Annotated in this window: 164 protein-coding genes, 1 tRNA gene, 2 pseudogenes and 2 riboswitches; of the genes and pseudogenes, 64 read left to right on the top strand and 103 right to left on the bottom strand. The window is 71.9% G+C overall.

Annotated elements, in window-relative coordinates:
• Positions 1–91: 91 nt before the first annotated feature.
• Positions 92–2818, bottom strand: coding sequence for a DNA polymerase I (gene polA, locus ACFW48_RS28775; RefSeq protein ID WP_386319399.1), 2727 nt, complete (start codon positions 2816–2818; stop codon positions 92–94).
• 232 nt (positions 2819–3050) lie between these two features.
• On the opposite strand from polA, the gene ACFW48_RS28770 reads away from it, so the two are divergent.
• From ACFW48_RS28770 to ACFW48_RS28730, 9 genes are all read left to right on the top strand, one after another.
• The gene (locus ACFW48_RS28770) at positions 3051–5330 is read left to right on the top strand and encodes an FdhF/YdeP family oxidoreductase (RefSeq protein WP_386319396.1); all 2280 of its coding nucleotides are present in this window, start codon (positions 3051–3053) and stop codon (positions 5328–5330) included.
• A gap of 79 nt (positions 5331–5409) precedes the next feature.
• Complete coding sequence (locus tag ACFW48_RS28765; protein WP_386319393.1) at positions 5410–5898, top strand: PaaI family thioesterase; 489 nt, start codon at positions 5410–5412, stop codon at positions 5896–5898.
• A 313-nt stretch (positions 5899–6211) separates the two neighbouring features.
• On the top strand, positions 6212–6682 hold the full coding sequence (locus tag ACFW48_RS28760) for a hypothetical protein (RefSeq protein WP_386319392.1): 471 nt from the start codon (positions 6212–6214) through the stop codon (positions 6680–6682).
• Positions 6679–7278 carry a Tat pathway signal sequence domain protein gene (locus ACFW48_RS28755; RefSeq protein ID WP_386319437.1) on the top strand — a complete coding sequence of 200 codons (600 nt, stop codon included), beginning with the start codon at positions 6679–6681 and terminating at the stop codon, positions 7276–7278. Before ACFW48_RS28760 ends, ACFW48_RS28755 begins: the two co-directional genes overlap by 4 nt.
• A 287-nt stretch (positions 7279–7565) precedes the next feature.
• The gene (locus ACFW48_RS28750; protein ID WP_386319390.1) at positions 7566–8804 is read left to right on the top strand and encodes a branched-chain amino acid ABC transporter substrate-binding protein; all 1239 of its coding nucleotides are present in this window, start codon (positions 7566–7568) and stop codon (positions 8802–8804) included.
• A gap of 121 nt (positions 8805–8925) precedes the next feature.
• Positions 8926–9858 carry a branched-chain amino acid ABC transporter permease gene (locus tag ACFW48_RS28745; RefSeq protein ID WP_386319387.1) on the top strand — a complete coding sequence of 311 codons (933 nt, stop codon included), beginning with the start codon at positions 8926–8928 and terminating at the stop codon, positions 9856–9858.
• A gap of 5 nt (positions 9859–9863) precedes the next feature.
• Complete coding sequence (locus ACFW48_RS28740; RefSeq protein ID WP_386319384.1) at positions 9864–11687, top strand: branched-chain amino acid ABC transporter permease; 1824 nt, start codon at positions 9864–9866, stop codon at positions 11685–11687.
• A 5-nt stretch (positions 11688–11692) separates the two neighbouring features.
• Positions 11693–12610 carry an ABC transporter ATP-binding protein gene (locus tag ACFW48_RS28735; protein WP_386319382.1) on the top strand — a complete coding sequence of 306 codons (918 nt, stop codon included), beginning with the start codon at positions 11693–11695 and terminating at the stop codon, positions 12608–12610.
• Positions 12607–13323 (top strand): ABC transporter ATP-binding protein, encoded by a 717-nt coding sequence (locus tag ACFW48_RS28730; protein WP_121746487.1) that lies wholly within the window; start codon positions 12607–12609, stop codon positions 13321–13323. The genes ACFW48_RS28735 and ACFW48_RS28730 overlap by 4 nt, the downstream gene beginning before the upstream one ends.
• Positions 13324–13396: 73 nt before the next feature.
• On the opposite strand, the gene ACFW48_RS28725 is transcribed toward ACFW48_RS28730, so the two are convergent.
• Positions 13397–14053: an ANTAR domain-containing response regulator gene (locus tag ACFW48_RS28725; protein ID WP_386319379.1), complete on the bottom strand. Its 657-nt coding sequence runs from the start codon at positions 14051–14053 to the stop codon at positions 13397–13399.
• Between the two features lie 101 nt (positions 14054–14154).
• On the opposite strand from ACFW48_RS28725, the gene ACFW48_RS28720 reads away from it, so the two are divergent.
• Both ACFW48_RS28720 and ACFW48_RS28715 read left to right on the top strand, forming a co-directional pair.
• A tRNA-Leu gene (locus ACFW48_RS28720) sits at positions 14155–14229 on the top strand.
• 106 nt (positions 14230–14335) lie between these two features.
• The gene (locus ACFW48_RS28715; protein WP_386319376.1) at positions 14336–15112 is read left to right on the top strand and encodes a transcriptional regulator; all 777 of its coding nucleotides are present in this window, start codon (positions 14336–14338) and stop codon (positions 15110–15112) included.
• A gap of 11 nt (positions 15113–15123) precedes the next feature.
• Here ACFW48_RS28715 and pyk read toward each other — a convergent pair whose 3' ends face one another.
• Positions 15124–16560: a pyruvate kinase gene (gene pyk / locus ACFW48_RS28710; RefSeq protein WP_386319374.1), complete on the bottom strand. Its 1437-nt coding sequence runs from the start codon at positions 16558–16560 to the stop codon at positions 15124–15126.
• Between the two features lie 214 nt (positions 16561–16774).
• Between pyk and ACFW48_RS28705 the strand changes: the two genes are divergently transcribed.
• The gene (locus tag ACFW48_RS28705) at positions 16775–18580 is read left to right on the top strand and encodes a bifunctional metallophosphatase/5'-nucleotidase (protein ID WP_386319371.1); all 1806 of its coding nucleotides are present in this window, start codon (positions 16775–16777) and stop codon (positions 18578–18580) included.
• Between the two features lie 22 nt (positions 18581–18602).
• Here ACFW48_RS28705 and ACFW48_RS28700 read toward each other — a convergent pair whose 3' ends face one another.
• From ACFW48_RS28700 to ACFW48_RS28680, 5 genes are all read right to left on the bottom strand, one after another.
• Positions 18603–20015 carry a lysine N(6)-hydroxylase/L-ornithine N(5)-oxygenase family protein gene (locus ACFW48_RS28700; RefSeq protein ID WP_386319368.1) on the bottom strand — a complete coding sequence of 471 codons (1413 nt, stop codon included), beginning with the start codon at positions 20013–20015 and terminating at the stop codon, positions 18603–18605.
• On the bottom strand, positions 20012–21391 hold the full coding sequence (locus ACFW48_RS28695; protein WP_386319367.1) for a pyridoxal phosphate-dependent decarboxylase family protein: 1380 nt from the start codon (positions 21389–21391) through the stop codon (positions 20012–20014). The genes ACFW48_RS28700 and ACFW48_RS28695 overlap by 4 nt, the downstream gene beginning before the upstream one ends.
• A gap of 140 nt (positions 21392–21531) precedes the next feature.
• A complete protein-coding gene (pepN, locus tag ACFW48_RS28690; RefSeq protein ID WP_386319364.1) occupies positions 21532–24030 on the bottom strand; it encodes an aminopeptidase N in 2499 nt (832 codons plus the stop codon).
• A 134-nt stretch (positions 24031–24164) separates the two neighbouring features.
• A complete protein-coding gene (locus ACFW48_RS28685) occupies positions 24165–24533 on the bottom strand; it encodes a chorismate mutase (protein ID WP_386319361.1) in 369 nt (122 codons plus the stop codon).
• A gap of 44 nt (positions 24534–24577) precedes the next feature.
• Complete coding sequence (locus tag ACFW48_RS28680; RefSeq protein ID WP_386319358.1) at positions 24578–25051, bottom strand: GNAT family N-acetyltransferase; 474 nt, start codon at positions 25049–25051, stop codon at positions 24578–24580.
• Positions 25052–25224: 173 nt separating this feature from the next.
• On the opposite strand from ACFW48_RS28680, the gene ACFW48_RS28675 reads away from it, so the two are divergent.
• Both ACFW48_RS28675 and ACFW48_RS28670 read left to right on the top strand, forming a co-directional pair.
• Positions 25225–26124 (top strand): hypothetical protein, encoded by a 900-nt coding sequence (locus ACFW48_RS28675; protein WP_386319357.1) that lies wholly within the window; start codon positions 25225–25227, stop codon positions 26122–26124.
• A 95-nt stretch (positions 26125–26219) separates the two neighbouring features.
• Positions 26220–26855 (top strand): SIMPL domain-containing protein, encoded by a 636-nt coding sequence (locus tag ACFW48_RS28670; protein ID WP_386319355.1) that lies wholly within the window; start codon positions 26220–26222, stop codon positions 26853–26855.
• A 32-nt stretch (positions 26856–26887) separates the two neighbouring features.
• Here ACFW48_RS28670 and ACFW48_RS28665 read toward each other — a convergent pair whose 3' ends face one another.
• Positions 26888–27610 carry a vWA domain-containing protein gene (locus ACFW48_RS28665; protein ID WP_386319353.1) on the bottom strand — a complete coding sequence of 241 codons (723 nt, stop codon included), beginning with the start codon at positions 27608–27610 and terminating at the stop codon, positions 26888–26890.
• A 152-nt stretch (positions 27611–27762) separates the two neighbouring features.
• On the opposite strand from ACFW48_RS28665, the gene ACFW48_RS28660 reads away from it, so the two are divergent.
• Positions 27763–28692, top strand: a complete 930-nt coding sequence (locus tag ACFW48_RS28660) for a rhomboid family intramembrane serine protease (protein ID WP_386319350.1) — start codon at positions 27763–27765, stop codon at positions 28690–28692.
• Between the two features lie 13 nt (positions 28693–28705).
• Positions 28706–29608, top strand: coding sequence for a chitosanase (locus tag ACFW48_RS28655; protein ID WP_386319348.1), 903 nt, complete (start codon positions 28706–28708; stop codon positions 29606–29608).
• Between the two features lie 124 nt (positions 29609–29732).
• On the opposite strand, the gene ACFW48_RS28650 is transcribed toward ACFW48_RS28655, so the two are convergent.
• The 3 genes from ACFW48_RS28650 to ACFW48_RS28640 form a co-directional block, all read right to left on the bottom strand.
• Positions 29733–31196, bottom strand: coding sequence for a glutamate synthase subunit beta (locus ACFW48_RS28650; RefSeq protein WP_386319345.1), 1464 nt, complete (start codon positions 31194–31196; stop codon positions 29733–29735).
• Positions 31189–35733, bottom strand: coding sequence for a glutamate synthase large subunit (gene gltB, locus ACFW48_RS28645; protein ID WP_386319436.1), 4545 nt, complete (start codon positions 35731–35733; stop codon positions 31189–31191). The genes ACFW48_RS28650 and gltB overlap by 8 nt, the downstream gene beginning before the upstream one ends.
• Before the next feature lie 426 nt (positions 35734–36159).
• Complete coding sequence (locus tag ACFW48_RS28640) at positions 36160–36891, bottom strand: VIT1/CCC1 transporter family protein (RefSeq protein WP_386319343.1); 732 nt, start codon at positions 36889–36891, stop codon at positions 36160–36162.
• 235 nt (positions 36892–37126) lie between these two features.
• Here ACFW48_RS28640 and ACFW48_RS28635 point away from each other — a divergent pair, with 235 nt between their 5' ends.
• The 6 genes from ACFW48_RS28635 (at position 37127) to ACFW48_RS28610 (ending at position 44645) form a co-directional block, all read left to right on the top strand.
• Positions 37127–38704: an ADP-ribosylglycohydrolase family protein gene (locus tag ACFW48_RS28635; protein ID WP_386319340.1), complete on the top strand. Its 1578-nt coding sequence runs from the start codon at positions 37127–37129 to the stop codon at positions 38702–38704.
• A 221-nt stretch (positions 38705–38925) separates the two neighbouring features.
• On the top strand, positions 38926–40068 hold the full coding sequence (locus ACFW48_RS28630; RefSeq protein WP_386319433.1) for an ADP-ribosylglycohydrolase family protein: 1143 nt from the start codon (positions 38926–38928) through the stop codon (positions 40066–40068).
• A complete protein-coding gene (locus ACFW48_RS28625; RefSeq protein ID WP_386319337.1) occupies positions 40065–41258 on the top strand; it encodes an ADP-ribosylglycohydrolase family protein in 1194 nt (397 codons plus the stop codon). Before ACFW48_RS28630 ends, ACFW48_RS28625 begins: the two co-directional genes overlap by 4 nt.
• Positions 41246–42604, top strand: coding sequence for an ADP-ribosylglycohydrolase family protein (locus ACFW48_RS28620; RefSeq protein WP_386319335.1), 1359 nt, complete (start codon positions 41246–41248; stop codon positions 42602–42604). The genes ACFW48_RS28625 and ACFW48_RS28620 overlap by 13 nt, the downstream gene beginning before the upstream one ends.
• Complete coding sequence (locus tag ACFW48_RS28615) at positions 42601–43824, top strand: CaiB/BaiF CoA transferase family protein (RefSeq protein ID WP_386319332.1); 1224 nt, start codon at positions 42601–42603, stop codon at positions 43822–43824. The genes ACFW48_RS28620 and ACFW48_RS28615 overlap by 4 nt, the downstream gene beginning before the upstream one ends.
• Positions 43821–44645 (top strand): HpcH/HpaI aldolase/citrate lyase family protein, encoded by an 825-nt coding sequence (locus ACFW48_RS28610; RefSeq protein WP_386319329.1) that lies wholly within the window; start codon positions 43821–43823, stop codon positions 44643–44645. The genes ACFW48_RS28615 and ACFW48_RS28610 overlap by 4 nt, the downstream gene beginning before the upstream one ends.
• Before the next feature lie 74 nt (positions 44646–44719).
• On the opposite strand, the gene lgt is transcribed toward ACFW48_RS28610, so the two are convergent.
• The 11 genes from lgt to hisI form a co-directional block, all read right to left on the bottom strand.
• Positions 44720–45706 carry a prolipoprotein diacylglyceryl transferase gene (lgt, locus tag ACFW48_RS28605; RefSeq protein ID WP_386319326.1) on the bottom strand — a complete coding sequence of 329 codons (987 nt, stop codon included), beginning with the start codon at positions 45704–45706 and terminating at the stop codon, positions 44720–44722.
• 142 nt (positions 45707–45848) lie between these two features.
• Entirely contained in the window at positions 45849–46622 is a 774-nt protein-coding gene (locus ACFW48_RS28600) for a DsbA family protein (RefSeq protein WP_386319324.1), read from the bottom strand.
• 86 nt (positions 46623–46708) lie between these two features.
• Complete coding sequence (gene trpA / locus ACFW48_RS28595; protein ID WP_210959061.1) at positions 46709–47524, bottom strand: tryptophan synthase subunit alpha; 816 nt, start codon at positions 47522–47524, stop codon at positions 46709–46711.
• Complete coding sequence (gene trpB / locus ACFW48_RS28590) at positions 47521–48804, bottom strand: tryptophan synthase subunit beta (RefSeq protein WP_386319321.1); 1284 nt, start codon at positions 48802–48804, stop codon at positions 47521–47523. The genes trpA and trpB overlap by 4 nt, the downstream gene beginning before the upstream one ends.
• 57 nt (positions 48805–48861) lie before the next feature.
• A complete protein-coding gene (gene trpM / locus ACFW48_RS28585; RefSeq protein ID WP_386319318.1) occupies positions 48862–49086 on the bottom strand; it encodes a tryptophan biosynthesis modulator TrpM in 225 nt (74 codons plus the stop codon).
• Between the two features lie 21 nt (positions 49087–49107).
• The gene (gene trpC, locus ACFW48_RS28580; RefSeq protein ID WP_121746507.1) at positions 49108–49917 is read right to left on the bottom strand and encodes an indole-3-glycerol phosphate synthase TrpC; all 810 of its coding nucleotides are present in this window, start codon (positions 49915–49917) and stop codon (positions 49108–49110) included.
• Positions 49918–50034: 117 nt separating this feature from the next.
• Complete coding sequence (locus ACFW48_RS28575; protein WP_386319431.1) at positions 50035–50493, bottom strand: DUF2752 domain-containing protein; 459 nt, start codon at positions 50491–50493, stop codon at positions 50035–50037.
• 95 nt (positions 50494–50588) lie between these two features.
• Positions 50589–50840, bottom strand: coding sequence for an HGxxPAAW family protein (locus ACFW48_RS28570; RefSeq protein ID WP_386319315.1), 252 nt, complete (start codon positions 50838–50840; stop codon positions 50589–50591).
• Between the two features lie 174 nt (positions 50841–51014).
• Positions 51015–51656, bottom strand: coding sequence for a TIGR02234 family membrane protein (locus tag ACFW48_RS28565; RefSeq protein WP_386319312.1), 642 nt, complete (start codon positions 51654–51656; stop codon positions 51015–51017).
• 85 nt (positions 51657–51741) lie between these two features.
• Positions 51742–53241, bottom strand: a complete 1500-nt coding sequence (locus tag ACFW48_RS28560; RefSeq protein ID WP_386319428.1) for an anthranilate synthase component I — start codon at positions 53239–53241, stop codon at positions 51742–51744.
• Between the two features lie 29 nt (positions 53242–53270).
• Positions 53271–53717, bottom strand: a complete 447-nt coding sequence (hisI, locus tag ACFW48_RS28555) for a phosphoribosyl-AMP cyclohydrolase (protein ID WP_386319309.1) — start codon at positions 53715–53717, stop codon at positions 53271–53273.
• 81 nt (positions 53718–53798) lie between these two features.
• On the opposite strand from hisI, the gene ACFW48_RS28550 reads away from it, so the two are divergent.
• Positions 53799–54434: a TIGR03085 family metal-binding protein gene (locus ACFW48_RS28550; RefSeq protein WP_386319307.1), complete on the top strand. Its 636-nt coding sequence runs from the start codon at positions 53799–53801 to the stop codon at positions 54432–54434.
• Between the two features lie 11 nt (positions 54435–54445).
• On the opposite strand, the gene ACFW48_RS28545 is transcribed toward ACFW48_RS28550, so the two are convergent.
• From ACFW48_RS28545 to hisD, 11 genes are all read right to left on the bottom strand, one after another.
• Positions 54446–55726, bottom strand: coding sequence for an MFS transporter (locus tag ACFW48_RS28545; protein ID WP_386319304.1), 1281 nt, complete (start codon positions 55724–55726; stop codon positions 54446–54448).
• Positions 55719–56306 (bottom strand): ArsR/SmtB family transcription factor, encoded by a 588-nt coding sequence (locus ACFW48_RS28540; protein ID WP_386319302.1) that lies wholly within the window; start codon positions 56304–56306, stop codon positions 55719–55721. Before ACFW48_RS28540 ends, ACFW48_RS28545 begins: the two co-directional genes overlap by 8 nt.
• Before the next feature lie 59 nt (positions 56307–56365).
• Positions 56366–56518, bottom strand: coding sequence for a hypothetical protein (locus ACFW48_RS28535; RefSeq protein ID WP_386319300.1), 153 nt, complete (start codon positions 56516–56518; stop codon positions 56366–56368).
• A 66-nt stretch (positions 56519–56584) separates the two neighbouring features.
• Positions 56585–57340 carry an imidazole glycerol phosphate synthase subunit HisF gene (gene hisF, locus ACFW48_RS28530; RefSeq protein WP_386319297.1) on the bottom strand — a complete coding sequence of 252 codons (756 nt, stop codon included), beginning with the start codon at positions 57338–57340 and terminating at the stop codon, positions 56585–56587.
• Positions 57337–57741 carry a RidA family protein gene (locus ACFW48_RS28525; RefSeq protein ID WP_003976767.1) on the bottom strand — a complete coding sequence of 135 codons (405 nt, stop codon included), beginning with the start codon at positions 57739–57741 and terminating at the stop codon, positions 57337–57339. Before ACFW48_RS28525 ends, hisF begins: the two co-directional genes overlap by 4 nt.
• Positions 57738–58463, bottom strand: a complete 726-nt coding sequence (gene priA / locus ACFW48_RS28520; protein ID WP_386319295.1) for a bifunctional 1-(5-phosphoribosyl)-5-((5-phosphoribosylamino)methylideneamino)imidazole-4-carboxamide isomerase/phosphoribosylanthranilate isomerase PriA — start codon at positions 58461–58463, stop codon at positions 57738–57740. Before priA ends, ACFW48_RS28525 begins: the two co-directional genes overlap by 4 nt.
• A gap of 2 nt (positions 58464–58465) precedes the next feature.
• A complete protein-coding gene (hisH, locus tag ACFW48_RS28515; RefSeq protein ID WP_386319292.1) occupies positions 58466–59104 on the bottom strand; it encodes an imidazole glycerol phosphate synthase subunit HisH in 639 nt (212 codons plus the stop codon).
• Positions 59101–59265 (bottom strand): hypothetical protein, encoded by a 165-nt coding sequence (locus ACFW48_RS28510; protein WP_031031034.1) that lies wholly within the window; start codon positions 59263–59265, stop codon positions 59101–59103. Before ACFW48_RS28510 ends, hisH begins: the two co-directional genes overlap by 4 nt.
• Before the next feature lie 3 nt (positions 59266–59268).
• On the bottom strand, positions 59269–59862 hold the full coding sequence (gene hisB / locus ACFW48_RS28505; protein ID WP_210959041.1) for an imidazoleglycerol-phosphate dehydratase HisB: 594 nt from the start codon (positions 59860–59862) through the stop codon (positions 59269–59271).
• Positions 59859–60974 (bottom strand): histidinol-phosphate transaminase, encoded by a 1116-nt coding sequence (locus ACFW48_RS28500; protein WP_386319290.1) that lies wholly within the window; start codon positions 60972–60974, stop codon positions 59859–59861. Before ACFW48_RS28500 ends, hisB begins: the two co-directional genes overlap by 4 nt.
• The gene (hisD, locus tag ACFW48_RS28495; protein WP_386319287.1) at positions 60971–62323 is read right to left on the bottom strand and encodes a histidinol dehydrogenase; all 1353 of its coding nucleotides are present in this window, start codon (positions 62321–62323) and stop codon (positions 60971–60973) included. The genes ACFW48_RS28500 and hisD overlap by 4 nt, the downstream gene beginning before the upstream one ends.
• A gap of 211 nt (positions 62324–62534) precedes the next feature.
• On the opposite strand from hisD, the gene ACFW48_RS28490 reads away from it, so the two are divergent.
• From ACFW48_RS28490 to ybaK, 4 genes are all read left to right on the top strand, one after another.
• Positions 62535–64112: an oxidoreductase gene (locus ACFW48_RS28490; RefSeq protein ID WP_386319284.1), complete on the top strand. Its 1578-nt coding sequence runs from the start codon at positions 62535–62537 to the stop codon at positions 64110–64112.
• A 219-nt stretch (positions 64113–64331) separates the two neighbouring features.
• On the top strand, positions 64332–65360 hold the full coding sequence (locus ACFW48_RS28485; protein WP_386319426.1) for a hypothetical protein: 1029 nt from the start codon (positions 64332–64334) through the stop codon (positions 65358–65360).
• A gap of 11 nt (positions 65361–65371) precedes the next feature.
• Positions 65372–66112, top strand: coding sequence for an LON peptidase substrate-binding domain-containing protein (locus tag ACFW48_RS28480; RefSeq protein ID WP_386319281.1), 741 nt, complete (start codon positions 65372–65374; stop codon positions 66110–66112).
• 13 nt (positions 66113–66125) lie between these two features.
• Positions 66126–66629: a Cys-tRNA(Pro) deacylase gene (gene ybaK / locus ACFW48_RS28475; RefSeq protein WP_386319278.1), complete on the top strand. Its 504-nt coding sequence runs from the start codon at positions 66126–66128 to the stop codon at positions 66627–66629.
• Positions 66630–66790: 161 nt separating this feature from the next.
• On the opposite strand, the gene ACFW48_RS28470 is transcribed toward ybaK, so the two are convergent.
• The 4 genes from ACFW48_RS28470 to ACFW48_RS28455 all read right to left on the bottom strand — a co-directional run bounded on the left by ACFW48_RS28470 (position 66791) and on the right by ACFW48_RS28455 (position 70782).
• Positions 66791–67498 (bottom strand): AAA family ATPase, encoded by a 708-nt coding sequence (locus tag ACFW48_RS28470; RefSeq protein ID WP_386319276.1) that lies wholly within the window; start codon positions 67496–67498, stop codon positions 66791–66793.
• 34 nt (positions 67499–67532) lie between these two features.
• Positions 67533–68357: an ABC transporter permease gene (locus ACFW48_RS28465; protein WP_386319273.1), complete on the bottom strand. Its 825-nt coding sequence runs from the start codon at positions 68355–68357 to the stop codon at positions 67533–67535.
• Positions 68358–68446: 89 nt separating this feature from the next.
• The gene (locus tag ACFW48_RS28460) at positions 68447–69421 is read right to left on the bottom strand and encodes an ABC transporter ATP-binding protein (protein WP_386319423.1); all 975 of its coding nucleotides are present in this window, start codon (positions 69419–69421) and stop codon (positions 68447–68449) included.
• A gap of 143 nt (positions 69422–69564) precedes the next feature.
• Positions 69565–70782, bottom strand: coding sequence for an NYN domain-containing protein (locus tag ACFW48_RS28455; RefSeq protein WP_386319271.1), 1218 nt, complete (start codon positions 70780–70782; stop codon positions 69565–69567).
• A 236-nt stretch (positions 70783–71018) separates the two neighbouring features.
• On the opposite strand from ACFW48_RS28455, the gene ACFW48_RS28450 reads away from it, so the two are divergent.
• Complete coding sequence (locus ACFW48_RS28450) at positions 71019–71183, top strand: hypothetical protein (protein ID WP_386319269.1); 165 nt, start codon at positions 71019–71021, stop codon at positions 71181–71183.
• 83 nt (positions 71184–71266) lie between these two features.
• On the opposite strand, the gene dnaE is transcribed toward ACFW48_RS28450, so the two are convergent.
• Complete coding sequence (dnaE, locus tag ACFW48_RS28445; RefSeq protein ID WP_386319267.1) at positions 71267–74806, bottom strand: DNA polymerase III subunit alpha; 3540 nt, start codon at positions 74804–74806, stop codon at positions 71267–71269.
• A gap of 291 nt (positions 74807–75097) precedes the next feature.
• Between dnaE and ACFW48_RS28440 the strand changes: the two genes are divergently transcribed.
• The 4 genes from ACFW48_RS28440 (at position 75098) to ACFW48_RS28425 (ending at position 79871) form a co-directional block, all read left to right on the top strand.
• Positions 75098–76435, top strand: coding sequence for a DUF2252 domain-containing protein (locus ACFW48_RS28440; protein ID WP_386319264.1), 1338 nt, complete (start codon positions 75098–75100; stop codon positions 76433–76435).
• A 69-nt stretch (positions 76436–76504) separates the two neighbouring features.
• Positions 76505–77212 carry a hypothetical protein gene (locus tag ACFW48_RS28435; protein WP_386319262.1) on the top strand — a complete coding sequence of 236 codons (708 nt, stop codon included), beginning with the start codon at positions 76505–76507 and terminating at the stop codon, positions 77210–77212.
• Between the two features lie 94 nt (positions 77213–77306).
• Positions 77307–78107, top strand: a complete 801-nt coding sequence (locus tag ACFW48_RS28430; RefSeq protein ID WP_386319259.1) for a DsbA family protein — start codon at positions 77307–77309, stop codon at positions 78105–78107.
• Between the two features lie 78 nt (positions 78108–78185).
• Positions 78186–79871 (top strand): alkaline phosphatase D family protein, encoded by a 1686-nt coding sequence (locus ACFW48_RS28425; protein ID WP_386319257.1) that lies wholly within the window; start codon positions 78186–78188, stop codon positions 79869–79871.
• On the opposite strand, the gene ACFW48_RS28420 is transcribed toward ACFW48_RS28425, so the two are convergent.
• Positions 79856–80455 carry a dienelactone hydrolase family protein gene (locus tag ACFW48_RS28420; RefSeq protein ID WP_386319255.1) on the bottom strand — a complete coding sequence of 200 codons (600 nt, stop codon included), beginning with the start codon at positions 80453–80455 and terminating at the stop codon, positions 79856–79858. The two genes, ACFW48_RS28425 and ACFW48_RS28420, sit on opposite strands and share 16 nt — an antisense overlap.
• 105 nt (positions 80456–80560) lie before the next feature.
• Between ACFW48_RS28420 and ACFW48_RS28415 the strand changes: the two genes are divergently transcribed.
• Positions 80561–81685 carry a mechanosensitive ion channel family protein gene (locus ACFW48_RS28415; RefSeq protein WP_386319252.1) on the top strand — a complete coding sequence of 375 codons (1125 nt, stop codon included), beginning with the start codon at positions 80561–80563 and terminating at the stop codon, positions 81683–81685.
• Positions 81686–81709: 24 nt separating this feature from the next.
• On the opposite strand, the gene ACFW48_RS28410 is transcribed toward ACFW48_RS28415, so the two are convergent.
• The 5 genes and pseudogenes from ACFW48_RS28410 to ACFW48_RS28390 all read right to left on the bottom strand — a co-directional run bounded on the left by ACFW48_RS28410 (position 81710) and on the right by ACFW48_RS28390 (position 86315).
• Positions 81710–83296: a Na+/H+ antiporter gene (locus ACFW48_RS28410; protein ID WP_386319250.1), complete on the bottom strand. Its 1587-nt coding sequence runs from the start codon at positions 83294–83296 to the stop codon at positions 81710–81712.
• Between the two features lie 84 nt (positions 83297–83380).
• A pseudogene (locus tag ACFW48_RS28405) lies at positions 83381–83867 on the bottom strand (GNAT family N-acetyltransferase).
• The gene (locus ACFW48_RS28400; protein WP_386319247.1) at positions 83864–84808 is read right to left on the bottom strand and encodes an RluA family pseudouridine synthase; all 945 of its coding nucleotides are present in this window, start codon (positions 84806–84808) and stop codon (positions 83864–83866) included. The pseudogene ACFW48_RS28405 and the gene ACFW48_RS28400 overlap by 4 nt, the downstream one beginning before the upstream one ends.
• Positions 84809–84903: 95 nt before the next feature.
• On the bottom strand, positions 84904–85497 hold the full coding sequence (gene lspA, locus ACFW48_RS28395) for a signal peptidase II (RefSeq protein ID WP_386319244.1): 594 nt from the start codon (positions 85495–85497) through the stop codon (positions 84904–84906).
• 68 nt (positions 85498–85565) lie between these two features.
• Positions 85566–86315, bottom strand: a complete 750-nt coding sequence (locus ACFW48_RS28390; protein WP_386319242.1) for a TraR/DksA C4-type zinc finger protein — start codon at positions 86313–86315, stop codon at positions 85566–85568.
• Positions 86316–86910: 595 nt separating this feature from the next.
• Between ACFW48_RS28390 and ileS the strand changes: the two genes are divergently transcribed.
• A complete protein-coding gene (ileS, locus tag ACFW48_RS28385) occupies positions 86911–90090 on the top strand; it encodes an isoleucine--tRNA ligase (protein ID WP_386319239.1) in 3180 nt (1059 codons plus the stop codon).
• Positions 90091–90368: 278 nt separating this feature from the next.
• Here ileS and divIVA read toward each other — a convergent pair whose 3' ends face one another.
• From divIVA to rsmH, 16 genes are all read right to left on the bottom strand, one after another.
• Positions 90369–91550, bottom strand: coding sequence for an apical growth/hyphal branching protein DivIVA (divIVA, locus tag ACFW48_RS28380; RefSeq protein WP_386319236.1), 1182 nt, complete (start codon positions 91548–91550; stop codon positions 90369–90371).
• Between the two features lie 55 nt (positions 91551–91605).
• Positions 91606–91890 carry a YggT family protein gene (locus ACFW48_RS28375; RefSeq protein WP_007448661.1) on the bottom strand — a complete coding sequence of 95 codons (285 nt, stop codon included), beginning with the start codon at positions 91888–91890 and terminating at the stop codon, positions 91606–91608.
• Between the two features lie 80 nt (positions 91891–91970).
• Complete coding sequence (locus tag ACFW48_RS28370; RefSeq protein ID WP_310873812.1) at positions 91971–92612, bottom strand: cell division protein SepF; 642 nt, start codon at positions 92610–92612, stop codon at positions 91971–91973.
• Between the two features lie 129 nt (positions 92613–92741).
• Positions 92742–93461 (bottom strand): YggS family pyridoxal phosphate-dependent enzyme, encoded by a 720-nt coding sequence (locus tag ACFW48_RS28365; RefSeq protein ID WP_386319231.1) that lies wholly within the window; start codon positions 93459–93461, stop codon positions 92742–92744.
• Positions 93462–93467: 6 nt separating this feature from the next.
• Positions 93468–94196 (bottom strand): peptidoglycan editing factor PgeF, encoded by a 729-nt coding sequence (pgeF, locus tag ACFW48_RS28360; RefSeq protein ID WP_386319229.1) that lies wholly within the window; start codon positions 94194–94196, stop codon positions 93468–93470.
• A complete protein-coding gene (gene ftsZ / locus ACFW48_RS28355) occupies positions 94193–95401 on the bottom strand; it encodes a cell division protein FtsZ (RefSeq protein WP_386319226.1) in 1209 nt (402 codons plus the stop codon). The genes pgeF and ftsZ overlap by 4 nt, the downstream gene beginning before the upstream one ends.
• Before the next feature lie 286 nt (positions 95402–95687).
• The gene (gene ftsQ, locus ACFW48_RS28350; RefSeq protein ID WP_386319223.1) at positions 95688–96482 is read right to left on the bottom strand and encodes a cell division protein FtsQ; all 795 of its coding nucleotides are present in this window, start codon (positions 96480–96482) and stop codon (positions 95688–95690) included.
• 25 nt (positions 96483–96507) lie between these two features.
• Positions 96508–97602, bottom strand: a complete 1095-nt coding sequence (gene murG, locus ACFW48_RS28345) for an undecaprenyldiphospho-muramoylpentapeptide beta-N-acetylglucosaminyltransferase (RefSeq protein ID WP_386319220.1) — start codon at positions 97600–97602, stop codon at positions 96508–96510.
• A 6-nt stretch (positions 97603–97608) separates the two neighbouring features.
• Positions 97609–98979 carry a putative lipid II flippase FtsW gene (gene ftsW / locus ACFW48_RS28340; RefSeq protein WP_386319217.1) on the bottom strand — a complete coding sequence of 457 codons (1371 nt, stop codon included), beginning with the start codon at positions 98977–98979 and terminating at the stop codon, positions 97609–97611.
• A gap of 76 nt (positions 98980–99055) precedes the next feature.
• Positions 99056–100495: a UDP-N-acetylmuramoyl-L-alanine--D-glutamate ligase gene (gene murD / locus ACFW48_RS28335; RefSeq protein WP_386319214.1), complete on the bottom strand. Its 1440-nt coding sequence runs from the start codon at positions 100493–100495 to the stop codon at positions 99056–99058.
• An 11-nt stretch (positions 100496–100506) separates the two neighbouring features.
• Positions 100507–101598: a phospho-N-acetylmuramoyl-pentapeptide-transferase gene (gene mraY / locus ACFW48_RS28330; protein ID WP_386319421.1), complete on the bottom strand. Its 1092-nt coding sequence runs from the start codon at positions 101596–101598 to the stop codon at positions 100507–100509.
• The gene (gene murF, locus ACFW48_RS28325; protein WP_386319211.1) at positions 101598–103013 is read right to left on the bottom strand and encodes a UDP-N-acetylmuramoyl-tripeptide--D-alanyl-D-alanine ligase; all 1416 of its coding nucleotides are present in this window, start codon (positions 103011–103013) and stop codon (positions 101598–101600) included. Before murF ends, mraY begins: the two co-directional genes overlap by 1 nt.
• Positions 103014–103049: 36 nt before the next feature.
• The gene (locus ACFW48_RS28320; RefSeq protein WP_386319418.1) at positions 103050–104570 is read right to left on the bottom strand and encodes a UDP-N-acetylmuramoyl-L-alanyl-D-glutamate--2,6-diaminopimelate ligase; all 1521 of its coding nucleotides are present in this window, start codon (positions 104568–104570) and stop codon (positions 103050–103052) included.
• A 215-nt stretch (positions 104571–104785) separates the two neighbouring features.
• On the bottom strand, positions 104786–106753 hold the full coding sequence (locus ACFW48_RS28315) for a peptidoglycan D,D-transpeptidase FtsI family protein (protein WP_386319209.1): 1968 nt from the start codon (positions 106751–106753) through the stop codon (positions 104786–104788).
• Positions 106750–107304: a septum formation initiator family protein gene (locus tag ACFW48_RS28310; RefSeq protein WP_386319207.1), complete on the bottom strand. Its 555-nt coding sequence runs from the start codon at positions 107302–107304 to the stop codon at positions 106750–106752. The genes ACFW48_RS28315 and ACFW48_RS28310 overlap by 4 nt, the downstream gene beginning before the upstream one ends.
• Before the next feature lie 60 nt (positions 107305–107364).
• Positions 107365–108321: a 16S rRNA (cytosine(1402)-N(4))-methyltransferase RsmH gene (gene rsmH, locus ACFW48_RS28305; protein WP_386319204.1), complete on the bottom strand. Its 957-nt coding sequence runs from the start codon at positions 108319–108321 to the stop codon at positions 107365–107367.
• A 430-nt stretch (positions 108322–108751) separates the two neighbouring features.
• On the opposite strand from rsmH, the gene ACFW48_RS28300 reads away from it, so the two are divergent.
• From ACFW48_RS28300 to ACFW48_RS28285, 4 genes are all read left to right on the top strand, one after another.
• Positions 108752–109300: a beta-class carbonic anhydrase gene (locus ACFW48_RS28300; RefSeq protein WP_386319201.1), complete on the top strand. Its 549-nt coding sequence runs from the start codon at positions 108752–108754 to the stop codon at positions 109298–109300.
• 270 nt (positions 109301–109570) lie between these two features.
• The gene (locus ACFW48_RS28295) at positions 109571–110644 is read left to right on the top strand and encodes an AAA family ATPase (protein WP_386319198.1); all 1074 of its coding nucleotides are present in this window, start codon (positions 109571–109573) and stop codon (positions 110642–110644) included.
• Positions 110644–112008 (top strand): DUF58 domain-containing protein, encoded by a 1365-nt coding sequence (locus ACFW48_RS28290; protein WP_386319195.1) that lies wholly within the window; start codon positions 110644–110646, stop codon positions 112006–112008. The genes ACFW48_RS28295 and ACFW48_RS28290 overlap by 1 nt, the downstream gene beginning before the upstream one ends.
• A 142-nt stretch (positions 112009–112150) precedes the next feature.
• Positions 112151–114541: a DUF3488 and DUF4129 domain-containing transglutaminase family protein gene (locus tag ACFW48_RS28285; RefSeq protein WP_386319193.1), complete on the top strand. Its 2391-nt coding sequence runs from the start codon at positions 112151–112153 to the stop codon at positions 114539–114541.
• Between the two features lie 245 nt (positions 114542–114786).
• On the opposite strand, the gene ACFW48_RS28280 is transcribed toward ACFW48_RS28285, so the two are convergent.
• From ACFW48_RS28280 to ACFW48_RS28270, 3 genes and pseudogenes are all read right to left on the bottom strand, one after another.
• Positions 114787–115188, bottom strand: coding sequence for a spore wall synthesis complex protein (locus tag ACFW48_RS28280; RefSeq protein ID WP_375916531.1), 402 nt, complete (start codon positions 115186–115188; stop codon positions 114787–114789).
• Positions 115189–115467: 279 nt separating this feature from the next.
• On the bottom strand, positions 115468–116295 hold the full coding sequence (locus ACFW48_RS28275; protein ID WP_386319190.1) for a methyltransferase: 828 nt from the start codon (positions 116293–116295) through the stop codon (positions 115468–115470).
• Positions 116296–116868: 573 nt separating this feature from the next.
• Positions 116869–117426, bottom strand: a pseudogene (locus tag ACFW48_RS28270) (SAV_6107 family HEPN domain-containing protein); the annotation flags it as partial.
• A 233-nt stretch (positions 117427–117659) separates the two neighbouring features.
• On the opposite strand from ACFW48_RS28270, the gene ACFW48_RS28265 reads away from it, so the two are divergent.
• Entirely contained in the window at positions 117660–118292 is a 633-nt protein-coding gene (locus tag ACFW48_RS28265; RefSeq protein ID WP_386319188.1) for a TetR/AcrR family transcriptional regulator, read from the top strand.
• A gap of 490 nt (positions 118293–118782) precedes the next feature.
• Positions 118783–120282: a phytoene desaturase family protein gene (locus tag ACFW48_RS28260; RefSeq protein WP_386319186.1), complete on the top strand. Its 1500-nt coding sequence runs from the start codon at positions 118783–118785 to the stop codon at positions 120280–120282.
• A gap of 36 nt (positions 120283–120318) precedes the next feature.
• Here ACFW48_RS28260 and ACFW48_RS28255 read toward each other — a convergent pair whose 3' ends face one another.
• From ACFW48_RS28255 to ACFW48_RS28230, 6 genes are all read right to left on the bottom strand, one after another.
• Positions 120319–121347: a hypothetical protein gene (locus ACFW48_RS28255; RefSeq protein WP_386319184.1), complete on the bottom strand. Its 1029-nt coding sequence runs from the start codon at positions 121345–121347 to the stop codon at positions 120319–120321.
• Between the two features lie 56 nt (positions 121348–121403).
• Positions 121404–122327, bottom strand: a complete 924-nt coding sequence (gene metF / locus ACFW48_RS28250) for a methylenetetrahydrofolate reductase [NAD(P)H] (protein ID WP_386319181.1) — start codon at positions 122325–122327, stop codon at positions 121404–121406.
• 119 nt (positions 122328–122446) lie between these two features.
• A complete protein-coding gene (gene thiE / locus ACFW48_RS28245; protein WP_386319416.1) occupies positions 122447–123103 on the bottom strand; it encodes a thiamine phosphate synthase in 657 nt (218 codons plus the stop codon).
• Between the two features lie 497 nt (positions 123104–123600).
• Entirely contained in the window at positions 123601–123966 is a 366-nt protein-coding gene (locus ACFW48_RS28240; protein WP_219177836.1) for an Rv2175c family DNA-binding protein, read from the bottom strand.
• Between the two features lie 77 nt (positions 123967–124043).
• Positions 124044–125258: an NAD(P)/FAD-dependent oxidoreductase gene (locus ACFW48_RS28235; RefSeq protein WP_386319413.1), complete on the bottom strand. Its 1215-nt coding sequence runs from the start codon at positions 125256–125258 to the stop codon at positions 124044–124046.
• 109 nt (positions 125259–125367) lie between these two features.
• Positions 125368–125718 (bottom strand): hypothetical protein, encoded by a 351-nt coding sequence (locus ACFW48_RS28230; RefSeq protein WP_310873791.1) that lies wholly within the window; start codon positions 125716–125718, stop codon positions 125368–125370.
• Between the two features lie 52 nt (positions 125719–125770).
• A riboswitch (TPP riboswitch) is annotated at positions 125771–125882 on the top strand.
• On the opposite strand from ACFW48_RS28230, the gene thiO reads away from it, so the two are divergent.
• The 7 genes from thiO to fxsT all read left to right on the top strand — a co-directional run bounded on the left by thiO (position 125880) and on the right by fxsT (position 137858).
• Positions 125880–127112, top strand: coding sequence for a glycine oxidase ThiO (gene thiO, locus ACFW48_RS28225; RefSeq protein ID WP_386319178.1), 1233 nt, complete (start codon positions 125880–125882; stop codon positions 127110–127112). It overlaps the preceding riboswitch by 3 nt.
• The gene (gene thiS, locus ACFW48_RS28220) at positions 127109–127309 is read left to right on the top strand and encodes a sulfur carrier protein ThiS (RefSeq protein ID WP_386319176.1); all 201 of its coding nucleotides are present in this window, start codon (positions 127109–127111) and stop codon (positions 127307–127309) included. The genes thiO and thiS overlap by 4 nt, the downstream gene beginning before the upstream one ends.
• A gap of 2 nt (positions 127310–127311) precedes the next feature.
• Positions 127312–128109, top strand: a complete 798-nt coding sequence (locus ACFW48_RS28215; protein ID WP_386319173.1) for a thiazole synthase — start codon at positions 127312–127314, stop codon at positions 128107–128109.
• Positions 128110–128309: 200 nt separating this feature from the next.
• Complete coding sequence (gene pknB / locus ACFW48_RS28210) at positions 128310–130277, top strand: Stk1 family PASTA domain-containing Ser/Thr kinase (protein WP_386319171.1); 1968 nt, start codon at positions 128310–128312, stop codon at positions 130275–130277.
• A 215-nt stretch (positions 130278–130492) separates the two neighbouring features.
• Entirely contained in the window at positions 130493–132421 is a 1929-nt protein-coding gene (locus ACFW48_RS28205) for a hypothetical protein (protein ID WP_386319169.1), read from the top strand.
• Positions 132418–133434 (top strand): AAA family ATPase, encoded by a 1017-nt coding sequence (locus tag ACFW48_RS28200; RefSeq protein WP_386319167.1) that lies wholly within the window; start codon positions 132418–132420, stop codon positions 133432–133434. Before ACFW48_RS28205 ends, ACFW48_RS28200 begins: the two co-directional genes overlap by 4 nt.
• Positions 133434–137858, top strand: a complete 4425-nt coding sequence (gene fxsT / locus ACFW48_RS28195) for an FxSxx-COOH system tetratricopeptide repeat protein (RefSeq protein WP_386319165.1) — start codon at positions 133434–133436, stop codon at positions 137856–137858. Before ACFW48_RS28200 ends, fxsT begins: the two co-directional genes overlap by 1 nt.
• Here the strand turns inward: fxsT and ACFW48_RS28190 are convergent.
• The 4 genes from ACFW48_RS28190 to ACFW48_RS28175 form a co-directional block, all read right to left on the bottom strand.
• Entirely contained in the window at positions 137789–140272 is a 2484-nt protein-coding gene (locus ACFW48_RS28190; protein ID WP_386319163.1) for an aKG-HExxH-type peptide beta-hydroxylase, read from the bottom strand. The two genes, fxsT and ACFW48_RS28190, sit on opposite strands and share 70 nt — an antisense overlap.
• Entirely contained in the window at positions 140269–141468 is a 1200-nt protein-coding gene (locus tag ACFW48_RS28185) for an FxsB family cyclophane-forming radical SAM/SPASM peptide maturase (RefSeq protein WP_386319160.1), read from the bottom strand. Before ACFW48_RS28185 ends, ACFW48_RS28190 begins: the two co-directional genes overlap by 4 nt.
• The gene (locus tag ACFW48_RS28180; RefSeq protein WP_193776210.1) at positions 141431–141601 is read right to left on the bottom strand and encodes a hypothetical protein; all 171 of its coding nucleotides are present in this window, start codon (positions 141599–141601) and stop codon (positions 141431–141433) included. Before ACFW48_RS28180 ends, ACFW48_RS28185 begins: the two co-directional genes overlap by 38 nt.
• A 159-nt stretch (positions 141602–141760) precedes the next feature.
• Positions 141761–142081 (bottom strand): CU044_2847 family protein, encoded by a 321-nt coding sequence (locus tag ACFW48_RS28175; RefSeq protein WP_121746571.1) that lies wholly within the window; start codon positions 142079–142081, stop codon positions 141761–141763.
• Positions 142082–142176: 95 nt separating this feature from the next.
• On the opposite strand from ACFW48_RS28175, the gene ACFW48_RS28170 reads away from it, so the two are divergent.
• Complete coding sequence (locus ACFW48_RS28170) at positions 142177–143061, top strand: deoxyribonuclease IV (RefSeq protein WP_386319156.1); 885 nt, start codon at positions 142177–142179, stop codon at positions 143059–143061.
• 25 nt (positions 143062–143086) lie between these two features.
• Here ACFW48_RS28170 and ACFW48_RS28165 read toward each other — a convergent pair whose 3' ends face one another.
• Positions 143087–143734, bottom strand: a complete 648-nt coding sequence (locus ACFW48_RS28165) for a sulfite oxidase-like oxidoreductase (RefSeq protein WP_386319153.1) — start codon at positions 143732–143734, stop codon at positions 143087–143089.
• 192 nt (positions 143735–143926) lie between these two features.
• Between ACFW48_RS28165 and bfr the strand changes: the two genes are divergently transcribed.
• The gene (bfr, locus tag ACFW48_RS28160; protein WP_386319150.1) at positions 143927–144430 is read left to right on the top strand and encodes a bacterioferritin; all 504 of its coding nucleotides are present in this window, start codon (positions 143927–143929) and stop codon (positions 144428–144430) included.
• Here the strand turns inward: bfr and ACFW48_RS28155 are convergent, their stop codons facing one another.
• Together ACFW48_RS28155 and ACFW48_RS28150 are read right to left on the bottom strand one after the other, a co-directional pair.
• A complete protein-coding gene (locus ACFW48_RS28155; protein ID WP_386319148.1) occupies positions 144431–144664 on the bottom strand; it encodes a bacterioferritin-associated ferredoxin in 234 nt (77 codons plus the stop codon).
• Between the two features lie 163 nt (positions 144665–144827).
• Entirely contained in the window at positions 144828–146180 is a 1353-nt protein-coding gene (locus ACFW48_RS28150; protein ID WP_386319145.1) for a class II 3-deoxy-7-phosphoheptulonate synthase, read from the bottom strand.
• Positions 146181–146343: 163 nt separating this feature from the next.
• Here ACFW48_RS28150 and ACFW48_RS28145 point away from each other — a divergent pair, with 163 nt between their 5' ends.
• From ACFW48_RS28145 to ACFW48_RS28135, 3 genes are all read left to right on the top strand, one after another.
• A complete protein-coding gene (locus tag ACFW48_RS28145; RefSeq protein WP_386319143.1) occupies positions 146344–149181 on the top strand; it encodes an N-acetylmuramoyl-L-alanine amidase in 2838 nt (945 codons plus the stop codon).
• A 78-nt stretch (positions 149182–149259) separates the two neighbouring features.
• The gene (locus ACFW48_RS28140; protein WP_071528813.1) at positions 149260–149316 is read left to right on the top strand and encodes a trp operon leader peptide; all 57 of its coding nucleotides are present in this window, start codon (positions 149260–149262) and stop codon (positions 149314–149316) included.
• Between the two features lie 117 nt (positions 149317–149433).
• Positions 149434–151308, top strand: a complete 1875-nt coding sequence (locus tag ACFW48_RS28135; RefSeq protein WP_386319140.1) for an anthranilate synthase family protein — start codon at positions 149434–149436, stop codon at positions 151306–151308.
• Positions 151309–151370: 62 nt separating this feature from the next.
• Here the strand turns inward: ACFW48_RS28135 and ACFW48_RS28130 are convergent, their stop codons facing one another.
• The 5 genes from ACFW48_RS28130 to ACFW48_RS28110 all read right to left on the bottom strand — a co-directional run bounded on the left by ACFW48_RS28130 (position 151371) and on the right by ACFW48_RS28110 (position 156283).
• The gene (locus tag ACFW48_RS28130) at positions 151371–152366 is read right to left on the bottom strand and encodes a 2-hydroxyacid dehydrogenase (RefSeq protein WP_386319138.1); all 996 of its coding nucleotides are present in this window, start codon (positions 152364–152366) and stop codon (positions 151371–151373) included.
• Positions 152367–152448: 82 nt separating this feature from the next.
• Positions 152449–153477, bottom strand: a complete 1029-nt coding sequence (locus ACFW48_RS28125; protein WP_386319135.1) for a 6-phosphofructokinase — start codon at positions 153475–153477, stop codon at positions 152449–152451.
• Positions 153478–153529: 52 nt separating this feature from the next.
• Positions 153530–154207, bottom strand: coding sequence for a response regulator transcription factor (locus ACFW48_RS28120; protein WP_210958937.1), 678 nt, complete (start codon positions 154205–154207; stop codon positions 153530–153532).
• The gene (gene macS / locus ACFW48_RS28115; RefSeq protein WP_386319132.1) at positions 154204–155448 is read right to left on the bottom strand and encodes a MacS family sensor histidine kinase; all 1245 of its coding nucleotides are present in this window, start codon (positions 155446–155448) and stop codon (positions 154204–154206) included. The genes ACFW48_RS28120 and macS overlap by 4 nt, the downstream gene beginning before the upstream one ends.
• Positions 155449–155494: 46 nt before the next feature.
• Positions 155495–156283 carry a lysophospholipid acyltransferase family protein gene (locus ACFW48_RS28110; protein ID WP_386319410.1) on the bottom strand — a complete coding sequence of 263 codons (789 nt, stop codon included), beginning with the start codon at positions 156281–156283 and terminating at the stop codon, positions 155495–155497.
• A 193-nt stretch (positions 156284–156476) separates the two neighbouring features.
• Here ACFW48_RS28110 and ACFW48_RS28105 point away from each other — a divergent pair, with 193 nt between their 5' ends.
• Together ACFW48_RS28105 and ACFW48_RS28100 are read left to right on the top strand one after the other, a co-directional pair.
• On the top strand, positions 156477–157280 hold the full coding sequence (locus tag ACFW48_RS28105; RefSeq protein ID WP_386319129.1) for an alpha/beta hydrolase: 804 nt from the start codon (positions 156477–156479) through the stop codon (positions 157278–157280).
• Positions 157273–157941, top strand: a complete 669-nt coding sequence (locus tag ACFW48_RS28100) for a hypothetical protein (RefSeq protein ID WP_386319127.1) — start codon at positions 157273–157275, stop codon at positions 157939–157941. Before ACFW48_RS28105 ends, ACFW48_RS28100 begins: the two co-directional genes overlap by 8 nt.
• Before the next feature lie 251 nt (positions 157942–158192).
• On the opposite strand, the gene ACFW48_RS28095 is transcribed toward ACFW48_RS28100, so the two are convergent.
• The 6 genes from ACFW48_RS28095 to ACFW48_RS28070 all read right to left on the bottom strand — a co-directional run bounded on the left by ACFW48_RS28095 (position 158193) and on the right by ACFW48_RS28070 (position 163533).
• Positions 158193–158960 (bottom strand): endonuclease/exonuclease/phosphatase family protein, encoded by a 768-nt coding sequence (locus ACFW48_RS28095; RefSeq protein WP_386319126.1) that lies wholly within the window; start codon positions 158958–158960, stop codon positions 158193–158195.
• 156 nt (positions 158961–159116) lie between these two features.
• Complete coding sequence (locus ACFW48_RS28090; RefSeq protein ID WP_386319124.1) at positions 159117–160070, bottom strand: ROK family glucokinase; 954 nt, start codon at positions 160068–160070, stop codon at positions 159117–159119.
• A 55-nt stretch (positions 160071–160125) separates the two neighbouring features.
• Positions 160126–160680 carry a DUF5304 domain-containing protein gene (locus ACFW48_RS28085; protein ID WP_386319122.1) on the bottom strand — a complete coding sequence of 185 codons (555 nt, stop codon included), beginning with the start codon at positions 160678–160680 and terminating at the stop codon, positions 160126–160128.
• Between the two features lie 57 nt (positions 160681–160737).
• The gene (locus ACFW48_RS28080) at positions 160738–161922 is read right to left on the bottom strand and encodes an ArsA family ATPase (RefSeq protein ID WP_386319120.1); all 1185 of its coding nucleotides are present in this window, start codon (positions 161920–161922) and stop codon (positions 160738–160740) included.
• 207 nt (positions 161923–162129) lie between these two features.
• A complete protein-coding gene (locus ACFW48_RS28075; RefSeq protein WP_386319117.1) occupies positions 162130–162570 on the bottom strand; it encodes an SRPBCC family protein in 441 nt (146 codons plus the stop codon).
• A gap of 165 nt (positions 162571–162735) precedes the next feature.
• Positions 162736–163533: a metallophosphoesterase gene (locus ACFW48_RS28070; RefSeq protein ID WP_386319114.1), complete on the bottom strand. Its 798-nt coding sequence runs from the start codon at positions 163531–163533 to the stop codon at positions 162736–162738.
• Between the two features lie 331 nt (positions 163534–163864).
• Here ACFW48_RS28070 and ACFW48_RS28065 point away from each other — a divergent pair, with 331 nt between their 5' ends.
• A complete protein-coding gene (locus ACFW48_RS28065; RefSeq protein WP_386319111.1) occupies positions 163865–165661 on the top strand; it encodes an AMP-dependent synthetase/ligase in 1797 nt (598 codons plus the stop codon).
• Between the two features lie 94 nt (positions 165662–165755).
• Here ACFW48_RS28065 and ACFW48_RS28060 read toward each other — a convergent pair whose 3' ends face one another.
• Entirely contained in the window at positions 165756–166898 is a 1143-nt protein-coding gene (locus ACFW48_RS28060; protein WP_386319109.1) for a glycosyltransferase family 4 protein, read from the bottom strand.
• A 124-nt stretch (positions 166899–167022) separates the two neighbouring features.
• Between ACFW48_RS28060 and ACFW48_RS28055 the strand changes: the two genes are divergently transcribed.
• Entirely contained in the window at positions 167023–168288 is a 1266-nt protein-coding gene (locus ACFW48_RS28055) for a glycosyltransferase 87 family protein (protein ID WP_386319408.1), read from the top strand.
• Between the two features lie 21 nt (positions 168289–168309).
• Here ACFW48_RS28055 and ACFW48_RS28050 read toward each other — a convergent pair whose 3' ends face one another.
• The 5 genes from ACFW48_RS28050 to ACFW48_RS28030 all read right to left on the bottom strand — a co-directional run bounded on the left by ACFW48_RS28050 (position 168310) and on the right by ACFW48_RS28030 (position 173728).
• Complete coding sequence (locus tag ACFW48_RS28050) at positions 168310–169503, bottom strand: hypothetical protein (protein WP_386319106.1); 1194 nt, start codon at positions 169501–169503, stop codon at positions 168310–168312.
• 66 nt (positions 169504–169569) lie between these two features.
• Positions 169570–170583: an NlpC/P60 family protein gene (locus tag ACFW48_RS28045; RefSeq protein WP_386319103.1), complete on the bottom strand. Its 1014-nt coding sequence runs from the start codon at positions 170581–170583 to the stop codon at positions 169570–169572.
• A gap of 213 nt (positions 170584–170796) precedes the next feature.
• On the bottom strand, positions 170797–171840 hold the full coding sequence (locus ACFW48_RS28040) for an NlpC/P60 family protein (protein WP_386319405.1): 1044 nt from the start codon (positions 171838–171840) through the stop codon (positions 170797–170799).
• 243 nt (positions 171841–172083) lie between these two features.
• Positions 172084–173427, bottom strand: coding sequence for an NYN domain-containing protein (locus ACFW48_RS28035; RefSeq protein ID WP_386319100.1), 1344 nt, complete (start codon positions 173425–173427; stop codon positions 172084–172086).
• Positions 173428–173488: 61 nt separating this feature from the next.
• Complete coding sequence (locus tag ACFW48_RS28030; RefSeq protein WP_031030820.1) at positions 173489–173728, bottom strand: hypothetical protein; 240 nt, start codon at positions 173726–173728, stop codon at positions 173489–173491.
• Positions 173729–173885: 157 nt separating this feature from the next.
• On the opposite strand from ACFW48_RS28030, the gene ACFW48_RS28025 reads away from it, so the two are divergent.
• From ACFW48_RS28025 to ACFW48_RS27995, 7 genes are all read left to right on the top strand, one after another.
• On the top strand, positions 173886–174659 hold the full coding sequence (locus tag ACFW48_RS28025) for a rhomboid family intramembrane serine protease (RefSeq protein ID WP_386319096.1): 774 nt from the start codon (positions 173886–173888) through the stop codon (positions 174657–174659).
• Positions 174656–174937: an Lrp/AsnC family transcriptional regulator gene (locus ACFW48_RS28020; RefSeq protein WP_055416531.1), complete on the top strand. Its 282-nt coding sequence runs from the start codon at positions 174656–174658 to the stop codon at positions 174935–174937. Before ACFW48_RS28025 ends, ACFW48_RS28020 begins: the two co-directional genes overlap by 4 nt.
• Before the next feature lie 80 nt (positions 174938–175017).
• A complete protein-coding gene (locus ACFW48_RS28015) occupies positions 175018–175338 on the top strand; it encodes a small secreted hydrophilic protein (RefSeq protein WP_386319093.1) in 321 nt (106 codons plus the stop codon).
• Entirely contained in the window at positions 175268–176749 is a 1482-nt protein-coding gene (locus tag ACFW48_RS28010) for an ATP-binding protein (protein ID WP_386319403.1), read from the top strand. Before ACFW48_RS28015 ends, ACFW48_RS28010 begins: the two co-directional genes overlap by 71 nt.
• Positions 176750–176768: 19 nt before the next feature.
• Positions 176769–177431 (top strand): response regulator transcription factor, encoded by a 663-nt coding sequence (locus ACFW48_RS28005; RefSeq protein ID WP_121746593.1) that lies wholly within the window; start codon positions 176769–176771, stop codon positions 177429–177431.
• A gap of 96 nt (positions 177432–177527) precedes the next feature.
• Positions 177528–178943: an SLC13 family permease gene (locus ACFW48_RS28000; protein WP_386319090.1), complete on the top strand. Its 1416-nt coding sequence runs from the start codon at positions 177528–177530 to the stop codon at positions 178941–178943.
• 20 nt (positions 178944–178963) lie between these two features.
• Positions 178964–180211 carry a glycerate kinase gene (locus ACFW48_RS27995; protein WP_386319401.1) on the top strand — a complete coding sequence of 416 codons (1248 nt, stop codon included), beginning with the start codon at positions 178964–178966 and terminating at the stop codon, positions 180209–180211.
• On the opposite strand, the gene ACFW48_RS27990 is transcribed toward ACFW48_RS27995, so the two are convergent.
• From ACFW48_RS27990 to ACFW48_RS27965, 6 genes are all read right to left on the bottom strand, one after another.
• Entirely contained in the window at positions 180121–181518 is a 1398-nt protein-coding gene (locus tag ACFW48_RS27990) for an aminotransferase class V-fold PLP-dependent enzyme (protein ID WP_386319087.1), read from the bottom strand. The two genes, ACFW48_RS27995 and ACFW48_RS27990, sit on opposite strands and share 91 nt — an antisense overlap.
• A gap of 168 nt (positions 181519–181686) precedes the next feature.
• Positions 181687–181803, bottom strand: a riboswitch (SAM riboswitch).
• A gap of 80 nt (positions 181804–181883) precedes the next feature.
• Positions 181884–182948 (bottom strand): anthranilate phosphoribosyltransferase, encoded by a 1065-nt coding sequence (gene trpD, locus ACFW48_RS27985; RefSeq protein WP_386319085.1) that lies wholly within the window; start codon positions 182946–182948, stop codon positions 181884–181886.
• 143 nt (positions 182949–183091) lie between these two features.
• Positions 183092–184729: a cytochrome bc complex cytochrome b subunit gene (locus ACFW48_RS27980; RefSeq protein WP_386319082.1), complete on the bottom strand. Its 1638-nt coding sequence runs from the start codon at positions 184727–184729 to the stop codon at positions 183092–183094.
• Entirely contained in the window at positions 184726–185790 is a 1065-nt protein-coding gene (locus ACFW48_RS27975; protein WP_386319080.1) for a Rieske 2Fe-2S domain-containing protein, read from the bottom strand. The genes ACFW48_RS27980 and ACFW48_RS27975 overlap by 4 nt, the downstream gene beginning before the upstream one ends.
• Positions 185787–186596: a c-type cytochrome gene (locus ACFW48_RS27970; protein ID WP_386319078.1), complete on the bottom strand. Its 810-nt coding sequence runs from the start codon at positions 186594–186596 to the stop codon at positions 185787–185789. Before ACFW48_RS27970 ends, ACFW48_RS27975 begins: the two co-directional genes overlap by 4 nt.
• Positions 186597–186661: 65 nt before the next feature.
• A complete protein-coding gene (locus ACFW48_RS27965; protein WP_029393865.1) occupies positions 186662–187282 on the bottom strand; it encodes a heme-copper oxidase subunit III in 621 nt (206 codons plus the stop codon).
• A gap of 188 nt (positions 187283–187470) precedes the next feature.
• Here ACFW48_RS27965 and ACFW48_RS27960 point away from each other — a divergent pair, with 188 nt between their 5' ends.
• Positions 187471–187872: a hypothetical protein gene (locus ACFW48_RS27960; RefSeq protein WP_386319075.1), complete on the top strand. Its 402-nt coding sequence runs from the start codon at positions 187471–187473 to the stop codon at positions 187870–187872.
• A 17-nt stretch (positions 187873–187889) separates the two neighbouring features.
• Here ACFW48_RS27960 and ACFW48_RS27955 read toward each other — a convergent pair whose 3' ends face one another.
• The 3 genes from ACFW48_RS27955 to ACFW48_RS27945 all read right to left on the bottom strand — a co-directional run.
• Positions 187890–189167: an Ig-like domain-containing protein gene (locus ACFW48_RS27955; protein WP_386319073.1), complete on the bottom strand. Its 1278-nt coding sequence runs from the start codon at positions 189165–189167 to the stop codon at positions 187890–187892.
• A 128-nt stretch (positions 189168–189295) separates the two neighbouring features.
• A complete protein-coding gene (locus ACFW48_RS27950) occupies positions 189296–189694 on the bottom strand; it encodes a cytochrome c oxidase subunit 4 (protein WP_386319070.1) in 399 nt (132 codons plus the stop codon).
• Positions 189691–190431 (bottom strand): cbb3-type cytochrome c oxidase subunit I (locus tag ACFW48_RS27945; RefSeq protein ID WP_386319067.1); only part of this gene is annotated, 741 nt, incomplete at its 5' end. The genes ACFW48_RS27945 and ACFW48_RS27950, both read right to left, overlap by 4 nt.

Below are 190431 nucleotides of genomic sequence, written 5' to 3'. Positions count from 1 at the left end.
ATCGGAGCAGTCGATCGTCAGCTGCACTGTCATTTCCATGCTCGGAGCATCCCAGGCAGGTCTGACAGGCGATCCGCTTTCACAACAGGCCCTAGTGCGCCGCCGACTCCCAGTCCCGGCCCGCGCCCACCGAGACGCCCAGCGGGACCCTGAGCTGGACGGCGTTGGCCATTTCGCGACGGACGAGTTCCTCCGCCGCCGCGCGCTCGCCGGGGGCGATCTCCAGGACGATTTCGTCGTGGACCTGGAGCAGCATGCGGGACGTGAGGCCGGCCTCGCGCAGCGCCTTGTCGACGTTGAGCATGGCGATCTTGACGATGTCGGCCGCCGTGCCCTGGATCGGCGCGTTCAGGGCCATGCGCTCGGCCGCCTCGCGGCGCTGGCGGTTGTCGCTGTTGAGGTCGGGCAGATAGCGGCGGCGGCCGAAGAGCGTCGCCGTGTAACCAGTCGCCCGTGCCTCGTCGACGACCCGGCGCAGATAGTCGCGTACGCCACCGAACCGCTCGAAGTAGGCGTCCATCAGGCCCCGGGCCTCGGCCGCCTCGATGTTCAGCTGCTGGGAGAGGCCGAAGGCCGACAGGCCGTACGCCAGGCCGTAGGACATCGCCTTGATCTTGCGGCGCATCTCCGCGTCGACCGCGGACTGCTCGACCGAGAAGACCTGCGCGGCGGCGGTGGTGTGCAGGTCCTCGCCCGAGGTGAAGGCCTCGGTCAGGCCCTCGTCCTCGGACAGGTGGGCCATCACCCGCAGCTCGATCTGGCTGTAGTCGGCCGTCATCAGGGACTCGAAGCCCTCGCCGACGACGAAGCCGCGGCGGATGGCTCGGCCCTCGTCGGTGCGGACCGGGATGTTCTGCAGATTCGGGTCCGTGGAGGAGAGGCGGCCGGTCGCGGCGACCGTCTGGTTGAACGTGGTGTGGATGCGGCCGTCCGCGGCGATCGTCTTGATCAGACCCTCCACCGTGACGCGCAGCTTGGCCTGCTCACGGTGACGGAGCATGATCACCGGCAGTTCGTTGTCGGTCTGGGCAGCCAGCCAGGCCAGGGCGTCGGCGTCGGTGGTGTAGCCGGTCTTGGTCTTCTTGGTCTTGGGGAGGTTCAGCTCGCCGAAGAGGACTTCCTGGAGCTGCTTGGGCGAGCCCAGGTTGAACTCCCGTCCGGCCGCCGCGTGCGCCTCCTTCACCGCCTGCTGCACGGCGCCCGCGAACATCTGCTCCATGGCCTGCAGGTGCTCCCGGTCGGCCGCGATGCCGTGCCGCTCCATGCGGGCCAGCAGCGCGGACGTGGGCAACTCCATGTCGCGCAGCAGGTCAGCGGCGCCGACGTCCGCCAGGCGGCCCTCGAAGGCCTCGCCCAGGTCGAGGATGGCGCGGGCCTGCACCATCAGCGCCTCGGCCTCGGCGCCCTCGTCCGCCCCGAAGGCCAGCTGGCCGTCGGCCGCGGCGGCGGGAGCCAGCTCGCGGTGCAGGTACTCCAGGGACAGCGCGTCCAGGTCGAAGGAGCGGCGGCCCGGTTTGACCAGGTAGGCGGCGAGCGCGGTGTCCATGCCGACGCCGGCGACGCTCCAGCCGTGCTCGGCGAAGACGCGCATCGCGCCCTTGGCGTTGTGGAGGACCTTCGGCCGGTCCGCGTCGGACAGCCAGGCCGTGAACGCCGCCTCGTCGGCCTCGTCCACCTCCGTCGGGTCGAACCAGGCGGCCTTGCCGTCGGGCGCGGCGAGCGCGACCTCGGTGACCGAGCCGGTGCCCAGCGCCCAGGTGTCGACCGTGGCGACGCCGAGGGTCTGCGTGCCGTGCTCGGCGAGCCAGCCGGCCAGCTCGCCGGTGCCCAGCACCGTGCCGTCCAGCTCGACGCCGTCCGCCACCACCGGGGCGGCCTCGGCCTCCTCGGCCCCCGGGTCGACGGCGTAGAGCCGCTCGCGCAGCGACGGGTTGCGGATCTCCAGGGTGTCCAGGATCACCGCGACGCCCTTGCGGTCGTACGCGGTCCGCTCCAGGTCGTTGACGGCCTTCGGCAGCTCGACCCGACGCTCCAGCTCGGTGAGCCGGCGGTTGAGCTTGACGGACTCCAGGTGGTCGCGGAGGTTCTGCCCCGCCTTGCCCTTGACCTCGTCGACGCGCTCGACCAGATCGGCGAAGGACCCGAACTGGTTGATCCACTTCGCGGCGGTCTTCTCGCCGACGCCCGGGATGCCCGGGAGGTTGTCGGACGGGTCGCCGCGCAGGGCCGCGAAGTCGGGGTACTGGGCGGGGGTCAGCCCGTACTTCTCGAAGACCTTCTCCGGCGTGAAGCGGGTCAGCTCGGAGACACCCTTGGTCGGATACAGGACCGTGGTGTGCTCACTGACCAGCTGGAAGGAGTCCCGGTCACCGGTGACGATCAGCACGTCGAAGCCCTCGGCCTCGGCCTGTGTGGCGAGCGTGGCGATGACGTCGTCGGCCTCGAAGCCCTCGACGGCGAAGCGCTGCACGTGCATGGCGTCGAGCAGCTCGCCGATCAGCTCGACCTGGCCCTTGAACTCGTCCGGGGTCTTGGATCGGTTCGCCTTGTACTCGGTGAACTCCTCCGAGCGCCAGGTCTTGCGGGAGACGTCGAACGCCACCGCGAAGTGCGTGGGCGCCTCGTCACGCAGCGTGTTGGCCAGCATCGACGCGAAGCCGTAGATCGCGTTGGTCGGCTGGCCCGTCGCGGTCGTGAAATTCTCCGCGGGCAGCGCGAAGAACGCGCGGTACGCCAGGGAGTGCCCGTCCATGAGCATCAGGCGCGGGCGGGCGCCGCCGGAGGTGCTGTCGGTCTTCTTCGCTGCTGTCTCTGCCACGCTCCCGATCCTGCCACGGACCACTGACACTCGGCCCCGCCCTCACCCTGCCGCGCCGGACCGGCCCGGTCGCCCCACCGGTGCGCGCCCGGTCACCCTGCGTCGCGGCCACCCGAGTTGCCGGACGCAAGCATCGCCCGCGGCCTCCGGCCCCCGCCCGGCCACCGTCGATGTCTGTCGGGCGTGCGAGGATCGGAGACGTACCTCACACGTGTACGCGAAGGAGCGCGCGATGGCCACCAAGCCGCCCAAGGGTGATCCGGTTCAGGACGCGCCCCAGGTCACGGAGCCCCAGCACGCGGCGGCGGGCATCCCGGCGATCGGCCACACCCTGCGCATGGCACAGCGGCAGATGGGCGTGAAGCGGACCGCGCTGACCCTGCTGAGTGTCAACCAGAAGGACGGCTTCGACTGCCCGGGCTGCGCCTGGCCGGAGCCGGACCACCGGCACAAGGCGGAGTTCTGTGAGAACGGCGCGAAGGCCGTGGCCGAGGAAGCCACCCTGCGCCGGGTCACCCCGGAGTTCTTCGCCGCGCACTCCGTCGCCGACCTCGCGACCCGCAGCGGCTACTGGCTGGGCCAGCAGGGCCGGCTCACACACCCGGTGTACCTCCCGGAGGGCGGCGAGCACTACGAACCGGTCACCTGGGAGCGCGCCTTCGACATCGTGGCGGAGGAGATCGCGGCCCTGGACTCGCCCGACGAGTCCGTCTTCTACACCTCCGGGCGCACCAGCAACGAGGCGGCCTTCCTCTACCAGCTCTTCGCGCGCGAGCTCGGCACGAACAACCTGCCGGACTGCTCCAACATGTGCCACGAGTCGTCCGGCTCGGCCCTGTCCGAGACCATCGGCATCGGCAAGGGCAGCGTCCTGCTGGAGGACCTCTACAAGTCCGATCTGATCATCGTGGCCGGCCAGAACCCGGGCACCAACCACCCGCGCATGCTCTCCGCCCTGGAGCGGGCCAAGGCGAACGGTGCGAAGATCATCAGCGTCAATCCGCTGCCCGAGGCCGGCCTGGAGCGCTTCAAGAACCCGCAGACCCCCAAGGGGCTCACCGCGGGCGCCGCGCTCACCGACCTGTTCCTGCAGATCCGCCTCGGCGGCGACCAGGCCCTGTTCCGGCTCCTGAACAAGCTGATCCTGGAGACGGAGGGCGCGGTCGACGAAGCCTTCGTCGAGGAACACACGCACGGGTACGAGGAGTTCGCCGAGGCCGCCCGCGCCGCCGACTGGGACGAGACGCTCACGGCGACCGGCCTCACGCGCGCGGAGATCGGGGAAGCGCTGCGCATGGTGCTCGCCTCGAAGCGCACCATCGTGTGCTGGGCGATGGGCCTGACCCAGCACAAGCACTCCGTGCCCACCATCCGCGAGGTCGTGAACTTCCTCCTCCTGCGCGGCAACATCGGCCGTCCGGGCGCGGGCGTCTGCCCGGTGCGCGGCCACTCCAACGTGCAGGGCGACCGCACGATGGGCATCTTCGAGCGCCCCGCGCCCGCCTTCCTGGACGCGCTGGAGAAGGAGTTCGGCTTCGCCCCGCCGCGCGAGCACGGCTACGACGTCGTACGGGCCATCCGCGCGCTGCGCGACGGCGAGGCGAAGGTCTTCTTCGCCATGGGCGGCAACTTCGTCTCCGCCTCCCCCGACACGGAGGTCACCGAGGCGGCCATGCGCCGCGCCCGCCTCACCGTGCACGTCTCGACGAAGCTGAACCGCTCACACGCGGTCACGGGCGCGCGGGCGCTCATCCTGCCGACGCTGGGCCGCACCGAGCGCGACCTCCAGGGCGGCGGCGAACAGTTCGTCACCGTCGAGGACTCCATGGGCATGGTGCACGCGTCCCGGGGCCGGCTGGAGCCCGCGAGCGGGCAGCTGCTGTCCGAGCCGGCGATCGTGTGCCGGCTGGCGCGCCGGGTGCTGGGCGATGACAGCCGCACGCCGTGGGAGGAGTTCGAGAAGGACTACGCGACCATCCGCGACCGCATCGGGCGCGTGATCCCGGGCTTCGAGGACTTCAACGCGCGCGTGGCGCACCCCGGGGGCTTCGCCCTCCCCCACGCCCCGCGCGACGAGCGCCGCTTCCCGACGGCCACCGGAAAGGCCAACTTCACCGCCGCGCCGATCGAGTACCCCGAGCTGCCCGAGGGGCGGCTGCTGCTCCAGACGCTGCGCTCGCACGACCAGTACAACACCACGATCTACGGTCTGGACGACCGTTACCGGGGCATCAGGAACGGCCGCCGGGTCATCCTGGTCAATCCGGAGGACGCCCGGAAGCTGAACGCCCCGGACGGTTCGTACGTCGACCTGGTCAGCGAGTGGAAGGACGGGGTGGAGCGGCGGGCGCCCGGCTTCCGTGTCGTGCATTATCCGACGGCCCGGGGCTGCGCGGCCGCGTACTACCCGGAGACCAACGTCCTGGTGCCGCTGGACGCCACCGCGGACACCAGTAACACCCCGGCCAGCAAGTCCGTCGTCGTCCGTCTGGAACAATCGGCGACCGACTGAGCGTTTGCTCAGTCGAGCCGCCGGCCGCACCGGGCCGGCCGGCGACTCAGGCAGACGGAGCAACGAACGGAGCCGGCCCATGGGCGAGCAGCAGCAGGTGCAGTTCCCGCAGGAGGTCATCGACGAGTACGCCGCGCTCGGCGTCGACCTGCCCGCGCTCTTCTCCGCCGGGCACCTCGGGACGCGCATGGGCGTCCAGATCCTCGAAGCGTCGGCCGACCGCGTCGTCGGCACCATGCCGGTGGAGGGCAACACCCAGCCGTACGGGCTGCTGCACGGTGGGGCCTCGGCCGTGCTGGCCGAGACGCTCGGTTCGGTCGGCTCGATGCTGCACGGCGGCAGCACCAAGATCGCCGTCGGCGTCGACCTGAACTGCACCCACCACCGCGGGGCCCGCTCCGGTCTCGTCACCGGCGTGGCCACGCCGGTGCACCGGGGCCGGTCGACGGCGACGTACGAGATCGTGATCAGCGACGAGCAGGACCGCCGCGTGTGCACCGCCCGGCTGACCTGCCTGCTGCGGGACGTGAACCCGGGCGACGGCGAGCAGGCCGGCGCGACAGGCTGAGCGGCGCGCGGGCGGCCGGGCCCACACCCGGCCGCACATCGCTGACGGTGACCACGTGTCAGGCCACGTATCACTCCCGGCCACGGGGCTGCCGCTGCCCACGGCGTCACTACCGGCCACAGATCGGTGGGCCGCCACCACCGCCCACAGCGTCACACCCGGCCACAGGTTGCCAGCACCGCGCACGACGCCACCCCCGGCCACAGGGCAACCACCGCACACGGCGTCACACCCGGCCACAGGGCCACCGCCGCACACCGTCACACCCGGCCACAGCATTGCTCCCGGCCGCCCGGCGCTCTAGCTTCAGGGCATGGGACGGGGAGAGGCCCCCTGGCCGGGGGCGGCGGCTCGGCGGTTCCGGTTCGCGCCCGGACTGCTCGCTCTCGCGCTGACACTGCCGTCCGTCGCTCTGGCGGTCGGCTGCGGCAACTCCGGCGCCGAAAGGCCCGGTTCCGGCGACACCGCCCGAGCGACCGCGTCGGCATCGGCATCGGCATCGGCATCGGCACAAGGAAGCCTGTCCGGCGAGGAGTTGTGCGCGAGCGCCGTCGGCTACTGGGCACACGAGATACTGGCCGGCAGCACCCCCTACGGCGACTACCAGTCGATGGGACTGTCCAACCCGCAGTACGACATCCTGCGGGAGGTCGTGGACGCCGCACAGGCCACGAAGCGCGACCAAGGACCCCGAGCGGCCGGAGAGCTGATCGACCGCCAGGTACGCGACGCCTGCGCCGATCACTACCGCGACGGCGCCCCGAGCGACGGCCCGTGGCAGTGAGCGGCACCGGTCCCGTCGAGCCGGGCGAGGGCACCCACGTCTGGAGCGGCCCGGACGCTCCCCGGCCGTCCGCCCGGCGCCGTGGACGGCCCGCTCGGTACTACGACCGCCACCGCCGGGCGGTCCTCACGACCGCCGCGGCCGTCGTGGTCCTGGCGGGCGGCGGCTACCTGTACGCCAGCCGACCGCAACCCCCTTCCCCTCCCCCGCCGCCGCACCCTGCCCAGGCGGTCGACCTCGACTACCTGGACGCGGTGCCCGCCCCCGGTGACGACTTCAGCTTCGCAGTGCGACTGAGCGTGCGGTCCGGCCCGCCCGTCACCGTGACACGGCTCGACCAGCCCTACGCCGGCATCTCGATGACTTCGTCCCCCACCGCGCCTTTCCAGACAAAGGCGCATTCCGCCCGCAAGATCATCGTCACTCTTCGGGTGACGGAATGCGCAAAAGCGCCGCGGAACCTCGCGCTCCCTTTCCTGCAAGTAACGCTGCGTAATACGCGCGCAATACAAGCCCACAGTTTCATCCTGGGGACGCACTATGCACGGGACCTCTCCCAGGCCCTTGAGGTCGCCTGCCGCAACGAATCCAGGTAATCACCAAAACGCCCCAGACGCCTGAACGCGGGCCGTCGGTCCTGCGAGTTCTCACCATGCGGACAGGGCGAATCGGACGGAATTCCGCACTTCTTCCCAGCCAGTACCGCTCTGCATTACCCCGTGTCATAACAAGAGCGTCACAGCCTGAGTCAGACCCTCCTCCACGTTCCCCACACACGCTTAGAGTCACGGCCAGTCACCGCGCCGTCCGATTGTCACTTCGGCCCAGCGCTCGACTCGGCCGCCTCCACGGGGAAGTGGCTGTGCCAGGGAAAGGACTGATCGTGCGTCAACGTTCGCTCATCGCCATCACCGCCGCTCTGGCGGCGGGAGCACTCACCCTCACCGCCTGCGGCTCGCGCGACGACGACGGCGGCTCGGACTCCGGCAACGGCGGCGGCGGTGGCACCACCGTCGTCATCGGCGTCGACGCCCCGCTGACCGGCGACCTGTCCGCGCTGGGCCTCGGCATCAAGAACTCGGCGGACCTCGCGGCCAAGACCGCCAACAAGGACAAGCACGTCGAGGGCATAACCTTCAAGGTCCAAGCCCTCGACGACCAGGGCCAGCCCTCCGTGGGCCAGCAGAACGCCAGCCAGTTCGTCGCCGACGACAAGGTCCTCGGCGTGGTCGGCCCGCTGAACTCCTCGGTCGGCGAGTCCATGCAGCAGGTCTTCGAGTCCGGCAACATGGCCCTGGTCTCCCCGGCCAACACCGGCCCCTCGCTGACCCAGGGCCCCGACTGGCGCACGGAGAAGAAGCGCCCGTTCAAGACCTACTTCCGCACCGCGACCACCGACGCCATCCAGGGCCCGTTCGCCGCGCAGTACGTCTTCAACGACTTCAAGAAGAAGAAAGCCTTCGTCATCGACGACAAGAAGACCTACGGCGCCGGTCTCGCCGGCACCTTCACCGACGAGTTCAAGAAGCTCGGCGGCCAGGTCGTCGGTACCGAGCACATCAACCCGGACACCAAGGACTTCTCCGCGGTCGCCACCAAGGTCAAGAACTCGGGCGCCGACGTCGTCTACTACGGCGGCGAATACCCGCAGGCCGGCCCGCTCAGCAAGCAGATCAAGGGCACCGGCGCCAAGATTCCGCTGGTCGGCGGTGACGGCATCTACAGCGCCGACTTCATCAAGCTCGCCGGCGCCAGCGGTACCGGTGACCTGGCCACCTCCGTCGGCGCGCCCGTCGAGGAGCTGCCCTCGGCCAAGGAGTTCGTCGCCAACTACAAGTCCGCGGGCTACAAGGAGCCCTTCGAGGCCTACGGCGGCTACTCCTACGACTCCGCCTGGGCCATCATCGAGGCCGTCAAGACGGTCGTCGAGAAGAACGACGGCAAGCTCCCCGACGACGCCCGTGCCCAGGTCGTCGAGGCCATGCAGAACGTCTCCTTCGACGGAGTGACCGGCAAGGTCTCCTTCGACGAGTTCGGTGACGCCACCAACAAGCAGCTGACCGTCTACGCCGTCGAGAACGGCGACTGGAAGGCCGTGAAGTCCGGCACCTACACCGGCTGAGTCGTCCGACGAGACACCCGCACCACTCAAGAGCCGCGCGGGGCGCTGTTCCACAGGCGCCCCGCGCGGACTCACACCCGGCCACATCCGTCGAACATCCGAACCTCTCGGAGGACATGCGGTGAACGAACTGCCGCAGCAGCTGGTCAACGGCCTGCTACTGGGATCCATGTACGGGCTGATCGCCATTGGCTACACGATGGTCTACGGCATCGTCCAGCTCATCAACTTCGCCCACGGCGAGATCTTCATGACCGGTGCCTTCGGCGCGCTCACGGTCTACATCTACATCCTGCCCGACGGCACCTCCATGCTGATCGCCCTGCCCCTGATGATCCTCGGCGCCGTGATCGTCTCGGTGACCGTCGCCATCGGGGCTGAACGTTTCGCCTATCGCCCCCTGCGCGGTGGCCCCCGCCTCGCCCCGCTCATCACCGCCATCGGCCTCTCGCTCGCCCTCCAGCAGGCGATCTGGGCCTGGTACCCCGACGCGAAGTCCGCCCGCACCTTCCCGCAGATCGAGGGCGGCCCCTTCCACATCGGCAGCATCACCCTGCAGACCGGCAGCATCTTCCTGCTCATCGCCGCCCCCGTCAGCATGGCCTTCCTCGGCTACTTCGTCATGAAGACCCGCACCGGACGCGGCATGCAGGCCACCGCCCAGGACCCCGACACCGCCAAGCTGATGGGCGTCAACACCGACCGCATCATCGTGATCGCGTTCGCCCTCGGCGCCGTGTTCGCCGCCATCGGCGGAGTCGCGTACGGCCTGGAATACGGCCACGTCGACTTCAAAATGGGCTTCATCCTCGGACTGAAGGCCTTCACCGCGGCCGTCCTCGGCGGCATCGGCAACATCTACGGCGCCATGATCGGCGGTGTCGTCCTCGGCGTCGCCGAAACCCTGGCCACCGCCTACATCGGCGACATCCCCGGCCTGGGCCAGTTCGGCAGCCAGTCCTGGGCGGACGTCTGGGCCTTCATCCTCCTCATCCTTGTGCTGTTGTTCAGGCCACAGGGCCTGCTCGGCGAGCGCGTCGCGGACAGGGCGTGACACCGATGACCACACAAACCACCGAGAAGACCACGAACACCCCCGTCACCGGCGCGGCGACCGGCCTCATCGGCATCCCACCGCACCTCGGACGCGCCCTCGCCACCGGCGGCGGCCTCCTCACCATCGTCTCCACCTTCCTCGCCTGGACCTGGACCGCCGCGTTCCCCGGCGACCTCACGGTCTACGGCTACCCGGGCGGCCTCCAGGTCCTCGTCCTCATCGGCGGCGCCCTGACCACCCTCTTCGGCCTCTCCTCATACGGCGTCAAAGGCCTCCGCTGGCTCACCCCCGCCGGCGCCGACGCCGCACTGAGGTTCGCCGCGCTCGCCACCTTCGCGACCACCTGGTACACCGTCCTCGCCATCAGCCTCCAGCTCGGCGGCCTCGTCAACCTCGAACCCGGCGCCTACATCGCGGCGATCGTCACCCTCGTAGCCCTCCTCGGCGCCCTCGCACTCCCCTTCGAACGCCCCGCGCCCGACCCCATCGACCCCGACGAGACCGGCTGGGACCTCGCCAAGCACCGCGCGGGCCACGGCTGGCAGACCATCAAGGCCGCCTTCGCCGCCGGCGAGCCCGGCCCCGTACGCGCCCTGCCCTCCTACGCCGAGATCCTCATCATCGTCGCGGTCCTCACCGTCTGCCTCACCGTCTTCACCTACGGCATCGGCACCGAGTACGACGAACTCTTCGTCGGCTTCCTGATCACCGCCGGGTTCGGCTTCGCAGCCGCCCACAAGGCGGGCCTCATCCGCCAGGCCACCCAGATCACCGCACGGCACCAGACCATCACCATCTGGGGCGCCTTCGTCGCCGCGGCACTGTTCCCCTTCACCCAGACCGACGACCAGTACGCCACCATCGGCGTCTACATCCTCATCTTCGCCACCGTCGCCCTGGGCCTCAACATCGTCGTCGGCCTCGCCGGCCTCCTCGACCTCGGCTACGTCGCCTTCCTCGGCGTCGGCGCCTACGCCGCCGCCCTGGTCTCCGGCTCGCCCAGCTCGCCCTTCGGCGTCCACTTCCCCTTCTGGGCCGCCGTCCTCGTCGGCGCCGCCGCCTCACTGATCTTCGGCGTACTGATCGGCGCCCCGACCCTGCGGCTGCGCGGCGACTACCTCGCCATCGTGACCCTCGGCTTCGGAGAGATCTTCCGCATCGCCGTCCTCAACATGGACGGCACCTCCGGGCCCGACATCACCAACGGCTCCAACGGCATCTCGGCCGTGCCGGACCTGAAGATCCTCGGATTCGACCTCGGCGCCCGGCACGACATCCTCGGCGTCACCATCGGCCGATTCGCCAACTACTTCTTCCTGATGCTGATCATCACCGCCGTCGTCGTCCTCGTCTTCCGACGCAGCAGCGACTCCCGCATCGGCCGGGCCTGGGTCGCCATCCGCGAGGACGAGACCGCCGCCCTCGCCATGGGCATCAACGGCTTCCGCGTCAAGCTCATCGCGTTCGCCGTGGGCGCCGCCCTCGCCGGCCTCGCCGGCACCGTCCAGGCACACGTCACCTACACCGTCACTCCCGAGCAGTACCTCTTCGCCGGTACAACACCGCCCAACTCCGCGTTCCTGCTCGCCGCGGTCGTCCTCGGCGGCATGGGCACCATCGGCGGACCCCTCCTCGGCGCCGCACTGCTCTTCCTCATCCCCAACAAGCTCCAGTTCCTCGGCGACTACCAGCTCCTCGCCTTCGGACTCGCGCTCGTCCTGCTCATGCGGTTCCGCCCCGAAGGCCTCATCCCCAACCGGCGCCGCCAACTGGAATTCCACGACAAGGCCGAAGCGCCCGCAGTCCTCGGCAAGACAGGGGCCTGACCACCATGACCACCGACACCACCACCAAGGACACCACCCCGGGCGCCCCTGCCCCCGGCACCACCGTCCTCGACGCACGCGGCGTCACCATGCGCTTCGGCGGCCTCACCGCCGTCAACGGCGTGGACCTCACCGTCAACAGCGGCGAGATCGTCGGCCTCATCGGCCCCAACGGCGCCGGCAAGACCACCTTCTTCAACTGCCTGACCGGCCTCTACACACCCACCGAGGGCGAAGTCCGCTACAAGGGCCAGGTGCTGCCCGCCAAGTCCTTCAAGGTGACGGCCGCCGGCATCGCCCGAACCTTCCAGAACATCCGCCTGTTCGCCAACATGACAGTCCTGGAGAACGTCCTCGTCGGCCGCCACACCCGCACCAAGGAAGGCTTCTGGTCAGCCGTCCTGCGCGGCCCCGGCTTCCACAAGGCCGAGGCCACCTCCCGCGAACGCGCCATGGAACTCCTGGAGTTCGTCGGCCTCGCCCCCAAGGCCGACCACCTCGCCCGGAACCTGCCCTACGGCGAGCAGCGCAAGCTGGAAATCGCCCGCGCCCTCGCCAGCGAACCGGGCCTGCTCCTCCTGGACGAGCCGACGGCCGGCATGAATCCCCAGGAGACACGAGCCACCGAGGAACTCGTCTTCGCCATCCGCGACCAGGGCATCGCCGTCCTCGTCATCGAGCACGACATGCGCTTCATCTTCAACCTCTGCGACCGCGTCGCCGTCCTCGTACAAGGCGAGAAGCTCATCGAGGGCGACAGCGCGACCGTCCAGGGCGACGAGCGGGTCATCGCCGCCTACCTCGGCGAACCCCTCGCGAACGACCCCGGCGCCGCCGAAGCAGCCGAAGTGGAAGCCGCCGAGGCCCACGCCCAGGCCGACACCACCACGGACACCGCGGCCGGCAAGGAGAACGACCGATGACCGCACTCCTCGAGGTCGAGGACCTCCGCGTCGCCTACGGCAAGATCGAAGCCGTCAAAGGCATCTCGTTCAAAGTCGACGCCGGCGAAGTCGTCACCCTCATCGGCACCAACGGCGCCGGCAAAACCACCACCCTGCGCACCCTCTCCGGCCTCCTCAAGCCGGTCGGCGGACAGATCAAGTTCGGCGGCAAGTCACTCAAGAAGGTCCCCGCACACCAGGTCGTCTCCCTGGGGCTCGCCCACTCCCCCGAGGGCCGCCACATCTTCCCCCGCATGACCATCGAGGACAACCTCCGCCTCGGCGCCTTCCTGCGCAACGACAAACCAGGCATCGAGAAAGACATCCAGCGCGCCTACGACCTCTTCCCCATCCTCGGCGAACGCCGGAAGCAGGCCGCGGGCACCCTCTCCGGCGGCGAACAGCAGATGCTCGCCATGGGCCGCGCCCTGATGTCCCAGCCCAAACTCCTCATGCTCGACGAACCCTCCATGGGCCTCTCACCGATCATGATGCAGAAGATCATGACGACGGTCGCCGAGCTGAAGTCCCAGGGCACCACCATCCTGCTCGTCGAGCAGAACGCCCAGGCCGCCCTCTCCCTCGCCGACCACGGCCACGTCATGGAAGTCGGCAACATCGTCCTGTCCGGCAGCGGCCAGGACCTCCTCCACGACGAATCGGTCCGCAAGGCCTACCTCGGCGAGGACTGAGCCGACAGCCGTACGACGAGGCCCGCGCCCCCAGTGGGGACGCGGGCCTCGTTCATGGTCCGGGCGCGGGTGCTCAGCCCTTGGACGCCTTCTTCTCCTCGGCGTCCTGGATGACCGCCTCGGCCACCTGCTGCATCGACATCCGCCGGTCCATCGACGTCTTCTGAATCCACCGGAACGCCGCCGGCTCCGTCAGGCCGTACTCCGTCTGCAACACCGACTTCGCGCGGTCCACCAGCTTCCGCGTCTCCAGCCGCAGACTGAGGTCCGCGACCTCCTTCTCCAGCGCCTTCAACTCCGTGAACCGCGAGACGGCCATCTCGATCGCCGGAACGACGTCACTCTTGCTGAACGGCTTCACCAGGTACGCCATCGCCCCGGCGTCCCGGGCCCGCTCCACCAGGTCGCGCTGCGAGAACGCGGTCAGCATCAACACCGGCGCGATGCTCTCCTCGGCGATCTTCTCGGCCGCCGAGATGCCGTCCAGCTTGGGCATCTTCACATCGAGGATCACCAGGTCCGGCTTGTGCTCCCGGGCCAGCTCCACGGCCTCCTCACCGTCACCGGCCTCACCGACGACGGAGTACCCCTCCTCCTCCAGCATCTCTTTGAGATCCAGCCGGATCAGGGCCTCGTCCTCGGCGATGACAACACGGGTCGTCAGCGGGGGCACGTGCGACTTGTCGTCTTCGGGCACGTCAGCGGGCTGGGGCGACTCGGGGGCGGTCACGTGGGGCTCCTCGTTCGGGGCAGGGGTACTGCTGACAAGAGACTACCTAGCTGCGGTAAGGTGGACGCGCGGAGGGTCAGGGGAAACCTTTGATTCTGCGGGCCCCGGTAGCCCAATTGGCAGCAGGCAATGGATTCAAAACCCATACAGTGTCGGTTCGAGTCCGACCCGGGGCACTTTTCCTTGTTTTCCAAGGTTACCGTCAGCAAGTGGACGTCCACGTTCTCGTGAACATCCACTTTTTGCTGTGCGCCTCTGCGGCCATCGCCACAGGATGGCCGCATGTACGACACCAGCACACGCAAGCGCGCACTGGCACTGGTGGCACAAGGACGGAGTCTGAACTCCGTCAGCAAAGAGATCGGCATATCTCGCTCCGCCATCCGCTCGTGGCAGACGCGCATCGAGCCTCTGCCGCGCATGCGGCAGACCTCCTGCTCGCGGTGCGGTCCGACGGCCGATCCGCCTGAAGACGAATCGGCATACGCCTACCTACTCGGCCTCTATCTCGGCGATGGCTGCATCAGTCCCGGCATGAGGTCCGGCTACTTCCTCCGCATCGCGTGCGCCGACGCATGGCCCGGCCTCATCGAGGCTTGCACTGCCGCCATCACAGCCGTCAACCCCAGCGGAAAGGCCTCCCAAGTCCAAGCAGTCGGATACACCTCTGTGGTCGGCTACAGCGGGCACTGGCCCTGCTTCTTTCCCCAACACGGACCCGGTAAGAAGCACGATCGCCGAATCACGCTCGAAGCCTGGCAGCAGGGGATCGTCGACGCTCACCCCTGGGACTTCATTCGCGGCCTGATCCACTCCGACGGCTGCCGTATCACCAACTGGACCACGAAGACCGTCGGCGGCGTGCGCAAGCGCTACGAGTATCCGCGCTACTTCTTCTCCAACAAGTCGGACGACATCCGCAACCTCTTCGCGGGAACCCTCGACAAGGTCGGCGTCGAGTGGACGACCCTCGCCCGAGGCAGCGACCCCTTCAACATCTCCGTCGCCCGCAAAGCCTCCGTAGCTCTCATGGACGCTCACGTCGGACCCAAGTACTGACGACCGACCGGCTACCGGGGACTGTCGTCCTCCCCGATGTGGTGCACTCGGACCAGATTGGTCGTGCCCGACACCCCGGGCGGCGAGCCGGCCGTGATGACCACGACGTCGCCCTTCTCGCAGCGCCCGTAGCGGGTGAGCAGTTCGTCCACCTGGTCGACCATCGCGTCCGTGGAGTCCACGTGGGGGCCGAGGAAGGTCTCCACGCCCCAGGTCAGGCTCAGCTGTGAGCGCGTCGCCGGCTCGGGGGTGAAGGCGAGCAGCGGGATGGGTGAGCGGTAGCGGGAGAGGCGGCGGACGGTGTCGCCGGACTGGGTGAAGGCGACCAGGTACTTCGCGCCGAGGAAGTCGCCGATCTCCGCTGCCGCGCGGGCGACGGCACCGCCCTGGGTGCGGGGTTTGTTGCGCTCGGTCAGCGGGGGGAGGCCCTTGGCGAGGATGTCCTCCTCGGCCGCCTCGACGATCTTGGCCATCGTCCGCACCGTGTCGGTCGCGTGTTTGCCGACGCTCGTCTCGCCGGACAGCATGACGGCGTCCGTGCCGTCGATGACGGCGTTGGCGACGTCGGAGGCCTCGGCGCGGGTGGGGCGGGCGTTGTCGATCATCGAGTCGAGCATCTGGGTGGCGACGATGACGGGCTTGGCGTTGCGCTTGGCGAGTTTGATGGCGCGCTTTTGGACGATGGGGACCTGTTCGAGGGGCATTTCGACGCCGAGGTCGCCGCGGGCGACCATGATGCCGTCGAAGGCGGCGACGATGTCCTCGATGTTCTCCACGGCCTGGGGTTTCTCGACCTTGGCGATGACGGGGAGGCGGCGGCCCTCGTCGTCCATGATGCGGTGGACGTCGAGGACGTCTCGTCCGCTGCGGACGAAGGAGAGGGCGATGGCGTCGAAGCCGTTCCTGAGCGCCCAGCGCAGGTCGTCCTCGTCCTTTTTGGAGAGGGCGGGGACGGAGACGGCGACGCCGGGGAGGTTGAGGCCCTTGTGGTCGGAGACCATGCCGCCCTCGATCACCGTCGTACGCACCCTGGGGCCGTCGACGTCGGTGACCTCCAGGCAGACCTTGCCGTCGTCGACGAGGACGCGTTCGCCGGGGGTGACGTCGGTGGCGAGGCCCGCGTAGGTGGTGCCGCAGGTGTGGCGGTCGCCGTGGACGCCTTCTTCGACGGTGATGGTGAAGGTGTCGCCGCGTTCAAGGAGTACGGGCCCTTCGGCGAAGTGGCCGAGCCGGATCTTCGGGCCCTGAAGGTCGGCGAGGGCGCCGACGCTGCGGCCGGTTTCGTCGGACGCTTTTCGGACTCGGTGGTAGCGCTCTTCGTGTTCGGCGTGGGTGCCGTGGCTGAAGTTGAAGCGGGCGATGTCCATTCCGGCGTCGACCAGGTCCTTGATCTGGTCGTACGTGTCGGTGGCGGGCCCAAGAGTGCAGACGATTTTTGCTCGGCGCATGAGTCGAGCCTATGACTTACCGACCGGTAGCGAATTGGCCACGCATGACCACTCAACAACCTTTGAGTAAAGGGCTATTGACAAGTGTTGAATTGTGCACCGGACCGCTCCGATGAGCATTCGAGTCGGCTCTCACCCTTGACAGGCGCCATGTTCAGGACAGAATCTACGCGCGTCGCCAATGTTGTTCACGGGTCACCGAGGAGAGTCAGCCATGCCGTTGAACCGCCGGAAGTTCCTGAGCAGGTCCGCCGTGACGGGGGCGGGTGTCGCGCTGGCCGGCACGGCGGCGGTTCCGGCGGCCGAGGCGGCCTCCGCGCACCGGGGCCGCGGGAAGCCGAAGCGGTACGCGCTGACGGTGCTGGGCACCACCGACCTGCACGGGCACGTCTTCAACTGGGACTACTTCAAGGACGCCGAGTACACGGACGCGGCGGGCAACGCCCAGGGCCTGGCCCGTGTGTCCACGCTGGTGGACCAGGTCCGTGAGGAGAAGGGCCGCCGCAACACGCTGCTGCTGGACGCGGGCGACACCATCCAGGGCACCCCGCTGACGTACTACTACGCGAAGGTCGACCCGATCACCGCCGAGGGCGGCCCGGTGCACCCGATGGCGCAGGCGATGAACGCGATCGGGTACGACGCGGTGGCGCTCGGCAACCACGAGTTCAACTACGGCATCGAGACGCTGCGCAAGTTCGAGGAGCAGTGCGACTTCCCGCTGCTCGGCGCGAACGCGGTGGACGCGAAGACGCTGAAGCCCGCGTTCCCGCCGTACTTCATGAAGACGTTCCGGGTGAAGGGCGCGCCGCCGGTGAAGGTGGCGGTGCTGGGGCTGACCAATCCGGGCATCGCGATCTGGGACAAGGCGTACGTGCAGGGGAAGCTGGCGTTCCCCGGTCTTGAGGAGCAGGCGGCGAAGTGGGTGCCGAAGCTGCGCTCGATGGGCGCGGACGTGGTGGTCGTGTCGGCGCACTCCGGGTCGTCGGGGACGTCCTCCTACGGTGACCAGATTCCGTACGTCGAGAACGCGGCGGCCAACGTGGCCAGGCAGGTGCCGGGCATCGACGCGATCCTCGTGGGTCACGCGCACACGGAGATCGCGGAGCTGAAGGTGGTCAACGAGGGGACCGGGAAGACGGTCGTGCTGTCGGAGCCGCTGTGCTACGCGGAGCGGCTCACCCTCTTCGACTTCGAGCTGGTCTTCGAGCGGGGCCGCTGGCACGTGGAGTCGGTCAAGGCGTCGCTGCGGGACTCCAGCACGGTCGCCGACGACCCGATGATCACGAAGCTGCTGGCGGACGAGCACGCGAAGGTGGTGGCGTACGTCAACCAGGTGGTCGGCACCGCCACCGAGACGCTGACGACGGTGGAGGCGCGCTACAAGGACGCCCCGATCATCGACCTGATCAGCAAGGTTCAGGAGGATGTGGTCAGGGAGGCGCTGGCGGGCACGGAGTACGCGTCGCTGCCGGTGCTGGCGCAGGCCTCGCCCTTCTCCCGGACGTCCGAGATCCCGGCCGGGGACGTGACGATCCGGGACCTGTCGAGCCTGTACGTGTACGACAACACCCTGGTGGCCAAGTTGATGACGGGTGCCCAGCTGCGGGCGTACCTGGAGTACTCGGCGGAGTACTACGTCCGGACGGCGGCGGGTGCGCCGGTGGACGTGGACGAGCTGACCAATGCGGGCGGCCGCCCGGACTACAACTACGACTACGTGTCGGGGCTGACGTACGAGATCGACATCGCGCAGGCGGCCGGGTCGCGTATCAAGAACCTGGCCCACGCCGGGGCTCCGCTGGACGACGCGCAGCAGTTCGTGCTGGCGGTGAACAACTACCGGGCCAATGGCGGCGGCGCCTTCCCGCACGTGGCGTCGGCCAAGGAGCTGTGGGCGGAGTCGACGGAGATCCGCACGCGGATCGCCGAGTGGGCGACGGCGAGGGGCGTGCTGGACCCGAAGGACTTCGCGTCCGTCGACTGGTCGTTGACGCGGGACGGTGTGCCGGTGTTCTGAGTCCGGCTCGGCCGGGGCAGCCTCAGATTCCGTCCGCCAGGGGGGTGAGCGCCCGGTGTCGGCGCGCGGACGGGATCCGGGGCTGTCCGTGTTCGAGGCCGAAGGTGGTGAAGGCGGTGCGGCCGGGCAGCGGGTAGGGCTCCTGTCCTGTCAGGTCGTTGAGGATGGTCGCTCCGCGCCAGGCGGCGAGGCCGAGGTCGGGTGCGCCGACTCCGTGGGTGTGCGTTTCGGCGTTCTGGACGTAGACCCGGCCGGTGACGGAGGGGTCGAGGACGAGGCGGAAGCGTTCGTCGACGCGGGGGCGTTCGTGGCTGTCGCGCCGCATGTAGGGGTCGAGTCCGGCGAGGACGCGGCCGAGGGGGCGTTCGCGGTAGCCGGTGGCGAGGACGACGGCGCCGGTGGTGAGGCGGGTGCGGGTCTGCTGCTGGGCGTGTTCCAGGTGTAGTTCGACCTTGGTGGTGGCGATGCGGCCGGCGGTGCGGACGTGGACGCCGGGGGTGAGGACGGTGTCGGGCCAGCCGCCGTCGAGGGTGCGGCGGTAGAGCTCGTCGTGGATGGCGGCGGTGGTGTCGGCGTCGATGCCCTTGTGGAGTTGCCACTGGGAGGCGACGAGCCGGTCGCGGACGGGTTCGGCCAGGCCGTGGAAGTAGCGGGTGTAGTCGGGGGTGAAGTGCTCCAGGCCGAGTTTGGAGTACTCCATGGGCGCGAAGGCCTCGGTGCGGCCGAGCCAGTGCAGTTTCTCGCGGCCGGGGGGCCGGTGGCGGAGCAGGTCGAGGAAGATCTCCGCGCCGGACTGGCCGGTGCCGATGACGGTGATGTGTTCGGCGGCGAGGAGTGTCTCGCGGTGGTCGAGGTAGTCGGCGGCGTGGACGACGGGGACGCCGGGGGCGTCGACGAGGGGTTTGAGCGGGTCGGGGACGTGGGGCTCGGTGCCGACGCCGAGGACGACGTTGCGGGTGTGGGTGCGGCCGAGGGCCTCGGCTTCTCCGTCGGCGTCGAGCTGGGTGTAGTCGACTTCGAAGAGGTCGCGTTCGGGGTTCCAGCGGATGGCGTCGACCTGGTGGTGGAAGCGGAGGGAGGGGAGGTTCTCGGCGACCCAGCGGCAGTAGGCGTCGTATTCGGCGCGCTGGATGTGGAAGCGTTCGGCGAAGTAGAAGGGGAAGAGGCGTTCGCGGGCCCTGAGATGGTTGAGGAAGGTCCAGGGGCTGGCCGGGTCGGCGAGGGTGACCAGGTCGGCGAGGAAGGGCACTTGGACGCGTGCGCCGTCGATGAGCAGGCCGGGGTGCCAGTGGAAGGCGGCTCGCTGGTCGTAGAAGACGGCGTCGAGGCCGGTGAGGGGGTCGGCGAGCGCGGCGAGGGAGAGGTTGAAGGGGCCGATACCGATGCCGACGAGGTCGCGGGGAGCGTCGGGGGTGGGGTGCGGGGTGGGGTTCATCGCGGGGCGGGTCCTTCCGGGGGGTTTTCCACGAGGGTCACGAGGGTCAGGAGGGCGGCCAGGTCGTCGGGCCGGGTGTGGGGGTTGAGCAGGGTCGCCTTGAGCCAGAGCCGGCCGTCGGCGCGGGCGCGGCCGAGGACGGCGCCGCCGGTGGCGAGCAGGGCGCGGCGTACGGCGGCGACGGCTTCGTCGGTGGCGTGGGCGGGCCGGAACAGCACGGTGCTGATGGTGGGTGGGGCGTGCAGTTCGAAGCCGGGGTGGTCGTGGACGAGGGCGGCGAACCGTTCGGCGAGGAGGCAGACTCCGTCGACGAGCGCGCCGAGGCCGCTGCGTCCCAGGGTTTTGAGGGTGACGGCGGTCTTGAGGATGTCGGGGCGGCGGCTGGTGCGCGGGGAGCGGCCGAGGAGGTCGGGGAGTCCGGCGTCGGTGTCGTCGTCGGCGTTGAGGTAGTCGGCGCGGTGGTGGAGCGCGGCGAGGTCGGCGGTGTGCGCGACGGTGAGGAGGCCGGCGGCGATCGGCTGCCAGCCGAGTTTGTGCAGGTCGAGGGCGACGGTGTGGGCGGCGTCCAGCCCCGCCAGTTTGGGGCGGTGGCGGTCGCTGAAGAGGAGGCCTCCGCCGTAGGCGGCGTCCACGTGCAGGCGGGCGCCGTGGGCGGCGCAGCGGTCGGCGATTTCGGGCAGGGGGTCGATGAGTCCGGCGTCGGTGGTGCCGGCGGTGGCGACGACGAGGTGCGGTCCGGGGACCTGGGTGAGGGCCTCGTCGAGGGCGGCGGGGTCGAGGGCGCCGGCGGGGGCGGGGACGGCGACGGGTTCGGGCAGTCCGAGCAGCCAGGCGGCGCGGGGCACGGAGTGGTGGGCGTTGGCTCCGTGGATCAGCCGCACGCCCGCGCCGTGCGCTTCGCGGGCGAGGAGGACGGCGAGTTGGTTGGACTCGGTGCCGCCGGTGGTGACGAGGGCGTCGGCGGCGCCGGTCTCCTGGGCCAGGGCGCGGGTGACGAGGGCTTCCAGCGCGGAGGCGGCGGGTGCCTGGTCCCAGGAGTCGAGGGACGGGTTGAGGATGCTCGCGGCGAGGTCGGCGGCGGTGGCGACGGCGAGGGGCGGGCCGTGCAGATGGGCGGCGCACAGCGGGTGGGCGGGGTCGGCGGCGCCCTCGGCGAGCGCGGTGACCAGGACGCGGAGTGCCTCGGGCTCGCCCTGGTCGGGCAGGATCTCGCCGACCGCGTCCGCCACGCGGGCGGCGACGGTGTCCGGGCCGCCCGCGGGCAGCGGGCCTCCGCGTGCCGCCGCGCCGGTGCGCAGCGCGTCGAGGACGGTGTCGAGCAGGGGCCGCAGGGCGTCGGGGCCGTGCGGGCCCGAGGCGAGGGGCGGCAGACCCATGGCTGTCCTCCGGGCGCGGGGGGCGAAGGAGTTCCAGCTTGTACGCGGATGCGCGCGTACGCCCGGACAGCCCAAGATCACAACCCGAAAGGGGTATCCCGTGGCCGGTCCCCCGGGTCGGGGACCGGCCGGGTCCGGGGTCAGTGCGTGTCCGCCTCCCGTACCCGCAGGGCGCGGGCAAGGTCGTCGAGTTGGTCGGCGAGCTTGCGGCGCAGGGCGGGGATCGGGTCGGCGTCGTTCAGGCACTCCTGGCCGAGGCGCAGGTTGTCGGCGTCGACGGTGTGGGCGGGGAAGGCCCAGCGGCCGGCGGCGTCGGCGATGGCGGGGCCGCGGCGGGCGGCGACGGCGACCGCCTCGGCGTAGTAGCGCGGTACGTAGTCGCGTACGAGGTCGGCCTGTTCGGGCTGCCAGAAGCCCTGGGCGGTGGCGGTGAAGAGGTAGTTGGAGAGGTCGTCGGTGGTGAACATGGCCTCCCAGGCGCGGCTTTTGGCCTCGGGGTCGGGCAGCGCGGCGCGGCAGCGGGCGGCGCCTTCCTGGCCGGTGGCGCTCGGGTCGCGTTCGAGCTCGGCGGCGATGGCGGCTTCGTCGGTGGCGCCGAGGACGGAGAGGCGGGTGAGGATGCGCCAGCGCAGTTCGGGGTCGAGTTCGGGGCCGCCGGGGACGGTGCCGTCGGCGAGCCAGGCGGCGATGGTGTCGGGGTGGGCGGCGGTGGCGATGCGGTGGCGTACGGCGATGAGGCGCAGCCCGGGGTGGTCGCCGTCCTCGGTGCGGCGGATGAGGTCGCGGCACAGGTCGGTGAGGGTGGCCAGGGCGGCGGGCCGCTGCTCGGGGGTGACGTAGCGGTCGGCGGCCTGGACGGAGGCGAAGGCGAGGACGCCGTCGACGAGGGCGAGGTCGGTCTCGTACGGGAGGTGGGTGCGGGCGATGTCCAGGTAGGCGCCGGCGGGGAGTTCGCCGTCGCGGACGGCGTCGCGCAGGGCGTTCCAGACGACGGCGCGGGTGAGCGGGTCGGGCAGGCCGGACAGGCCGGTGCGCAGGGCCTCGAAGGATTCGGTGTCGAAGCGGATCTTGGCGTAGCTCAGGTCGCCGTCGTTGAGGACGACCAGGGCGGGGCGCTTGCCGATGGGCCGGGGTTCGGCCCGGGGCACGTCGAGGTCGAGGCGTTCGCGCAGGGTGAGCCGGCCCTCGTCGGTGAGGTCCTGGTCGTAGAGGCCGACGGCGATGCGGTGGGGCCGGGTGCCGGTGCGGTCGACCGTGAGTGCGCGGCTGCCGTTGTCGCCGGTGACGCGCGGGGCGAGGGTGTCGACGCCGGTGGTGCGCAGCCAGGCGTCGGCCCAGGCGTGGACGTCGCGGTCGGTGGCGGCGGCGAGGGAGTCGATGAGGTCGGCGAGGGTGGCGTTGGCGAACTTGTGCCGCTCGAAGTGGGTGTTGATGCCGGCGAGGAAGTCCTTCTCGCCGAGCCAGGTGACGAGCTGGCGCAGGGCGGAGGCGCCCTTGGCGTAGGAGATGCCGTCGAAGTTGAGGAGGGCGGAGGCGGTGTCCTCGACCTTCTCGGGGGCGACGGGGTGGGTGGAGGGGCGCTGGTCGGCGTCGTAGCCCCAGGGCTTGCGGGTGACGCCGAAGTCGGTCCAGGTGCCGGTGAAGCGGGTGGCCTCGGCGGTGGTCTGGTAGCCCATGTACTCGGCGAAGGACTCGTTCAGCCAGATGTCGTCCCACCACCTGAGGGTGACGAGGTCGCCGAACCACATGTGGGCCATCTCGTGGGCGATGACCATGGCGCGGGTCTGCCGCTGGGTGTCGGTGACGGCGGACCGGAAGACGAACTCGTCGCGGAAGGTGACCAGGCCCGGGTTCTCCATGGCGCCGGCGTTGAACTCGGGGACGAACGCCTGGTCGTAGGAGTCGAAGGGGTAGGGCTCGGTGAACTTCTCGTGGTAGCGGTCGAAGCAGCCGCGGGTGACCTCGAGCAGTTCGTCGGCGTCGGCGTCCAGGTGGGGGGCGAGCGAGCGGCGGCAGTGGATGCCGAAGGGCAGGCCGCGGTGCTCGGTGCGTACGGAGTGCCAGGGGCCGGCGGCGACGGCGACGAGGTAGGTGGCGATCGGCGGTGTGGTGGCGGCCTTCCAGTGGCCGTCGCCGGCGTGTTCGGTGACGCCGTTGGAGAGGACGGTCCAGCCCTGGGGCGCCGTGACGGTCAGGTCGAAGACGGCCTTGAGGTCGGGCTGGTCGAAGGCGGCGAAGACGCGCTGGACGTCGTCCAGGAACAGCTGGGTGTAGACGTAGGTCTCGCCGTCGGCGGGGTCGGTGAAGCGGTGCATGCCCTCGCCGGTGCTGGAGTAGCGCATGGCCGCCTCGACGCGCAGCTCGTGCTCACCGGGGGTGAGGTTCTTCAGCGTCAGCCGGTTCTCGTCGAGGGTGTCCGGGTCGAGGGGGTGTCCGTCCAGGGTGGCGGTGCGCAGCTCGGCGGGCTTGACCTCGACGAAGGTGTCCGTGGTGTCCGTGTCGCCGCGGACGGTGAACCGGATGACGGTGCGGGAGTCGAAGGTCTCGTCCCCACGGGTCAGATCGAGGTCGATCGCGTAGTGGTGGACGTCGAGGAGCCGGGCACGGGTCTGCGCTTCGTCGCGCGTCAGTACGGACATGCACGACATGCTGCCTGATGCCGTCGGCAGGGCACAGAGGCGGATCGGTACGCGGATTATGTCCGGTCCGTACGAGGCCGCCGCGCCCCCGGCGTGCGCCCCCCGTGGGCGAGGGGCGCGGGGCTCGCGGGGACTCAGCCGGAGGCCGGGGCCGTGCCGTTGCCGTTTTCGTTGCCGTTGCCGTTGCTCTCCGCGATGCGTTCGTGGTGGTGGATCACCTCGGCGATGATGAAGTTCAGGAACTTCTCGGCGAACGCCGGGTCCAGCTTGGCGCTCTCGGCGAGGGCCCGCAGCCGGGCGATCTGCTCCGCCTCACGCGCCGGATCGGCGGGCGGCAGCTGGTGTCCGGCTTTGAGGTGGCCGACCTGCTGGGTGCACTTGAAGCGCTCGGCGAGCATGTGGACGACGGCCGCGTCGATGTTGTCGATGCTGTCCCGCAGCCGGGCCAGTTCCTCGCGGACGGCGGGGTCGACGGCACCGGTACCGGTGTGGCTGGTGGTCATGGGCGCCAACCCTACGGGCGGACCCCGGGCCGTCGCAGTCCGTCTCAGGCCCCGAGAATCCCGCCGGTGCCACCCACCCCGATGCGCTTGTGGAAGTACACGTCCTCGTGTCCGCCGGGCACGCCCTCGATGCGGCCCCGCTCCCGGAAGCCGAGCCTCGGGTAGAAGCCGGGCGCCTGGAAGGTGTAGGTGGACACGATCATGTCGGTGCAGCCGCGCCGGACCGCCTCCTCCTCCGCCGCCCGCATCAGCCGGCTCCCCCAGCCGGCCCGCCGCTGCTCCTCGCACACCCACAGCATGTCCACGGAGGCGAGGGTGGACCAGGTCCAGGCGGTGAGCCCGCCGACCAGGGCGCCCGACTCGTCGGTGACGCGCACGGTGAGGGGTTCGGTCCGCGCGCCGCCGGCGGCCGCGGTGTTGAAGGCGGTCAGCTCGTCGTCGAGCCGCTGTTCCAGGTCGTCGTCCGCGCCGCCCACGCGCAGGGAGGCGGCGGCGACGGAGTGCTGTTCGCTGGTCACGGTTCCGGATTGTGCCGTGGGCCGGGGCGCGGGGCGAACGGTTTGTGCCGGGCGTGCGGGTGGCGGTGCGGCACTGCTCGTACAGCGGTCCTGCTCGTACCGCGCCGTCCTCCTCGTACAGCGGTCCGCCTCTTACAGTAGGAGAAGGGTTCAGACGTCTTGGGGGTTCAGGCGTGGCGAACGGCGGACCGGTCGAGCACGGTTACCCGCACCTGGAGACGGTGCGGGCCGCCGTCACCGCGCTCTACAAGCGGCTGTCCTACGACACCGTGCGGACGTTCTCGGCCAGCGTGGCCCCGGCCGACGTGGCGTTCTGCGACACCGACGACCTGTACCTGGGCACCCAGCGGGTGGCCCACGAACTGGTGCGTCACTACCGTCTCCCCGACGCCCGGATGATCGTCTCCTTCCGGGAGATGACGCACGCGGCGAGTGTCGAGCTGGCGGCCGGTCCCGAGTACTTCATCGAGTTGAACGACCGCTTCCGCACCCATCGCCGGGACATCGGCGCGGCCCTCGCGCACGAGGTGATGCACGTGTATCTGCACCGCCTCGACCTGTCCTTCCCCGGCACCCGGGACAACGAGATCCTCACCGACACCGCGACGGCGTACCTGGGCGCCGGCTGGCTGCTGCTGGACGCCTACCGGGAGGACTCGGCGTCGTCGCAGAAGCTCGGGTATCTGACTCCGGAGGAGTTCGGCTACGTCCTGGCCAAGCGGGCGCTGGTCTTCGGTGAGGACCCGTCGGTGTGGTTCACCAGTCCGCAGGCCTACACGGCGTACGTCAAGGGCATGGCCAGGGCCCGCCGGGACGAGCAGCAGCCGCCGCTCACCGCGGCCGGCTGGGCGGGCCGCCGCCGCTACGCCCGGGACCGCCGCCACGCGCGGGACCCGCGTGCCGCCCCCGTCCTTCCGGCGGAGGGCCCGTACTCCTTCACGCCGGGCGGGCGCGAGCCTCTGCGGGTGTCGTTCCCCTGTCCGACCTGTCACCAGCGGATCAGGGTGCCGGTGCGGGGGCGGGTACGGGCGCGGTGCGGGCTGTGCCGGACGGTGCTGGAGTGCGACACGTAGACCGGCACATTGACCGGCACATTGACCGGCACATGGACGGGCATGGACGGGCATGGACCGGCACATGTACCGGCGAACGGTGCTTCAATGCGCGCATGACGGAGACGATCAGGGAGCCCTGGGGGCTCAGTGTGTTCGGTGCGGGCAGTGTGCGGGTCGAACCGCAGCTGGTGCGGGTGAAGCTGGCGGTGGACGTGCTGGAGCCCTCGCCGGACCGGGCCTTCCAGGAGGCGGGGACGGCCGTGTCACGGCTGCGCGGGGTGCTGCGCGGGCATGGGATACCGGACACCTCGGTCTCGGGTTCCCGGCTCACGCTCAGTTCGGAGTACAACGGCTACGGCGGTGAGCGGACGTTCGCCGGCTACCGCTGCCAGGCGTCGTACTCCGTGGAGACCGGGGCGCTGGACGACCTCCAGCGGCTGATCGTGGACGCGGTCGAGGCGGGCGCGCACCGCATCGACAGCGTCGAGTTCGACGTGCACGACAAGCCGGCGATGCGCGACGAGGCCCGCCGCAGGGCCGTGGCCGCCGCGCGGCGCAAGGCCGAGGTGTACACGGAGGCGGCGGGCGTGCGGCTGGGCCCGGTGGTGCACATCCAGGACGTGGACGCCGAGTCCTTCGTCCAGTACCGCGGCCACGGCGGCGGGGGCGGCAGCTCGGCCGGGGACCTGGCACCGGGGATGGTGGAGGTGTCGGCGGGCGTGGTGCTGGGCTACGCGCTGACCCGCTGACCCGGCACCGGCCGCCCGCCCCTGTGGCGTCCCTAGGGCCGCACGATGCCCTGCGCGCGTGCGGCCACCAGCCACTTGGGGAACTCGCCCACCAGACGGTCGTACAGCTCGGCGTCGGACACCTTCCGCGGGTCGCGGCCCGCGTGGAAGAACCCGGCGTTGTCGACGACCCGTTTGTCCGGCACCGCCAACTCGTCGAGCCCCCGCAGGTACTCGAACTGGCGGCTGCCCGGGTCACCGAAGCCGACGAACTGCCAGAACAGCGGGAGCGGCGCCGCCTTGCACAGGTACCGCTCCGCGGCGAGCCGGTTGATCGGGCCGCCGTCGGTCTGGAAGACGACCAGGGCGGGGTGGCGGGCGCCGCTGTCGAGGTAGTGGTCGATGACGGCGTCCATGGCCAGGTGGTAGCTGGTCCTGCCCATGTGCCCGAGGTCGGCCACGATCCGCTCGATCCGGCCTTGGTGGTCGGCGAGCGCGATCTCGGTGACGGCGTCGACGTCCGTGGAGAAGAACACCACCGGCACGGTGCCGTCGTCGTCGAGGTGCGCGGACAGCCCGAGCACCCGGTCGGCGAGCGCCTGCACGCTGCCGTCCTTGTAGTACGGCTTCATGGAGCCGGAGTAGTCGACGACGAGGTAGACCGCCGCCCGCGTCCCCTCCAGCCCGTGCTTCGTCAGCGACACCCCGGCGCTCTTGTATAGGTCGACGAGCGCCGGAGCGGTCTCCCGCACCTTGGTGAGACTGATCGCGGCCATGCGGACTCCCCCGTCACCCCGTGCGTACGGCATCTGGCTGCCGAGGTTACGGCACGGCGCACCCCGCCTCTCAGCTCATCCACAGGCATTCGCTATTTTGTTCGCCGCCGTCCCCACCGGCTCACCGTCCGTCCCGTCCCGAGGAGCCGGCCGTGGATTCCGAGTCCACCGTCACCACCTGCTATCGCCATCCGGCGGTGGAGTGCCACGTCCGCTGCACCCGCTGCGAGCGCTTCATCTGCCCGGACTGCATGCGCGAGGCGTCCGTCGGCCACCACTGCCCCGAGTGCGTGAAGCAGGGGGCGCGGTCGGTCCGGCAGGCCCGGACGATCGTCGGCGGCCGGGTCTCGACGACGCCCGTGGTGACGTACGCGCTCATCGCGCTCAACGTCCTGGCCTACCTGGCCGAGTTGGCGCGCCCGCAGATCGTGGACCGGTTCGCGATGGTCGGCGCACGGCTGGTCGGTCCGGACGGCGGCCACTACGTCTACCAGGGCGCGTATCCGGGCGACTTCCACGCCGAGGGGATCGTCGCCGGCGAGTGGGAGCGGATGCTCACCAGCGCCTTCCTCCACCTGGAGCCCACCGGGGGCACGTTCGGGATTCTTCACATCGTGATGAACATGGTCGCGCTGTGGCAGCTGGGGCGCGTGGTGGAGCCGATGCTCGGCCGTGTCCGCCATGCCGTGCTCTACTTGCTGTCGGCGCTCGGCGGTTCCGTCCTCGAATTGCTGTTCGCCGACCCCGGTCAGCCCTCGGTCGGCGCGTCCGGCGCGGTCTTCGGCCTGGGGGCCGCGTACTACGTCCTGGCCCGCCGCGTCGGCGCGGACATGGCCTCCGTCAACCGTTTCATGGCGTTCCTTCTGCTGTGGCTGCTGCTCTCCGCCGGGCTCACCTCCTGGCAGGGCCACCTCGGCGGCCTGCTGGTGGGCGGCGCGCTGGCCCTGGCGTACGCGTACGCGCCCCGGGACGGGCGCCGGGTGGCGGTGCAGGTGGGCGCGTGCGTGGGGCTGGTGGTGCTGCTGGCGGTGACGGCGGCGGTCAAGGTGTCGGAACTGACAGGCGGAGGTCTTCCCCGATGAGAGGTATTCCCCGATGAAACGTGCCGGTGTGCTGCTCCTCGCGGCCGTTCCCGTGATCGCCACGGGGGTGTACTTCGTCATGCCGACGGACTCGGCCGACGCCCCGGTGTCGCCGCCCGTGGCCTCCGCACAGTCCTCCCGCGAGGACGCCAAGAGCCGGGCGGAGGAGGAGCGGGAGGCGGACGACGCGCTGATCGCCGACCTGCCGCCGGGGCTCGCCGCCCCCGCGAAGAAGGAGCTGGCCCAGCAGCTGGTGTCCAGCGCCGAGAACTCGACCACCAAGTGGCGCACCTCCTACGGCACGATCGACGACCTCGGCGACGGATGCGGCTACACGGCGGGCATCATCGGCTTCTGCACGGGCACGCACGACCTGCTCACGCTGGTCGAGCGCTACACGAAGGCCCACCCGGGCAACGGCCTGGCGGAGTACCTGCCCGCTCTGCGCGAGGTCGACGGCAGCGACTCCCACGAGGGCCTGGACCCCGGCTTCACGGCCGCCTGGCAGGCGGAGGCGGAGCTGCCGGCGTTCCGTGCGGCCCAGGAGGAGGAGCGCGACCGCGTCTACTTCGAACCGGCGGTCCGCCTGGCCAAGCTGGACGGCCTCGGCACGCTGGGCCAGTTCGTCTACTTCGACGCGATGGTCTTCCACGGCCCCGACACGGACGCCGAGGGCTTCTACGGTCTGCGCGAGCAGGCCATGCGCAAGGCGAAGACGCCGGGGCAGGGCGGCTCCGAGAAGGCCTACCTGAAGACCTTCCTGGATGTCCGTCGGGACGCCATGCGGGCGAAGCGTCCGGGTATCGACACCTCCCGCGTGGACACGGCGCAGCGGCGGTTCCTGGAGGCCGGGAACATGAGGCTCGACACGCCGCTGGTGTGGGAGATGTACGGGGACACCTACCGGCTGCCGTAGGCGCGCATGCGACGGCGCCTGCCCTTTGTCCGGTCGGGGACGGGGCAGGCGCCATCAGTGTTCCGCACGCCTTTGTGCGGGACGTTCTTCGGTTGTTCCGTCCGTCGGACGGTTCTTCCGTCCGTCAGACCGCGAGGGCGCGGTCCGTCGGACGGATCGGGGCCGGCAGTTCGCTGGCTCCGGTCAGGAAGCTGTCGGCGCCGCGGGCGGCCGAGCGGCCCTCCGCGATCGCCCAGACGATGAGCGACTGGCCGCGGCCGGCGTCACCGGCGACGAACACACCCGGCACGTTGGTCTGGAAGTCGGCGTCCCGGGCGATGTTACCGCGTTCGTCGAGCTCCAGGCCGAACTGGTCGACCAGGCCGTTCTCCCGGTCGGTGCCGGTGAAGCCCATGGCGAGGGTGACCAGCTGGGCCGGGATCTTGCGCTCGGTGCCCGGCTTCGGGGTGAGCTTGCCGTCGATGAACTCAACCTCGCTCATGTGCAGCCACTGGACGTTGCCGTCCTCGTCGCCCTCGAAGTGGGTGGTGGAGACGGCGTACACCCGCTCGCCGCCCTCCTCGTGGGCCGAGGTGACCTTGTAGAGCATCGGGAAGGTCGGCCACGGCTGGCGCACCGCGTCCCGCTCCTCGCCCGGCCGGGGCATGATCTCCAGCTGGGTGACGGAGGCCGCGCCCTGGCGGTGGGCGGTGCCCACGCAGTCGGCGCCGGTGTCGCCGCCGCCGATGACGACGACGTGCTTGCCCTCGGCCGAGATCGGCGGGGCGACGTAGTCACCCTCCTGGACCTTGTTGGCCAGGGGCAGGTACTCCATGGCCTGGTGGATGCCCTTCAGCTCGCGGCCGGGGACCGGCAGGTCGCGGGCGGTGGTGGCACCGGCGGCGATGACCACGGCGTCGTAGCGCTTCTTCAGGTCGGTGGCCTTGAGGTCGCGGCCGATCTCGACGCCGGTGCGGAAGCGGGTGCCTTCCGCGCGCATCTGCTCGATACGGCGGTTGATGTGCCGCTTCTCCATCTTGAACTCGGGGATGCCGTAGCGGAGGAGGCCTCCGATGCGGTCCGCGCGCTCGTAGACGGCGACGGTGTGGCCGGCCCGGGTCAGCTGCTGGGCGGCGGCGAGACCCGCCGGGCCCGAGCCGATGACGGCGACGGTCTTGCCCGACAGGCGCTCGGGGATCTGCGGGGCGACGTCCCCGGTCTCCCACGCCTTGTCGATGATCGAGACCTCGACGTTCTTGATGGTGACCGGCGGCTGGTTGATGCCGAGCACGCACGCCGACTCGCACGGAGCCGGGCACAGGCGGCCGGTGAACTCCGGGAAGTTGTTGGTGGCGTGCAGGCGCTCCTGCGCGGCCTGCCAGTCCTCGCGGTAGGCGTAGTCGTTCCACTCGGGGATCAGGTTCCCGAGCGGGCAGCCGTTGTGGCAGAACGGGATGCCGCAGTCCATGCACCGGCTGGCCTGCTTGCTGATGATCGGCAGCAGGGAGCCGGGGACGTAGACCTCGTTCCAGTCCTTGACGCGCTCCTCGACGGGGCGGGTCTTGGCGACCTCGCGTCCGTGGTTCAGGAAGCCCTTGGGATCAGCCATTGGTCGCCGCCTCCATCATCTTCTCGGTGGTCTCGGTCTCGGAGAGACCGGCTCGCTCGGCGGCGTCCTTGGCGGCGAGCACTGCCTTGTACGTGCTGGGGATGATCTTGCTGAAGCGCTCCACGGCGGCGGGCCACTCGGCGAGCAGCTTCTCGGCGACGGTCGAGCCCGTCTCCTCCTGGTGCCGGCGCACGACGTCGTGCAGCCACTGCTTGTCGGCGTCGTCGAGGGCCTCGACCGCGCCGGAGTTGCCGGCGTTGACGTTGTCCGCGTCCAGGTCGATGACGTAGGCGATGCCGCCGGACATGCCGGCCGCGAAGTTGCGCCCGGTCTCGCCGAGGACGACCGCGTGGCCGCCGGTCATGTACTCGCAGCCGTGGTCGCCGACGCCCTCGGAGACGACCAGCGCGCCGGAGTTGCGGACGCAGAAGCGCTCGCCGACCTTGCCGCGCAGGAACATCTCGCCGCCGGTGGCGCCGTAGCCGATGGTGTTGCCGGCGATCGTGGAGTACTCGGCGAGGTGGTCGGCGCCCCGGTCGGGGCGGACGATCACGCGGCCGCCGGAGAGGCCCTTGCCGACGTAGTCGTTGGCGTCGCCCTCCAGGCGCAGCGTGATGCCGCGCGGGACGAAGGCGCCGAAGGACTGACCGGCGGAGCCGGTGAAGGTGATGTCGACGGTGTCGTCGGGCAGGCCCGCGCCGCCGAACTTCTTCGTCACCTCGTGGCCGAGCATGGTACCGACCGTGCGGTTGATGTTGCGGATCGCGACCTGGGCGCGCACCGGCGCGGCGCCGGTGGCGTCGGAGGCGGCCAGCGCGTCCGCCGCGAGCTTGATCAGCTGGTTGTCGAGCGCCTTCTCCAGGCCGTGGTCCTGCTCGACGGCCTGGTGGCGCACCGCGCCCTCGGGCAGCGCGGGCACGTGGAACAGCGGCTCCAGGTCGAGGCCCTGCGCCTTCCAGTGGTTCACGGCGCGGGTGACGTCGAGGGTCTCGGCGTGGCCGACGGCCTCCTCGATGGAGCGGAAGCCCAGCTCGGCGAGGATCTCGCGCACCTCCTCGGCGATGAACCGGAAGAAGTTCACGATGTACTCGGCCTTGCCGGAGAACCGGTCGCGCAGCGTCGGGTTCTGGGTGGCGATGCCGACCGGGCAGGTGTCCAGGTGGCAGACGCGCATCATGACGCAGCCGGAGACGACGAGCGGCGCGGTCGCGAAACCGAACTCCTCGGCGCCGAGCAGCGCGGCGATGACGACGTCCCGGCCGGTCTTGAGCTGGCCGTCGGTCTGGACGACGATCCGGTCGCGCAGGCCGTTGAGCAGCAGGGTCTGCTGAGTCTCGGCGAGACCCAGCTCCCAGGGGCCGCCGGCGTGCTTGAGCGAGGTGAGCGGGGAGGCGCCGGTGCCGCCGTCGTGGCCGGAGATGAGGACGACGTCCGCGTGCGCCTTCGACACACCCGCCGCGACCGTGCCGACGCCGACCTCGGAGACCAGCTTGACGTGAATCCGCGCCTGCGGGTTCGCGTTCTTCAGGTCGTGGATCAGCTGGGCCAGGTCCTCGATGGAGTAGATGTCGTGGTGCGGCGGCGGGGAGATCAGGCCGACGCCCGGGGTGCTGTGCCGGGTCTTGGCGACCCAGGGGTACACCTTGTGGCCGGGCAGCTGGCCGCCCTCGCCGGGCTTGGCGCCCTGGGCCATCTTGATCTGGATGTCGTCCGCGTTGACCAGGTACTCGGACGTGACGCCGAAGCGGCCGGAGGCGACCTGCTTGATCGAGGAGCGGCGCGCCGGGTCGTACAGGCGCTCCGGGTCCTCGCCGCCCTCACCGGTGTTGGACTTGCCGCCCAGCTGGTTCATGGCGATGGCGAGGGTCTCGTGCGCCTCCTGGGAGATGGAGCCGTACGACATGGCGCCGGTGGAGAAGCGCTTGACGATCTCGGAGGCGGGCTCGACCTCGTCGATGGAGATGGGCTGGCGGTCGCTCTTGAAGCCGAAGAGCCCGCGGAGCGTCATGAGCCGCTCGGACTGCTCGTTCACACGCTCGGTGTACTTCTTGAAGGTGTCGTACTTGCCGGAGCGCGTGGAGTGCTGGAGGCGGAAGACCGTCTCCGGGTCGAACAGGTGCGGCTCGCCCTCGCGACGCCACTGGTACTCGCCGCCGATGTCCAGGGCGCGGTGGGCGGGCGCGATGCCGCTGGCCGGGTACGCCTTGGCGTGGCGGGCGGCGACCTCCTCGGCGATGACGTCGATGCCGACGCCGCCGATCTTGGTGGCCGTGCCGTTGAAGTACTTGGCGACGAAGGCCTCGTCGAGGCCGACGGCCTCGAAGACCTGGGCGCCGCGGTAGGAGGCGACGGTGGAGATGCCCATCTTGGACATGACCTTGAGGACGCCCTTGCCGAGGGCGTAGATCAGGTTGCGGATGGCCTGCTCGGGCTCGCCGTCGACGGCCTGGAGGAAGGTGCCCGCGCGGACCAGGTCCTCGACGGACTCCATGGCCAGGTACGGGTTGACCGCGGCGGCGCCGTAGCCGATGAGCAGGGCGACGTGGTGGACTTCGCGGACGTCTCCGGCCTCGACCAGCAGGCCCACCTCGGTGCGCTGCTTGGTGCGGATGAGGTGGTGGTGCACGGCCGCGGTGAGCAGCAGCGACGGGATCGGGGCGTGCTCGGCGTCCGAGTGGCGGTCGGACAGGACGATCAGCCGGGCGCCGTTCTCGATGGCGGCGTCGGCCTCGGCGCACATCTCCTCTATGCGCGCGGCCAGCGCGTCGCCGCCGCCGTGCACGCGGTAGAGACCGGAGAGGGTCGCGGCCTTGAAGCCGGGCATGTCGCCGTCGGCGTTGATGTGGATGAGCTTGGCCAGCTCGTCGTTGTCGATGACCGGGAAGGGCAGCAGGACGCTGCGGCAGGAGGCGGCCGTCGGGTCCAGCAGGTTGCCCTGGGGGCCGAGCGAGGAGCGCAGGGAGGTGACCAGTTCCTCGCGGATCGCGTCCAGCGGCGGGTTGGTGACCTGTGCGAAGAGCTGGGTGAAGTAGTCGAAGAGCAGCCGGGGGCGCTCGGACAGCGCGGCGATCGGCGAGTCGGTGCCCATGGAGCCGATCGGCTCGGCGCCGGCCTTGGCCATCGGCGCGAGGATGACGCGCAGCTCCTCCTCGGTGTAACCGAAGGTCTGCTGGCGGCGGGTGACCGAGGCGTGGGTGTGCACGATGTGCTCGCGCTCGGGCAGGTCGGACAGCTCGATCTCGCCGGCCTCGATCCACTCGGCGTACGGCTTCTCCGCCGCGAGCTGGGCCTTGATCTCGTCGTCCTCGATGATGCGGTGCTCGGCGGTGTCCACGAGGAACATGCGGCCGGGCTGCAGGCGGCCCTTGCGGACGACCTTGGCCGGGTCGATGTCCAGGACGCCGACCTCGGAGCCGAGGACGACGAGGCCGTCGTCGGTGACCCAGTAGCGGCCGGGGCGCAGGCCGTTGCGGTCGAGCACGGCGCCGACCTGGGTGCCGTCGGTGAAGGTGACGCAGGCGGGGCCGTCCCAGGGCTCCATCATCGTGGAGTGGAACTGGTAGAAGGCGCGCCGGGCGGGGTCCATGGAGTCGTGGTTCTCCCACGCCTCCGGGATCATCATCAGCACGGAGTGCGGCAGCGAGCGCCCGCCGAGGTGGAGCAGTTCCAGGACCTCGTCGAAGGAGGCGGAGTCGGAGGCGTCCGGCGTGCAGATCGGGAAGATCCGGTCCAGGTCGGAGGACGATCCGAAGACGTCGGAGACGAGCTGGGACTCGCGGGCGACCATCCAGTTGCGGTTGCCCTTGACCGTGTTGATCTCGCCGTTGTGCGCGACGAAGCGGTACGGGTGGGCGAGCGGCCAGGCCGGGAAGGTGTTCGTCGAGAACCGGGAGTGCACGAGCGCGATCGCGGAGGCGAAGCGGCGGTCGGACAGGTCCGGGAAGAAGGGCTCCAGCTGGCCGGTGGTCAGCATGCCCTTGTAGACGATGGTCCGCGCGGACAGCGACGGGAAGTAGACGGCGGCCTCGCGCTCGGCGCGCTTGCGCAGCGCGAAGGCGCGGCGGTCGAGGGCGATGCCCTGCGACTCACCGTCGGCCACGAAGATCTGGCGGAAGACCGGCATGGTCGAACGGGCGGTGGCGCCCAGCATCTGCGGGGCGACCGGGACCTCGCGCCAGCCGAGGACGGTGAGGCCCTCCTCGGTCGCGATCGTCTCGATCCGCGAGACGGCGTCCTCGGTGCCGTCCACCGGCAGGAAGGCGATACCCACGGCGTACGCCCCGGCCTCGGGCAGTTCGAATCCGGCCACCTCGCGGAGGAAGGCGTCCGGCACCTGGGAGAGGATGCCCGCGCCGTCGCCCGAGTCGGGCTCGGAGCCGGTGGCACCGCGGTGCTCGAGGTTGCGCAGCACGGTGAGTGCCTGGTCGACCAGGGTGTGGGACGCCTCGCCGGTCAGAGTGGCGACGAAACCGACGCCGCAGGCGTCGTGCTCGTTGCGGGGGTCGTACATACCCTGCGCAGCAGGGCGAGCATCCATGAAGGACCGGTTCTGGCCATTCGCGGAGTGCTGGGACGGCTGGCGCGGCGTACGCATCGGCTCTCCCGTCGTCGTCATCTGGCATGTGCAAGTGCCGAGGGACGACGTTGGCCCTCTGCTGAGTGCAAAATTTCGTGCAGGTTACATGATGGAGCGGTTCTCGGGAACCGGGATAATCCGTTCCAACATGCGGACACCGAGGGATTCGCGGCGGGGTGCCGCACCCAGCGGTGGAAGCTATGGAGACCGCAGCGGACAGATCGATGTCCGTCGGCCCGAGGCACGGAGGGAGCTTCGTCGCTCACTCCGCCGACGCGCGGCGGGCCTCATTGCCCACAGCGCTTACGGCTCATGCCCGGGGATCACACACTCGAAACCAGCGAGTAACGGCTACTTATGCGGTCCGACGCATAAGTTCGAGCCGGGCTATCCTACGGCCGTTCCGAACAGGCTGCCCAGGAGGTACGTCACACCGGCCGCCGCACCACCGAGGGCGAGCTGCCGCAGTCCGCTGTACCACCAGCTGCGCGCAGTCACCTTGGCCACCACCGCGCCGCACAGGAACAGCCCGGCCAGCGCGAGCACCACCGCGGGCCACAGCGCACCGGCGCCGAGCAGGAACGGCAGGACGGGGAGCAGGGCGCCCAGCGCGAACGAGCCGAACGACGACACGGCCGCGACCGACGGCGAGGGCAGGTCGCCGGGGTCGATGCCCAGCTCCTCACGGGCGTGTATCTCCAGGGCCTGCTCGGGGTCACGGGACAGTTGCCGGGCCACCTCGCGCGCGAGGTCCGGCTCCACACCCCGCGCCTCGTAGAGCGCGGCCAGCTCGGCCTCCTCGTCCGCCGGGTGCTTCTTCAGCTCCCGGCGCTCCACGTCCAGCTCGGCCTCGACCAGCTCGCGCTGCGAGGCGACGGAGGTGTACTCGCCGGCGGCCATGGAGAAGGCGCCGGCGGCCAGCCCGGCCAGCCCGCTCAGCACGACGGTCTGCTGACCGGCCGCGCCGCCCGCGACACCGGTCATCAGGGCGAGGTTGGAGACCAGGCCGTCCATCGCGCCGAAGACGGCGGGGCGCAGCCAGCCGCCGTTCACGTCGCGGTGGGTGTGGTTGTCGCGGTGCGCCTCGTGCAGTGGCGCCTCGGTCTCGATGATGGCCATGAGAGTTCCCCCGGGGAAGCTAGTTTGGACCTGGTCTACTTCTCGACAACAAACAATCTACGCTGGTCATTTCCACCTCGCCAGCAAGGAAAGGCTGGGCTTACCTGCGGTTTTACCCTTGCGCGCTCATCCGTGATCTTGACCGCACAGATGTCGACCGGGTGACGCTGCGCCCTGTGAGGCTGCGCGGCACACCCCACCGGGGACAGATGCGCAAAGGGAGAGGAGCGGCCGCATGGCATCCACCGCCTGCATTCCCCCGGTCCCCGCGCCCGGTGACGCGGTCGGGCTCCGCGAACGGGCCCGGGGCGCGCTGCTGGGACTGGCCGTCGGCGACGCCCTCGGGGCGCCGGCCGAGAACATGAAGCCCTCCGAGATCCGCGCCCGCTGGGGCCGCATCACGGGATACGTGTCCAGGAAGCCGGCCGGCACCGACGACACCGAGTACGCGATCTTCTCGGGCCTGCTGCTGGCCCGGTACGGCTCCGGGCTCACCCCCGCCCACGTCGAGACGGCCTGGCACGAGTGGATCGCGGACCGGGAGGAGGGCCCCTTCCGGGGCGCGGGCTTCAGCGAGCGCGGCACCCTGGAGAACCTGCGCCGGGGCCTCGCCGCCCCCATCTCCGCGCAGCACCGCCACGCCTGGAGCGACGGCCTGGCCATGCGGGCCGCGCCCTACGGCGTCTTCGCGGCGGGCCGTCCCGCCGAGGCCGCCCGGCTGGTGGCGATCGACGGCTCGGTCAGCCACGACGGCGAGGGCATCTACGGCGGCCAGGCGGTGGCGGCGGGGGTCGCGGCGGCGATGGCGGGGGCACCGACCGTCGCGGTCGTCGCCTCCGCCCTGGCCGTCGTCCCGGACGACTCCTGGACGGCCCGCTGCCTGCGCCGCGCGATGACGGCGGCCCACCGCGGCGAACGCGCCGTCCGCTCCGCGGTGGTCATCGGCGGCTACCCCTGGACCGACCTGGCCCCCGAGGCGGTCGCCCTCGCCTTCGGCGCGTACGCGGCGGCCGACGGCGACTTCACGGACGCGGTGCTGACGGCCGTCAACATGGGCCGCGACGCCGACACCACGGCAGCGGTGGCCGGCGCCCTGGCCGGTGCGACCCAGGGGGCCGCCGCCATCCCGGCCGAGTGGGCGTCGGCCATCGGCCCGGCCCGCGGCAGCTGCCTGCCGGCGATGGCCGGACACCATGTGCTGGAGGTCGCGGACCTGCTGGCGCGGGGGGCGGAGGAGGCCCAGCGCGGTGCGGAGCCGAGGACGCGGGGCACGGAACCAGCGACGCGGCATGCGGGCACGAAGACGCCGAGCACGGAACCAGCAACGCGGAGTGAGAAGACGCGGACGCCGAGCACGGAACCAGCGACGCGGCATGCGGGCACGAAGACGCCGAGCACGGAACCGGCAACGCGGAGTGAGGAGACGCGGACGCCGAGCACGGAACCGGCAACGCGGAGTGAGGAGACACGGACGCCGAGCACGGAACCAGCAACGCGGCATGCGGGCACGAAGACGCCGAGTGGGGCAACACGGAGTACGGACACGAAAACGCGAAGCGCGAACCCGGCAACACAGAGCACCCGGGCGAAGACGCCGTGCCCGGAACCGGCGACACGGAGTGCGGAGTGGGCGGCGTGTGCCGTAGTGAGCGGGCCGCCCCCGGCGGGTGAGAGCGGCGTACGGAGCGAGGCGCGCGCCCCGGGCCAGTGCTCCGCGCCGCATGACCAGCCCGGGCCGGAGGCAGGTTCCGCAGCGCGTGAGGGGCCCGGCCCCCATACGGGCGGCGACGGGCCTACGGGGGTGACGCCGTGAGCAGGGCACGTCCCGGCGCCGAGGAACCGGCCACCACGGCGTACGTCGCCCCGCCCGGCGCGCCGGAGGGGCCCACGCCCGCCGGGAGCGGGCACCGGCCGGGTCCCGAGCACACCGTCCCGCCCCGCACCGCGCCCCGGGCCGAAGCCGCCACCCCGCCCCGCACCGCGCCCCGGGCCGAAGCCGCCACCCCGCCCCGCCCGACGCCGCGACCCGACCGCATCGAGGGCCTCCTCCTCGGGCTCGCCGCGGGAGACGCCGCCGGCTGGCCCGCCGCCCGGCACCGGGCCGCCCGGATGCCCGAGTGGACGCGCCGCCTCACCCGCGAGCTGGACACCTTCGCCGAGCAGAACGCGACCACCACGCTCCCCGTCCCCATCGCCCTGAACCAACCCCCGGAGCCGCTGCGCCTCGGGCCCTCGGACGACGCCGAGTGGGCGGCGTTCGCGGCGGAGGCGGTGCTGCGGGCCGGGGACGACAGCGCGCTCGGGGACCTGAGCCGGGAACGCCGGATGCGGGCGGCGATCGACCTGACCTGGAACGCCGTCGCCAGTGAGGTGGCCGCGGCGACGGAACGCGCCCCGGAGGCCGAGTCGGCGGTACTGCCGCTGCGGGCCCGCATCTCGGTACGGGCCGGGCTCGGCAACCTCGCCACCGGCCTGCGCCCGCCCGCCACCGGCCACGACAACCCGCACTACTTCGACGACGCCGCCTGCGTCCGGGCCTGCGTCCTCGCCGTCGCCCACCCCGGCGCCCCGCGGCCCGCCGCCGACCTCGCCGAGTTCGACGCCCGCTACACCCAGGACGGCGACGGCGTGCACGGCGCGCGAGCCATGGCGGCGGCTGTGGCGTGCGCCCTCGACGGCGCGGACGTACGCACCTGCGTGGACGCCGCGCTCGCCGAGCTTCCCGGGGAGACGGAGATCGGCCGCAACGCCCGCCAGGCACTGGCCCTGGCGGCGGACGCCGAGACCACCTTCGCTCTTGTCCCGCTGCTGGAGCACCAGATCGTCGACCACGTCTACAGCTACGGCATCGCCGCCGCCGAGACCGTTCCGGTCGCCCTCGCCCTGGCCACCGCCGCCCGGGGCCGCATCGCGGAGGCCGTACCGGCGGCGGTCTGTCTGTCGAGGGTCGCGGACTCCGCTCCCGCGCTGGCCGGCGCCCTCACCGGTGCGCTGGGCGGTGGCGCGTCGATCCCCGAAACCTGGCGGGAGACCTGCCGCACCCTCCCCGGCTGCGTACTGCCCCGGCTCACCGGCACCGACCTGGTCGAACTCGCCGGACTCCTGCACGCCACGCAACCGTCCCGACGAGAAGGACGAGAAGGACCCGAAGGACAAGAAGGGCGACACGCGACATGAGGACAACCGGCACAGCGGAGAACCGCACGGCGGAGAACCGCACGGCGACCCTGGACGAGCGCATCACCGGCGCCCTCGTCGGCGCGGCCGTCGGCGACGCCCTCGGCGGCCCGGTCGAGGGCTACTCCCCCGAGCAGATCGTCGAACGCCACGGCGGCCGCGTCCACGGCGTCGTCGGCCCCTGGAACGGCGACGCCTGGCGCACCGCCCGCCCCATCGCCCCGTACCACAAGGGCGACGGCCACGTCACCGACGACACCCTGATGACCCACGCGCTGGTCCGGGTGTACGGCACGGTCCGCGACCACCTCGACGCCTACTCGGTCGCCGAGCACCTGGTCCCGGACCTGATGGCGAACCCGCGCTGGATCCCGGAGCTGGAGGCCGAGGCGCTCCCGCTCCAGCGGGTCTTCCTGGCGGAGAAGTGGCTGGCCGCGAGGATCCACTACGGCCACGTGGACCCCCGCGAGGCGGGCACCGGCAACATCGTCAACTGCGGTGCCGCGATGTACGTGGCCCCGGTCGGCCTGGTCAACGCGGCGCACCCGGCGGGCGCCTACGCCGAGGCGCTGGACGTCGCGGGCGCACACCAGTCGTCGTACGGCCGTGAGGCGGCCGGTGTCCTCGCGGCGGCGGTGGCCGCGGCGTGCGCGCCGGGGGCGACGCCGGACTCGGTGGTGTCGGCCTGTCTGTCCCTGGCGAAGGACGGCACCCGGGCGGCGATCGAGGCGGTCTGCGAAGTGGCCGGCCGGTACTCGGACTTCGAGTCGGCACTCGCGCCGCTGCGGGAGGCGGTGGCCCCCTACGACACGGTGGGCCCCGACTACCGCGCGCCCTCACTGGCCGCACGCCGCCCGTCCCGCGTGCACGCGATCGAGGAACTGCCCGTCGCCCTCGGCATGCTGCTCGTCTCCGGCGGCGACTACCGGCACGCGGTCCTCGGCGCGGTGAACTACGGCCGCGACTGCGACTCCATCGCCACGATGGCGGGCGCGCTGGCCGGTGCGCTGGGTTCACCGGTCCCGGAGGACTGGGCGAAGACGGTCGCGGAGGCGAGCCGTCTGGACCTCTGGGAACCGGCCGCGACGCTCACCGCGGTGGCCCGGGAGGTCTTCGAGCGCGACGTGGCGCGACGCCGCCTCCACGAGCGGGCGTTCACCGCGATCGGAGGCGCGAGATGCTCCGACTGACCTGGGTCCAGCCCGAGGACCTGATCGGCCACGAACTGCGCCAGGCGGCGCAGGACGGCCGCGACCCGTCGGCGATCGCGGCTCGCTGGAGAGCGGCAGGCGGCTGCGCGGCCCCCGCCCGAGCGGGCACGTCCGCCCAGCCGGCCTCCCCCCGCCTCCGCCTGCTCGCGGAAGACCTGCTGGACGAACTGTCCGCCCTGCCCAGCCCCTTGGCGGAGGCGGAACCGACGGAACTCGACCGGATCAGGTCCCTGTGTCCCGACTGGCCCGCACCCCGCCCCGGGACCGTGTCCCCAGCCCGCCTCGAAGCCGCCTGGCTCGGCCGAGCCGCCGGCTGCCTCCTCGGCAAGCCCGTCGAGAAGCTCCCCCTGACCGGCATCCGCCAACTCGCCAAGGCCGCCGGCAACTGGCCCCCGACCGCCTACTTCACGGCCCGGGGCCTCCCCGAGGACCTCACCGCCACGTACCCCTGGAACCGCCGCTCCGCGCCGACCTCCCTCGCCGAGAACATCGACGGCATGCCGGAGGACGACGACCTCAACTACCCCCTCCTGGGCCTCCTGCTCCTCCAGCGCCACGGCAGGACCTTCACCACCGCCGACGTCGCCCGCGTCTGGCTCGACGAGCTGCCCGCCGGCCGCACCTTCACCGCCGAACGCCTCGCCTACCGCAACCTCCTCACCGGCCTGGAACCCCCGCACACCGCCCGCCACCGCAACCCCTTCCGCGAGTGGATCGGCGCCCTGATCCGCGCCGACGTGCACGGCTGGACCAACCCCGGCGACCCGGCCGCCGCCGCCGAACGGGCGCACCGCGACGCGACCCTCACCCACACCGCCAACGGCGTCTACGCGGCGATGTTCGCGGCGGCCGTCATCGCCACCGCCGCCACCGGCACGCAAGACGTCCACGCCTGCCTGCGCACCGGCCTCACGGTCGTACCGCCCGGTTCCCGTCTCGCCGGAGCCGTCCGCCACGGCGTCCATCTCGCCGAGACCCACGCCGACTTCGACACGGTCGTGGACGCGCTCCACGCCCTCCACTCCCCCACCCACCACTGGGTCCACGCCGTCCCCAACACCGCCCTGCTCGCCGCGGCCCTCACCCACGCGGACGGCGACTTCACCGGTTCGGTCTCCCGTGCCGTGTCGGGAGGCTGGGACACCGACTCCAACGGCGCCACCGCCGGCAGCGTCGCCGGTCTCCTCGCCGGCTCCCCCGCCGCCCTGCCCGAGCGCTGGACGGCCCCCCTGAAGAACCGCCTGGCCACCTCGGTCGGCGACTTCGACGGTACCGGCTTCGACACCCTCGCCCACCTCACCCACAGGGAGGCCACCCGCCCATGACCGCGCCCCCGCCCGTCGTGCCCCCCGCCCCCGTCCACGCTCCGCTGACCGGCCTGCGCGTCCTCGACCTCGCCACCCTCTTCGCGGGCCCCCTCGCGGCCACCATGCTCGGCGACTTCGGTGCCGACGTCGTCAAGGTCGAGCACCCCGGCCGGCCCGACCCCTCCCGGGGCCACGGCCCGTCCAAGGACGGCATCGGCCTGTGGTGGAAGCTGCTGGGCCGCAACAAGCGCACGATCACCCTGGACCTGTCCAAGCCTGCCGGCCGCACCACCCTGCTCCGCCTCGCCGCCACCGCGGACGTCGTCATCGAGAACTTCCGCCCGGGCACCCTGGAGAAGTGGGACCTGGGCTGGGACGAGCTGTCCGCCGTCAACCCGCGCCTGGTCCTCACCCGGGTCACCGGCTTCGGCCAGTTCGGCCCGTACGCACGCCGCCCCGGCTTCGGCACGCTCGCCGAGGCCATGAGCGGCTTCGCCGCGATGACCGGCGAGCCCGACGCGCCCCCGACGCTGCCGCCGTTCGGCCTCGCGGACTCGATCGCCGCCCTGGCGACGTCGTACGCCGTGATGACCGCGCTGGCCGCCCGGGACCGCACCGGCGAGGGCCAGGTCGTCGACATGGCGATCATCGAGCCGATCCTGACCGTGCTGGGCCCGCAGCCGACCTGGTACGACCAGCTCGGCCACGTCCAGCCGCGCACCGGCAACCGCTCCCAGAACAACGCCCCGCGCAACACCTACCGCACCGCCGACGGCACCTGGGTCGCCGTCTCCACCTCCGCCCAGTCCGTCGCCGAGCGCGTGATGCGCCTGGTGGGCCGCCCGGAACTGATCGACGAGCCCTGGTTCGGATCGGGCGCCGACCGGGCCCGGCACGCCGACGTGCTCGACACTGCGGTCGGCGACTGGATCGCCCGGCACAGCCGCGCCGACGTCCTCGCGGAATTCGAGAAGGCCGAGGCCGCAGTCGCGCCCGTCCAGGACGTACGGGACGTGATGGCCGACCCGCAGTACCAGGCCCTCGACACGGTCACCACCGTCGACGATCCCGAGCTGGGTCCGCTGCGCATGCAGAACGTCCTCTTCCGGCTCTCCGCGACCCCCGGCGCGATCCGCTGGGCGGGCCGCCCGCACGGCGCGGACACCGAGGAGGTGCTGACCGGGCTGGGCCTGACCCCGGCGGATGTGAAGGAGCTGCGCGAGGAGGGCGTCGTATGACCGCACCCCCACTGACCTGGCTGTACGCCCCCGGGGACCGCCCCCGGGTGGTCGCCAAGGCGCTCGCCGCGGGTGCCGACGTCGTCGTGATCGACCTGGAGGACGCGGTCGCCCCGGACCGCAAGGAGTACGCCCGCGAGGCCACCGCCGAGCTGCTCACCGAGCCGCAGCCGGTGCCGGTCCACGTCCGCGTCAACGCCCTGGACGGGCCGCTCGCCGCGGCGGACCTGGCGGCGCTGGCCGCGCTGCCGGGACTGTCCGGGCTGCGGCTGCCCAAGGTGACGTCCCCGGACCAGATCGCCGGCGTCGCGGCGACGACCGCCGGACCACCCCTGTACGCCCTCCTGGAGACGGCCCTGGGCGTGGAGCGGGCGTACCGGATCGCCGCGGCCCACCCGTCACTGCGCGGCATCGCCCTCGGCGAGGCGGACCTCCGGGCCGACCTGGGTGTACGCGGCGACACGGGCCTGGACTGGTCCCGCTCGCGCGTGGTCGTGGCGGCGCGGGCGGCGGGGCTGGCGCCGCCGTCGCAGACGGTGCATCCGGACACCCGGGACCTGGAGGGTCTGGCCGCTTCCTGCGCCCACGGCCGGGCCCTGGGCTTCCTCGGCCGGGCCGCGATCCACCCCCGCCAGCTGCCGATCATCGAGCGGGCGTACCTGCCGACCGAACGGGAGCTGGAGGAGGCGGAGACGATCGTCAAGGCGGCCACCGCGCAGCCGGGCGCACTGGCACTGCCGGACGGACGGTTCGTCGACGCGGCGGTGGTGGCGACGGCGCAGCGCATCCTGTCGCTGGCCCGGCGGCCCGCCCTGTCATGACACAGGCGTCCTGACACAGGCCGAGGGCGCCCGGAACTCTCCGGGCGCCCTCGGCGACGTGCGGCGGCGGGCCGTCAGCCCTTCTTGGCCGAGTCGGCCCCGTCCTTCACGTCCTTCACGCTCTTCTCGTCCTCCACGGTGCCGTCGCCACCGGAGTCCTTGTTGTCCCCGGCGTCCTTGGCGTCCTTGGCGTCGGCGTCCGTGTCCCCCTTCGCGTCGTCCCCGGCGTCACCGTCGGAGGACTCCGCGCCCGGCTCGACCACGGCCTCCCGGCCCGGCCGCGTCCGCGCCGAGAGCACCATGTACACCACGGCGAGCAGGAACACGAGGAGCGCGGTCCAGTTGTTCAGCCGCAGACCGAGGATGTGGTGGGCATCGTCGACGCGCATGTACTCGATCCAGAACCGGCCCGCGCAGTACGCGGCGACGTACAGCGCGAACGCCCGCCCGTGGCCCAGCTTGAAGCGGCGGTCGGCCCAGATGACGAGCAGGGCCACGCCGATGCACCACAGCGACTCGTACAGGAACGTCGGGTGGTACGTGCCCGGCACCCGTCCGTCGGCCGACGAGGTGATCTCCACGGCCCAGGGCAGGTCGGTGGCCCGGCCGTACAGCTCCTGGTTGAACCAGTTCCCCCAGCGGCCGATGGCCTGGGCGAGGGCGATGCCGGGGGCGACGGCGTCGGCGTACACGGGCATCGGGACGCCCCGGCGCCGGGCACCGATCCACGCGCCCACCGCGCCGAACGCGATCGCGCCCCAGATTCCGAGGCCGCCCTCCCAGATCTTGAAGGCGTCGACCCAGTCACGGCCCTCGCTGAAGTACAGCTGGTAGTCCGTGATCACGTGGTAGAGCCGGCCGCCGATCAGGCCGAAGGGAACGGCCCAGACCGCGATGTCGGCCACCGTGCCGGGCCGCCCGCCTCTGGCGACCCAGCGCTTGTTGCCGAGCCAGACGGCAACGAAGACGCCGATGATGATGCAGAACGCGTAGCCGCGCAGCGGGATGGGACCGAGGTGCAGCACCCCGCTGGACGGGCTGGGAATGAAGGCAAGTTCCATGGCAGGGTCGACGCTACCGTGTCGGACGGTGCCCGCGTCGGGCAGCCCGGCTACGGGTCCGTAACAGGCGGACGGAGGACGCGTCCCGCGGACGGACCCGCGGGCGCTCCGCCGCCCACCACCGCGCCACTTGTCGGCGTCGCTACTTGTCGGCGTCCTGCACCAGCTGCTTCAGCTTCGCCGGTGTCATGGAGCGGTCCTGGTAGATGTTCTTGCCGTCCAGCAGCACGGTCGGCGTGCCGCTGAAGCCACCGGTGCGGAAGGCCTCGTTGGACTTCTCCACCCAGCTGTTGTGCTTGCCGCCCTCGACGCACTCCTGGAAGAGCGCGGTGTCGAGGCCGTCGACCTTGCCCGCCAGATCGATCAGCTTGTTCTCGTCGGCGAAAGCGTCGTCGGCCTCCGCCGGCTGGTTGGTGAACAGCACGTCGTGGTACGGCGTGAACTTGCCCGCGTCCTGGGCGCAGGCCGCGGCGTTGGCGGCCTTGCGGGAGCCGGTGCCGCCCATGTTTCCGTCGATGATCGTCGCCAGGTGGTACTCGACCTTGAGCTGCCCGGCTTCGGTGAGCTCGTGGATCGTGTCGCGGTACGCCAACTCGAAGGCCTTGCAGGCCGGGCAGCGGAAGTCCTCCCAGATGACGAGCGTCGACTTGGCGCTCTCCTCGCCGACGGGGATCGCGAGGCTGTCCTTGCCCTGCGCGCCCGAGGGCGCCACGATCGGGCCGGCCGACTCGCTGCCGTCGTCCTTGCCCGCGTTGGCGGCGACCACGCCGATCACCGCCGCGAGCCCCAGGACGCAGACCACGCTCGCGCCGACGATCAGCGCGCGCCGGCGCTTGTCCTTGGACTTCTGCTTCTCGCGCTCGGCCGCCAGCTTCTGACGGGCGGTGCGCTTTCCCTCTCGGTTCTTCTCGCTCACACCCCGCAGAACGAACCGGGGAGGCGCAGCGCGCCTCCCCGGTCCCAGGTCCACCCGTACGAGGGACCTCTGTCACGTGCTTGTCGTCACGCCTGTCCGCGCACGCCCTTCGCCAGGTCGGCGGCGAGCGTGCGGACGCCCTCAAGTCCGGCCGCGTCGTCAGGGGCGTCCAGCATGCGCTTGACGAACGCCGAGCCGACGATCACGCCGTCGGCGAAGCCGGCCACCTCGGCGGCCTGTGCGGCGTTGGAGACGCCGAGCCCGACGCAGACGGGGATGCCGGTGGTGGCGCGGGTGCGCCGCACCAGGTCCTCGGCCTGCGCGCCGACCGACTCGCGGGTGCCGGTGACGCCCATGAGGGAGGCGGCGTAGACGAAGCCGCTGCCGGCCGCGGTGATCTCGGCGAGCCGCGCGTCCTTGCTGCTGGGCGCGACCACGAAGACGGTGGCGAGCCCGTGCTTGTCGGCGTGCTCCCTCCACAGCGCCGACTCCTGGACGGGCAGGTCGGGCAGGATGCACCCGGCGCCGCCCGCCTCGGCCAGCTCGGCGGTGAAGCGCTCGACGCCGTAGCGGTCGATGGGGTTCCAGTACGTCATGACGAGGATCGGCTTGCCGGTGGCCGCGTGCGCCTCCCGGACCGTCCGCATCACGTCGGCGATGCGCACGCCGCCGCGCAGGGCGATGTCGTCGGCGGTCTGGATGACCGGGCCGTCGAGGACGGGGTCGCTGTGCGGCAGACCGACCTCGACGACGTCGGCGCCGCCGTCGAGCGCGGCCTTGATCGCCTCGATGCCGCCGTCCACGGTCGGGAACCCGGCCGGGAGGTAGGCGATGAGGGCGGAGCGGCCCTCGGCCTTGGCCGCCGCGAGGGTGTCGTTCAGCAGCTGTACGTTCCCGCTCACTTGGCGTCCCCCTCGATCTCGGCGGTGCCGGCCTCGTCGGCGGCGACCTCGGCGTCGGTGTCGTAGAGCCCGAAGTAGCGGGCGGCGGTGTCCATGTCCTTGTCGCCGCGACCGGACAGGTTGACGACGATCAGCCCGTCCTTGCCCAGCTCCTTGCCGACCTCGATGGCACCGGCCAGCGCGTGGGCGCTCTCGATGGCCGGGATGATGCCCTCGGTGCGCGACAGCAGGCGCAGCGCCTGCATGGCGGCGTCGTCGGTCACCGCGCGGTACTCGCCGCGGCCGGAGTCCTTGAGGTAGCTGTGCTCGGGACCGATGCCGGGGTAGTCGAGCCCCGCCGAGATCGAGTACGGCTCGGTGATCTGCCCCTCGTCGTCCTGGAGGACGTAGGAACGGGAGCCGTGCAGGATGCCGGGCTCGCCCGCGGTCAGGGTGGCCGCGTGCTCGCCGCTGTCGATGCCGTGCCCGGCCGGCTCGCAGCCGATGAGGCGGACGTCCGCGTCGGGGATGAAGGCGTGGAAGAGGCCGATGGCGTTGGAGCCGCCGCCGACGCAGGCGATCGCGGCGTCGGGGAGGCGTCCGGCCTGCTCCAGGAGCTGGCGGCGGGCCTCGACGCCGATGACGCGGTGGAAGTCGCGCACCATCGCCGGGAAGGGGTGCGGGCCGGCGACGGTGCCGAACAGGTAGTGGGTGCGGTCGACGTTGGCGACCCAGTCGCGGAAGGCCTCGTTGATCGCGTCCTTGAGCGTGCGGCTGCCGGACTTCACGGCGATGACCTCGGCGCCGAGCATGCGCATGCGGGCCACGTTGAGGGCCTGGCGACGGGTGTCGATCTCGCCCATGTAGATGGTGCAGTCGAGGCCGAAGAGCGCGCAGGCCGTCGCCGTCGCCACGCCGTGCTGGCCGGCGCCGGTCTCCGCGATGACGCGGGTCTTGCCCATGCGCTTGGTCAGCAGGGCCTGGCCGAGCACGTTGTTGATCTTGTGGGAGCCGGTGTGGTTGAGGTCCTCGCGCTTGAGGAAGACACGGGCTCCGCCGGCTTCGGTGGCGAAACGCGGGACCTCGGTCAGCGCCGACGGGCGGCCTGTGTAGTGGACGAGCAGGTCGTCCAGTTCGCGGGCGAACTCCGGGTCGGACTTGGCCTTGTCGTACTCGACGGCCACCTCGTCGACCGCCGCGACGAGGGCCTCGGGAATGAACTTGCCGCCGAAGGCGCCGAAGTAGCCTTCGGCGGTGGGGACTTGACCCTCCGGGTCGGGGATGAAGAAGTTGCTGGGCATGCGTGTACCTCACGGTGAGTGTCTGGTATTGGCACGTTCGCCGTGGGGCGCGGGTCGTCAGGCCTCTTCAGGCCGTCTCTGGTTGCTCGCGCAGTTCCCCGCGCCCCTTACGGGGCGCTGCTGCCATCGCATGCCGTTGACCTGGCCCGGCTCGTCACCGATGACATACCGCACCCGGCGGCCGTGGATCCGGCGCGCGGGGGCGCGGCAGCCGCGCGGGCGGCAGCCTCGGGCCAGGCGCGCGTACGGGTCCCTGGTCGTCAGGGTGGGCGGGAGTGTCATCGTCGGCCAGCCTACCGGGGGTCAGCCGCGCCCGTGCCGCAGTGCCGGGTGTTCGCCGGCGGCCACCAGGTCGGAGACGGCCGTCTTCGGGTCGCGGCCGGTGACCAGGGACTCCCCGACCAGGACGGCGTCGGCGCCCTCGTTGGCGTAGGCGATGAGGTCGTGCGGGCCGCGGACGCCGGACTCGGCGACCTTGACGATGTGCGCCGGGATCTCCGGGGCGACCCGCTCGAACGTGCCGCGGTCGACCTCCAGCGTCTTCAGATTGCGCGCGTTGACGCCGATGATCTTGGCGCCGGCGTCCACCGCGCGCTCGACCTCGTCCTCGTCGTGCACCTCGACGAGCGGGGTGAGTCCGATGGACTCGGCGCGCTCGATCAGCGACTCCAGCGCCGGCTGCTCGAGGGCCGCGACGATCAGCAGCACGAGGTCGGCGCCGTGCGCACGCGCCTCCCACAGCTGGTACGAGGTGACGATGAAGTCCTTGCGCAGCACGGGGATGTCCACGCGCGCGCGGACCGAGTCCAGGTCGGCCAGCGAGCCGCCGAAGCGGCGCTCCTCGGTGAGCACGGAGATGACGGCGGCGCCGCCCGCCTCGTAGTCCGCGGCGAGTCCGGCGGGGTCGGCGATGGCGGCAAGCGCGCCCTTGGACGGGCTGGAGCGCTTGACCTCGCAGATGACCTTGACGCCGTCGCCGCGCAGGGCGGACACGCCGTCCTTGGCGGGGCGAGCCTTGGCCGCGCGCTCCTTGAGCTCGTCGAGGCTGACGCGCGCCTGCCGTTCCGCGAGGTCGGCACGGACTCCGTCGATGATCTCGTCGAGCACACTCACGCGAGCGGCCCCCTTTCAGACGGCGAAACCTGTGGTCACTGTGATGGTATCCGGAGCAGGGCACGGGCCTCGCATCCGGTTGACGCCGGTCCCACTACCTGGACGTTCGCCAGGTGATCAAGGGAGGAGCCAGCCACCGAACGGCAGGTTCCGGACAACCGTGAAGACCAGCAGCAACGCCCCCAGCGTCCACAGGTGGGCCGGGCCGAGGTCGATCCGCAGGGGACGGCCGCGCGCCACGCGGATCACCCAGACGGTCCACAGCACGGCGAAGCCCAGATAGCCGAGGACGGCCGGAGCGTTGGCGTGCAGCGCGGTCAGCACGTCCCCGTGGACGAACGCGTGGGCGCTGCGCAGGCCGCCGCAGCCGGGACAGTAGATGCCGGTGAAGCGCAGCAGGGGGCAGACGGGGTAGTGGCCGGGTTCGTTGGGGTCGACGCTCCCCACGTACGCGAACGCGCCGACGACGGCCGCGAGCACCCCGGCGGGAGCGGCCAGGCCAAGGAGGGCGGGCGCGCCCCGCGTAACGGTCGTGTTCTGCGTCGTTTTCCCGGTCTCGGCGTCCACGCACCGCATTCTGCCCCCGCCGGGCCGTACGCGCACGTGAGGGACGGCCCCGGCACCTGCGTGCCGGTCCGCCCCTCGGGAGGTGCCGTGACCGCCGTGCCTGGTCAGCCCTTGGCGTCGGCCGGCTCGCGCTCGCCGGCGACCTGGTGCACGGGGTGGTTCTGCTTCGGCTGGCCGAGGCCCATCATGCGCATGATGCCGCCCACGACACCGCCGAGGAGCACGACCACCATGCCGGCCCAGAAGCCCAACGGCTGGGCCGCCACCATGAACACGCCCGCGATGCAGAAACCGATGAAGGCGATGATGACACCCGTCCAGGCGGCCGGGGTGTGACCGTGGCTGCTGCCCGACATTGCTTGCTCCTCGTTGCTGTGTGCCAAGTCTGAGCAGGACGCTCGTGCCCATTGTCCCGCACGGGCGCGCGCGGTGTGAGCGGGGGTGCTTCCCACGCGCGCGTGACGGCCGCCGGGCCCGGAGCGCGCGTGTCACGTCGGCGGGTGCCCGCGTGCGCGCGGGTGAACCGCGGGTCAGGCGCCGGTCGGGTCCTCGCCGCGGTCGAGGGCCTTCCAGATGTCCTCGGGGCGGTCCGGGTCGACGGTCTGCGGCTTGCGGCGCGGGCGCGGGGTGCCGTCGCGCTCGTAGCGGCCGGACATCGCGGGCCACAGGCGGCCGTAGCGCAGGGCGAGCAGCCCGGCCAGCAGGAGCAGGGCGCCGCCCACGGCCGCGACGTACGGCCAGGCGGTGTGGGAGAGGACGTCCACGGTGGCCGAGGTGTCGCCGGCGGCCTTCGCGGCCTGGTCGTCCAGGGCGGAGCTGTCGGAGGCGCCGGCCAGGGCCGCGGCGACGGTCCCCGCACCGCTCAGCGCGAGCAGGGCCGCGACAGCGAACCGGCCCGTGCGGCGGACGGCGAAGACGGCGACCAGCGCGGCGAGGCCCACTATGGCGAGCGCCGCGGGTACGCCCGTGACGTCGCTGCCCGTGGCGGTCAGGGGGAACGCGCCGCCGGCCACCGTCGCGGTGCCCTCCGCCCACTCCTGCCGGGTGGCGAGCAGGGCGACGGCCGCGCCGAGCGCGCCGCACAGCAGGGCGGCGGCGAGGCTCCGGCGGCCGGCCCGGGCGGGTCCTGCGGCTGGGGTACGGGGGTGAGGAACGGCTGTCACGTACTCCACTATCACCCGAACCCCGGGCGAACCGTCACCCGGGGTTCGGATTGGCGGGCGTGAGATCCGCCCCATCCGCGGGAGCCGGTTGGCCCTACTGCCCCAGCCGGTTGGCCGTGTGCACCGCCCGCAGCACCGCCGCCGCCTTGTTGCGGCACTCGGTGTCCTCGGCGACCGGGTCGGAGTCGGCGACGACGCCGGCGCCGGCCTGCACGTAGGCGGTGCCGTCGCGCAGCAGTGCCGTGCGGATGGCGATGGCGGTGTCGGAGTCGCCCGCGAAGTCGAGGTAGCCGACGCAGCCGCCGTACAGGCCGCGCCGGGACGGTTCGAGCTCGTCGATGATCTGCAGGGCGCGCGGCTTGGGAGCGCCGGAGAGCGTGCCGGCCGGGAAGCAGGCGGTGAGGACGTCGAAGGCGGTGCGGCCCGGGGCGACCCGTCCGGTGACCGTCGAGACGATGTGCATGACGTGCGAGTACCGCTCGACGGACATGAAGTCGACGACCTCGACGGAGCCGGGTTCGCAGACGCGCCCGAGGTCGTTGCGGCCCAGGTCGACGAGCATGAGGTGCTCGGCGCGTTCCTTGGGGTCGGCGAGCAGTTCGTCGGCGAGGGCCTGGTCCTCCCGCGGGGTGGCGCCGCGGTGCCGGGTGCCGGCGATCGGGTGGACCATGGCCCGCCCGTCCTCCACCTTGACCAGGGCCTCCGGGGACGATCCGACGACGTCGAAGCCGTCGAGGCGGAACAGGTACATGTACGGGGACGGGTTGGTGGCCCGCAGCACCCGGTAGACGTCCAGGGCGCTCGCCGTGCACGGCGTCTCGAAGCGCTGGGAGGGGACGACCTGGAAGGCCTCGCCCGCGCGGATGCGCTCCTTGATGTCCTCGACGGCCTCCTGGAAGTCGGGGCCGCCCCACAGAGCGGTGTACTCCGGCAGCTCGGACGGCGGCAGCGCGGCCGGCGGCTGGGCCACCGCACGCGTGAGGTCGGCCTCCATGGCGTCCAGGCGGGCGACCGCGTCGGCGTAGGCCTCGTCGACGCCCGTTTCGAGGTCGTTGTGGTTGATCGCGTTGGCGATCAGCAGGACCGAGCCCTCCCAGTGGTCCATGACGGCGAGGTCGCTGGTGAGCAGCATGGTCAGCTCGGGGAGCTTCAGGTCGTCGCGCTCCCCGGGGCCGACCTTCTCCAGGCGGCGCACGATGTCGTAGCCGAGGTATCCGACCATGCCGCCGGTGAAGGGCGGCAGGCCCAGGTCGTGGGCGAGGTCGCGCGGGGTGTGCAGGGCCTCGACGGTGGCGCGCAGGGCGGCGAGCGGGTCGCCGTCGGTGGGGACGCCGACGGGCGGGGTGCCCTGCCAGTGGGCCTGCCCGTCCCGCTCGGTGAGGGTGGCGGCGCTGCGGACGCCGACGAAGGAGTAGCGAGACCATCGGAACGCCGCCCGGCCGTTCTCCGCCGACTCCAGCAGGAAGGTGCCGGGGCGTTCGGCGGCGAGCTTGCGGTACAGCGCGACCGGGGTGTCGCCGTCGGCGAGGAGTTTGCGGCTGACCGGGATCACCCGGCGGTCGGCGGCCAGCTTCCGGAAGGTCTCGAGGTCCATGACGTCCATGTCGTCCATGTCGGCAGACCCTACTGACCCGCGCCGGGCGCGCCGGAGCCCGCGCCGTCGACGCCGTCGACGCCGTCGACGCCGTCGACGCCGTCCGCGCCGTCCGCGAGGAGCACGTCGGCGTCGAAACAGGTGCGCGCGCCGGTGTGGCAGGCGGCGCCGACCTGGTCGACCTTGACCAGGAGGGTGTCGGCGTCGCAGTCCAGGGCGACGGACTTCACCCACTGGAAGTGCCCGGAGGTGTCGCCCTTGACCCAGTACTCCTGACGGCTGCGTGACCAGTAGGTGCAGCGTCCCGTCGTCAGGGTGCGGTGCAGTGCCTCGTCGTCCATCCAGCCGAGCATCAGCACCTCACCGGTGTCGTACTGCTGGGCGATGGCGGGCAGGAGGCCGTCGGCGCCGCGCTTGAGACGCGCGGCGATCTCCGGGGCGAGCGGGCTGGGACGCCGGGGGGAGCTGCTGGTCATGCGCCCATTGTGCCGCGCGGGACGGACACGCCCCGGCCCTGTCCATTGGGCGGACCCGGCAGACCGCCGTAGGCTGACTGCATGTCGACTTTCGCCAAGCGTGAACGACTTCTGCTCGCGGACCTGTTGGAGACGGCGGGTCCGGACGCCCCGACCTTGTGCGACGGCTGGCGCACCCGTGACCTCGCCGCGCACGTGGTGGTGCGCGAGCGCCGGCCGGACGCCGCCGGGGGCACCCTGATCAAGCAGCTGGCGTCCCGGCTCGACCGGGTGATGGAGGAGTACGGCGCGAAGCCGTACGAGGAGCTGCTCCAGCTGATCCGCACGGGTCCGCCCCGCTTCTCCCCCTTCCAGCTCAAACAGGTCGACGAGGCGGCGAACACGGTGGAGTTCTACGTCCACACCGAGGACGTGCGCCGTGCCCAGCCGGACTGGTCGCCGCGCGAGTTGGACCCGGTCTTCCAGGACGCCCTGTGGTCCCGGCTGGAGCGCGCCGCGCGGCTGATGGGCCGGGGCATCCCGACGGGCCTGGTGCTGCGCCGCCCGAACGGCCAGACGACGGTCGCCCACCGGGGCACGCCGGTGGTGACCGCGACCGGCGAGCCGTCCGAGCTGCTGCTGTTCGCCTACGGGCGGCAGGGCGCCGCGAAGGTGGAGCTGGAGGGCGAGAAGGACGCGATCGCGAGGCTGCACGAGACGAAGCAGCTGGGGATCTGAGGCGGCGGCCGCTACTTCGGCAGTTCGGCCCGCCGCACGCCGGGCGCACACAGGGCGACGACCCCGCCGAGTGCGCAGACCGCGCCACTGACGGCGAAGACCGGGCCGGTGCCCCAGACGCCGATGGCGGCGGCGGACAGCGGCATGCTCAGCGGCGCGATGCCCAGGCTGACGATTCCGCCGACGGCGGTGACGCGCCCCAGATAGGCGGGTTCGGACTGGGTCTGCAACAGTGCCCCGCACATGGCGCCGCTGAGCCCCGTGAGCAGCCCGACGACCACCGCGGTACCGACGGCCACGGGGAGCCCGGGGGCCTGCGCCAGGGCGCCGATCGCGGCCGCGCCGGGGATGATGGCACCGGCGGCGACACACCCGGCGCGCGGCAGGCGCCCCCGCACGGTCAGCAGCAGGGCGGCGACTCCGGCCCCCGTGCCGAACCCGGCGAGCACCCAGCCCATCCCGGAGGCGCCCCAGCCGCGCTCGTCCGCGAGCAGGGTCAGGCCGACGTTGAGGGGGCCGACGAAGCCGAGGTCGCCGAGGGCGATGGCCACCATCAGCGGGCCGAGGACGCGGTGCCGGCGGATGTAGCGGAGTCCGCCCACCAGGTCCCGCCACGCGGTGGCCTCCCCCGCGGCGGGCGCGCCGGACACGTCGTCGGGCGGCAGCTCGCGCATCCGTACGGAGATCAGCAGCGGCACCGACACGGCGATCAGCAGCCCCGCGAACGCGAAGGCCGCCGACGCGCCGCCGACCGCCACGCCGAGCCCGCCGAGCGGCGCGCCCACGACGGCGGCGAAGCGCACGGCGAGGCCGCGCATGCCCTGGACACGGGCGAGCTGGTCCTTGCCGGTGATGCGGGCCGGGAGCGCCCCGACGGCGGGCAGGAAGAGGGCGTCGACCGTACCGAAGACGACCGCGAGCAGGGCGAGGAGCCACAGCCCCGGGTCGGTCACGAAGAGCAGCGCGGCGACCGCCAGCACCGTGGCGCACCGTACGGCGTCGCTGCCGATGACGACCTTGCGCGGCCCGAACCGGTCGGCGACCACCCCGCCGCCGAGCATGAGCAGCGCACGGGGCACCGCGCTGACGGCGGTGACGACGCCGGCCTGCGCGGGGGTGCCGTTCTGCACGGCGGCCCAGGACAGCGCGAGGTAGAAGACCATGTCGCCGACCATGGACGCGGTGTAGGCGGCGACCCAGCGCAGGACGTTGGGGTCGCGGTGGGCGGGGCGTTCGGGGGTGGCGGTCCGAGGTATGCCCGTGTCCGGCACGGACGTGGTCCCCTCAGACACGGAACGGGAACCCGTATACGTGCAGCGCCACGTTCTCGCGCCCTTCGGTGTCGCCGGCGGCGTCGGCCGCACGCCCTTTCTCGTCGTACTTCTTGGCCAGGGCGAGCAGTTCCTCGCCCAGTTCGGCCAGTTCGGCGGGGGTCAGTCGCAGCAGGGACTCGTTGTCGGGGGCGGCGGAGTTCCACTCAGGACCCCAGGTGGGGCGCTCGTCCAGGTAGCGGCGGTACATGTCGGTCCGCTGTTGGTGGAAGAGTCGGGTGGCCGCGAGGTGGGCGGCCGCCCGCTCGGGGGCGTCGCGGAAGTTCTCGTCGCGGATGCTCACGCCGTCCGAGGCGGGCTGCCACCAGCGCTCCCGACCGTCCGCGCTCTGCGGTTCCGCCTCCTCGACCAGTCCGTGCTCGGCCAGTTTGCGCAGGTGGTAGCTGACCAGGGAGACGGCCTCGTCGACCTGTTCGGCGAGCTGCGAGGCGGTCGCCGTGCGCGCCACGCACAGGCCGCGGTACAGCTGCATGCGCAGGGGATGCGCCAGGGCTTTGAGGGTGCCCAGGTCGGTGATGGGGCGGTTCTCCTCACGGGCCATGACCCCACCATAATTAGGAAGGGAAAGTTGCGCAACGAACTTTGCGCAACTTTCCCTTCCTAAGTCCTGGAGTCCCGCTTCTGACGCCTGGTCGCCACGCCTTCGATCAGGGCGTCATGTGCGAGCCGCTCCACGGCGACGCCCCGATGCTGGGCCTCCGCCCACAACTCGACCAGCTCTTCCTCGGTGAACTCGATCGTGATCGCAGCCATATCTGCACGTTAGAAGCGAACCTCACGCGCGGTGCCGCGGCTGCCACCATCGAGCGACGCCCCGAACTAGCGAACGGGATGCCCCGCCCCCCGCAGCGTCTCCTTCACCTGACCGATCCGCAGGTCGCCGAAGTGGAAGACGGACGCCGCAAGCACCGCGTCCGCGCCCGCCTCGACGGCCGGGGGGAAGTCGGCGAGGCGGCCCGCGCCGCCGGAGGCGATGACCGGGACCGTCACGTGCTTGCGGACCGCCGCGATCATCTCCAGGTCGTAGCCGTCCTTCGTGCCGTCCGCGTCCATCGAGTTCAGCAGGATCTCCCCCGCGCCCAGCTCGGCGGCGCGGTGCGCCCACTCCACCGCGTCGATGCCGGTGCCGCGCCGGCCGCCGTGGGTGGTCACCTCGAAGGTGCCCGCTTCGGTCCGGCGGGCGTCGACCGACAGGACGAGGACCTGGCGGCCGAAGCGCTCGGCGATCTCGCGGATCAGGTCGGGTCGGGCGATGGCGGCCGTGTTCACGCCCACCTTGTCCGCACCGGCCCGCAGCAGCTTGTCGACGTCGTCGGCGGTGCGCACGCCGCCGCCGACGGTCAGCGGGATGAACACCTGCTCGGCGGTGCGGCGCACCACGTCGTACGTCGTCTCGCGGTTGCCCGACGAGGCGGTGATGTCCAGGAACGTCAGCTCGTCGGCGCCCTCGGTGTCGTACACCTTGGCCATCTCGACGGGGTCGCCCGCGTCGCGCAGGTTCTGGAAGTTGACGCCCTTGACGACCCGGCCGTTGTCCACGTCCAGGCAGGGGATGACTCGGACCGCCAGGGTCATGAATCCACGGCTCCTCTATACGCTTCCACTTCGACTGACACCAGCACCCGCGAGTCGATGAAGCCCTGCACGACCAGCAGGGTCGTGACCGGGCGTACGGAGTCGAACAGCTCCTTGTGGGCGCGGCCCACCGCATCGACGTCGCGGGAATGTGCCAGGCACACACGGGTCCGGATCACGGACTCGATGCCGAGCCCGAACTCGGCGATGGCCTCGACGGCGGTGCCGAAGGCCACCTTCGTCTGTTCGTACGGGTCGCCCTCGCCGTAGAGCATGTCGCCCTTGAAGGCTGTGGTGCCCGCCACGATGACACGGTCACCCGCCGCCACGGCCCGTGCGAAACCGAAGGACTCTTCCCAGGGACTTCCGCTCTGCACGCGCCGTACGGCTTCGGATGTCATGGCGACACAGCCTCCAAGGCTTCTTCCAGGGTGAACGCCTTCGCGTACAGGGCCTTCCCGACGATGGCCCCCTCGACACCGACCGGGACCAGACCGGCGATCGCGCGGAGGTCGTCCAGGGACGAGACGCCGCCCGATGCCACGACCGGGCGGTCGGTCGCCGCGCAGACGTTCTTCAGGAGTTCCAGGTTGGGGCCCTGGAGGGTGCCGTCCTTGGCGATGTCGGTGACGACGTACCTGGCGCAGCCCTCCTTGTTGAGGCGGTCCAGCGTCTCGTAGAGGTCGCCGCCGTCCCGGGTCCAGCCCCGGCCGCGCAGGGTCGTACCCCGTACGTCGAGACCCACCGCGATCTTGTCGCCGTGCTCGGCGATGACCTTGGCGACCCACTCGGGGGTCTCCAGAGCGGCCGTGCCGAGGTTCACACGCGTGCAGCCGGTGGCGAGCGCGGCGGCGAGGGTGTCGTCGTCGCGGATGCCGCCGGACAGCTCCACCTTGATGTCCATGGCCTTCGCGACCTCGGCGATCAGCTCGCGGTTGTCCCCGGTGCCGAAGGCGGCGTCCAGGTCGACGAGGTGCAGCCACTCGGCGCCGGAGCGCTGCCAGGCGAGGGCGGCCTCCAGCGGCGAGCCGTAGGAGGTCTCGGTGCCGGACTCGCCGTGCACGAGGCGGACGGCCTGGCCGTCGCGGACGTCGACGGCGGGGAGGAGTTCGAGCTTGCTCATCTCTACAGGGTCTCGATCCAGTTGGTGAGGAGCTGGGCTCCGGCGTCGCCGGACTTCTCGGGGTGGAACTGCGTGGCCCACAGGGCGCCGTTCTCCACGGCCGCCACGAAGGGCTTGCCGTGCGTGGACCAGGTGACCCTGGGAGCGGCGATCAGCGGGTTGTGCGACTCCTGGGTCCAGTCGTGGACGGCGTAGGAGTGCACGAAGTAGAAGCGGGCGTCCGCGTCCAGGCCGGCGAAGAGCTGGGAGTCGGCCGGTGCCTCGACCGTGTTCCAGCCCATGTGCGGCACGATGTCGGCCTGGAGCGGTCCGACCGTGCCGGGCCACTCGTCCAGGCCCTCGGCCTCCACGTCGTGCTCGATGCCGCGCGCGAACAGGATCTGCATGCCGACGCAGATGCCCATCACCGGGCGCCCGCCGGACAGCCGGCGGTCGACGACCCAGTCGCCGCGCGCGGCCTTCAGGCCGTCCATGCAGGCGGCGAAGGCGCCGACGCCCGGCACCAGCAGCCCGTCGGCGTTCATGGCCTTGTCGTAGTCACCGGTGATCTCGACATCGGCTCCCGCGCGCGCGAGGGCACGCTCGGCGGAGCGGACGTTGCCGAAGCCGTAGTCGAAGACGACGACCCGCTTGGCGGTCAATTCCAGACCTCCAGCCTCAGGACGCCCGCGAAGAGGCACATCGCGGCGCCGATGGAGAGCAGCACGATCAGGCCCTTGGGCATCTGCTGCTTGGCGAAGGAGTAGATGCCGCCGAGGAAGAAGAGGCCGACGACGATCAGTGCGGTGGACGTACCGTTCATGGGTTACAGCGCGCCCTTCGTGGAAGGCAGGATGCCGACGGCGCGCGGGTCACGCTCCGAGGCGTAGCGCAGGGCCCGGGCCAGCGCCTTGAACTGGCACTCCACGATGTGGTGCGCGTTGCGCCCGTAGGGCACGTGCACGTGCAGCGCGATCTGCGCCTGGGCGACGAAGGACTCCAGGATGTGCCGGGTCATCGTCGTGTCGTACTCGCCGATCATCGGCGCCATCTTCTCGGGCTCGGTGTGCACGAGGTAGGGGCGGCCGGACAGGTCGACGGTGACCTGGGCGAGGGACTCGTCCAGCGGGACCGTGCAGTTGCCGAAGCGGTAGATGCCCACCTTGTCGCCGAGGGCCTGCTTGAAGGCGGCGCCCAGCGCGAGGGCGGTGTCCTCGATGGTGTGGTGGGAGTCGATGTGCAGGTCGCCGTCGGTCTTCACGGTCAGGTCGAACAGACCGTGCCGGCCGAGCTGGTCGAGCATGTGGTCGTAGAAGCCGACGCCGGTGGCGATGTCGGTCTTGCCGGTGCCGTCGAGGTCGATCTCGACGAGGACCGAGGTCTCCTTGGTGGTGCGCTCCACGCGCCCGACGCGGCTCATCCGCTCTGCTCCTGTTCCTTCTTCAGTTCGCGTACCGCATCGAGGAACGCGTCGTTCTCCGCCGGGGTGCCGGCGGTCACCCGCAGCCACCCCGGCACGCCGTTGTCCCGGACCAGGACGCCCCGGTCGAGGATCTGTCGCCAGACCTCGTGGGAGTCCGCGAACCGCCCGAACTGGACGAAGTTCGCGTCGGACTCGGTCACCTCGTAGCCGATGGCGCGCAGTTCGGCGACGAGTCGGTCCCGCTCGGTCTTCAGCTGCTCGACGTACTTCAGCAGCGTGCCGGTGTGCTCCAGGGCGGCCAGCGCGGTCGCCTGGGTGACGGCCGACAGGTGGTAGGGCAACCGTACGAGCTGGACGGCGTCGACGACGGCCGGGTGCGCGGCGAGGTAGCCCAGGCGCAGGCCCGCCGCGCCGAACGCCTTCGACATCGTGCGGGAGACGACGAGGTACGGCCGCCCCTCCAGCAGCGACAGCAGGGAGGCGCCGTGGCTGAACTCGATGTAGGCCTCGTCGACCACGACCATGGAGGGCTTGGCGGCCTGTGCGGCCTCGTAGAGCGCGAGGACCGTCTCGGCCGGGACCGCGTTGCCGGTGGGGTTGTTGGGGGTGGTGATGAAGACGACGTCGGGGCGGTGCTCGGCTACGGCCCGCTCGGCCGCGGGCACGTCGATGGTGAAGTCGTCGTGGCGCGGGCCGGAGATCCAGCCCGTGCCGGTGCCGCGCGCGATGAGGCCGTGCATCGAGTACGACGGCTCGAAGCCGATCGCGGTGCGGCCCGGCCCGCCGAAGGCCTGCAGCAGCTGCTGGATGACCTCGTTGGAGCCGTTGGCCGCCCAGACGTTGCGCACGTCCACGGCGTACCCGGAGGTCTCCGTCAGGTACTCGGCGAGCCTGGTGCGCAGCTCTACCGCGTCCCGGTCGGGGTAGCGGTTGAGGTCGCGGGCGGCCTCGCGGACCCGCTCGGTGATCCGCTCGACCAGCGCCTCGGGCAGCGGGTAGGGGTTCTCGTTGGTGTTCAGCCGTACGGGCACGTCCAGCTGGGGCGCGCCGTAGGGGGACTTGCCGCGCAGCTCGTCCCGTACGGGGAGATCGTCGATTCCGAACGTCACTTGCTCTCCGGCACCTTCCACTCGCTGTGCCCGATTTGTTCGCCTCCGGCGAAACGTGCCTTGATCGCCGCGCCGTGGGCGGGCAGGTCCTCCGCCTCCGCCAGCGTCACCACGTGGTGCGCGACCTCGGCGAGGGCGTCCCGCGTGTAGTCGACGATGTGGATGCCGCGCAGGAAGGACTGCACCGACAGGCCCGAAGAGTGGCAGGCGCAGCCACCGGTGGGCAGGACGTGGTTGGACCCGGCCGCGTAGTCGCCGAGCGAGACGGGCGCCCAGGGGCCGACGAAGATCGCGCCGGCGTTCTTCACGCGGTCGGCGACGGCGGCGGCGTCGGCGGTCTGGATCTCCAGGTGCTCGGCGCCGTACGCGTCGACCACGCGCAGGCCCTCGGCCAGGCCGTCGACCAGGACGATCGCGGACTGGCGGCCGGCGAGGGCCGGGCGGATGCGGTCCTCGATGTGCTTGGTCGCCTCGACCTGCGGCTCCAGCTCCTTCTCCACCGCGTCCGCGAGCTCCACGGAGTCGGTGACCAGGACGGCGGCCGCCAGCGGGTCGTGCTCGGCCTGGCTGATCAGGTCGGAGGCGACGTGCACCGGATCGGCCGTGGAGTCGGCGAGGACCGCGATCTCGGTCGGGCCGGCCTCGGCGTCGATGCCGATCCTTCCGGTGAAGTAGCGCTTGGCGGCGGCGACCCAGATGTTGCCGGGGCCGGTGACCATGTTGGCGGGCGGGCAGGACTCGGTGCCGTACGCGAACATCGCGACGGCGGTGGCGCCGCCGGCCGCGTACACCTCGTCGACGCCCAGCAGGGCGCAGGCGGCGAGGATCGTCGGGTGCGGCAGGCCGTGGAACTCCGCCTGCGCCGGGGAGGCGAGCGCGATCGACTCGACGCCGGCCTCCTGCGCGGGCACGACGTTCATGATCACGGACGACGGGTAGACCGAGCGCCCGCCGGGCGCGTACAGGCCGACCCGGTCGACCGGCACCCACTTCTCGGTGACCGAGCCGCCGGGCACCACCTGGGTGGTGTGGGTCGTACGGCGCTGCTCGCGGTGGACGAGACGGGCGCGGCGGATGGACTCCTCCAGGGCCGCGCGCACGGCCGGGTCGAGCTCCTCCAGCGCGCGCGTGAGCGCGGCCGCCGGCACCCGGACCTGGTCGAGCCGGACACCGTCGAACCGCTCGGCGAAGTCGATCAGCGCCGCGTCGCCACGATGATGCACGTCCTCGCAGATCGGACGCACCTTCTCCAGGGCGACCGAGACGTCGAAGTCGGCTCGGGGCAGCAGGTCGCGCAGGGCGGGGCCCTCGGGGAGGTCGTCGCCGCGCAGATCGATTCGGGAGATCACGGAACCAATTCTCTCAGACCCGCGTCGGACACCGTCCGCGCGTATCAATGGCTGATACAGAACGCGACGGGCCCTCGCGGCCACGGCGGGGCACTGGCGGGGCCGCGCCAGTTCGTGCTCACTTTGAGTGTTCGGGGCGTCACCCAGCGGGCATGAACGGTTGTACGAAGAGTGAGCGACCGACGAGTAGTTGGGGAGGGAGTGAAGCGCCGTGACCGAGGGGGCGGGCCACCGTGACGGAGAGCTGCCGGGCGACCTGACCGCCGCCGAGGCGGGCATGTGGCAGGCCTTCCGCAACGGCAGCGTGTACGACCTGAGCAGCGGGGACGCACTCGTCGACGACCCGCACGGCGGGCATCCGTGGGGACCGGAGCGGACGGTGCGGGCCCGCATCGTGTGCTGGCTGCTTCTCGACGGTCCGCCCGCGCTCGCGGGCCGGGTGTCCTCGCTGCAGCTCGTGGGCGTGTTGATCAGCGACACGATGGATCTCGCGGGCGGCACGGTAGTGCCCTACGTCGAGTTGCGGGGCTGCCGCTTCGAGCGGGAGGTCCTGCTGCCGGAGAGCCGTTTCACGACCCTGCGGTTGGTGGACTGCTACGTGCCCCGGCTGGAGGCGGCCCGGCTGCACACCGAGGGTGATCTGCACCTGCCGCGCTCCCGCTTCCCCGGCGGAATCCGCCTCACCGACGCGCAGATAGGCACCGACCTGCTGCTCAACCAGGCCATCGCGCACCGGGACCGCAGTGGCCGTTCCATCGCCGCGGACGGCCTGAGCGTCGGGCAGGACCTCCAGGCCGAGATGCTGGAGTCGTACGGCGAGGTGAGTCTGCGCAGCGCCCAGGTCGGCGTCTCGCTGAGCCTGCGCGGCGCCCGGCTCCTCAACCCGTACACGCGGCACGCGCTGAACGCCCCGCAGCTGACCGTGGAGCGCACGCTGTACCTGACGCCGGCGGGCCTGGGCAGCCCACTGCTGCGGGGCACGACTCCGGCGCAGGGGACGCGGATCCAGCGGTTCGAGTGCGAGGGCGGGGTGCGACTGGACGACGGGCGGTTCGGCGACGCCGTCGACTTCGAGCACGCCCGGTTCACGTTCACCGACGACCAGGAGCTGTCGCTGCGCCGGGTGCAGACGCCCGAGCTGCGGTTCCTGGGCGAGCGGCCGGCGCGCGGCCGGGTCGTGCTGTCGGGGGCGCGGGTGGTCAACCTGATGGACCGGGCGGACAGCTGGCCGGGCCCGGGCCGACTGCACATGGGCGGCTTCGCCTACGAGAACCTGGTGCCGCGGGGTCCGTTCCCGCTGGAGAAGCGGCTGCGGTGGGTGGGCGCCGCGACCGCCGAGTACAACCCGGAACCGTACGAGCGCCTCGCCGCCGTGCTGCGGGCGGGCGGTGAGGACGAGGACGCCCGCGAGGTGCTGCTCGCCAAGCACCGCCGGCGCCGCGAGAGCCTGCCGATCGCCGCGAAGCTGGTGGGATACGCCCAGGACTGGACGGTCGCCTACGGCTACCGGCCGGGCCGGGCGGCGGTGTGGATGGCGGTGCTGTGGGCGGCCGGCTCGGTCGCCTTCGCACGCGCCGACCCGCCACCGCTGAAGAGCGGCGAGCACCCGGACTGGAACCCCGGCCTCTTCGCCCTCGACCTGCTACTGCCGGTCATCGACCTCGGCCAGGTCGGCTACTGGCAACTCCGCGACGGCTGGCAGTGGCTGTCGACGGCCCTGATCCTGCTGGGCTGGATCCTGGCGACGACGGTCGCGGCGGGAGCGACGCGGCTCCTCCGCCGGAACTGACCGCCTGGGGGCGGCACGGCTTCCCGTCGGGGGTGGCGCGGCTTCCCCTCGCGGGTAGCGCGGCCCCCGCACCGGCATCGGCACCCGCACCCGCACCCGCACCCGCACCCGCACCCGCACCCGATGAAACCCGCACAGGCGGCGCGGGTGGGAACACAAACGGCCGAAGGCGAAGCCGAGCCGCACAACCATCACGAACCGTCGGCCGTCGTACTGGCCATGCTGCGCGCGTTCCTCCGGACGGCGGCCCGGGCCCGCTCCCGGACGTCACGGCTCGCCCAAGACGACGACGTGCTCCTCGACGCCCCCGACGACCGTCTCGCCCCCGCCCTGGTCGCGGCGGCCCAGGGCGAGTACGCGCCCGCGGCCGCTCTCCTCGCCGGCACCCGTGAGAACGCCGACTGGGAGCACCGCGACCGCTACGCGACCCGGCTGGCCGCCTTCGCCCGCTCCCGCACCGAATGGCTCGAGAACTGGCGCGCCACCGCCCCGGACGACCCCGACGCCCTGCTGATCGCGGCCCGCCTGACGGTGGACCGTCACTGGGACTCACCGGCCCGCGCCGAACTGCTGCGCCAGATCACCCCCGCGGTCACCGCCGCCGCCGAGGCCGCCGGACGCGACCCGGTGCCGTGGCGGACCGCACTGGACGCCGCGCGGGGCGCACACGCCGGACACGCCGAGTTCGAGCGGCTGTGGGCACAGGCGGTCCGCCGCTCCCCGCACCACTACGGCTGCCACGTCGCCGCCCTGGAGTACCTGGCCGCCGCCTCGCCCGCCGCCCACCGCGAATGCCTGGACTTCGCCGAGACGGCGGCGCGGGACGCGCCCGAGGACGCCCTCGTACGGGCGCTGCCGGTACGGGCGGCCTTCACCTGTCTGACCACGGACGACGGCGGCGACGCGGCCGGCGGCGTGCACCGGGCCCGCCTGGACGCGGCGGCGGACCGCGCGATCGCCCTCTCGGCCGCCCACCCGGCGGCCGACCCGTGGCCGGCGGAGCTGCGGAACCTCCTGACGTACGTACTGGTACGCCTGGAGCGCCACCAGGACGCGGCGGAACAACTGCGTCTGACCGGCCCGTACGTCACGTCCTTCCCCTGGGCCCGGGACACGGACGACCCCCTCGGCCGCTTCCTCCAGGTGCGCGCGGACGTCCGTGCGGCGGTGGCCGCCGGGTCCGGGACGACAGGTTCAGGTCATCCACGAAGTGGGCACGACGATCGCGTCCGCCCCGGCGACCATTAGGCTTCTGCGTCGTGACCACCGTCCGGCTTCCCCTCTTCCCCCTGAACTCGGTTCTGTTCCCGGGGCTGGTGCTCCCGCTCAACATCTTCGAGGAGCGCTATCGCGCCATGATGCGCGAGTTGCTGAAGACCCCCGAGGACGAGCCGCGCCGGTTCGCCGTCGTGGCGATCCGCGACGGCTACGAGGTCGCCCAGACCGAACCCGGCCTGCCCGACCCGACGACGACGCTGGAGCGCGGGCCGGCGGCCGGGTTCGGGACCGACCCGGTCAAGGCGTTCCACAAGGTGGGCTGCATCGCGGACGCGGCGACGGTCCGCGAACGCGCCGACGGCACCTTCGAGGTGCTGGCGACCGGCACGAACCGGGTGCGGCTGCTCTCGGTGGAGGCCTCGGGCCCCTTCCTGACGGCCGAGCTGGAGCCGCTGTCCGAGGAACCCGGCGACGAGGCGGGGGCGCTGGCCGAGGGGGTGCTGCGGTCCTTCCGGCAGTACCAGAAGCGGCTGGCGGGGGCACGCGAGCGGTCGCTGGCGACCGGCGCCGAACTGCCGGACGAGCCGGGCGTGGTCTCCTACCTGGTCGCCGCCGCGATGATGCTGGACACACCGACCAAGCAGCGTCTGCTCCAGGCCCCGGACACGGCGTCCCGCCTCCGGGACGAGCTGAAACTCCTTCGCTCCGAGACGGCCATCATCCGTACGCTGCCGTCCCTGCCCGCGTCGGAGCTGACGCGCGGCCCGACGAGTCTCAACTGAGGTACGGGTCCCCATGGCGAAGAAGTCGAAGAAGCAGCAGCAGTCCGGTGGCACCCCGGCGACGGTGGCGCTCGCGGCGGCCGGTGTGACGTACGCGGTCCACGCGTACGACCACGACCCCGCCCACCCGTCCTACGGCGAGGAGGCGGCCGAGGCGATGGGCGTCTCGCCGGAGCGGGTCTTCAAGACGCTGGTGGCGGACGTCGACGGCGCGCTGACGGTCGCCGTGGTGCCGGTGGCGGGCCAGCTGGACCTGAAGGCGCTGGCGGCCGCGGTCGGCGGCAAACGCTCGGCGATGGCCGACCCGGCACTGGCCGAGCGGACCACGGGATATGTCCGGGGCGGAATCTCTCCCCTGGGCCAGCGCAAGAGGCTCCCGACGGTCCTGGACGCGTCCGCCTCGGGCCACGCCACGATCTGCGTCTCGGCGGGCCGCCGCGGCCTGGAGGTCGAACTCGCCCCCGAGGACCTGGCCAAGCTCACGGACGCGGTCCTCGCCCCGATCGGCCGCGCGTAGCCCCTGGACGGGCGCCCGGTTGTCGGCTAATCAGACAGAACATGTCGAAGAGAACCCGCAAACGCAGGTGGCGCATCAAGAAGCGCAAGGCCAACCACGGCCGCCGCCCCGCCTAGGTGTGCTGTCCGGAGAGGTTGGTGACGCGGCTGGCCGGGGAGGGGCTACGCCGACTTCTCCCCGTACGGCCCCGCCGGATACCGCTGAGGCGCGGGCCAGGGGTCGGGCTCCGGGTCCCGGGGCCCGAACAGCCCCGTCAGTCCCAGGTGGACCACCAGCGCCGCCACCGACCACGCCAGCAGGGCCCCCTTGGCCCCCAGTTTCAGCGGCGCGGAGAACGTCACTCCCTTGCCGACGTCCTTCGCGTGGGCGATCACGTCCTGCGCGGGCCCCAGCCACACGCCGACCCGCCACGCCAGCAGCGACCCGAGCAGCCCGCCGACGCCCAGCGCCACCACCAGCGGCACACCCCCACGCCGCCGCAGCAGGAAGACGACCACCGCGCTGAGTGCTCCGAACGCCAGCGCGAGCAGTGTGAACGTGCCGTCGACGCCGACCGCGTGTTCGCTCTCGGACTCCTTGAGGTAGACGACCCACTCGCCGCCGACCAGATCCCCGACCAGCGGCACGGTCGGTGCCAGCTTCCACCACAGCACGCCCAGCAGCAGGCCGGAGATCGCCACCGCCACCACGGTCACGGCGGCCTGACGCACTTCGGTCAACATCCCGGGGCCGTCCTGTTCGCCGTGGTGGTCGTACGTGGCGCCGGACGCGGCGCCCACCGCGTGCGCGCCGACGGGCGGAGGCACCGGCCCGCCCTGGTACGACGAGCGTTCGTTCGGGGGTGGTGGCGGAGTCAGAGGTGCGGTCACCCCGCCATCGTGCCAAACCCGCCTGTGCGGCGCGTCACCGGACGGCGGCCCGGCGGTACGCCCAGGTGGCGACCGCCAGCGAGATCACCCCGACCACGGCGCACACCGCGAGGTCACCGAGGACGAAGGCCCAGTCGGGCCGGTCCCCGAACGTACGCGCGAGGGCCTCTACTCCGTACGTGGAGGGCAGCAGGTCCCGCGCCACGCGCACCACCTCCGGCATCCGCTCGGCGGGCAGCACGCCCAGCAGCAGCGCCGCCGACATGCCCAGCTGGCCGAGCAGCGTGGCGAACTCCGGCCGCGGCGCGAGCAGCCCCAGCGCCGCGCCCAGCCCGGCGAGCGCGGCGCCGGCCAGCGGGATCACGGCCACCAGCACCCACAGATGCGTCATCGGCAGCCCGAACAGCAGGCACCCGAACACCGCCGTCACCACGGTCCCCGGCACGGTGAAGGACGCGTACGCGCCCGCCGCGCCCAGCACCACCGCGGCCGGCGGCACCGGCAGCGTCGCGTAGTGGTCGAGGCCACCGCTCGCGCGCAGCTGGCCGAAGTACTGGGCGAGGAGGTTCAGCGCGACGAAGGCCACGACGAGCACCGCCGACCCGGCGACCACGGCCTGTGCCTCACCGCCGCCGTCCACGACCCCGCGCATCAGGATCATGATGCCGATCGACTGGAAGGTGGCCACGAACAGCAGCGGGATGCGCGCGACCCGCGCCCGGGACAGCTGCGCCCGGTACACGGCCACCAGGGACGGCCACAGCCGTGCCTTGGGGCCGAGCTCGGCCGCGCCGACGGGGCCCTGCTCCTCGACGGCCAGGGCACCGCCCGGCAGGACATCGGCGGGTACGACACTCACGTCGCGCTGCTCCCCTTCGGTCGGGTCGTTCGAAGCGGTCGCCCTGATGGGTACGGATGCGGCGGCCGGTGTGCTCACCGTTCGGGTGCTCAAGCCCTCACCAGCCCCTGCCGCGCGGCGCCGCCCAGCGCCAGGTAGACGTCCTCCAGGCTGGGCGTGGCCAGGGTGAAGTCGTCCAGGGCGGCGAAGGCGGCGCCGCCGGTGACGGTGGCGACGACCGCGCGGGCCTCCTCGGGGGCGAGCCGCAGCGTCCAGCGGCGCCCCGACTCGGTGGCGCGGTCGCGCAGGGCGGCGACCTCCGGGACGTTGAGCGGTGCCGTCTCGCGCCACACCAGGTCGACGCGGACCTCTCCGGCGACCTTCTCCTTGAGCCCGGAGGGCGTGTCGCAGGCGATCACCCGGCCCCGGTCGAGGACGGCGACCCGGTCCAGCACGGTCTCGGCCTCGATGACGTTGTGGGTGACCAGCAGGACGGTGCTGCCGTGCTCGGCGCGCCGCCGGTCGACGGCCGCCCACACGGCGCGCCGGGCCACCGGGTCCATGCCGGTGGTCGGCTCGTCCAGGACGAGCAGCGAGCGCTCCCCCACCAGCGCGGCGGCGAAGCAGGCCAGGCGGCGCTGCCCGCCGGAGAGCTTCCTGATCGGGCGGGCGGCGAGCGGGGTCAGGCCCAGCTCGTCGAGGACGGCGTCCCGCTCGGCGCGCGCCTGCCGCACCTCCAGGCCGCGCAGCCGTCCGGTGGTCTCGGCGGCGAGCGACACGGTCAGCTCGTCCAGGGCACTGGACTCCTGCCCGAGGTAGGCGAGGATCCGCGCGGCCCGCTCCGGGTGGCGCACGATGTCGTGCCCGAGGATCTCCACGCTGCCGCGGTCGGGCCGCATCAGCCCGGTGAGCTGGCGTACGAGGGTGGATTTGCCGGCGCCGTTCGGCCCGAGCAGTCCGAAGATCTCACCGCGGCGGATCTCCAGGGTCACGTCGTCGGTGGCCCGTACCTCGGGAGTGGCCGGAACGCCGCGCCTGCCGCGTACCGCCGGATAGGTCTTGGTCAGTCCGCGCACCACGCACACGGCATCGCCACCGGGTCGAAGTGCCTGTGCCGCGCGCGTACTCACAAGGGACGAGACTACGGGGTCCGTCCCTCCGCCCCGCCCTCGGGTCCGCCCATAAGTGTCGATTCAGCCGGGGAAAGCCGGGGGGAGGCCGGAGGGTCTCACTCCGCCGCCGGGGTGCGCTCGGTCGCCGTCCGCACATCGATCTCCCGCCAGAACCCGGCCCGGATGGCGTACCGGTCGTGCTCGTCGATCTGGTCGTCCTTGTGGGCCAGCAACCCGAAGCGGGCCGCGTAGCGCAGCAGCTCCCCGTCGACGCGGTGCGGGATGCGCGGGTACATCCCGGAGAGCTTCTGCAGGTGACCGTGGTCGCCGAGGCGCTCCAGCCAGCGGCGGGCGAAGACCTGCCCGACCTCGTACGGGTCGCCGCCGACCGTGGTGATGTCCTCCTCGCGGTCGGCCCAGCGCTGCTCGGCCGTGGTCAGCTGGGCCAGCGTCGGCAGCGAGACGGCCTCGGGCGGCTCGGCGCCGGACCGGTCGACCCAGCCCTTGTCGGAGGACCAGCGCAGGGTCGCGGTCGGGGGGTGCGGGGCGGGTTGGGCGCCGGGGGCGCGCAGGGCGGCGAGGTCCTTGGGCGTGGGGACGCCCTTGGCGGGCGGTACGCGTTCCTCGGTGCCGTTGCGGGCGGCGGCGCCGGTCGTGGTGGGGTGCTCCGGCTCCTGGGCGGGCCGTTCGGTGGCCGCGGAGAGGGCGGACTCGGGCAGCGGTGCGGAGAGGATCGCGGCGATCTCGGGGCGGGGCACTGGCGGCGGCGCGCAGATCCCGCCGAGTTCCTTGGCCCGTACGGCCTTGGTGATCCACGCCCGGTCCAGCACGCGTCGCTCGTCGGCCTCCGCGACCAGGTCCTCGGACTGGTTGTAATCGCCGTCGGCGGCCTGCACGGCCCACAGGTGGACGGCGACGCCGTGCTCCTTGGCGGCCATCATGCCCGGCAGCAGGTCGCCGTCGCCGGTCACCAGGACGACGTCGGAGCAGGCGCGGTTGCGGGCCAGCTCGGTCAGTTCGGCGTGCATGGCGGCGTCCACGCCCTTCTGCGCCCAGCGGCCGTCACTGCGCGTGAGGGCGCCAAGTCGAACGGTGACCCGGGGCATGACGCGCAGGCGGCGGTGTTCGGGCTGCGGGACGCGGTCGGGGGCGCCGTCGAACCAGTAGATGCGCAACAGGGGCTGCCGCGTGTCGGACTCGGCGCGATCGCGAAGCCCCTGGATGAGGGCGGCGTGATCGACGGTGATGCGCGAGCGTGAGGGCTCTCCGGCGAGGAGACTGGCCGCGGCCCCCAGCAGATACCCGGCGTCCACCAGGACGATGCAGCGGTCCACGCGATCCACCCTCTTTCCGGGAGGTTTGCTTCGGGCTTCCTTCGAGTCTGCCCGACCGCGCGGAGGTTAACGGCCGGAACTCGATCTTCGGCGTGGCGTTTCCGCACAAGCCGCCCGCCCCCGCACCCCGACGAGCCGTGTCACGGACGGTAATTGCCCGATATGCGTTCTTTGTTGGCCTGTGTGAATCTGGTTCCGGCCCTGGCCCCTAGATCCCCCACAGGAGGTAGATCACCATGGCCAAGAACAAGAACAACCGTGATCGTAAGCAGCCCCAGGCCGAGCGCACCCCGCAGACCGCCGAGTCGTCCGTGATGGACCGCGAGGAGCAGCACGGCCCGCAGCTGACGCCCGGCGACGTCGCCTCCCGCAAGCGGCAGAAGCGCTTCGGCCACAACTGACATCCGCGAACCGGGCCGCTACGGCCTCGCGGACACGAGGGGCGCACCCGGTGCCGGGTGCGCCCCTGTCTCGTTCCGCCCGCTCAGCCCGCCAGACAGGACGGCCCGAGGAGCACCTTCAGGTCGCCGAACAGGGCCGGGTCGGGCTTCACCCGGTGCCGGTCCAGGCGCAGCACCGTCGTCTTCGTCGGCCCCTGGAGCTTGATCCGCACCTCGCTGTCGCCGCGGTGGTGCGTGAGGATCTCGCCGAGGCGGCTGACCATCGGCGGAGTGACCCTGGTGGCCGGGATGGTGAGGACCACGGGCGCGTTGGTGCCCGCGTTGGACAGGTCGGGGACCATCAGCTCCATCGCGACCAGCCGCGGCACGTCCTCCCGCTTGTCCAGGCGCCCCTTGACGAACACCACGGCGTCCTCGACGAGTTGGGTGGACACCAGCTGGTACGTCGCCGGGAAGAACATGCACTCGATGGAACCGGCCAGGTCCTCGACGGTGGCGATCGCCCAGGCGTTGCCCTGCTTGGTCATCTTGCGCTGGAGGCCGGAGATGATGCCGCCGATGGTGACGACCGCGCCGTCACCGAAGTCACCGCCGGTGAGCTGGGAGATGCCCGCGTCGGCCTTGTCGGACAGCACGTGCTCCAGGCCGAAAAGCGGGTGGTCGGAGACGTAGAGACCGAGCATCTCCCGCTCCTGGGCGAGCAGATAGGTCTTGTCCCACTCGTCCTCGCCGAAGACGACGTCGAGTCCGAAGCCGGGTTCGTCGGTCGCCTCCTCGCCCATGCCGCCGAAGAGGTCGAACTGGCCCTCGGCCTCCTTGCGTTTGACCGCGACCACGTTGTCGATCATCGGCTCGTACTGCGCGGTGAGGCCCTTGCGGGTGTGCCCCATCTCGTCGAAGGCGCCGGCCTTGATCAGCGACTCCGTCGTCCGCTTGTTGCAGACGACCGCCTCCACCTTGTCGAGGTAGTCGGGGAAGGAGGCGTACTTCCCCTTGGCCTTGCGGCACCTGATGATCGACTCGACGACGTTGGTGCCGACGTTGCGCACGGCGGAGAGGCCGAAGAGGATCACGTCGTCGCCCTGCGCGGCGAAGTTCGACATGGACTCGTTGACGTTGGGCGGCAGCACCTTGATGCCCATGCGCCGGCACTCGTTCAGGTAGACGGCCGACTTGTCCTTGTCGTCCTTGACCGAGGTGAGCAGGGCGGCCATGTACTCGGCGGGGTGGTTCGCCTTGAGGTACGCCGTCCAGTACGAGACCAGTCCGTACGCGGCCGAGTGCGCCTTGTTGAAGGCGTAGCCGGCGAAGGGGACCAGCACGTCCCACAGTGCCTGGATGGCCTCGTCGCTGTAACCCTTCTTGCGGGCGCCCTCCTGGAAGAGGACGAAGTTCTTCGCCAGTTCGTCGGGCTTCTTCTTGCCCATCACGCGGCGGAGGATGTCGGCCTCGCCGAGTGAGTAGCCCGCGATGATCTGGGCGGCCTTCTGCACCTGCTCCTGGTAGACGATCAGGCCGTGGGTGACCGCGAGGACCTCCTGGAGGGGTTCCTCCAGCTCCTTGTGGATCGGCGTGATCTCCTGGAGGCCGTTCTTGCGCAGCGCGTAGTTGGTGTGCGAGTCCATGCCCATGGGGCCGGGACGGTAGAGCGCGGAGACGGCGGAGATGTCTTCGAAGTTGTCGGGCTTCATCAGCCGCAGCAGCGAGCGCATCGGTCCGCCGTCGAACTGGAAGACGCCGAGCGTGTCGCCGCGCTGGAGCAGTTCGAAGGTCGTCGGGTCGTCCAGCGGCAGCGACAGCAGGTCGAGGTCGATGCCCTTGTTGGACTTCACCATCTTGACGGCGTCGTCCATGATCGTGAGGTTGCGCAGGCCGAGGAAGTCCATCTTCAGCAGGCCGAGCGACTCGCACTGCGGGTAGTCCCACTGCGTGATGGTCACGCCGTCGGTGTGCCGCACCCAGATCGGGGCGTGGTCGACGATGGGCTCGCTGGACATGATCACGCCGGCCGCGTGCACGCCCATCTGCCGGACCAGGCCCTCGACGCCCTTGGCGGTGTCGATGACCTTCTTCACGTCCGGCTCGTTCTCGTACATCGCGCGGATCTCGCCGGCCTCGCTGTACCGCGGGTGCGTGGGGTCCGTGATGCCGTTGAGGTCGATGCCCTTGCCGAGGACGTCGGCGGGCATCGCCTTGGTGAGGCGGTCGCCCATCGCGTACGGGTAGCCCAGCACGCGCGCGGAGTCCTTGATGGCGTTCTTCGCCTTGATCTTGCCGTACGTGCCGATCATGGCGACCTTGTCGGCGCCGTACTTCTCCGTCACGTACCTGATCACCTCGACGCGCCTGCGCTCGTCGAAGTCGATGTCGACGTCGGGCATGGAGACGCGCTCGGGGTTGAGGAACCGCTCGAAGATCAGGCCGTGCGGGATCGGGTCGAGGTCGGTGATGCCCATGGCGTACGCCACGATCGAACCGGCCGCGGAGCCTCGGCCGGGGCCGACCGCGATGCCCTGGTTCTTGGCCCACATGATGAAGTCGGCGACCACGAGGAAGTAGCCCGGGAACCCCATCTGGATGATGACGTCCATCTCGTACTCGGCCTGCTTCTGGCGGTCCTCCGGGACGCCACCGGGGAAGCGGCGCGCCATGCCGCGGCGGACCTCCTCCTGGAACCAGGTGACCTCGGTGAAGCCCTCCGGGATGTCGAACTTCGGCATGAGGTCGCGCTTCTCGAACATGCCGTCGACGTCGACCATCTCGGCGATCAGGCGCGTGTTGGCGCAGCCCTCCTGCCAGGCGTCGGAGGAGTCGATGGCGTACATCTCGTCCGTCGACTTCAGGTAGTAGCCGGTGCCGTCGAACCGGAAGCGGTCGGGGTCGGAGAGGTTCTTGCCGGTCTGGATGCACAGCAGGGCGTCGTGGGCGGTCGCCTCGTGCGCGTAGGTGTAGTGCGAGTCGTTCGTCACCAGCGGCGGGATGCCGAGCTTCTTGCCGATCTCCAGCAGGCCGTCGCGGACCCGGTGCTCGATCTCGATGCCGTGGTCCATCAGCTCCAGGAAGTACCGGTCCTTGCCGAAGATGTCCTGGTAGTCGGCGGCCGCCTGGAGGGCCTCGTCGAAGTGGCCGAGGCGCAGCCGGGTCTGCACCTCGCCGGAGGGGCAGCCGGTGGAGGCGACGATCCCCTCGGACCACTGGGAGATCGTCTCCTTGTCCATCCGGGGCCACTTCTGCAGCCAGCCCTCGGCGTACGCGTCGGAGGAGAGGCGGAAGAGGTTGTGCAGGCCGGTCTTGTTGGTCGCCCACATCGTCTTGTGGGTGTAACCACCCGAACCGGAGACGTCGTCCCGCTTCTGGTGCGGCTGGCCCCACTGGATCTTGCGCTTGTTGCGGCGCGACTCGGGGGCGACGTACGCCTCGATGCCGATGATCGGGGTGACCCCGGCCTTCTTCGCGGAGTGGAAGAAGTCGTACGCCCCGTGCAGGTTGCCGTGGTCGGACATGGCGATGTGCGACATGCCCATCTCATTGCAGGCGTCGAACATGTCCTTCAGCCGCGCGGCACCGTCCAGCAGTGAGTACTGGGTGTGGACGTGCAGGTGCGTGAACGGCGGCTTGGACACGTTCGGCCTCCAAATCAGGACTGTGGCGCGAAGCGCCTCGTTGAGGTGCGGTGGTCGGCGGGAGGGCTGTGGGTGACGGGCCGGCGGCGGGCTGCGGTCGGTCCGGGGGTCAGCGTCGAAGTCTATGCCTCGCCACTGACACTCCGGGGGCTTCCCCGCGTACCTTCGGGGGCGGGTCCGCGTGTCGGGGAAGGACCCCGGGCACGGGCACTCCCGCACCCCTTCGAACGTTGGTCCGAGTGGAGATCCGCTCCGCTCGTCACGCACCACCCGCACCAGGAGGCACCAGGCATGTCGGTCCCGCAGCTCAACGAGGAGCGCGGCGAGGAGATCCTCGCCGTCTTCGACACCGCCTTCGGCCAGCTGCTGGCCGCGGATCCGGCGGCGTTCCGCGTGAAGTTCCGGAAGATGGCGGCCTCGGCCTTCGCGTTCTACCGCGGCACCGCAAGCCTCTTTTACCACGATTTGACCGTGGACCAGGAGTTCGGTTCGCAGAGCGGCGGCCCGTACCTGGACGAGCGGACCTCCCGGGTGTGGATCCACGGCGATCTGCACGCGGAGAACTTCGGCACGTACATGGACTCCACCGGCCGGCTGATCTTCAACGTCAACGACTTCGACGAGGCCTACGTCGGCCCCTTCACCTGGGACCTCAAGCGCTTCGCCGCCTCCGTCGCGCTGATCGGGTACGCGAAGGCGTTCAGCGACGAGCAGATCACCGAGCTGGTGCGGGTGTACGCGGGCGCGTACCGCGAGCGGATCCACGCCCTGGCCACCGGTGCCAAGAGCGACGAGGTGCCGCCGTTCACGCTGGACACCGCGGACGGGCCGCTGCTGGGCGCGCTGCGCGTGGCCCGCTCCCTGACCCGTTTCGGGCTGCTGGACTCGATGACGGAGATCCGTGACTTCGAACGCCGCTTCGCCCCCGGCGGCGGCGCCATCGAGCTGGACGCGGCCACGCGCTACAAGGTGCTCGCGGCCTTCGACGGCTACCTGGAGACGCTCCCGGAGTCGTCCCTGGCCCGCCCCGACTCCTACCGCGTCAAGGACGTCGTCGGCCGCCGCGGCATCGGCATCGGGTCGGCCGGCCTGCCCTCGTACAACATCCTCCTGGAGGGCAACAGCGACGCCCTGGAGAACGACGTCGTGATCTACATCAAGCAGGCCCAGACCCCGGCGGTCTCCCGGCACATCACCGACCAGGCCATCTCGGACTACTTCCAGCACGAGGGCCACCGCACGGTGATCTCCCAGCGCGCCCTCCAGGCGCACGCCGACCCGTGGCTGGGCTGGACCGAGCTGGACGGCTCGGGCCAGCTGGTCGCGGAGGTCTCGCCGTACGCCGTCGACCTGGACTGGGGCGACATCGACGACCCGGAGGAGATCGCCGAGGTCGTCGCCGACCTGGGCCGGGCCACGGCCGCCATGCACGCGGCGGCGGACGACCAGTCCGGCGAGTCCCTGGTGCCCTTCTCCACCGAGCGGGCCATCGACGCGGCCATCGCCGCCGACGAGGAGGGTTTCGCACCCCTCCTGGTCAACTTCGCGCACCGGTACGGCGCACGCGCGCGCGGCGACCACCAGACCTTCGTCGACCTGTTCCGCAACGGCCGGATTCCAGGTCTGTAACCGTCGGCTCTCTCACAGGAACCCTTTAGGGGTCCCTTACCGGGCCCCATGACAGACTCTTCAATCGCTATGGACATATCCGGAACCCCGCTCAGAGCCGTACGCGCGGCGCTGTTCACGGCACTCGTCGTGACGCTCAGCACCGCGTCGCACGTGCTGCTGTCCGGGGTTCCGCTGCCGCTGCCCACCGTGGCCGCGGTCGCCGCCGCCGTGTTCCTGATCGCGTACGCCCTGGCCGGGCGGCGTGAGCGCGGCTTCGGGCGGATCGCCGCCCTGCTGATCCCGCTGGAGCTGGCCGCCGACACGGTCTTCACCACCGGCCAGCACGTCTGCTACGGGCGGACGGGCGGCCCGGTCGCGGGCCCACTGCGCTCCGTCGGCTTCGACGTGCTGTGCGGCAACGGGACGGGCGTCCACGCCGGCGTCGCCGCCCCGCTGACCCGGGTGACCGGCGCGGAGACCGACCGGCTGGCGACCGTGCTGGCCGACGCCGACCCCGCGACCGCCTGGCTACTGCTCGGCGCGCACGTGGGCGTGGGCCTGCTTGCGGCGGCCTGGCTGCGGCGCGGCGAGCGCGCGCTGGCCCAGTTGCTGAGCGCGGTGGCCGCGACGACCTTCCGGCCGCTGCTGCTCGCCGTCGCGGCCGTGAGCGTGCGCCGGGCCCCGGCGGTGCACCGCCCGGCCGCCCCGGCCCGCCGCACCACCGGCGCCCGCGAGCGGATCCTCACGCACTCCCTGGGGCGGCGCGGACCGCCGTGCCCGGTCGCCCTCGTGTGACACACCACCGAGCGTGTGACACACCACCGAGCACCGGCAGCCCCCATACGTATCCGCACACCCCCGTGTGCGCGTCCCCGGAGAGATCATCACCATGAGCAAGCGGAACAGCCAGGCGGCGAAGTCGGCGGCCCGTGAGCGCCTGCGCCAGGAGCGCGAGCGCCAGGCCAAGCGCGACAAGGTCAAGCGGCAGTCCATCGTGGCCGCCTCCATCGTCGGCGTGCTGGCGATAGCCGGCGGCATCAGTTACGCCGTCGTGCAGAGCAACCAGCCCTCTGGGTGGGACAAGGCCGCCGACGCCAAGGTGGTGGCCCCGGCCAACACCTCCGGCAAGAACGGCACCACGGTCACCCTCGGCGACGCCAAGAGCGACCACGTCGTCCACCTCTACGAGGACCCGCGCTGCCCGGGCTGCGCCAACTTCGAGCAGACCATCGGCGAGGCCGTCAACAAGGGCATGGAGGACGGCACCTACAAGCTCTCCTTCACGATCGGCACCTTCCTCGACGGGAACCTCGGCGGCGAGGGCTCGAAGAACGCGCTGAGCGCGCTCGGTGCCGCGCTGAACGTCAGCCCCGACGCGTTCATCGACTACAAGACCGCGCTGTACTCCTCCGAGTACCACCCGGAGGAGTCGACCGACGAGTTCGCCAAGGACGACTACCTGATCAAGGTGGCGAACTCGGTCGACGCCCTGAAGAACAACAAGAAGTTCCAGGACGCCGTCAAGAAGGGCACCTACGACGCCTGGGCGATGAAGATGGGCGATTCCTTCCAGAAGGCCGAGGACGTCCAGTCGACCCCGACCGTCAAGATCAATGACAAGGTGATCGAGACCCCGAGCACCGACGCCGAGTGGCAGAAGGCGCTCAAGGACGCGGGCGTCACCAAGTAACGAAGAACGGCGAACGAGCGGGCGAACTTTGGCGAGTTCGCCCGCTCGCGCGCTTACCGATCAGTAATCTGATCGCCCGTGACCAGTCGACACAGATCATCCGAGAGCACCTTCCCGTCGTCCGCCGACGGCGCGGACACCCGCACCCCGAGCCGCCGTACGGTCGTCAAGGCCGCGGCGGCCGGCGCCGTTCTGGCCGCCCCGCTCGCGGCGGCGCTGCCCGCCGGCGCCGCCGACGCCGCCCCCGCCTTCCTGCACGGTGTCGCCTCCGGCGATCCGCTGCCCGACGGCGTCCTGCTGTGGACCCGTGTGACCCCCACGCCCGAGGCGATACCGGGCTCGGGCCTCGGCCCGGACACCGAGGTGAGCTGGGTCGTCGCCCTGGACAAGGCGTTCACGAACATCGTCGCCAAGGGGTCCACCACGGCGACGGCGGCCTCCGACCACACCGTCAAGGCGGACATCCGGGGCCTCGCGCCCGCCACGGACTACTGGTTCCGCTTCTCCGCCGGTCCCACCGACTCCCCCGCCGCCCGCACCCGCACCGCCCCCGCGGCCGACGCCGCCGTCCCGGGCCTGCGCTTCGGCGTGGTCTCCTGCGCCAACTGGGAGGCCGGCCACTTCTCGTCGTACCGGCACCTCGCGGCCCGCGGCGACCTGGACGCCTGGCTGCATCTGGGCGACTACATCTACGAGTACGGCACCGGCGAGTACGGCACCCGCGGCACCGTCGTACGGCCGCACGCGCCCGCCCACGAGACCCTCACCCTCGCCGACTACCGCATTCGCCACGGCCGGTACAAGACCGACCCCGACCTCCAGGCGCTGCACGCGGCGGCGCCGGTCGTGGCGATCTGGGACGACCACGAGATCGCCAACGACACCTGGTCGGGCGGTGCCGAGAACCACACCGAGGGCGCCGAGGGCACCTGGGCGGCGCGCCAGGCCGCCGCCAAGCGGGCCTACTTCGAGTGGATGCCGGTGCGTCCCGCGATCGCCGGCACCACCTATCGCAGGCTGCGCTTCGGCAAGCTGGCCGACCTGTCGCTGCTGGACCTGCGCTCCTTCCGCTCGCAGCAGGTGGCGCTCGGCAACGGCGAGGTCGACGACCCGGAGCGCACCCTCACCGGCCGCGCCCAGCTCGACTGGCTCAAGTCCGGGCTCACCTCCTCCGACACCACCTGGCGGCTGATCGGCAACTCGGTGATGATCTCGCCGTTCGCCGTCGGCTCGATCCCCGCCGAGCTGCTGAGGCCGCTCGCCGAGCTGCTCGGCCTGCCCAAGGAGGGCCTCGCCCTCAACACCGACCAGTGGGACGGGTACACCGACGACCGCCGCGAACTGCTGGCCCACCTGCGCGCGAACGCCGTCCGCAACACGGTGTTCCTGACCGGCGACATCCACATGGCGTGGGCCAACGACGTGCCGCACAACGCCGCCACGTACCCGCTGTCCGCCTCGGCGGCCACGGAGTTCGTCGTCACCTCGGTGACCTCCGACAACCTCGACGACATCGTGAAGGTCCCCGAGGGCACGGTCTCGGCGATCGCGGCACCGGTCATCCGGGCCGCGAACCGGCACGTCCACTGGGTCGACACCGACCGGCACGGCTACGGCGTGCTGGACATCACCGCGGACCGGACGCAGATGGACTACTACGTCGTCTCCGACCGCACCGACCCGGACGCCACCTCGAAGTGGGCGCGTTCCTACCGCACCCGCAGCGGTACCCAGCGGGTCGAGCGCGTCTACGCGCCCGTCTGAGAGGCGTCCGCCTCCTGGAGCGAGTCGAGGAAGCCGAGCGCCACCCGCCAGGTGGCCTCGGCCGCCTCCTCGTCGTAGTCCGGCAGGTCGGGGTCGGTGTAGAGATGGCCGGCCCCGGCGTATCTGTAGACCTCGACGTCGGCGCCGACCCGGCCCATCTGGAGATACCAGGCGCTGAGCCAGTCGTCCGTCTCGAAGGCGTCCGGCTCGGCGACGTGCAGCTGGACCGGCAGGTCGTCGACCGAGGCGCTGGCCGCGATGTCCGAGGTGCCGTGCAGGAGCAGCAGTCCGCGCGACCGGTGGTCGCCGAGGGCGAGGGTCTGGGCGATGGAGGCGCCGAGCGAGAACCCGGCGTACACCAGTCCCCGCTCGGAATAGGGGGCGGCGGCCAGCACGGCCCGCTTCAGCAGCTCCTCCTTGCCGATCTCCTCCTGGTGGGCCATGCCCTCCTCGACCGTGTCGAACGTCCGGCCCTCGAAGAGATCGGGTGTCCAGACCTGGTGCCCGGCGTCGCGCAGCCGGTCGGCCGCCTGCCGCACCGCGGGCCTCGGGCCGAGGGTCGAGTGAAAGAGCACGATGTTCATGAGGCCATGGTGCCAGCCGGGTATGACAACGCGGCGCGCGGCGATACCCGGGACGGGACGGAAGTCACAGGTTCGCAGCGCGGCGGGTGCGGTTACGTTCGAGGGATGGAGACCATACTCCGCCCCCTGATCGTGGTCGGCGGCTCCGTCCTGCTGACCCTGGTCATCGGCTGGGCCACCGACCTGCTGCTGCGCAAGGCCGACGGACGGCACCCCGAGACGCCCCTGTGGGAGCTGCTGCGCCGTGCCCGCATCCCGTACCAGCTCCTCCTGTGCGCGGCGCTGCTGAGAGGGTCGTACATCGAGGCCGGGGTGTTCCCCGACCACCGGGAGGGGGTCGGCCGGACGCTGACGCTGGTGCTGATCGGCTCGGCGGCCTGGATGGTGATCCGGATCGCCGCGGCGATCGTCGAGACGTCGTACTCCCGCTACGCGCACGCCCATGCCCAGCAGAACCCCGCCCGGGTACGGCGGGTGCGTACCCAGGTGTCGCTGATCATGCGGGTGGTCTCGGCGGTCGTCGGCGTGGTCGCCGTGTCGTCGATGCTGCTGACGTTCCCGGCGATGCGCGCGGCGGGCGCCTCGCTGCTGGCCTCGGCCGGCATCCTCGGCATCGTCGCCGGTGTGGCGGCCCAGTCCACGCTCAGCAACATGTTCGCCGGGTTCCAGATCGCCTTCGGCGACATGGTGCGCATGGGCGACACGGTCGTGGTGGACGGTGAGTGGGGCACCGTCGAGGAGATCACGCTCACCTTCCTGACGGTGCGCACCTGGGACGAGCGCCGGATCACCATGCCGGTGTCGTACTTCACGTCCAAGCCGTTCGAGAACTGGTCTCGCGGCTCCCCGCAGATGACCGGGACCGTCTTCTGGCACCTCGACCACGCGGCCCCGCTGGAGGCGATGCGGGAGCGGCTGCGCGACATCCTGCGCGAGTGCCCGGCCTGGGACGGCCGCGACTACAACCTGACCGTCACGGACACCACCCCGAACACCATGCAGGTGCGGGCCCTGGCGACGGCGAAGGACGCGGACGACATCTGGACGGTCCGGGTCACGGTCCGCGAGGGAATGATCCGCTGGCTCGCCGACGAGCACCCGTACGCCCTGCCGCGGGTCAACACGGCGGACGCGGCGCTGCGCCCGTCCCGCGACGGCTTCCACCGCCCCCGCCGCGCCCCCGACGGAGCCCCCCGCCGCTTCCCGGAGCAGCCGTCGAAGAGCCTGTGACCGCGAGGACGTGTGCGGCCCGCCTCAGCGCAGGCTGCGCACGTCCAGGTGGCGCAGTACCCGGTCCACGATCTCCGGGGTCGCTCCGGGTTCGCTGCGCGCGGCCAGCACCTCGTGGCGCGCGGCGCTCATCATCTCGCCCTGGATCCGGCGGATCCGCTTCAGCCGCCGGGCCCGCTGCTCCTGCGCCTCGCGCCGCTCCTCGTCGCCGACGTCGGGACTGATCCGCACCCCGATGTCGAAGGCCCGGCGCAACAGCTGCTCGGACAGCTCCTCCGGCAGTTCCTCGACCGACTCGATCTCCTTGAGCCGCTGCTTGGCCGCTCTGGCCGCCCGTACGGCCAGCTCCTTCTCGTACTCCTTCTCCCGCTCGGTGTCCGCCCGCACCCCGAGCCGGCTCACCAGCCACGGCAGGGTCAGTCCCTGCAGCAGCAGCGTGACCATGATCACACCGAACGCGATGAAGATGATCTCGTCGCGGTGGGGGAAGGCGGATCCGTCGTCCGTCTTCAGCGGGATCGCGAGCGCCAGCGCGACCGAGGCGACGCCCCGCATTCCCGACCACCACATGACGACGGTCTCCCGCAAGGACATGGGGATGTCCTCGTCGTGGTCGCGTCCGGCGTGCAGCCGTTTGGTCAGCCAGGTGGCCGGCAGCAGCCACACCAGCCGCACCAGGATCACCACGCCGGCGATCGCCGCGGCCCAGCCGAGCAGTTCGGTCCAGCGTCCGGAGACCGTCCGGATCGCGTTGTGCAGTTCCAGGCCGACCAGTCCGAAGGCGACGCCGGTGACGAGCGTGTCGACGACGTCCCACACGGTGTGCCCGGCGAGCCGGGTCATCACGTCGTCGGCGTCGAAGGCGTACTCGGCGAGGAACATCGCGGTGGTGAGCACCGCGAGCACCCCGGAGCCGTGCAGTTCCTCGGCCAGGACGTAGGACCCGTAGGGCACCAGCAGCGTCAGGCCGATCTGCAGGGTGGCGTCCCCCAGCAGGCTCAGCAGCTTGTTGGTGGCCCAGCCCAGCGCGAGGCCGACCGCGACGGCGACGACGGCGGACAGCACCAGGTCGAGTCCGGCCCGCCACGGCGAGAAGGTGCCGCCGACGGCCGCGGCGATGGCCACGTGGTACAGGACGATGGCGGTGACGTCGTTGAACAGCCCCTCGCCCTCCAGGATGGAGACCAGGCGGCGCGGCAGCCCCAGTTGCCCGGCGACGGCGGTCGCCGCGACCGGGTCGGGCGGCGCCACCAGCGCGCCCAGCGCGAAGGCGGCGGCGATCGGCAGCCCCGGCACGACCGCGCTCGCCACCGCGGCCACGCAGGTCATGGTGACGAAGACCAGCGCGACCGCCAGCAGGAAGATCGGGCGCTTGTTGGCCGCGAACTGCCGCCAGGACGTGCGCCGCACGGCCGCGTACAGCAGCGGCGGCAGCAGCGCGGGCAGGATGAGCTCGGGCGGGATGTCGACGTTGGGCACGAATTCGAGCAGCGCCAGGACGATGCCGAGGACCGTCATCAGCACCGGCGCCGGCAGCCCGAGCCGGGCGCCGATCGGGACGCTCAGCAGGGCCCCGAGCAGCAGTATGAACAACAGGGCCAACTGATCCACGGTCACCGCTCCGGTCTCGGTGTTCGCACGACAAACCTCAAGCCTGCCACGTCACCGGCCCCACCAGCCGTTCGGCGCCTTCGCCTACAGGGCGCGCCGCATCGCGCGGTGGGGGATCCCGGCGTCGGGGAACTCGGGTCCGTACGCCTCGTACCCCAGTCGCTCGTAGAAACCCAGGGCGTGGGTCTGCGCGTGCAGGTCGACCGCGGTGAGCCCACGCGCGCGTGCGGCGTCCTCGACGGCCCGCACCAGCGCGGCACCGACACCCAGACCGCGGGCCTGCGCGGTCACCGCGAGCCGGCCCAGGGAGCCGACGGCCGGGTCGCCGTCGCCGTTCTTCGCCGCGGCGGCCTCCCCGTGCAGCAGCCGGCCGGTGCCCAGCGGTACGCCGTCCGCCCGGACCCGCCAGGACGTGCACGGCGGCGGCGTCGTAGGCGTCGTACTCGATGTCCTCGGGGACCTTCTGCTCGACGACGAAGACGTCCTTGCGCACCGCGAAGCACGCCTCCCGGTCACCGGGGTCCTCGGCCACGCGCACCACGTACGACGGCGGCCGGGCCGGGGCGCTCATCCGTAGGTCTCCTCGCGGACCAGGTCCAGGGCCTGCTGGAGGTCGTCGGGGTAGTCGCTGGCGTACTCGACCCACTGCCCGTCGCCGGGGTGCTCGAAGCCGAGCCGTACGGCGTGCAGCCACTGGCGGGTGAGGCGCAGCCGCTTGGCGAGCGTGGGATCGGCGCCGTAGGTCAGGTCGCCGACGCAGGGGTGGCGGTGGGCGGCCATGTGGACGCGGATCTGGTGGGTGCGGCCGGTCTCCAGCTTCACGTCGAGCAGGGAGGCGGCACGGAAGGCCTCGATGAGGTCGTAGTGCGTGACGGAGGGCTTGCCCTCGGCGGTGACGGCCCACTTGTAGTCGTGCTGGGGGTGGCGGCCGATGGGGGCGTCGATGGTGCCGCTGGTCGGGTCGGGGTGGCCCTGCACGAGCGTGTGGTAGCGCTTGTCGACCGTGCGCTGCTTGAACTGGCGCTTGAGCGAGGTGTAGGCGCGCTCCGACTTCGCCACCGCCATCAGGCCGGACGTGCCCACGTCGAGGCGGTGCACGATGCCCTGCCGCTCGGCGGCGCCGGACGTGGAGATGCGGTACCCGGCGGCGGCCAGTCCGCCGATGACCGTCGGTCCGCTCCAGCCGGGCGAGGGGTGGGCGGCGACGCCGACCGGCTTGACGATCACGACCAGGTCGTCGTCGTCGTGCACGATCTCCATGCCCTCGACGGGCTCGGCGACCACCTGCACAGGCGCGGGCGCCTGCGGCATCTCGACCTCGAGCCAGGCGCCGCCGTGGACCCGCTCGGACTTGCCGACCACCGATCCGTCGACCTGCACCTTGCCCGCCGCGGCGAGCTCCGCGGCCTTGGTACGGGAGAAGCCGAACATGCGGGAGATGGCGGCGTCGACGCGCTCGCCCTCCAGGCCGTCGGGCACGGGCAGGGTACGGATCTCGGGAATCGTGCTCACCCGTCGAGTATGCCGGACGGGCCGGACACTCCCGACCGCGCGCCCAGTCCCTGTGGACGGTCAGGCCATTGTGGAGGGTCGGTCCTTGTGGACGGTCAGTCCTTGTGGACGGTCCCGTCCGGGTCCAGGCCCCGGAAGGAGAGGATCACGATCAGGATGCCGCCGCAGACGATCGCCGAGTCGGCGAGGTTGAAGACGGCGAAGTGCTTGGGCGCGATGAAGTCCACGACCGCGCCCTCGAAGACGCCGGGCGCACGGAAGATCCGGTCGGTGAGGTTGCCGAGGGCGCCGCCGAGCAGCATGCCGAGCGCGATCGCCCACGGCAGGCTGTAGAGCTTGCGCGCAAGGCGGGCGATCACGACGATGACGGCCGCCGCGATCACCGTGAAGATCACGGTGAAGGCCTCGCCGAAGCCGAAGGCCGCGCCCGCGTTGCGGATCGCCACGAACCGCAGCCAGTCCCCGACGATCTCGATGGGCTCCTGGTGCTCCAGCTTGGCGACCACGATCATCTTGCTGATCAGGTCGAGGAGGTACGCGAACGCGGCCACCGCGAACAGCACGGCGATACGCCGCTTGCCCCGGGGGCGCTCCGGGGGCTGCTCCTGCTCGGCGTCGGGCCGCTCCTGCCCGTCCCCCGCCGCGTCCGGGGTGTCCGGCGTACCGATGATGCGCTCCGCCTCTGCCACGTGAGTCCCTCAGCCTAGGTACCTGACTGAGGACGAGGGTACGGCACGCCTTCCGTCCCGGTGGCTGATCAGTACCGTCGCTCCTGCTTCTGCTTGCACTCGACGCACAGGGTGGCCCTCGGGAAGGCCTGCATGCGCGCCTTGCCGATGGGGTTGCCGCAGTTCTCGCACAGGCCGTAGGTGCCCGCGTCCAGGCGTTCCAGGGCGCGCTCGGTCTGGGTGAGCACCTCGCGCGCGGTGGCGGCAAGCGCCAGTTCGTGCTCGCGCGTGATGTTCTTGCTGCCGGTGTCCGCCTCGTCGTCGCCCGCGCCGTCCCCGGAGTCCCGCATCATGCCCTGCAGCGACCGCTCCGAGGAGTCGATCTCGGTACGCAGCCGGTCGGCCTCGGACTGCAGCTCCCCACGCGCCTCCTCGACCTCTTGCGGGGTCCAGGGTTCCTCGCCGGGGCGTACCGCGAGGTCGCCGGGGTCCGCGGCGCCGCGGGCCTTGGGTACGGCGGTCTTGGCCGCCGTGGCCGTGCCAGGAGTCTTCTTCGCAACCACCGTCGTGGCTCCCGTCTGCTCCGCGGCCTGCGCCGCGCCCACTTTCTTGGCCGTGCTCTTCTTCGCCGTGCTCTTCTTGGCCACGGTCTTCTTGGCCGTACTCTTCTTGGCCGCGCTCTTCTTGGCCACGGTCTTCTTGGCCGTGCTCTTCTCCGCGGTGCTCTTCTCCGCGGTGGCCTTCTTCGCAGCGGTCTTCTTCGCGGCCGTCGTCTTCTTGGCAGCGGACTTCTTCGCAGTCGCCTCCGACTGCTGTACGGCGGTCTTCTTCGCCACCATGGCCGCGGCCCCTTCACATATTGTGATCTTGCGCGCGAATCGTGCTGGGACGATAAATCGACTTGGGCCCCGCGGCAACGGGGCACGCCGCCCGATTCGCCCGCCCACCGCGCGCCGCGCGGCGAGCATGCATGCGTTGTGCCCAGCTCCCCGCCCGGTAATCCGCCGGGCCGGACCCCTGCCGGACGCGCCGACAGCCGGACGCCCGGCCGCGGCATTCGGGTCATGCCGGACCGCGAGGAGGCCGTACGGCGCCCCCGCTCCACCCGGCGCCGAAAACGGGTCGGCCGCTGTCCGCTCGGCGCCGTACACTGGGCGCAGCGAAAAGCGTGGATGGGGACGAGTAGCGACGTACGCAGTCCAGAGCGACCCGGGGACGGTGTGAGCCCGGGGGCGAGCGCGACGTGAAGATCACCCCGGAGCCGCCGGAAGAAAGCCGTGACGGAAAGGTCACGGCGAGTAGAACCGGCTCGCGACCCCAATGAGGGGGCTGACCGGCGCACACGACGCACCGGGGAGCCAAGGAGGGTGGTACCGCGGGAGCACGGCTCTCGTCCCTCCGACGGAAGGCAGCACGTCCGCCGGAGGAAGCTCGTTGAATACGCAGCCGCAGTACCGCCAGGTGCCCGCCCAGGTCGACCTGCCCGCGCTCGAACACGCGGTGCTCGACTTCTGGCGCGAGCAGAAGATCTTCGCCAAGAGCCTGGAGCAGTCCGAGGGCCGCCCCGAGTGGGTGTTCTACGAGGGTCCGCCCACCGCCAACGGCATGCCGGGCGCCCACCACATCGAGGCCCGCGTCTTCAAGGACGTCTTCCCCCGCTTCCGCACCATGCGCGGATACCACGTGGGCCGCAAGGCCGGCTGGGACTGCCACGGCCTGCCGGTCGAGCTGGCGGTGGAGAAGGAGCTGGGCTTCTCCGGCAAGCAGGACATCGAGGCGTACGGCATCGCCGAGTTCAACGCCAAGTGCCGCGAGTCGGTGACCCGCCACACCGACGCCTTCGAGGAGCTCACGACCCGCATGGGTTACTGGGCCGACCTCCAGGACCCGTACCGCACGATGGACCCCGAGTACATCGAGTCCGTCTGGTGGTCGCTGAAGGAGATCTTCGACAAGGGCCTGCTGGTCCAGGACCACCGCGTCGCCCCCTGGTGCCCCCGCTGCGGCACCGGCCTGTCCGACCACGAGCTGGCACAGGGTTACGAGACGGTCGTCGACCCCTCCGTCTTCGTGCGCTTCCCGCTGACCTCCGGCCCGCTCGCCGGCGAGGCCGCGCTCCTGATCTGGACGACCACCCCCTGGACGCTGGTCTCCAACACCGCGGTCGCCGCGCATCCCGAGGTGACGTACGTCGTCGCCACGAACGGCGAGGAGAAGCTCGTCGTCGCCGAGCCGCTGGTCGCCAAGGCCCTCGGCGAGGGCTGGGAGACCACCGGCCAGACCTTCACCGGCGCCGAGATGGAGCGCTGGACCTACCAGCGGCCGTTCGAGCTGGTCGAGTTCCCGAGCGTCAGCGAGGGAACCAATGGGCGCAGCCCCGAGCCCGCGCACTACGTGGTGAACGCCGACTACGTCACCACCGAGGACGGCACCGGTCTGGTCCACCAGTCCCCCGCCTTCGGTGAGGACGACCTCAAGGTCTGCCGCGCCTACGGCCTGCCCGTGGTCAACCCGGTCCGCCCGGACGGCACCTTCGAGGAGGACGTCCCGCTGGTCGGCGGCGTCTTCTTCAAGAAGGCCGACGAGAAGCTCACGGAGGACCTGGACACCCGGGGCCTGCTGTTCCGGCACACCCCGTACGAGCACAGCTACCCGCACTGCTGGCGCTGCCACACCGCGCTGCTGTACTACGCGCAGCCGTCCTGGTACATCCGCACCACGGCCGTCAAGGACCGTCTCCTCCAGGAGAACGAGAAGACCAACTGGTTCCCGGAGTCGGTCAAGCACGGCCGGTACGGCGACTGGCTGAACAACAACATCGACTGGGCGCTCTCCCGCAACCGCTACTGGGGCACCCCGCTGCCGATCTGGCGCTGCGAGGACGACCACCTCACGGTCGCCGGCTCCCGCGCCGAACTGACCGAGCTGACCGGCACCGACCAGTCCGCCCTGGACCCGCACCGCCCGTACATCGACGAGGTCACCTTCGCCTGCCCGCAGGACGGGTGCGGCAAGACGGCCACGCGCGTTCCGGAGGTCATCGACGCCTGGTACGACTCGGGTTCGATGCCATTCGCGCAGTGGGGCTACCCGCACAAGAACAAGGAACTGTTCGAGAGCCGGTACCCGGCGCAGTTCATCTCCGAGGCCATCGACCAGACCCGCGGCTGGTTCTACACGCTGATGGCGGTCGGCACCCTGGTCTTCGACAAGTCCTCGTACGAGAACGTCGTCTGCCTCGGCCACATCCTCGCCGAGGACGGCCGCAAGATGTCCAAGCACCTGGGCAACACCCTGGACCCGGTCCCGCTGATGGACCGGCACGGCGCGGACGCGGTCCGCTGGTTCATGGCGGCCGGCGGCTCCCCCTGGGCGGCCCGGCGGGTCGGTCACGGCACCATCCAGGAGGTCGTCCGCAAGACGCTCCTCACGTACTGGAACACGGTCGCCTTCCAGGCCCTGTACGCCCGCACCACGGGCTGGGCCCCGAGCGAAGCCGACCCGGCGCCCGCCGACCGCCCGGTCCTGGACCGCTGGCTGCTCTCCGAGCTGCACGCGCTCACCGACCAGGTCACGCAGGCGCTGGACGCCTACGACACCCAGCGCGCCGGCAAGCTGCTGTCCGCGTTCGTCGACGACCTGTCCAACTGGTACGTACGCCGCTCCCGCCGCCGCTTCTGGCAGGGCGACAAGGCGGCGCTGCGCACGCTGCACGAGGTCGTCGAGACGGTCACCAAGCTGATGGCGCCGCTGACCCCGTTCATCACCGAGCGGGTCTGGCAGGACCTGGTCGTGCCGGTCACCCCGGGCGCCCCCGAGTCGGTGCACCTGTCGTCGTGGCCGGAGGCCGACCTGTCGGCGATCGACCCCGAGCTGTCCCAGCAGATGGTGCTGGTCCGCCGCCTGGTCGAGCTGGGCCGTGCCACGCGCGCGGAGTCGGGCGTCAAGACGCGCCAGCCGCTCAGCCGCGCGCTGATCGCCGTATCGGGCTTCGACACGCTCTCCCCCGAACTGCACTCGCAGATCACGGAGGAGCTGAACGTCGAGTCCCTCGCGTCGCTGAGCGAGGTCGGCGGCAGCCTGGTCGACACGACGGCGAAGGCCAACTTCCGTGCGCTGGGCAAGCGGTTCGGCAAGCGGGTCCAGGACGTCGCGAAGGCCGTCGCGAACACGGACGCCGCGGCGCTCTCCCTCGCCCTGCGCGAGGGCACGGCCGCGGTGGAGGTCGACGGAGAGACGATCACCCTCGCCCCCGACGAGGTGATCATCACGGAGACGCCGCGCGAGGGCTGGTCGGTCGCCTCCGACTCGGGCGCGACGGTGGCGCTGGACCTGGAGATCACGGAGGAGCTGCGCCGGGCCGGTCTCGCCCGTGACGCGATCCGGCTGATCCAGGAGGCCCGCAAGAACAGCGGCCTCGACGTCGCCGACCGGATCGCGCTGCGGTGGACGGCGACGGACGACGCGACCGTCGACGCGCTGAGCGGGCACAGCGCCCTGATCGCGGAGGAGGTCCTCGCCACGGACTTCGCCCAGGGCGAGGCCGACGACACGTACGGGGAGCCGTTCACGGACGAGGGCCTGTCCCTGACGTTCCGCCTGCACAAGCAGTAGCCAGTAGCCGCACAGCACCTGGGCCCGGCCTCCCTCCCGCGAGGGGTGCCGGGCCCGGTGCTGTCCATCGGGGCGGGCCGGGGGTGGGTTCGCTCGCCGGCGCCGGCCGGGTGCCTCCCTCACTCTCGGCTTCGCTCGAGCGGGCGGTGCCCCCACCGCCCACCCGTGCCCGCAGCGGCACGGCTGCCCGCAGCTCGGTACAGACAAGGGTGGGCCCCGGGTCAGAAACCCGGGGCCCACCCTGAACGCTGCCGACGGCTACGCCGTACTACCGTTCGTCAGTTGTCGTCCTCGTCGATCAGGAACCCGCGCATCGGCGAGGGCGCCTGCCCCATCTGCGACGGTCCCTGCGGCCGCACCGGAGCCATCGGCTGGGTCATCGCCGGCGACATCTGCTGCTGACCGCCGTAGGACGGACCGTTCTGGCTCGGTCCGTTGCCCATCGACTGGTTGCCGCCGTAGGACGGGGCGCTCGCACCGGCCGGAGCCATCGAGGGCGCCGGGGACGGCGGGAGGGAGGCCGTCGCGGGCGTACGCGGCGGGGCGAGCGAGTCGTCCGCCTGGGTCTCCAGCTGGCGCAGCTGCGACTCCAGGTACGACTTCAGCCGCGTCCGGTACTCGCGCTCGAAGCCACGCAGGTCCTCGACCTTGCGCTCCAGCGTGGCGCGGGCCGACTCCAGGGAGCCCATCGCGACGCGGTGCTTCTCCTGCGCGTCCCGCTCCAGGGCGTCGGCCTTGGCACGGGCGTCCCGCTCCAGACCCTCGGCACGCGAACGCGCCTCGCCGACGATCTTGTTGGCCTCGGAACGGGCCTCGGCGATCGCCTGGTCGGCGGTCTGCTGGGCCAGCGAGAGGACACGGGCGGCGCTGTCGCCACCGGGGCCGCCCTGACCGGGCATGCCACCGGGACCGCCGTGACCCTGCGGGCCGCCCATGGGGCCGCCCATCGGACCGGGGCCCATCTGGCCCTGCATCGGACCCGGACCGCCCTGGCCCATCGGCCCCGGACCCTGGCCCATCTGGCCGGGACCCTGCGGGCCACCCTGTCCGCCGGGGCCGGCGGGCAGCTGCGGGGCACCGCTCGGCAGCTGGGGCGGGCCACCCATGGGGCCACCCATCTGCTGCTGCGGCGGGCCCGATATGCCGGCGGGCACCGGAGCGCCGGGACCTCGCATGCCCTGCTGGGGCATACCACCCTGCTGCGGCGGACCCTGCTGCTGATGTTGCTGCTGCTGATCCTGCGGCGGTTCCGGAGGCTTGCGCATGTTCTGTTGGTTCTGCGCAGCCGCGCGCGTCGCCGCGGCCAGTTTGGCGCGCAGGTCCTCGTTCTCGCGGAGCAGTCGGGTCAGTTCGGCTTCGACCTCGTCGAGGAAGGCATCGACCTCGTCCTCGTCATAGCCTTCTCGGAGGCGGACGGTCGTGAACTGCTTGTTCCGCACGTCCTCGGGGGTCAACGGCATCTCTTCACCTCAACGTTGTCGTCGGCATTCGGCAAGCCCGTATCTCTCTCATCGATCACAGCCGGCTCACGATCGAGATCAGGATGTAGACGATGATCATCAGTACGAAGAAGGACAGGTCGAGCGCCACGCCCCCGAGACGCAGCGGCGGAATGAACCGCCGCAGAAGCTTCAACGGTGGATCGGTGACAGTGTAGGTGGCCTCCAGAACGACCACCATCGCCTTGCCGGGTTGCCACGAGCGGGCGAACTGGAAGACGTAGTCCATGACCAACCGGAAGATGAGCACGATGAGGAAGCACATCAGCGCGATGTAGACGACATCCAGAACCACGCTCATGACCTGTGCTTCCCTCTCCCCTGACCATCTCTCGGACCCGTCGTCGGATCCGCGTTCTTGCTCTGTACCGGTGGTGCGTCTCAGCTCTGGTTGAAGAACCCGCCCTCTGCGATGCGGGCCTTGTCCTCCGCCGTGACATCGACGTTAGCAGGAGACAGCAGGAACACCTTCTGCGTCACCCGCTCGATACTGCCGTGAAGACCAAACACCAAACCGGCCGCAAAGTCGACAAGTCGCTTCGCGTCTGTGTCATCCATCTCAGTGAGATTCATGATCACCGGCGTGCCCTCACGGAAGTGTTCCCCGATGGTACGGGCCTCGTTGTAGGTCCGGGGGTGAAGCGTGGTGATCCGGTAGGGCTCTCGTTCGGACACGACCTTGGGCATGATGACCGGTGCGCTCTTTTCCAGGCTTGCGCGTTCTTGTGTGATGGATGCCACGGGCGCGATACGCGCCGGGCGACCCGATTCCGCCGCGAGCGAAGCGGCCCGGGGCACCGGCTCGCGCGGCGCGGGCGGTTGTACGACTCGTACCTCTTCGTCCCTTAGAGGCTGATGTGAACCATGCGACTGGTGCGCCGGTTCGTGCCGCCGGTGATCCCGCTCGGGCTCCGGGTCCAGTTCCGGTTCGAAGTCGTCATCGGGGTCGAACCCCCGGCCGTCGTACCCATCGTCCTCCACGAGGCCGAGGTAGACCGCCATCTTGCGCATCGCGCCGGCCATGCTCTGAGTCCTCCGCTCTGTGGTGGATCGGCTGACGACTGCCAAGTGCCTGCGATCCACGAGGTCGTTGCGTCCGCCTTTCGGCGGTAATGACCATATTTTCTGCTGTGGTCCGACTTCTTGGCGACGTTACCCGAGCCTGGGTCGGACTCCGAGTACCGCAGTACCGACGCGCACATGTGTCGCTCCGGCGGCCACGGCCTGTTCGAGGTCCGCACTCATCCCTGCGGAGACCATGTTCGCAGCCGGATGGGTTCGGCGCACGTAGGTCGACAAATCCATGAGGTGCTCGAACGCCGCCTGCCGGCGTCCCGCGTACTCGCCGGTGAGCGGGGCCACGGTCATCAGTCCGTCGAGCCGCAGCCCCTCGGACCGGGCGACCAGGTCGGCCAACTCTTCGATTCCCGCGGGCGAGACGCCACCGCGCTCCCCGCGCGCGTTCTCCCCCGCGTCGAGCGCGACCTGGAGGAGGCAGCCCACCTCGCGCCCGGCCCGCACGGCCTCCTTCGACAGAGCCGTGACGAGCCTGGCCCGGTCGACCGACTGCACGACATCCGCGTAACCGACCACGGACCGCACCTTGTTGGTCTGCAACTGACCGACGAAATGCCACGAAAGCGGCAGATCCGAGCATGCGGTGGCCTTGGGTGCCGCGTCCTGGTCGCGGTTCTCGGCGACGTGGCGCACACCGAGTTCGGAGAGAAACCGCACATCGTCCGCCGGGTACGTCTTGGTGACCACGATCAGGGTCACCTCGTCGCGGCGGCGGCCGGCGGCCTCGCACGCCGCGGCGATGCGCTCTTCCACTTTCGCCAGGTTCCCGGCGAGTTCCTGCTTACGGTCCGTCATGCCCCATCAGCCCAGCCAGACATAGCCCGCGAGCCGCCCGGTGGTGCGGTCGCGTCGGTACGAGAAGTGGTCCTTCGACTCCCGGGTGCACACCGGCGACTGCGCCCGGTCGCGCACCCCGAGACGTTCGAGCTGCGCGTGCACGCCGGCGCCCACGTCGACCGCCGGTGTGCCCCAGCTCGTCACCGCGTACGCCGCCGGTTCGACGGCGGCCACCTCGGCGCGCATCTCCTCGGGCATTTCATAGCACCGGCCGCACACGGCGGGTCCGGTGCGGGCGATGATCCGGGCGGGGTCCGCGCCGAGTCCGGTCATGGCCCGTACGGCGGCGGGGACGACCCCGGCCACCAGGCCGGGCCGACCCGCGTGGACCGCGGCGGCGACGCCTGCGACGGGGTCGGCGAGCAGGACGGGCACGCAGTCGGCGGTGAGGACGGCGAGGGCGAGGCCGCGTTCGGCGGTGACGATCGCGTCGACCCGCGGGACCGGGCGGTCTTCCCAGGGTCCGTCGACCACGGCGACGTCGGCCCCGTGCACCTGGTTCATCCAGACCACCCGGGCCGGGTCGACGCCCAGCGACTTGGCCGCCAGCTCCCGGTTGGCCGTCACGGCGCCGGGGTCGTCGCCGACCGCGCCGCCGAGATTGAGCTGCTCGTACGGAACGGCGCTCACTCCGCCCCACCGGTCGGTGAAGCCGAAGTGCGCGCCGTTCACGGTGTCGCGCTGTCCTATCACTTCAGGAAGTCCGGCACGTCCAGTTCCTCGGCCGCGCTGTCCGAGTAGGTCCTCGACGGCGGGACCGGCGGCGGGGAGACCGGCGGCAGGTCGCTCACCGGCTCGGGCGCGGGCGCCGGCTCCGGCTCCTCCTTCGGCTTGACGCTGCCGAGCGAGCCGAAGGACGGACGGCTCTCGGTCTGCCGTGCCGGGGTGGGCTCCTCGCGCTTGCCCGTGGTGGAGGAGCCGAGGACGTTGTCCCGCTGCTTGGACGGCGGCTGGCCCCCGTCGAAGCCGGCCGCGATCACGGTGACCCGGACCTCGTCGCCCAGGGCGTCGTCGATGACCGCGCCGAAGATGATGTTGGCCTCGGGGTGGGCGGCCTCGCTGACCAGCTGGGCGGCCTCGTTGATCTCGAACAGGCCGAGGTCGGAACCGCCGGAGATGGAGAGCAGCACGCCCCGGGCGCCGTCGATGGACGCCTCCAGCAGCGGCGAGGAGATCGCCATCTCGGCGGCGGCCACCGCGCGGTCGTCGCCGCGGGCCGAGCCGATGCCCATGAGGGCCGAACCGGCCTCGGACATGACCGACTTCACGTCGGCGAAGTCGAGGTTGATCAGGCCCGGCGTGGTGATGAGGTCGGTGATGCCCTGCACACCGGAGAGCAGGACCTGGTCGGCGGACTTGAACGCGTCGAGCACGCTGACCTGGCGGTCCGAGATGGACAGCAGCCGGTCGTTGGGGATGACGATGAGGGTGTCGACCTCTTCGCGGAGCTCGGCGATGCCGTCCTCGGCCTGGTTGGCGCGGCGCCGTCCCTCGAAGGTGAACGGGCGGGTGACCACGCCGATGGTGAGGGCGCCGAGCGAGCGGGCGATGTTGGCCACGACGGGCGCGCCGCCGGTGCCGGTGCCGCCGCCTTCTCCGGCTGTCACGAAGACCATGTCGGCCCCCTTGAGGACCTCCTCGATCTCCTCTCGGTGGTCCTCGGCGGCCTTGCGGCCGACGGCCGGGTTGGCTCCGGCGCCGAGTCCGCGGGTGAGTTCGCGGCCGACGTCGAGCTTGACGTCGGCGTCGCTCATCAACAGAGCTTGCGCGTCGGTGTTGATGGCGATGAACTCGACGCCCTTGAGACCGACCTCGATCATCCGGTTGATGGCATTGACACCACCGCCGCCGACACCGATGACTTTGATGACTGCGAGGTAGTTCTGCGGTGCTGCCACGTCGAAGGCCTCTCGCCTCGAGTTACGTGTCGTCGAATCGCCGGAGCACTGTGCCCCGCGACCCGGCGACTGATGCCGAATGGGACGGTCCGTAGCGCCGACCCGAACCCTAACGCTGAAGTTTAGGGTTACCAGTGTGTCTGTTCCTTGAAGTCTTCTGAACAGGACACTAAGTCGACAAGTGGCGCACGTTCAACGAACACGCCGAACCTCCCGTTTTTCTTTTCACCCTATGTGATCAGCCGTAGCGCTGCCCAACCAGGGTGCTGGCCTGCACATATACCCGTCAACTCCTCGATGACGCGGGGGCGGTGGGGACACTCACGTCGAAGTGCCGCGCGTCGGGCGCCGCTTTCATCAGTGCGGTGAGCGCACGCGCTTTCCGCACACCCTGCTCACCGCTCCCCCACGCCACGGTCCGGTCGCCGCTCAACTCCAGCGAGATGTCGTCGTAGGAACGGACCTTGACGGTCCGTGTGTCCCGGGCGACCGCGTCCGGAAGGCGACCGGCCACCCGCACCGCCTCCCGCACCAGGCGGTCCTCGTCGAAACGGCGCAGGCTCGCCGCGGCGGAGCCGGACCGGGCGGGCTCCAATTCCAGCTCGGGAACGCCTTTCGGGGCCCGGGAAACCGTGGCGAAACGGACGCCTTCATCGTCCACTTCCACGAACTTTCGGCCCTTTTGCACAATCAGAACCGGAGTGCGCTCCGTCACTTTCAGTCCGATTCCGTGCGGCCAGGAACGTTCCACACCGACCTCGTCGATACGGGGCAATTTCCGGCGCAGCCGCGCCTCGACCGCCTCGGTGTCCACGGAGATCAGCGGGTCCCCGACGGGCACGTCGGCGGCCTCGCGCACCTGAGCGGGCGTCAGCACGCGGGTACCGGAGACCGACACGCGTTCCACCCGCGTCCAGTTCGAGCCGTAGAGGAGCCAGACGGTTCCGCCGGTCACGAGCGCGAGAGCGACGATCAGGATGATGATCGTACGAAGACGGGGCGGGCCGAACCGGCGCGCACGGGGCGGGCCGGACGACTCCTGCTGGCGTTCACCGCGCTCGGCGGTGCTCGGTCCGGCCACGCTCCCTGCCTTCCGTCATCCCTGACTAGCGGTGCGCACGGGCGGCGATCGCCTCGTACACCATGCCGACGAGGAGGTCGTCGGCGTCCCGGCGGCCGAACTCGGCGGCGGCGCGGGACATCTCGTACAGCCGGTGCGGGTCGGCGAGCACGGGCAGGACGTTGTGCTGCAGCCACTCGGGCGTCAGTTCCGCGTCGTCGACCAGCAGTCCGCCGCCGGCCTTGACCACCGGCTGCGCGTTGAGCCGCTGTTCGCCGTTGCCGATGGGCAGCGGGACGTAGGCGGCCGGGAGCCCGACGGCGGAGAGTTCGGCGACGGTCATCGCGCCCGCGCGGCAGAGCATCATGTCGGCCGCGGCGTACGCGAGGTCCATCCGGTCCAGGTAACTTACCGGGATGTACGGGGGCATCCCCGGCATCTGGTGCACCTGCGGCAGTTCGTTCTTGGGCCCGACCGCGTGCAGGATCTGGATACCGGCCTGCTGGAGCCAGGGCGCGACCTGCTGGACCACCTCGTTGAGCCGACGGGCGCCCTGCGAGCCACCGGTGACCAGCAGCGTGGGCAGGTTGGGGTCGAGCCCGAACGTCGCGCGGGCCTCGGGACGGGCGGCGGCCCGGTCCAGGGTGGCGATGGAGCGGCGCAGCGGGATGCCGATGTAGCGGGAGTTGCGCAGCTTGCTGTCGGGGGTGGAGACGGCGACCTGCGCGGCGTACCGCGAGCCGATCTTGTTGGCCAGGCCGGGGCGGGCGTTTGCCTCGTGGACGATGATCGGCACGCCGAGCCGCTTGGCCGCCAGGTAGGCGGGCAGGGCGACGTAGCCGCCGAAGCCGACCACGGCGTCCGCCTTGGTGCGCTCCAGGATCTGCTCGGTCGCCTTGATGGTGCCGCGCAGCCGGCCCGGCACGGTGATCAGCTCGGGGGTGGGCTTGCGCGGCAGCGGTACGGCCGGGATCAGCGCCAGTTCGTACCCGCGCTCGGGTACGAGGCGGGTCTCGAGGCCGCGTTCCGTGCCCAGGGCCGTGATCCCCACGGTCGGATCCTGCCTGCGCAGGGCGTCCGCGAGGGCGAGCGCGGGCTCGATGTGGCCCGCGGTTCCTCCGCCGGCGAGTACGACATGCACCGAAATTCACCGCTCTCCGGACGAACGCGCCGCCGAGGCGCGCCGTCGCATCGTGTTCCAACTCCGTGGGCTCCGCTTGGACCCGGTGCCCCCGGTTCCCCGCTTTCTACCAAAGCGAGGTTGCCGCAACGCAAGCGCCGCCCGCGCACCGGGCTCGTCGCGGGCGAAGGCGATGAGCAGTCCGATGGCGAACATGGTCGGCAACAGGGCGGAACCCCCGTAGGAGAACAGCGGGAGGGGGACACCGGCGATCGGCAGCAGCCCGAGGACCGCACCGATGTTGATCACGGCCTGGGCCGTGATCCAGGTGGTCACGCCTCCCGCGGCATACCTCACGAAGGGGTCCTCCGTGCGTCCGGCCACGCGGATACCCGCATAGCCTAGAGCCGCGAAGAGGGCGAGCACCGACAGCGTCCCCGCCAGGCCCAGTTCCTCACCGGTGACGGCGAAGATGAAGTCGGTGTGTGCTTCCGGGAGTTGACCCCATTTCTCCACACTCGCGCCGAGTCCGGAACCGAACAGCCCGCCCGAGGCCAGGGCGTAGATGCCGTGCACCGCCTGCCAGCAGGAGTCGCCGGGGCCCGGGTCGGTGGCGCCGATGCAGTTCAGCCGGGCCATGCGGTTGGGGCTGGTCTTGATGAGGATGAAGCCGAGCAGCACGGCGATCGACAGCACGCCGGCGAACAGCCGCGTGGGCGCGCCCGCCAGCCACAGCAGGCCGAACAGGATCGCTGTCAGGATGATCGCCGTACCCATGTCGCCGCCGAGCATGATGAGCCCGAGCAGCATGAAGGCGGCCGGCACCAGTGGCACCAGCATGTGCTTCCACTGGGTCAGCAGCTTCTTGTCCTGTTTGCGGGCCAGCAGGTCCGCGCCCCACAGCACCAGGGCCAGCTTGCCGAACTCGCTGGGCTGGATCTGGAAGGAGCCGCCCAGCGCGATCCAGTTCTGGTTGCCGTTGACCGCCATCCCTATCCCCGGCACCTGCACCAGGATCATCAGGAAGACGGCACCGGCGAGGATCGGGTAGGCCAGCGCCCGGTGCAGCTTCACCGGCATCTTCATGGCGGCCACCAGGAGGGCGGCGCCGATCAGCGCCGCGAGGGCCTGCTTGCGGAAGAAGTAGGAGCCGGGCAGCGACAGCTGGAGCGCGGTGATCTGGGAGGCCGAGTAGACCATCACCAGGCCGAGCACGGTGATCAGCGCGCTGCCGCCGAAGATCAGGTAGTACGCGGTCAGCGGCCGGTCCCAGGCGCGGCGCAGACGCAGGTACAGGCGGAGCACGGGGTTCTCGTGCGGCGGTCTCGGTGCGGGGGGTCGTTTGGCGGCCCGCTGCACGGGCGGACGTCCGGTACGGCTCTGGGCACTACCGGGCATCGCTGCCTCCGCTGTACGTCGGCATGGACCGTCCCACGCGTCCTCCCGAGGTCGCCCGGCGCAGGAGGCGGCCGGGTCAGGCGCCGAGTTCGCGAACGGCCTCCGCGAACGCGTCACCGCGCTTGTTGTAGTTGGTGAACATGTCCATGGAGGCACAGGCCGGGGCCAGCAGCACCGTGTCCCCGGGCCGGGCGAGCCGCTGGGCCTCCTGGACGGCCTGGAGCATCGCACCAGTGTCGGTCCGGTCGAGGTCGACCACGGGTACTTCGGGGGCGTGTCGCGCCAGGGCTTCGCGGATCAGGGCGCGGTCGGCGCCGATGAGGACGGCGCCGCGCAGGCGCTTCGCCGCTCCCGCGACCAACTCGTCGAAGGTCGCGCCCTTGGCCAGCCCGCCGGCGATCCAGACGATCGACTCGTACGACGCCAGGGAGGCCTCGGTGGCGTGGGTGTTGGTGGCCTTGGAGTCGTCCACGTACGCCACGCCGTCGACGTCGGCCACGTGCGCGATGCGGTGGGCGTCGGGCGTGAAGGCCCGCAGCCCGTCCCGTACGGCCGCGGCGGGGACGCCGAAGGCACGGGCGAGGGCGGCGGCGGCAAGGGCGTTGGCGATGTTGTGCGGGGCCGGCGGGTTGACGTCGGAGACCTCGGCGAGTTCCTGGGCGTTCTTCTGCCGGTCCTCGACGAAGGCGCGGTCGACCAGGATGCCCTCCACGACGCCGAGTTGACCCGGTGCCGGAGTGCCGAGGGTGAAGCCGACGGCCCGGCAGCCCTCCTCGACGTCGGCCTCGCGGACCAGGTCCTCGGTCGCCTTGTCGGCGACGTTGTAGACGCAGGCGACCTGATTGCCCTCGTAGATACGGCCCTTGTCGGCGGCGTACGCCTCCATGGAGCCGTGCCAGTCGAGGTGGTCGGGGGCGAGGTTGAGGACGGCGGCCGAGTGGGCGCGCAGGGAGGGCGCCCAGTGGAGCTGGTAGCTGGACAGCTCCACGGCCAGGACGTCGTACTCCTCGTCGCCGGTGACCGCGTCCAGCAGGGAGACGCCGATGTTGCCGACGGCGGCGGTGCGCAGACCGGCCGCCTTCAGGATCGACGCCAGCATCTGGACGGTGGTGGTCTTGCCGTTGGTGCCGGTGACCGCGAGCCAGGGCGCGGCTTTTCTGCCGTCCCGGCCGCGCAGGCGCCAGGCCAGTTCGACGTCGCCCCAGACGGGGACGCCGGCCTCGCGCGCCGCCGTGAACAGCGGCTTGTCCGGCTTCCAGCCGGGCGCGGTGACGATCAGCTCGGTGCCCTCGGGCAGGGTGCCCGCGACGGAGTCGCTGTCGGACGCGGTGTCACCGAGGCGCACGGTGACGCCGAGCGGCTCCAGCTCGGCCGCCTGCGCCCGCGCGCGCTCGTCGTCGCCGTCGTTGACGACGGTCACGCGCGCGCCGAGGCCGTGCAGGACCTTGGCGGCCGGGACGCCGGAGACGCCGAGGCCGGCGACGGTGACGTGCTTGCCCTGGAATTCGAAAGGCACCGAGGAGGAGGTCACTTGTCCGCTGCCCATCCCGCGTAGAAGAGGCCCAGTCCGACGATCACGCAGATGCCCTGGATGATCCAGAAACGGACCACGACAAGGACCTCGGACCAGCCTTTGAGTTCGAAGTGGTGCTGGAGTGGCGCCATCCGGAAGACGCGCTTTCCGGTGAGGCGGAAGGAGCCGACCTGGATGACCACCGACATGGTGATCAGGACGAACAGACCGCCGAGGATGGCCATCAGCAGTTCGGTGCGCGAGCAGATCGCCAGACCCGCGAGCACACCGCCGAGCGCGAGCGAACCGGTGTCGCCCATGAAGATCTTGGCCGGCGAGGTGTTCCACCACAGGAAGCCGAGGCAGGCGCCCATCAGGGCGGAGGCGACCACCGCGAGGTCGAGGGGGTCTCTCACCTCGTAGCAGGCGCCCGGGTTGGTCAGGCTCAGCGCGTTGGCGCAGGACTCCTGGAACTGCCAGACGCCGATGAAGGTGTAGGCGCCGAAGACCAGGACGGAGGCGCCGGTGGCCAGACCGTCCAGACCGTCGGTCAGGTTCACGCCGTTCGACATCGCGAGGATCATGAACAGCGCCCAGATGACGAACAGCACCGGGCCGATCGACCAGCCGAAGTCGGTGATGAACGACAGCTTCGTGGACGCCGGGGTGTTGCCGCGGTTGTCCGCGAACTGGAGTGAGAGCACTGCGAAGCCGATGCCGACGATCAGCTGGCCGGCCATCTTCGCCTTGGCTCTGAGGCCCAGCGAACGCCTCTTGACGATCTTGATGTAGTCGTCGAGGAAGCCGACCAGGCCCATGCCCACCATCAGGCCGAGCACCAGCAGGCCCGAGAAGGTCGGCCCCGCGTCCGCCTCCGGGTCCAGGTAGCTGGTGATCACCTTGGCGAGGAAGTAGGCGGCGACCGTGGCGAAGATGAAGGCGATACCGCCCATGGTCGGCGTACCGCGCTTGCTGGCGTGCTCGCGCGGGCCGTCGTCGCGGATGTACTGGCCGTAGCCCTTGCGGGCCAGGAGCTTGATCAGCAGCGGGGTGCCGACCAGCGTCAGGAAGAGGCCAATGACTCCCGCGAACAGGATCTGCTTCATCATCGGGCGGCAACCTCACCCTCGGCGCCGGTCTCGAGCAGCGCCGTCGCGACGCTCTCCAGACCCACCGAACGGGACGCCTTCACGAGTACGACGTCCCCCGGGCGCAGCTCGCTGCGCAACAGGTCGACCGCCGCCTGTGCGTCGGACACGTGCACCGACTCCTCACCCCACGAACCCTCGTTATATGCGCCCAGTTGCAGCCATTGGGCTTCCCTGCCCCCGACCGCGACGAGCTTGCTGACGTTGAGCCGGACGGCGAGCCGTCCGACCGCGTCGTGCTCGGCGAGCGCCTCGTCCCCGAGCTCGGCCATCTTGCCGAGCACCGCCCACGTACGACGCCCCTTTCCCATGGCCACGAGCGCACGCAGCGCGGCCTTCATGGACTCGGGGTTCGCGTTGTAGGCGTCGTTGACGACCGTCACGCCGTCCGGGCGCTCGGTGACCTCCATCCGCCAGCGGGAGAGGGAGCCCGCCTCGGAGAGCGCGGTGGCGATCTCGTCTGCGGACATGCCCAACTCGTGGGCGACGGCGGCCGCGGCGAGCGCGTTCGACACGTGGTGCTCACCGTACAGGCGCATGGTCACATCGCTTGCACCGGAGGGTGTGTGAAGCCTGAAGGAGGGCTGTCCGGTGTCCGTGAGTCGCACGTTCTCGGCGGACACGTCCGCTTCGTCGGACTCTCCGAAAAGGATCACCTTCGCCTTCGTTCGGGATGCCATGGCCCGTACGAGGGGGTCGTCCGCGTTGAGGATCGCGACGCCGCCCTCCTCGGCCGGCGGCAGCGCCTCGACGAGTTCGCCCTTGGCCTGGGCGATCTGCTCCCGGCCGCCGAACTCGCCGATGTGCGCGGAGCCGACGTTGAGGACGAGGCCGATCTTCGGCGGGGTCAGCTCGCAGAGGTAGCGGATGTGGCCGATGCCGCGGGCGCCCATCTCCAGGACGAGGAACCTCGTCTCCTCGGTGGCGGTGAGCGCGGTGAGCGGCAGCCCCACCTCGTTGTTCATGGAGCCGGGCGTGAACACCGTGGGCGCCTTGCGGCGCAGCACCTGGGCGATCAGGTCCTTGGTGCTGGTCTTGCCGGCGGACCCGGTGAGGGCCACGAGGGTGGTGCCGAGGCGCCGTACGACGTGGCGGGCGAGGGCGCCGAGGGCGGCCTGGACGTCGTCCACGACGATCGCGGGCACGCCGACGGGGCGGGAGCCGAGCACGGCGACCGCACCCGCCTCGACGACCGCCGGCGCGAAGTCGTGGCCGTCCACCCGCTCGCCCACGAAGGCGACGAAGAGGCTGCCGGGCCCCGCTTCCCGCGAGTCACGGACGATCGGCCCGGTGACCTGCACGGACGCGTCCGGTATGTCGTGCATCCGCCCGCCGACGACTTCTGCGATCTCGGCGAGAGAGAGGGTGATCACAAGTTCGTCCCCTGGATCATCTGGATCATCGGGATTTCATCCCTGGGTCTTCTGGATGGCTTCGCGAAGCACCTGGCGGTCGTCGAAGGGGCGGACCACCCCGGCGATGTCCTGGCCCTGCTCGTGACCCTTGCCCGCCACCAGCACGGTGTCGCCGGGCTCGGCCCGGGCGACGGCGGCGGCGATCGCGGCGGCCCGGTCCTCGAAGACCTGGACCTCGCCGCGCTCGTGCGCGGGCACGGACGCCGCGCCCTGGAGCATGGTGGCGAGGATCGCGAGGGGGTCCTCGGAGCGGGGGTTGTCGGAGGTCAGTACGGCGGTGTCGGCGAACCGGGCCACGGCGGCGCCCATCGGCTCCCGCTTGGTGGTGTCCCGGTCGCCACCGCAGCCGAGCACGGCGTGCAGCTTGCCCTCGGTGACCTTGCGGAGCGCCCTGAGAACGGACTCGACCGCGTCGGTCTTGTGGGCGTAGTCGACCACCGCGAAGTAGGGCTGGCCCTCGTCCACGCGCTCCAGGCGGCCCGGCACCCCCGGCACCGCGGCGACGCCGTCGGCGGCCGTCTGCGGGTCGAGGCCGGCGGCGGCGAGGGCGACGATCGCGGCGAGGGTGTTCGCCACGTTGAACGGGCCGGCCAGCGGCGACTTGGCGGCGATCCGCTCGCCCTTCGGCCCGAGCACGGTGAACGTCGAGTCGAGCGGGCCGACCTCGACCTCGTCGGCGCGCCAGTCGGCGTCGGGGTGGCCCTCGGCGGAGTAGGTGACGACCGGGACGGTGGCCTCGTTCGCGAGGCGGCGCCCGTACTCGTCGTCGACGTTGACCACGCCGAATTTGCTGCGTTCCGGCGTGAAGAGCTGCGCCTTGGCCTGGAAGTAGTCCTCCATGCCGGAGTGGAACTCCATGTGCTCCGGGCTGAGGTTGGTGAAGACCGCGATGTCGAAGACGCAGGCGTCGACCCGGCCGAGCACCAGGGCGTGGCTGGAGACCTCCATGGCGACCGCGTCGGTGCCGCGCTCGCGCATCACCGCGAACAGCGCCTGGAGGTCGGTGGCCTCGGGCGTGGTGCGCTCGGACTTGATGCGCTCGTCGCCGATGCGCATCTCGACCGTGCCGATGAGCCCGGTGGACTTCGCCGTGCGCAGGCCGCCCTCGACGAGGTAGGCGGTGGTGGTCTTGCCGGAGGTGCCGGTGATGCCGATCTGGAGCAGATCGCGGCCGGGGTGGCCGTAGATCGTGGCCGCCAGTTCGCCCATCCGCGCGCGCGGGTCGTCGACGACGAGCGCCGGCAGTCCGGTGGCGGCGACGCGCTCCGCGCCGGCCGGGTCGGTCAGCACGGCGGCGGCGCCGAGGCCGGCGGCCTGGGTGACGAAGTCGGCGCCGTGGGCGCGGGCTCCGGGGAGGGCGGCGTAAAGGTCACCGGGGCGGACGGCGCGCGAGTCATGGGTGATGCCCGTGACCCCGGCGGTGCTGTCCGGCGCGGTGACACCCAGCTGGTCGGCGAGTTCCGCGAGGGGTGTGGCGGAGATCCGCACCGGCCGGGGCGGTCCCGGGTAGGTCACGGGGTGGCCCTTCTGGGTGGTTTGGGACTGATCAGCGTGTGGCACGGCGGTGAGCGTACCGGGCGTACCCGCTTCCGGGCGAAGTGAGGTTGACGGACCGCTCTGGTTCCCGGGATCGGGGGTGATCGTTGTCACGGGTGGTTCCTGGTGGCTCGGTACTGAATCGGCGCTGGCTCGGTACTGGCTCGCTGCTGGTCGGGTCTGCTCGGTACTCGTCAGGGTTTGAAGGTGACCGGGAGGTTCGCGGGGTCGGCCCCGGTCGGCGGGACCTGGAGGGTCTTCAGGGCGAACTCCATGACCTGCTTGTAGATGGGGCCGCAGATCTGGCCGCCGAAGTAGCTGCCCTCGGTGGCGTTCTGGATGGCGCAGTAGACGGTGACGCGGGGCTTGTCGGCGGGGGCGAACCCGGCGAACGACGAGGTGTACCCCTTGTACATGCCGGTGGCCGGATCCACCCGGTTGGCCGTGCCCGTCTTGCCCGCGACGCGGTAGCCGGGGATGCGGGCCTTGGTGCCGGTGCCCTCCTCGTCGTCGACGACGGACTCCAGCATCTGCGAGAGGGTCTTCGCCGTCTTCTCGCTGATCACGCGGGTCTTCTTGGGCTCGGGAGCCGGGGTGAAGCGCCCGTCGTCCTCCTTGGTGCCGCGCACGAGCGTGGGTGCGACGCGGACGCCGCCGTTGGCGATGGTCGAGTACACGGAGGCCGCCTGCAAGGCGTTCACGGAGACACCCTGGCCGAAGGGAATCGTGTACTGCTGCGAGGTCGACCACTGGTCGGGCGGCGCGAGGATGCCCTTGGTCTCGCCGGGGAAGCCGAGCCCGCTGTAGCCGCCGAGGCCGAACTTGCGCAGGTAGGAGTGAAGCACCTTGTTGGCCTCCTCCTGCGTCTTGCCGAGTTCGCCGGTGGCCATGATGGTGCCGATGTTGCTGGACTTGGCGAGCACGCCGTTGAGCGTGAGGTACCAGGTGGGGTGGTCGATGTCGTCCTTGAAGAGCCGGTCACCGCGCTTGAGCCGGTTCGGGATGGTGAGGTGGGTCATCGGAGTGGCGGCGTTCTCCTCCAGCACGGCCGCCATCGACATCACCTTGGCGGTGGAGCCAGGTTCGAAGGCGTCCTGGAGGGCCGCGTTGCCCAGCGCGTCCGGGTCGGCGTGGGCGAGGTCGCCCGGGTCGAAGCCGGGCGAGTTGGCCATGGCGAGGATCTCGCCGGTGGCCGTGTCCTGCACGATGACGTAGCCGCCGTCCGCCTTGGACTTCTCCACCTGCTCGCTGATGGCGTGCTGGGCGGCCCACTGGATGTCGCGGTCGATGGTGAGTTCGACGTCGCTGCCGGGGACGGCGGGCGTCTCGGTGGAACCGGCGGTGGGTACCTGGCGGCCGCCGGACTGCGCGTAGCGGATCTTGCCGTCCTTGCCGGCCAGGGTCTCGTTCAGCTTCCGCTCCAGGCCGCCGCCGCCCTTGCCGTCCGCGCCGACCCAGCCGAGGATGCCGGCGGCGAGGTCGCCGCCCGGGTACACGCGCTTGCTGCTGGGATCGGCGAAGACGCCCGCGAGGACGTTGACCACGGACTTGTCCGTCTCCGCCTTCTTGGTCAGCGCGGTCTTCAGGTCCTTGATCTGGTTCCAGACCTGCGGGGTCTGCCGGCGGGCGAGGCGGACGTAGCGCAGTTCCTCGTTCTTCGGGCGGAGTACGTCGACCAGGTCCTCCTGGTCCTCGCCGAGGATGGGCGCGAGGAGCGCCGCCGCCTGCTCGGGACCGTCGCCGACCTTCAGCTGCTCCCGGGTGAACATCGTGGGGTCGGCGGTGATGTCGTAGGCGTCCACGGTGCTCGCGAGGGCCACACCGTTGCGGTCGGTGATCCCGCCGCGCTCGGCGGGCAGCGTGTGGACGACGTAGCGGTTCTGCTCGGCCTTGGCGGCGTACGTGCCGGCGTCGACGGCCTGCACCTGGAGGAGCCGTACGACGAAGGCGGACATCACCAGGGTCAGGGCGAGGCCGATCAGGCGCAGGCGCGGGCGGGGGCTGCCCAGCCGGATGGCGCGGGGTGCGGCCGGCCGGGGCCGGCCCGGTCGGCGGGCGGGCCGGGCGCCGGGGCCGGGCTGCCGCCGACCGCCGGGGCGGACGGGCCTCGCGGGTCCGGGCACGCGGCGGCGCGGCGGTTCCCTGTCGGACACTTCCGTCACCTGCCGGGAATCGGGGTCGGGGTGGTCGTCGCCGCCGGCGTGGGGGTCGCGGCTGTGGTGGCCGTGGCCCCGGTGCTGGGAGTGGGGGCCGGGTCGGGCGGCTCGGTACCGGCGGCAGGCGCGCTGCCGGTGGGTGCGGTCAACGCCTCGGGGGCGAGGACCAGCGGGGCGGAGGCGGCAGTGGGCGCGGGGCTGGGCGAGCCCTTGACGGTGCCGTCGGGGGCGAGGAAGGCGGGGTCGCCGCCGGGCACCATCCCCAGCTCGCGGGCGCGGCGCTGGAGGGCCCGGGGAGCGGAGTAGGCGTCGATGTCCCGCTGGAGCGCCTGCTCCTCGTCGGTGAGTTCCTTCGTCCGCTGTTTCAGGTCGTCCAGTTGGAAAGAGCCCTCGCTCATGGCGGAGTTCAGCACCAGGAGGCCGATGAGGCCGCCACCCAGGAGGACGACCACGAGGAGGACGAAGGGCGCTCGGGCCGCCTGGCCGCGCGTGCCGCCCTGCGGGAGCAGCTGGGCGAGCCGGGCCGCCCTCCCCTTCAGTTCGGGTTTCCTACTCACTCGCCCTCCCCTCGGCCCGGGTGGACCGTCCGCACCCGCGCCTGGCCTGCCTCACTCGCTTCACCCGATGGACTCCCTGATGCGCTGGGCTCCGCGCAGCCGTGCCGGTGCCGCCCGCCGGTTCTCGGCGATCTCCTCCTCGGTGGGAAGTTCGGCACCGCGCGTGAGCAGCTTGAGCCGGGGCGCGTAGCGTTCGGGGACGACCGGCAGTCCGGGCGGCGCGGTGTTGGCGGCGCCGGCCGCGAAGACCTGCTTGACCAGCCGGTCCTCCAGCGAGTGGTACGACAGCACGGCGATCCGCCCGCCCACGTCGAGGGCCTCGACGGCGGCCGGGATCGCCCGCTCCAGGACGGACAGCTCGCCGTTGACCTCGATGCGCAGGGCCTGGAAGGTGCGCTTGGCCGGGTTGCCGCCGGTGCGCTTGGCGGCCTGCGGCAGCGCGGCGCGGATCAGCTCCACGAGGCGCGCGCTGTTGCTGAACGGCTCCTTCTCGCGCTCGCGCACGACCGCGGAGACGATCCGCTTGGCCTGCTTCTCCTCGCCGTAGGCCCGCAGGATGCGGACGAGTTCGCCCGGCGGGTACGTGTTGAGGACCTCGGCGGCGCTCATGCCGGTCGTCTGGTCCATGCGCATGTCGAGCGGGGCGTCCTGGGCGTACGCGAAGCCGCGGTCCGCCTCGTCGAGCTGCATGGAGGAGACGCCGAGGTCGAACAGCACGCCCTGGACGCGCGGGACGCCGAGCCGGTCGAGTACGTCGGGCAGCTCGTCGTAGACGGCGTGCACCAGGGTGGCGCGCTCGCCGTACGGCGCGAGCCGCTCGCCGGACAGGCGCAGCGCCTCCTTGTCCCGGTCGAGGGCGACGAGCCGGGCCTCGGGGAAGCGTTCGAGGAGCGCCTCGCTGTGTCCGCCGAGTCCCAGCGTGCAGTCGACGACCACGGCGCCCGGCTCCTCGAGGGCGGGCGCCAGCAGGTCCAGGCACCGCTGGAGCATCACCGGGACGTGTCGACTCTGGCTCAAGTGGGGCGGCCTCTCAGGTCCGGCACGGCGTATCACGCACCGCCGGGTCCCCTCCCGCTCGCTCGTGAAGGGGAGTCCTGCCGGCGCCGGAAGCGTCGGCCGGCCGGGAGCGGGAGGAGGCCGAGCCGTACGTACGCGCCGCGCACGTGGGGAGATCTGGCGGGACGTCGCCCAGTTCTCCGGGGATTTCAGTCCAGCAGGGAGAGCCTCGCCTCCCGCTTCGCGTCACTTTAGTCCACCGTGTCGCCCGGTCAATCAACCGGCCTGCGCGTCGCGGACGGCGGCGGGCACGAATCGACGCGGGGCGGTACTTCACCCGTCCGGAGGCACCCGTGCGGGTCTGTGGGGTGGCTCACAGCAGGCCTCGATGGCGTCCTTTGTCCCGCTTCACCGCGGGCCCGGCCCCGGGGTGGCCAGTAACGTCATGGTTATGACGACTTCTGCATCGGTTCCCGCAGGCTCCGAATCCGCCACACCCGGCGACGGCACCGTCACCGACCGGCTCGTCGAGGCGAACGCGCGCTACGCCGCCGAGTTCGCCGACGCCGAACTGGCGGGCCGCCCCGCTCTCCGGACCGCCGTCGTGGCCTGCATGGACGCGCGCCTGGACGTGACCGCGGCGCTCGGCCTGCGCAACGGCGACTGCCACGTCATCCGCAACGCGGGCGGTGCCGTCACCGACGACGTGATCCGCTCCCTCACCATCAGCCAGCGGGCGCTCGGCACCCGCAGCGTGGTCCTCGTCCACCACACGGCGTGCGGCATGGAGACCCTCACCGAGGAGTTCCGGCACGACCTGGAGCTGGAGGTAGGGCAGCGCCCCGTCTGGGCGGTCGAGTCCTTCCGGGACGTCGACCAGGACGTACGGCAGTCCGTCGAACGGGTCCGGACCTCGCCCTTCCTGCCGCACACGGATGACGTGCGCGGCTTCGTCTACGACGTGAAGACGGGCCGGCTCCGCGAGGTCGACCCCGCCTGATCCGGCCGCCCGCCCCGATGATCCCGCCCTGACGCTCCTTTCGCGCAAGCACCGCAAAGGCCTTAAGGCCCGACATATCGCGGCCAGTTGTCCACAGGCGAGTGACACGAATCGGTAACGGCAGCAAGAATGCGGGAAGTGGTGCCGTGCGGAACTTTTTCCGCACGGTGTCCGTGATTCGGGGTGGGCCGGTCCGCGGTGTGTGGCCGTCCCGGCAAGTTGGGGTACCCCCGCTTCCCAGGGAGCGCGGGAAAGGCCGAGGAGGGCCGGGTGACGACCTATGACGATCAGGCGAGCCATGGGGGCGCCCCCGCGCGAGCGTATTCGAGCGTGGGGGATGATCTGACCGCTGTGGTCGAGCGGGTACGCGGTTCGGTGGAGAGCGTGATCGAGGGGAAACCCGAGGTCGTACGGCTCTCGCTGACCGTGCTGCTCGCCGAGGGCCACCTGCTGATCGAAGACGTCCCCGGGGTCGGCAAGACCATGCTGGCCAAGGCGCTGGCGCGGTCCATCGACTGTTCCGTGCGCCGGATCCAGTTCACGCCGGACCTGCTCCCCTCGGACATCACCGGGGTGTCCATCTGGGACCAGCAGCGCCGGGACTTCGAGTTCAAGCCCGGCGCGATCTTCGCCCAGGTGGTGATCGGCGACGAGATCAACCGCGCCTCCCCCAAGACGCAGTCCGCGCTGCTCGAGTCGATGGAGGAGCGCCAGGTCACCATCGACGGCCAGACCTACGAGCTGCCCAGCCCCTTCATGGTGGTGGCGACGCAGAACCCGGTCGAGATGGAGGGCACCTACCCGCTGCCGGAGGCCCAGCGCGACCGCTTCATGGCGCGGGTCTCCATCGGCTATCCCAGCCCGGACGCCGAGCTGCAGATGCTCGACGTGCACGGCGGGGTGAACCCACTGGACGACCTGCAGCCGGTGGCGCACGCGCACGAGATCCTGAAGCTGATCGAGGCGGTCCGGGGCGTCCACGTCGCCGACCCGGTCCGGCGGTACGCCGTGGACCTGGTCGCCGCCACGCGCACCCACCCGGACCTCAGACTCGGCGCCTCGCCACGCGCCACGCTGCACCTGCTGCGCGCGGCGAAGGCGTCCGCCGCCCTGAGCGGCCGGGAGTACGCGCTGCCGGACGACGTACAGGCCCTCGGGGTCGCCGTCCTGGCCCACCGCCTGCTGCCCACCGCCCAGGCCCAGCTCAACCGCCGCACCGCCGAGCAGGTCGTCCAGGAGATCCTGCGGCGCACTCCGGTGCCCGCGGCACCCCAGCAGCAGACGGGCTTCGGCGTGGGCCGCGGCGCGTCCGCCTACGGCCAGCAACCGCCGCGGAGGCTGTGATGGACGCCGGGGGGACGGACCGGTCGGACGACGACCGGGGCGAGGGCGGCGGCATCCGCACCGCCCTGACCGGTCTGACCACCCGCGGACGGTCCTTCCTGGCCGCCGGCATCGCCGCCGCGGTCTGCGCCTACGTCCTCGGGCAGAGCGACCTGCTCCGCGTCGGGCTGCTGCTGAGCGTGCTGCCGCTGATCTGCGCGACCCTGCTCTACCGCACGCGCTACCGAGTGGCGGGCAGCCGCCGGCTCTCCCCCGGGCGGGTACCCGCGGGCAGCGAGGCCCGGGTGCATCTGCGCGTCGACAACGTCTCGCGACTCCCCACCGGACTGCTGATGCTCCAGGACCGAGTGCCCTACGTGCTCGGACCGCGCCCCCGCTTCGTACTCGACCGGGTGGAGCCGGGCGGTCGCCGCGAGGTGTCCTACCGGGTCCGCTCCGACCTGCGTGGCCGCTATCCGCTGGGCCCGCTCCAACTGCGCCTGACCGACCCTTTCGGGCTGTGCGAGCTGACCCGGTCCTTCTCGACGTACGACACCCTGACCGTGATCCCGCGCGTGGAAGCGCTGCCGCCGGTGCGGCTGAGTGGCGAGGCGAAGGGGTACGGCGAGGGGCGGCAGCGCTCTCTCGCGCTGGCGGGCGACGACGACGTGATCCCGCGCGGTTACCGCTACGGCGACGACCTGCGCCGCGTGCACTGGCGCTCCACCGCGCGCTACGGCGAGCTGATGGTGCGCCGCGAGGAGCAGCCGCAGCGCGCCCGGTGCACGGTGCTGCTGGACACCCGGGTCGTGGCCTACGAGGGCGCCGGGCCCGACTCGGCCTTCGAGTGGGCGGTGTCGGGCACCGCGTCCGTGCTGGTGCACATGCTGGAGCGGGGCTTCTCCGTCCGGCTGCTCACCGACAGCGGCGACTCCGTGCCCGGCGAGGGCTCCGACGGCTTCGCGGGCGCGAGCCAGGGCACGGCCGACGCGGCCGGGCTGATGATGGACACCCTCGCGGTGATCGACCACTCCGACGGCACGGGCCTGTCCCGGGCGTACGACGTGCTGCGCGGCGGGAACGAGGGACTGCTGGTGGCGTTCTTCGGCGACCTGGACGAGGAGCAGGCCACGGTGGCCGCCAAGATGCGGCAGCGCAGCGGCGGTGCCGTCGCCTTCGTCCTGGACAGCGAGACCTGGGCACGGGAACCGGCCGACGTGCCCGGTCCGTTGGTCAGGGGCGAGGAACGGCTGCGGATGCTGCGCGAGGCGGGCTGGACCGCCGTGAACGTGCCGCGGGGCACCACCCTGGAGGAGCTGTGGCGCCTGACGGACCACGAACGCGGCGGCCTGGCGGCGGCGAGCGGCGGGGAGGGCACGCGATGAGCGGGAAGGCGCGGCCGGCGCGGTACACGGGGGAGACGGCCGGGCCCCGGCGACACGCGCGGCAGGCGGACCACGGGCACACCCGACAGACGGACCGCCAGCACACCCGCCCCGCGACGGCCACGGGCCGGGAGGGCACGCGATGAGCGGGCGGGCGCGGCTGGCGCTGTGTGCGTGGGCGGCGACGCTGATGGCGGCGTGCGCGCTGCTGCCCCTGGTCGACCCGGCCACCTGGATCCTGCAGGCCGCGTTCCTGCTGGCGGTGCAGTCCGCGGTGGGCGCGGCGGCGCGCCGGGTGCCACTGGCCCGGCCGCTGACCATCGCCGCGCAGGCCCTGGTCACGCTGGTGCTCCTGACCCTGGTCTTCGCCCGGCAGCACGCCCTCGCCGGGCTGATTCCCGGCCCGCAGGCCTTCCAGCGCTTCGCCGACCTGCTGCGACAGGGCGGCGACGACATCGCGCGGTACGCGATCCCGGCGCCGCTGGAGTCCGACGGCATCCGGCTGATGCTGGTCGGCGGTGTCCTGGTGATCGGCCTGCTGGTGGACACCCTCGCGGTGACCTTCCGCAGCGCCGCCCCGGCCGGGCTGCCGCTGCTCGCGCTGTACTCGGTGGCCGCCGGACTGTCCGAGGGCGGCACCGACTGGCTGTGGTTCCTGGTCGCGGCGGCCGGCTATCTGATGCTGCTCCTGGCCGAAGGGCGTGACCGGCTCTCACAGTGGGGCCGGGTCTTCGGCGGCGCGCCACGCACCCCGGGCGGGGAGCAGGACGGCGTGGTCGCCCCCGTCCGCACCGGGCGACGCATCGGCGCGTTCGCGCTGGGCATCGCCCTGCTGGTGCCGCTCGCCCTGCCCGCGATGGACGGCGGGCTGTTGGACAGCGCCAGGACGGGCGTCGGCTCCGGAACCGGGGGCGGCGGCACGATCTCCGCGGTCAACCCGCTGGTCTCCCTGCGCGACAGTCTCAACGTCGACGAGAACCGGCAGGTCCTCTCCGTCGAGACCGACTCCGACGACATATCGAACCTGTACCTGCGCATCGTGTCCCTGGACGACTTCGACGGCACCACCTGGAAGCCGTCCAAGCGGAACATCACCGCCGTGCCGGACGGCACGTTCCCCACGCCGATCGGCCTCGGCCCCGACACCAAGCGCACGCAGACCCGCACCACCATCTCGGCCGCGGACTGGTACGCCCAGGACTGGCTGCCGATGCCGTACCCACCGAGCGGCGTGCGGATCGCGGGCAACTGGCGCTACGAACCCGTCGGCATGACACTGGTCGGCGACCACGGGCAGAACACGCGCGGCCTCACGTACGAGGTGCGGAGCCTGAACGTGCAGCCGACGGCGGACCAGCTCGCCGCCGCACCGCAGCCGCCCGCGGCGCTGAAGCGGGAGTACACCGAGCTGCCGGACTCGCTGCCCGATGTGGTCTCCCGGGTCGCCCGCCAGGTGACCGCCGGTGCGGCGAACCCCTACGAGCAGGCGGTCAAGCTCCAGGAGTACTTCGCGATCAACGGCGGTTTCGAGTACGACACCCAGGTCAAGGTCGGCAGCGGCTCGCAGGCGATCGCCCGCTTCCTGGAGGACAAGCAGGGCTTCTGCGTCCACTTCTCCTTCGCCATGGCGGCGATGGCCCGCTCGCTGGGCATACCGGCCAGGGTGGCGGTCGGCTTCGCGCCGGGCTCCCCGCAGGCCGACGGCTCGGTCTCGGTGGGGCTGCGGGACGCGCACGCCTGGCCCGAGGTGTACTTCGAGGGCGTGGGCTGGACCCGCTTCGAGCCGACGCCGACCCGTGGCTCGACCCCGTCGTACACCCTGACGGAGACGCCGGGCAGTTCGGTGCCGGACCCCGCGCTGCCGTCCCGGAACCCGCAGGCGGAGCCGTCGGCGGCGCCCTCGGCGAGCGAGAGCTGCACGGCCCAGGACAAGAAGCTGGACGCCTGCGCCAGCGAGTCCGCGGCGGCCGTGCCAGCCACCGGCGGAAACGGGCCGAAGTGGTACGCGGTACTGGCCTGGGCCGCGGGTGGGCTCGCGGTGCTGCTGCTCCCGTTGGCGCCGATGCTGTGGCGGCTGCGTACCCGGACGGTACGGCTGGGGGCGCACGGCCGCACCGAGGCGGACGCGGGCCCGCACACTCTGGCGGTCTGGCAGGAGCTGACCGATACGGCATGGGACTTCGGGATCATGCCGGAGGAGTCGCAGACCCCACGCAAGGCGGCGGCCCGGATCGTCCGGCTCGGACAGCTCGACCCGACGGCCGCTGCGGCGGTGCATCGGGTGGCGGACGCGGTGGAGCAGGTTCTCTACGCACCACGGCCCCGTCTGACCGCCGGTCTCACGGAGGACGTCCACCGGGCGAGCGCCGGTCTACGGGCCACCGTCAGCCGCGGCACACGGCTGCGCGCACTGCTCGCCCCGCGTTCGACCGTACGGGTGGCCTGGGCGGTGTCGGCCTGGTGGGCTGCCCTGAAACAGCGGGCAGCGGCGGCCCGACCGACGCTCCGGAAGGCGTCGGGAGAGCAGGGCTAAACCGGCGGCGCGGAGACACGGTCTGGGCGGGAGCACCCGGGCCGGTCCCGTTCCCGGTTCCGTTCCCGGTTCCGTTCCCAGCCCCGTTCCCAGTCACGCCCGGGCCAGGTCCCACCCAGGTGCCGTGACCGGCTGTGCCCAGGCGACCGACCGGCATTACCCCACCCGGGTACGCGTGAGGGGGTGACCACCCGGTCGGTGGTCACCCCCTCACGCAGATGTCCTGGTGAGCGGCGGCTCGGGCGCTACTGGCCGCCCTGCTGCTCATCTCTGCGCCGTTGCCAGCGCTCGTCGATGCGGTCCATCATGGAGCGCTTCTGCCGTTGCTGACGGCGCGCCTGCGGTCCGGCAGCCGCGGCCGGCTGCTCGCCCGGCTTGGGGGCCTTGCGCCAGCCGGTCACGGCGAGGACCGCGCAGCCCAGCATGACGAGAAAACCCACCACACTGAGCCAGACCTGCTGGGCGACCATACCGGCCATGAGGAGCGCAATACCTACGAGGAAGCCCGCGACCGCCTGGTAGACCCGTCGCCGGGTGTACGTACGCAGCCCGCTTCCCTCGAGCGCTGTCGCGAACTTGGGATCTTCGGCGTACAGCGCTCGCTCCATCTGCTCGAGCATGCGCTGCTCGTGCTCCGAGAGCGGCACGGAGTCCTCCTCATCGTGCAGTCGCCGGGGCGACCCGGGGGGGGTCCCTTCAGGATAGGCAGGGAATCGCCCCCGTGAAACCCGCCCCTCTACGCCAATTGGCCAACCGGTCTCCGTCATGGCCGTGCCGGCTCGCTGAAGTTCCCATTCCCCAGCGGCCGACCCGTCATGCCGGGCGGTCTCCCTCGATCATACGGCGACTGGCCCCCGTTCGGGGGGCCTGTGGCGTACTCCATCTGCAGCCGCGCCCCTGATCAGCGCCTTACCCCACCAGTTGACTCAGGCCTCTTGGGCCCCTCGTGTCTCACCCAGCACGTGAAGCTGTGTGGCCACGGAGTGGAACGCGGCGAGTTCGGCCGCCGCGGCCTCCAGCCTCAGCAGCGCGTCCATGGCACCGGGCTCCGTGTCCACCAGCACCCCGGGAACGAGGTCGGCGAAGACCCGCACGCCGTGCACGGCGCCGATCCGCAGCCCCGCGGCCTCGACCAGTCCGGTGAGCTGTTCGGCGGTGAACCGGCGGGGCACGGGGTCACCCGTGCCCCAGCGGCCGTCCGGGTCGTCGAGGGCCTGCCTGGCCTCCGTGAAGTGGCCGGCGAGGGCGCGCGCGAGCACGGCACCGCCGAGCCCCGCGGCGAGCAGGCTGAGGACGCCCTCGTCGCGCAGGGCGGCCACCACATTGCGGATGCCCTCCGCGGGGTCGTCCACGTACTCAAGGACGCCGTGGCACAGCACCACGTCGTAACCGTCGCGCTCGACCACGTCGAAGAGGCCGTGGGCGTCTCCCTGGACGCCCCGCACGCGGTCGGCGACGTCGGCCTCGGCGGCGCGGCGCTCCAGGGCGAACAGGGCGTTGGGGCTCGGGTCGACGACGGTGACACGGTGGCCGAGGCGGGCCACGGGCACCGCGAAGTTGCCGCTGCCGCCCCCGGTGTCCAGGACGTCCAGCGCCTGGCGGCCCGTGGCCTTGACCCGGCGGTCGAGGGCGTCCTGGAGGACGTCCCAGACCACGGCGGTACGAAGGGCGGCTCGGGAACGCGAGGGCTCGGAGCGCGGCGACGCCGTTTGAGGGCGGGGTTGGGAGACGGGCGGGCGCATCGGGTCCGACACGGCAGTTGACTCCTCGGCGCGGCACCGCCTCGGGCACGGGCGGAGCGAACGGGCTGCCGCCCCGGCCCGGGTGCGGGAAGGGGCAGGCTTCAGGCGCCTCCCACCCTATTGCCTCCGGTACGCCGACCGGTCACCCGTGCCACCGGCCCCGGAGTTGCCCCGCCCGCCTCGGCCCGGCGATGCACCGCACGCGCCCCCGCCCGGCGATGCACCGCACGCACCGGCCCGGAGAGGCCCACCACGCACCCCCGTCCGGAAGCCCACCACGCACCCCCTCCCCGGAGGTGCCCGGTGGACCGGGGCCGGCGTCGCTCATCCCGCGTCCGGCAGCTCGCGGCCCACGCGGTCCCCGCCCGACCGCTCCCTGGCCGGTCGGTCGAAGTCCCGACGGTCGAAGTCCCGACGGTCGACGCCATGGCGGACGGCATCGGGACGGCCGAAATCGGGACGCCCGGAATCGGAGCGGCCGAAATCGGAACGCCCGGAATCGGGACGGCCGGAATCGGGACGGCCGGAATCGGAGCGGCCGGAACCGGGACGGCCGGAACCGGAGCGGCCGGGCGCGTGGTCGCCGGGGGCGCTGTGGTCCGGGCCCGGGTGGTCCTGGCCCGAGTGGTCCGCGTCGGGGCGGGGCTGGGGCAGGACCGGCTGGAGGACCAGCATCCGCTCCACGAGGCGCAGGAACATCGCCACGTCGCGTATCAGGTCGTCGGCGTCCCGGCTGTTGGCCGCGCCCTCGATGCCCGCCTCGGCCCGTGCCCGGCGCCGGGCGCCCGAGGCGAACAGCGCGCTCCAGTCGGAGAGCTCGGGCGCGATCTCGGGGAGCACTTCCCAGGCGCTGCGGATACGGGCCCGGGCCCGCGGGGTCGTCTCGGGGCGGCCTCGCGCGGCGAGCACCGCGGCGGCGGTGCGCAGGGCGGCCAGATGGGCCGTCGCGTAGCGCTCGTTCGGTGTTTCGAGGACGGTGGCCTCCTCCAGTCCGGCCCGGGCCTGGGCGAGCAGGTCGAGGGCGGCGGGCGGGGCGGTTGTCCGGCGGAGCACGGGGTGCACATCGCTCGCCGGGCCGGTCAGTGAGGGTGCAGGGCCGGCTGCGCGGCGCCGCCGGGCGGCGGCTGCGGACGAGTGGGCCATGACGATCCTCCTGTCGTCTCCTGACGGCACGCTCTGCTACGAGGCGCCGTATGTGCCCATAGTGAGGTATGCCACTGACAATCCGTTCTGACCTGGACTTTCACTTCGATCGTAGGTTCGGGTCGGCTGCCTGCCCCGACCAGTCGGCGCACAGCATCCGGCCGGCCGCACCCGGAGCCGAGCCGTGCACCCTGCGGTGAACCCCACGGGGGGTGTGCTGTGACAATCGGGGCATGGAAAGCAGCAGCGCCACCTCGCAGGGCAGCAGCAGCCGCCGCGAGGCCACCCGGCAGAAGCTCTACGAGGCGGCCGTCACCCTCATCGCCGAGCAGGGCTTCTCCGCCACCACCGTGGACGAGATCGCCGAACGCGCCGGGGTCGCGAAGGGCACGGTCTACTACAACTTCGCCAGCAAGTCCGTCCTCTTCGAGGAGCTGCTGCGCCATGGTGTCGGGCTCCTCACCGTGTCGCTGCGGGAGGCGGCGGAGCGGACGGCGCGGGAGGGCCGCGGCCGGGTCGACGCCCTGGACGCGATGATCCGCGCGGGGCTCGTGTTCATCGACCGCTACCCGGCCTTCACCCAGCTGTACGTGGCCGAGCTGTGGCGTACCAACCGGGCCTGGCAGTCCACGCTGCTGGTGGTCCGGCAGGAGGCCGTCGCGGTGGTGGAGGGCGTGCTGCGCGAGGGTGTGGAGAGCGGTGAGTTCAGCGAGGAGATCGACGTGCCGCTGACCGCCGCCGCACTGGTCGGCATGGTCCTGGTGGCCGCGCTGGACTGGAAGTCGTTCCAGCCGGAACGCTCCCTCGACGACGTGCACTCGGCCCTGTCGCGGCTGCTTCAGGGACGCGTGAGCGGCCGCCCCTGAGACACCGCGTCCCGTCGGCCGAGCACGAAGAGCGCCGGCCCGTGGTGGCCGCGTCCCCCGCGGGCCGCCGTCGGACCGGCGCCTCCTCCTGCTCCCCCGTACGTCCCCCCGTTGGAACCCCCGTTCTCGGTCGTTCCCCCCGGGTTCCCCCGTGCCTCGCTCCCGCCGACCGCGGCCGGCGGAAGGAGCGGATCGCGGGCGCGGCTCCGTTCCGGCGCCCCGTGTCGCCGGTTCCGGAGCCGTGCCCCTCTCCGTGCCTCCACTCTCTCGTTCACGCGGGCAGGGCCCTATCCGCGCGCGTACTCATCTGGGCGGCTAGGTACGGGTACTCAGTCGTGCGCACCCCGGCTCACGGCGGCGCGTCCCCGGCCGGTCACCCGCGCGCCCGTCGCGGTACTCAGGCCTGCCCCGCCGCCGGCCGTTCCCGCGGGTGTACGGCCCGGCGGCCCCTGGGACCGGATTGTCGGTGGCGGCGGATAAAGTCCCTGGCATGGCACGGATTGCGGTGATCGGCGCCGGGATGGGCGCGATGGCGGCCGCCGCCCGGCTGGCCGTCGCGGGCCACCGGGTGGCGGTGTACGAGCGGACCCGGACGTACGGCGGAGCCCTGCGCCGCGTCGAGCGGGACGGCTTCTCCTTCGACACCGGACCCGGTCTGCTGCCGCTGCCCGCGGTCTGGCGCGATCTGTTCGTCAAGACCGGCAAGGAGCCGCTGGAATCCTGTGTCGAGCTGGTCCAGGTCGACCCGTCGTCACGGCACGTGTTCGCGGACGGGACGGAGGTGTCGCTGCCGAACGCCTCGCGGGCGGGCGTCGTCGCCGCCCTGGACGCGGCACTCGACTCGACCGCCGCGCGGCGCTGGGGCGACTTCCTGGTGCGGGCCCGGGAGACCTGGGACCGGACGCGCCGCCCGCTCCTCGAGGAGCCGCTGTGGCCGGACTGGAAGGTGCTCGCCGAGCGCGAGCCCTATCCCGCGGTCCCGCACAAGCGGCTCCTGCGCACCCGCCGGGCCGGCACGCTCGCCGAGGTCGGCGCCTGGGAGCTGCGGGACGCCCGGCTCGCCGCCCTCCTGGAGAGCCACGCGCTCGCGTACGGCCTGGACCCCCGGACCGCCCCGGCGAACACCGCCGTCCTGCCGTACATGGAGTACGCCTTCGGTGTGTGGTACGTGCGCGGCGGCGGCCTGCGGGAACTGGCGCGGGCGGTGTACGAACGGTGCCTGGCCCGCCGGGTCGAGTTCCACTTCGGCGCCGAGGTCACGGGGATCGTCGCAAAGGACGGCCGGGTGGCGGGCGTGCGGCTGGCCGAAGGCGCGGTGGCCGAGGCGGAGTTCGTGGTCGCCGGTGTGGCGCCCGGTGCGCTGGACCGCCTCTGCGGCGGTTCGGCGGTGCGGGGCGACGGCGAGGTGCCGCCGCAGCACGGTGGAGCGAGCCGGCTGACGGTGCTGCTGGCGCTGCGGGGCGGCCGTCCGGAGGGCGCCGCGCACCGGACGGTGGTGCACGCGCCGGACCGCGAGGCCGAGCTGGAGGCGCTGTTCGGTCCGGCACCCGGCCCGCCCGCAGACCCGACCGTCACGGTCCTGCGCCCCGAGGATCCTGCGCTGGTCCCGGACTCGGACCACGAGGCGGTCACCCTGACCTCGGTGGTGCCCGCGGGCGGTGAAGCGGACGCCGAGGACCACGCCGAGCGCCTCGTCGAGGCCGCGGAGCGTGCGATACCGGGTCTGCGCGACCGTCTCCTGTGGCACGAGGTGCGCACCCCGGCCGATGTCGCGGCGGCGACCGGGGCGGCGGGCGGCGCGGTTCCGGTGCCGGCGCTGGCGGGGGCCGGCGGACGGCTGCTGCACCCGGCGAACGGCACGCGCGTGGGCGGGCTGTTCACAGTCGGCGGCTGGTCTCACCCCGGCGGGGGGCTGCCGCACGCGGGAATGTCGGGCGCGATGGTCGCCGGACTGATCGTGGAGGGACCTGGTTTCCGAGGCTCCCAGTGAGCGGTCGGGGCCGGCCACCGACCCCCTGAGTCGTCGTCAGAAGCGGTACTGCTCGTCGTGGCCCTGACCCTGGCCCTGCGTCTGGCCGTTGCTGCCCTGGTACGGATACGTCTGCTCCGGCGGGAGCTCGCCGCCGTAGGGGTCGTCGGTGCTGCGCTGCTGCGGTACCCACACCCCGCCGGCCGGGGTCTCGCCGCCGTAGCCGCCGGGCGTGCCGGTGGCGTACTGGTCCTGCGCGTAGCCCTGCTGGCCGTACTGCTGTCCGTACTGTTGTCCGCCGGTCGTGTCGAAGGAGCCGGTGTCGTACGACGCCCCGCCATAGGTGTGGGTGCCGATGTACGGGTCGGAGTAGGCGGCGTACTGCTGCTGGCCGCCGCTGTCGTAGCCGTACTCCTGCTGCCCGTAGCCCGAGTGGTCGTAGGCGTAGGACGGGTCGGCGCCCTGCGCGGCCGCGGCCGGCGCCTGCTGGTCGTGGGCGTAGCCGGCGTCGGCGTACACGCCGTACGAGCCGGTGTCGTCCGGCATGGGCTGCGGCTCGTAGACGGCGGTGGTCTCCGCGGCCGTGGGGTCGGCGGGGCGGGCCGGGGTGAAGACGTCGTCGCGGTCGTAGTCGTCGCGGTCGTAGCCGTCACGGCCGTATGCGTCGCTGCCGTAGGACAGACCGTCCTGACCGGACGCGTGGCCCTGCGCACGGTCGTCGTAGGCGTCGTGGTCGCCCCGGCCGGCTTCGGCCGCCTCGAGTCCGGAGACCTCCAACGTCGGTTCCTGGCGGCCGCGTTCGGGACGGCCGCGCCTGCCGACGAGGCTCGCCGGGGCGTTGACCGCCCACCCGGCCTCGAAGCCGCGGCGGAACGACAGCGTGACGTAGGTCTGGCCGACGGCGAACGCGGCCGCGCCCAGCCCGATGACGATCACGTTCGACATGAGCACACCGGCCACGACGCCGACGAAGCCGCCGAAGGCGAGCAGCCGCCAGCGCAGCCGCGCCTTGTACTGCAGCAGCACCTCACCGAGCAGCCACAGCGCGACAACGCCGAACGCGATGTAGAGGACCGTCCAGCCCATGTACGCCCCTCTCCCAGTGGCCGTTACGCAGTGTGTCGTAAATATGTGCGGCCGGTCTAGGCCCGCGGTGGGTGGTGCAGGCCCAGGTTCTCGTAGATTTCCAGGGTCGCCGTGGAGTTGTTGAGCGTGATGAAGTGCAGTCCGGGGACGCCCTCGGCCAGCAGCCGCGCGCAGAACTCCGTGGCGAACTCGATGCCAATGGAGCGTACAGCGGTCGGATCGTCCTTTGCTGTGAGGATCCGCTCTTTCAGCTCGGCCGGGAACGAGGCGTTGCTGAGCTTTGGCAACCTCTCCAGCATCTTCACACTGGTCACCGGCATGACCTCGGGGATGACCGGGGTCTCGCAGCCGGCCGCGGCGACCCTGTCGCGCAGGCGCAGGTAGGACTCGGGCTGGAAGAACATCTGCGTGATCGCGTAGTCGGCGCCGGCCCGGCACTTGTCGACGAAGTGCCGCACGTCCGTGTCCCAGTCGGCGGAGCGCGGGTGCATCTCGGGGAAGGCCGCGACGCCGACGCAGAAGTCGCCCGACTCCTTGATGAGGCGGACCAGTTCGGCGGCGTAGGCCAGGCCCTCGGGGTGCGCGACCCAGTCGGCCGTCGGGTCGCCGGGCGGGTCGCCGCGCACGGCCAGCATGTTGCGGATCCCGGCGTCGGCGTACTGGCCGATGATGTTGCGCAGTTCGGCGACGGAGTGGTCGACGGCTGTGAGGTGGGCCACGGGGGTCAGTGTCGTGTCGGCGACGATCTGCTGGGTCTCCTTGACCGTCCCCGCGCGCGTGGAACCGCCGGCGCCGTAGGTCACGGAGACGAAGTCGGGGGCGACCGCCTCCACCCGCCTCAGCGCGCTCCACAGGTTCTTCTCGCCCTTGGCCGTCTTCGGCGCGGAGAACTCGAACGAGTACGTCGTCTTGCCGGACGCGAGCATGTCGCGCACGGTGCGTGCGCGATCAGTCCTGGTGGATGCGGTTCCGAGGGCCATACGGGCAGGTTAGCCAGGGGGCGGCGGTCACCCAACCAGATGCGGGATATTTGTCCGCATTGTCGAGTTGTTGTCCACCCCTTGGACACACCCCTCGGACACATGCCTCCGGCACCCGCCTACGCCTGCCGCAGTCGCTTCGTGAACTCGGCCGCGGCGGCACCCGGGTCGTCCGCCGCGGTGATCGCCCGGACGACCACGACGCGCCGGGCACCGGCCTCCAGCACCTCGTCGAGGTTGCCGAGGTCGATGCCGCCGATGGCGAACCAGGGGCGGTCCGTGCCGAGCGCGGCCGTGTGCCGGACCAGGTCGAGGCCGGGTGCGTGGCGGCCGGGCTTGGTGGGGGTCGGCCAGCACGGGCCGGTGCAGAAGTAGTCCACGCCGTCCTGGACGGCGGCAGCGGCGGCCTCGGACCCGGCGTGCGTGGAGCGGCCGACGAGGACGTCGTCGCCGAGGATCGCGCGGGCGGCGGGCACCGGGAGGTCGCCCTGCCCGAGGTGCAGCACGTCGGCGCGGGCGGCGTGGGCGACGTCCGCCCGGTCGTTGACCGCGAGGAGCTTGCCGTGGCGGGCGCAGGCGTCGGCGAAGACCTGGAGGTGCTCCAGCTCCTCTCCCGCCTCCATCCCCTTGTCGCGCAGTTGCACGATGTCGACGCCGCCCGCCAGCACCGCGTCCAGGAACTCGGGCAGGTCGCCCTGGCTGCGGCGGGCGTCCGTGCACAGGTAGAGCCGGGCGTCGGCGAGCCGGGCGCGGGTGGTCGCGGCGGTGTCGGGCATGCGGATGTCCCCCAGGTCGGTGGCGTGGGCCCGCGGCGGACCGCGCGGCCTTGGCTTGTGGGCCGCGATGGTGACGCGGTCCTCGGGATGCGGAGCTGCGGGCACCGCCGGCCCCGAGCATACGGAGCGTGTCGTGCCACGGTCGCCTCGCGGCCCGCCGGACCGGGGGGCTCCGCTCCCGGGGCCGCGGACTCCCCTCGGCCCCAGGGCCGCGGACTCCCTCGGCCCCGAGAACACGGACTCCCCTCGGCCCCGAAAACAGGGAGCTCGCCGCAGGTGGCCCGCGGCCCATGGAATGCGGGCGCCCGCGGCGGCCGCTGCCCGGCATTACGGGCTGCGGCGCGCCATGGCCGCGCCCGTGCACCGTGGGCGACCGCGCCGCGGTCCGGTCGTCGGGCGGCGGCAGCGGGTCGCGGCCGTGGCGTACGGGACCGCGGACCGTCATGGCCGCTGGGGACCGCGGGCCGCGGCCCGCACGCCGGGCGGTGCGTGTCAGGTCAGACGGCGAGCGCCTGGGCGCGGCGCTTCACCTCCGTGCCGCGATTCTCGCTCAGCGCCTGGGCGGGGGTGCCGGGCAGGCTCTCGTCGGGCGTGAAGAGCCACTCCAGCATCTCCTCGGCCGTGAAGCCGTCGTCCCGCAGCAGCGTCAGGGTCCCGACCAGGCCCTTGACGACCTTGTCCTCGTCGATGAAGGCCGCGGGGATGTGCAGCGCGCGGTTCTCACCGCGCCGCACGGCGATGAGCTGGCCTTCCTTGATCAGCTGGCGTACGCGGGTCACCTCGACGCCGAGCATCTCGGCGATGTCGGGGACGGTGAGCCAGGCAGGCACGAGAGCATCGATCTTTGCGTCAATCTCGGTCACGTCCCAAGCCTGCCATCTGGCACTGACAGTCGGAAACCAGACCCGTCCGACCCGGGCCGCCGCACCCGGGCGGAGGGCTACGCCGTCGCCGCCTTGAGCGGCCTCGCCGGGTCGGCCAGCAGCCGCGGGTCCATCGTCGTGCCGGCCTGGATCACGCGTTTGCCCTGGGCCAGGTCCCGGGGGCGGCCCACCGCCAGCAGGGCGACCAGGCGGCCCTCGCGCAGCCAGCAGACCGTCCAGGCCGGTCCCGAGGGGTCGCCGCGCCACAGGGTGGTGTCGGTGGCCGTGTGATGACCGGCGTACTGGACGAAGCGGCCGAACTGCTCGGACCAGAAGTACGGCACCGGGTCGTAGGCCACCGGGGCCTCACCGACGGCGGCGCCGATGATGTTGGCGGCGACCGTGCGCGGGCCCTGGAGGGCGTTGTCCCAGTGGTGCACCAGCAGCCGCTCGCCGTAGCGTCCGGACGGGAAGGACGCGCAGTCGCCGACCGCGTAGACGTCCGGAACGGAGGTGCGCAGACGGTCGTCGGCCAGGACGTCGCCGTGCGCGCCGAGGTCGATCCCGGAGCCGGCGAGCCAGGCCGTGGCGGGCCGGGCTCCGACGCCGACGACGACCGCGCCGGCGGGCAGCCGCGAGCCGTCGTCGAGGACGACGACGTGGCCGGGCTCCACGGGTCCACCGGGCTCCCCGGGACCGCCCGTCTCGACGCGCTCCACGCGCGCGCGGGTGCGCAGTACGGCGCCCGAGTCGGCGTACCAGCCGGTCATCGGCGCGGCGACCTCGGTGGGCAGCGCGCCGGCGAGGGGCCGGTCGGCGGCCTCCACGACGGTCACGGCGCAGCCCGCCTCGCGCGCGGCGGTGGCGAACTCGGCGCCGATCCAGCCCGCGCCGACGACCACGATGTCGTGCTGCCGGGCGAGCACCGGCCGCAGCCGTTCGGCGTCGTCCAGGGTGCGCAGCAGGTGCACTCCGGGCACGCCCTCCGCGCCGGGCAGCCGGATCGGTTCGGCGCCGGTCGCGAGGACGAGGACGTCGTACGGCACGGGTCCGTCGGAGGTGTCCAGGACGTGCGTGCCGGGGCGGACGCCCAGGGCCTCGCAGCCGAGCCGCAGGGTGATGCCGAGTGCCTCGAAGTCGACGTCGAAGGCGGAGCCCTCGGCCGTGCCGAGCAGGACGGCCTTGGACAGCGGGGGGCGGTCGTACGGCTGGTGCGGCTCCGCGCCGATCAGGGTCACGGTGCCGGTGAAACCCTGCTCCCGCAGGGCGACCGCGGTCTGCACGCCCGCCATGCCGGCGCCCACCACGACCACACGGCGCTCCGCGTCCGCTCCCCGTTCCCGGGTCTGCTCCTGCGTCTGCTCGCTCACCTGATCACCTTAGACACTGACAGTTCGTCAGTCAGTGCTCGTGCGCAGTGACCTGCTCCACAACGCTCGTCCCGCTGCCCCGCCGCGACTCCCACTCCCAGGTCTCGTCCAGGCGCACCCGCCCGTCCGGCAGCTCGGCGACGGTCGACACGCAGTGTCCCGACGACGTGCTTCCGTCGGTCTTGAGCTGCACGTACCGGAAGTCGAGGCGGTCGCCCTCCCTGGTGCCCACCAGACGTCCGCGGACGACGTCACCGCCCGCGTACTCGGCCCATACGGCGCCGTCCTGCTCGTGGTAGGTGAACCGGGTTCGCGTACCCACCTGGCCGGGCGCCTGGTCGGCGACGGGGGCGAGAACGAGACCGTCGAGTGAACGCGCCACGGGCGGAGGCTCCCTTACAAGTGCGATGCGCTGCGGGCTAGGGTGGCCAACGTAAAGCACTCGCGGGAGCCCGGACGCACCGGGCTGAGAGGGAGGCTGGCGGCCTCCGACCGTACGAACCTGATCCGGGTCATGCCGGCGAAGGGAGGGGCTGGACGCCCATGTCGTCACCACCGACTTCTGCTTCCGTGTCCGGGGCTGCCGCGGCGGCCGCGTCGTCGCGTACGCCGGACGTCCTCGTCGTCGGCGGCGGGATCATCGGCCTGGTCACCGCCTGGCGGTCCGCGCAGCGCGGGCTCGCCACGGCCCTCGTGGACCCCGAGCCGGGCGGCGGGGCCGCCCAGGTGGCCGCCGGGATGCTGGCCGCCGTGACGGAGCTGCACCACGGCGAGCAGACGCTGCTCGCGCTGAATCTCACCTCGGCCCGCCGCTACCCGGAGTTCGCGGCCGAGCTGGCCGACCTCACGGGCCACGACCTCGGGTACCGCCGGTGCGGCACCCTCGCCGTCGCGCTGGACGCCGACGACCGGGCCCACCTGCGGGAACTGCACGCGCTCCAGCAGCGGTCGGGCCTGGAGTCCGAGTGGCTGTCGGGGCGCGAGTGCCGGCGCCTGGAGCCGATGCTCGCGCCGGGTGTGCGCGGGGGGCTCCGGGTGGACGGCGACCATCAGATCGACCCCCGGCGCCTCGCTGGCGCGCTCGTTGCCGCCTGCGAACGCGCGGGCGTCGTCTTCCACCGGGTGTGGGCCGACCGGCTCACCGTCGTGCGCGGCGGCGAACGGGCCACGGGTGTCGTCACGGCCGACGGCACCGCGCTGGAGGCCGGGCAGGTGGTGCTGGCCGGGGGCAGCCTGAGCGGACGGCTCACGGGCGTCCCGGACGACGTTCTGCCGCCGGTGCGGCCCGTGAAGGGGCAGGTACTGCGGCTGACGATGCCGCGGACGCACGGGCCGCTGCTGAACCGGACGGTGCGTGCCGTGGTGCGCGGCAACCCCCTCTACCTGGTCCCCCGGGAGAGCGGCGAGCTGGTCGTCGGCGCCACCAGCGAGGAGCTGGGCTGGGACACGACGGTGACCGCGGGCGGCGTCTACGAGTTGCTGCGCGACGCCCACGAGCTGGTCCCCGGCATCACCGAGCTGCCCCTGACGGAGACCCGGGCGGGTCTGCGCCCCGGTTCACCGGACAACGCCCCGCTGCTCGGACCGACCGGTCTTGACGGCCTGCTGCTGGCCACCGGGCACTTCCGCAACGGCGTCCTGCTCACTCCGGTCACCGGCGACGTCATGGCACACGCCCTGACCACCGGGGAGCTGCCGGCCGAGGCCCGCCCCTTCACCCCCCGGCGCTTCGGCGCCGCCCCCGCACTCCAGCGACTCTCGGAGCAGCCCGCATGAACATCTCCGTCAACGGCGAGCCGCGCGAGGTGGCTCCCGGCACGGCCCTGGACGCCCTGGTGGGCACGCTCACCGCGGCGCCGTCCGGTGTGGCCGCCGCCCTGAACGAAACCGTCGTCCCGCGCGCGCAGTGGCCCGCCACCGCGCTGGCCGACGGCGACCGTGTCGAGGTCCTCACCGCTGTCCAAGGAGGCTGACCATGGCCGACGATCCCTTTGTCCTCGGTGGTACGTCCTACGGGTCCCGCCTGATCATGGGCACCGGTGGGGCGCCCAGCCTCGACGTGCTGGAGCGCGCGCTCGTGGCCTCCGGTACCGAGCTGACGACCGTCGCGATGCGACGCGTGAACGCCTCGGTGCACGGTTCCGTGCTGTCGGTGCTGGAGAAGCTCGGCATCCGGGTGCTGCCGAACACGGCCGGCTGCTTCACCGCCGGGGAGGCGGTCCTCACCGCGCGGCTCGCGCGCGAGGCCCTCGGCACCGATCTGGTGAAGCTGGAGGTCATCGCCGACGAGCGCACCCTGCTGCCGGACCCGATCGAGCTGCTGGACGCGGCGGAGACGCTGGTCGACGACGGGTTCACGGTGCTGCCGTACACGAACGACGACCCAGTCCTGGCGCGGAAGCTGGAGGATGTCGGGTGCGCCGCGATCATGCCGCTCGGTTCGCCGATCGGGTCGGGGCTGGGCATCCGCAACCCGCACAACTTCGAGCTGATCGTGGAGCACGCGCGTGTGCCGGTGATTCTGGACGCGGGGGCCGGTACGGCGTCGGACGTGGCGCTGGCGATGGAGCTGGGGTGCGCGGGTGTGATGCTCGCCTCGGCGGTGACGCGGGCGCAGGAGCCGGTGCTGATGGCTGCCGCCATGTCTTCCGCGGTGGAGGCTGGGCGGCTGGCGCGGCGGGCCGGGCGGATTCCGCGGCGGCACTTCGCCGAGGCGTCGTCTCCTGCGGAGGGCCTGGCGGTGCTTGATCCGGAGCGGCCCGCTTTTCAGTGAGCCTGCGCTGTCCTGCCGTTTCGTCTCCCACCCGCGCACCACCCGTTCCCAGTCGGACGAGAGGTGGGCCTCGCCCGTGGGGGCTCGTCGCCGTCGGCGGCCGTGCGTGGGCGTAAGAAGCGTCACAGGCGCGCTGCAGTACCGCCCCCGTTCGTCGGCGGCGACGCCGGGTGTCCGTGGTGGCTCGTAGACTCACCTGCGTGGACACGACCCTTCAGGACCCTCTCGTCGGGCAGGTGCTCGACGGCCGGTACCGCGTCGAGGCGCGGATCGCGGTCGGCGGGATGGCCACGGTCTACCGGGCCGTGGACACCCGCCTCGACCGCGTGCTCGCGCTGAAGGTGATGCACCCGACGCTCGCGACCGACGCCATCTTCGTGGAGCGGTTCATCCGCGAGGCGAAGTCGGTGGCCCGGCTCGACCACCCCAACGTCGTACAGGTGTTCGACCAGGGGGCCGAGGGGGCGTACGTCTACCTGGCCATGGAGTACATCGCCGGCTGCACCCTGCGCGACGTGCTGCGCGAGCGCGGGGCACTCCGGCCGCGGGCCGCGCTGGACATCCTGGAGCCGGTGCTGGCCGCGCTCGGCGCCGCGCACCGGGCCGGGTTCGTGCACCGGGACATGAAGCCGGAAAACGTCCTGATAGGCGACGACGGCCGGGTCAAGGTCGCCGACTTCGGCCTGGTCCGGGCCGTGGACACGGTCACCAGCACCACCGGATCCGTCCTCGGCACCGTCTCCTACCTGGCGCCCGAGCAGATCGAGCACGGCACCGCCGACCCGAGGGTCGACGTGTACGCCTGCGGCGTCGTCCTGTACGAGATGCTGACCGGCGGCAAGCCGCACGACGGGGACTCCCCCGCCCAGGTGCTCTACAAGCACCTGCACGAGGACGTGCCGCCGCCGTCGGCAGCCGTGCCGGGGATGGCGTACGAGCTGGACGAACTGGTCGCCTCGGCGACCGCGCGCAACCCGGAGATCCGGCCGCACGACGCCGTGGCACTGCTCGCGCAGGCCCGCCAGGCGCGCGGGGCGCTGAACGCGGACCAGCTGGACGCGGTGCCGCCGCGGGCGCTCGCCGGGGAGCACGACAACGCCGAGGACCGCACGAGCGTGATCCCCCGCGCGCTCACCATGCCCCGGCCGCTGCCCGTCAACGAGGACGAGAACGACGGCACTTCGGACGGGATCGCCTCGAACGGCTTCCCCGCGGACGGTGTCAACCGCACCAGCCGGCTGGCCGCTCCCCCGCCGGCGCCGCCCCGGCGCCGCCGTCCGGAGCTGCGACGCGGCCCGCTGACGATCGTCGTGGCCGTACTGCTGGTACTCGGCGTCGGCACGGGCGTCTGGTACATCAACTCCGGCCAGTTCACCAAGGTCCCGCCGCTGCTGTCCAAGACCGAGGCCGAGGCCCGGGACCGGCTGGAGGACTCCGGGCTGGACGCCGGCAAGGTCCGGCACGCCTACAGCGACACCGTGGAGCGCGGCAGGGTCATCAGCACCGACCCCGGCGTGGGCACCCGCATCCGCAAGAACGACTCCGTGTCGTTCACGATCTCCGACGGCCCCGACACCGTGAAGCTGCCGGACGTCCAGGGCTACAAGCTGGACCGGGCCCGGACCCTGCTGAAGGACGAGGGGCTGGAGCCGGGCATGGTGACCCGGGCGTTCAGCGACGAGGTCCCCAAGGGCTTCGTGATCTCCACGAAGCCGAAGACGGGCACCACGGTGCGCGCGGGCTCGGCGGTCGCCCTGGTCGTCAGCAAGGGCAGCCCGATCGACGTCCCGGACGTCACCGGCGACGACCTGGCCGACGCACGGGCCGAGCTGACGGAGGCCGGCCTGAAGGTGAAGGTCGCCGAGGAGCAGGTGAACTCCGAGTACGACAGGGGTCAGGTCGCCCGGCAGACGCCGGACCGGGGCAGCCGCGCCGCCGAGGGCGACACGGTGACGCTCACGGTGTCCAAGGGCCCCGAGATGATCGAAGTCCCGGACGTGGTCGGCGACAGCGTGGACGACGCCAAGCGGACGCTGAAGGACGCCGGTTTCCAGGTGGACGAGGACCGCGGTCTGCTCGGGCTGTTCGGCGACACCGTGAAGGACCAGTCGGTGGACGGCGGGGACACGGCTCCCAAGGGGTCGACCGTCACCATCACGATCCGCTGACGACATCACCCTCACGACCCGTTGAAGAGGCGGCCCGCCGGCCGGGGCGGGCGGGGCCGGCCGTCGCGCGCCGCGAGCGGCCGAACAAGCCGAACAAGTGGTCAACCAGCCCCGTATCACGCGCTCTTGCCCTCTCTGCTCCCACGGCGGGGACCGCTACTATGGCGGCTCCGCAGACGGTCGGGGCCTGCGGAGGCGGACGGGGGGAGGGCGTCTTGGGGGCGGAACCGGTCGTGCGGACGGCCGTCACCGACGACTGGCAGGTGAGCATCCTCGGCCCCGCCGGGAACCCGGTCGGCGGAGGGGTCATCGTCCCGCCCCGCTACGTTCTGACCTGCGCCCATGTCGTGACATCGGCCATCGGCGGACGGCTTGAGGACGACCCGCACGCCACCGTCACGGTGACCCTCAGCAGCGGACTGAAGCTGACGGGCTCCCCGGGTGGCGGGCACCGCTACACCGGCGGGAGCCACCACGAGGACGTCTCGGTGCTCACCCTGCACGGCGACCTGGGGCAGGCCAACGGCCAGTTCCCCACCTCGCACGCCCACCTCTCCACCGGCGCCTATGCCGCCAAGCGGCCGATGCAGGTCTACGGCTACCCGCAGGGCCAGCCGCACGGAGTGTGGGCCGACTGCCTGATGGCCGGGCGGGGCGGCCCGGAGTCGGCGCTGATCCAGCTGAACGACGCACCGGACACCGGCCGCAGGGTGGCCCGCGGATACAGCGGCTGCGGGGTCCGGGACGCCGCGACCTCCCGCGTCGCCGGGCTCGCCGTACTGCGCGACAAGTCGCCGGAGGCCGGCGTGACCTGGATGATTCCGCTGGAGCGGCTGGCCCGCGACTGGCCCCCCTTACGGGCGGCGCTGGCCCTGTCCGGCGACCGTCCGCCCCCGCCGCCCGCTCCCGGGCCGCCGGACCCGGACGAGGGTCCGTTCGACGACGAGGCCATGGACGACCTCTACCGGCTGCTGCTCGACGGCCGGCTCGCGATGCCCGGGCTGGTGGCGCTGCGCGACGAGGCGCTCGGGCCGGTGCGCCGCCCCTGGCAGGGCTCCCCCGAGGACATCCTCGGCATCGTGCACGACCTGCGGCACATCGCCCAGGCGGGTCGGCCGGTGCCGCCGCTGCTGACCTTCGTCGCCGCGCTGTCCCGGCGGGTCCCCGGTCCACGCGGGCAGGAACTGGCCCGTTGGGTGCGGGGGCGGGCGGGGCACTGCACCCCGGCGGTCGATCCCGGACCGCTGCTGGAGCGTCGGGTGCGTCCCGGCGGGGCGGGCACCCGGTGGACCTACGCCACGTTCCGCGTCACCCCCGCGTCGCCGAGCCGGCACTATCTGCTCGATGTCTTCAGGCAGGACGAGGGCGCCCCGCGGGAGGCGGTGCAGCAGTACACCGAGGCGATGCGGCTGGGGCGGATCGAGCGGCTCGTGGTGGACGAGATCATCCGCATGCGCCGGGAGAAGGCCATCGACTCGCCCGACCTGTTCGTGGAGTTCGTCCTGCCCCGCGAACTGCTGGGCCGGCCGGTCGACGGCCTGCCCATCACGACCCCCAGCGGCGCGGAGGTGCGTTTGGGGGTGGTGCACCCGGTCGCCGTGCGCAGCCTCGAGCGCCAGAACGCGTCGGAATGGGTCGACTGGGGGCATAACTGGTCCCGGAAGTGGGACAGGATGAAGGCATTGTCCGCACTCTCCGGAGAGGGCGTGGTGGCAGTGATCCCCGCCCGGAACCAGGACGGCTCGTCCTACGAGGCGCTGTTCTCCGCCCTGTACGCGGAGGAGGGGCCCTTGGCGCTGGTCCTCGGGTTTCCTCCGCGGGTGTCCCGCAGGCGCGCCCCCGACGCGGAGTTCGACGCGGCCCTGGACGCGGGCGTTCCGGCCCTGGTCTGGGCCCACGACGAGCAGGACGGGCAGCCCGTCTCGGGCGACCTGCCGAACCGGTTGCGGGCCGCCGGGGTGCGCACCCTGCCCGAGGAGGTGCTCCGGGCCCGCCGCGGGGAGTGGTCGTCCCGGCCCGGAGCGGCCCGGCCGCGGGTCGGGGGCGGCCTGCGTCTGGGCTTCCTCTGGGACCCCTTCGACCGGCTGCCCCCGCACACGCCCCTGACCCCACCCGCTCCCGCTCCCGGAGGTGCCCCGTCGTGACCGAGCCCGGAACCCCGCAGCCGCCGGCGTGGTGGATCTACCGCGGTGACGGCGTCCCGCACAACGGCATCGAACGGCTGCCCGATCCGCCGAGCTGGCGTCCGCTGCAACAGGGCATGCCGCCCCAGGACGAGGCCGTCGCCCCGCAGCCGGCCGACACTCGGCGGGGGCGGGTCTTCCAGGTGGACCCCGGACTGGTCGACGCGGTCAACGCGGCCCTGCTGCTGCGCCGCCCCCTGTTGCTCACGGGGCGCCCGGGCACCGGCAAGTCCACCCTCGCGCACGCCATCGCCTACGAACTGGGGCTGGGCCCCGTACTCCACTGGCCGGTGACGTCGCGCACCACGCTGCGGGACGGCCTGTACGCCTACGACGCCATCGGCCGGCTGCACGAGGCCAACCTGCGCCGCGCGGGCCTGGAGACGGGCGGCGGCACCGGCGACATCGGCCGCTTCCTGCGGCTCGGGCCCCTGGGCACGGCGCTGCTGCCGCGCCGCAGGCCGCGTGTCCTGCTCATCGACGAACTCGACAAGAGCGACATCGATCTGCCGAACGACCTGCTCACCGTCTTCGAGGAGGGCCGTTTCACCGTCGAGGAGCTGTTGCGGCTGCCACCGGACCAGCGCACCGTCCCGGTGCGGACGGCGGACGGCGGGGTGGCACCGGTGACGGACGGAGAGGTGAGCTGCTGGGCCTTTCCGGTCGTGGTGATCACCTCCAACGAGGAGCGGGAGTTCCCCGCCGCGTTCGCCAGGCGGTGTCTGCGTTACGACATCGAGCAGCCGGGACCGGAGCGGCTGGCGGCGATCGTCGCCGCGCACCTGGGCGCCGACGCGCTGGAGGAGGCGGCGCCCCTGGTGGAGGCGTTTCTCGCGGAGCAGAGCAACGGGAGTGTCGCCGTCGACCAGTTGCTGAGCGCCATCCAGCTGGCGCGGGCGGGCGCCGACGAGGACCCGGAGCAGTGGCAGGACCTGCTGCGCACCCTCTGGCGGCACCTGGAGACGGGGCCCTGATGCCGTACGAACCGCCGGAGCGCCCCGCTCCGGACGCCCGGGAGATCGCCGAGGTCCTGTGGCTCGCGGCGCGGCTGGCCCGTGCGCCCCGGGACCCGCAGCCCGCCCGGTCGGCCTCGCGTACGCCCCGGCTGTCCGGGATCGCGGGCCAGCTGGAGCCGGGGGCGCCACGGCGGCGGCGCGGTGCCGGGGCCTCGGCGGACCCGCCCGGTCAGGCGCCGGACGACAGCCGGCCCGAGGGGGCCGAACCGGGCGCCGGGGGGCCACGGCTGCATGTGCGGAGCACCGGCGCCCCGGACGGCCGGACGAGCGACCCCGTGCCGGCGCTGCCGGTGCGCTCCCCGGGGGTGCGGCCGTTGGCCAGGACGGCGGAGCTGGCCAAGGCACTGCGGCCGTTGCGGCGGCGTGCCGCGTCCAGCGTCCGGCACCGGCTGGACGAGGAGGCGACGGCCGACCGGGCGGCCGAGACCGACGTCTGGGAACCGGTGCTGGTCCCGGCGGAGGAACCCTGGCTGGATCTCGTACTGGTGGTGGACACCGGCGAGTCGATGGTGCTGTGGGACGGCGCGGTGGCCGAACTGCGCGCGGTGCTGCGCCGGGTGGGGGCCTTCCGTTCGATCACCGTGCGCTGGCTGGAGCACCTGCCCGGCGGCGCCGTGACGGTGCGCACCACCCCGCCACCGTGGCCGGACGGTGCCCCGCGCCCGGCCGCCGGCGCGGACCGGCGCCTGCACCACTCCCCGCGCGGTGCCGTACTCGTCCTCAGCGACGCGATCGGTCCCGGATGGGGGTCGGGCGCGGTGGACCGGCTGCTGGCCCGCTGGGCGCGCGGCGGCCCCACGGCTCTGGTGCAGCCGCTCGACCGGCGGCTGTGGCACCGCACCGCTCTGCGACCGCTCCCCGTCGCCCTCAAGGCCTCCCGGCCCGGCGCCCCCAACGCGGATCTGCGCACGGACGCCGACCGTCCGGGGCTGCTGGTGCCCGTGGTCGAACTCGCCCCGGCGGCCCTGCAGATGTGGGCCCGGCTGGTCGCGCGCCCGGAGAGCTCGCCGTTCCAGGGGTACGCGGTACGGGCCGACGGCGCCCCGCGTACGGAGCCGGGGCAGGGGCCGGCCGATCCGGGACCCGCGGTGCGGGACGAGCGGCTGTCGCCGCTGGACCGGGTGCTGGCGTTCCGCGCGGAGGCCTCGCCGCAGGCCTTCGAACTGGCCGGCTATCTCGCCGCCGCTCCCCTGTTCCTGCCCGTGATGCGCCTGGTGCAGCAGGTCATGGCGCCGCGCACGACTCCCTCGCACCTGGCGGAGGTCTTCCTGTCCGGCCTGCTGCACCCGGTGCCACCGGTGTCACGCCCGGCCGAACAGACCGAGTTCGACTTTCCCGAGACCGTTCGGTCGCTGCTGCTGGGTTCGCTGCACCGGCAGGAGAGCCGCCGGGTGCTGACGGCCGTGTCGGGCTATCTGGCGGAGCACTCCTCGGCGCCGTACCGGTTCGCCGCCACACTGACGGATCCGTCGCGTGAGCTGCCCACTCGGATCAGCGTCGAGAGTCTGCCGTTCGCCAAGGTCGACGCGGCGGTCGCCGACGCCCTCGGGGGCGGCTTCGCCACCAGGGCGCGCAAACTGCGGGATCTCATCTCCCGGCAGCACCGGCCCGGGGGAAGCGGTGACGCAAAGTCGCCATACGATTACGGTGTGACTGACACCACATCCACCAATGGAGCCATCGAAGCGGAAGCCGGCCGCCCCCGTCCGGCCGGGCCCGGCACCCGGACCGAGGGGACGTCCGCACCGACGGGGGAACAGTCACGGCACACTGCGGGAAGGGATCCATCCGTGGCCGAGTCCGCCTCTCACCCGGTCGGCGTCAACGGCCCCTCGAAAACCGCGCAGGCTCCGACGGGCGCGCTTCCGACGCTCACCCGTCCGATGCGCTTCGAGGAGACCGTGCCGCAGGTGTGGGGCCGGCGCATCCCGCCGCGGAACCACAACTTCACCGGGCGCAGCGAACTCATCACGCAGTTGCACGACCGGCTGGCGGACCGGCGCGCGGCCATCGTGCCGCAGGCCTTCTTCGGACTCGGCGGCGTGGGCAAGACCCAACTGGCCGTGGAGTACATCTACCGCTACCAGTCCCAGTACCAGCTGATCTGGTGGATCAACGCCGAGGACCCCGCCCTGGTCCGCTCAGCCATCGCCGCTCTCGCGCCGCACCTGGGCCTGGAGGCCGGGCCCAGCGGTGACGAGGCGCTTCCACTCGTCCTCGACGCGCTGCGCCGGGGCTCTCCCTACCGCAGGTATCTCTTGGTCTTCGACAACGCCGACCGGCCCGAGGACCTGGAGGAGTACTTCCCCTCCGGCGAGGGGCACATCCTGATCACCTCGCGCAACCAGAGCTGGGCCGGCCACGCGCACCCCGTCTCGGTGGACGTCTTCTCCCGCGAGGAGTCGGTCCGCTTCCTGCAGCGCAGGGTGCCCGGCATGCCCGCACAGGACGCCTCCCGCCTCGCGGAGGCACTCGGTGACCTGCCGCTCGCGGTGGAACAGGCCGGTGCCTGGCACGCGGAGACGGCGATGTCGGTCGACGAGTACCTGGAACTGCTGCGCGAGCACGCGGACCGGCTGCTGGACACCTCCGTCCCGTCCGGGTACCCGCACTCCGTGGTGGCGACCTGGAACCTGGCGATGGAACGCCTCGCGCGGCGCAGCCCCGCGGCCGTCCAACTGCTGCGGCTGTGCTCCTGCATGGCCCCGGAGCCGATCAGCTGGGCGATGCTGCGCAGTGCCGCGTTCGCGCCGCTGCCCTCGCCGCTCGCCGAGGCGCTGCGCGACCCGGTCGAACTGGGCCTGGCCACCCGGGAGATCGGCCGGCTCGCCCTCGCCAGGATCGACCACCGCAGCAACAGCCTCCAGATGCACCGGCTCGTGCAGGCGGTGCTCTTCAACCAGATGTCGGAGCAGGAGCAGGAGGACACCTACCACCTGACCCACGTACTGCTGGCCGCCGCCGACCCGCAGGAGCCGGAGGACAACGACAACTGGCGCCGGTACTCCGAGCTGCGGCCGCACATCCGGCCCACCCGGGCCGTCGAGTGCGACCACCGGGAGGTGCGGGACCTGGTCATCAACGAGATCCGGTACCTGTACCTGCACGGCGACTACACCGGCGGCACGGAACTGGCCGAATTCGCTCGCAAGGAGTGGCAGCAGCGGCTGGGCGACGACCATCCGCAGACGATGCGGACCACCCGGTCCTACGCCACGCTGATCCGCAACTTCGGCCGCTTCGACGAGGCCCGGGAACTCAACGCGGAGCTGCTGGTGCGGGCCCGCCGCGTGTTCGGCGAGGACCACGAGGAGACCCTCGCCATCGCCAACAGCAACGCGGCCGACCTGCGGGTGCTCGGCGACTTCGAGCAGGCGACGGAGCGGGACGCCGACACCCTGGAGCGGCTGACCAGGAGCTTCGGCCGGGACTACCCGCTGGCGCTGATGTCCGCCGCCAACCACGCGCTCGACCTGCGGCTGCTGGGCCGCTTCCAGGAGGCGCTGGAGCTGGACGCGGACACCTACCAGCGACGGGTGCGCATCTTCGGCCCCGACGACCCCGTCACCCTGGTGGTGGCCGCCAACTACGCACGCGACCAGCGGGAGCTGGGCGACTACCGGGGCTCCACCGAATCGCTGCGAACGCTGTACCCGAAGCTCCGCGACCGGCAGGGCCGCGAGCACCCCGCCACGCTCGACGTGGCGAAGAACCTCGCGGTCTCCCTGCGCGCGATGGGCGCCTACGAGGAGGCGTACGACCGGTCCTCCCGGACGGTGGAGCGCTACCGGGCCAGGTACGGCGAGGGCGACCTCAACACGCTGGCGGCGGTGGGCAACTACGCCATCGACCTGCTGCTGCGCGGCGAGCTGGAGGACGCCGAGCGGCTGGCGGCGCAGACCGTGGCCGGGTACGAGCAGTTGTTCGGCGCGGACCATCCGTACATGCCGATGACCGAGACGAACCACGCTCTGGTCCTCAGCGCGCTGGGCGAGCACGAGCGGGCGCTGTCCCTGAACCTCGCGGCCTACGAGAAGCTGGCGGCCCGCTTCGGACCGGAGCACAACTGCACGCTGCGCTGCGGGGTCAACCTCGCCAACGACCTGCACACGGCGGGCCGCCACGAGGAGGCGGCGCAGGCCGACGGCCGGCATCTGGAGGCGCTGCGCTCCACCGTCGGGCCCGATCATCCGGTGACCCTGGTCTGCGGCGGCAATCTCGCGCACGACCTCGGTGCCCTGGGGCGCCGGGACGAGGCCGAGGCACTGCTCGACGACGTCCTGACCCGCTTCTCCCGAACCCTGGGACGGGACTACCCGGTCGCCGAGGTGTTCGCCAGGGGCGAGCGGGCGTTCTGCGACATCGAGACGCCCGTGTTCTGAGGGGGTCGCGCCTCGGCGGCGGACCCCGCCCCGGCCGCAGGCCCCGCCCCGGCCGCGGGCCCCGCCCCGGCCGCGGGATCCTCCTCGGCCACGGGCCTTGCCCCGGCCGCGGGCCGCGCCCCGGCCGCGGGATCCTCCTCGGCAACAGGCTTCGCCTCGGCGGCGGTCCCCTCCTCGGCCACGGGCCTTGCCCCGGCCGCGGGCCGCGCCCCAGCCACGGGATCCTCCCCGGCAACAGGCTTCGCCTCGGCGGCGGACCCCTCCTCGGCCACGAGCCTTGCCCCGGCCACGGGCCCCGCCCCAGCCACGGGATCCTCCCCGGCAACAGGCTTCGCCTCGGCGGCGGACCCCTCCTCGGCCACGAGCCTTGCCCCGGCCGCAGGCCCCGCCCCAGCCACGGGATCCTCCCCGGCGGCGGGCTCCCCGCCGACCGCGGAGTTTCTACCGGCCACGGAGCCCCTACCGGCCGCAGGCACCCCACCGGCCACGGAGCCCCTACCGGCCGCGTGCGCCCCGTCAACCGCAGGCACCACGCCCGCCGCAAGCACCCCGCCAACCGCGGACTCCCTACCGGCCCCGGGCGCCCCACCAACCGCAGACTCCCCGCCGGCGGCGCCCACCAACCAGGACGCCAGCGTCAGCGGGTCGGGTGGGCGCGCCGTGGGCTCGTCCGGCGTCGTCCCTTCCCGCGCGGCGAGCCGCAGAAAGAGGTGCCGGACGAGTTCGGTGCGCCGGCCCAGGACGCCGGCGCCGGGCAGCCCCTCCTCGGCGGCCGCGGCGGCGAGCTCCGCCCACCGCTCCACCCGGTGCGGCCCGGCGGCCACCGCGTCCGCGGCATCCCGCGCCGGCAGGGCCCGCTCGGCGCCCCGCTGCCGCGCCGCCCACCGCCCGAACTCCGGCCCCGGCCCCGCCACCGCGCCGGAAGCCGCCCGTACGTCGTCCGCGGGCAGCGGTCCGGCCGGGCTGCCGGCCCGCCACAGCGCGGCCAGCCGCTCGGTCCCGGCCTCGTCGACGGCCGCCCAGCGCAGCCGCCAGACCGCCTCGTCCCCCGTCTGCACCCGGGCGACCGCCCGCACCAGCCGCGCGCCCTCGCTCCCGCCCGCGCCCCCGTCCCCGTCCCCGTCCCGCACGGTCTCCGCGAGCCGTTCGAGGAAACGGGCACCGAGTCCGGTGAGCCGGACGTGGGCCTCCGCCTCCGCCAGACCGCGCTCGACGTGCGCCCGGGTCTGCGTCACGCGCCACGCCGCGTCGGCCTGTTCGGGTCCGTGCCGCGTGCCGCTGCGGTCCCGCCAGAACGCCAGGTCGCCGAGGTGGGCGTAGATGCCCTGGAGCAGTCCGCCGGGAGGGCGCGGGTCGGGACGCCACGGCGCGTACAGCCAGGGCCGGCCTCCTGGTTCGTACAGGGTCACCAGGTCGGTCAGGGCGCTCAGTTTGCTGTGCTGGAACTCGTGCAGCAGGGTCAGCGCCAGCCTCTCGGGGTCGGCGGGCCAGGAGGTGAGCACGGTGCCGAAGGCGTGCCGTGAGGTGGCGGACGCCACGCCGCGCGCCGGGGCCGGCAGGGGCACGATGCCGTTCAGCCCGGCCGCGAGTTCCTCGGCGCGGCGCGGATGGCGCTCGACGAGCAGCTCCCAGGCCTGCCGCAGGAGTCCCTGCCAGGCCGCCGGCCCGGCGCTCGCCGTCTCCAGTGCGGGCAGTCCCGGTGCGGCGGTCTCCAGCGGCAGCCGGAGCGTCAGCCCCCGGTGCCGGGCGTCGAGCACGGCGACGGGTTGCCAGCCGTGCCCCGCGCGTGACGGGTCGCGCGGCAGGACCCGTTCGTCGCCTGCGGTCAGGACGCGTACCCGGCAGCTGCCGGACGGCGCGGCCGAAGCGTCGGCGTCGCCGCCCGCGACCGGTTCGCCGCAGGCCGGGTTCCCCGAAGCGGGGCCGGGCGGGGCCGGGGGCCGCTCGGCCGCGGCCGGGCTCTCGACCACGACCAGGGCCTCGCGCACCTGGCCGAGCCCGGTGACCGTCCCCAGCCCGGGCAGTCTCAGCCGCCCCTCCCGCACCGGCACGGCGATCCGGGACGGGTGGGCCGCGCGTACCGCGGCGAGGACCGCGAGGGCGGCGAGGCCCCGGGTGGCGCACCCGCCCCGGCGGTGCGCCGGGCAGTCGCGCAGGGTGTGGGCGGCCCAGGTGCCGAACGCGGGGCCGTCGATCACCGACCGGGTCACGTCGGGAGCGACGCGTTCGACGCCCGCCAGCAGGTCCGCGGCCGGCTCGGCGGCCCCTCCGCACGGACCGTCCAGGGCGCGTCGCAACAGCAGGAGGTTGCGGCTGCGCCGGGCGCGGCGCAGCCGCACCACCGCCGACCGCCCGCCCTCCCCCGCGGCGAGGGCGTCGAAGACGTCGTCCGGGAGGACGCACGGGCCGATCACGCCGGCGCCGCCGAGCGGGCGAGCCAGCGTCTGATGTGCCCGATGAGCAGGAGCAGGTCGGTGCAGTAGACGGTCGGGGCACGGTAGCCGGAGCCGGGCCGGTAGCGGTGGCCGTACTCGCCGCCGCCGCAGACGGACAGCTCCGGGCAGCGCAGGCACTGCTCGGACAGGGCGCGTTCCCCGGCCTGCCGGGCGGCGAATCCCGGGTGCAGCAGGACCTCGTCGAAGGAGTTCCGGAAGACGTCGAGGCCGCTCTCGGAGGCGCCGTCGGGTCCGGTGCGCAGGGTGTCGTTCTGGTGGACCGCCCCGTCGGCCTCGACGAACACGGAGACGGTGCTGGTGATGCCCACCCAGTCGAGCCTGCTGTGGCCGCCGAGCACCGTGTGCAGCAGTTCGTCGAGGATCCGCACGGAGGTCTCCTTGTGCGGCGCCCCGGCCCAGCGGTCGAAGACGGCGGCCAGCCATCGCCCGTACGCGCCGGCCGGCGCCGGTGGCCGGGCACCCCAGTGGCCGTGCGGCAGCAGGAAGTCGATCAGCGGCGGCCGGGTGGCCAGCAGCGACTCGTAGACGGCGACCGGGTCCGCGGCGGCGTCCACGGTGCACAGCAGGCCCGCGTACAGCTGCGGGTACGTGCCGGACAGCAGGCGCAGTCCCGCCATCACGTCGTCGTACGACCCGCGGCCCGCCGGTGTACGGCGGTGCGCGTCGTGCGCCCGCCGGTCGCCGTCCACGCTGACGCCGACCCGCACCCGGTGCTCGGCCAGGGTGTCCAGCATGCGGGCGTCGAGGAGGGTGCCGTTGGTCTGGACGGTGAACTCGGCCTCGGTGCCCTTCTCCTGGACGGTGCCCCGGACGGTGCGCACGGCCTCGGCGACGCCCTCGGGCCCGGCCAGCAGCGGCTCGCCGCCGTGCAGCACGATCCGGACCTGCCGCAGCCCGTGGCGCTCCGCGTGCTCCGCGATGCGCTGCGCCGTGCGGCGAAGGGTCGCCGGGCTCATGGCGAGGGGCTGACGGCGCCAGGTCAGGTCGCCGTGCTCGTAGATGACGCAGTAGTCACAGGCGAGGTTGCACCGGCTGCGCGTCTTGAGGACGAACTGGCGCAGCGGGGCCGGCCGCCAGCCCTCGGCGAGGAGTGCCGCGACGTCGACCGCCGGTTGGTCAGGCGCTCGCCTGCCAGCTGGTGTATTCGTCGTCATGGGACTCTGCGGCCTCCGTCTGCAGCCGCTCCAGGGCCACCGCCAGTACGGAACCGGGAAGCGCGCGCAGTTGGTCGACGGTGAATCCGGCGATGTCCGGCAGTCCGCACTCGACCCCCGTGGTCTCTTCCATGCCTTGGCCCCCTCCTGCTTCCGGGACGTCCGGCATCCGGCCCCGCGCCACGGTACTCCGGCCGCAAGGGCATGGTAGGCGGATCCCCCGGGGCGCGGGAGAGGGCCTCCGTCGCCCGGCGACGGATCCGGACACCCGGTCCCCGGGCACGCCGGCCCGCTACCTCTCCCACACGGCACGCACGATCAGATGCGCCTCTCCCGTCGCCTTGGCCACGATCGCACCTGCCTCCCCGCTCAGCTTCACCCCGAACTCCAGTTCCAGCCGTTGCGGGGCGACGTCGAGGGACGTCATGCGCGCGTGTGCCTCGGCGGCCATGCGCCGGATGCCGTCGAGGGCCTCGCCGAGCCCTTCCTGGGCACGCCGGACCACCGTGCTTCCGTTGACCGAGATCTCCTGGAGGCCGTAGACGTCCTCGTCGACGGGTTCGACCAGGACCCGGCCGCCGTTCGGCAGCGCGAAGCTGACGACGTCCCCCATGTGCGCCCTCCCCTGGCTCGGCAGCGCCGGTGCGCTGGTGCAGTCGTACCCTGATCCGGGGTCCGCCCACACGTCCTGGCATCCTTGGTCCGGTCATGAGTACCGCATCTTCGTCCTCCCGTATGCCGCGCAACCCCGTCGGCGGCCACGTCCCCGTGGCCGGCGGCCTGCACTCCGTGGGCCTGTCCTACGCCCGTGAGCTGAAGGCGGAGGCCGTGCAGGTCTTCGTCGCCAATCCGCGCGGCTGGGCCACGCCGGCCGGCAGTCCGAAGCAGGACGAGGCGTTCCGGGAGGCCTGCGCGGCCGGGTCGCTCCCCGCCTACGTGCACGCTCCGTACCTGATCAATTTCGGCTCGCACACCGAGGCGACGGTGGAGCGGTCGGTGGATTCGCTGCGGCACTCGCTGCGGCGCGGGCGGGCGATCGGGGCGCTCGGCGTGGTCGTGCACACGGGCAGCGCGACCGGCGGCCGGGAGCGGTCGGTGGCGCTGAAGCAGGTGCGGGAGTACCTGCTGCCGCTGCTCGACGAGCTCACCCACGACGACGACCCGTACCTGCTGCTGGAGTCGACCGCCGGCCAGGGCGCCTCCCTGTGCTCGCGCACCTGGGACTTCGGTCCGTACTTCGAGGCGCTGGACGCCCACCCGAAGCTGGGCGTGTGCCTGGACACGTGTCACATCTTCGCGGCGGGGCACGACCTGACCGGCCCGTCGGGCATGCACCAGACGCTGGATCTGCTGGTGGACACGGTCGGCGAGGGCCGGCTGAAGCTGATCCACGCCAATGACTCCAAGGACGTGGCCGGGGCCCACAAGGACCGGCACGAGAACATCGGCGCCGGTCACATCGGCGAGGACCCGTTCCGCGCGCTGATGACCCACCCCGCGACCGAGGGCGTACCGCTGGTCATCGAGACACCGGGCGGCAAGGAGGGGCACGCGGCGGACGTGGAGCGGCTGAAGAAGCTGCGCGACGGCTGACCCTCATCGGGGGTCGTACGCGAGATCAGAGCTCGGGGCCGTCCCCGGGCTCCTCCTGGTAGGAGTAGCGCTGCTCCTGCCACGGGTCGCCGATGTTGTGGTAGCCGCGCTCCTCCCAGAAGCCGCGGCGGTCGGCGGTCATGTACTCGATGCCGCGGACCCACTTCGGGCCCTTCCAGGCGTACAGGTGCGGGACGACCAGCCGGAGCGGGAAGCCGTGCTCGGCGGTGAGCAGCTCGCCGTCCTTGTGGGTGGCGAAGAGGGTGCGCTCGGCGGCGAAGTCGGACAGCCGGAGGTTCGAGCTGAAGCCGTACTCCGCCCACACCATCACGTGGGTGACGGCGGGCGCGGGCGGGGCGAGGTCCAGGATCGTGGCGGCCGGAACGCCGCCCCACTCGGAGCCGAGCATGCTGAACTTCGTGACGCAGTGCAGGTCGGCGACGACCGTGGTGTAGGGCAGGGCGGTGAACTCGTCGTGGGTCCAGCCGTGCTTCTCGCCGTCGGCGGTGGTGCCGAAGACCCGGAACTCCCAGCGCTCGGGGCGGAACTTGGGGACCGGCCCGTAGTGCGTGACCGGCCAGCCGCGCTGCAGTCGCTGTCCCGGTGGGAGCTCGAACCGCGACGCTCCTTCCGAACCGCCTTCTCCCGATTCGTGTCCCGCCGGCTGACCCATGCCTCCATCCTGACAGACCCGGACCGATGCCCCTGACCCGCCCCACTTACATTCGGGCAAACGCGTACAAGCTCTCCCAATCACGACTAAGCCTGCACTTACTTACTAAGTCAAGACTTACTGGACGATCTTCGATGCCGGTGCAATCATGCGGCGCAACACGCCAGTTCCCGTTCGAAGGAGCGTCAAGCGATGCAGGGCGACCCCGAGGTCATCGAGTTCCTCAATGAGCAGCTGACCGCCGAGCTCACGGCGATCAACCAGTACTTCCTGCACGCGAAGCTGCAGGATCACAAGGGCTGGACCAAGCTCGCGAAGTACACGCGCGCGGAGTCCTTCGACGAGATGCGCCACGCGGAGGTGCTCACCGACCGCATCCTGCTCCTGGACGGCCTGCCGAACTACCAGCGGCTCTTCCACGTACGGGTCGGCCAGAGCGTGACCGAGATGTTCCAGGCCGACCGGGAGATCGAGGTCGAGGCGATCGACCGGCTGCGCCGCGGCATCGAGGTGATGCGGGCCAAGAACGACATCACGTCGGCCAACGTCTTCGAGGCGATCCTCGCCGACGAGGAGCACCACATCGACTACCTGGACACCCAGCTGGAGCTGATCGAGAAGCTGGGCGAGTCGCTCTACCTGTCGACGGTCATCGAGCAGGTCCAGCCGGACGCGTCCGGCCCCGGCTCGCTCTAGCTAGGCCGCTTCCGGGAACTCCGCGAGGACCGGTTCACCCTGGTCGGCCAGTTGCCGGCGGGGGCAGGCGCCGCGTCCGAGCAGCGCCTGGATGCGCCGTACGCAGCCACCGCAGTCGGTACCGGCCTTGCAGGCGGAGGCGATCTGCCGGGGCGTGCAGGCGCCGGCTTCCGCGTGGCCCTTCACCTGTTCCTCGGTGACACCGAAGCAGCTGCAGACGAACACGCGGTTCACCTCCCGAGCGGGTACAAGGTCGTGCCGTACCGACGACCGGAGGGCCCGACTGGTCGGTGAGGCAAACCTAACCTTACCCATCACGCAAGGTCGGCAAAAGTGGAGGGGGCGCGGATCCTGTGTGACCCGCGCCCCATTTCCCGACCCCCGCGGGGGCGGACCGTCACTGGTCCCGGTACATCTCCGCCACCAGGAACGCCAGGTCGAGCGACTGGCTGCGGTTGAGCCGCGGGTCGCAGGCCGTCTCGTAGCGCTGGTGCAGGTCGTCGACGAAGATCTCGTCGCCGCCGCCCACGCACTCGGTGACGTCGTCACCGGTCAGCTCCACGTGGATGCCGCCCGGGTGGGTGCCCAGCGACTTGTGGACCTCGAAGAAGCCCTTGACCTCGTCGAGCACGTCGTCGAAGCGGCGGGTCTTGTGGCCGGAGGCCGCCTCGTAGGTGTTGCCGTGCATCGGGTCGGTGATCCAGGCGGCGGTCGCGCCGGACGCGGTGACCTTCTCCACCAGCTCGGGGAGCTTGTCGCGGATCTTGTCCGCGCCCATGCGGACGATGAAGGTCAGCCGGCCCGGCTCACGCTCCGGGTCCAGACGCTCGATGTACTGCAGCGCCTCCTCGGCCGTCGTCGTCGGGCCGAGCTTGATGCCGATCGGGTTGCGGATGCGGGAGGCGAACTCGATGTGCGCGTGGTCCAGCTGCCGGGTGCGCTCACCGATCCACACCATGTGCCCGGAGACGTCGTACAGCTGCCCGGTGCGCGAGTCGACGCGGGTGAGCGCCGACTCGTAGTCGAGCAGCAGCGCCTCGTGCGAGGAGAAGAACTCGACGGTCTTGAACTCCTCCGGGTCCGTGCCGCAGGCGTGCATGAAGTTCAGCGCCTGGTCGATCTCCCGGGCGAGCTGCTCGTAGCGCTGGCCGGAGGGCGAGGACTTCACGAAGTCCTGGTTCCAGGCGTGCACCTGGCGCAGGTCGGCGTAGCCGCCGGTGGTGAAGGCGCGCACCAGGTTCAGCGTGGACGCCGACGCGTGGTACATGCGCTTGAGCCGCTCGGGGTCCGGGATCCGCGCTTCTTCGGTGAAGTCGAAGCCGTTGACCGAGTCGCCGCGGTAGGTCGGCAGCGTCACGCCGTCGCGGGTCTCGGTCGGCTTCGAGCGCGGCTTGGAGTACTGGCCGGCGATGCGGCCCACCTTCACCACGGGCACGGAGGCGGCGTACGTGAGGACGGCGCCCATCTGGAGCAGCGTCTTCAGCTTGTTGCGGATGTGGTCCGCGGACACGGCGTCGAAGGCCTCGGCGCAGTCGCCCCCCTGGAGGAGGAACGCCTCTCCCTTGGCGACGGCCGCCATCCGGGCGCGCAGCTGGTCGCACTCGCCCGCGAAGACGAGCGGCGGATACGACTCGAGGTCCGCGATCACTGCGCGCAGAGCCTCGGTGTCGGGGTACTCGGGCTGCTGCGCCGCGGGCAGGTCTCGCCAGGTGTTGCCAGCGCTCGGGCTGGTCTTAGCGTTCACGGTCACCCCTCAACCCTACGGGGTCGTGTCACGTGGTTTTCGTACGGCTCGACAGGTGAGACGGCACCCCGGTGCGGGCCCCGGGACGGGGGTTGGTAACCTCACGCGCTCTTGAAGTTTGAATCACAGACATCTCACATACATACCGAGCGCATATCAGGGGTGGGACTTGAGCGCGGATCATCGCAGAGACCGCAAGAAGAAGAGACTGCTCGTCTACGGTGTCGCCTCAGTCGTCGCCGCGGCCACCACGGCCGGCACCCTGGCCCTGGCCTCGCCGGACCTGCTCGGCTCGGACAGCGCCAAGGCGGCCGCCGCCCCGGACGTCCGACTGCAGGCCGAGTTCGAGCGGGCCGCGGAGGAGTTCGACGTCCCGCAGAGCGTGCTGATGGCGGTCTCGTACCGGCAGACGCGCTGGGAGGACCACGACGGGCTGCCGAGCACCACCGGCGCCTACAACGTGATGGGGCTCACGGACGTCGACCCGGAGAACCTCGGGGACGGCGACGCCGACGAGCGCGAGCACCAGCTCGAGCACATGAACCGCAGCGGCGACCCGGCCATCGAGAAGAACTTCGACGCCGAGAAGGCCCTCGCGAGCCTGCGCGAGAAGCCCGTCGACACGAGCGACCCGCGGCTGCACACCCTGGACGAGGCGGCCGAACTGATCGACGCGTCGTCCGAGGAGGTGCGGAGCGATCCCGGGGAGAGCATCCGGGCGGGCGCCGCGCTCCTCGCCAAGTACCAGGAGGACGCCACCGGCTCGCTGCCCGAGGACCCCGGCGCCTGGTATCCGGCCGTGGCCCGCGCCAGCCAGGCCACGGACCACAAGGGCGCGGAGCTGTTCGCGAAGCGCGTGTTCGAGTCGATCAAGACCGGTGAGCGGCGCCTCACCGTGGACGGCCAGTACCTCACCCTGCCGGCCGACCCGGCGGTGGAGCCCGACCGGGGCACCGACTTCGACCTCGCGGCGGCCTACACCGCCGAGGCCGCCGCGACCCCCGACTGCCCGACCGGCCTGAACTGCGACTTCCGCCCCGCCGCGTTCAAGCAGAACAGCAGCAGCCTGGACGACTGGGGCAACTACAGCGTCGCGAGCCGCCCCGAGGCCGGCCACGAGATCAACTCCATCCTGCTGCACGACACCGAGGGCAGCTACGAGAGCGCCCTGGGCGTCTTCCAGAACTCCCGCACGTACGCCAGCGCGCACTACCTGATCCGCGCCTCCGACGGCCTCGTCACCCAGATGGTCGAGAACAAGAACGAGGCGTGGCACGCGGGCAACAAGTCCCTCAACATGCACTCGATCGGCATCGAGCACGAGGGCTACGCGATCAAGGACGGCAGCTGGTACACCGAGCCGCAGTACGAGTCCTCGGCGGCCCTGGTCAAGCACCTGGCCGGCAAGTACGACATCCCGCTGGACCGTGAGCACATCATCGGCCACGACGAGGTGCCGGGCGTCCTGGACGCCAAGGTCAGGGCCCAGCACTGGGACCCGGGCCCGTTCTGGGACTGGAACCACTACATGGACCTGCTGGGCGCCCCCACCGGTGCCGAGGGCCCCGGCGGCCCCTACAAGGCCGGGCAGGTGATCCGGGTCGTACCGCCGTTCACCACGGCGAACCAGCCGAAGCTCACCAACGGCGGGTCCGCGGTCGCCGAGCAGCCCGCGAACTTCACGTACCTGTACTCCTCGCCGACCACCGGCTCGGCCACCCTCAGCGACCCCTACCTGGGCAGCCAGACCTGGACCGAGGGCTGGAACTGGGCCAACAAGGTCGTGGCCGGCGGCGAGTACGTCGTCGCCGAGGCGCGGCAGGACTGGACCGCCATCTGGTACGGCGGCAAGAAGGCCTGGTTCTACAACCGGGGCGGCCAGTTCGCCACGGCCGTCGGCACCCCGGACGTGATCACGCCCAAGGCGGGCGCCGGGACGGTGCCGGTGTACGGGCGCACGTACCCGGAGGACAGCGCGTACACGGACACCGGAGTGGACGTCCAGGACCAGAACACCGCGTCGCTGACCAAGTACGGCGTCCTCTCCGGGCAGAAGTACACGCTGGCCGGGTCGGCCATCAACGGCTCGTACTACAACAGCGGCAACATCGACGGCTCGGGCGAGGGCTCCCGCACGGTGGTCGTGGGCGACACGGTCTTCTACCCGATCCGCTACAACCACCGGCTGGCCTGGGTCCGCGCCTCGGACGTCCAGGTGGTCAAGGGCACCGCGCCGGACCCGGGCACGAACCGCTACGACATCCTCGGCCGGGACTCGTCGGGCGTGCTGTGGCAGTACCAGGGCACCGGCAGCGCGTCCTCCCCGTTCTTCGGGCGCTTCCGCATCGGCGGCGGCTGGAACACCTACAACGCGGTGACCACGCTGACGGCGCTGCGCGCGGACGGCACCGGTGACGCGGTGGCCCGCGACAAGAGCGGGGTGCTCTGGTACTACAAGGGCAGCGGCGACCTGACGGAGCCGTTCCGCAAGCGCACCCGGGTCGGCGGCGGCTGGTCCGTCTACGACACCATCACCGGCGCCCGGGACCTCACGGGTGACGGCAGGCCCGACCTGGTCGCCCGCGACAAGAGCGGCGTCCTGTGGCTCTACAAGGGCACCGGCGACACCGCCGCGCCCTTCGAGTCCCGGAGCAGGATCGGCGGCGGCTGGTACGTCTACAACACGCTGGCCGACACCGGCGACATCACGGGTGACGGCAGGCCGGATCTGGTCGCCCGCGACAAGAGCGGCGTCCTGTGGCTGTACCGCGGCACCGGCGACGCCACGGCGCCGTTCGAGGGCCGGACCCGGGTCGGCGGCGGCTGGTACGTCTACGACGAGCTGAACGGCCCGAGCGACCTGAACCGCGACGGAGTGCCGGACCTGGTCGCCCGCGACAAGGACGGCGTGCTCTGGCTCTACAAGGGCACCGGCAGCTCCACGGCGCCCTTCGAGTCCCGGAGCAGGATCGGCGGCGGCTGGAACATCTACAGCATGATCGTCTGACGCCGCTCGGCGCCGCGGCACGTCCCGGGATACGGAACGTGCCGCGGCGCCGCCGGGGGATGCGCTAGGGTCGGCCGCATGTTCGCGCACTCGACCCAGAACTGGTGGTGGACCGCTCATCCGGCGGCCCACTGACTGCGCGTAACGAAAGACTTCGCGAAGGCCGCCCGAGGGGCGGCCTTCGGTGTTTTCGCGACCGGGGCCGTTCCTCCCACCGAGAGTCTCGACGAGAGACCGAGAGGGACACCGACCATGACACCGCTCGACGGCCTCCTGGCCGACCCCCGCCCGTTCGCCCTGCTCCGCCGCCGCACCCCGGGCCGTGACCACGACACCGTGGAACTGCTGCTCGGCCCGGTGACGGAGCACGACAGACTCGCCGGCCTGCCCGACGACGGGCTGGCACTCGTCCCCTTCCGGCAGATCCGCGAGCGGGGCTTCGACGTCCGCGACGACGGCACGCCGCTGCTGGTACTGACCCCCGAGGAGCGGTACGACATCCCGCTCACCGAGGCGCTCGACCGGCTCCCCGCGCACGAGGTCCGCGTCGAGGGCGGCGGCTTCGACGTCGGTGACGAGGAGTACGCGGAGATCGTCGGGCGGGTGCTGGACGAGGAGATCGGAGGCGGCGAGGGCGCCAACTTCGTTATCCGGCGGACGTACGAGGGGCGGGTCCCGGGGTTCGGGAGGGCCGACGCGCTGGCGCTGTTCCGGCGGCTGCTGGAGGGCGAGCGGGGCGCGTACTGGACGTTCGTGGTGCACACCGGGGACCGGACGCTGGTCGGGGCCAGCCCCGAGGTGCACGTGCGGATGTCCGGCGGCACGGTCGTCATGAACCCGATCAGCGGGACGTACCGCTACCCCGCCGAGGGGCCCACCCCCGAGCACCTGCTCCGCTTCCTCGCCGACGGCAAGGAGATCGAGGAGCTGTCGATGGTGGTCGACGAGGAGCTCAAGATGATGTGCACGGTCGGCGACATGGGCGGCGTGGTCGTCGGGCCGCGGCTGAAGGAGATGGCCCACCTCGCGCACACCGAGTACGAACTGCGCGGCCGCTCCTCACTGGACGTGCGCGAGGTGCTGAAGGAGACGATGTTCGCGGCGACGGTCACCGGCTCGCCGGTGCAGAACGCCTGCCGGGTCATCGAGCGATATGAGCCCCTCGGGCGGGACGGCGTGGGGCGCGGCTACTACGCGGGGGCGCTGGCGCTGCTCGGCCGGGACTCCGGCGGCGCCCAGACCCTCGACTCCCCCATCCTCATCCGTACCGCCGACATCGACGCCGCCGGGCGGCTGCGGGTGCCGGTCGGCGCCACGCTGGTGCGGGGCTCGGACCCGGCGGGCGAGGTCGCGGAGACCCACGCCAAGGCGGCCGGGGTGCTGGCGGCCCTGGGCGTACGTCCGGCCCGGCCGCGTGCGGAGGCCGGGCGGCCGAAGCTGGCCGACGACCCGCGCGTGCGGGCGGCGCTGGACGGGCGCCGGGCCTCGCTGGCGCCGTTCTGGCTGCGGATGCAGGAGCCGTCGGACGCGCTGGAGGGCCATGCCCTGGTCGTCGACGCGGAGGACACCTTCACGGCGATGCTCGCGCACGTGCTGCGCTCGTCGGGGCTCACCGTGAGTGTGCGGCGCTACGACGAGCCGGGGCTGCGCGAGGCGGTGCTCGGGCACGAGGGCCCGGTGGTGCTGGGGCCCGGCCCCGGTGATCCGTCCGACCCCACCGATCCCAAGATGCGCTTCCTGCGCGCACTGACCGCCGAGGTGATCCGGGAGAACCGGCGCGGCGTCCTCGGCGTCTGCCTCGGGCACGAACTGATCGCGGCGGAGCTGGGGCTGGACATCGTCCGCAAGGAGGTGCCGTACCAGGGGGCGCAGACCGAGATCGACCTGTTCGGGCGGCGGGAGACCGTCGGCTTCTACAACAGCTTCACGGCGCGCTGCGACGACGGGGCGGCCGCTGAGCTGGCCGCGCACGGCGTGGAGGTGAGTCGCTCGGCGGGCGGCGAGGTGCACGCGCTGCGCGCCGCGAGGTTCGCGTCGGTGCAGTTCCATCCCGAGTCTGTGTTGACGTTGAACGGTCAGGCAATCATCGCGACGCTGATGGCCGAACCGCTGATTCGACGGCCGTGACCTTCTGCCGCATGCCGTTGTTGTCATGACGGATTGCTCCCCGCACGCGCGGGGATGGTTCGTCAGCTCCGCGGTACCAGCACGTTCTCCGAGCGGCGGCCTTCGCGGTAGTCGAGGACGTTCTGCACCGTGGCGTCGACGATCTGACCGACGGCGTCCTCGGTGTAGTACGCCTGATGCGAGGTGACCAGGACGTTCGGGAAGGTGACGAGGCGGGCCAGGGTGTCGTCGGCGATGGCCTCCAGGGACTTGTCGAGGAAGAACAGGCCCGCCTCCGCCTCGTACACGTCCAGGCCCACTCCGGTGAAGCGCCCCGCGCGCAGCTCGCCGACGAGCGCGGCGGTGTCGATCAGGCCGCCGCGGCTGGAGTTGACCAGGATCGCGTCGTCCCGCATCGACTTCAGGGCGGCCGCGTCGATCAGGTGCCGGGTCTCGGCCATCAGCGGGAGGTGCAGGGTGACCAGGTCGGACTGGGCGAGCAGCTCGTCCTTGGGGACGTAGCGCATGCCCAGCTCCATGCAGGCGGGGTTCTCGGCGACGTCCCAGCCGAGCAGCCGCATGCCGAAGCCGTGGGCGATCCGGGCGAAGGCCTCGCCGATCTTGCCGGTGCCGAGGACGCCGGCGGTGCGGCCGTGCATGTCCCGGCCCATCAGACCGTGCAGGCGGAAGTCGAAGTCCCGGGTGCGGGTGGAGGCACGCACGATACGGCGGTTGACGGCCATGGCGAGGGCCCAGGCGAACTCGGCGACCGAGTACGGGGAGTAGTACGACACCCGGGCGACGGTCATGCCGAGCCGCTCCGCCGTGTCGAGGTCGATGTTGTTGAAGCCGGTGGAGCGTTGGGCCACCATCCGGGTGCCGCCGGCCGCGAGGATCTCCAGGACGCCCGCGCCGAGGTCGGCGTTGACGGAGGTGGAGACGATCTCGTGGCCGGCCGCGATCGGGGCGGTGTCCTCGTTGAGGAAGACGTCGAGGCAGCGGACCTCGTCCTGACCGAGGAAGGCCTGCTCGATCAGGGGCTTCTCGTCGGCCTGGACGCCGAAGGCCAGGATCTCCATGGCCGCTCCCGTTCTGCTGGGCTACGGGCCGAATATACGGCGCCCCGCCCGGAGCCGCCGGTCAGCGGTCAGCGGTCAGCGGTCAGCCGAAGAAGACGCCGACCTCCTCGTACAGTTTCGGGTCGACCGTCTTCAGCCTGGCCGTGGCCTCCGCGATCGGGACGCGGACGATGTCCGTGCCGCGCAGCGCGACCATCTTGCCGAAGTCGCCGTCCCGGACGCAGTCGACGGCGTGCAGACCGAAGCGGGTGGCGAGCCAGCGGTCGAAGGCGCTGGGCGTGCCTCCGCGCTGGACATGACCGAGCACGGTGGTCCGGGCCTCCTTGCCGGTGCGTTTCTCGATCTCCTTCGCCAGCCACTCACCCACCCCGGACAGCCGGACGTGTCCGTAGGAGTCCAGCGACTGGTCCTTGAGCACCATGTCGCCGTCGCGCGGCATCGCCCCCTCGGCGACGACGACGATCGGGGCGTACGAGGCCCGGAACCGCGAGGTCACCCAGGCGCAGACCTGCTCGGTGTCGAATCGCTGCTCGGGGATGAGGATGACGTTGGCGCCGCCGGCCAGGCCGGAGTGGAGCGCGATCCAGCCGGCGTGCCGGCCCATGACCTCCACGACCAGCACGCGCATGTGGGACTCGGCGGTGGTGTGCAGCCGGTCGATGGCCTCGGTGGCGATGCCTACGGCCGTGTCGAAGCCGAAGGTGTAGTCGGTGGCGGACAGGTCGTTGTCGATCGTCTTGGGTACGCCGACGCACGGCACGCCGTACTCGTCCGCGAGGCGGGTGGCGACGCCCAGGGTGTCCTCGCCGCCGATGGTGATGAGCGCCTCGACGTCGAGCCCCGCGAGATTCTCCTTGATCCGCCGGATGCCGTGCTCGTGCTGGAGCGGATTGGTGCGCGAGGAGCCGAGGATGGTGCCGCCGCGGGGCAGGATGCCGCGGACGGCCGGGATGTCGAGGCGGACGGTGTCGCCCTCCAGCGGACCGCGCCAGCCGTCCCGGAAGCCGACGAAGTCGTAGCCGTACTCCTGTACGCCCTTGCGGACGACGGCCCGGATGACGGCGTTGAGCCCGGGGCAGTCGCCGCCTCCGGTCAGTACTCCGACCTTCATCACGTAACCCCTTTGCCACGGCGGGTGGTTGGGGCCACTGTCCCGCGAGGGGTCAGGCGTCGTCCAGACCGCGTTCTATCGCGTACCGCACCAGTTCCACGCGGTTGTGCAGCTGGAGCTTGCCCAGGGTGTTCTGGACGTGGTTCTGCACGGTGCGGTGGGAGATGACGAGGCGTTCGGCGATCTGCTTGTAACTCAGGCCCTTGGCGACCAGGCGCAGCACCTCGGTCTCACGGTCGGTGAGCCGGGGCGCCCCGGGCTCGCCGGTCTCCGCGGCCGGGGCCGGTTCGGAGGCGAGGCGGCGGTACTCGCCGAGGACCAGTCCGGCCAGTCCCGGGGTGAAGACCGGGTCGCCGAGGGCCGTGCGGCGCACCGCGTCCTGCAACTCCTCGGTGGAGGCCGACTTCAGCAGGTACCCGGTCGCGCCGGACTTCACCGCCTCCAGCACGTCGGCGTGCTCCCCGCTCGCGGAGAGCACGAGGACGCGCAGCTTCGGGTCGGCGCCGACGACCTCCTTGCAGACCTGGACACCGGGCTTGCCGGGCAGGTTGAGGTCGAGCACGAGGACGTCGGGCGCGGCGGCCCGGGCTCGGCGCACCGCCTGGTCGCCGTCGCCGGCGGTGGCGACCACGTCGAAGCCGGACTCGGCCAGGTCCCGGGCGACGGCGTCGCGCCACATCGGGTGGTCGTCGACCACCATGACCTTGATCGGTTCCTGTCGCTCGGTCATCGGTCTGCCGCCTTCCCCCGCGCGGTGGTGCTGGTTTCCTGAGCTGCCTTGGGTGCCTTCAGTTCGACCTCCGTGCCCTGACCGGGCACCGAGACCAGCTCGGCCGTGCCGCCGAGCTCGCGCAGCCGGCCCCGGATCGACAGGGCCACGCCGAGGCGCCCCTCGCCCTCGGCCTCGGCGAGGCGCCCCTCCGGGATGCCGGGCCCCTCGTCGCGGACGGTGACGATCACCTCGTCCGGCTCGTCCTCGACCAGGATCCACGCGCGCGCGTGCTCACCGACGTGCTTGCGGACGTTGTCCAGGGCGGCGCCCACGGCGGCCGCGACCTCGCGGGCCGCGAGGGGGGCCAGCAGGACCGGCGCGCCCGGCTCGGCGAGGTTCACGAGGGCACCGGCGTACGGGGCGAGCAGGGCGCGCAGATCGACGGGACCGTCGGGATCGTCCCGCTCCGGTTCCTCCACCGCGCGTACGAGGGCGCCCTCGGCGGCGTCCTCCGACACCCGGGACACGGGCACCAGACCGCCGGAGACCAGCGTGCGCAGCGCCACCTCCTGCTCACCGGCCATCCGGCCCAGCTCGGCCGCCTCGCCGCCGATGACGGCGCCGCGCCGCTGCACCATCGCCAGCACCTGGAGCACGCTGTCGTGGATGTCCCGGGCGAGCCGCTCCCGCTCTCTGGTCGCCGCCTCGATCTCCAGGGCGCGGGCGAGGGTGCGCTCGGAGGCGCGGGCGACCTCGACGACGTAGCCGATGGCGATGGAGGCGACCCAGACGAGGATGACGTTGTGGACGGTGTCGCGGGCGGGGGTGCCGCGTTCGATCAGGTTGGCGACGGCGACGAGGGTGGAGGCGACGGCCGCCCAGCGCCAGCCGCCCTTGATGGCGAAGGCCAGGACGGAACCGGCGGTCCATATCGACGGCAGGGTCGGCCCGCCGTCCATGACCCGCTCGTGGGCGTCGGCGAACGGCGTGAGCAGGATGCCGGTCAGCGCGATCGTGAGGTCGGCGGCGAGGAACCGCTTGGTGCAGCTCGCCGCGCCCGCGACCTTTGGAAGGGTCGCCAGGGTCCAGACGAAGAGGACGGCGTAGTAGGCGACGGCCAGCCAGGGGCGGGCGAAGCCGGAGTAGGCGGTCGTGAAGAACCCGATCGCGTACAGCATGGTGAGCACGCGGTAGCCGGCGAGCGCGCGCCACAGCGGCTGCTCGACCGACATCCTCATGACTCTCTCGCGCCTGGCCATGTCCCCCCGTCCCCGGCCCGTACGGTCCTCCGCCTGTCCCCGGCCGCTACCGGTCGTCGGCGGACCGTTCCTGCTCGGCCGACGCCTTCTCCTTGGCGGTCCGTTCCTTCTCCGCCTGGGCGAGCGCGGCCTTCGCGGCCTTGCCCGCCTCCTTCTCGGCCTTCGCCGCCTCCGCGAGCTGCCGCTTCATGGCGGTCGCGTACATGTCCACGTACTCCTGGCCGGAGAGCTTCATGATCTCGTACATGACCTCGTCGGTCACCGCGCGGAGTACGAAGCGGTCGTGCTCCATGCCCTGGTAGCGGGTGAAGTCCAGGGGCTTGCCGATACGGATGCCGGGCCGCATCAGCTTCGGCATCACCTGGCCGGGCGGCTGGATCTTCTCGGTGTCGATCATGGCGACCGGGACCACGGGCGCGCCGGTGGCGAGCGCCACGCGCGCGAGGCCGCCCGGCTTGCCCCGGTAGAGCCGTCCGTCCGGGGAGCGGGTGCCCTCGGGGTAGATGCCGAACAGCTCGCCGCGCTCCAGCACCTCCATGCCGCTCTTGATGGCGGCCTCGCCCGCGCCGCGTGCCCCGGAACGGTCCACGGGCAGCTGGCCGACCCCTTTGAAGAAGGCGGCGGTCAGCCGGCCCTTGACCCCGGGTGTGTTGAAGTACTCGGCCTTGGCGATGAAGGTCACCTTGCGGTCGAGGACGGCCGGCAGGAAGAACGAGTCGGAGAACGACAGGTGGTTGCTCGCCAGAATGGCGGGGCCGTCGGCCGGGATGTGCTCCAGGCCTTCCACCCAGGGTCGGAAGGCGAGCTTCAGCGAACCCCCGACGGTGACCTTCATCGCGCCGTACAACAAGCGAGTGCCTCCTGTGTCTGTGGGTCAGACCCTATCCCGCGGCACCGTCAATGGCCCCGACGGCCCTGGTCGGTGTCAGTGCGGTCGCGTACGGTGAAGTACCCGCAAGTACCGCACACGCGTCCAGCGCACCCGAGGGTCCGGCTGTGCCGGCCCCCTGACGACAGGAGACCGAGACGTGCCGGTCCTGCCCGGAGCCGAGCCGTTCCGCCACGAGGGCGGTGAGGTCGGCGTCCTGCTCTGCCACGGCTTCACCGGTTCCCCGCAGTCGCTGCGCCCCTGGGCGCGGTACCTCGCCGCGCGCGGCCTGACCGTCGCGCTGCCGCTGCTGCCCGGGCACGGCACGCGCTGGCAGGACATGCAGGTCACCGGCTGGCAGGACTGGTACGCGGAGGTGGACCGCGAGCTGCGTGCCCTGCGCGAGCGATGCGCGCGCGTCTTCGTGGCCGGCCTGTCCATGGGCGGTGCGCTGGCCCTGCGGCTCGCCGCCAAGCACGGGGACGCGGTCTCGGGCGTCGTGGTCGTCAACCCGGCGAACCGGATGCACGGCGTGGCCCAGCACGCCCTTCCCGTCCTGCGCCATCTGCTGCCCGCGACGAAGGGCATCGCCAGCGACATCGCCAAGCCGCTCAGCTCGGAGCTGGGGTACGACAAGGTGCCGCTGCACGCGGCGCACTCGCTGCGTACGTTCTTCCGTCTCGCCGACGGTGACCTGCCGCAGGTGACCCAGCCGCTGCTGTTGCTGCGCAGTCCGCAGGACCATGTGGTGCCGCCGGCCGACTCGGTCCGCATCCTCGGCCGGGTGTCGTCGACGGACGTCACGGAGATCCTGCTGGAACAGAGCTACCACGTGGCGACGTTGGACCACGATGCGGACCGGATCTTCGCGGAGAGCGTCGCGTTCATCGGCCGGCTCGCGCCCGGTTCCGTCGGGGAGCCGGAGCCCGGTCTCGGCAAGGAAGGGACGGCCGCAGGTGGCTGAGCACGACTCCGACCGCGAGGACCGCGAGGAGCGCGAGGAGCGGGACCTGGAGCAGGAGCGGGAGCACCGCGAGGGACGGGAGCGCGCGGCGGACCACGCGGCGCCCGAGGAGCAGGGCGTGCCCATCGACGAGGACGCCGCCTGGGCCGCGATCGTCGCCGGGTACGGGGACGAGCCGCCGGACCCGCCGGGCGCGAAGCCGTTCAAGTCGGTGGAGGACCTGGCGCTCCTGGAGCCGGAGACCAACGACGACAAGCCCGAGCCGGACCGCCCCGCGGCGGACCGGCCGGCCCCCACCCGGCCCCTGGGCGGCTCCGTGGCGTTCGCCCCGGGGGTCGGCCCGCGCGACCACACCCTCGCCGAGCCCTCGGACGACGATCTCGGCGAGGATGGTGACATCGGCGAGGACGAGGAGGGCCACTTCGTACCGCCCGAGCCGCCCCCGCTTCCCGAGGGCGACGCCACCGCGAAGTTCGCCTGGCTGGGCGTGCTCGGCGGTCCGGTGCTGCTCCTGCTGGCGGTGGTGCTCGGCTGGGACATGACCTGGTGGCTGCAGACCCTGAGCATCGGCGGCTTCCTCGGCGGCTTCGCGACGCTGGTCATGCGGATGCGGACGGGCGACGAGGACGACGACGATCCTGGGCGGGGCGCGGTGGTCTAGGGCCTGTCGTTTGGATCTTGCCGGCGTCGCGGGGCGTGGCACGCACTCCCCCACTGTCTGAAGGGCGTGGGGGGACCCCCAGCGGCGTTGTCGTCGGTTGCCAGGGCTTCGCCCTGCCGCCCTCCTCCGCCTTGCGGCTGCACGCACCACGCCCCGCTCGGGTGGGTTGAAAGGCGCAGTCCCTCTTGGCCGACCTGATCCAAACGACAGGCCCTGGGGGTATCGACCCGCAGGGTCGTGCACGCGGCTTGTCAGCTCGCGGACGCGGCGGGTACGCGGAGGGCGGTCAGGACCGGGAGGTGGTCGGTGGCCGCCCTCAGATCGTCCTCGGCCACACCGGGGAGCCCCAGCGGTACCCCGCAGCCCAGTACCTCGACGCCCTCCGTGACGAAGACCGCGTCGATGCGCCGGTCGGGGCCGGTGGCGGAGAAGGTGTATTCGCTGCCCCAGGGCTCGGCGGTCCAGCAGTCCCGCAGGCCGTCGCCGAGCCGCCGGAAGGTGCGGCCGCCGGGACGCTCGTTCAGGTCGCCGCCCGCCACGGCGTGCGTCACGCCCAGGCCGGCGAGCCGGTCGAGGAGCAGGCCGGCCTGCTCGTACCGCTCGTCCGCCTCCAGGGACAGATGGCAGCTCAGGACGCCGAGGCGGGCCCCGCCGATCCGGACCACGGCGGTGGCGAGGCCGCGGCGGTGCCGGCCGGGCGTGAGCGGAAGCAGCACGTCCTCGGTGCGCTCGACGGTGGCCCGCAGGGAGCACAGCAGCGCGGGGCCGGCGGCGGTGGCGCCGCCGGAGAGGAAGACCAGATCCGCGGCGCGGGCCAGGCGGGTGAGCTTCTTGCGCCAGCGGAAGAAGCGGGGGGCTTCCTGGAGGAGGACGAGATCGGGGGCGCAGGCCTTGATAACGCGGGCGAGGGCGTCGGTGTCGTCGCGCATCGAGCGGATGTTGTAGCTGAGGACCCGGATGACGGCGGAACCGTCGGGTTCGGTGCGGGAGTTGGGGAGCGGCTGGAGGGACGTTGCCATGCGGTCAATTTACGGGACCGGGTGGTCGGGCGCCCAACAGCTCGGGGCGCGAGGTTCGTGGGCGACTGCCGGTCTGTCGTGGCTTGTCGCGCCCGCGGGGCGGAGCCTCAAATAGACTCCGCCCCGCGCCCCTTGTGACGTCCGAGCGCCGTACGCCTACATGATCGGGTCGGGCTCCCGGGCCAGGTCGGCCGCGCCGACGAGGCCGGCCTTGTTGCCGAGCTGGGCGGCGACCACGTCGGCTACCGGGCGCCAGTTGCCGCCGACCAGCCACCGCTTGTACGACTTGCGGATCGGGTCGAGGACCAGGTCGCCCTCGTCGGAGAGGCCGCCGCCGACGATGAAGGCGGACGGGTCGAAGAGGGAGGCCAGGTCGGCGAGGCCGGCGCCGGCCCAGCGGGCCAGCTCGCGGTAGGAGTCGACGGCGACCGGGCAGCCCTGGCGGGCGGCGACCGAGATGTGCTTGCCCTCGATGCCCTCGGGGGTGCCGTCGCCGAGCGCGAGCAGCACCTCGGCGCGCTCGGGGGTGGCGTTGGCGCGCTGCTTGGCGTAGCGCACGAGGGCGCGGCCGGAGGCGTACTGCTCCCAGCAGCCCTGGGAGCCGCAGCCGCACAGCAGGCCGTCCGGCACCATGCGGATGTGGCCGAACTCGGCGGCCACGCCGAAGTGGCCGCGGCGCAGCTTGTTGCCGATGATGATGCCGCCGCCGAGGCCGGTGCCGAGGGTGATGCAGATGACGTTGCGGTGGCCCTTGCCGCCACCGAACTTGTACTCGCCCCAGGCGGCGGCGTTGGCGTCGTTCTCCACGACGACCGGGAGGTCGACGCGGGCCTCGACCTTCTCCTTGAGCGGCTCCTGGCGCCAGTCGATGTTGGGCGCGAAGTAGACCGTGGAGCGCTGGCGGTTGACGTATCCGGCGGCGCCGATGCCGACGCCGACGATCTCGTGACCCGCGCGCGCGCCCTCCACCGCGGAGGCGATGGCGTCCACGATGCCCTCGGGCGTGCCCGGGGTCGGCACCTTGTGGGTCGAGAGGATGTTGCCTTCCTCGTCGACCACGCCCGCCGCGATCTTCGTGCCGCCGATATCGACGCCGATGGTGAGTCCCATGAATCCCTCAGTTTCGGTCGAGCCCCGCTATGGCCAACCGTACCCGAGGGCGGTGTCAGTCCAAGTCGATGCGCTGGCCCGGGCCGGTGCCCTCGTCGCCGTCGTCGCGTCCGGTGTCGCTTCCGTCGTCACGCGGTTCGTCCAGGTCGCGGGGGTCGCGGGGGTCGTCCCCGGTGGTCTCGGCGGTCCAGCGGCGCTCCTGGTTCTGGACGGCGGAGCGGTAGGCGGCGAGGAGTTCGCCGCCGGCGGCCGCGAGGTGGTCGAAGACGTCCGGGTTGCGCTCGATGACCGGTTCGACGGCTGCCTTGGCCTGCTGGACGACCTGCCGGACCACCTGCTGGGCGGCTGGTCCGGCGACCTGGCCGAGCAGCGGGGACTGGAGGCCGGACAGCTTGTCCGCGACGGTGTCGACGAGCCGGCGCAGCTCCTCGGCGGCCGAGCCGGGCGGCGGCCCGTACTCGGCCCGGCGGCGGGCCTTCTCCGCCTCCAGGTCCTCGGCGCACGCCGTCGCCCAGGCGTCGGCGTCGGCCGGTCGCGTTTCGCCGACCCCGTCGACCGCGTCGGCCTCGTCGGGGCGAGGGGCCTCGGACGGGGGGAGCTCTTCGCTCATGACGGACTCCTGACTACGGTTCGTCCTTACGACGTTACCCGAACGGGTGCGGCGCGTTCAGCGGCTCCGCGGCCACAGCCTCGGGTCCGGCGCGAACCGGACGGCGAGCGTGCCCTCCCGCAGGGCGGCCCCGTCGACCGTGCAGCGGCGCAGCGCGGACGGCAGCGGGACGATCCGGCGGAACGGCCCGGCGGTGACGACCAGTTCGTCACCGCGGCGGACCAGGTCGAGTTCGTCGCGTGCGGCACCGGGCAGCGGGATGTTCCAGACCAGCACGCCGTCCTCGGCCAGCCGGTCGGTGACGGGCCACTCGACCGGGGAGACGTCCCGGTTGACGCCCGGCGCGCCGAGCACCGCCAGGTCTTCCCCGCCGCGCGGGTCCCGGCCGAGGTGGGCGACGGTGCGGACGTCGTACGCACCCTGCCACTCCTCCAGGGTCTTGCGCTGCTGGGTGAGGGGGCCGGTGAGCCAGCTGTCGGCCGGGGTGTCCTCGGGCAGGACGCGGTTGGCGACCAGCAGGTCGGTGCGCAGGCCCCGCAGGGCGAGGCCGAGGGTGGTGGAGCGGACGGCGTCGGCACCGGCCGGGCCCGGCTCGGCGACCAGCCGTACGACGGTGTTCCGGTCGGCGACGACGGCCTCGGCGGCGGCGAGTTCCAGGTCCCAGCGGGCGGCGGCCTCGTACAGCGCCTCGGCGGGCATGGGGACGCCGGCGAGCCGGCCGAGGACGGGGCGCAGGGCGCGGGCCGCCTGCCGCTCGGGCGGGAGGAGACGGCGCAGGTAGCGGCGCAGTTCCTCGGGCAGGGCGAGCAGCGCGAGGGCGCGCGGCGCGGGCGGGAGGTCGACGACGAGGAGTTCGTGGTGATCAGGGCCCTCGGCGAGGGCGGCGTCGCGCAGGGCACGCAGCAGGGCGAGTTCGTCGGCGCCGGGCAGGGGGGTGAGTTCCTCGGCGTCGAGGCGGCCGGCGCCGAGGAGGTCGAGCGCGGAGGCGGCGCGGTCCTGGAGGGCGGCGAGGTCGTCCCGGAACCCCTTCGCGGCGTCGGGCCGCCAGGCGGTGAGGCGGGGCTCGACGGTGATCGGTGCGGGGCCGCCCGTGGGCATCCCGAGCGCGGCGCCGAGGGTGTCGTCGCGGTCGGCGCCGAGGAGCAGGGTGCGGGTGCCCTGCCGGGCGGCGGCGAGCGCGGTGGCGGCGGCGACGGTGGTACGGCCGCTGCCGCCGGGGCCCGTGATCAGGATGGTGCGCATGGGGGTGAACGGTACCGGTGCCTCGGCGGCGCCGGGTGCGGACGCCGGGGGTGCGCGGCCCGGCGTTGCGGGGATGCCACCCCCACTCTCGGCTTCGCACAAGCGGGAGGTGCCCCCACCGCCCACCCGTGCCGCCCCTGGGGGGTACCTGCCAGGCCGTTCAGACACTGGGGGAGGCACGACTGCCCGCGGCTGGGGAGGGGGGCGCTACTTCGCTCCCGACTCCACGCGCTTCTTCAGGCCCGCCAGCGCCCGGTCGATGATGACCTTCTCGGCCTTGCGCTTGATCATGCCCAGCATCGGGATCTTGACGTCGACCGTGAGCCGGTAGGTGACCTCCGTGCCCGTGCCGACCGGGCGGAGCAGGTAGGAGCCGTCCAGGGAGCGCAGCATCTGGGACTTCACCAGGGTCCAGGACACCTCGTGCTCGCCGGTCCAGGTGTACCCCAGCGTCTGGTCGTCCTTGATCGCCCCGGCGTCCATGACGAGTCGGACCTGCTCGGCACGCCCCTGCGCGTCGGTCGCGAGGACCTCCGCCTCCTTCACCTCACCGGTCCAGTCCGGGTAGCGGGCGAAGTCGGCGATCACCGCCATGACGTCGGCCGGTGCCGCCTCGATCATGATGCTCGAGCTGGTGTGTTCCGCCATCGCTGTGGCTCCTCCAGATGCGGGCCGGTACTGAGGGTCGTCGTGCGCCGGGTCGTCGTGTGCCCGTGGCGCGCACGTGTGTGCCGCGTGAAGGCTATCGCGCACGGGCAGCGCGAATGTCACCACCTGGCTGCGCAGGGCCGGCCGCCGGGACGCCGCCCCGGCTCACCACTCCAGCGCCCACGGCCGCCCCGTCGACGCGAAGTGCCCGACGTTCACGCACTCGGTCGCCCCGATCCGCATCCGCCGCACCAGCGGCTGGTGGACGTGCCCGAACAGGGCGTAGCGGGGACGGGTGCGGCGGATCGCGTCCAGCAGCGCGCGGCTGCCCCGTTCGAAGCGCCGCGCCACCGTGTCGTAGACCAGTTCCGGCACCTCCGGCGGGATGTGCGTGCACAGCACGTCCACCTCGCCGACGGCCTCGATCTTCGCGGCGTACTCCTCGTCACCGATCTCGTACGGCGTGCGCATCGGGGTGCGCAGGCCGCCGCCGACGAAGCCGAAGACCCGGCCGCCGATCACCACCCGCTCGCCGTCGAGCACGGTGGTGCCGGGGCCGGCGTACTCACGCCACAGGGGCGGCATGTCGACGTTGCCGTAGGTGGCGTACGTCGGGGTGGGGAAGGCGGCGAACAGCTCGGCGTACTGCTTGCGCACCGCCCCCTCGATCAGCTCGCGCCGGTCCCCGCCGACGCCGGCCCACAGCCGCGCCCCGAACTCCCGCGCCTCGGCGAAGCGGCGGGCGGTGCGCAGCTCGACGATGCGGCCGGCGTTCGCGGCGCCGAACAGGTCGGGGAAGATGCCGCGCGTGTGGTCGGCGTAGTCGAGGAAGAGGACCAGGTCACCGAGGCAGATCAGGGCGTCGGCGCCCTCGCCGGCCCTGGCCAGGTCGCGGGCGTTGCCATGGACGTCGCTGACCACATGGACGCGCGTCCTCGTGTTACCGGGCGGTGTGGGTGCCATGGCGATCAAGCGTAAGCAGCGCGTGGCTCTCGTGAACAGTGGCGATCGGACCTGCGGTTACTGGCTGGTCGGTTGATCCGTCGACTACTGTGCGCAAAGGAAACCCCATCCGTGTGACGCAGCGAACATCTCGCGGGGACCCCCTGTCGGAGAAGCCATACCGGCGGGTAACGTCCGGGCAGTCCAGTCGTGCTCTGGTCTTCAACATGTGAATCGGCGTGTGATCCAACATGTGATCAACATGTGATTCCCGAGCACTTGCCCGAGCCTTGGACCGCACCGTCGCATCACACAACGTCGTGGCGCCGGCGCCCTATGAGGAGCAGCAGTCTTGCGCGAGTTCAGCCTTCCGGCTTTGTACGAGGTCCCTGCGGACGGAAATCTGACCGACATCGTCCGCAGAAACGCCGCGCAGCACCCGGACGTCGCCGTCATCTCCCGCAAGGTGGCCGGCGCGTGGCAGGACGTGACCGCCCGCGACTTCCTCGCCGAGGTGCAGGCCGCCGCCAAGGGCCTCATCGCCTCCGGTGTCCAGCCGGGCGACCGGGTCGGCCTGATGTCCCGTACGCGCTACGAGTGGACCCTGCTGGACTTCGCGATCTGGTGCGCGGGCGCGATCACCGTGCCGGTGTACGAGACCAGCTCGCCCGAGCAGGTGCAGTGGATCCTCAGCGACTCGGGCGCCACGGCGTGCGTCGTGGAGTCGGCCGGGCACGCCGCCACCGTCGAGTCGGTGCGCGAGCGGCTGCCCGCCCTCAAGCACGTCTGGCAGATCGACTCCGGGGCCGTGGAGGAGCTGGGGCGCCTCGGCCAGGACGTCACGGACCGGACCGTCGAGGAGCGCGGCTCGATCGCGAAGGCCGACGACCCGGCGACCATCGTCTACACCTCCGGCACCACCGGCCGCCCCAAGGGCTGCGTGCTCACCCACCGCAGCTTCTTCGCCGAGTGCGGCAACGTCGTCGAGCGCCTGCGTCCCCTCTTCCGCACGGGCGAGTGCTCCGTCCTCCTCTTCCTCCCGCTCGCCCACGTCTTCGGCCGCCTCGTCCAGGTCGCGCCGATGATCGCGCCGATCAAGCTGGGCTGCGTCCCCGACATCAAGAACCTCACCGACGAGCTGGCCGCGTTCCGGCCCACGCTGATCCTCGGGGTGCCGCGCGTCTTCGAGAAGGTCTACAACTCGGCGCGCGCCAAGGCCCAGGCCGACGGCAAGGGCAAGATCTTCGACAAGGCCGCCGACACGGCGATCGCGTACAGCAAGGCCCTGGACACCCCCTCGGGCCCGTCCGTCGGCCTGAAGATCAAGCACAAGGTCTTCGACAAGCTCGTCTACAGCAAGCTCCGCACGGTCCTCGGCGGGCGCGGCGAGTACGCCATCTCCGGCGGCGCCCCGCTCGGCGAACGCCTCGGTCACTTCTTCCGCGGCATCGGCTTCACGGTCCTGGAGGGCTACGGCCTGACCGAGTCCTGCGCGGCCACCGCCTTCAACCCCTGGGACCGGCAGAAGATCGGCACGGTCGGCCAGCCGCTGCCCGGCTCCGTGGTGCGCATCGCGGACGACGGGGAAGTGCTGCTGCACGGCGAGCACCTGTTCAAGGAGTACTGGAACAACCCGGGCGCCACCGCCGAGGCGCTGGCCGACGGCTGGTTCCACACCGGCGACATCGGCACCCTCGACGAGGACGGCTACCTCTCGATCACCGGGCGCAAGAAGGAGATCATCGTCACCGCCGGCGGCAAGAACGTCGCCCCGGCCGTCATAGAGGACCGCATCCGCGCGCACGCGCTGGTCGCGGAGTGCATGGTGGTCGGCGACGGGCGGCCGTTCGTGGGCGCGCTGGTCACCATCGACGAGGAGTTCCTCGGCCGCTGGTGCGCGGATCACGGCAAGCCGGCCGGCTCGACGGCGGCGTCGCTGCGGAACGATCCGGATCTGCTCGCCGCGATCCAGGACGCGATCGACGACGGCAACTCGGCGGTTTCCAAGGCGGAGTCGGTGCGGAAGTTCCGGGTGCTGGAGGCTCAGTTCACGGAGGACTCGGGGCATCTGACTCCGTCGCTGAAGCTGAAGCGGAGTGTTGTCGCCAAGGATTACGTGGACGAGATCGAGGCGATCTACTCCAAGTAGGGGCGCCTATTGGAGTGCGGGGTACGGTTCGTTGGCGGCTTTCCGTCCGCCGTGGCTGGTCGCGCGGTTCCCCGCGCCCCTATAGCCCGGTTCGCTACAGCAGAGCCTTCAGGTGCTCCGCCAGCAGGTCCCAGCGCCACTTCTCCTCGACCCAGGCCCGGCCGCGTTCGCCCATCCTGCGGCGCAGCTCCGCGTCGCCGAGGAGGGTGACGACGCGGTCGGCGGTCTGCTCCTCGGAGTCACCGCGCACCACCCACCCCGTCTCGCCGTCGAGCACCGCGTCCGGCGCGCCGCCCGAGTCGCCCGCGACCACGGGCAGGCCGGTCGCTGAGGCCTCCAGGTAGACGATGCCGAGGCCCTCGACGTCGAGGCCGCCCCGGCGGGTCCGGCATGGCATGGCGAAGACGTCCCCGGCGCCGTAGTGCGCGGGCAGCTCGGACCAGGGGACGGCGCCGGTGAAGTGGACGGCGGCGGCGACGCCGGTCTCGGCGGCGAGGCGGCGCAGCTCCTTCTCGTAGGGGCCGCCGCCGACGATCAGCAGGACGGCGTCGGGCTCGGCGGCCAGGATGCGGGGCATCGCCCGGATCAGGGTGTCCTGGCCCTTGCGGGGCACCAGCCGCGAGACGCACACGAGCACCGGCCGCTCGGTCAGTCCGAGCCGGGCCCGCACCTCCTCGCCGCCGCTGCCCGGGTGGAAGGTCTTCTCGTCGACGCCGGGCGGCAGTTGCCTCATCCGGGCGGCGGCCCCGGGCGTCAGCGCCCCCGCGATCCGCGAGCGCGTGTACTCGCCGAGGTAGGTGATCGTGTCCGTCGACTCCCCGATCCGGCGCAGCAGTTGCCGGGCGGCGGGCAGCTGGGCCCACCCGGCTTCGTGGCCGTGGGTGGTGGCGACGATCCGCTCGGCCCCCGCTTTCCGGAGCGCCGGCGCCATCAGCCCGAGGGGCGCCGCCGCCCCGAACCACACCGACGCGCACCCGTGCTCACGCAGCAGCCCGACGGCCCGCCGGGTCGCGCCCGGCGTCGGCAGCAGCATCGTCGTACGGTCGCGTACGACGGTGAAGGGCTGCTCGGCGTCGAAGGCGGCGGTGGCCTCGATGCCCTCCCGGCCCCGCTTCCAGGTGGAGGCGTAGACGACGAGCCGCTCGGGGTCCAGCCGTAGCGCCATGTTGTGCAGGAAGGCCTGGATGCCGCCCGGGCGGGGCGGGAAGTCGTTCGTCACGATCAAGGTCTTGCGCACGCCGCCGACCCTACCGAACCCGCCGCGCGGGCCGGGGGCCCGGCCGCCCCTCCCCGGTGGCACACGCACAGGTGTCCGGGTCATCATGGCCGCGAAGCACGGCACGCGGACGGGCAGGGAGCACGTGGAGACGACGGACGCGAGGCGGCCCGCGGTGCCGCTGCTGACGGCCTGGGGCGCCACGCGGCTGGTGCTGCTGCTGTTCGTGCTGAAGGTGTGGGTCTTCCCGGGGCCGGACGTCACCAGCGACGTGTCCGTCATCTACCGGGACTGGTACGACGTCCTGCGCACCGGAACGTTTCCGCTGGACGACGTCACCTGGCAGTACCCGCCCGCCGCGGCCTTCGCGATCCTCTCCCCCGCGCTGCTGCCCTTCCTGGAGTACGCGACGGCCTTCTTCGTCCTGGCCTGTGCCGTGGACCTGGCCGTCCTCGCCCTGCTGTGGCGCGCGGGGCGGGGTTCCGGGCGCTCGTCGCGCGGTGCGTGGGTGTGGGTGGCGGGCGTTCCGCTGCTCGGTCCGACGGTGTACGCCCGCTACGACGTGATGGTCACCGCCGTGGCGGTGGCGGCGCTGCTCGCCGCCGGCCGGCATCCACGCGTGGCGGGGGCCCTGGCGGCGCTCGGGGCGCTGCTGAAGGTGTGGCCCGCGCTGGTGCTCCTCGGGATGCGGGGGCGGGCGCCCTGGGCCGCCGCGGCGCTGAGCGGGGCCGGACTGGCGGCGCTGTTCGCGGCGACGATGCCCGGGGCGTTCGCGTTCCTGACGTTCCAGCGCGAGCGGGGCACCGAGGTGGAGTCGCTGGGCTCGCTGGTCTTCCACGTCGCCCGGCACTTCGGCTGGGACGGCGAGGTGCTGCTCAACTACGGCTCGGTCGAGTTCCTCGGCCCGTACGTGGGCGCGGTGAGCACGGTCGCCCTCGCGCTGACCTCCCTGGCCTTCGGCTGGCTGCTGCTGTGGCGGCTGGCGGCCTCGCGCTTCTCGGCGCACACGGCGGCGGACGCGGCCTTCGTGGGGGTGCTGATGTTCACCGTCACGAGCCGCGTGATCAGCCCGCAGTACATGGTGTGGCTGGTCGGCCTCGCCGCGGTCTGCCGGTGCTTCCGCGCGAGCCGCATGCGGGTACCGGTCGCCCTGGTGCTGGCGGCGAGCCTGGTGACGGTGCTGGAGTTCCCGGTGTACTTCGCGTACGTCGTCGCCGGCGATCCGCTCGGCATCGCGTTGCTGGCCGTCCGCAACGGCCTGCTGATCGCCGCGGCGCTCCTGGCGGCCCGCGCCCTGTGGCGCGACACGGCGCCGCGCGGGACGCCCGCGCCGACGCCGCCGTCCCGCGCCGCCCGCACCGACGAGGCACCGGCCTCGTCCCGAGCGGACGGAGTCCGAACGGACCCGTGAGGCGACGAGAGCGAAGCGACCTCAGTCGAACTCGGCCCGCTGATACTCCCGCCACCGTGCCGTGAACTCCTCCGGCGTCGTCGCGAGCACCTCGTTCATCGCGTCCTCGACCGCGCCCGCGCGCTTCTCGTGCGCGCCCACGGCGCGGTAGAAGGCGTCCAGGCGGTCCTCGCCCCACTGGTCGGCGATCATGCGGCAGGCCAGCCAGCCGCCCTCGTAGGCGCGGGCCAGTTCGTCCGCGTCGGCGGTGAAGCCGAAGTCCTCGTCGGTCGGGAGACTCGCGGGCACGCGGCCCTCGGAGACCGCGCCGGCCATCTCGGGGGCGGCCTGCGAGGGGGCGCGGTCGCTGTCGCGGTAGCCGACCCAGTCCGCGTAGCCCTCGGACAGCCACAGCGGGGTGGCGGCGGTGGTGTCGGCGCGGGTGGCGACGTGGGTGGTCTCGTGGGTGAGCACGACCTGTTTGCCGAGGCTGCCGAGCAGCCCGTAAGCGTCGGGATTGACGATGATCCGGTCCGCGGGTGCCTGCTCCCGGCCGCCGGTCTCGCCGGTGGTGACCGCCGCGATGCCCCGGTAGGAGGAGGCGGGCGAGCCGAGCAGGCCCGCCATCCCCTCCAGCGACTTCGGCACCAGTACGACGACCCGGCGGGCCCAGTCGCCGTCCCAGGCGTCCGACACGGCCGGCACCGCCCGGTCGGCCAGCTCCGCGTAGCCGCGCAGCGCCCCGGCGGACTGTCCGACGCCGAGCACGAGGCTGTGCGTGCCCCGGACGACCTGGACCGCGCCCTGGTCCCACGGCTGCTGGCCGGACCGCTTCGCGGGCCGGTCGGAATCGACGGTCCACCGCCCGTCCGCACCGTCCCGGCTCAGCCGCACGGCACGGCCGGTGGTGACGGGGCCCCGGTCGTGGCCCTCGATGCGGTAGCGCAGCTCGACGTCGGCGGTGGCGGTGTCGCCGGTGCGGTCCACGCCCCTCACGCGGTACGACCAGGCGGCCAGCGGCACCTCGCCCAGGTTGTCGAAGCCGGCCCCGGTGCCCGTGCGCGTGTAGGCGGCCCGGTCGTGGTCGAGGACGGATTCCGCACGCCGGTCCAGTACCCGCTGCACCTCGGCCGGGACGGGGTCGGCGGCGGTCCGGCCGCCGCAGGCCACGAGGGAGACGAGCAGCAGGCACAGCGCCACCACCGAGGAACCCGACGTCCGCCTTCGACCAGCCACCCCCCGATCGTACGGGCGGCCGGCCGAAGGGGGCAGCGGGCAAAGGGACCGGAAGGGCCGTGAAGGTCAGACCCGGGTGACCGAGGAGACCGGCATCATGCCGACCGGGTCGTAGCGCACGGGGGCGCCGGGGTAGGGCGCGTGGATCACCTGGCCGTTGCCGACGTACATGCCGATGTGGCTGGCGTCGTCGCGGTAGGCGACCAGGTCGCCGGGCCGGGCCTGGGCCAGGGACACCCGCTGCCCGGCACCGGACTGCGCCTGCGAGGTGCGCGGCAGGCCGACCCCGGCCTGCGCGTACGACCACTGGGTCAGGCCCGAGCAGTCGAAGCCGGTGGGCCCGTTGGCGCCCCAGACGTAGGGCTTGCCGAGGGCGGAGCGGGCGGCGGCGACGGCGGCCGCCGCGCGGCCGGAGACGGGTCCGGCGGCGCCCGGGGCGGGCAGGTCGGTACGGCCGGTGCGGGAGCCGCGGTCGTAGGCGGCGCGTTCGCCGTCCGGAAGGGAGTTGAGCAGTTCCCGGGCCTTCGCGAGCTTTCGCTCCACGGTCTTCTTGTGGGCGGCGACGGCCTTGCGGCCCTTCTCCAGCTCGGTGAGCTTCCGGCCGGCCTCGGCGCGGTCCTGGGCGAGGTCGCGCATGGCGCCCTGGAGTTCCCTCAGTTCACCGGCCTGGTGGCTGGTGATCCGGTCGAGCACGGAGGCCTTGTCCAGGTAGTCGTCCGGGTCGGTCGCGAGCAACAGCTCCAGCGACGGGTCGATGCCGCCGGAGCGGTACTGGGCGCCGGCCAGCGAACCGAGCGCGTCCCGCATGGTGTTGATCCGCTCCTGCTGCCGGGCGATCGAGTCCTGCGCGGTGCTGACCTCCTCGCGCAGGGCGTCGGTGCGCGCGTCGGCCTTGTTGTAGGCCTCGGTCGCCTGCTCCGCCTCCGTGTAGAGCCGGTCCACCTCCGCCCGCCGGTCGTCGTGCGGGGTGGCCGTGGCCGGTACGGCGCCCAGGGCCGCGGCGGCGACGGAAAGCAGGCCGACGGCGGCGGTGGCGCCGCGGTCGAGCCCGGTTGGTGCAAGGCGGCGATGGAACCCCACGGGAAGCCGCACTCCTTCCGCTGGCGGACAGGGAAACGCGGCAGACAGTAACCCCGCGGCGGGGCACCGGCCAACGACCTCGGAGGCGCGCGCAGCACGACGCCCCGCCGCTGACGCAGGTCACCGGCGGGGCGGAGGTAAGAAGGCCGTACCGTGATTCGCCCGAACGGGCGGCACGGCGAGGGCGACTTCGGGTTTACCAAAGGCGGCGGCTCAGACCCGCACGCCGAACATGAACGGGCCGCCGATGGTGTTCATCGACTCGTAGCGGACGACCGTGCCGGTGCGCGGCGCGTGCAGGACCTGGCCGTTGCCGGCGTAGAGGCCGACGTGGTGCAGGTCGTTGAAGAAGAAGACGAGGTCGCCGACCTGGAGGTCGCTCATCGAGGAGATGCGGGTGCCCGCGCCGGTCTGCGCCTCGGAGGTGCGCGGGATGCCGACGCCGGCCTGGGCGTAGGCCCAGGAGGTCAGGCCCGAGCAGTCGAAGGAGGAGGGGCCGGTGGCGCCGTAGACGTAGGGCGTGCCGATCTTGCTCTGGGCGGCGGCGAAAGCGGCGGCGGCTCGCCCGGAGGCGGGCTTCCCGCTACCGCCGGTCAGGACCTCGCGCTCGCTGCTGCGGGTGGCGCGCTGCTCCTCGGCGGCGAGGGCGGCCTTCTCCTTCGCGGTGAGCGTGTTGAGCAGCTTCTGCGCGGAGGAGAGCTTGCCCTGGACTTCCTTCTTCTTCTTGCCCAGTTCGGTGCGGGTGGAGGCGAGGTCCTTGAGCTTCTCGGTGGCCTCGGAGCGCTGCTGGGCGAGGTCGCGCTGCTTGTCCTGGATCTTCTTCAGCGCCTCGACCTGCTGACCGCTCAGCTGGTCGAGGGTGGAGGCCTTGTCCAGGTAGTCGTCCGGGTCGGCGGACAGGAACAACTGGAGGGAGGGGTCTATCCCGCCGGAGCGGTACTGGGCGCTGGCCATCGAACCGAGGCCGTCGCGCAGCTCGTTGAGCTCCTCCTGGCCGCGGGCGACGTTGTCCTGGATCGTGGAGATCTCCTTCTGGAGCTTCTCCTGCTTCTCCTTGGCGCCGTTGTACTTCTCGGTGGCCTGCTCGGCCTCTTCGTAGAGCTTGTCGACCTTGGCCTTGACCTCGTCCTTGCTCGGCTTCTCACTCGGGGCGGCGTTGGCGGCCTGCGAGCTGAGTGCGACAGCGGCGGCGGCAGCGGTGGTGAGCACGGTCACGCGCGTGCGGCTCGGCTGCTTGGGACGACGGTGGGACGCCACGGAGACGAGCTCCTTCTTGAGAGGGATCACCCGTGCGAGGGTTCGAGGGCTGACCCTAGTGACCCACTCGTGATCAGTTCAAATCCTCCGCCGAAAAATCCCGGTTACGCACCGCGTTCTTTGCCACAACTCACCTGCAGTGACCTTCACTTGACGCTACGTTGCGTGACGGTTCCGTCAATTCGGGCATAGAACGCCTACGTTGCGGTTGCCACGAAAGTGAAACATGGGGCCGGCGAGGGGCTAGGAAAGCCGCTTGAGGAGCACCGCGGACGCCACCGGTCGTGCGCCGGCGCGCGCCACGCCGTCGGCGACCTCGCGGTCGGTGGAGACGACGATGACCGGCCGGCCCGGCGGCTCGGCCCGCACCAGCTGGCGGATCAGCTCGTCGGCCGTGACCCCGGGCTTGGAGAACAGCACCCGCACCCCGCGCGGCGGCGCGAGCAGCACCGGCGCCACCAGTTCGGCCCCGTCGAAGACGCAGGTCATCTCGGCGCCGGTCTGCGCGGCGAGCTGGGAGAGCTGGCCGAGCAGCCGCAGCCGCTGCTTCTCCAGCGGCATCTGCGGATAGCCGGTCTTGGTGACGTTGTAGCCGTCGACGACCAGGTGCGCCTGGGGCAGCGCGAGCAACTGGTCGAGGATGGCGGGGTCGTTCTCGGACAGGGCGCGGGCGGCGATGTCCTTGGGCGTCATCCGGCCGGGTTCGACCGCGTCCACCGTCTCGGCGGGCCGCACCGACACCGGGGGCAGCGCGAGTTCCCGGCGCAGGCCCTGCGTGGCGTCCAGCAGGGTGTCCAGCAGCAGCCGCACCCGCATGTCCTCGACGCTGCGTCCCTCACGGGCCGCCTTGCGGGTGGCCTCCAGGGCGGCCTCCGCCTCCCCGAGCCGGGTCTTGAGCCGCCGGGTCTCGCTCTCGGCGGCGGAGACCTGTGCGTGCCCCTCGGCGCGGACCGCGTCGATCTCGGCCCGGATCTTGCGCAGCGCCGCCTCGCCGCGCTTGACGTCGCTGAGGGCGGAGCGCAGCTTGCGGTGCAGCGACTCGGTCTCCTTCTTCGCCGCGTCCAGCTCGGCGCGCAGCCGCTCGGTCTCGGTCCGGGTGTGCTCCCGGGCCCGGGCCAGCTCCTCGTGCAGCCGCTCCAGCTCCGCGCGGCTCTCCTCGTCGGCGCGCTCGGCGTCCGCGCGCAGCGCCTCCTCGCCGGCGGCGGTCACCAGCTTCACCCAGCCGTGCGGCCGCAGCACGTAGGCCGCGGCCGCCACGTCGAGCGGGTCCGCGGCCGGCGGCGGGGAGGCGGCGTCCAGGGCCCCGGCCAGTTCCGGCTGGGCCTCTCTGAGCTTCTCGCCGATGCGCTGGCGGAACAGGGGGTCGGTCTCCACGGCGGCGGCCATGGCGTTGCCGGCGAACTTGGCCCTGCGGTTCGGGGCGAACCGGGCGTACTGTCTCAGCTGCGCCGGCAGTTCGCCGAGGGTGAGTCCACCGAAGCCGTCGGACACGATCTGCACGACCCTGCGGCGCACGCCGTCGGGCAGCGGCCGGTCGAGCACCTCGGCGGCGCCGTCGCCCGGCTCCCCGCCATGTGTCTCCACCATCCGTCACCCCAATGCCTCTGCGTGATCCCGTGCGGGGTCACCTCATGCGGGGCCGCTCCGGTCAGGAGGCGGCACCCGGCCTGTCCACGAGTTCCACCTGGTCCACGGCGTTGCACCAGCGGCACCGCACCGACTCGATGGTCTCACTGAGCACCTCGCGCTCCTCGACCTTCGGCTCACCGGCCAGATCGAGGTGCACGTACTCGACGACCTTCGAGGCCCGGGTCACGTCGAAGCGGGTGAGGTTGCCGCAGAGGGTGCAGCGCCACCGCGTCGTGTCGGTCGGCAGGGGAACCGTCATCGTGGCTGTCCGCTCTCTTCCAGTGTCGGTGACGCGCCGGGCTCCCCCGGCGCGTGTGGCTCGTAACCCTACGGCCTGGCGGGTACCCGACGCCCGCGTGTCCACGGCGGCGAGGCGGTCCGGGCGGTTGCGTCCTGTTACGTCATGCTCTGTGTCCATGATCCGCAACTGGAGCACGGCGGCCCTCACCAGGAGGGTGAAGACGGTCAGGACACCAGGCACGTCCCGCACGCCCCGGGGCCGGTCGGCACCGGTGACGTACGGGCTGATCACCCTGTGCTGTCTGCTGTTCCTGATCAGCCCGGCGGCGGGCCTGAATCCGGTGTACGGCACCGGCGACGAACTGCTCGCCGCGCAGCGCGCCTACTTCCGGCGCTGGGGCGTGATCCCCGCAGAACTGTTCGAGGACTCCCCCGGATCGGCCCTCACCCCCGCCACGGCGCTGTTCGTCCACGGCAGCTGGGTGCACCTGCTGGGGAACATGCTCTTCCTCTACGTCTTCGGCGCGATGACCGAGGAACGGATGGGCAGGCTCCAGTTCGCCCTGTTCTACCTCGGCTGCGGCTACCTGGCCCTGCTCGGTTACGCGGGAGCCAACGCCCACTCCCAGCAGTCCCTGGTCGGCGCCTCGGGGGCCATCTCCGCGGTCCTCGGCGCGTTCCTCTTCCTCTTCCCGCGCGCCCGGGTGACCAGCCTCCTGCCCTTCCTCTTCTTCCTGCCGCTGCGGTTCCCGGCCTGGGTCGTCCTGCCCTTCTGGGCCGGCCTCCAGTGGATGGCCGCGGGGCGGGCCGGCGACGGGCCGGGGGTGGCGTATCTCGCGCACCTGGTCGGCTTCGGGCTGGGCTTCGTCTTCGCCTGGGTGCGGTTCGGGCGTACGACTAGAGTGAAGAGCGTTCCAGTGACGGCTTCCGAGGGAGACAAACAGCCGTGATCAGCGCGATCGTCCTCATCAAGACCAGCGTGGACCGGATCCCCGAGATCGCGGAGCAGATCGCCGCGCTGGAGAACGTCAGCGAGGTCTTCTCCGTCACCGGCACCTACGACCTGATCGCCATGGTCCGGGTGAACGAGCACGAGGACCTGGCGGAGGTCATCCCCGGCCGGATCAGCAAGATCCCGGGCGTGGAGGGCACGGACACGCACGTGGCGTTCCGGACGTACTCGCAGCACGACCTGGAGGCGGCGTTCGCCATCGGGCTCGACAACTAGGGCCTGTCGAGGACGCTGATGAAGAGTTCTTCATCCCGGACTCATCCGGGACGCGGGGTATCGGGCGCAGGATCAGGGGCATGGTCTTCTCACGCCGGATGGCGGCCCTGGCGGCCGTCGTCCTGATCCCGCTCGGCATCGCGGCGACCAGCTTCGCCCTCACCGACAGTCCGCAGGAACCCAAGGTCCCGGCCAAGGTGGAGCTGGAGAGCGGCTCCCCCACCCCGACCCCCACCTCCTCCTCGCCCACCTCCTCCTCGCCCGAGCCGACGCCCAGCGACCAGGTGGTGACCCGGCCACCGGTGACCGACAGCGCTCCGGATGACGACGATGACGACGACCGAGGCAACGACGCCGGAGACGACCAGGGCGCCGACGACGGAGCCGGCGACGACGGCTGACCGCGAACGCCGCCGGATCTCGGCCCGGGTCCGCATCCTGCTCTGGCTGCTGCTCGTGATGGCGGTCGCACTCGCCTCGGTGGCCGCGACCACCCGCTCGATCCTGCTGCGCGACACCGACCAGCGGATCAACGGCCTGCTCGCCCAGGAGGCCGGCGAGTTCGCCAACTTCGAGGAGCAGGGCTTCGACCCGGAGACCGGCCTCCCGTTCACCGACCCGGGTCGGCTGCTGCGGGTCTTCCTGGAGAGGCAGTACGCCGACCTGGACGAGGAACTGATCGGACTGGTGGGCGAGCAGGGCAGCAAGCCCACGCAGATCATCCAGCAGCGCGAGATCCCGGTCGCCCTGCCCCTGCACAAGGACGCCGACGCCAGGCGCCGCATCTACGCCTCCCCGGACTCCACCGGCACCCTGCACCGGCCGGAGGGGGACATCCGCTGGGCAAAGGTCACCGTGGCCCGGTACGGCGGCGAACCGGCGGCCGCCTTCGTGGTCGCCTTCCACCCCGGGCGGGAACAGGCCCGCGCGGACGAGGTGTTCCGCGTCCTGCTCGCCATCTCCGGCGTCGCCCTGCTGATGACGACCGGCATCGCCTGGGTGGTCGCGGGCCGCATCCTCAAACCGGTACGGCTGGTGCGGACCACGGCCGCGCAGCTCACCGAACAGGACCTGACCCGGCGCATCCCGGTGCACGGCCACGACGACGTGGCCGCGCTCGCCGAGACGTTCAACGCCATGCTCGACCGGCTGGAACGCGCCTTCGCCACCCAGCGCCGGTTCGTCGACGACGCGAGCCACGAGCTGCGCACCCCGATCACCATCGTGCGCGGCCACCTGGAACTGATGGGCGACGACCCGGCGGAACGCGAGGAGACCGTCCGCCTGGTCACCGACGAACTGGACCGGATGAGCCGCATCGTGGAGGACCTGCTGCTGCTCGCCAAGGCCGACCGCCCCGACTTCGTCACCCCCGAGCCGGTCCAGCTCGCCGAACTCACCGCCGACGTCTACGTCAAGGCCCGCACCCTCGGCGACCGGGAGTGGGTGCTGGCCGAGGTCGCCGACCGCGAAACCCAGCTGGACCCCCAGCGCGTCACCCAGGCCATGGTGCAGCTCGCGCAGAACGCCGTGCAGCACACCACCACCGGCCAGACCATCCGCATCGGCTCCCGCGCCGACGGCACCCGCGTCGAGCTGTACGTCGCCGACTCCGGGCCCGGGGTCCAGCCGCAGGACGCCGAGGTCGTCTTCGAGCGGTTCCGGCGCGGCACGGCCCGGCGCGGGGTGCGCGGGAGCGGTGCCGGGCTCGGGCTGTCGATCGTCAAGGCGATCGCGGAGGGCCACGGCGGGCGGGTCGCCCTGCGCACCACCGAGGGTGGCGGCGCCACCTTCGTACTGACACTGGACTGATTCCGGAAGAGGCACGCCCATGAACCGCATCCTCATCGTCGAGGACGAGGAGCGCATCGCCTCCTTCGTCGAGAAGGGCCTGCGCGCCAACGGCTTCACCACCACCGCTGTCGCCGACGGCGACGCCGCCTACGAGTACGCCCTCACCGGCGGCTTCGACCTGGTCGTCCTGGACATCGGGCTGCCCGGCCGGGACGGCTTCACGGTCCTGCGGGAGCTGCGCGAGTCCCGGGTGACGACCCCGGTGATCGTGCTGACCGCACGGGACTCCGTACGGGACACGGTGGCCGGCCTGGAGGGCGGCGCCGACGACTGGATGACCAAGCCGTTCCGCTTCGAGGAACTGCTCGCCCGGGTTCGGCTGCGACTGCGTACGGCGGCCAGGGCACCGGAGGTGACGGTGCTGAGGTCCGGCGACCTCTCCCTGGACCTGCGTACCCGCCGCGCCCGTGCCGCGGAGCGGACGGTCGACCTGACGGCCCGTGAGTTCGTGCTGCTCGAACTGTTCCTGCGCCACCCTGGGCAGGTCCTGTCGCGGGAGCAGATCCTGTCCCACGTGTGGGGCTACGACTTCGACCCCGGCTCCAACATCGTGGACGTCTACGTGCGGGCGCTGCGCAAGAAGCTGGGGGCGCAACGGGTGGAGACGGTACGGGGCATGGGGTACCGGCTGCCGGGCTGACGTACCCGGCCCGCCGACGGCCGACCGGCTTTTGTGTGAAGTTTCCTTCATGTCGGGCTCATTGAGGACTCACCACCCGGGAGAACCCTCGATGACGTGACGTTGAACCTCCGCCTGGCGGCGGCCCTCTGCGTGGCGCTGTCCCTGTGCGCGCTGCTGGCGGTACCAGCGAACTTCCCCGCCCTCGGCGGTGACGCGCGCCTCACCCTCGCCGTGTTCGCGCTGGCCACCTGCGCCTGGATCGGTACGCCGATCGACGACACGTACATCGCGCTGGGCGCCGGACTCGCGCTGACCGCTACCGGCGTGATCAGCAGCGACACCCTCTTCGGCACCCTCGGCGACGACACGGTGTGGCTGCTGATCTGCGCCTTCGTGCTGGCGGCGGCGGTGACCCGGACCGGCCTCGCGGGGCGGGCGGCGGCGTTCCTGGTCGGCGGGGCGCGCAGCGTACGGCAGTTGGTGCATCTGACGACGGCCGCGCTGGTCGTGACGGCGTTCGCGGTGCCGGCCACGTCGGGCCGGGCGGCGCTGGCGTTGCCGGTGTTCCTCGCCCTCGCCAAGGCCCTCGCCGACCGGAAGCGACTGGTCGTGATGCTGGCGCTGCTGTTCCCGACCGTGATCCTGCTGTCGGCGGTGGCGACCCTGATCGGCGCGGGAGCGCATCTGATCACGGTGTCGGTGCTGTGGGAGGCGACCGGCGACCGGATCGGCTTCACCCAGTGGCTGCTGCTCGGCCTGCCGCTGGCCGTGACCTCCTCCCATCTGGCCGCCGAGACGGTCCTGTTGACGACCACACGGCGAGCGGACCGCAAGGCCCCGGTCCACATCACCGCCGAGGAGATACAGCGGCACAGCGAGAAGCCGGTCACCGGTCCCTGGACGCAGGCGGAGAAGCGCTGCGCCGCGCTGCTGGCCACGGTGGTGGCCCTGTGGTGCAGCGAGCCCCTGCACCATGTGTCGCCCGCGGTCGTGGCGCTGATCGGGGCGGTCGTCGCCTCCTCGCCCGCGCTCGGCACCGTACAGCTCAAGGACGCGCTGAAGACCGTCCCCTGGTCGCTGCTGCTGTTCATGGCGGCGACCATGGCGATGGGCGTCGCGCTCGCCGACTCCGGCGCGGCGAGGTGGCTGGTGTCGGGGCTGCCCGCGCACGTCGCGCCGGCCGTCTTCCTCGGGGTCGTGGTGGCGGTGAGCACGGCGGCCCACCTGGTCCTCCAGTCCCGCTCGGCCCGCTCCTCCGTCCTGGTCCCGCTGGTGATCGCCGCGGCCGTGGGCGCCGGGGTCAACCCGGTCGCCGCCGCGCTCGCCTCCACCGCGGCCGCCGGTTTCTGCCACACGCTGCCGGCCTCCGCCAAGCCGGTCACGCTCTTCTCCGACATCCCCGGCACCCCCACCTACTCCCCGCGCGACCTGCTGCGGCTGTCCGCCGTCCTGGCGCCGCTGACCGCCGCCCTCGTGCTGTTCTTCGCCGCCGCCGTCTGGCCGCTGCTCGGCGTACCCGTGACTCGTTGAAGGAGCCCTCCATGTCCTCCATGCCCTCTCCGCTGAACCGTGTCGTCGTGGCCCCCAGCGGCTTCAAGGAGTCCCTGTCCGCGCAGGCCGCCGCCGACGCCATCGCGGCGGGTGTCCGCCGGGTCCTGCCGGACACCGAGATCGACCGCGTCCCGCTGGTGGACGGCGGTGAGGGCACGGCCGTCGCGCTGGCCGCCGCGACCGGCGGGCGGCTGGTCGCGCTGGCCGCCACCGGCCCGGTCGGCGAACCCGTCGGCACCCATTTCGCGCTGCTCGGCGCCCAGGACACGGCGGTGGTGGAGATGGCGGCCGTCGCGGGCCTCTCCCTGGTCCCCCGCGCCCTGCGCGACCCGGGCGCCACGACGACGTACGGCGTCGGCGAGCTGATCCGCGCCGCGCTCGACACCGGGGTACGGCGCGTCCTGGTCGGCTGCGGCGACTCGGGCACGTCGGACGGGGGCGCGGGCGCACTCCAGGCGCTGGGGGCCCGGCTGCTGGACGCCGACGGCTTCGAACTCCCGCACGGCGGCCGGGAGCTGAGCCGCCTCGCCCGCATCGATCCGTCCGGTCTGGACGCCCGGCTGAAGGACACCGAGCTGCTGGTGGCCTGCAACCCGTTCAACGTGCTGTGCGGCGAGCGGGGCGTGGCCCGGGTGTTCGGCCCGCAGAAGGGGGCGACGCCCGCGCAGGTCGAGGAGTTGTCGGCCGGTCTGGAGAACTGGGCGCGCGTCCTCACCCGGGACCTCGGTGTCATCGGCACGGACCTGCGAGGCGGCCCCGGCACCGGCGCCTCCGGCGGGCTGGGCGCCGGGCTGGCCGCGGTCGGCGGCCGGCTGCTGCCCCGCTTCGACGTGCTGCTCGACCACCTCGACCTGGACGCCCGCCTCGCCCGCGCCGACCTGGTGCTCACCGCCGAGGGCGCCCTGGACCACCAGACGCCGCGCGGCAAGGTCCCGGCCGAGGTCGCCCGCCGCGCCAAGCTCTACGGCCGTCCCGTCCTCGCCCTGGCCGGCACGCTCGGCGAGGGCGCGCACGAGGTGCCGGGGGTGGACGCCTGCCACGGCATCATGCCGGCGCCGATGGCCCTGGCGGACGCACTGCTGCGCGCCGCCGAACTCCTCACGGACGCCACGGAGCGGGCGCTGCGGATGATCCTGCTGGGGTCGCGGCTGCCGGGTCAGGCGGCGGTGCCGGCGGCCGCGGTGCCGACCGCGGAGGTGTCGGCGGCGGACGTGTCGGGCACGCAACGCCCGTCCTCGGTCCGGTAGTTCCACCGGGCGCCGTCGTTCACCAGTTCCTTGACGGCGTTCACGAACCGCTCGACGTGCTCGTCCGGGGTGCCCGCGCCGAAGCTCACGCGGATGGCGTTGAGGGACTTCTCCCCCGGCGCCGCCTCGGGGGCGCCGCACTCGCCCTGCGCCTGCGGGTCGCTGCCGAGCAGGGTGCGCACCAGCGGGTGGGCGCAGAACAGACCGTCGCGCACCCCGATGCCGTACTCGGCGGAGAGCGCGGCGGCGAAGTGGGAGCTGTTCCAGCCGTCGACGACGAAGGAGAGCACGCCGACGCGGGGGGCGGCGTCGCCGAAGAGGGAGAGGATCCGCACCTGCGGCACCTCGGCGAGGCCCTCCCGCACCTTCCCGATCAGGTATTCCTCGCGGGCGACCAGCGTGTCGAACCCGGCCTCGGTGAGGGCCTTGCAGGCGGACGCGACGGCGTAGGCGCCGATGACGTTGGGCGACCCGGCCTCGTGGCGGGCGGCGCTGTCGTGCCACTCCACGTCCACGCCGCCGTCGGCGCGCCGGGTGACCCTGCGGCTGGCGCCGCCGCCGGCGAGGTACGGCTCCGCCTCGCGCAGCCAGTCCGCGCGGCCGGCCAGCACACCGGAGCCGAAGGGGGCGTACAGCTTGTGCCCGGAGAAGGCGACCCAGTCGACGTCCAGGTCGGCCACGGAAACGGGGTGGTGCGGGGCGAGCTGGGCGGCGTCCAGGACGATCCGGGCGCCGTGCGCGTGCGCGGCGGCGGCCAGTTCGCGCACCGGCCACAGCTCGCCGGTGACGTTGGAGGCGCCGGTGACGCACACCAGGGCGGGGCCGTAGGGCTCGCGGGCGGCGAGGGCGCGCTCCAGGGTCTCGACGGCCTGCGCGGGAGTGCGCGGGGCGTCCAGGTAGGTCACGTCGGCGTCCCGCCAGGGCAGCAGCGAGGCGTGGTGCTCGGTCTCGAAGACGAAGACCCGGCAGCCGGCGGGCAGCGCGGCGGCGAGCAGGTTGAGGGAGTCGGTGGTGGACCGGGTGAACACGACCTGGTCCCCTTCCCGGCATCCGAGGAACTCGGCGACGGTCTCCCGGGCGTTCTCGAACAGGTCGGTCGACAGCTGCGACAGGTACCCGGCCCCGCGGTGCACGCTGCCGTAGTAGGGGGCGTAGGCCGCCACGTCGTCCCAGACCCGCTGGAGCGCGGGCGCGCTGGCGGCGTAGTCGAGCGCGGCGTAGGTGACCTCCCCGCCGGTGACGAGCGGGACGGTGACGTCCCGGCCGAGCACGGGCAGCGGGGTGGCGACAGCGGTGGGTACGGACATGGCGGACTCCCGTGAGGACCAGCGCCAAGAGGGGCGCTGTGAAGATGCGAAGTGAAGAAGAGGTGTGCGGAGGCGGGGCTCTGCGGCCCTATCGCATTCGCTTGTTCACGGGAGACTCCCTCGGACGACCCAGGACCCCTGGACCCACACTCTTGAAAGCGTGCGAGGGGTCCGCGCTTGCCGTGAACCTTGCTGTCCACGGCCTGGTCTTCACCCGGGGCACCCCGCCACGGACGGAGGGTTGCCGGACAGTCGGCCGGGGCCTCATGACTGTCACTCATGACCTGACGAAAAACCTAGGGGAAATGATCGGCGCCCCGCAACCCGAGTCCGGATCGCGGGACGCACGTCACACGAGAGGGCGGCTACGCGTGGGTCGCCGCCACCCAGCGCTCCAGGACCCGCCTGGCCGCGCCCGAGTCGACCGCCTCCGCGGCCCGGTCCATCCCGGCCCGGATCTGCTCGGTCAACGGCCCGTCGCCCGGCTCCAGCGCCACCAGGGCCGCCGCCGAGTTCAGCAGCACCGCGTCCCGCACGGGGCCCGTCTCGCCGGCCAGCAGGCGGCGGGCGACGTCGGCGTTGTAGGAGGCGTCGGCGCCGCGCAGCGCCTGAACCGGTACCAGTTCGAGGCCGACGTCCCGCGGGTCGAAGGTCTCCTCGGTCACCCGGCCGTCCCGCACGACCCACACCCGGGAGGTGGACGTCGTGGTCAGCTCGTCGAGGCCGTCGTCGCCCCGGAAGACCAGGGACGAGTGGCCGCGCTCGGCGAAGACACCGGCGATGATCGGCGCCATCCGGGCGTGGGCGACCCCGATCGCCTGGGACTTCACCTGGGCGGGGTTGGTCAGCGGACCCAGGAAGTTGAACACGGTGCGGATACCCAGCTGGCCGCGCGCCGCCGCGACATGGCGCAGTGCCGGGTGGAACTTCACGGCGAAGCAGAAGGTGATGCCGGCCTCCTCGGCGACCTCCGCCACCCGCTTCGGCGTCAGCTCCAGGTTGACCCCGAGCTTCTCCAGGACGTCGGAGGCCCCGGACGCCGAGGAGGCGGCCCGGTTGCCGTGCTTGACGACCCTCGCGCCCGTGCCGGCCACGACGATCGCCGACATGGTGGAGATGTTGACCGTCTTGGCGCCGTCGCCGCCGGTGCCGACGATGTCGACCGTCTCCCCCGGCACCTCGATCACGTTGGCGTGCGCGTACATGGTGCGGACGAGGCCGGAGATCTCCTCGACGGTCTCGCCCTTGGACCTGAGCGCCACCGCGAAGCCGGCGATCTGCGCGTCGGTCGCCTCGCCGCGCATGATCACGTCCAGCGCCCAGGCGGTGTCGTCCGCGGAGAGGTCCTGGCCGTCCAGCAGTCCGTTCAGCAGGGCGGGCCAGGAGCGGCCCGCCGCGGTGTCGCCTCCAGCGGGGGTCACAGCGCTCATGAGCCGCTCCTGAATCGTGTGTTTCGCGGAAAGGGAGTGTGGTCCCACGTGTGGTCCCACCCTATCCAGCCCCGGGCACGGCGAAGGGCCCCGTCCGCGGAACGGACGGGGCCCTTCGGCCGTGGTGTGGCGACGCTGGAGGGTCAGTGGTGGCCGTGGCCGCTCGTGATCTCCTTGTACTCCTCGACGGTCGGCTTCGGAATCTGCGACTCCTCGCCGTAGTACCCCTTGCTCAGCTTGGCGCGGAGCTTCTCCGTGCGCTTCACCTTGCGCCGGACGCCGTTCTCGTCGACCTCCGGGCCGATCTCGGCCGGCTTGTACTGCTCGTGCGCCGTGAGCGTGTGCAGCTGCTCCTGGCTGAGCGGCTCGTGCACCTCGATGAACTCACCGTGCGGCAGGCGCTTGATGATGCCCGACTCGCGGCCGTGCAGCACCTTCTCCTTGTCCCGGCGCTGGAGGCCGAGGCAGATCCGCTTGGTGACTATGAACGCGACGACCGGGGCGACGAAGAACCCGATGCGGACGAACCAGGTGATCGCGTTGATCGACAGGTGGAAGTGCGTGGCCCACAGGTCGTTGCCGCCGCCGATCAGCAGCACCATGTACCAGGTGATCCAGGCGACACCGAAGGCGGTCCGGGTCGGGGCGTTCCGCGGGCGGTCCAGGATGTGGTGCTCGCGCTTGTCGCCGGTGACCCAGGACTCGATGAACGGGTAGACCGCGATCGTCGCCAGGACCAGCGGGAAGATGATCAGCGGGATGAGCACACCCAGGACGAGCGTGTGACCCCAGAAGTTGATCTCCCAGCCCGGCATCACACGGATCAGGCCCTCGGAGAAGCCCATGTACCAGTCGGGCTGGGCGCCGGTGGAGACCATGTCCGGCCGGTAGGGGCCGATGGACCAGATCGGGTTGATCGTGGCGATGGCCGAGACGGCGGCGATCACACCGAAGACCAGGAAGAAGAAGCCTCCGGCCTTGGCCATGTACACCGGCAGCAGCGGCATGCCGACGACGTTCTTGTTGGTCTTGCCGGGACCCGCGAACTGCGTGTGCTTGTGGTAGAAGACCAGGATCAGGTGGCCGACCACCAGGCCGAGCATGATGCCCGGCAGCAGCAGGATGTGGATCGAGTAGAACCGGGCCACGAAGTCGTGGCCGGGGAACTCCCCGCCGAAGAGGAAGAACGAGATGTACGTGCCGACGATCGGCACGGACAGGATCGCGCCCTCCATGAAGCGGATACCGGTGCCCGAGAGCAGGTCGTCCGGGAGCGAGTAACCGGTGAAGCCGGTGAACATGCCGAGGACGAACAGCAGGAAGCCGAACAGCCAGTTGATCTCACGCGGCTTGCGGAACGCGCCGGTGAAGAAGACGCGCATCATGTGCACGAACATGCCGGCGAGGAAGATCAGCGCCGCCCAGTGGTGGATCTGCCGGATGAGCAGACCACCGCGGACGTCGAAGCTGATGTCCAGCGTCGAGGCGTACGCCTCACTCATCAGCTGGCCCTGCAGCGGCACGTACGAGCCGTGGTACGTGACCTCGTTCATCGAGGGGTGGAAGAACAGCGTCAGGTACACACCCGTGAGGATGATGATGATGAAGCTGTAAAGGCAGACCTCACCCAGCATGAACGACCAGTGGTCGGGGAAGATCTTGCGCATGTTGGCCTTGGCCAGGGAGTAGATCCCCAGCCGGCCGTCGGCCCAGTCGGCGACGCGCTCGCCGGCCGGTGCCTTCCCGCGAGAGCGGGGGGCTTCGTTGGCTGTAGTGCTCATCCGCGCTCCCAGAAGGCAGGACCGACGGGCTCTTCGAAGTCGCCGAGCGCTTCGAGGTAACCCTCGTCGTTCACGCCGATGCGCAGCTGCGGCAGGGCGTGACCGGCGGGACCGAAGATCACCCGGGCACCGTCGGCAAGGTCGAAGGTGGACTGGTGGCAGGGGCAGAGCGCGTGGTGCGTCTGCTGCTCGTACAGGGAGATCGGGCAACCGACATGGGTGCAGATCTTCGAGTACGCCACGATGCCCTCGTGCGACCACTCGAGCTCGCGCTTGTCCTTGATGGCCTCCGGCTCCAGCCGGATGATCATCAGGGCCGCCTTGGCGATCTCGGTCATGAACTCCTCGTCGTGCTCCTCCAGGCCCTCGGGCATGGCGAAGGTGAGCGAGCCCACCGCGACGTCGGAGGGGCGCAGCGGCTCGTGGGTGTTCATGTTGACGAGCAGCTTGCCCTTGGACCACAGGGTGTGCCGGAGCTTGGTGCCGGGCAGCGGGCCGAGGTCGCGCAGCAGGACGACGCCGGAGAGCGGCACCAGCGTGAGCGCGCCCAGCATCGTGTTGCGGATCAGCTTGCGGCGCCCGATCACGGACTCCTTGGCGCCCTGCTTGAAGTCCGCGTGGACCTTGGCACGGGTCTCGGCGTCGGCCTCGATCGGGTGACGCTCGTCGGCGACCTCCTCGTCGGACATCAGCGTGCGGGCCCAGTGGACCGCGCCGGCGCCGATCGCGAACAGCGCGACGCCGAGCGTCATGCCGAGCGCGAAGTTCAGCGCACTGATGTGACCGAGCGGGAAGATGTAGACCGACTTGTCGACCGGGATCGTCACGAACGAGGCGATGAAGCCGACGGTGGCCAGCATCGACAGCGTGAACAGCAGGGCGACCGTGCGCTCGGACCGCTTGGCGGCCCGCTCGTCGGTGTCCTGGATCCGGTGCTCGTGGGGCGGCAGACCCGGGTCGGCGAACGGGTTCTGCTCGTCCGCGGTGCGCAGCGAGCCGTGCCGGTGCGGGGCGTCCTGCTCAGCGGGCAGGTTCTCTTCTGGAATGTCTTGGCTACTCATGACTTCTTGGCCTTTGCGGTCCGAGCGGCGACCCAGACGGCGACGGCGATCAGGGCGCCCAGTCCGAACACCCAAGCGAACAGACCCTCACTCACCGGACCGAGTCCGCCGAGGTTGAGGCCACCGGGCTCCACGGTGTCGTCGCTGTTGACCGCGTCCAGGTAGGCGATGATGTCCTTCTTGTTCTGCTCCGACATCGTGGTGTCGGGGAAGGAGGGCATGTTCTGCGGGCCGGTCTGCATGGCCTCGTAGATGTGCTTGGGATCGACGTCCTCGAGGCTCGGCGCGTACTTGCCGTGCGTCAGGGCGCCGCCCTTGCCGGTGAAGTTGTGGCACTGCGCGCAGTTGTTGCGGAACAGCTCACCGCCCTTGGCGATGTCCGCGCCCTCCGGGCCGTACTTCTCCTCCGACGGGATGGCCGGACCGGCACCCAGCGAAGCGATGTAGGCGGCCAGCTGGTCGATCTCGGCCTGGGAGTAGATCACCTTCTTGCGCGGGACCTGCGCGCCGGGCTGCTGGGCCGGCATACGGCCGGTGCCCACCTGGAAGTCGACGGCCGCGGCGCCCACGCCGACCAGGCTCGGGCCGTCGGTGGTGCCCTGACCCCCGGTGCCGTGACAGCTGGCACAGCCGACGGCGTAGAGCTTCTTGCCCTCGTCGATGGCGAGGGACTGGGCGGTTTCATCGGCCTGCGCCTTGCCCGCGGGTGCGAACGCGGCGTACAGCCCCCCTGTGCATGCCAGCGCGAGGAGTAGGACGACGAGCGCCGCCAGCGGGTGGCGTCGTCGTGCGGAGAGCTTTTTCACGGATTACCCCGGTGTCAGGATCTTCTGCGTCGATGCTTCTGGTATTGGGCGGGTGCGCGCCGCGACTACTTGATCATGTAGATCGTGGCGAAGAGACCGATCCAGACGACATCGACGAAGTGCCAGTAATAGGACACGACAATGGCCGCGGTCGCCTGCTCGTGGGTGAACCTCCGGGCCGCGTAGGTGCGGCCGAGGACCAGCAGGAAGGCGATGAGACCGCCCGTCACGTGCAGTCCGTGGAAGCCGGTGGTCAGGTAGAACACCGAGCCGTACGGGTCCGACGAGAGCGAGAGGCCCTCGTGCTTGACCAGCTCGGTGTACTCGAACACCTGACCGCCGATGAAGATCGCACCCATCACGAAGGTGACGATGAACCACATTCGGAGCTTCTTCACGTCACCGCGCTCGGCCGCGAACACGCCGAGCTGGCAGGTGAGGGAGGAGAGCACCAGGATCGTGGTGTTCGTCGCGGAGAACGGGAAGTTCAACGCGTCGGCCTTCTCGGACCAGAAGTCCGGGCCGGTCACCGATCGCAGGGTGAAGTACATCGCGAAGAGGGCCGCGAAGAACATCAGCTCGGAACTCAACCAGATGATGGTTCCGACGCTGGTGAGGTTCGGCCGGTTGACCGACGGGTGCGCGTGCCCGGTTTCTACTGTCGTTGCTGTCGCCACGACCGACATTATGTCGGTCGCTTATCCCGCCCTCACCCCGGGGGGTGCCGTTCGGAGTGTCCGCCCCGTCTGTACTGCCCGTATGGCCCATCGAACGGCCCGTCGAAGCCGTGTCCGAACCAGTGTTGACGAGGAGTTCGAAGGAGTAGCATCCGGCGCGACGGGCTACGACTGTTTCACTGCGTATCGGAGGAAGCATGCAGCCGACCGCCACGGTGCTGGTCTACAGCGACGACTCCAACACCCGAGAGCAGGTGCGGCTGGCGACCGGTCGACGGCCGGCTCCGGACGTGCCCGTGGTCGAGTTCGTGGAGTGCGCCACCCAGGCCGCCGTGATCAAGGAGCTGGACAAGGGCGGGATCGACGTCTGCGTCCTGGACGGCGAGGCGGTGCCCATGGGCGGCATGGGGCTCTGCCGGCAGATCAAGGACGAGGTCTTCCAGTGCCCGCCGGTGCTGCTGCTCATCGCCCGGCCGCAGGACGCCTGGCTGGCGACGTGGAGCCGGGCGGAGGCGGCTGTGACGCTGCCGGTGGAACCGGTCGAGTTCGCGGGTGCGCTGGCCGCGCTGCTGCGGCAGAAGAGGCTGCAGGGCGTTTAGGGGCGCCCCGGGGCACCTCACACCACCGTCGGCCGCAGCCGTGCCGCCTCCTGGGTGTTCGGGGCGCTGTCGGTGCCGCCGGTCAGGGCGCTGCCCGTACGCCATTTGTTCCAGTCGAGGTTCCAGTCGCCGAAGCCGTTGCCGAAGGGTTCCATCGTCTCGCCCTCGGAGTTGACCACCTCGACGAGGTCGCCCTCCTGGACGACGCCGAAGAACCACTCGGCGTTGGCGGTGCTCATGCCGACGCAGCCGTGGCTGACGTTGGCCAGGCCCTGGGAGCCGACCGACCAGGGGGCGGCGTGCACGTACTCGCCGCTCCAGGTGACCCGGGTGGCGAAGTACACGGGCAGGTCGTACGACTCCGAGGAGCCCTCGGCGATGCCGACGGTGCTGCTGCGCATGCGTACGAAGGGTTCCTTGCCCAGGACGACCTTGACGCCGTTGCGGGTCTCGAAGCCGGGCTTGCCCGAGGTGACCGGGATCTGCCTGATCTCCTCGCCGTCCCGGTAGACCGTCAGCGTGTGCGCGGCGGCGTCGGTGACGGCCACGACGCGGTCGTCCGTGGTGATCTTCAGGGGCTTGGCGGTGCCACCCCACATCCGGTCGCCGACCTTGATGCCGTCGAGGGTGCTGCGGACCTGGACGGTGGCGTGGGCGGGCCAGTACTCCTTGGGCCGGTAGTGGAGTTTCTTGTCGTCCACCCAGCGCCAGGCGCCCTCCACGGCGGGCGTGGAGTCCACCTTCAGGGCGCGTTCCACTATGGCCCGCTGGGCGCTGTCCCGGACCGGCTGGCTCAGTTCCGCGGTGATGGGCTGACCGACGCCGTACGCGCCCGCCTTGGGCCCGAAGGAGACGTCCAGGGTCTTCTTGGAGCTGGGCAGTCCGGTCTCGAAGGTGAGGACCTTGCGGCCGGGCGCGCCGTCGCCGTCCTCGGTGCTCACCCGGACCGTGTAGTGGGCGCCCGCGGCCAGCGGCGAGGTGCTGTGCCAGCGGGCTCCGTCGGCGGAGAGTTCGCCCGCGACGTAGCGGCCCGCCGCGTCCATGGCCGTGACGTCCGTGATGCGCCCGTCGGCGCCCTCGGCGACGACCTCCAGGGGTTTGTCGGGGTCGGCCTTCTTCCCGGCGTCCGTGGGGCCGTTGAAGGAGATCTGGCCGGCCGCGTCGTAGGGCGAGGCGGACAGCGGGTTGTCGTCGTCGCCGCTGCAGGCGGTGACGCCCGCGCCGAGGGCCATCACCAGCAGGGTGCAGCCGACGACCGTACGCCCCCGCGCCTGGAAGTGAACCGTGTCGCTCATGGCCTCACGCTAGGGAGCGACGTCAGCGGCGGCACGGTGGGTAACCCGGACGAGTGAGGCGGGTACTGCATACGAGGGGCCCGGACGCTCCTGACGGAGTGTCCGGGCCCCTCGGCGCTCGGCGCGTGCTACTGGGTGCGGTTCTCACCGCGGTAGTACTCGAAGACCCAGCCGAACAGGCCCACGAGAAGGATCGGTGCCGAGAAGTACATGATCCACCAGCCGACCGCCACGCCCAGGAAGGCGAGCGCTCCGCCGAACCCGAGCGCCAGCGGCTGCCAGCTGTGCGGGCTGAAGAACCCGATCTCGCCGGCGTCGTCCGCGACGTCCGCTTCCTTGTTGTCCTGGGCACCGGCGTCGACCCGCCTGGCCGTGAAGGCCAGGTAGAAGCCGATCATGATGGACAGGCCGAAGGCGAGGAAGAGGGCCGTGGTGCCGGCCGGCTCCATCGACCAGTAGCCGTAGACGATCGCGACGGCCAGGATGAAGACGCTCAGCCAGATGAAGAGCTGTCCCTGGATCTTCACTTGCCGGCCTCCTTGCCGCCGGCGAGGGTCTTCTCACCGTGACCGACGTTCTCGAGCTGGTCGATCGCCGAGACCTCCGGGTGGTGCAGGTCGAAGGCGGGGGATTCACTGCGGATGCGCGGCAGCGTGAGGAAGTTGTGCCGCGGCGGCGGGCAGGAGGTCGCCCACTCCAGCGAACGGCCGTAGCCCCACGGGTCGTCCACGTTGACCGGCTTGCCGTACTTGGCCGTCTTCCAGATGTTGTAGAAGAACGGCAGGAGCGACATGCCGAGCAGGAACGAGCTGATCGTCGAGATCGTGTTCAGGGCGGTGAAGCCGTCGGCCGCCAGGTAGTCGGCGTACCGGCGCGGCATGCCCTCGGCACCCAGCCAGTGCTGGACCAGGAAGGTGCCGTGGAAGCCGATGAACAGCGTCCAGAAGGTGATCTTGCCGAGGCGCTCGTCCAGCAGCTTGCCGGTGAACTTCGGCCACCAGAAGTGGAAGCCGGCGAACATCGCGAACACCACGGTGCCGAACACCACGTAGTGGAAGTGCGCCACCACGAAGTACGAGTCCGAGACGTGGAAGTCCAGCGGCGGCGAGGCCAGGATGACACCGGTCAGACCACCGAAGAGGAAGGTGATCAGGAAGCCGGTGGACCACAGCATCGGTGTCTCGAAGCTGAGTGATCCCTTCCACATGGTGCCGATCCAGTTGAAGAACTTCACACCGGTCGGGACCGCGATCAGGAAGGTCAT

The organism is Streptomyces sp. NPDC058812 (assembly GCF_042744565.1).
Classification (GTDB): domain Bacteria; phylum Actinomycetota; class Actinomycetes; order Streptomycetales; family Streptomycetaceae; genus Streptomyces; species Streptomyces thinghirensis.
Note: the sequence above shows the minus strand (reverse complement) of the source record. Positions and strands in the feature narration are given on the sequence as shown.

Coding starts and splice junctions, on each gene's coding strand:
- ACFW48_RS28415 (WP_386319252.1), top strand. CDS start 80,561: ATGGAGACCATACTCCGCCCCCTGATCGTGGTCGGCGGCTCCGTCCTG.
- ACFW48_RS28765 (WP_386319393.1), top strand. CDS start 5,410: ATGGGCGAGCAGCAGCAGGTGCAGTTCCCGCAGGAGGTCATCGACGAG.
- ACFW48_RS28625 (WP_386319337.1), top strand. CDS start 40,065: ATGAGGACAACCGGCACAGCGGAGAACCGCACGGCGGAGAACCGCACG.
- ACFW48_RS28025 (WP_386319096.1), top strand. CDS start 173,886: ATGATCCGCAACTGGAGCACGGCGGCCCTCACCAGGAGGGTGAAGACG.
- ACFW48_RS28185 (WP_386319160.1), bottom strand. CDS start 141,468: ATGACGACGAATACACCAGCTGGCAGGCGAGCGCCTGACCAACCGGCG.
- ACFW48_RS28005 (WP_121746593.1), top strand. CDS start 176,769: ATGAACCGCATCCTCATCGTCGAGGACGAGGAGCGCATCGCCTCCTTC.
- ACFW48_RS28180 (WP_193776210.1), bottom strand. CDS start 141,601: ATGGAAGAGACCACGGGGGTCGAGTGCGGACTGCCGGACATCGCCGGA.
- ACFW48_RS28130 (WP_386319138.1), bottom strand. CDS start 152,366: ATGGAGATCCTGGCCTTCGGCGTCCAGGCCGACGAGAAGCCCCTGATC.
- ftsW (WP_386319217.1), bottom strand. CDS start 98,979: ATGCCCGGTAGTGCCCAGAGCCGTACCGGACGTCCGCCCGTGCAGCGG.
- ACFW48_RS28370 (WP_310873812.1), bottom strand. CDS start 92,612: ATGGCCGGCGCGATGCGCAAGATGGCGGTCTACCTCGGCCTCGTGGAG.
- ACFW48_RS28420 (WP_386319255.1), bottom strand. CDS start 80,455: ATGAACATCGTGCTCTTTCACTCGACCCTCGGCCCGAGGCCCGCGGTG.
- ACFW48_RS28715 (WP_386319376.1), top strand. CDS start 14,336: ATGTACGACACCAGCACACGCAAGCGCGCACTGGCACTGGTGGCACAA.
- ACFW48_RS28435 (WP_386319262.1), top strand. CDS start 76,505: ATGGACATATCCGGAACCCCGCTCAGAGCCGTACGCGCGGCGCTGTTC.
- ACFW48_RS28165 (WP_386319153.1), bottom strand. CDS start 143,734: ATGGGTCAGCCGGCGGGACACGAATCGGGAGAAGGCGGTTCGGAAGGA.
- ACFW48_RS28705 (WP_386319371.1), top strand. CDS start 16,775: ATGCCGTTGAACCGCCGGAAGTTCCTGAGCAGGTCCGCCGTGACGGGG.
- ACFW48_RS28685 (WP_386319361.1), bottom strand. CDS start 24,533: ATGACCACCAGCCACACCGGTACCGGTGCCGTCGACCCCGCCGTCCGC.
- ACFW48_RS28560 (WP_386319428.1), bottom strand. CDS start 53,241: ATGGACCTCGAGACCTTCCGGAAGCTGGCCGCCGACCGCCGGGTGATC.
- ACFW48_RS28085 (WP_386319122.1), bottom strand. CDS start 160,680: ATGAGCGAAGAGCTCCCCCCGTCCGAGGCCCCTCGCCCCGACGAGGCC.
- ACFW48_RS28035 (WP_386319100.1), bottom strand. CDS start 173,427: ATGGTGGAGACACATGGCGGGGAGCCGGGCGACGGCGCCGCCGAGGTG.
- ACFW48_RS28095 (WP_386319126.1), bottom strand. CDS start 158,960: ATGGCAACGTCCCTCCAGCCGCTCCCCAACTCCCGCACCGAACCCGAC.
- pyk (WP_386319374.1), bottom strand. CDS start 16,560: ATGCGCCGAGCAAAAATCGTCTGCACTCTTGGGCCCGCCACCGACACG.
- ACFW48_RS28285 (WP_386319193.1), top strand. CDS start 112,151: ATGAGCGGGCGGGCGCGGCTGGCGCTGTGTGCGTGGGCGGCGACGCTG.
- ACFW48_RS28430 (WP_386319259.1), top strand. CDS start 77,307: ATGAGCAAGCGGAACAGCCAGGCGGCGAAGTCGGCGGCCCGTGAGCGC.
- ACFW48_RS28170 (WP_386319156.1), top strand. CDS start 142,177: ATGAGTACCGCATCTTCGTCCTCCCGTATGCCGCGCAACCCCGTCGGC.
- ACFW48_RS28440 (WP_386319264.1), top strand. CDS start 75,098: ATGTCGGTCCCGCAGCTCAACGAGGAGCGCGGCGAGGAGATCCTCGCC.
- thiO (WP_386319178.1), top strand. CDS start 125,880: ATGTCGTCACCACCGACTTCTGCTTCCGTGTCCGGGGCTGCCGCGGCG.
- ACFW48_RS28375 (WP_007448661.1), bottom strand. CDS start 91,890: ATGAGCGTGGTTCTGGATGTCGTCTACATCGCGCTGATGTGCTTCCTC.
- ACFW48_RS27955 (WP_386319073.1), bottom strand. CDS start 189,167: ATGAGCGACACGGTTCACTTCCAGGCGCGGGGGCGTACGGTCGTCGGC.
- metF (WP_386319181.1), bottom strand. CDS start 122,327: ATGGCCCTCGGAACCGCATCCACCAGGACTGATCGCGCACGCACCGTG.
- trpB (WP_386319321.1), bottom strand. CDS start 48,804: ATGCCCAGCAACTTCTTCATCCCCGACCCGGAGGGTCAAGTCCCCACC.
- ACFW48_RS28215 (WP_386319173.1), top strand. CDS start 127,312: ATGGCCGACGATCCCTTTGTCCTCGGTGGTACGTCCTACGGGTCCCGC.
- ACFW48_RS28620 (WP_386319335.1), top strand. CDS start 41,246: ATGCTCCGACTGACCTGGGTCCAGCCCGAGGACCTGATCGGCCACGAA.
- trpM (WP_386319318.1), bottom strand. CDS start 49,086: ATGACACTCCCGCCCACCCTGACGACCAGGGACCCGTACGCGCGCCTG.
- ACFW48_RS28640 (WP_386319343.1), bottom strand. CDS start 36,891: ATGGCCATCATCGAGACCGAGGCGCCACTGCACGAGGCGCACCGCGAC.
- ACFW48_RS28760 (WP_386319392.1), top strand. CDS start 6,212: ATGGGACGGGGAGAGGCCCCCTGGCCGGGGGCGGCGGCTCGGCGGTTC.
- pepN (WP_386319364.1), bottom strand. CDS start 24,030: ATGTCCGTACTGACGCGCGACGAAGCGCAGACCCGTGCCCGGCTCCTC.
- mraY (WP_386319421.1), bottom strand. CDS start 101,598: ATGAAGCAGATCCTGTTCGCGGGAGTCATTGGCCTCTTCCTGACGCTG.
- priA (WP_386319295.1), bottom strand. CDS start 58,463: ATGAGCAAGCTCGAACTCCTCCCCGCCGTCGACGTCCGCGACGGCCAG.
- hisI (WP_386319309.1), bottom strand. CDS start 53,717: ATGACCAGCAGCTCCCCCCGGCGTCCCAGCCCGCTCGCCCCGGAGATC.
- hisB (WP_210959041.1), bottom strand. CDS start 59,862: ATGAGCCGCGTCGGGCGCGTGGAGCGCACCACCAAGGAGACCTCGGTC.
- ACFW48_RS28030 (WP_031030820.1), bottom strand. CDS start 173,728: ATGACGGTTCCCCTGCCGACCGACACGACGCGGTGGCGCTGCACCCTC.
- trpD (WP_386319085.1), bottom strand. CDS start 182,948: ATGAGCGCTGTGACCCCCGCTGGAGGCGACACCGCGGCGGGCCGCTCC.
- ACFW48_RS28290 (WP_386319195.1), top strand. CDS start 110,644: ATGGACGCCGGGGGGACGGACCGGTCGGACGACGACCGGGGCGAGGGC.
- ACFW48_RS28010 (WP_386319403.1), top strand. CDS start 175,268: ATGACGACGACCGAGGCAACGACGCCGGAGACGACCAGGGCGCCGACG.
- fxsT (WP_386319165.1), top strand. CDS start 133,434: ATGCCGTACGAACCGCCGGAGCGCCCCGCTCCGGACGCCCGGGAGATC.
- ACFW48_RS28300 (WP_386319201.1), top strand. CDS start 108,752: ATGACGACTTCTGCATCGGTTCCCGCAGGCTCCGAATCCGCCACACCC.
- ACFW48_RS28080 (WP_386319120.1), bottom strand. CDS start 161,922: ATGCGCACCATCCTGATCACGGGCCCCGGCGGCAGCGGCCGTACCACC.
- ACFW48_RS28535 (WP_386319300.1), bottom strand. CDS start 56,518: ATGGCTGCGATCACGATCGAGTTCACCGAGGAAGAGCTGGTCGAGTTG.
- ACFW48_RS28070 (WP_386319114.1), bottom strand. CDS start 163,533: ATGGCACCCACACCGCCCGGTAACACGAGGACGCGCGTCCATGTGGTC.
- ACFW48_RS28670 (WP_386319355.1), top strand. CDS start 26,220: ATGACGGAGACGATCAGGGAGCCCTGGGGGCTCAGTGTGTTCGGTGCG.
- ACFW48_RS28390 (WP_386319242.1), bottom strand. CDS start 86,315: ATGGTGGCGAAGAAGACCGCCGTACAGCAGTCGGAGGCGACTGCGAAG.
- ACFW48_RS28740 (WP_386319384.1), top strand. CDS start 9,864: ATGACCACACAAACCACCGAGAAGACCACGAACACCCCCGTCACCGGC.
- macS (WP_386319132.1), bottom strand. CDS start 155,448: ATGGCCAGGCGCGAGAGAGTCATGAGGATGTCGGTCGAGCAGCCGCTG.
- ACFW48_RS28610 (WP_386319329.1), top strand. CDS start 43,821: ATGACCGCACCCCCACTGACCTGGCTGTACGCCCCCGGGGACCGCCCC.
- ACFW48_RS28735 (WP_386319382.1), top strand. CDS start 11,693: ATGACCACCGACACCACCACCAAGGACACCACCCCGGGCGCCCCTGCC.
- ACFW48_RS28120 (WP_210958937.1), bottom strand. CDS start 154,207: ATGACCGAGCGACAGGAACCGATCAAGGTCATGGTGGTCGACGACCAC.
- ACFW48_RS28575 (WP_386319431.1), bottom strand. CDS start 50,493: ATGCGGTGCGTGGACGCCGAGACCGGGAAAACGACGCAGAACACGACC.
- thiS (WP_386319176.1), top strand. CDS start 127,109: ATGAACATCTCCGTCAACGGCGAGCCGCGCGAGGTGGCTCCCGGCACG.
- ACFW48_RS27960 (WP_386319075.1), top strand. CDS start 187,471: ATGCAGCCGACCGCCACGGTGCTGGTCTACAGCGACGACTCCAACACC.
- ACFW48_RS27975 (WP_386319080.1), bottom strand. CDS start 185,790: ATGAGTAGCCAAGACATTCCAGAAGAGAACCTGCCCGCTGAGCAGGAC.
- ACFW48_RS28255 (WP_386319184.1), bottom strand. CDS start 121,347: ATGGGCTGGACGGTCCTCTACATCGCGTTCGGCGTTGTCGCGCTGTGG.
- ACFW48_RS27995 (WP_386319401.1), top strand. CDS start 178,964: ATGCCCTCTCCGCTGAACCGTGTCGTCGTGGCCCCCAGCGGCTTCAAG.
- gltB (WP_386319436.1), bottom strand. CDS start 35,733: ATGGATGCTCGCCCTGCTGCGCAGGGTATGTACGACCCCCGCAACGAG.
- ACFW48_RS27990 (WP_386319087.1), bottom strand. CDS start 181,518: ATGTCCGTACCCACCGCTGTCGCCACCCCGCTGCCCGTGCTCGGCCGG.
- ACFW48_RS28450 (WP_386319269.1), top strand. CDS start 71,019: ATGGCCAAGAACAAGAACAACCGTGATCGTAAGCAGCCCCAGGCCGAG.
- ACFW48_RS28695 (WP_386319367.1), bottom strand. CDS start 21,391: ATGGGTCTGCCGCCCCTCGCCTCGGGCCCGCACGGCCCCGACGCCCTG.
- ACFW48_RS28700 (WP_386319368.1), bottom strand. CDS start 20,015: ATGAACCCCACCCCGCACCCCACCCCCGACGCTCCCCGCGACCTCGTC.
- ACFW48_RS28260 (WP_386319186.1), top strand. CDS start 118,783: ATGGCACGGATTGCGGTGATCGGCGCCGGGATGGGCGCGATGGCGGCC.
- ACFW48_RS28175 (WP_121746571.1), bottom strand. CDS start 142,081: ATGGGGGACGTCGTCAGCTTCGCGCTGCCGAACGGCGGCCGGGTCCTG.
- ACFW48_RS28090 (WP_386319124.1), bottom strand. CDS start 160,070: ATGGGACTCACCATCGGCGTCGATATCGGCGGCACGAAGATCGCGGCG.
- ACFW48_RS28655 (WP_386319348.1), top strand. CDS start 28,706: ATGAAACGTGCCGGTGTGCTGCTCCTCGCGGCCGTTCCCGTGATCGCC.
- ACFW48_RS28015 (WP_386319093.1), top strand. CDS start 175,018: ATGGTCTTCTCACGCCGGATGGCGGCCCTGGCGGCCGTCGTCCTGATC.
- ACFW48_RS28650 (WP_386319345.1), bottom strand. CDS start 31,196: ATGGCTGATCCCAAGGGCTTCCTGAACCACGGACGCGAGGTCGCCAAG.
- ybaK (WP_386319278.1), top strand. CDS start 66,126: ATGGCGAAGAAGTCGAAGAAGCAGCAGCAGTCCGGTGGCACCCCGGCG.
- ACFW48_RS28265 (WP_386319188.1), top strand. CDS start 117,660: ATGGAAAGCAGCAGCGCCACCTCGCAGGGCAGCAGCAGCCGCCGCGAG.
- ACFW48_RS27965 (WP_029393865.1), bottom strand. CDS start 187,282: ATGTCGGTCGTGGCGACAGCAACGACAGTAGAAACCGGGCACGCGCAC.
- bfr (WP_386319150.1), top strand. CDS start 143,927: ATGCAGGGCGACCCCGAGGTCATCGAGTTCCTCAATGAGCAGCTGACC.
- ACFW48_RS28540 (WP_386319302.1), bottom strand. CDS start 56,306: ATGGCCCGTGAGGAGAACCGCCCCATCACCGACCTGGGCACCCTCAAA.
- hisF (WP_386319297.1), bottom strand. CDS start 57,340: ATGACCCTGGCGGTCCGAGTCATCCCCTGCCTGGACGTGGACAACGGC.
- ACFW48_RS28770 (WP_386319396.1), top strand. CDS start 3,051: ATGGCCACCAAGCCGCCCAAGGGTGATCCGGTTCAGGACGCGCCCCAG.
- ACFW48_RS28075 (WP_386319117.1), bottom strand. CDS start 162,570: ATGGCGGAACACACCAGCTCGAGCATCATGATCGAGGCGGCACCGGCC.
- ACFW48_RS28615 (WP_386319332.1), top strand. CDS start 42,601: ATGACCGCGCCCCCGCCCGTCGTGCCCCCCGCCCCCGTCCACGCTCCG.
- ACFW48_RS28550 (WP_386319307.1), top strand. CDS start 53,799: ATGTCGACTTTCGCCAAGCGTGAACGACTTCTGCTCGCGGACCTGTTG.
- ACFW48_RS28110 (WP_386319410.1), bottom strand. CDS start 156,283: ATGAAGGTCACCGTCGGGGGTTCGCTGAAGCTCGCCTTCCGACCCTGG.
- ACFW48_RS28135 (WP_386319140.1), top strand. CDS start 149,434: ATGACACCGCTCGACGGCCTCCTGGCCGACCCCCGCCCGTTCGCCCTG.
- ACFW48_RS28525 (WP_003976767.1), bottom strand. CDS start 57,741: ATGACATCCGAAGCCGTACGGCGCGTGCAGAGCGGAAGTCCCTGGGAA.
- ACFW48_RS28485 (WP_386319426.1), top strand. CDS start 64,332: ATGCTGCGCGCGTTCCTCCGGACGGCGGCCCGGGCCCGCTCCCGGACG.
- thiE (WP_386319416.1), bottom strand. CDS start 123,103: ATGCCCGACACCGCCGCGACCACCCGCGCCCGGCTCGCCGACGCCCGG.
- ACFW48_RS28635 (WP_386319340.1), top strand. CDS start 37,127: ATGGCATCCACCGCCTGCATTCCCCCGGTCCCCGCGCCCGGTGACGCG.
- ACFW48_RS28235 (WP_386319413.1), bottom strand. CDS start 125,258: ATGGCGGGCGTGCAGACCGCGGTCGCCCTGCGGGAGCAGGGTTTCACC.
- ACFW48_RS28365 (WP_386319231.1), bottom strand. CDS start 93,461: ATGACGGACCGTAAGCAGGAACTCGCCGGGAACCTGGCGAAAGTGGAA.
- ACFW48_RS28730 (WP_121746487.1), top strand. CDS start 12,607: ATGACCGCACTCCTCGAGGTCGAGGACCTCCGCGTCGCCTACGGCAAG.
- ACFW48_RS28510 (WP_031031034.1), bottom strand. CDS start 59,265: ATGAACGGTACGTCCACCGCACTGATCGTCGTCGGCCTCTTCTTCCTC.
- ACFW48_RS28125 (WP_386319135.1), bottom strand. CDS start 153,477: ATGAAGGTCGGAGTACTGACCGGAGGCGGCGACTGCCCCGGGCTCAAC.
- ACFW48_RS28570 (WP_386319315.1), bottom strand. CDS start 50,840: ATGTCGGGCAGCAGCCACGGTCACACCCCGGCCGCCTGGACGGGTGTC.
- divIVA (WP_386319236.1), bottom strand. CDS start 91,550: ATGCCGTTGACCCCCGAGGACGTGCGGAACAAGCAGTTCACGACCGTC.
- ACFW48_RS27980 (WP_386319082.1), bottom strand. CDS start 184,729: ATGAGCACTACAGCCAACGAAGCCCCCCGCTCTCGCGGGAAGGCACCG.
- ACFW48_RS28665 (WP_386319353.1), bottom strand. CDS start 27,610: ATGGCCGCGATCAGTCTCACCAAGGTGCGGGAGACCGCTCCGGCGCTC.
- lgt (WP_386319326.1), bottom strand. CDS start 45,706: ATGGAACTTGCCTTCATTCCCAGCCCGTCCAGCGGGGTGCTGCACCTC.